The 224903-nt window shown below is 61.6% G+C and carries 213 protein-coding genes, 5 tRNA genes, 1 other RNA gene and 1 pseudogene (2 of these 220 cut by a window edge); 107 read left to right on the top strand and 113 right to left on the bottom strand.

What is annotated here, in order from left to right:
- On the top strand, positions 1 to 1158 hold the 3' portion of the coding sequence (gene glpB / locus ACMGFL_RS07045) for a glycerol-3-phosphate dehydrogenase subunit GlpB (RefSeq protein WP_436934827.1). It extends 138 nt beyond the left edge of the window; only the last 1158 of its 1296 coding nucleotides appear in the window; its start codon lies off the left edge, out of view; the stop codon is at positions 1156 to 1158.
- 27 nt (positions 1159 to 1185) lie between these two features.
- Here the strand turns inward: glpB and ACMGFL_RS07040 are convergent, their stop codons facing one another.
- Positions 1186 to 2310 (bottom strand): ABC transporter ATP-binding protein, encoded by a 1125-nt coding sequence (locus tag ACMGFL_RS07040; RefSeq protein WP_436934826.1) that lies wholly within the window; start codon positions 2308 to 2310, stop codon positions 1186 to 1188.
- 228 nt (positions 2311 to 2538) lie between these two features.
- Between ACMGFL_RS07040 and ACMGFL_RS07035 the strand changes: the two genes are divergently transcribed.
- Positions 2539 to 3687, top strand: a complete 1149-nt coding sequence (locus tag ACMGFL_RS07035; RefSeq protein ID WP_436934825.1) for a thiolase family protein — start codon at positions 2539 to 2541, stop codon at positions 3685 to 3687.
- The gene (locus tag ACMGFL_RS07030; RefSeq protein ID WP_436934824.1) at positions 3684 to 4058 is read left to right on the top strand and encodes a Zn-ribbon domain-containing OB-fold protein; all 375 of its coding nucleotides are present in this window, start codon (positions 3684 to 3686) and stop codon (positions 4056 to 4058) included. The genes ACMGFL_RS07035 and ACMGFL_RS07030 overlap by 4 nt, the downstream gene beginning before the upstream one ends.
- Here ACMGFL_RS07030 and ACMGFL_RS07025 read toward each other — a convergent pair.
- Complete coding sequence (locus ACMGFL_RS07025) at positions 4055 to 4609, bottom strand: DUF7547 family protein (protein WP_436934823.1); 555 nt, start codon at positions 4607 to 4609, stop codon at positions 4055 to 4057. The two genes, ACMGFL_RS07030 and ACMGFL_RS07025, sit on opposite strands and share 4 nt — an antisense overlap.
- A 151-nt stretch (positions 4610 to 4760) precedes the next feature.
- Between ACMGFL_RS07025 and ACMGFL_RS07020 the strand changes: the two genes are divergently transcribed.
- Positions 4761 to 4910: a hypothetical protein gene (locus tag ACMGFL_RS07020; RefSeq protein ID WP_436934822.1), complete on the top strand. Its 150-nt coding sequence runs from the start codon at positions 4761 to 4763 to the stop codon at positions 4908 to 4910.
- A 42-nt stretch (positions 4911 to 4952) separates the two neighbouring features.
- Here the strand turns inward: ACMGFL_RS07020 and ACMGFL_RS07015 are convergent, their stop codons facing one another.
- Entirely contained in the window at positions 4953 to 5543 is a 591-nt protein-coding gene (locus ACMGFL_RS07015) for a response regulator transcription factor (protein WP_436934821.1), read from the bottom strand.
- 108 nt (positions 5544 to 5651) lie between these two features.
- Between ACMGFL_RS07015 and ACMGFL_RS07010 the strand changes: the two genes are divergently transcribed.
- The 3 genes from ACMGFL_RS07010 (at position 5652) to ACMGFL_RS07000 (ending at position 10089) form a co-directional block, all read left to right on the top strand.
- A complete protein-coding gene (locus ACMGFL_RS07010; RefSeq protein ID WP_436934820.1) occupies positions 5652 to 7748 on the top strand; it encodes an acetate--CoA ligase family protein in 2097 nt (698 codons plus the stop codon).
- Complete coding sequence (locus ACMGFL_RS07005; RefSeq protein WP_436934819.1) at positions 7745 to 8809, top strand: phosphotransacetylase family protein; 1065 nt, start codon at positions 7745 to 7747, stop codon at positions 8807 to 8809. Before ACMGFL_RS07010 ends, ACMGFL_RS07005 begins: the two co-directional genes overlap by 4 nt.
- 251 nt (positions 8810 to 9060) lie before the next feature.
- Complete coding sequence (locus tag ACMGFL_RS07000) at positions 9061 to 10089, top strand: class I SAM-dependent methyltransferase (protein ID WP_436934818.1); 1029 nt, start codon at positions 9061 to 9063, stop codon at positions 10087 to 10089.
- A 193-nt stretch (positions 10090 to 10282) separates the two neighbouring features.
- Here ACMGFL_RS07000 and hisE read toward each other — a convergent pair whose 3' ends face one another.
- The 6 genes from hisE to ACMGFL_RS06970 form a co-directional block, all read right to left on the bottom strand.
- Positions 10283 to 10597 carry a phosphoribosyl-ATP diphosphatase gene (hisE, locus tag ACMGFL_RS06995; RefSeq protein WP_436934817.1) on the bottom strand — a complete coding sequence of 105 codons (315 nt, stop codon included), beginning with the start codon at positions 10595 to 10597 and terminating at the stop codon, positions 10283 to 10285.
- 89 nt (positions 10598 to 10686) lie between these two features.
- Positions 10687 to 11304, bottom strand: coding sequence for a pyridoxal 5'-phosphate synthase glutaminase subunit PdxT (gene pdxT / locus ACMGFL_RS06990; protein ID WP_436934816.1), 618 nt, complete (start codon positions 11302 to 11304; stop codon positions 10687 to 10689).
- A gap of 83 nt (positions 11305 to 11387) precedes the next feature.
- Positions 11388 to 11975, bottom strand: coding sequence for a riboflavin synthase (locus ACMGFL_RS06985; RefSeq protein WP_436934815.1), 588 nt, complete (start codon positions 11973 to 11975; stop codon positions 11388 to 11390).
- A 111-nt stretch (positions 11976 to 12086) separates the two neighbouring features.
- Complete coding sequence (locus ACMGFL_RS06980) at positions 12087 to 13928, bottom strand: UvrD-helicase domain-containing protein (protein ID WP_436934814.1); 1842 nt, start codon at positions 13926 to 13928, stop codon at positions 12087 to 12089.
- Positions 13929 to 13996: 68 nt separating this feature from the next.
- On the bottom strand, positions 13997 to 14293 hold the full coding sequence (locus ACMGFL_RS06975; RefSeq protein WP_436934813.1) for a DUF7521 family protein: 297 nt from the start codon (positions 14291 to 14293) through the stop codon (positions 13997 to 13999).
- A 61-nt stretch (positions 14294 to 14354) separates the two neighbouring features.
- Positions 14355 to 14702, bottom strand: coding sequence for an ArsR/SmtB family transcription factor (locus ACMGFL_RS06970; RefSeq protein ID WP_436934812.1), 348 nt, complete (start codon positions 14700 to 14702; stop codon positions 14355 to 14357).
- Positions 14703 to 14833: 131 nt separating this feature from the next.
- Here ACMGFL_RS06970 and ACMGFL_RS06965 point away from each other — a divergent pair, with 131 nt between their 5' ends.
- Positions 14834 to 15268 (top strand): hypothetical protein, encoded by a 435-nt coding sequence (locus ACMGFL_RS06965; protein ID WP_436934811.1) that lies wholly within the window; start codon positions 14834 to 14836, stop codon positions 15266 to 15268.
- Between the two features lie 81 nt (positions 15269 to 15349).
- Here ACMGFL_RS06965 and ACMGFL_RS06960 read toward each other — a convergent pair whose 3' ends face one another.
- The gene (locus ACMGFL_RS06960) at positions 15350 to 15526 is read right to left on the bottom strand and encodes an HVO_0416 family zinc finger protein (RefSeq protein WP_436934810.1); all 177 of its coding nucleotides are present in this window, start codon (positions 15524 to 15526) and stop codon (positions 15350 to 15352) included.
- Positions 15527 to 15680: 154 nt separating this feature from the next.
- On the opposite strand from ACMGFL_RS06960, the gene ACMGFL_RS06955 reads away from it, so the two are divergent.
- Positions 15681 to 15755, top strand: a tRNA-Glu gene (locus ACMGFL_RS06955).
- A 267-nt stretch (positions 15756 to 16022) separates the two neighbouring features.
- Here the strand turns inward: ACMGFL_RS06955 and ACMGFL_RS06950 are convergent.
- Positions 16023 to 17864, bottom strand: coding sequence for an SLC13 family permease (locus ACMGFL_RS06950; protein WP_436934809.1), 1842 nt, complete (start codon positions 17862 to 17864; stop codon positions 16023 to 16025).
- 157 nt (positions 17865 to 18021) lie between these two features.
- Here ACMGFL_RS06950 and purL point away from each other — a divergent pair, with 157 nt between their 5' ends.
- Together purL and ACMGFL_RS06940 are read left to right on the top strand one after the other, a co-directional pair.
- Positions 18022 to 20175, top strand: a complete 2154-nt coding sequence (purL, locus tag ACMGFL_RS06945; RefSeq protein ID WP_436934808.1) for a phosphoribosylformylglycinamidine synthase subunit PurL — start codon at positions 18022 to 18024, stop codon at positions 20173 to 20175.
- 86 nt (positions 20176 to 20261) lie between these two features.
- Positions 20262 to 21314 (top strand): DUF7115 domain-containing protein, encoded by a 1053-nt coding sequence (locus ACMGFL_RS06940; RefSeq protein WP_436934807.1) that lies wholly within the window; start codon positions 20262 to 20264, stop codon positions 21312 to 21314.
- 16 nt (positions 21315 to 21330) lie between these two features.
- On the opposite strand, the gene ACMGFL_RS06935 is transcribed toward ACMGFL_RS06940, so the two are convergent.
- The gene (locus ACMGFL_RS06935) at positions 21331 to 21723 is read right to left on the bottom strand and encodes a DUF5830 family protein (protein ID WP_436934806.1); all 393 of its coding nucleotides are present in this window, start codon (positions 21721 to 21723) and stop codon (positions 21331 to 21333) included.
- Between the two features lie 116 nt (positions 21724 to 21839).
- On the opposite strand from ACMGFL_RS06935, the gene ACMGFL_RS06930 reads away from it, so the two are divergent.
- A complete protein-coding gene (locus ACMGFL_RS06930) occupies positions 21840 to 22499 on the top strand; it encodes a TVP38/TMEM64 family protein (RefSeq protein WP_436934805.1) in 660 nt (219 codons plus the stop codon).
- Positions 22500 to 22505: 6 nt separating this feature from the next.
- Here the strand turns inward: ACMGFL_RS06930 and ACMGFL_RS06925 are convergent, their stop codons facing one another.
- Both ACMGFL_RS06925 and ACMGFL_RS06920 read right to left on the bottom strand, forming a co-directional pair.
- Positions 22506 to 22643: an HVO_2523 family zinc finger protein gene (locus tag ACMGFL_RS06925; protein ID WP_436934804.1), complete on the bottom strand. Its 138-nt coding sequence runs from the start codon at positions 22641 to 22643 to the stop codon at positions 22506 to 22508.
- 30 nt (positions 22644 to 22673) lie between these two features.
- Entirely contained in the window at positions 22674 to 25823 is a 3150-nt protein-coding gene (locus ACMGFL_RS06920) for an adenosylcobalamin-dependent ribonucleoside-diphosphate reductase (RefSeq protein ID WP_436934803.1), read from the bottom strand.
- Between the two features lie 531 nt (positions 25824 to 26354).
- Here ACMGFL_RS06920 and ACMGFL_RS06915 point away from each other — a divergent pair.
- On the top strand, positions 26355 to 26558 hold the full coding sequence (locus tag ACMGFL_RS06915) for a DUF8029 family protein (protein ID WP_436934802.1): 204 nt from the start codon (positions 26355 to 26357) through the stop codon (positions 26556 to 26558).
- A 25-nt stretch (positions 26559 to 26583) separates the two neighbouring features.
- On the opposite strand, the gene trpG is transcribed toward ACMGFL_RS06915, so the two are convergent.
- Genes trpG through trpD form a run of 4 tightly spaced genes read right to left on the bottom strand, consistent with a single transcriptional unit; the run spans position 26584 to position 30459 of the window.
- A complete protein-coding gene (trpG, locus tag ACMGFL_RS06910; protein ID WP_436934801.1) occupies positions 26584 to 27207 on the bottom strand; it encodes an anthranilate synthase component II in 624 nt (207 codons plus the stop codon).
- Positions 27204 to 28817, bottom strand: a complete 1614-nt coding sequence (trpE, locus tag ACMGFL_RS06905; RefSeq protein ID WP_436934800.1) for an anthranilate synthase component I — start codon at positions 28815 to 28817, stop codon at positions 27204 to 27206. Before trpE ends, trpG begins: the two co-directional genes overlap by 4 nt.
- A gap of 2 nt (positions 28818 to 28819) precedes the next feature.
- Positions 28820 to 29461 (bottom strand): phosphoribosylanthranilate isomerase, encoded by a 642-nt coding sequence (locus ACMGFL_RS06900; RefSeq protein WP_436934799.1) that lies wholly within the window; start codon positions 29459 to 29461, stop codon positions 28820 to 28822.
- Entirely contained in the window at positions 29458 to 30459 is a 1002-nt protein-coding gene (trpD, locus tag ACMGFL_RS06895; protein ID WP_436934798.1) for an anthranilate phosphoribosyltransferase, read from the bottom strand. Before trpD ends, ACMGFL_RS06900 begins: the two co-directional genes overlap by 4 nt.
- A gap of 138 nt (positions 30460 to 30597) precedes the next feature.
- Between trpD and ACMGFL_RS06890 the strand changes: the two genes are divergently transcribed.
- From ACMGFL_RS06890 to ACMGFL_RS06875, 4 genes are all read left to right on the top strand, one after another.
- A complete protein-coding gene (locus ACMGFL_RS06890; protein WP_436934797.1) occupies positions 30598 to 31680 on the top strand; it encodes a Na/Pi cotransporter family protein in 1083 nt (360 codons plus the stop codon).
- 271 nt (positions 31681 to 31951) lie between these two features.
- Positions 31952 to 32560: a DUF4397 domain-containing protein gene (locus tag ACMGFL_RS06885; RefSeq protein WP_436934796.1), complete on the top strand. Its 609-nt coding sequence runs from the start codon at positions 31952 to 31954 to the stop codon at positions 32558 to 32560.
- 60 nt (positions 32561 to 32620) lie between these two features.
- Positions 32621 to 32896 (top strand): hypothetical protein, encoded by a 276-nt coding sequence (locus ACMGFL_RS06880; RefSeq protein ID WP_436934795.1) that lies wholly within the window; start codon positions 32621 to 32623, stop codon positions 32894 to 32896.
- A gap of 82 nt (positions 32897 to 32978) precedes the next feature.
- Entirely contained in the window at positions 32979 to 33233 is a 255-nt protein-coding gene (locus tag ACMGFL_RS06875) for an HAH_0734 family protein (protein WP_436934794.1), read from the top strand.
- A gap of 64 nt (positions 33234 to 33297) precedes the next feature.
- Here the strand turns inward: ACMGFL_RS06875 and ACMGFL_RS06870 are convergent, their stop codons facing one another.
- The 3 genes from ACMGFL_RS06870 to ACMGFL_RS06860 form a co-directional block, all read right to left on the bottom strand.
- Complete coding sequence (locus ACMGFL_RS06870) at positions 33298 to 34731, bottom strand: hypothetical protein (RefSeq protein WP_436934793.1); 1434 nt, start codon at positions 34729 to 34731, stop codon at positions 33298 to 33300.
- Positions 34732 to 35466, bottom strand: a complete 735-nt coding sequence (locus ACMGFL_RS06865; RefSeq protein WP_436934792.1) for an ABC transporter ATP-binding protein — start codon at positions 35464 to 35466, stop codon at positions 34732 to 34734. It abuts the gene before it with no gap.
- Positions 35467 to 35552: 86 nt separating this feature from the next.
- Positions 35553 to 37829: a DUF2298 domain-containing protein gene (locus tag ACMGFL_RS06860; RefSeq protein ID WP_436934791.1), complete on the bottom strand. Its 2277-nt coding sequence runs from the start codon at positions 37827 to 37829 to the stop codon at positions 35553 to 35555.
- A 122-nt stretch (positions 37830 to 37951) separates the two neighbouring features.
- Here ACMGFL_RS06860 and ACMGFL_RS06855 point away from each other — a divergent pair, with 122 nt between their 5' ends.
- The 3 genes from ACMGFL_RS06855 to ACMGFL_RS06845 all read left to right on the top strand — a co-directional run bounded on the left by ACMGFL_RS06855 (position 37952) and on the right by ACMGFL_RS06845 (position 39361).
- Positions 37952 to 38713 carry a glycosyltransferase gene (locus ACMGFL_RS06855; protein WP_436934790.1) on the top strand — a complete coding sequence of 254 codons (762 nt, stop codon included), beginning with the start codon at positions 37952 to 37954 and terminating at the stop codon, positions 38711 to 38713.
- Between the two features lie 37 nt (positions 38714 to 38750).
- Positions 38751 to 39218: a GtrA family protein gene (locus ACMGFL_RS06850; RefSeq protein ID WP_436934789.1), complete on the top strand. Its 468-nt coding sequence runs from the start codon at positions 38751 to 38753 to the stop codon at positions 39216 to 39218.
- Between the two features lie 68 nt (positions 39219 to 39286).
- Positions 39287 to 39361, top strand: a tRNA-Met gene (locus tag ACMGFL_RS06845).
- 331 nt (positions 39362 to 39692) lie between these two features.
- On the opposite strand, the gene ACMGFL_RS06840 is transcribed toward ACMGFL_RS06845, so the two are convergent.
- The 3 genes from ACMGFL_RS06840 to ACMGFL_RS06830 all read right to left on the bottom strand — a co-directional run bounded on the left by ACMGFL_RS06840 (position 39693) and on the right by ACMGFL_RS06830 (position 42567).
- Complete coding sequence (locus tag ACMGFL_RS06840; RefSeq protein WP_436934788.1) at positions 39693 to 39902, bottom strand: YgaP-like transmembrane domain; 210 nt, start codon at positions 39900 to 39902, stop codon at positions 39693 to 39695.
- A gap of 72 nt (positions 39903 to 39974) precedes the next feature.
- Complete coding sequence (locus ACMGFL_RS06835) at positions 39975 to 41225, bottom strand: M20 family metallopeptidase (protein WP_436934787.1); 1251 nt, start codon at positions 41223 to 41225, stop codon at positions 39975 to 39977.
- A complete protein-coding gene (locus ACMGFL_RS06830; protein WP_436934786.1) occupies positions 41215 to 42567 on the bottom strand; it encodes an FAD-dependent oxidoreductase in 1353 nt (450 codons plus the stop codon). The genes ACMGFL_RS06835 and ACMGFL_RS06830 overlap by 11 nt, the downstream gene beginning before the upstream one ends.
- Before the next feature lie 220 nt (positions 42568 to 42787).
- Here ACMGFL_RS06830 and ACMGFL_RS06825 point away from each other — a divergent pair, with 220 nt between their 5' ends.
- The 3 genes from ACMGFL_RS06825 to ACMGFL_RS06815 all read left to right on the top strand — a co-directional run bounded on the left by ACMGFL_RS06825 (position 42788) and on the right by ACMGFL_RS06815 (position 44399).
- On the top strand, positions 42788 to 43228 hold the full coding sequence (locus tag ACMGFL_RS06825; protein ID WP_436934785.1) for a DUF302 domain-containing protein: 441 nt from the start codon (positions 42788 to 42790) through the stop codon (positions 43226 to 43228).
- A 1-nt stretch (position 43229) separates the two neighbouring features.
- A complete protein-coding gene (locus ACMGFL_RS06820; protein WP_436934784.1) occupies positions 43230 to 43784 on the top strand; it encodes a class I SAM-dependent methyltransferase in 555 nt (184 codons plus the stop codon).
- A gap of 345 nt (positions 43785 to 44129) precedes the next feature.
- Positions 44130 to 44399 (top strand): hypothetical protein, encoded by a 270-nt coding sequence (locus tag ACMGFL_RS06815; protein WP_436934783.1) that lies wholly within the window; start codon positions 44130 to 44132, stop codon positions 44397 to 44399.
- A 30-nt stretch (positions 44400 to 44429) separates the two neighbouring features.
- On the opposite strand, the pseudogene ACMGFL_RS06810 reads toward ACMGFL_RS06815, so the two are convergent.
- Positions 44430 to 44721, bottom strand: a pseudogene (locus ACMGFL_RS06810) (hypothetical protein); the annotation flags it as partial.
- A gap of 100 nt (positions 44722 to 44821) precedes the next feature.
- On the opposite strand from ACMGFL_RS06810, the gene ACMGFL_RS06805 reads away from it, so the two are divergent.
- From ACMGFL_RS06805 to ACMGFL_RS06790, 4 genes are all read left to right on the top strand, one after another.
- Positions 44822 to 46312 carry a DUF7351 domain-containing protein gene (locus ACMGFL_RS06805; protein WP_436934782.1) on the top strand — a complete coding sequence of 497 codons (1491 nt, stop codon included), beginning with the start codon at positions 44822 to 44824 and terminating at the stop codon, positions 46310 to 46312.
- 311 nt (positions 46313 to 46623) lie between these two features.
- A complete protein-coding gene (locus tag ACMGFL_RS06800; protein WP_436934781.1) occupies positions 46624 to 47691 on the top strand; it encodes a methyltransferase in 1068 nt (355 codons plus the stop codon).
- Positions 47692 to 48146: 455 nt separating this feature from the next.
- A complete protein-coding gene (locus ACMGFL_RS06795; protein ID WP_436934780.1) occupies positions 48147 to 48584 on the top strand; it encodes a YybH family protein in 438 nt (145 codons plus the stop codon).
- A 37-nt stretch (positions 48585 to 48621) separates the two neighbouring features.
- Entirely contained in the window at positions 48622 to 49089 is a 468-nt protein-coding gene (locus ACMGFL_RS06790; RefSeq protein ID WP_436934779.1) for an SRPBCC family protein, read from the top strand.
- A 110-nt stretch (positions 49090 to 49199) separates the two neighbouring features.
- Here ACMGFL_RS06790 and ACMGFL_RS06785 read toward each other — a convergent pair whose 3' ends face one another.
- Positions 49200 to 49997, bottom strand: coding sequence for an alpha/beta fold hydrolase (locus tag ACMGFL_RS06785; RefSeq protein WP_436934778.1), 798 nt, complete (start codon positions 49995 to 49997; stop codon positions 49200 to 49202).
- Positions 49998 to 50370: 373 nt separating this feature from the next.
- Here ACMGFL_RS06785 and ACMGFL_RS06780 point away from each other — a divergent pair, with 373 nt between their 5' ends.
- The 5 genes from ACMGFL_RS06780 (at position 50371) to ACMGFL_RS06760 (ending at position 55984) form a co-directional block, all read left to right on the top strand.
- Positions 50371 to 51234: an MBL fold metallo-hydrolase gene (locus ACMGFL_RS06780; RefSeq protein WP_436934777.1), complete on the top strand. Its 864-nt coding sequence runs from the start codon at positions 50371 to 50373 to the stop codon at positions 51232 to 51234.
- A 328-nt stretch (positions 51235 to 51562) separates the two neighbouring features.
- A complete protein-coding gene (locus ACMGFL_RS15925) occupies positions 51563 to 51793 on the top strand; it encodes a DUF3303 domain-containing protein (RefSeq protein ID WP_495849328.1) in 231 nt (76 codons plus the stop codon).
- A gap of 327 nt (positions 51794 to 52120) precedes the next feature.
- Positions 52121 to 52588: an SRPBCC family protein gene (locus ACMGFL_RS06770; RefSeq protein ID WP_436934775.1), complete on the top strand. Its 468-nt coding sequence runs from the start codon at positions 52121 to 52123 to the stop codon at positions 52586 to 52588.
- A 239-nt stretch (positions 52589 to 52827) separates the two neighbouring features.
- On the top strand, positions 52828 to 54267 hold the full coding sequence (locus ACMGFL_RS06765) for an FAD-binding oxidoreductase (RefSeq protein WP_436934774.1): 1440 nt from the start codon (positions 52828 to 52830) through the stop codon (positions 54265 to 54267).
- Between the two features lie 319 nt (positions 54268 to 54586).
- Positions 54587 to 55984, top strand: coding sequence for an FAD-binding oxidoreductase (locus tag ACMGFL_RS06760; RefSeq protein WP_436934773.1), 1398 nt, complete (start codon positions 54587 to 54589; stop codon positions 55982 to 55984).
- A gap of 175 nt (positions 55985 to 56159) precedes the next feature.
- Here ACMGFL_RS06760 and ACMGFL_RS06755 read toward each other — a convergent pair.
- A tRNA-Arg gene (locus ACMGFL_RS06755) sits at positions 56160 to 56234 on the bottom strand.
- Between the two features lie 143 nt (positions 56235 to 56377).
- Between ACMGFL_RS06755 and ACMGFL_RS06750 the strand changes: the two genes are divergently transcribed.
- Positions 56378 to 57007, top strand: coding sequence for an RAD55 family ATPase (locus ACMGFL_RS06750; RefSeq protein ID WP_436934772.1), 630 nt, complete (start codon positions 56378 to 56380; stop codon positions 57005 to 57007).
- Between the two features lie 84 nt (positions 57008 to 57091).
- Positions 57092 to 57502: a CoA-binding protein gene (locus ACMGFL_RS06745; protein ID WP_436934771.1), complete on the top strand. Its 411-nt coding sequence runs from the start codon at positions 57092 to 57094 to the stop codon at positions 57500 to 57502.
- Here ACMGFL_RS06745 and ACMGFL_RS06740 read toward each other — a convergent pair.
- Positions 57492 to 58583, bottom strand: coding sequence for a THUMP domain-containing class I SAM-dependent RNA methyltransferase (locus ACMGFL_RS06740; RefSeq protein WP_436934770.1), 1092 nt, complete (start codon positions 58581 to 58583; stop codon positions 57492 to 57494). The genes ACMGFL_RS06745 and ACMGFL_RS06740 overlap by 11 nt on opposite strands.
- Positions 58583 to 58903 (bottom strand): DUF5798 family protein, encoded by a 321-nt coding sequence (locus ACMGFL_RS06735; RefSeq protein WP_436934769.1) that lies wholly within the window; start codon positions 58901 to 58903, stop codon positions 58583 to 58585. Before ACMGFL_RS06735 ends, ACMGFL_RS06740 begins: the two co-directional genes overlap by 1 nt.
- Before the next feature lie 87 nt (positions 58904 to 58990).
- On the opposite strand from ACMGFL_RS06735, the gene ffs reads away from it, so the two are divergent.
- Positions 58991 to 59301, top strand: an RNA gene (gene ffs / locus ACMGFL_RS06730) — signal recognition particle sRNA.
- 99 nt (positions 59302 to 59400) lie between these two features.
- Positions 59401 to 59772, top strand: a complete 372-nt coding sequence (locus ACMGFL_RS06725) for a hypothetical protein (protein WP_436934768.1) — start codon at positions 59401 to 59403, stop codon at positions 59770 to 59772.
- Positions 59773 to 59818: 46 nt separating this feature from the next.
- On the opposite strand, the gene ACMGFL_RS06720 is transcribed toward ACMGFL_RS06725, so the two are convergent.
- From ACMGFL_RS06720 to ACMGFL_RS06710, 3 genes are all read right to left on the bottom strand, one after another.
- Positions 59819 to 60889, bottom strand: a complete 1071-nt coding sequence (locus ACMGFL_RS06720) for a Gfo/Idh/MocA family protein (RefSeq protein ID WP_436934767.1) — start codon at positions 60887 to 60889, stop codon at positions 59819 to 59821.
- Between the two features lie 194 nt (positions 60890 to 61083).
- Entirely contained in the window at positions 61084 to 62697 is a 1614-nt protein-coding gene (purH, locus tag ACMGFL_RS06715) for a bifunctional phosphoribosylaminoimidazolecarboxamide formyltransferase/IMP cyclohydrolase (protein ID WP_436934766.1), read from the bottom strand.
- Positions 62698 to 62748: 51 nt separating this feature from the next.
- Entirely contained in the window at positions 62749 to 63135 is a 387-nt protein-coding gene (locus ACMGFL_RS06710) for a DUF5820 family protein (RefSeq protein ID WP_436934765.1), read from the bottom strand.
- Between the two features lie 271 nt (positions 63136 to 63406).
- Between ACMGFL_RS06710 and ACMGFL_RS06705 the strand changes: the two genes are divergently transcribed.
- From ACMGFL_RS06705 to ACMGFL_RS06665, 9 genes are all read left to right on the top strand, one after another.
- Positions 63407 to 63565: a hypothetical protein gene (locus ACMGFL_RS06705; RefSeq protein WP_436934764.1), complete on the top strand. Its 159-nt coding sequence runs from the start codon at positions 63407 to 63409 to the stop codon at positions 63563 to 63565.
- Positions 63562 to 65634: a PrkA family serine protein kinase gene (locus tag ACMGFL_RS06700; protein ID WP_436934763.1), complete on the top strand. Its 2073-nt coding sequence runs from the start codon at positions 63562 to 63564 to the stop codon at positions 65632 to 65634. Before ACMGFL_RS06705 ends, ACMGFL_RS06700 begins: the two co-directional genes overlap by 4 nt.
- 9 nt (positions 65635 to 65643) lie before the next feature.
- Positions 65644 to 67920 carry a PrkA family serine protein kinase gene (locus ACMGFL_RS06695; RefSeq protein ID WP_436934762.1) on the top strand — a complete coding sequence of 759 codons (2277 nt, stop codon included), beginning with the start codon at positions 65644 to 65646 and terminating at the stop codon, positions 67918 to 67920.
- Positions 67911 to 69239 carry a YeaH/YhbH family protein gene (locus tag ACMGFL_RS06690; protein ID WP_436934761.1) on the top strand — a complete coding sequence of 443 codons (1329 nt, stop codon included), beginning with the start codon at positions 67911 to 67913 and terminating at the stop codon, positions 69237 to 69239. Before ACMGFL_RS06695 ends, ACMGFL_RS06690 begins: the two co-directional genes overlap by 10 nt.
- A gap of 137 nt (positions 69240 to 69376) precedes the next feature.
- Positions 69377 to 71347 carry a SpoVR family protein gene (locus ACMGFL_RS06685; protein ID WP_436936425.1) on the top strand — a complete coding sequence of 657 codons (1971 nt, stop codon included), beginning with the start codon at positions 69377 to 69379 and terminating at the stop codon, positions 71345 to 71347.
- Positions 71348 to 71386: 39 nt separating this feature from the next.
- Complete coding sequence (locus tag ACMGFL_RS06680; RefSeq protein WP_436934760.1) at positions 71387 to 71770, top strand: secondary thiamine-phosphate synthase enzyme YjbQ; 384 nt, start codon at positions 71387 to 71389, stop codon at positions 71768 to 71770.
- 62 nt (positions 71771 to 71832) lie between these two features.
- Entirely contained in the window at positions 71833 to 72177 is a 345-nt protein-coding gene (locus ACMGFL_RS06675; RefSeq protein ID WP_436934759.1) for a hypothetical protein, read from the top strand.
- 133 nt (positions 72178 to 72310) lie between these two features.
- Positions 72311 to 72832 (top strand): metal-dependent hydrolase, encoded by a 522-nt coding sequence (locus tag ACMGFL_RS06670; protein WP_436934758.1) that lies wholly within the window; start codon positions 72311 to 72313, stop codon positions 72830 to 72832.
- Positions 72833 to 73003: 171 nt separating this feature from the next.
- Positions 73004 to 74461, top strand: coding sequence for a DHH family phosphoesterase (locus ACMGFL_RS06665; protein ID WP_436934757.1), 1458 nt, complete (start codon positions 73004 to 73006; stop codon positions 74459 to 74461).
- Here the strand turns inward: ACMGFL_RS06665 and ACMGFL_RS06660 are convergent.
- The 3 genes from ACMGFL_RS06660 to ACMGFL_RS06650 all read right to left on the bottom strand — a co-directional run bounded on the left by ACMGFL_RS06660 (position 74458) and on the right by ACMGFL_RS06650 (position 76226).
- Positions 74458 to 74763 (bottom strand): PRC-barrel domain-containing protein, encoded by a 306-nt coding sequence (locus tag ACMGFL_RS06660; RefSeq protein WP_436934756.1) that lies wholly within the window; start codon positions 74761 to 74763, stop codon positions 74458 to 74460. The genes ACMGFL_RS06665 and ACMGFL_RS06660 overlap by 4 nt on opposite strands.
- A 57-nt stretch (positions 74764 to 74820) precedes the next feature.
- On the bottom strand, positions 74821 to 75588 hold the full coding sequence (locus tag ACMGFL_RS06655) for a DUF7260 family protein (protein WP_436934755.1): 768 nt from the start codon (positions 75586 to 75588) through the stop codon (positions 74821 to 74823).
- A gap of 92 nt (positions 75589 to 75680) precedes the next feature.
- Positions 75681 to 76226: a DUF7504 family protein gene (locus tag ACMGFL_RS06650; RefSeq protein ID WP_436934754.1), complete on the bottom strand. Its 546-nt coding sequence runs from the start codon at positions 76224 to 76226 to the stop codon at positions 75681 to 75683.
- A 262-nt stretch (positions 76227 to 76488) separates the two neighbouring features.
- On the opposite strand from ACMGFL_RS06650, the gene ACMGFL_RS06645 reads away from it, so the two are divergent.
- Positions 76489 to 77142, top strand: a complete 654-nt coding sequence (locus ACMGFL_RS06645; RefSeq protein WP_436934753.1) for a metal-dependent hydrolase — start codon at positions 76489 to 76491, stop codon at positions 77140 to 77142.
- Positions 77143 to 77147: 5 nt separating this feature from the next.
- Here ACMGFL_RS06645 and ACMGFL_RS06640 read toward each other — a convergent pair whose 3' ends face one another.
- The 3 genes from ACMGFL_RS06640 to ACMGFL_RS06630 form a co-directional block, all read right to left on the bottom strand.
- Positions 77148 to 78377, bottom strand: coding sequence for a threonine synthase (locus tag ACMGFL_RS06640; protein WP_436934752.1), 1230 nt, complete (start codon positions 78375 to 78377; stop codon positions 77148 to 77150).
- Positions 78378 to 78464: 87 nt separating this feature from the next.
- The gene (locus ACMGFL_RS06635; RefSeq protein ID WP_436934751.1) at positions 78465 to 79328 is read right to left on the bottom strand and encodes a CheF family chemotaxis protein; all 864 of its coding nucleotides are present in this window, start codon (positions 79326 to 79328) and stop codon (positions 78465 to 78467) included.
- A 96-nt stretch (positions 79329 to 79424) separates the two neighbouring features.
- The gene (locus ACMGFL_RS06630) at positions 79425 to 80291 is read right to left on the bottom strand and encodes a CheF family chemotaxis protein (RefSeq protein ID WP_436934750.1); all 867 of its coding nucleotides are present in this window, start codon (positions 80289 to 80291) and stop codon (positions 79425 to 79427) included.
- 349 nt (positions 80292 to 80640) lie between these two features.
- Here ACMGFL_RS06630 and ACMGFL_RS06625 point away from each other — a divergent pair, with 349 nt between their 5' ends.
- On the top strand, positions 80641 to 80940 hold the full coding sequence (locus ACMGFL_RS06625) for a hypothetical protein (RefSeq protein ID WP_436934749.1): 300 nt from the start codon (positions 80641 to 80643) through the stop codon (positions 80938 to 80940).
- On the opposite strand, the gene ACMGFL_RS06620 is transcribed toward ACMGFL_RS06625, so the two are convergent.
- Complete coding sequence (locus ACMGFL_RS06620) at positions 80927 to 81583, bottom strand: NAD(P)-dependent oxidoreductase (protein WP_436934748.1); 657 nt, start codon at positions 81581 to 81583, stop codon at positions 80927 to 80929. The two genes, ACMGFL_RS06625 and ACMGFL_RS06620, sit on opposite strands and share 14 nt — an antisense overlap.
- Positions 81584 to 81701: 118 nt before the next feature.
- Here ACMGFL_RS06620 and ACMGFL_RS06615 point away from each other — a divergent pair, with 118 nt between their 5' ends.
- From ACMGFL_RS06615 to ACMGFL_RS06605, 3 genes are all read left to right on the top strand, one after another.
- Complete coding sequence (locus ACMGFL_RS06615) at positions 81702 to 82109, top strand: winged helix-turn-helix transcriptional regulator (protein WP_436934747.1); 408 nt, start codon at positions 81702 to 81704, stop codon at positions 82107 to 82109.
- 70 nt (positions 82110 to 82179) lie between these two features.
- A complete protein-coding gene (locus ACMGFL_RS06610; RefSeq protein ID WP_436934746.1) occupies positions 82180 to 83241 on the top strand; it encodes an ABC transporter ATP-binding protein in 1062 nt (353 codons plus the stop codon).
- Complete coding sequence (locus tag ACMGFL_RS06605; RefSeq protein ID WP_436934745.1) at positions 83238 to 84119, top strand: ABC transporter permease; 882 nt, start codon at positions 83238 to 83240, stop codon at positions 84117 to 84119. The genes ACMGFL_RS06610 and ACMGFL_RS06605 overlap by 4 nt, the downstream gene beginning before the upstream one ends.
- A gap of 729 nt (positions 84120 to 84848) precedes the next feature.
- On the opposite strand, the gene ACMGFL_RS06600 is transcribed toward ACMGFL_RS06605, so the two are convergent.
- Entirely contained in the window at positions 84849 to 86504 is a 1656-nt protein-coding gene (locus tag ACMGFL_RS06600) for a N,N-dimethylformamidase beta subunit family domain-containing protein (protein ID WP_436934744.1), read from the bottom strand.
- Between the two features lie 76 nt (positions 86505 to 86580).
- Complete coding sequence (locus ACMGFL_RS06595) at positions 86581 to 87294, bottom strand: hypothetical protein (protein ID WP_436934743.1); 714 nt, start codon at positions 87292 to 87294, stop codon at positions 86581 to 86583.
- 89 nt (positions 87295 to 87383) lie between these two features.
- On the opposite strand from ACMGFL_RS06595, the gene ACMGFL_RS06590 reads away from it, so the two are divergent.
- Both ACMGFL_RS06590 and ACMGFL_RS06585 read left to right on the top strand, forming a co-directional pair.
- Positions 87384 to 88166, top strand: a complete 783-nt coding sequence (locus ACMGFL_RS06590) for an SDR family oxidoreductase (RefSeq protein ID WP_436934742.1) — start codon at positions 87384 to 87386, stop codon at positions 88164 to 88166.
- A gap of 83 nt (positions 88167 to 88249) precedes the next feature.
- Complete coding sequence (locus ACMGFL_RS06585) at positions 88250 to 88771, top strand: DUF3830 family protein (RefSeq protein WP_436934741.1); 522 nt, start codon at positions 88250 to 88252, stop codon at positions 88769 to 88771.
- Positions 88772 to 88811: 40 nt separating this feature from the next.
- Here the strand turns inward: ACMGFL_RS06585 and ACMGFL_RS06580 are convergent, their stop codons facing one another.
- Both ACMGFL_RS06580 and ACMGFL_RS06575 read right to left on the bottom strand, forming a co-directional pair.
- Positions 88812 to 89981 (bottom strand): polysaccharide pyruvyl transferase family protein, encoded by a 1170-nt coding sequence (locus ACMGFL_RS06580; protein WP_436934740.1) that lies wholly within the window; start codon positions 89979 to 89981, stop codon positions 88812 to 88814.
- 86 nt (positions 89982 to 90067) lie between these two features.
- Entirely contained in the window at positions 90068 to 91798 is a 1731-nt protein-coding gene (locus ACMGFL_RS06575; RefSeq protein ID WP_436934739.1) for an alpha-amylase family protein, read from the bottom strand.
- Between the two features lie 385 nt (positions 91799 to 92183).
- Between ACMGFL_RS06575 and ACMGFL_RS06570 the strand changes: the two genes are divergently transcribed.
- Positions 92184 to 93488, top strand: a complete 1305-nt coding sequence (locus ACMGFL_RS06570; protein ID WP_436934738.1) for an ArgE/DapE family deacylase — start codon at positions 92184 to 92186, stop codon at positions 93486 to 93488.
- A 21-nt stretch (positions 93489 to 93509) separates the two neighbouring features.
- Here the strand turns inward: ACMGFL_RS06570 and ACMGFL_RS06565 are convergent, their stop codons facing one another.
- Positions 93510 to 94808 carry an aspartate aminotransferase family protein gene (locus ACMGFL_RS06565; protein ID WP_436934737.1) on the bottom strand — a complete coding sequence of 433 codons (1299 nt, stop codon included), beginning with the start codon at positions 94806 to 94808 and terminating at the stop codon, positions 93510 to 93512.
- Positions 94809 to 94949: 141 nt separating this feature from the next.
- Here ACMGFL_RS06565 and ACMGFL_RS06560 point away from each other — a divergent pair, with 141 nt between their 5' ends.
- From ACMGFL_RS06560 to ACMGFL_RS06545, 4 genes are all read left to right on the top strand, one after another.
- Positions 94950 to 95720: an IclR family transcriptional regulator gene (locus tag ACMGFL_RS06560; protein WP_436934736.1), complete on the top strand. Its 771-nt coding sequence runs from the start codon at positions 94950 to 94952 to the stop codon at positions 95718 to 95720.
- A 117-nt stretch (positions 95721 to 95837) separates the two neighbouring features.
- Entirely contained in the window at positions 95838 to 97853 is a 2016-nt protein-coding gene (locus ACMGFL_RS06555; protein ID WP_436934735.1) for an AMP-binding protein, read from the top strand.
- Positions 97854 to 97921: 68 nt separating this feature from the next.
- Positions 97922 to 98833, top strand: a complete 912-nt coding sequence (locus ACMGFL_RS06550) for a dihydrodipicolinate synthase family protein (protein WP_436934734.1) — start codon at positions 97922 to 97924, stop codon at positions 98831 to 98833.
- Between the two features lie 65 nt (positions 98834 to 98898).
- Positions 98899 to 99276: a RidA family protein gene (locus tag ACMGFL_RS06545; RefSeq protein ID WP_436934733.1), complete on the top strand. Its 378-nt coding sequence runs from the start codon at positions 98899 to 98901 to the stop codon at positions 99274 to 99276.
- Positions 99277 to 99325: 49 nt separating this feature from the next.
- Here ACMGFL_RS06545 and ACMGFL_RS06540 read toward each other — a convergent pair whose 3' ends face one another.
- A complete protein-coding gene (locus tag ACMGFL_RS06540) occupies positions 99326 to 99988 on the bottom strand; it encodes an RraA family protein (protein WP_436934732.1) in 663 nt (220 codons plus the stop codon).
- Positions 99989 to 100126: 138 nt separating this feature from the next.
- Between ACMGFL_RS06540 and ACMGFL_RS06535 the strand changes: the two genes are divergently transcribed.
- Entirely contained in the window at positions 100127 to 101206 is a 1080-nt protein-coding gene (locus tag ACMGFL_RS06535; protein WP_436934731.1) for a Gfo/Idh/MocA family protein, read from the top strand.
- Positions 101207 to 101239: 33 nt separating this feature from the next.
- Here ACMGFL_RS06535 and ACMGFL_RS06530 read toward each other — a convergent pair whose 3' ends face one another.
- On the bottom strand, positions 101240 to 102649 hold the full coding sequence (locus ACMGFL_RS06530) for an amidohydrolase family protein (protein ID WP_436934730.1): 1410 nt from the start codon (positions 102647 to 102649) through the stop codon (positions 101240 to 101242).
- 108 nt (positions 102650 to 102757) lie between these two features.
- Here ACMGFL_RS06530 and ACMGFL_RS06525 point away from each other — a divergent pair, with 108 nt between their 5' ends.
- Complete coding sequence (locus tag ACMGFL_RS06525; protein WP_436934729.1) at positions 102758 to 103735, top strand: D-2-hydroxyacid dehydrogenase; 978 nt, start codon at positions 102758 to 102760, stop codon at positions 103733 to 103735.
- Positions 103736 to 103779: 44 nt separating this feature from the next.
- Here the strand turns inward: ACMGFL_RS06525 and ACMGFL_RS06520 are convergent, their stop codons facing one another.
- Positions 103780 to 104772: a C-terminal binding protein gene (locus ACMGFL_RS06520; RefSeq protein ID WP_436934728.1), complete on the bottom strand. Its 993-nt coding sequence runs from the start codon at positions 104770 to 104772 to the stop codon at positions 103780 to 103782.
- Positions 104773 to 104917: 145 nt separating this feature from the next.
- Here ACMGFL_RS06520 and ACMGFL_RS06515 point away from each other — a divergent pair, with 145 nt between their 5' ends.
- Together ACMGFL_RS06515 and ACMGFL_RS06510 are read left to right on the top strand one after the other, a co-directional pair.
- On the top strand, positions 104918 to 106504 hold the full coding sequence (locus tag ACMGFL_RS06515) for an N-acyl-D-amino-acid deacylase family protein (protein ID WP_436934727.1): 1587 nt from the start codon (positions 104918 to 104920) through the stop codon (positions 106502 to 106504).
- Positions 106505 to 106552: 48 nt separating this feature from the next.
- Positions 106553 to 107449: an MBL fold metallo-hydrolase gene (locus ACMGFL_RS06510; protein WP_436934726.1), complete on the top strand. Its 897-nt coding sequence runs from the start codon at positions 106553 to 106555 to the stop codon at positions 107447 to 107449.
- A gap of 16 nt (positions 107450 to 107465) precedes the next feature.
- On the opposite strand, the gene ACMGFL_RS06505 is transcribed toward ACMGFL_RS06510, so the two are convergent.
- Positions 107466 to 108599, bottom strand: a complete 1134-nt coding sequence (locus ACMGFL_RS06505; protein ID WP_436934725.1) for an alanine racemase — start codon at positions 108597 to 108599, stop codon at positions 107466 to 107468.
- A 66-nt stretch (positions 108600 to 108665) separates the two neighbouring features.
- Positions 108666 to 109472: an SDR family oxidoreductase gene (locus ACMGFL_RS06500; protein ID WP_436934724.1), complete on the bottom strand. Its 807-nt coding sequence runs from the start codon at positions 109470 to 109472 to the stop codon at positions 108666 to 108668.
- A 231-nt stretch (positions 109473 to 109703) separates the two neighbouring features.
- Here ACMGFL_RS06500 and ACMGFL_RS06495 point away from each other — a divergent pair, with 231 nt between their 5' ends.
- Positions 109704 to 111467, top strand: coding sequence for an ABC transporter substrate-binding protein (locus tag ACMGFL_RS06495; RefSeq protein WP_436934723.1), 1764 nt, complete (start codon positions 109704 to 109706; stop codon positions 111465 to 111467).
- Positions 111468 to 111602: 135 nt separating this feature from the next.
- Here ACMGFL_RS06495 and ACMGFL_RS06490 read toward each other — a convergent pair whose 3' ends face one another.
- Genes ACMGFL_RS06490 through ACMGFL_RS06480 form a run of 3 tightly spaced genes read right to left on the bottom strand, consistent with a single transcriptional unit; the run spans position 111603 to position 115594 of the window.
- The gene (locus ACMGFL_RS06490) at positions 111603 to 113729 is read right to left on the bottom strand and encodes a dipeptide ABC transporter ATP-binding protein (RefSeq protein WP_436934722.1); all 2127 of its coding nucleotides are present in this window, start codon (positions 113727 to 113729) and stop codon (positions 111603 to 111605) included.
- Positions 113729 to 114643, bottom strand: coding sequence for an ABC transporter permease (locus ACMGFL_RS06485; RefSeq protein ID WP_436934721.1), 915 nt, complete (start codon positions 114641 to 114643; stop codon positions 113729 to 113731). The genes ACMGFL_RS06490 and ACMGFL_RS06485 overlap by 1 nt, the downstream gene beginning before the upstream one ends.
- 3 nt (positions 114644 to 114646) lie before the next feature.
- Positions 114647 to 115594: an ABC transporter permease gene (locus ACMGFL_RS06480; protein ID WP_436934720.1), complete on the bottom strand. Its 948-nt coding sequence runs from the start codon at positions 115592 to 115594 to the stop codon at positions 114647 to 114649.
- A 230-nt stretch (positions 115595 to 115824) separates the two neighbouring features.
- Here ACMGFL_RS06480 and ACMGFL_RS06475 point away from each other — a divergent pair, with 230 nt between their 5' ends.
- The 4 genes from ACMGFL_RS06475 to ACMGFL_RS06460 all read left to right on the top strand — a co-directional run bounded on the left by ACMGFL_RS06475 (position 115825) and on the right by ACMGFL_RS06460 (position 122568).
- Positions 115825 to 117309 carry an aldehyde dehydrogenase family protein gene (locus ACMGFL_RS06475; protein WP_436934719.1) on the top strand — a complete coding sequence of 495 codons (1485 nt, stop codon included), beginning with the start codon at positions 115825 to 115827 and terminating at the stop codon, positions 117307 to 117309.
- Positions 117310 to 117388: 79 nt separating this feature from the next.
- On the top strand, positions 117389 to 118498 hold the full coding sequence (locus ACMGFL_RS06470) for a phosphotriesterase family protein (RefSeq protein WP_436934718.1): 1110 nt from the start codon (positions 117389 to 117391) through the stop codon (positions 118496 to 118498).
- 97 nt (positions 118499 to 118595) lie between these two features.
- Positions 118596 to 119585: a 2-hydroxyacid dehydrogenase gene (locus ACMGFL_RS06465; RefSeq protein ID WP_436934717.1), complete on the top strand. Its 990-nt coding sequence runs from the start codon at positions 118596 to 118598 to the stop codon at positions 119583 to 119585.
- Between the two features lie 127 nt (positions 119586 to 119712).
- Positions 119713 to 122568, top strand: coding sequence for a LamG domain-containing protein (locus tag ACMGFL_RS06460; RefSeq protein ID WP_436934716.1), 2856 nt, complete (start codon positions 119713 to 119715; stop codon positions 122566 to 122568).
- Between the two features lie 57 nt (positions 122569 to 122625).
- Here the strand turns inward: ACMGFL_RS06460 and ACMGFL_RS06455 are convergent, their stop codons facing one another.
- The 9 genes from ACMGFL_RS06455 to ACMGFL_RS06415 form a co-directional block, all read right to left on the bottom strand.
- The gene (locus ACMGFL_RS06455; protein WP_436934715.1) at positions 122626 to 123501 is read right to left on the bottom strand and encodes a fumarylacetoacetate hydrolase family protein; all 876 of its coding nucleotides are present in this window, start codon (positions 123499 to 123501) and stop codon (positions 122626 to 122628) included.
- Between the two features lie 81 nt (positions 123502 to 123582).
- Positions 123583 to 124443 (bottom strand): fumarylacetoacetate hydrolase family protein, encoded by an 861-nt coding sequence (locus ACMGFL_RS06450; protein WP_436934714.1) that lies wholly within the window; start codon positions 124441 to 124443, stop codon positions 123583 to 123585.
- Positions 124440 to 125249 (bottom strand): fumarylacetoacetate hydrolase family protein, encoded by an 810-nt coding sequence (locus ACMGFL_RS06445; RefSeq protein WP_436934713.1) that lies wholly within the window; start codon positions 125247 to 125249, stop codon positions 124440 to 124442. Before ACMGFL_RS06445 ends, ACMGFL_RS06450 begins: the two co-directional genes overlap by 4 nt.
- A 102-nt stretch (positions 125250 to 125351) precedes the next feature.
- Complete coding sequence (locus ACMGFL_RS06440) at positions 125352 to 126599, bottom strand: mandelate racemase/muconate lactonizing enzyme family protein (protein ID WP_436934712.1); 1248 nt, start codon at positions 126597 to 126599, stop codon at positions 125352 to 125354.
- A gap of 174 nt (positions 126600 to 126773) precedes the next feature.
- Entirely contained in the window at positions 126774 to 128885 is a 2112-nt protein-coding gene (locus ACMGFL_RS06435) for an ABC transporter substrate-binding protein (RefSeq protein WP_436934711.1), read from the bottom strand.
- A 146-nt stretch (positions 128886 to 129031) separates the two neighbouring features.
- On the bottom strand, positions 129032 to 130120 hold the full coding sequence (locus ACMGFL_RS06430) for an ABC transporter ATP-binding protein (RefSeq protein ID WP_436934710.1): 1089 nt from the start codon (positions 130118 to 130120) through the stop codon (positions 129032 to 129034).
- The gene (locus ACMGFL_RS06425) at positions 130120 to 131187 is read right to left on the bottom strand and encodes an ABC transporter ATP-binding protein (protein WP_436934709.1); all 1068 of its coding nucleotides are present in this window, start codon (positions 131185 to 131187) and stop codon (positions 130120 to 130122) included. Before ACMGFL_RS06425 ends, ACMGFL_RS06430 begins: the two co-directional genes overlap by 1 nt.
- Positions 131187 to 132167, bottom strand: coding sequence for an ABC transporter permease (locus ACMGFL_RS06420; protein WP_436934708.1), 981 nt, complete (start codon positions 132165 to 132167; stop codon positions 131187 to 131189). The genes ACMGFL_RS06425 and ACMGFL_RS06420 overlap by 1 nt, the downstream gene beginning before the upstream one ends.
- A complete protein-coding gene (locus ACMGFL_RS06415; RefSeq protein WP_436934707.1) occupies positions 132154 to 133053 on the bottom strand; it encodes an ABC transporter permease in 900 nt (299 codons plus the stop codon). The genes ACMGFL_RS06420 and ACMGFL_RS06415 overlap by 14 nt, the downstream gene beginning before the upstream one ends.
- A gap of 324 nt (positions 133054 to 133377) precedes the next feature.
- Here ACMGFL_RS06415 and ACMGFL_RS06410 point away from each other — a divergent pair, with 324 nt between their 5' ends.
- Positions 133378 to 134292: a dihydrodipicolinate synthase family protein gene (locus ACMGFL_RS06410; protein WP_436934706.1), complete on the top strand. Its 915-nt coding sequence runs from the start codon at positions 133378 to 133380 to the stop codon at positions 134290 to 134292.
- A gap of 15 nt (positions 134293 to 134307) precedes the next feature.
- On the opposite strand, the gene ACMGFL_RS06405 is transcribed toward ACMGFL_RS06410, so the two are convergent.
- Positions 134308 to 135162, bottom strand: a complete 855-nt coding sequence (locus tag ACMGFL_RS06405) for an amidohydrolase family protein (protein ID WP_436936424.1) — start codon at positions 135160 to 135162, stop codon at positions 134308 to 134310.
- A 2-nt stretch (positions 135163 to 135164) separates the two neighbouring features.
- The gene (locus ACMGFL_RS06400; RefSeq protein ID WP_436934705.1) at positions 135165 to 136205 is read right to left on the bottom strand and encodes a Gfo/Idh/MocA family protein; all 1041 of its coding nucleotides are present in this window, start codon (positions 136203 to 136205) and stop codon (positions 135165 to 135167) included.
- 134 nt (positions 136206 to 136339) lie between these two features.
- Here ACMGFL_RS06400 and ACMGFL_RS06395 point away from each other — a divergent pair, with 134 nt between their 5' ends.
- The gene (locus ACMGFL_RS06395) at positions 136340 to 137413 is read left to right on the top strand and encodes a metallophosphoesterase (protein WP_436934704.1); all 1074 of its coding nucleotides are present in this window, start codon (positions 136340 to 136342) and stop codon (positions 137411 to 137413) included.
- Positions 137414 to 137440: 27 nt separating this feature from the next.
- On the opposite strand, the gene ACMGFL_RS06390 is transcribed toward ACMGFL_RS06395, so the two are convergent.
- Entirely contained in the window at positions 137441 to 139585 is a 2145-nt protein-coding gene (locus tag ACMGFL_RS06390) for a DUF3604 domain-containing protein (protein ID WP_436934703.1), read from the bottom strand.
- Positions 139586 to 139721: 136 nt separating this feature from the next.
- Here ACMGFL_RS06390 and ACMGFL_RS06385 point away from each other — a divergent pair, with 136 nt between their 5' ends.
- Entirely contained in the window at positions 139722 to 140075 is a 354-nt protein-coding gene (locus ACMGFL_RS06385) for a hypothetical protein (RefSeq protein WP_436934702.1), read from the top strand.
- A gap of 24 nt (positions 140076 to 140099) precedes the next feature.
- On the opposite strand, the gene ACMGFL_RS06380 is transcribed toward ACMGFL_RS06385, so the two are convergent.
- The 5 genes from ACMGFL_RS06380 to ACMGFL_RS06360 all read right to left on the bottom strand — a co-directional run bounded on the left by ACMGFL_RS06380 (position 140100) and on the right by ACMGFL_RS06360 (position 144066).
- A complete protein-coding gene (locus ACMGFL_RS06380; RefSeq protein ID WP_436934701.1) occupies positions 140100 to 140900 on the bottom strand; it encodes a creatininase family protein in 801 nt (266 codons plus the stop codon).
- Between the two features lie 67 nt (positions 140901 to 140967).
- Positions 140968 to 141342 carry a Rieske (2Fe-2S) protein gene (locus ACMGFL_RS06375; protein ID WP_436934700.1) on the bottom strand — a complete coding sequence of 125 codons (375 nt, stop codon included), beginning with the start codon at positions 141340 to 141342 and terminating at the stop codon, positions 140968 to 140970.
- On the bottom strand, positions 141339 to 142403 hold the full coding sequence (locus ACMGFL_RS06370; RefSeq protein ID WP_436934699.1) for an amidohydrolase family protein: 1065 nt from the start codon (positions 142401 to 142403) through the stop codon (positions 141339 to 141341). Before ACMGFL_RS06370 ends, ACMGFL_RS06375 begins: the two co-directional genes overlap by 4 nt.
- A 114-nt stretch (positions 142404 to 142517) precedes the next feature.
- Positions 142518 to 143297, bottom strand: a complete 780-nt coding sequence (locus tag ACMGFL_RS06365; protein WP_436934698.1) for a fumarylacetoacetate hydrolase family protein — start codon at positions 143295 to 143297, stop codon at positions 142518 to 142520.
- An 82-nt stretch (positions 143298 to 143379) separates the two neighbouring features.
- Positions 143380 to 144066: a protein sorting system archaetidylserine synthase gene (locus ACMGFL_RS06360; protein ID WP_436934697.1), complete on the bottom strand. Its 687-nt coding sequence runs from the start codon at positions 144064 to 144066 to the stop codon at positions 143380 to 143382.
- Between the two features lie 150 nt (positions 144067 to 144216).
- On the opposite strand from ACMGFL_RS06360, the gene ACMGFL_RS06355 reads away from it, so the two are divergent.
- Positions 144217 to 145299, top strand: coding sequence for an amidohydrolase family protein (locus ACMGFL_RS06355; protein WP_436934696.1), 1083 nt, complete (start codon positions 144217 to 144219; stop codon positions 145297 to 145299).
- A 1-nt stretch (position 145300) separates the two neighbouring features.
- Here ACMGFL_RS06355 and ACMGFL_RS06350 read toward each other — a convergent pair whose 3' ends face one another.
- Positions 145301 to 146278 (bottom strand): YeiH family protein, encoded by a 978-nt coding sequence (locus ACMGFL_RS06350; RefSeq protein WP_436934695.1) that lies wholly within the window; start codon positions 146276 to 146278, stop codon positions 145301 to 145303.
- A 3-nt stretch (positions 146279 to 146281) separates the two neighbouring features.
- Positions 146282 to 146416: a hypothetical protein gene (locus tag ACMGFL_RS06345; protein WP_436934694.1), complete on the bottom strand. Its 135-nt coding sequence runs from the start codon at positions 146414 to 146416 to the stop codon at positions 146282 to 146284.
- Between the two features lie 119 nt (positions 146417 to 146535).
- On the opposite strand from ACMGFL_RS06345, the gene ACMGFL_RS06340 reads away from it, so the two are divergent.
- The 4 genes from ACMGFL_RS06340 (at position 146536) to ACMGFL_RS06325 (ending at position 152583) form a co-directional block, all read left to right on the top strand.
- The gene (locus ACMGFL_RS06340; RefSeq protein ID WP_436934693.1) at positions 146536 to 147642 is read left to right on the top strand and encodes an amidohydrolase family protein; all 1107 of its coding nucleotides are present in this window, start codon (positions 146536 to 146538) and stop codon (positions 147640 to 147642) included.
- The gene (locus ACMGFL_RS06335) at positions 147639 to 148004 is read left to right on the top strand and encodes a Rieske (2Fe-2S) protein (RefSeq protein ID WP_436934692.1); all 366 of its coding nucleotides are present in this window, start codon (positions 147639 to 147641) and stop codon (positions 148002 to 148004) included. The genes ACMGFL_RS06340 and ACMGFL_RS06335 overlap by 4 nt, the downstream gene beginning before the upstream one ends.
- Positions 148005 to 148195: 191 nt before the next feature.
- Positions 148196 to 151039, top strand: coding sequence for a LamG domain-containing protein (locus ACMGFL_RS06330; RefSeq protein WP_436934691.1), 2844 nt, complete (start codon positions 148196 to 148198; stop codon positions 151037 to 151039).
- A 257-nt stretch (positions 151040 to 151296) separates the two neighbouring features.
- Positions 151297 to 152583 carry an MFS transporter gene (locus tag ACMGFL_RS06325; RefSeq protein WP_436934690.1) on the top strand — a complete coding sequence of 429 codons (1287 nt, stop codon included), beginning with the start codon at positions 151297 to 151299 and terminating at the stop codon, positions 152581 to 152583.
- Between the two features lie 11 nt (positions 152584 to 152594).
- On the opposite strand, the gene ACMGFL_RS06320 is transcribed toward ACMGFL_RS06325, so the two are convergent.
- The 3 genes from ACMGFL_RS06320 to ACMGFL_RS06310 all read right to left on the bottom strand — a co-directional run bounded on the left by ACMGFL_RS06320 (position 152595) and on the right by ACMGFL_RS06310 (position 156113).
- Positions 152595 to 154043, bottom strand: a complete 1449-nt coding sequence (locus tag ACMGFL_RS06320) for an arylsulfatase (RefSeq protein ID WP_436934689.1) — start codon at positions 154041 to 154043, stop codon at positions 152595 to 152597.
- A 102-nt stretch (positions 154044 to 154145) separates the two neighbouring features.
- On the bottom strand, positions 154146 to 154487 hold the full coding sequence (locus ACMGFL_RS06315) for a hypothetical protein (protein WP_436934688.1): 342 nt from the start codon (positions 154485 to 154487) through the stop codon (positions 154146 to 154148).
- Positions 154488 to 154550: 63 nt separating this feature from the next.
- Positions 154551 to 156113 carry a sulfatase-like hydrolase/transferase gene (locus ACMGFL_RS06310; RefSeq protein WP_436934687.1) on the bottom strand — a complete coding sequence of 521 codons (1563 nt, stop codon included), beginning with the start codon at positions 156111 to 156113 and terminating at the stop codon, positions 154551 to 154553.
- A 106-nt stretch (positions 156114 to 156219) separates the two neighbouring features.
- Here ACMGFL_RS06310 and ACMGFL_RS06305 point away from each other — a divergent pair, with 106 nt between their 5' ends.
- A complete protein-coding gene (locus tag ACMGFL_RS06305) occupies positions 156220 to 157284 on the top strand; it encodes a formylglycine-generating enzyme family protein (protein WP_436934686.1) in 1065 nt (354 codons plus the stop codon).
- A 3-nt stretch (positions 157285 to 157287) separates the two neighbouring features.
- On the opposite strand, the gene ACMGFL_RS06300 is transcribed toward ACMGFL_RS06305, so the two are convergent.
- From ACMGFL_RS06300 to ACMGFL_RS06290, 3 genes are all read right to left on the bottom strand, one after another.
- Positions 157288 to 158760, bottom strand: a complete 1473-nt coding sequence (locus ACMGFL_RS06300) for a sulfatase-like hydrolase/transferase (protein WP_436934685.1) — start codon at positions 158758 to 158760, stop codon at positions 157288 to 157290.
- Positions 158761 to 159414: 654 nt separating this feature from the next.
- Positions 159415 to 161634 carry an LUD domain-containing protein gene (locus ACMGFL_RS06295; protein WP_436934684.1) on the bottom strand — a complete coding sequence of 740 codons (2220 nt, stop codon included), beginning with the start codon at positions 161632 to 161634 and terminating at the stop codon, positions 159415 to 159417.
- Complete coding sequence (locus tag ACMGFL_RS06290) at positions 161631 to 162146, bottom strand: LUD domain-containing protein (protein ID WP_436934683.1); 516 nt, start codon at positions 162144 to 162146, stop codon at positions 161631 to 161633. The genes ACMGFL_RS06295 and ACMGFL_RS06290 overlap by 4 nt, the downstream gene beginning before the upstream one ends.
- 177 nt (positions 162147 to 162323) lie before the next feature.
- Here ACMGFL_RS06290 and ACMGFL_RS06285 point away from each other — a divergent pair, with 177 nt between their 5' ends.
- Positions 162324 to 163631, top strand: coding sequence for a malate synthase (locus ACMGFL_RS06285; protein WP_436934682.1), 1308 nt, complete (start codon positions 162324 to 162326; stop codon positions 163629 to 163631).
- An 83-nt stretch (positions 163632 to 163714) separates the two neighbouring features.
- Positions 163715 to 164272, top strand: a complete 558-nt coding sequence (locus ACMGFL_RS06280; RefSeq protein ID WP_436934681.1) for a MaoC family dehydratase — start codon at positions 163715 to 163717, stop codon at positions 164270 to 164272.
- Positions 164273 to 164332: 60 nt separating this feature from the next.
- Here the strand turns inward: ACMGFL_RS06280 and ACMGFL_RS06275 are convergent, their stop codons facing one another.
- Positions 164333 to 165481 carry a C45 family autoproteolytic acyltransferase/hydrolase gene (locus ACMGFL_RS06275; RefSeq protein ID WP_436934680.1) on the bottom strand — a complete coding sequence of 383 codons (1149 nt, stop codon included), beginning with the start codon at positions 165479 to 165481 and terminating at the stop codon, positions 164333 to 164335.
- 103 nt (positions 165482 to 165584) lie between these two features.
- Between ACMGFL_RS06275 and ACMGFL_RS06270 the strand changes: the two genes are divergently transcribed.
- The 4 genes from ACMGFL_RS06270 to ACMGFL_RS06255 all read left to right on the top strand — a co-directional run bounded on the left by ACMGFL_RS06270 (position 165585) and on the right by ACMGFL_RS06255 (position 170169).
- Complete coding sequence (locus ACMGFL_RS06270) at positions 165585 to 166769, top strand: CaiB/BaiF CoA transferase family protein (RefSeq protein WP_436934679.1); 1185 nt, start codon at positions 165585 to 165587, stop codon at positions 166767 to 166769.
- Positions 166770 to 166823: 54 nt separating this feature from the next.
- On the top strand, positions 166824 to 167798 hold the full coding sequence (locus ACMGFL_RS06265) for a zinc-dependent alcohol dehydrogenase (RefSeq protein WP_436934678.1): 975 nt from the start codon (positions 166824 to 166826) through the stop codon (positions 167796 to 167798).
- Between the two features lie 86 nt (positions 167799 to 167884).
- A complete protein-coding gene (locus tag ACMGFL_RS06260) occupies positions 167885 to 168928 on the top strand; it encodes a Gfo/Idh/MocA family protein (RefSeq protein WP_436934677.1) in 1044 nt (347 codons plus the stop codon).
- An 800-nt stretch (positions 168929 to 169728) separates the two neighbouring features.
- The gene (locus ACMGFL_RS06255; protein ID WP_436934676.1) at positions 169729 to 170169 is read left to right on the top strand and encodes a type IV pilin; all 441 of its coding nucleotides are present in this window, start codon (positions 169729 to 169731) and stop codon (positions 170167 to 170169) included.
- A gap of 16 nt (positions 170170 to 170185) precedes the next feature.
- On the opposite strand, the gene ACMGFL_RS06250 is transcribed toward ACMGFL_RS06255, so the two are convergent.
- From ACMGFL_RS06250 to tmk, 4 genes are all read right to left on the bottom strand, one after another.
- Positions 170186 to 171640 (bottom strand): RtcB family protein, encoded by a 1455-nt coding sequence (locus ACMGFL_RS06250; protein WP_436934675.1) that lies wholly within the window; start codon positions 171638 to 171640, stop codon positions 170186 to 170188.
- Between the two features lie 66 nt (positions 171641 to 171706).
- Positions 171707 to 173026 carry a DUF2238 domain-containing protein gene (locus ACMGFL_RS06245; protein ID WP_436934674.1) on the bottom strand — a complete coding sequence of 440 codons (1320 nt, stop codon included), beginning with the start codon at positions 173024 to 173026 and terminating at the stop codon, positions 171707 to 171709.
- Positions 173027 to 173094: 68 nt separating this feature from the next.
- Positions 173095 to 174162, bottom strand: a complete 1068-nt coding sequence (locus ACMGFL_RS06240) for a metal-dependent hydrolase (RefSeq protein WP_436934673.1) — start codon at positions 174160 to 174162, stop codon at positions 173095 to 173097.
- 47 nt (positions 174163 to 174209) lie between these two features.
- Complete coding sequence (gene tmk / locus ACMGFL_RS06235; RefSeq protein ID WP_436934672.1) at positions 174210 to 174794, bottom strand: dTMP kinase; 585 nt, start codon at positions 174792 to 174794, stop codon at positions 174210 to 174212.
- A 126-nt stretch (positions 174795 to 174920) separates the two neighbouring features.
- On the opposite strand from tmk, the gene ACMGFL_RS06230 reads away from it, so the two are divergent.
- The 5 genes from ACMGFL_RS06230 to cofG all read left to right on the top strand — a co-directional run bounded on the left by ACMGFL_RS06230 (position 174921) and on the right by cofG (position 179844).
- The gene (locus ACMGFL_RS06230) at positions 174921 to 175808 is read left to right on the top strand and encodes a complex I NDUFA9 subunit family protein (RefSeq protein ID WP_436934671.1); all 888 of its coding nucleotides are present in this window, start codon (positions 174921 to 174923) and stop codon (positions 175806 to 175808) included.
- 119 nt (positions 175809 to 175927) lie between these two features.
- Positions 175928 to 177100, top strand: a complete 1173-nt coding sequence (locus ACMGFL_RS06225) for a tubulin/FtsZ family protein (protein WP_436934670.1) — start codon at positions 175928 to 175930, stop codon at positions 177098 to 177100.
- On the top strand, positions 177078 to 177839 hold the full coding sequence (locus ACMGFL_RS06220; protein WP_436934669.1) for a hypothetical protein: 762 nt from the start codon (positions 177078 to 177080) through the stop codon (positions 177837 to 177839). The genes ACMGFL_RS06225 and ACMGFL_RS06220 overlap by 23 nt, the downstream gene beginning before the upstream one ends.
- A gap of 3 nt (positions 177840 to 177842) precedes the next feature.
- Positions 177843 to 178466, top strand: coding sequence for a 2-phospho-L-lactate guanylyltransferase (cofC, locus tag ACMGFL_RS06215; protein WP_436934668.1), 624 nt, complete (start codon positions 177843 to 177845; stop codon positions 178464 to 178466).
- A gap of 232 nt (positions 178467 to 178698) precedes the next feature.
- Entirely contained in the window at positions 178699 to 179844 is a 1146-nt protein-coding gene (gene cofG / locus ACMGFL_RS06210) for a 7,8-didemethyl-8-hydroxy-5-deazariboflavin synthase subunit CofG (protein WP_436934667.1), read from the top strand.
- Positions 179845 to 179942: 98 nt separating this feature from the next.
- Here cofG and ACMGFL_RS06205 read toward each other — a convergent pair whose 3' ends face one another.
- Positions 179943 to 181037 (bottom strand): hemolysin family protein, encoded by a 1095-nt coding sequence (locus ACMGFL_RS06205; RefSeq protein ID WP_436934666.1) that lies wholly within the window; start codon positions 181035 to 181037, stop codon positions 179943 to 179945.
- 128 nt (positions 181038 to 181165) lie between these two features.
- Here ACMGFL_RS06205 and ACMGFL_RS06200 point away from each other — a divergent pair, with 128 nt between their 5' ends.
- The 4 genes from ACMGFL_RS06200 (at position 181166) to ACMGFL_RS06185 (ending at position 184370) form a co-directional block, all read left to right on the top strand.
- Positions 181166 to 181456, top strand: a complete 291-nt coding sequence (locus ACMGFL_RS06200; RefSeq protein ID WP_436934665.1) for a GIY-YIG nuclease family protein — start codon at positions 181166 to 181168, stop codon at positions 181454 to 181456.
- Between the two features lie 99 nt (positions 181457 to 181555).
- Positions 181556 to 182266, top strand: coding sequence for a YqjF family protein (locus ACMGFL_RS06195; RefSeq protein ID WP_436934664.1), 711 nt, complete (start codon positions 181556 to 181558; stop codon positions 182264 to 182266).
- Positions 182267 to 182314: 48 nt separating this feature from the next.
- Positions 182315 to 183178: an eIF2B alpha/beta/delta subunit family protein gene (locus ACMGFL_RS06190; RefSeq protein WP_436934663.1), complete on the top strand. Its 864-nt coding sequence runs from the start codon at positions 182315 to 182317 to the stop codon at positions 183176 to 183178.
- Positions 183179 to 183236: 58 nt separating this feature from the next.
- Complete coding sequence (locus ACMGFL_RS06185; RefSeq protein WP_436934662.1) at positions 183237 to 184370, top strand: DUF373 family protein; 1134 nt, start codon at positions 183237 to 183239, stop codon at positions 184368 to 184370.
- A gap of 17 nt (positions 184371 to 184387) precedes the next feature.
- On the opposite strand, the gene crcB is transcribed toward ACMGFL_RS06185, so the two are convergent.
- Together crcB and ACMGFL_RS06175 are read right to left on the bottom strand one after the other, a co-directional pair.
- The gene (gene crcB, locus ACMGFL_RS06180) at positions 184388 to 184768 is read right to left on the bottom strand and encodes a fluoride efflux transporter CrcB (RefSeq protein ID WP_436934661.1); all 381 of its coding nucleotides are present in this window, start codon (positions 184766 to 184768) and stop codon (positions 184388 to 184390) included.
- On the bottom strand, positions 184761 to 185174 hold the full coding sequence (locus ACMGFL_RS06175; RefSeq protein ID WP_436934660.1) for a fluoride efflux transporter FluC: 414 nt from the start codon (positions 185172 to 185174) through the stop codon (positions 184761 to 184763). The genes crcB and ACMGFL_RS06175 overlap by 8 nt, the downstream gene beginning before the upstream one ends.
- A 131-nt stretch (positions 185175 to 185305) precedes the next feature.
- On the opposite strand from ACMGFL_RS06175, the gene ACMGFL_RS06170 reads away from it, so the two are divergent.
- Positions 185306 to 185737, top strand: a complete 432-nt coding sequence (locus ACMGFL_RS06170) for a DUF371 domain-containing protein (RefSeq protein ID WP_436934659.1) — start codon at positions 185306 to 185308, stop codon at positions 185735 to 185737.
- A gap of 29 nt (positions 185738 to 185766) precedes the next feature.
- Here ACMGFL_RS06170 and solA read toward each other — a convergent pair whose 3' ends face one another.
- The 8 genes from solA to ACMGFL_RS06130 all read right to left on the bottom strand — a co-directional run bounded on the left by solA (position 185767) and on the right by ACMGFL_RS06130 (position 193468).
- Positions 185767 to 186903: an N-methyl-L-tryptophan oxidase gene (gene solA / locus ACMGFL_RS06165; protein WP_436934658.1), complete on the bottom strand. Its 1137-nt coding sequence runs from the start codon at positions 186901 to 186903 to the stop codon at positions 185767 to 185769.
- A gap of 139 nt (positions 186904 to 187042) precedes the next feature.
- Complete coding sequence (locus ACMGFL_RS06160; protein ID WP_436934657.1) at positions 187043 to 188122, bottom strand: ABC transporter permease; 1080 nt, start codon at positions 188120 to 188122, stop codon at positions 187043 to 187045.
- Positions 188115 to 190019: an ABC transporter permease family protein gene (locus ACMGFL_RS06155; RefSeq protein WP_436934656.1), complete on the bottom strand. Its 1905-nt coding sequence runs from the start codon at positions 190017 to 190019 to the stop codon at positions 188115 to 188117. The genes ACMGFL_RS06160 and ACMGFL_RS06155 overlap by 8 nt, the downstream gene beginning before the upstream one ends.
- Before the next feature lie 2 nt (positions 190020 to 190021).
- The gene (locus ACMGFL_RS06150; RefSeq protein WP_436934655.1) at positions 190022 to 190900 is read right to left on the bottom strand and encodes an ABC transporter ATP-binding protein; all 879 of its coding nucleotides are present in this window, start codon (positions 190898 to 190900) and stop codon (positions 190022 to 190024) included.
- Positions 190901 to 190986: 86 nt separating this feature from the next.
- Positions 190987 to 191610 (bottom strand): 30S ribosomal protein S3ae, encoded by a 624-nt coding sequence (locus ACMGFL_RS06145; RefSeq protein ID WP_436934654.1) that lies wholly within the window; start codon positions 191608 to 191610, stop codon positions 190987 to 190989.
- A complete protein-coding gene (locus ACMGFL_RS06140; RefSeq protein WP_436934653.1) occupies positions 191607 to 191882 on the bottom strand; it encodes a KEOPS complex subunit Pcc1 in 276 nt (91 codons plus the stop codon). Before ACMGFL_RS06140 ends, ACMGFL_RS06145 begins: the two co-directional genes overlap by 4 nt.
- On the bottom strand, positions 191879 to 193006 hold the full coding sequence (locus ACMGFL_RS06135) for a hypothetical protein (RefSeq protein ID WP_436934652.1): 1128 nt from the start codon (positions 193004 to 193006) through the stop codon (positions 191879 to 191881). Before ACMGFL_RS06135 ends, ACMGFL_RS06140 begins: the two co-directional genes overlap by 4 nt.
- Positions 193007 to 193468, bottom strand: a complete 462-nt coding sequence (locus ACMGFL_RS06130) for a 30S ribosomal protein S15 (protein WP_436934651.1) — start codon at positions 193466 to 193468, stop codon at positions 193007 to 193009.
- Between the two features lie 289 nt (positions 193469 to 193757).
- Between ACMGFL_RS06130 and ACMGFL_RS06125 the strand changes: the two genes are divergently transcribed.
- The gene (locus tag ACMGFL_RS06125) at positions 193758 to 194123 is read left to right on the top strand and encodes a DUF7347 domain-containing protein (protein ID WP_436934650.1); all 366 of its coding nucleotides are present in this window, start codon (positions 193758 to 193760) and stop codon (positions 194121 to 194123) included.
- A 192-nt stretch (positions 194124 to 194315) separates the two neighbouring features.
- On the top strand, positions 194316 to 195740 hold the full coding sequence (locus ACMGFL_RS06120) for a DUF7289 family protein (protein ID WP_436934649.1): 1425 nt from the start codon (positions 194316 to 194318) through the stop codon (positions 195738 to 195740).
- Positions 195741 to 195839: 99 nt separating this feature from the next.
- Here ACMGFL_RS06120 and ACMGFL_RS06115 read toward each other — a convergent pair whose 3' ends face one another.
- From ACMGFL_RS06115 to ACMGFL_RS06095, 5 genes are read right to left on the bottom strand one after another with little or no spacing between them, the layout of a single operon-like run.
- Positions 195840 to 196610, bottom strand: a complete 771-nt coding sequence (locus tag ACMGFL_RS06115) for a DUF7289 family protein (RefSeq protein WP_436934648.1) — start codon at positions 196608 to 196610, stop codon at positions 195840 to 195842.
- Entirely contained in the window at positions 196603 to 197076 is a 474-nt protein-coding gene (locus tag ACMGFL_RS06110; RefSeq protein WP_436934647.1) for a DUF7266 family protein, read from the bottom strand. Before ACMGFL_RS06110 ends, ACMGFL_RS06115 begins: the two co-directional genes overlap by 8 nt.
- Positions 197073 to 198065, bottom strand: a complete 993-nt coding sequence (locus ACMGFL_RS06105; protein WP_436934646.1) for a DUF7261 family protein — start codon at positions 198063 to 198065, stop codon at positions 197073 to 197075. The genes ACMGFL_RS06110 and ACMGFL_RS06105 overlap by 4 nt, the downstream gene beginning before the upstream one ends.
- The gene (locus ACMGFL_RS06100) at positions 198053 to 198676 is read right to left on the bottom strand and encodes a DUF7288 family protein (protein ID WP_436934645.1); all 624 of its coding nucleotides are present in this window, start codon (positions 198674 to 198676) and stop codon (positions 198053 to 198055) included. Before ACMGFL_RS06100 ends, ACMGFL_RS06105 begins: the two co-directional genes overlap by 13 nt.
- The gene (locus tag ACMGFL_RS06095) at positions 198670 to 199188 is read right to left on the bottom strand and encodes a DUF7287 family protein (protein ID WP_436934644.1); all 519 of its coding nucleotides are present in this window, start codon (positions 199186 to 199188) and stop codon (positions 198670 to 198672) included. The genes ACMGFL_RS06100 and ACMGFL_RS06095 overlap by 7 nt, the downstream gene beginning before the upstream one ends.
- Positions 199189 to 199389: 201 nt before the next feature.
- Between ACMGFL_RS06095 and ACMGFL_RS06090 the strand changes: the two genes are divergently transcribed.
- Together ACMGFL_RS06090 and ACMGFL_RS06085 are read left to right on the top strand one after the other, a co-directional pair.
- Positions 199390 to 199461: transfer RNA gene (locus tag ACMGFL_RS06090), tRNA-Ala, on the top strand.
- A 366-nt stretch (positions 199462 to 199827) separates the two neighbouring features.
- Positions 199828 to 200481, top strand: coding sequence for an HVO_2922 family protein (locus tag ACMGFL_RS06085; RefSeq protein WP_436934643.1), 654 nt, complete (start codon positions 199828 to 199830; stop codon positions 200479 to 200481).
- Between the two features lie 66 nt (positions 200482 to 200547).
- Here ACMGFL_RS06085 and ACMGFL_RS06080 read toward each other — a convergent pair whose 3' ends face one another.
- A complete protein-coding gene (locus ACMGFL_RS06080; RefSeq protein WP_436934642.1) occupies positions 200548 to 201240 on the bottom strand; it encodes a sigma factor-like helix-turn-helix DNA-binding protein in 693 nt (230 codons plus the stop codon).
- A gap of 246 nt (positions 201241 to 201486) precedes the next feature.
- Between ACMGFL_RS06080 and ACMGFL_RS06075 the strand changes: the two genes are divergently transcribed.
- A complete protein-coding gene (locus ACMGFL_RS06075) occupies positions 201487 to 202314 on the top strand; it encodes an HNH endonuclease (protein ID WP_436934641.1) in 828 nt (275 codons plus the stop codon).
- Positions 202315 to 202410: 96 nt separating this feature from the next.
- Entirely contained in the window at positions 202411 to 203946 is a 1536-nt protein-coding gene (locus ACMGFL_RS06070; protein ID WP_436934640.1) for an ATP-binding protein, read from the top strand.
- A 229-nt stretch (positions 203947 to 204175) separates the two neighbouring features.
- Here ACMGFL_RS06070 and ACMGFL_RS06065 read toward each other — a convergent pair.
- The 3 genes from ACMGFL_RS06065 to aglG all read right to left on the bottom strand — a co-directional run bounded on the left by ACMGFL_RS06065 (position 204176) and on the right by aglG (position 206456).
- Positions 204176 to 204260: transfer RNA gene (locus ACMGFL_RS06065), tRNA-Leu, on the bottom strand.
- A gap of 85 nt (positions 204261 to 204345) precedes the next feature.
- Positions 204346 to 205485: a glycosyltransferase family 4 protein gene (locus tag ACMGFL_RS06060; RefSeq protein WP_436934639.1), complete on the bottom strand. Its 1140-nt coding sequence runs from the start codon at positions 205483 to 205485 to the stop codon at positions 204346 to 204348.
- A gap of 53 nt (positions 205486 to 205538) precedes the next feature.
- On the bottom strand, positions 205539 to 206456 hold the full coding sequence (gene aglG, locus ACMGFL_RS06055) for a glucosyl-dolichyl phosphate glucuronosyltransferase (protein ID WP_436934638.1): 918 nt from the start codon (positions 206454 to 206456) through the stop codon (positions 205539 to 205541).
- 89 nt (positions 206457 to 206545) lie between these two features.
- Between aglG and ACMGFL_RS06050 the strand changes: the two genes are divergently transcribed.
- A complete protein-coding gene (locus tag ACMGFL_RS06050; RefSeq protein ID WP_436934637.1) occupies positions 206546 to 207481 on the top strand; it encodes a GDP-mannose 4,6-dehydratase in 936 nt (311 codons plus the stop codon).
- Between the two features lie 50 nt (positions 207482 to 207531).
- Here ACMGFL_RS06050 and ACMGFL_RS06045 read toward each other — a convergent pair whose 3' ends face one another.
- The 3 genes from ACMGFL_RS06045 to ACMGFL_RS06035 all read right to left on the bottom strand — a co-directional run bounded on the left by ACMGFL_RS06045 (position 207532) and on the right by ACMGFL_RS06035 (position 210890).
- Positions 207532 to 209106, bottom strand: a complete 1575-nt coding sequence (locus ACMGFL_RS06045; RefSeq protein WP_436934636.1) for a preprotein translocase subunit SecD — start codon at positions 209104 to 209106, stop codon at positions 207532 to 207534.
- On the bottom strand, positions 209103 to 209987 hold the full coding sequence (gene secF / locus ACMGFL_RS06040) for a protein translocase subunit SecF (protein ID WP_436934635.1): 885 nt from the start codon (positions 209985 to 209987) through the stop codon (positions 209103 to 209105). The genes ACMGFL_RS06045 and secF overlap by 4 nt, the downstream gene beginning before the upstream one ends.
- 117 nt (positions 209988 to 210104) lie before the next feature.
- A complete protein-coding gene (locus ACMGFL_RS06035) occupies positions 210105 to 210890 on the bottom strand; it encodes a DUF5812 family protein (protein WP_436934634.1) in 786 nt (261 codons plus the stop codon).
- Positions 210891 to 211019: 129 nt separating this feature from the next.
- Here ACMGFL_RS06035 and ACMGFL_RS06030 point away from each other — a divergent pair, with 129 nt between their 5' ends.
- The 3 genes from ACMGFL_RS06030 (at position 211020) to ACMGFL_RS06020 (ending at position 213395) form a co-directional block, all read left to right on the top strand.
- Positions 211020 to 212312, top strand: coding sequence for a phosphoglucose isomerase-related protein (locus tag ACMGFL_RS06030; RefSeq protein WP_436934633.1), 1293 nt, complete (start codon positions 211020 to 211022; stop codon positions 212310 to 212312).
- A gap of 65 nt (positions 212313 to 212377) precedes the next feature.
- Complete coding sequence (locus ACMGFL_RS06025; RefSeq protein WP_436934632.1) at positions 212378 to 213154, top strand: CPBP family intramembrane glutamic endopeptidase; 777 nt, start codon at positions 212378 to 212380, stop codon at positions 213152 to 213154.
- 91 nt (positions 213155 to 213245) lie between these two features.
- Positions 213246 to 213395: a CopG family transcriptional regulator gene (locus tag ACMGFL_RS06020; protein WP_436934631.1), complete on the top strand. Its 150-nt coding sequence runs from the start codon at positions 213246 to 213248 to the stop codon at positions 213393 to 213395.
- Positions 213396 to 213404: 9 nt separating this feature from the next.
- Here the strand turns inward: ACMGFL_RS06020 and ACMGFL_RS06015 are convergent, their stop codons facing one another.
- Entirely contained in the window at positions 213405 to 213863 is a 459-nt protein-coding gene (locus tag ACMGFL_RS06015; protein WP_436934630.1) for an NOB1 family endonuclease, read from the bottom strand.
- Positions 213864 to 213866: 3 nt separating this feature from the next.
- The gene (locus ACMGFL_RS06010; protein ID WP_436934629.1) at positions 213867 to 214106 is read right to left on the bottom strand and encodes a PRC-barrel domain-containing protein; all 240 of its coding nucleotides are present in this window, start codon (positions 214104 to 214106) and stop codon (positions 213867 to 213869) included.
- Between the two features lie 144 nt (positions 214107 to 214250).
- Here ACMGFL_RS06010 and ACMGFL_RS06005 point away from each other — a divergent pair, with 144 nt between their 5' ends.
- Complete coding sequence (locus ACMGFL_RS06005; protein ID WP_436934628.1) at positions 214251 to 214958, top strand: DUF5518 domain-containing protein; 708 nt, start codon at positions 214251 to 214253, stop codon at positions 214956 to 214958.
- Between the two features lie 94 nt (positions 214959 to 215052).
- Here the strand turns inward: ACMGFL_RS06005 and ACMGFL_RS06000 are convergent, their stop codons facing one another.
- From ACMGFL_RS06000 to ACMGFL_RS05980, 5 genes are all read right to left on the bottom strand, one after another.
- A complete protein-coding gene (locus ACMGFL_RS06000; RefSeq protein WP_436934627.1) occupies positions 215053 to 216672 on the bottom strand; it encodes a hydroxysqualene dehydroxylase in 1620 nt (539 codons plus the stop codon).
- Between the two features lie 81 nt (positions 216673 to 216753).
- The gene (locus ACMGFL_RS05995; protein WP_436934626.1) at positions 216754 to 217662 is read right to left on the bottom strand and encodes an acyltransferase; all 909 of its coding nucleotides are present in this window, start codon (positions 217660 to 217662) and stop codon (positions 216754 to 216756) included.
- A gap of 54 nt (positions 217663 to 217716) precedes the next feature.
- Positions 217717 to 217875: a hypothetical protein gene (locus ACMGFL_RS05990; RefSeq protein ID WP_436934625.1), complete on the bottom strand. Its 159-nt coding sequence runs from the start codon at positions 217873 to 217875 to the stop codon at positions 217717 to 217719.
- 122 nt (positions 217876 to 217997) lie between these two features.
- On the bottom strand, positions 217998 to 218282 hold the full coding sequence (gene eif1A / locus ACMGFL_RS05985; protein WP_436934624.1) for a translation initiation factor eIF-1A: 285 nt from the start codon (positions 218280 to 218282) through the stop codon (positions 217998 to 218000).
- 98 nt (positions 218283 to 218380) lie between these two features.
- Entirely contained in the window at positions 218381 to 219571 is a 1191-nt protein-coding gene (locus ACMGFL_RS05980; RefSeq protein WP_436934623.1) for a sensor histidine kinase, read from the bottom strand.
- 86 nt (positions 219572 to 219657) lie between these two features.
- Between ACMGFL_RS05980 and ACMGFL_RS05975 the strand changes: the two genes are divergently transcribed.
- Both ACMGFL_RS05975 and ACMGFL_RS05970 read left to right on the top strand, forming a co-directional pair.
- A complete protein-coding gene (locus tag ACMGFL_RS05975) occupies positions 219658 to 220725 on the top strand; it encodes an mRNA surveillance protein pelota (protein ID WP_436934622.1) in 1068 nt (355 codons plus the stop codon).
- A gap of 65 nt (positions 220726 to 220790) precedes the next feature.
- Entirely contained in the window at positions 220791 to 222026 is a 1236-nt protein-coding gene (locus tag ACMGFL_RS05970) for a sensor histidine kinase (protein WP_436934621.1), read from the top strand.
- 111 nt (positions 222027 to 222137) lie between these two features.
- Here ACMGFL_RS05970 and ACMGFL_RS05965 read toward each other — a convergent pair whose 3' ends face one another.
- On the bottom strand, positions 222138 to 222899 hold the full coding sequence (locus tag ACMGFL_RS05965) for an MBL fold metallo-hydrolase (RefSeq protein WP_436934620.1): 762 nt from the start codon (positions 222897 to 222899) through the stop codon (positions 222138 to 222140).
- A gap of 202 nt (positions 222900 to 223101) precedes the next feature.
- On the opposite strand from ACMGFL_RS05965, the gene ACMGFL_RS05960 reads away from it, so the two are divergent.
- The 3 genes from ACMGFL_RS05960 to ACMGFL_RS05950 form a co-directional block, all read left to right on the top strand.
- The gene (locus tag ACMGFL_RS05960; RefSeq protein WP_436934619.1) at positions 223102 to 223461 is read left to right on the top strand and encodes a type IV pilin domain-containing protein; all 360 of its coding nucleotides are present in this window, start codon (positions 223102 to 223104) and stop codon (positions 223459 to 223461) included.
- 552 nt (positions 223462 to 224013) lie between these two features.
- Entirely contained in the window at positions 224014 to 224427 is a 414-nt protein-coding gene (locus tag ACMGFL_RS05955; protein ID WP_436934618.1) for a type IV pilin domain-containing protein, read from the top strand.
- 38 nt (positions 224428 to 224465) lie between these two features.
- Positions 224466 to 224903, top strand: partial view of a hypothetical protein gene (locus ACMGFL_RS05950; protein WP_436934617.1) — the 5' portion only. The gene runs 411 nt beyond the window's last position; the window shows 438 of its 849 coding nt (coding positions 1-438); its start codon is at positions 224466 to 224468; its stop codon lies beyond the right edge, outside the window.

The raw sequence follows: 224903 nt of genomic DNA, 5'->3' as shown, positions 1-224903 counted from the left end.
GTACTCGGCTACATGGCAGACGAGCGGTGGCCGGTAGTGACACCCGAGCGCAGGATGGGTGAACTCCCCGAGAATCACCCCTATATCCGCCTCGGTGAGGGGTGTGTGACCGAGGCGCTCTCGCTGTTCGACGACGTGACTGGCGATCACTACGCCGGAGGCGAGACGAACGCACTGCTGATGACTCCGACCGGGCGCATCACACCGACCAGTCGCTATCCCGCCGGAATGGCTGGCGGCCTCGTGAGCGACACCCGCGAGACCCTTCTCGTCGGATTTCAGGAACTGAGCGCCTTCGACGCGTACTATCTGGCCGATACGTTCGACGACCAGCTTCCATACGCTGTCACAGGAGAGTCGATATCGCTCGATATCGCCCTGTCGGAACCGCTCTCGGAGTCGTTTGCCAGCGCGCTCGACGGTGACGACTCGGATCGAGTTCGACCGGAGGATGACCAGCCGGCGACGCGCAAACCGCCCGAGCGTACGTTCGACTCGCCGCTCGAAGAACTCGTCGAGACGCTCCGAGAGAAACTCGATGTCGAACAACGACTCGGTCTCCCGGCCGTCCTCGGGCTCGATGACCATCGCCGCATCCGCGAAACTATCGAGGAGCAACTCTCGGTCGACGTCTTCGAGATCCCGATCGGCCACCCGCATCTCGGCGGGATGCGCCTCGAACGGCTGCTCGCAGATCGACTGGCTGCCCACGATGTCTCAATCGAGTCTGTCAGCATCGACGGCTTCGAACACCGCGGCGACAGGATACAGCGAATCGAGTGCGAGCAGGATGGCGAATCCGTCACGTACAGCGGCCACGAGTTCGTGCTCGCAACAGGTGGCCTGGAAACGGGCGGACTGGTGAGCGACCAGACCGGTGTCTTCGAGCCAGTCTTCGACTGCCACGTCCCGCATCCGGATGACCGAACCGAGTGGTCCGTTCGCGCTCCGCTCGACGACCAGCCCTTCGCAAGCTTCGGCGTCCTCGTCGACGACCAGCTCAGGCCGTTGACCGAGCGCGACACGCCGGAGTTTGCCAACCTCCAGGCGGTCGGCCCGCTTCTCGGCGGGACGAACTTTGCAACACAGAAATCCCGGAGTGGCGTGGCCGTCGTCACCGGCTACGTTGCCGGGCGAACGGCGATACAGGATGAGTGAACGAGTAGGCGTTCACCTCTACCGCTGTCAGGTCGGGTACCAGGCGAGGCCGTGGTCCGCCTCGATGTCGACGCGGACTGGCTGGCCGTGTTCGAAGGTTTCGACGTGGTTGTGCAGGCACCGAACAGCGGTTCCGTCGGTGAGTTCGACGGTGTAGACGAACGTCGGTCCGTTGTACTGCCGGTCGACGATGTGGCCGTCTGCGGCGTCCTCGTGTTCGAGGTGGGCCGTGAGGTCGTCGGGTCGGAGGAGTACGTCGATGCGCGCGCCGTCGTAGGCCTCGATGGGGCCGTTAAGCTGGTCGGTGTGCAGCGTGCCGAGCTGTGTTTCGACGACGTCACCGCGAACGCGACCGGGGACGAAACTCGCCCGGCCGAGAAAGCTGGCGACAAAGCGTGACTTGGGGTTCTCGAACACCAGTTCGGGCTTGCCGACCTGTTCGATCTCCCCGTCGTTCATGATGGCAACGCGGTCCGAAATCGAGAGCGCCTCCTCCTGATCGTGTGTCACGGAGACAGCGGTGACACCAGTTGCCTTGAGGATCTCCCGCACTTCCTGTCGCATCTCGACACGGAGGCGAACGTCGAGATTCGAGAACGGTTCGTCGAGGAGGAGGACGTCCGGTTCTGGGGCGAGCGAGCGCGCCAGCGCGACCCGCTGTTGTTGTCCGCCGGACAGTTGCGCGGGCATCTTCTCGCGGTGGTCGGTCAACCCGACCAGTTCGAGCAACTCGTCGACGCGCGCCTCCCGGTCGTCGGCGTCCCAGTCGTCGATTCCGAATGCGATGTTCTCCGCAACCGAGAGGTGCGGAAAGAGCGCGAAGTTCTGAAACACCAGCCCCACATCGCGGTCTTCCGGGGAGACACAGCCCGTCTCCGAAGCGACCGTCTCGCCGTCGATCGTGAGCGTCCCGCGAGTTGGCTGTTCCAGCCCAGCGATCATTCGGAGCGTGGTCGTCTTCCCACACCCCGACGGCCCGAGCAGCGTCAGCAGTTCCCCGTCACGAACGGAGAGCGTCAGGTCCTTGACGGCCGTTTCCGCACCGTATTCCTGCGTGAGTCCATCCAGCTCGAGCACGTCGGTCGACGCGTCTGCTGGTCCTTCACTGAACTGCGCCGAATCCGTCTCCGCTGTGAGTGTCTGTTGTGACATCGTGGCCTCTACCTCACTGAATTGGGACTCCCGTTCTGATGACGCCGGTCTGTGAGTCGACAGAACGCAGTTGTCCGCACCCGGACGAAACAACTCATTATACGTATATATTTTAGGCACGCCAAAAGTATCTGTCGCTTCCTCTTCGGCAGTGGGAATTGTCACACCACGTTGCTGGTCAGATGGCTGACCGAAACGACCACAACCGCGGCGTTCGAGATAGCGCGTATGGACGTCGCTATCATTGGCGCGGCGATGACGGACTTCGGCGAGCGGGAGGGCTGGATTCTGGAGTTGCTTTCGGAGGCTGGGCGAGCGTGTCTCGACGATGCTGGCGTCGCGGGCGACGCCGTCGACCATCTCGTCGTCTCGAACATGGCGAGCGGTGAGTTCGAGGGACAGACCGGGACGATGAACGCGCTCGCGTCCGATCTGGGTGTGCTCCCGGCGTACGCCGAGCGCGTCGACCAGACGTCTGCCTCCGGCGGGGCCGGGCTTCAGACGGCCGTTCGGGCCGTTGCGTCCGGAACCAGCGAGATGGCACTGCTGGTCGGCGGCGAGAAGATGACCCACCGGAAGACAGCGGAGTCGGCCGACATCGTCGCCTCCGTCACTCACCCCTTCGAGTACGCACACGGCGTCACGCTCCCCTCGTTTGCCGGACTCGTCGCTCGCCTGTATCTCTCCGAGACGGCGGCCACGTGTGAGTCACTCGCGGCTGTCGCGGTGAAAAATCATCGGCACGCCTGCTCGAACCCGCACGCACAGTTTCACAAGCCCATCACTCGGTCGGACGTGCTGGAGAGTCCACTGGTCGCGGACCCGCTCCGACTGTACGATTACTGTCCGGTCACCGACGGGAGCGCGGCGCTTCTGTGCTGTCCGGTCAGCACGGCACGGGAGTACACTGACGAGTTCGTTCGCGTCACTGGTATCGGCGGTGCGACGGACACCCATCTCGTCCAGCATCGCCCCAATCCGATGCAGTTACGGGCCGTCGAGGAGAGCGGTCAGACGGCGCTCTCGATGGCAGATTGTCGTCCCGCGGATATCGACGTCGCGGAACTGCACGACATGGCGACCGTTCTCGAACCACTCCAGCTGGAGGCGCTCGGGTTCGCCGAGCAGGGCGACGGCTGGAAACACGCAATCGGGGAGGCAATTCCGTCAGGTCCGCTCTCGGTCAACACCTCCGGCGGGCTGAAGGCACGGGGACACCCGCTCGGTGCCACCGGCGTCGCACAGGCGGTGGAGGTGTACCGACAACTGCTCGGGGAGGCAGGTGACAGACAGGTCGAGGCAGACCGGGGACTGACCTGCAATATCGGCGGGTTCGGGAACTGTGTCACGACAGCCGTCTTCGAGGGGGGAGCATGAGCGAGCGACTGCTGGCGGGACGGTGCGACGCGGGACACGCGACCGTCCCGCCGATGTCGTCGTGTCCACACTGCGGGCGTACACAGGACGAGACGATCGATCTGACGGATAGCCACGGGACGGTACTCTCCTGGACGGAGAGTGCTGTGACGCCGACTGGCGTCCGGGAGCCAAACGGACTCGCGCTCGTGGAATTTTCTGCCGGGGACACACAGGTGCGTGTTCTCGGGCAGACGACGGGTTCGGTCGCGGTCGGTGACACGGTGCGGCCGGTGTACGTCGACCGTCTCCGGGACCCGGAACGAAGTCTCCGTGACGCGGCGAGTCAGGAGTGGGACGGCCACCGATTCGAGCGCGTGCGGTCGGACTAACTCTCGTCCGGGTCGGGGGCGTTTTCGTCCCCCGTGTCCGAGTCAGACCCGTCTGCATCGTCGAGGTCGTCTTTGATCGCCTGCAGTTCTGCGTCGACGTCGATGTCGACGGGGTCGCTCTGGGTGTCGAGTTCCCGCTGGACCTCCGCGCGCAACTCCTGTGCGCGTTCGAGCAACTCCGTCGTGCGCTCGTTTTCCGACCGACCGTCGACTGCCGACTGCAGTTGTGTGAGCGCATCGTCGAGTCGAGCGAGCGTCGCGCTCCCGGCCTGTTCTGCGCGCTCGCGTGCTTCGGAGAGTGTACCGTCGGTCTGTGGACTGCGGCCATCAGCCATGCGAAGCGTCCGCTGGAGCAGTTCGAGCGCGCGAATGTTCGTGCGCAACACGAGAATTATCCCTGGGATCGCGATCTCCGAAGTGAATCGGGTGAGTTCGCCTGGAGTGGGCGGCCGCAATCGTCGGTCGGGCTCGACTTCCGCCTGCAACTCTCGCAACGTCTGTGTCAACTCCGCGAGCAACTCCGCCGTGTCCGGATCCCTGCGCTCGCTCATACTGGACGTAGATCACCGACACACTAAAACGATGCCCGCTGTTACGCTATCGCGTCTCTCTGCGCCCTGACCGGTCGCATCGAACTACCCAATTCTCAGAATTTTAGGCACACCAAAATCCTTATAGCCCCCCGACGACCTACCCTGTACCATGTCAGTGCTTGATGGTGAAGACGGCCCGGAGGTCCCGGAGTGTCGGGTGACTGCTCATCGGAGTTCACCGGATCGCATCGTGTTCACGGAGGCGGACAACACCGACGGCTGGATCGCGACCGACTACACGGAACCGCTCGAACCCTGACGCGGTTGTCTCGGCTACTGTTCCGCGCGCCCAGTTCCGGGATCAGTTGAACAGCGTCCGTATCTTCTCAGTGGTAAACTCGGCGTAGATGTCTCCCTCACACTCGGCGAGGTCGGCCCCTCCGTCTTTCAGTTCGGCAAACTCCGCTTCGAGGCTGGCGTAAGCGGCGCTCGATTCGAGTTCTTCGAGTGTCATCTTCGACTCGAGTGTTGCCATCTTCGAAGCGACTGCGACGAGTTCCCGTATCTGTTCGTCACAGGACATCCGAACCAGCATCCGCTCGACGGCATCGCGGATCTGGTCGTGAGACACCGGCTTGACCAGATAATCGTCAAATGGGAGGTCGAGAATGTCCCTGTCGGGTTCGACTGCCGTGACCATGACGACCCGACACTCGAGCCCCTGCTCGCGAACCCGGTCGAGTACGTCGTCGCCCGACAGTCCGGGCATTTTCCGGTCGAGCAACACGACGGCCACGTCTTCATCGATCCAGTCTACCGCTTCCGCTCCCGAATATGCAGTCCGAACCGTGTACGTCTCGCTGAGCGACTCGGCGTACGCATCGGCCGTCTCCCTGTCGTCGTCGACGACTAATACGGTCGGTTGTTGGACGGCAGTATCCGGATCACCCATAGTTCTATTTACACGTCTCGGTGCATAAGGTTTGTGTGAACGCCTTTGACTCCGCTCTGTGAGACCGTGGACGAACGTATTTGACCATGGCACTCGAACCACGATCTGATGGGTGAGTTATCGACGCTGTTCGCCCCCGAACAGGTCGCCGTCGTTGGTGCATCAGACGACGACGGGTCAGTTGGAAAGGCAGTGACCGAAAACCTTCTCGCGGAGTTCGAGGGAGAGGTGTTCGCAGTCAACCCCAACCGGGACTCGGTGCTCGGTCTCGACTGTTTTGCCTCTCTTGCGGACGTTCCAGTTGTCGACGTTGCGGTTGTCGTGGTCCCGCCGTCTATCGCGACGGATGTCGTTCGGAGCGCTGGCGAGGCGGGCATCAAGAACGTCGTCGTCATCACGGCCGGATTCAGCGAAGCGGGAACCGAAGGTGCCACACGCGAGCGCGAACTCGTCGAACTCGCAGAGACCTACGACCTCAATCTCGTCGGCCCGAACTGTCTCGGCGTGATGGGGACTACAGTCGGTCTGAACGCCACGTTCTCGCCCACGTCGGCACGCCCCGGGTCGATCTCTTTCATGAGTCAGTCGGGCGCGTTCGTGACGGCCGTCCTCGACTGGGCCAGCGACCGTCACGCAGGGTTTCAGAACGTCGTCTCGCTGGGCAACAAGGCGGTGCTCGACGAGTCCGACTTCATCAACTACTGGGGGGCAGACCCCGAAACTGACGTCATTCTAGGGTATCTAGAGGATATCAGCGACGGACGGGCCTTCATCGAGGCGACCCGGGAGGTGACACAGGACACACCGGTAGTCGTCGTCAAGTCGGGCCGAACTGAGGCAGGTGCGTCCGCCGCAGCGTCACACACCGGGGCGATGGCTGGCAGCGAACGTGCCTACGAGGCGGGTCTCGACCAGGCCGGAGCGATCCGCGTCGATCGGGCCGAGCAACTGTTCGACTACGCCGCCGCCCTCTCCGGCCAACCACTGCCGGACAGCGACACGATCGCCATCGTCACGAACGCTGGCGGGCCGGGCGTGATGTCGACAGACGCAGTCGGCGGTTCGAATCTCGAACTCGCGAACTTCACCGACGAGACGCTGACCGCACTCTCCGAGTCGCTCCCAGAGGGTGCGAACATCTACAACCCGGTCGACATCATCGGTGACGCCCGCGCAGACCGCTTCGAGTCGACGCTCGATACCGTGCTTGCTGACGACAACGTTGGGATGGCGCTCGTGCTCGCGTGTCCGACAGCGCCGCTCTCCTTCCAGGCGCTTGCCGACGCCGTCGTGACGAAACAGCGCGAGTCGGGGACGCCGGTCGTCACTGCGCTGATGGGCGGGTCGTCGACGAACGCGGCCGCGGACACGCTCTCCGAGGCGGGCATCCCGACATACTTCGACCCGGCGCGGGCCGTCGACAGCCTCGACGCGCTGGCGGAGTACAGACACATTCGCGAGCGCGAGTACGTCGAACCGACGACGTTTCCGGTCGACCGCGAGCAGGCGCGCGCGTATCTCGAACGCGCAGCAGAACGCGGGACGCGTCAGATCGGCGTCGAAGGGATGGAACTGCTCGACGCCTACGGCATCCCGACGCCGGACGGCGCGGTCGTGAATTCCCCGGACGAGGCAATCGAGACCGCACGACGACTCGGGGAGCGCGTCGTGATGAAAATCGTCAGCCCGGACATCTCCCACAAGTCCGACATCGGCGGCGTCGAGGTTGGCGTCGCCCAGTCGGACGTACGCGACACCTACGAGGACCTGCTCGTCCGGGCGGAAAACTACCAGCCCGATGCGACGGTCGTCGGCGTTCAGGTACAGGAGATGGTCGACACCGACACGGGGACGGAAACCATCGTCGGCATGACCCGCGACCCGCAGTTCGGCCCGCTCGTGATGTTCGGGCTCGGGGGTATCTTCGTCGAGGTGATGGAGGATACCTCCTTCCGGGTCGCGCCCGTCTCAGAGCGCGACACCCGGTCGATGCTCGACGAGATCACGTCAGCGCCGCTCTTGCACGGTGCCCGGGGACGAGAGCCAGCGGACGTCGAGGCGATTGCGGAAGTCATTCAGCGTGTCTCACAGCTCGTGACGGACTTCCCCGCGATCACGGAACTGGACATCAACCCGGTCGTCGCGACCCCCGACGGCGTCGCGGCACTGGACCTGCGACTCACACTCGATACGGAGAAGCTATGACCACGATACTAGTCAGTTCGACCAGAGAGAGCACAGGCAAGACGGCAATCGCGCTCGCGCTCGCCTCGATCGCAGACGAGGCCGGACACGACGTCGGCTACATGAAGCCGAAGGGGACTCGCATCGAAAGCACGGTCGGCAAGACGCGGGACAAGGACCCTGACCTCGCTCGGGAGGTACTCGGTCTCGATGCCGACATGGCCCAACTCGAACCGATCATCTACTCCCGAATGTTCGCACAGGAGGCAATCCGCGGGCGCGAGAATCCGGCGGAACTCCGCGAGCGCGTCGCCGAGCAGTACGAGACGCTTGCGGCCGACTGCGACGTGATGATCCTGGAAGGGAGCAACCGCCCCCAGACCGGTGAGATCATCGACCTGACCGACCCCGACATCGCGGACCTGCTCGACGCCGAGGCGGTACTGGTGAGCGAGTACACCGATCCCCGTGATCTCGACGAGGTCATCGCGGGCGCGGAGGCGTTCGGGGATCGGCTGTCGGGCGTGCTGTTCAACGCCGTCGAGGGGAACAATATCGAGGAGCTCAGCGAGGAGGCGTTCCCGTTTCTCGACGGCCGGTCGATCCGGACGCTCGGAGCGATCCCACGCGACGAACGGCTGGCCGGTGTCACCGTCGAGGAACTCGCGCAGTCGCTTGGCGCTGACCTGCTGACCCCTGACGTGCCCCTCGATGGGCGCATCGAACGACTTCTCGTCGGGGCGATGGGCCAGAGCGCCGCGCTCGAACACTTCCGACGCACCCGCAACTGTGCGGTCATCACCGGCGGCGACCGGTCGGACATCCAGACGACAGCGCTCGAATCGTCGGGTGTCAACTGCCTCATCCTGACCGGCGGCTACCGCCCCTCGAAGGCTATCCTCGGCACGGCCTCGAAACGCTCCGTCCCGGTACTGTCTGTCAAATCAAACACTCGCGTGACGATCGACCGAGTCGAGGACGAACTCCGTGCTGGCCGCACGCAGGGCGTCACGGCCGTCGAACACATGGCCGAACTGCTCGAAGAAAGCTTCGAAATCGACGACGTCCTCGGATTGGAGTGATCACGACAGTACGCCTCAAATATCTTTCAGTTGTCAGACACACTTATTTCTCCTGAGAGATTAGTGTGGATGGAGCCATCTGGCTCCGTAGTGTCACACGCGGGGGCAAAACGCCCCTTTCTCCAGCGACAACAGGCGACGAGCGCCGCGGCAATCGGCACACCGGGCATCCGACGGAATCGATCTTCAACCGGAGACTGAATCGATCCCCAACGGTATATATTGGGACGGTGCTATCTCGTACTCACTGAATGAGCGAGCAGTCACTCTCTGCCATCGTCGAGAAGGGGCGCGCGCAGGCGGCCATCGGGTCCCTTCGTTCCGAGGGCGTCTACGACGCCGACCGGAGCGTCTACGAGTGTGGCGACGAAACCGTCGCGATTCCAGTCACGGTCGCGCCCGAGGAGACCGACGTACTCGAACTCGTCCGTGAGGAAGGACCAGTGCGACTCCGGACGCTCGAAGACCACCTCCGTGACCGCGGCTGGACCGCGGCGGAACTCGACCGCGCGCCGGGGTCGTGGGCGGTACTCGGAAGCGTCGTTCTCGTCGACATCGGCGACGCGCCGCGACCCGAGGAAGTCGGCGACGCCTTGCTCGCGATGCACGGCCAGACCGACACCGTCCTCGCACGTGAGGGGATCGCGGGCGAACACCGGGAGCCGTCGGTTCGCGTCATCGCCGGTGAGGGCGATACCGAGACAGTCCACCGGGAACACGGAACAACCTACGCGATGGATCTCTCGACGGTGATGTTCTCACCCGGAAACAAGGCAGAACGCGCCCGGATGGGCGAGGTGGTGTCTGATGGCGAGCGCGTCCTCGATATGTTCGCCGGAATCGGGTACTTCGCGCTCCCGATGGCCCGGTCGGGGGCGACGGTGACTGCCGTCGAGCGAAACCCGCCCACCTTCCAGTATCTCGTCGAGAACGTCGTCCGAAACGACGTCACGGACCGCGTCGAGACCTATCGCGCTGACTGCCGCGACGTGATCGCAAGCGGACTCGACCAGTCTGACTCCTTCGCCTTCGACCGGGTGGTGATGGGCTACTACGAGGCACACCGATATCTGGAGAGCGCACTCGCCGCGCTCGCTCCGGGCGGCACTGTTCACATGCACGAGGCGACACCCGAAGGGCTTGTCCCCGACCGACCGGTGGGGCGGCTACGGGAGGCGGTCGAAGCGGCCGGTCGACGGATAGCGACACATTCGACCATCGACGTCAAGGGATACAGCGAGGGCGTCCGTCACGTCGTCGTCGATGCACAGGTCGAGTGAGCGACGCTGTACACTCGATTACCCACTTCTCTGGAGCGAAACACATAATTCCAGCCGGGTCGAACCGGTTGTATGGACAGCGAACAGTTGATCGCGCTCTTTTTCGTCATCCTGATGGTGGGATCGGTGGTCGCCTACGGCGCCGTCTCGCTCATCTGAGGTCCCGAGCGCCACCGACGGGCCACATCCGCGATCATCGACGCTCTGCGAGTTCGTCCCGGAGGTCCTCGAGCGTCATGTCTTTCATCGACAGCAAGACGAGCAGGTGATAGACGATGTCGGCCGCCTCGTGTGCGAGTTCGTCTTCCCGGTTGTCCTTGGCGGCCAACACGAGTTCAGTCGTCTCCTCGCCGAGCTTTTCCAGCACCGCGTTCTCGCCTTTTTCGTGTGTGAACAGCGACGCAGTGTAGGAACCCTCCGGCAGCGTCTCCTTCCGGTCTTCGATGACAGCGAACAGTTCGTCGAGGATCTCGTCGGGCGTTCCGTCCGATGCTGACGATTCGACCATACCCGAGTGTCGATTGCGACCGCCTTCAGGCCGTCGAAACACCCACTGGGACCGTCGAGCACGTCATCCCGGCGATGCCGTCGAGCAGATCACTCAGTTGGGGCCGTCGAACGGTCGACTGCGATATCGTCGAAGAAGGCCAGATCGTGGATTCGCGAGTCAGCGGTCAGTTCCGGGTGGAACGCGGTTCCGACGATCGGTCCCTGTCGAACCGCGACTGGACGGTCCTCCCACGTCGCGAGCACCTCGACGCCGTCACCGACGTCGTCGATGAGCGGTGCGCGGATGAACACGGCCGGAAACGGATCGTCGAGACCGGTCACCGACAGCGGGGCTTCGAAGCTATCTCGCTGGCGGCCGAAGGCGTTTCGCTCGACGGAGATATCGAGCAGGTCGAGCGTCGTCACCCGCTCGTCGTTCGCGTCCCTGCTGACCAGAATGAGTCCGGCACAGGTCGCAAGCAACGGCTTGTCGGCCTCGACGTGGGCGCGAATCTCCTCGTCGATCCCCTCGCGCTCGACGAGTCGCGAGATGGTCGTCGACTCGCCACCCGGGATCAGGAGGAGATCACAGTCCGGAACGATTCCCGACTGCCGTATCTCCCGAACGGTCACCTCATCGCCGTGAGCGCGTGCGGCCGCTCGTATCGCGTCACCGTGTTCGGTCACGTCACCCTGCACGGCGATGACGCCCGCAGTCAAACTCATACGCTGACTAGTCGCTGCCCGCGAAAAAACCTCTCGCTTGCCGTTACACACCGTACCATCGCAAACGACCGTCCGCTCTGGAACTACGCGTAGCCCTCGACCAGCGACTCGACGTACTTCGCGACGACATCGACTTCCAGATGAACGGGGTCACCGACTGCCTTCTCCGAGAGCGTCGTTATCTCGTAGCTTTCGGGGATGATCGCAACTGCAAAGGAATCAGCGTGGAGGTTGGACACGGTGAGGCTGATCCCGTCGACTGCGATGGAGCCCTTCTCGACGACGTAGGGGGCGAGCGCGTCGGGAAGCCCGAAGGTGAACTGCCAGTCCTCGCCGACCTGCTCGATGGCTTCTACCGTCGCCGTTCCGTCGACGTGTCCCTGAACGAAGTGCCCGTCGAAGCGCCCGTCTGCGGGGAGGGCACGTTCGAGGTTCACAACGTCACCCGCTTCGAGTTCCCCCAGATAGGTCCGTTCGACCGTCTCCTCGGAGAGAAACGCATCGAAGTGCCCGTCACCGAATGCTTCGACGGTCAGACAGGCACCGCTGACGGCAATCGACTGGCCCACGGATAGCCCCTCGAAACGGGTCTCGATCCGGAGTCGAACGCCATCCTCGGCCTCGGTGACAGCCCGCACCGCACCCGTCTCCTCGACAATTCCGGTGAACATACCGGGCGGTTACGGGCGTGTGCGCAAAGCGGTTTGGATATCTCGACACACGCAACTGTGCGATTGGATATCTCGCGACACTACTGTGTGACTCGTCTCTCTCGACCCACGTTACTGTGCGACCGGCGGGTCCTCGACGTCGTCGAGCAGGTCCTCGATAGGGCCTTCTGTTGGTTCGTTTTGCAAGAGCACGTCGATGGGGAGCGTCGGCGCGCCGTCGACCAGGTTTTCGAGGATGACGAGTCGCTCGCGGGCGCGCGACATCCCGACGTAGAACACCCGGCGCTCGTTGTCGGTCAGTGTCGGCACGGGACTCGTGTGTTTGGTGAACTCGCCGTCGCCGGGCACGTCCTCGTCGTTCTGTTCGACAGTTGCGGCCATCTGCTCGACCACCTTCTCGGTCAGATCCGTGGCGACGAAGACGTGGTCGGCTTCACGACCCTTCGCTGAGTGGATGGTCCCGAGACGCACCCGGTCGCGTTGCATTCCCTCGTACGTTCCCGCGAAGTACGCAGCGACGCTTTGCTCCTGGAAGTTCGTCACCTTTCGGAGCATGTCGGCCGCGGCGGGCGGGTCGGGCGCGAACGGGACGTACTCGCGAATCAGGTCGGGTTCGATAGCCAGGTTCGCGATGTCCTCAACGTCGCTTTCCTCCTCGCGTTCGTCCAGCGCGTCGAAGAAGTCGTCGCGTTCGCCGGTTCCGAACGCGGAGTCTGCGAGCATGTCCGCGAGGCGGCGTGCCTGCAGGCCGGTGAGCGGTTCGTCCTCAGCGAGTGCCTCGATGCCGTCGACGTACTGGCAGAGCCGGTCAGTCCACATCCGCTGGTCGGTCAGACACTTGAACGGGATCCCCTCGCCGATGAACTCGTCGATGAACTGGAACATCTGATAGCGCGCGCGGAACAGCACCATCACCGTCTCGTCAGTCTCGTCGACGGTTCGCGTCACCTCTCGGGAGAGATCAAGCATCGACCGGTTGCTGATTGCTTCCACGCCGCCGCCTTCCTTGCGCGGTTCAAGATCTTTCTCCTTGCGCTTCTCGATGTGTCTGACCTCCTGATTGACGACGTTGAGAATCTGGGAGGGGAGTCGGTAGGAGTTGGGCAAGATAACGTCCTCGTCGACCGGTTCTTCGAGCAGGAGATCCGGGTCGGCCCCCTGCCACGCGTAGACGACCTGGTCGTCGTCACCGGCGATGAGCACGCGCTTCATGTGGGGTCGCCACTCGGTGTAGACGTCGTACTGCAGCGTCGTGATGTCCTGAAACTCGTCGATGACGAGATAGTCGACGCTCGGCAACAGCGAGCGCTGCTTGACGCGTTCGAGCATGTCAGCGAAGCCGGTCAACCCGTTTTCGCCCTTGTAGTTGCGCCACGCCCGGATCGCTTCGGGGATGTCGAGCCGGTCGTCGTCGCTCGGCCACGTCGGCGTGTACTTGTTGCCCGTCTGTGCGTTGTCGTCTATCTCCGGCGGGAGGCGAACCTCCTCTTCGTCCCACTGGAAGGGGACGTCGTACCAGTCGGCCACGTCTCGGCGGGTGCGCTGGAGCCACTGGCTCGTCGCGATCACCTTGTTTCCGAGCGTCGTCGACCGTGCGGACCGACGGCGCGACCCCTCGTACTCGTCTTCGTATTCGATGCCGTACTCCTCACAGAAGTCCTCCTTGTCTGACTCACCGACGACGTCCCCGCGAGAGAGGTTTAGCAGGTCGTAGGCCTTCGCGTGCATCGTGCAGACGTTTCCCCGAAGTGCCCGCGGCGTCGTGTCGAGTCGCTCCGCGAGTCGCTCGCGGATTTCGGCGGCCGCGGCACGGGTGTACGAGACGACGAGGACGTCCCGCACCTCGACGTCGTCGTTTTCCTCGAGTAGCTCCTCAACCCGATCCAGCAGTGCCGTTGTCTTCCCGCTCCCCGGTCCCCCGAACAGACGTGTCACCTGCGTAGCTTCAGTCATTGGGCACCTAGAAGCCCTCCGGCCTGATAAACAACGCGAATTTCAACGGCGCGAGTCCGCCGTACCGCCTATCGGTACAGCGAGAGATACAGCATACTGAACCCGATGATGAACGGGATCGTCTCGACCATCTGGAAGAAGGTGATGATGCTCGGGTCGGCGTCGGCTCCGAGTTGTGTGATAACGCTACTCACGGCAACCCCCATGCTGATGAACGCAAACCCGAGAAACGCGTACTGGAGCCGCGTCGTTCGCTGTTTCTGATACGCCTGAAAGCTGATCAGCGTCAGGCCAAGCGCCAGCCCAAAGACGATAAACCGCAAGACCAACAGTACCCCCCGTACGAGTGGCTCGGCTTCGACCATCCTTCCGTCGGTGCATACACGAACCGCTATAATAAACGTGGCTACTGATACGAACCGCGACTCATTCGCTGTGGAGTTCGTCCCAGAGTTTGCTGAACCGGTCCGGGAGGTTCTCTTCGCGGTAGATCCGGACTCGGTACTCGTCGTCTTCGAGTGAGATAACCGTACTCTCGAAGTTGGATTCGTAGACCTTGTAGTGGTTCCCGTCGTCCGCGACGAGGGTCCGATCGCTGACCAGGTCGTGTTCTTCGAGCAATTCGATGCGACGATACACCGTTGGGAGTGACAGGTCACACTCCTCAGCGAGCTCCTTCGCCGATTTCGGCTCTCGACTGATCGCGGCCAGCACGCGGCGCGCGTGCTGGTCGCCGATGGTGTCGAGAACTTCCTCGATGCTTCGGTCGTCCACACCGGGGATTTGCGGCCGGACACAAAAGCACTTTCGAGGTATCTTCGATGATTTTGCCTGATCGTCTGTGGCTGTGCCGTCGCCTGTCCGCGAACGCACAACCTTTATTCGCCAATCTCGAACGCGTAGGCATGACCGACGTCGACATGGACAGCTACAGGGAGCACAACGATATCCCGCCGGGCGAGCCAGCACCCCGCGCTCCGGACGAACAGCCGGACGGGGTCAACGAGGACTTCCGCGTCTGGATGTTCGACGCCGAGCAGTCGACGACTGTGCCGGACACCTACGTCGTCGACCAGCACCCGGAACCGCTCGATTTTCGGATGTGGGTCTTTGCCGGTGACGGCGATCAGGCGCGGTTCGTGATGCGAGCGTCACACAAGTACGCCCCCGACGAACAACCGCCCGAGGGCAACGAGGACTGCTGTGAAGTCCTCGTCGAGGGCGAGTCGCTCACGGCCGAACACTGTCCGGAGGCAGTCGAACAACTCGTCTCAGATCTGACTGCCGCCGAGGTTCACCTGCCCGAGTCGACCGACCGCGGCGGTCCCGTCAGATACTGACCGACGGCGCTCTGTCAGTACGTCACTCTCTCGGCGCGAGACCACGCTCGACAACACGAACGAAAACGGGAAGATCAGCGGTTATACTGGCGTCCAGCCACAGACCCCACACTCTGTGGATCCTGTCTCGTGCAATCCGCCACACTCGGGACACTGTAGCTTGTTATAGTTCTCGTCCCAGCCGACGCTCTCGGTTTCGTGTCCACGCTGGGAGAGAAACTCATCGAACATGTCGTCCGTACCCGATGCGGAAGCCATACATGGTATGCTATGCCACACCACCATATATACTTAGTGGTACTGACGGTTGTTGTCGGTTCCCATGATATACGTGGGCGGGCCGCACGCTATCGGGGAGAAAAAGAGGGATTTATAACGGTGAAGGCCACACGACAAAATGCTCGCAGAGCACGCTCGGTTGGTGTAGTCCGGCCAATCATTTTGGCCTTTCGAGCCGAAGACCAGGGTTCAAATCCCTGACCGAGCACTCCAACGAACGAGTTTTTGCGAGTGAGCGAAGCGCGCAGTGGCTGGATTTGAACCACGCCGGACGCGCACCGAAGTGAGCACGTCTGGCACCGGGTTCAAATCCCTGACCGAGCATTCTTTTGATACTGTCGGCTGTACCATCTCGAAAATAATTCGCCACCCCGGGTGGCGAATATTTTTACGCACTTACAGCCGACAGTATGAGACACGACCTGTGAGACTGTCGTGTGCAGTAGTCGGGAGCCGCGAGTATCGGCGAGGGAACTCACAGTCCCCAGAGAAGCACGATACCGACGGTCGTGACGCCAGCGAGCAGGAACTGCAGGGGTGCGCCGACCCGCACAAAGTCGGTGAACTCGTAGCCGCCGGGGCCGTAGACCATCAGGTTCGTCTGGTATCCCACGGGCGTCATGAACGACGTCGCGGAGGCGAACATCACGGCGAGCAGAAACGAAAACGGCTCTGCGCCGAGTTCCATCGCCGCGTCGACGGCGACCGGGATCATCAACACGATAGTCGCAACTGGCGTGATGACGTTGGCAAGCAGGCCCGTCACGATAGCAAACAGCAGTAACACCGCGACGAGGGGCAGATACTCGTCGGTCGCCACCAGCACGTCGGCAATCACCTCCGACCCGCCAGTCGCTTCGAGGGCGATCCCCAGCGGAATCACGCCCGCGAGCAGGAAGACGATGTTCCAGGAGACGGAATCGTACGCGTCCGCGGTCGACAGACAACCAGTGACGATCATCAGAAAGACACCGCCCAGCGCGGCGATCACGATCGGGAGCACGTCGAGTGCTGCCACCCCGACGACGCCAGCCATGATCGCAATCGCGACCGGCGTTTTCGAAGACAGCGGGGCGGTTTCCTCGAGCTCCGCTTCGAGCAAGCGAGTGTACGTGCTTTCCTCGACGACCAGCAGTGCCCCCGTATCGGTAAAGTACTGCACTGATTCGGGCACCGTCTGGACGAGCAGCAGATCGCCTGTCTGCAGCCGTATCTCATCGAGACCGGTTCGAATCAGGGTCCCCTCGCGCCGGATCGCAAGCACCGTCGTTTGGTGAAACTCTTCGAGCCGTGTCTCTGCGAGTGTTTCGCCGACAAACCGCGACGCCTCGGGAACGACCGCCTTTGCGAGGATATCTGCGCCCGGCGTCTCGGCGAACGTCTCTTCTGTGATGTCCGCTCTGGTGAGATGTCGCAACCCCTGGTTCTCGCGGAAGGCGTTGACCGCCTGCAGGCTGCCGTGAACAGTCAGAATGTCACCCGCCTGAATGCGCTGGTCCGTCTCGCTGGCGAGAAAGACCGCATCCGCGCGTCGGAGCCGGAGGATGCGAACCTGTGACTCCATCTGTGCTTCGAGTTCGTCGACCGAGAGTCCGACCACCGCCGAGTTGCGCCTGACACGCAGTTGCGTGAGATGGTCCTCCAGATCGAACTCCGTGACGAGATCCGCATCGGCCGGGATCCGTGCTGGCGTCAGCCACCGTCCGACAGTCATGAGATACGCGATGCCCACGATAAGAATGACGACGCCCAGCGCCGTGAACTCGAACATCCCGATCGGACCGCGAGTGAGCAACTCCGCGGCGAACTCGCTCGCGAGCAGGTTCGTCGCCGTGCCGATGAGCGTCAGCGTACCGCCGAGGATGGCCGCATACGAAAGCGGCAACAGGAGTTTCGAGGGGGAGACGCCGCTTTTCTCGGCCAGATCGGTGATCATCGGGATGAAAACGGCGACGACCGGCGTGTTGTTGACGAACCCGGCGATGGGGCCGGTCGTGAGCACTGTCGCAGCCAGTGCGCGCGTCTCGCTGCCGCGGGTGAATCTGGCGAGTGATAGTCCGAGTCGCTGGACGAGACCGGTCTGCTGGATCCCGGCGCTCAACATGTACATCGCGACGATGGTGATCGTCGCGGTGTTCGCGAACCCGGAGATTGCCTGCCGCGACCCGACGCCGGTCATCGGTTCGAGCGCCGCCAGCGAGACGATGATACCGATCGCAGTCACGTCGTTCGGGATGAGTTCCGTAACGAACAGGACCAGCGCAACGCCGATCAGCGCGAAGACGACGACTGCACCATCGGAGAGCCCCGCGACCATGTTGGCGGATCAAACGACGGTACGTGGGATATAGATGTGGTATTGTCACAGAGTGATCACGCGGTCGTTCGGATCTGCGCTGTCTGGTGGAGAGAGCGTTCGGTGACCGTATCGAGACATGGAAAGCGCTTTAGCCAGCGTCGGGCAAACCCCCGGTATGGCGCTGGCCGAATCCGACCACGAACTCGTCGTCGACCATCTCGGCCGAGAGCCGTCGCCCGCGGAGGCGGCTCTGTTCGAGAACCTCTGGAGCGAGCACTGCGCGTACCGCTCGTCGCGCCCGCTGTTGCGGGCCTTCGAGTCCGAGGGTGACCAGGTCGTCATCGGCCCCGGCGACGACGCCGCCGTCGTGGCCCTGCCGACTGACGATGACGAGGACGTCTACATCACGATGGGCATCGAGAGTCACAACCACCCCTCCTACGTGGATCCGTTCGACGGCGCGGCCACAGGTGTCGGGGGAATCGTCCGGGACACGCTTTCGATGGGAGCCTACCCAATCGCGCTCGCAGATTCGCTGTACTTCGGCGACTTCGACCGCGAGCACTCCCGGTATCTCTTCGAGGGCGTCGTCGAGGGGATCAGCCACTACGGCAACTGTATTGGCGTCCCCACCGTCACCGGAAGTGTAGCCTTCCACGAGGACTACGAGGGGAACCCGCTCGTCAACGTCGCCTGTATCGGCCTCATCGACGACGTGGACCGTCTCGTGACGGCGAAGGCCCAGGAATCCGGAAACAAACTCCTCCTCGTCGGGAACGCCACGGGTCGCGACGGACTCGGCGGGGCCTCCTTCGCGAGCGAGGATCTGGCCGAGGACGCCGAAACCGAAGACAGGCCCGCTGTGCAGGTCGGAGACCCCTACACCGAGAAACTGCTTATCGAGGCCAGCGAACAGTTGATCGCGGAGAATCTCATCGAGTCTGCACGTGATCTTGGTGCGGCGGGGCTTGGCGGCGCGAGCAGCGAACTGGTCGCGAAGGGCGGACTGGGCGCACAGATCGAACTCGAACGCGTCCACCAGCGCGAACCGAACATGAGCGCGCTCGAAATTCTCCTGTCGGAATCGCAGGAGCGAATGTGCTACGAGGTGCGCCCCGAGAACGTCGACCGCGTTCGGGAAATTGCCGACCGCTACGACATCGGCGCGTCTGTCATCGGGGACGTCACCGACGGCAACTACGTCTGCACCTTCGCGGGGGAGACAGTCGTCGACGTGGATGCGGAATTCCTCGGAGAGGGCGCGCCGATGAACGACCTGCCGATGGTCGAACCCGACGACGGCAGTCGGGACCTGCCGGACGTCGCCCTCGACGAAGCAGTCGAGCGCGTCCTGTCGAATCCGAACACGGCCTCGAAGCGGTGGGTGTACCGCCAGTACGACCACGAGGTGCAGGTCAGAACGGCGCTCGCGCCGGGCGACGACGCGGCGCTTCTGGCAGTCCGCGAGGCCGGTGTCGGTCTCGCGTTCGCGTCGGGCGCTGACCCCAACTGGACGGACGCCGCACCGTACGACGGCGCGCGAGCGGTCGCGCTCGAAAACGCGACGAACCTCGCAGCGAAAGGCGCGGAACCACTCGCAGCAGTCGACTGTCTGAACGGCGGCAACCCAGAGAAGCCAGACGTGTACGGCGGCTTCGCCGACATCGTCGATGGTCTCGCGGACATGTGTTCGGCCCTCGATACCCCAGTCGTGGGCGGGAACGTCTCGCTGTACAACGACTCCGAAACCGGGCCGATCCCACCGACGCCGACGCTCGCCGTCGCTGGCGTCTCCGAGTCGTACGACGCGCCCACGCTCTCCCTCGCTGGCGAGGGGGACCTGTTGCTCGTCGGCGACCGACCGCTCGACGGCGAGGCCGACCCGCGACTCGGCGGATCCGAGTATCTCAGTCAGTTCGGCGGCGACGACCGGTTCCCGACGCTCCCGAAGGACCCGAAGGGGCTGGTCTCGACTATCGTCGACGTGGCAACCGACGAGACGACGCTCGCGACACACGACGTCAGCCACGGCGGCCTCGCGGTGGCACTCGCCGAGATGGTGACCGACGACGCAGGCGCAGATACCTCACTCGACGGGCCGGGAACGCCAGCCGAATTGCTCTTTCACGAACAGCCCGGTCGGGTCGTCATCGAGACGACCGACCCACGCAGCGTGCGCGAGGCCTTCGACGGCGTCGCTCCCGTCGCCAAACTCGGGAGTGCCGACGAGACGGGGACGCTCTCGCTCGACGTCGACGGAGAGGCGCTTTCGCTGGACGCAGACGAGATTGTGTCGGCGCGGTCCGTTATTGCCGACGCGCTGGAGTGAGCGCACGGCCACCGGCCGCGTGACTTCTGCCTTTGTCACACGGATGACCCCGCGGATTTATAACCTCCCCAGCGGAGATACAGCACATGGAGATTCCGGATCTGATCAAGCAACGCCTCGGGGGTGAAGAGATCGAGTCGGCGGTCAATCTCGGCGACGAGGACCTCATCTGTTTCACGCCGACGCGAACCTTGCTCTACCGTGCCGAGGGAATCTTGAGCGACGAATCCGTCTCTGTCTACGACCACGATATCGAGCGGCTGAATGTCTCGGAAGGGCGGCGAAAGACCACCTTCGAGTTACAGTATCTCGACAGCACGGAGTCGTTCAAGATAGCCAGCGGCCGGGCCGAACCGGTCCTCAAACGACTGCTCGCTGGCGTCTTGCACACCTCCGACGTGACCGACGACGGCGAGAGCGTCGTCGACGTGTTCCGGTTCAGCGAGTTGACGCTCGTCATCACCGAAGCACGACTCATCAAGCACATCGGCGCGTCCGTCTGGGACGAGGACTTCGCAGAGTACCCCTTCGAGAGCGTGACCGGACTGGAGTTCGAGGACGGCAGCGTCGCGACCCAACTCGTGCTCTCTGTCGACGGTCGCCCGCAGCGGATTAAGGCCCCGTCCGACCAGGCACGCGTCGTCAGAGATACTCTCGAAAAGGCACTCTTTGCCTACCACGACGTCGAGTCGCTCGACCAGTTGAACAGCGCCGTCGGTGTCGACGACGAACCCGAGACGGACGACTCCAGCGACCTCTCGCTCGACGATACGATTACCCCACTCGTCAGCGACGACCCGGACGACTCGGCCGAGCACGACGACCCCGCGGAATCGGATACCCTTCTCGACACCTCGGGCGACGAGTCAGCCGACAACGAGGACGACGAGAGCGACCAGTTCTCGGTCACAGAAACGGACACTGCCGCGGAATCAGAGGTCGGATCACAGCGGGAGACGGACAGTCAGTCCGAGACTGCGTCGGCGGAGTCGCCCATCGATCCAGCGGAGTTCGAGGAGATGCAGACACAACTCTCGAAGCTGACCCGCGCGGTCGGCCAGCAGAACGAACTGCTGAAACAGCAACACGAGACGATCGAACGCCTCATCGAGGAACTCAGACGCCGCGAGAACGAGTAGCCCGTTCGCCCGGAGACTATTTTTCTCGGCCCGTTACCTTGCGGATACACGACGAGCCGAAGGGTCCGTGTTCGGCCGTCTCGAACTGAACGAAATGCCCTGTCGAGATGTCAGTGCCACAGCGCCGGCACGTGAACTCACCCTCGCGCTGCACGACGTCGGCCTCAAAACTGACGAACGACCGGCCCTGCGGTCGAACGATGCCGTCTGTGCGCTCGATGACGCCGCGCATCTCGGCCGTGTCCAGTATCTCTCTGGTGAGTGCTGGGTCCGTCGTCACCGTCTCCAGTCGGTCGAGCGTCTCCTTCAGGGACAGCGTCTCGTCTTCGAGATGGTCGAGCAACTCCACGCCGAGTTCGACCGTCTCCGTGACTGGGTCAGTGGGCTCCCGGTCGGATCGCTCGCTCACGGTCGACTCATCACGCTCGGCTCACAAAGCCTTTATCGACAGTTCGTCTCGTGCTGTAGTGCATCGACCGGCCAGACCACAAGAGGTTTGCCGGGGCGAACGAGTATATCATGTTGATGCAAACCGCGACGTACCGGCAACTGGGCGGTATCTGTGGGCTGCTCGGCGTTGCGGCGGTCGCCGCGATGCTGTTCTCCCCGTCGGCGGTCATTAACGGTCTCGAAGGTCTCGCAGAACGCCCGGCGCTGTTTCTCGTCGCTATTGGAGCGGTCTACGTGATTCGACCCTTTCTGCTGTGGCCTGTCACTTCGATTGCGGTCGGTCTCGGCTATCTCTATGGGCCCGTCGTTGCGCTCCCAATTGCGCTGCTCGGTGCAGGTGTGACGGGTGTGCCGCCGTATCTGGTCGGCCGGTACGCCGGAACTGACGCCGGACTCTTCGGTTACATCCGTGGCTCCGGTCAACAACTCATCGATGTGGCTGGTGAGACTCGCGGCGTGATCGCGGCGCGTCTGTCACCGATTCCCGGCGACGCAGTCTCGTATGGGTCCGGTCTCTCGGAGGTCTCGCTCGGCCCGTTTTTCTTCGGAACGGTCGTCGGTGAGATTCCGTGGGCCGCCGTGGCGGTGCTCGCGGGCGCGTCGATGCGGTCGCTGACCGTCTCCGAGTTCGCGTACAGCCCGCTCTTTTTACTCGGACTGACTGCACTCGCCGCGCTCGTCTTGATCGGGCCGCTGTACAGTCGCGCCTTCTCCGGTGCCGTGGCCGACTCGTAGCACTCCCTAATAGAACGTATCCGAACAGTCGAAGACGACACCGTGTACCGGACAGACGTACTTGCAGTGACGGCGATACATCGGCCGTGAACAGCGCGGACACGGGCGGCCGCCGTTTGCGTCCGATGCGTGATGGTCTGTCATTGCGTCGCCGTCAGGTGTGGCTCCGTAGCGTCAGCACTCCGACCAGCCACAGGACTCGCATGTCTTGCAGCCCTCGGAGTAATACAGCGAGAGCGACCCGCATTCGGGACATTCGGGGTTCTCGCCTGCCTCGATGAGTTCCTGCTGCTGGTCGACACTCGCTTGCTGCGTGCTCGCGCCGCCGTCAGTCTCCGGTTCGGCGCCCGGATTCGGCTCTGCCTCCGCGAGCGCCTGGGCCGCTTCCTCCTCGGTCGGGTTCTGCTCTGCTCTGTCGGCGGTCTCTTCGAGCGTCTGCTGCTGTGGGTAGGCGCGCTCGACGTCGCCGTCCAGATACCGGCGCATCGCGGTCCCAATCGCGTCAGGGATCGACTGGATCTGCTCGCCCTTGTCCCACGCGACTTTCGGTGACCGGATGCCCTGGAGTTCGTCGGCGATCTCCTCGGGGTCGACGCCTGCGCGGAGCGCCGTCGAGATGGTCTTTGCGAGCGCCTCGGTGAAGGAGGCGGTGAAGCCACCGGAGTTGCCGATGTTCGCGAACAGCTCGAACGGTCGGTCGGCCTCGGGGTCCTCGTTGATGTTCACGTAGAGTTTCCCGTAGCCGGTGTCGATCCGCTGGGTCACGCCGTGCAGTACGTCCGGGCGGGCCTGCTTCTGTGCGAACTCGTTTTCGCCGTCGACAGCCCCGAGCAACTGCGACACCTCCTGGTCGATTGCCGCCTGCACCTCCTCGCTCTCGACGAAGGCGTCGATGCCCCCGAAGACCTCCTCGATCTGTTCGACGAGCGCCTGTGCGGCCTCGGTTTCGTCGGCAAACTCGGTGTTCTGGGCACGCGTGGTGAGCACCTGCTTCGAGCGCGTGCCGTCGCGGTAGTAGGTGACGCCCTTGCCGCCGTGGTCGTAGATGTACTGGAAGACCTCTTTGGCATCTTCGATGGTTGAGTCGTTGGGCGCGTTGACCGTCTTCGAGATGGCCGAGTCGACGCCCGCCTGACAGGCAGTCTGGACGCCCGCGTGGTCCTTCGCCGAGAGGTCGCCGGTCGTGACAAAGAGTTCAGAGATACTGTCTGGCACCGTCGACAGCGACTCGACGCCATCGAACTCGTTTGCCGCCATCTGTTCCTGGGCCTCCTGCTTGACCGTCTCGACGTCGATGTCGTTTTCCTCGAGAGTTCGCAGGAAGTAGTCGTCGAACTCGACGAGCATCTCGTCGCCCTGCACGTCGTCGGAGACGTTCTTGTAGTAGGCGACGTTGTAGATTGGCTCACACCCACCAGTCGTGTTGCCAACCATCGATGTGGTCCCGGTCGGCGCAATCGTCGTCGTGTTGTGGTTGCGGATCTCGAATCCGTCGGCCCACTCGTCGGCGTCCAGCCCCGTGTGGTGCTCGAACCACTCGCGGTACGCGGTCGGATCGGCGAACTTGGATTTTCCCCACTCGCCGAAGGAACCGCGCTCGGTGGCGAGTTCGTGACTCGCCCACTTGGATTCGTGGTTGATGTGAGTCATCAACTGACGGGCGATCTCGTTTGCCTCGGTGCTGCCGTATTTCACGCCAAGTTGGATGTACAACTGGGCCAATCCCATGATACCCAGCCCAATCTTGCGCATCTCCCTGACGGTCTGTTCGATTTCGTCGACCGGGAAGTCAGACATCGTGACGACGTTTTCGAGAAACCGCGTTCCGAGTTCGATCCGGCGGTCGAACTCCTCCCAGTCGATTGACTCCTCGAGGAAGGCGATGATGGCGTCCTCCTGCGAGGCGAAGTCGTCGGCGTTGTGTTCCGCCCAGACGCGCCAGTCCGGCGCGTCCTCGGCCGCGAGCGTCGAGAGATTGATGTGGCCGAGGTTGCAGGCCTCGTACTCTTCGAGTGGCTGTTCACCGCATGGGTTAGTCGCCAGAATCCGGTGGTCTGGGTGTTCCTCCACGTCGAACGAATGCTTCTTGTTCACCCGTTCGAGATAGATGACGCCGGGTTCGCCGTTCTCGTGTGCGCCCTCGACGATGCGCTCCCAGACGAGATTTGCGGGCACCGAGAGTACTTCTCCAACCTCGACGTGCTCGCCGAGGCCGAACATATCGTAGAGTTCCTTGGTCTCCGCCGTCGCAATATGCGGTTCGCCGGTTCGGGGGTTCGTGAAGGTGTACTCCTCGTCGTTTTTGACCGCCTCCATGAAGCGGTCAGTGATACCAACGGAGATGTTGAAATTCGAGAGATGGCCTTCGACGGCGTTCCGGAGATGCTCCGGGACGCGCCCCTCGTCGTCGATGAGTTCGCGGGCCTCTTCGAGCGCTTCGGCAAAGGAATTGTGCGTGAAGTCGTCGGGGTCGTTCAGTCTGAGCGTGTTCGCAAGCGAGACGTCCTTGTTCTTGGCGTGGATGAACTGGATGACGTCGGGGTGGGAAACGCGCATGACGCCCATCTGCGCGCCGCGTCGGGCCCCGCCCTGTGCGATGGTCTCGCACATCTGGTCGTAGGTACGCATGAAGGTGATCGGGCCGCTCGCGATGCCGCCGGTCGAACCGACCGGATCGCCGTAGGGTCGAAGCTTCCAGAACGCATAGCCCATGCCGCCGCCGCTCTGGAAGACCTGTGCGGCCTCCTTGGCAGTCTGGTGAATATCGTCGATGTCGTCCGCTGGTGAGTCCACGAAGCAGGCAGAGAGTTGCTGGAGTTCGTCGCCCGCGTTCATCAGCGTCGGGCTGTTTGGCATGAAGGAGAGCCGCTCCATCGCGTTCTGGAACTCCCCGGCGACAGTCTCGACGTGGTCGCGGATGTCCGCAGGCAGTTCCGAAACGATAGTCTCGTATGCGAACTTGTTGACGTTGTATTCGGTCAGTTTCGTCTCGACGTCGTCGTCGGCGGTGACGCCTGTTCCAAACACCTCGGCCGCGAGTTCGTCACGGCGCGGATGGTCGGGCTTGAGTTGGTCTGGCGTGACTGAAATCTCCGTGTCCTGGTTGTCCGCCTCGTAGACAGCCTCGGCGAGTGCAATATTTTTCGCAACGCGCTCGAACAGTTCCTCCTGCTGTTCGGCAACGTTGCCGTCCGCGTCCTTCCTGAGATAGCGCGCCGGGAGAATATTGTGGTAGGCGTTTCCGGTCAGCCGCTCTTCGAGCGTGTCTCCTTCAGTGCGTTTGATCGGTAGTGAAAGCTCGCCCGCACCAAGCTCGCTGCTCATACGCGCTCACCCCGGACGGCGATCTGTCCTCCATCTGCTCGTGTCTCGCTTGCTCCTGATCCTATCATTTGTGACGGAATTCTGTTTCGAGTTCGGCCACAATAATCCTTTCGTGTGTACATTTGGGTGTCTCGATAAAGTTGTCACTTTTATGTGAATTGGTCGTTCCTTCGGCGCCCGCAGGGGCGTCGCTCGCGCGACTACTACTAACGGCACTGCCGTTCTTAACGCTGAGTATACCGGAGTGGAAGTGAAACTAAGCTACAGTACCCGCTCGCTGTCTGTGTGTTCGGAGTGGAAATACTGGGGGGTTTTCGGGTGGAGATCGAACTGTTTCCCGACCCGCTCGCGGTCTGGATGAGATGCCTCGGAAGAATTAACAGAAAAGGTATATTAGCCGGGTGATGGACGTGTCGGAAACGGGACCAAAGTGCCTCCGGAACGGACTAGCTGTGCGGATAAACGGCGCATACTGTCGGTCGGGCGGTTGCCTGCCAGAATGTATATACGTTCGACAGGAGTACGATCAGTATGAATCCACTCGTCGGGGTACTGCAGGTCGGTCCGCTGGAGACGCCGCCAGAGCTGTTACTCGTGTTACTCGCTCTCGTTGTGGCGATTATCGTCGCTCGGTTCGTTCTGGCGCTGGCAAAGAAGGTGATCATCATCGGTCTAATCATCGTCGGGACGCTGTGGGTACTCGCGGAACTCGGATTTCAGTTCGGCGTCTTTTGAACGCGTTCTCGAACGCCCAGACAGGTCACTCCAGGTTGAGGAAATTTCTGATGATGTCGTGTCCCACAGCGGTCAGCACGGACTCGGGATGGAACTGCACGCACTCGATGGGGTGTTCGCGGTGGCGAATTCCCATGACGAGTTCCGTCCCGTCGACTGTCGTCGTCGCCGTCACCTCGAAGCAGTCCGGAACCTCTGTCGCGACCAGCGAGTGATAGCGGCCGCCCTGAAAGCCCTGGTCGAGACCCTCGTAGACGCCCGCGCCGTCGTGGTCGATGGGAAATGCCTTGCCGTGGATCGGTTCCGGCGCGCGCCCGACCGTTCCGCCGTAGGCGTAGACGGCCGATTCTAGCCCGAGACAGACCCCGAGCGTCGGCACGTCGGGGCTGAGTTCTCGGAGCACGTCGAGTGTGACGCCGACGTCGCGCTCGTTTTTTGGATGGCCCGGTCCGGGTGAGATGACGATGGCGTCCGGATCGAACGACTCGACAGCGTCGAGCGACGCTGTATTTCGCATCACCTCGGTGTCTGCGTGTTCGCTGACGTACTCGACCAGATTGTAGGTGAAGGAGTCGAAGTTGTCGATGAACAGCACCCGCTGTTGAGTGTCGGCGGTGTCGGCTTCGTCTGCCGCGTGCTGTTTACTCATTCCGTTGCCCTCCCCGCTGTTTGCTCCTGTTCGTCCTCGACTGTCTCCGCCTCCAGCCGGTCAAGTGCGACCAGCACGCCGTCCATCTTCGCCTCGGTCTCCTCGTACTCCGCGGCAGGGTCGCTGTCCGCGACGATTCCGGCACCGGCCCGAACCGTAACTCGGTTCGACTCAGGGGCGTCGATGTCACTCTCGATTGTCGCAGACCGGATGATGATCGCAAAGTGCGCGTCGCCCTGCCAGGAGACGTAGCCGACGCCGCCGCCGTATGGGCCACGCGGCGTCCGTTCGAGGTCGTCGATGATCTCCATCGCCCGGATCTTCGGGGCGCCCGAGAGCGTCCCCGCGGGGAAAGCCGCTCGCACGGCGTCGAAGGCGTCGTACTCCTCGTCGAGCGTTCCCGTCACCGTCGACTCGATGTGCTGGACGTGCGAGTACTTGAGGACGTTCATGAACTCGTCGACGCGGACGCTGCCTGCCTGTGCGACCCGGCGCACGTCGTTTCGCGCCAGGTCGACGAGCATCGTATGTTCGGCGCGCTCTTTCCCGTCTGCGAGCATCTCTCCAGCGAGTCGCCGGTCCTCGACGGGACTCGTCCCGCGCGGACAGGTGCCCGCGATTGGATTCGAGACAATGTGCCGGTCGGCGACCGAGACCAGCGTCTCCGGGCTGGCACCGACAATAATTCGGTCGCCGTGTTCGAGCAAGTACATGTACGGCGACGGGTTGACCTCTCGCAGCGACTCGTACAGACCGAGCGGACAGACCGACCCGTAGAGTTCGCGCGTCCGGGAGATAACTCCCTGGTAGATGTCACCGCTGTAGACGTGTTCTTTGGTCTCTGCGACCGCTCGCTCGTACTCGTCGCGAGGCCCTGCGCGCTCTCGCTCGCGGCGAAATCCGCCAGTCTCGATGTCGTCGGCGTCGGAGAGAAGCGAACTGACGCGCTCGGCTTCGGCGGCCAGTTCGTCGTACACCGCACCCGCGTCGTCCTCCGCTCGGACCACAGGCGTGAACACGAACGAGATGGTCTCCTCTGAGTGGTCGAACACGAGCGTCTTCGTCGTGAGCAGGAACTGGGCGTCCGGATAGCGCGACTCCGGGCGGTCGAGTCCGACCTCGTCGAGCCAGAGGTCGTACACCGCATCGTAGCCCAGAAAGCCGACGAGACCGCCGTCCAGTTTGTGGCGGTCGCGCTCTGGGAAGCCCTGACGTTTCACGTCCGGCATCGCCCCACGAAGTCTGTCGAGCGTATCCCCGGATCCGGATTCGATGAGTCCCTCGTATCGGTCCGAGAGTACGTCGACTTCGGTGCTACCCGGTTCGATGGTGATGACCGCCGCAGGGTCGTATCCGACGAAAGAGAATCGTGCGTGGCGGTCGCTCCCTTTGGGCGCAAATGCTCCGTCCGGGTCGCTCGATGCGACCTTCTCGGCGCTTTCGAGCAGGAAGGCGTACTCGCCAAACTCCGATTCAGTGGTGCGCCCTGTCACCGCGCTATAGGTCTCCAGTGGCTCGATGTCGACGTCGATCTGGGCGGCCGTTCGGACGACGGCGGGACGCTCGCACTCGGCCAGCGAGACGAACTCCTCGCGTGTTCGTTCGAGCATCGTCACGCTGATCCCCTCCGTGCATTCTCGACGAACGCCGCAACTGCGTCCGGGTCTTTCTGTCCGCCGCTCGACTCGACGCCACTCGCCGTGTCGACGCCGAACGGGTCGACTGTCTCGACAGCGCGGGCGACGTTGTCGGGCGTCAGTCCGCCCGCGAGTACGACCGGCACGTTGAGTCGGTCGACGTGCGCTGCAGACTGTTTCCAGTCGTGCGTCTCGCCCGTTCCGCCGCCGCCCGTCTCATCGGTCGAGTCCACCAGTAATGCGTCCGCGGCCGCCGCGTACTCGTCGATGTCTGGCGTCTCGGTATCGACCGTCGCGACGAGGTGGCCGTCGATGCGCTCGCGCAGGCCGCCGAGATGCTCTGCCGACAACCCGCCGTGAACCTGAATCGCGTCGGCCCCGACGCGTTCGTACAGCGACACTGCCGTCTGCACGCTGTCGGGCATCGTGACGAGAATAGTCGTGACAAAGGGCGGAACGGAATCGACGAGCGCCCGTGCACGCTTTGCCGGGAGTTCTCGTGGCGTGTCCACCGGAACATCGACGATGAATCCGACTGCGTCAGCGCCGACCGCTACCGCCGTCTCCACGTCCTGTTCACGCGTCAGCCCGCAGATCTTGACCCGAGTGTAGCTCATACCCGCGCTCCGCTGAGTTGCTCCAATTTTTCTTCTGCGCCACCCGAGTCGATGCTCTCGGCCGCGCGCTCGATCCCTGCCGCGATGGAGTCTGCCTCACCAGCGATGTAGATCGCTGCGCCCGCGTTCGCGAGGATGATGTCCCGTTTCGCGCCGGTCACCTCGCCGGTGAGGATGCCGCGCATATCTGCGGCGTTTTCTTCAGGTGTTCCGCCCGCGACTGCCTCGATATTGTGCGGGCCAAGGCCGAGTTCCGCTGGCGTGAGCGTGTAGGTCTCTATCTCGGAGCCGTCGACTTCGGCGACGGTCGTCTCGTCGTGGACGGCAATCTCGTCCATCCCCGACCCGTGGACGACGAGCGCCCGGTCGACGTCCATCCGCGCGAGCGCGCTGGCGAGCGTCTCGACGAGTTCCGGGTCGTAGACGCCGACGACCTGTGCGTCCGCGCCCGCCGGGTTCGTCAACGGCCCGAGCACGTTGAACAGGGTTCGCATTCCGAGTTCCTTCCGCGGCCCGATGACCGCCTTCATCGCCGGGTGAAAGACCGGCGCGAGCATGAACCCGATCCCGTCGCTTTCGATCGCTGACTCGACCGCTGGCGGTTCTGCCTCGACTTCGACGCCGACCTCTTCGAGAACATCGGCGCTGCCGGAGGAGGAAGACACCGAGTAGTTTCCGTGCTTGGCGACCGGAACGCCTGCCCCCGCGGCGACGATGGCGCTCGTCGTCGAGACGTTGATCGTGTTGTAGTCGTCGCCGCCGGTCCCACAGGTGTCGACGAGCGTCTCGCGGTCGGGTTCGATCGTTCGGGCCGCCTCGCGCATCCCCTCGGCGAACCCGGCGATTTCGGCTTCAGTCTCGCCTTTCGCTCTGAGCGCGGCGAGCAACGCGCCGATCTGTGCCTCGGTCGCATCCTCGAACACCGCCGTCGAGGCCGCTCTCGCCTCGTCCTGTGTCAGATCCGCACCGTCTGTCACGCGTTCGATGTACTCCTGCATAGTGAACACCAGTGAACTATATCGTTCTGTAATGAACAACTCCGTACACTAACTTAAGCGTGTCGTCTCGACGGGGTCGTTCCAGCTCCGTCGGCGTAGCTTTTTGCGCCTGTCGCGAGACTGGACGGATAGAGTACGGTGGACTCGAACCGCGAGAGCACACTTGCGCGCGTACGGAACTCTACTCCGGTAGTCGTCGGTGCACTCGGTTCGATCCTGCTCTTTCTGTTCGCGGTTCAGTTGCTAAGTGCGTCGACAGAGGCCGGAGCCGTTCCGCTCGAACGCTTCTTCAGACGCCACGTCGACGGGAGCGGACAGGCGCTGGGCGCGAGTTGGCTCGCCACGTACGCGCTCACGAACGGGTCCGTCGTGGCGGCCCTCGCTGTCTCGCTGTTCGAGTCGGGGATACTCACGGCCACACAACTGTTCGTGATGCTCGCCGGGTCACGGCTCGGGGGTGCCGCTATCGTGCTCCTGATCGGGGCGCTCGATTACGTTCAGAAGCGGCGCTACTCGTTCAGCGATGCCACCCGGCTGGGAGTGCTGACATTTCTCGTGTCACACTCGGTCTATCTCCCGGCAACCGCTCTCGGCTCTCTTTTGTTGCCGACGCTTCAGACGGGGTTCGGTGGTGCCAGTGAACGGGTGGAGGTGGCCGCTCACCCGCTGTTGGTGTTCGCACCAGCCACGAGCGCAATTGTCGATACCGTCGGTATCGGGATTGCGCTGGTCGTGGCACTTCTCGCGCTGTTTGCCAGCCTCACGCTCTTCGACCGGATGCTCAAGCGGATCAGCACTGACTGGCTCCGCACGCGGCTCTTTCGTCGATTTCGACACAAGTGGGTGGCGTTCGCACTGGGCGTTCTCATCACCGGCGTGACGACCAGCGTCGCGTTCTCGGTGGGCGTGGTCGTCCCGCTCTACAATCGCGGCTACCTCAAGCGGCGGGAGGTCGTTCCCTACGTGCTGGGTGCCAATATCGGAACACTCTTCGATACGGCCGTTATCGCTGTGTTGCTGGAATCTCCGAGCGGTCTGTCCGTCGTGCTCTCGCTCATCGCTGTCGCGACGGTCATCACGACCGGAACGCTGGTGTGGTTCTCGACGTACTTCCGGGTCATCGAGACAGTCCAGACCCGTCTTCTCGCCGACCGTTGGTCTCTGATCGCGTTTCTCGCCTCGCTGGTCGTTTTTCCGCTTCTGCTGGTTTTGCTCCCCTAATTTCACAGCCGCACTCGGCAGTACCATCTGGTGGTTTGGTCGGTGTGACACGATAACGTTCGGCGGACTCGTGACGACTTGGAATCACAGACTCGAAAATAAGGTCGCCAATACAGACGCAAGCTATCCTTACGGCCACACAATAGCGCTGTACGCATTTTGTTCGTCAACGGTAGCGACTGACAATTTTGACACCGGTCTGGAAAGACGCCGTTACGTCTAATGAACCGCTGCATAACTAACCGAGTAGCCCCCGTATGGTTGATTGGTTATGCCACAAAACCCTCGCGTCCGTATCGGACACTGCTGTCCAGATGCACCGAACGTCGACATCCTGGTTGACGGATCACCTGCCTTCGAAGACGTAGCGTTTGGCGACCTGAGTGACTACGCGACGCTCGACGCTGGCGAACACGAGGTTCGTGTCGTCCCGTCCGGCGGCGGTGACGCGGCCATCGAGGCGAGCCTCGATCTGGAAGACGAAACAGCGTACACCGTCCTTGCGACGGGAATGCTCGAAGACATCGAGCCGACAGTTCTCATGGACGAACCCGGCGAGGTGCCATCTGACAAGGCACACGTCCGACTCATCCACACATCACCCGACGCTCCGGACGTATCGATCAGCGTCGCGGGCGGCCCGGAACTGTTCGCGGGCATCGGCTTCCGTGAAGCAAGCGACTACGAAGCCGTCGACGATGGGACGTACGACCTCGAGGTCCGGCCCACAGGCTCTGACGATGTCGCACTCGCACTCGATGACATCTCGTTTGACGGCGGTACGGCGTACACCGCTATCGCCATCGGCCAGGTGAGCGACGGTTCGCTGGATGCAATCCTCGCAGAAGATGCGATGATGCAGATCGCGGCCGACGACTGAACCTGCGCTGAACGTGTGCGTCAGCCGAAACTTTATGCGGCTCGTCGACGCACACTCTCTATGGTTCGTGGTCTGATCAGGTGGTTCGCGGGGCTGTTCGGGAGCGAGTCTGAGTCGGGAGAGTCAGACGAGGCGGAGAACGACGAGGGCGGATTCATGCCCTCCCGTCTCGACGCGTCGGTGCTGTTTGCACATGGGATGAACAGCACCGAGGCCGCACAGCAGGTGGCCAGCATGGAAGACGAGGGGGCACTCGCGGCACAGCAGGAGGTCGTCGAAGACCAGAAGCGAGTGGACGCCCAGCAGCGAGGAGACGATCAGCCGGCGCGACGATAACGGATCCGTTCGATGGGGGCAGGCGATTCCAAACAGTCGCAACTCCGAAGTCATTAAGAACGGGAACGTCGAACGTCGTGACATGCAAAAGCTCATCATCCGCGGCGACCCCGGCATCCGAAAGGGTGCGACGATCGAATTCGAGGGGGAGGAGTACGTCTGTTTCGGCATCAACCGCCAGGGTGAGTGGAACGGGCCGGACCGGCCACAGCTGTGGTGTACTATTGGTTCGGTCGACGAACGCGAGGCCTACGAGCGCCGGGAGTTCATCCCCCTTCACCTGGATGTCGACGACGTGGATGCCGAGGACATCGAGGTCATCGAAGCCGCAACCTGACGACGGCGCACGCCCGTGAACGTCCCGGTATGCGCCGTGACTGTTCGGGACTTCTCGTAGACTGTTACTGTCGATAGCGCGTCGTCCACTTTGGGATCGCCAACCGATAGAGTGCGACACCGATGCCGCCGAGTGCGAATCCGCCAGCGAATAGCGCGGCGAGCAAGGGTCTGGAGATGGGTGCGAGCGCGAACCCGACGACGAGCACGGGGACGAGCGCGACGACGACGGCGACGCCGAAGGCCGCAAACAGGAGCGTATCGAAGAGAAACTCGTTCGGTGAGAGTCCGGTGAGATACACCGTCACGCCAAAGATGTAGCAGGCGACGCCGACGAGCACGACGGCTCCGACGATGGCATCGAGAGGCCGACTCCCGTGCCAGAGTAGTGCGAGCAGGTAGTACCCGAGTCCGACCAGCGGACCCAGAAGCAGAAATGCGCGGAACTTCGCGCGGAAGATGTCGGCGACTGAGAGCGGGTGCGCGAGATAGGATTCGATATCGTCGAACTGGGTGAGCCAGTTGTACGTCGTGAACCCCGAGAGGCCGAGGATGGTTCCGAAGGAGACGCCGACCGAGGGGGAGACGCCGGTTATCTGCCCGGCCAGATCCACGAGGACAGCGGTGACGCCGAACAGAACCGCCGACGAAAAGAGCACCTTCCCGAACCCACCGGAACTGCGGTGCACGTCAAGCAGTGTCTTGGTCGCGACGGGGTCGCCGACCCGCTCCCCCCAGCCACGCATGGACGGGCCGACGGTTCGCACGGCGTTGCGAGTCGTCGTCTCGAACGTGACTGCACCGAGCAGCAGGACTGCCGCGACGAGCGCGAGCGCAGCGCCGACTCGCATGGGGGTAAGCGAACGAAAGGCCCCGTAGGGCGTGGCGGCGACGAGCGAGACGTCGCTGATCCACACACCGACACCGCCCGCGACGAGCGCGGCAAACGCCGCCTGCCCCCAGCGGCCGCGTCCGGTGAGACCGAGCCCCGCAATCGTCGTTGCGAGTCCGAGGACGAACGTTCCCGTGAGGGTCACCCAGAGCAACAGGACGGTTCCGACGGCCTCGCTAGTCGTGAACGCCGAGGAGCCAAGCGCCGAGGGAAACACGCCGAGTGCCATCGGGATCAGAAACAGAAGCGCGTAGTAGACGACGTCCTTGACGAGGAAGAGACCGAGCAATCGCCGCTGTGAGAGCGGGAGCGTCCGAGCCGAAAAGACCAGCAGCGTCACGTCACCGAGGAGGTTCTGCACCGCGTCACGCCCGACGAATCCGATCGAACCCGTGTGCAGTCCGAAGACGAACACGAGCGCGTGCAACCCGACGAAGATAGTCTCGAACGCTGTCTCGGTGGTGACGAGCACCTGGACGGCTCCGGCGACGAACACGGCGATCAGGGCCGGAAAGAGCCCGAATCGACGGCCACTGAACAGTCGGCTGTGCAGTCGCCACTCCTCGCGGAGCATCTCCACGAAGATGCGTCGGCTCTGTCCGGCCATCTATCCGTCCTCCCACGCCACGTCGGTGTCCGTGCGCTCTAGAAACACGTCCAGAAGCGTCTCGTCGTTCTCGATGTCGGCGGGTCGCACGTCGCCGACGACCGATCCGGCAGAGACGATGCCGACCCGAGAGCACAGTTCCGCGGCCACGTCGACGTTGTGCGTCGAGATGAGGACCGTGTTCCCGGCCGCCTGATACTCCCGGAGGAATCGCTTGACGCGCTCCTGTACGATCGGATCGAGGTTCGCGAGCGGTTCGTCGATGAACACGAGCGCCGGTTCGTGGAAGAAGGTTCCGGCGATCATCACCTTCTGCTGTTGCCCGCGCGAGAGGTCAGTCGCGAGCGTGTCTAACTTCTCGGTAAACCCCAGACGGCTCGCCCACGTCTCGATACGCCGGTCGACCGTCTCGTCGGGCAGTTCGCGGACCGCGCCGACGAACTCGAAGTATTCGCGGGGCGTGAGAAAGCTCGGCGGTGACTCCTTCTCCGGCAAGATTCCGACCTGTTTGCGGACGGCAATCGGTTCCGCGACGGGGTCGATATCGAGCACCGCAACGGAGCCCCTGTCGGGGACGATCTGCCCTGTGAGAACCTCCATCGTCGTTGTCTTTCCGGCCCCGTTCGGCCCGAGCAGCCCGTACAGTTCCCCCGCCTCGACCGTGAGCGAGAGTCCGTCGAGCGCAGTTACTGCCCCGTAGTTCTTCCGAAGCCCATCGATCTGGATTGCAGCCATCTGAGACACTCGTGACTCAGTTTTGCCGTCCCATAAGTTCCGGTGTCAGCGACAACGTGGGACGGTGACGCGAAATTGACCGACGATTACCGGGATACCTCGTAGATTGTCACCGACCCGCTTCTGTGTGCGACGGTCACGGTGTCGTGGTCGCCAACGGTGATCGATCCATATCGATTGCGCTCGGCGGGGCCGACGTACACGTAGTCGACGCCGTACTCATCGAACAGAGCAGTCTGCTGGCTCGCGTTTCCGGTGTACATCGTCTCCACCGCGTCGAGGCGCGTCTCGTAGGGGTCGTCACCGCGGTACTGCCGCTCGTGGAACCAGCCAAGCACCGTCGGCACGCCAGTGAGACTCGCTGGCGCGGTAGCCCCCTCGCCATCATCTGGATCCCAGTAGTAGCTTCCGGGTGCCGCCGTGAGCAGTGTGGGTTGCCCCTCCCGTTCGTCGATCCAGCGGATCGCTTCGGCTTCCTCTGGATATTCGCTTTCGAGATAGGCCGTCGCATCGAGTGTCGGCCCGTTTCCGGTCGTCTGCGGGCCGTCGTCGAGATGGTGTGCAACTGCGAGTCCGGCGTACACACCTGTCACCACCACCAACAGCACAGCGATCATGGCCCCGTGCTGTCTGAGTCGCCGGGTATCGACTGACGGCGGTGACGGCGTCGCGCCAGCCAACCGCGGGAGGACAACCGCGGTCGCTACCGACCAGAACAGCCAGACGTGAACGTAGGGCTTGAAGATGACGTTGAACCGCTCGCCCTCGATGGTGACCAGTTCCACGAGGAGAATCAGTCCTGCTCCCGCCGCGACCAGCGCGAGTTCGAATGGCGGTTCGTCGACGGTGCGGAGGAGCCACCAGCACGCGAGCAGCAGGGGGGCAACCAGTCCGAGTGCGGGCGCTCCGAGTATGGCCGTGACTGCGACGCCCGCTACTCCGAGAAGGAAGACGAGCGACGTCGAGACGCGTCCGGCCCGCTCGCGCACTGTCGGTGCGTGCGTTGTGACCATCCGCGCGAGAAAAACTCCGATTGCGAGCAGAAAGGCTCCATGGACGACCAGAAGCGGGGACAGCGGCGTCCACGGCTCCCAGAACTGTACCGACCCGCCAGCGCCGCCAGCCACCACGAGCAGCCAGTACGGCAGTGTCAGCCCGAGCGCACCGACGAGTACGGCGAACGCGACACAGACCGCCGTCAGCAGGGATTGCAGTTCGCGACCGACCCGCCCGCCCGCCTTCACGGCATCGGGCCAGGGAATGAGTGGCTCGCCGGGGAGCGCGAAGACGACGACCCCCGTTAGTCCGAGCACGACCGGAAACGACCACAGGTCGACGAGACCAATCACGCCGACGACCGGAACGAGCGCGCCGAACAGTACCCGTCGCCGCCGGGTCGTGGATCCGCGCCACGCGGCGAGCAACACCCCCGCAGCGAGTAGCATGAACGGCTGGACCATCATGTGCGCGTGCAGGTCGCCGTTGAGCCACGCGAAGAGGGGAAACTCGGTGGCCGCTGCCGGGGAATCCCCCGCAGTGGGATCGATCGGAATTACTCTGCTCGCATCGAAGTAGCCGAAGTCCCCCGGCGACCACCCGAGCGCGCGCTCGTCCAGACTGAACCAGCCTGCGATGGTGTCCGCGACGCTGTCGGGTGCGAGCCAGACGAGGACGCGTCCGAACGGTTCGAGATTGGCCGCGAGGCCGACGAAAAATGCGCCGAGTCCGGCGGCGATGCGTTGGGAGACATCGTAGGGACGCGCTATCGACCCGGCGAGTCCGTACGCGGCAGTCACGAGCGTCGCGTAAAAGCCAGCGAGTCCGAGATTGTACGCGAGCGCTGGCTCTGTCCCGGTCAGGGTCGCGACCAGCGTCGTGATCAGGTGCCCGCCGTAGTGATACCTGACCGACTCGCCCGCGAACCACATGTCCTCGGGCGGGAGCCGTCCCGCGCGGTCGAGCGTGTTCAGCAGACCGAAATCGAGAAACTTCTCGCCGATGGCCAGCGGGAGCGGAGCGGCGGCCGGATCGAGCGCACGCAGGAGGACGATAAGCAGGAACGCGACCACGAAGACCAGCGCGAATTCCCAGCTTTCCCGGAGGTCCGTGCCGTAGTCGTAGTCCGTCCGCCGAGCGGCGAGTGCCGAGAGCGCTCCGACCGCGGCGAGTCCGGCGATCAGGGCCGGGAGCACGAAGGCCACGTGTCCGACGAGATGGCCGACGATAGCGAGCACGACGAGGGCAATCGGGATTGCGAAGCCAGCGTGGTCGAGGTCGCCGAGCACCCACGCGGCGAGCGGGAGTGCGAGCGCCCCAAGCCCGAGGAAGGCGAGCAGCCAGAGTCCGACGGCGACGACTTCCATCACCGGAACCCCGGCGGCCTGGATTATACGTTTTGTTGTCTGCGGTCGCCAGCCGAGTGCTGACCCACCCGAAGTCGGAGCGAAACACGGGACTTTTATCGACTCCTTCCAACCTTCCACTAATGGCACCCTCCATCGGGCTGGTCGTTCCTGCCTACGACCCCGATATCGACCAGCTCGACGCCTACGTTCACGGAATCGCCGAAGAACTCGACCCCGAGGTCATCCGGATCGAACTCGACGGCTGTGAGTCCGTTCCGGCCGAGATCGCGTCACTTCCGGCCCAGATCAGTGCCGTCCCCTACAGACGAGGCAAGGGCGCGGCGATAACGGCCGGGTTCGAGGCCCTCGACACCGACGTGCTCGCGTTTGCGGACGCTGATGGCGCGACCCCACCGGCGTCGCTCCGTGGCGTCATCGAAGCGATTACTGAGGGCGAGGCTGACCTCGCAGTTGGGTCACGGCGACATCCGGATGCGGACGTCCAGAGTCATCAGACTGTCGCCCGGCGGTACATGGGCGATACCTTCGCGTGGCTCGCACGCCGGTTTCTCGACGTAGACCTTCACGATTACCAGTGTGGCGCGAAGGCGATCACTGCCGAGGGGTGGGACGCCGTCCGCGAGCACCTGTACGAATCCGGCTTCGCGTGGGACATCGAACTCATCGCCATCGCCGGGGCGCTCGACTTGCGGGTCGCGGAGGTACCGGTCACGTGGCACGACCAGCCCGGGTCGACGGTGTCGACGATTCGGACGCCGCTGCGGTTCATGCGGACGCTGTTCGTCGCCAGACATCGGGCGAAACAGCTTCACAACAGCCGTCTTCACGCCGCGATTGCACAGCATCGGACGGATTCAGCAGCACTCGTCGAGGAGAAATGAGAGCGACCGTTCGCCATCTAGAGAGCACCAGCCAGCGATGAGCGGGGAATCGAGTCGCGTCGACGCACTACGGTCCCGGGTTCGCTTTGGGAAATTCGTCTCGGTCGGTATTGTCGGCGCTATCAGCGACAACACCGTCCTTGCTGTGCTTGGACTGGTCTTCGGCGTGAGCGACATGTGGGCCAAGGCCGCTGGCGTCGAAACGGCTATCGTCGTGATGTTTCTCGTCAACGAACACTGGACGTTCGCTGGCCAGGGCAAGGCCGGTCGTCGCTCCTTTTTCACGCGACTGGGCAAATCACATCTCGTCCGCTCGGGCGGCGTTGCGGTCCAGCTTGTCGTCTACTGGTTTCTGACCCAGCGGCTGACCTACGAACTCGTCGTCGGCGGGACGGATCTGTGGTTCATCGCTGCGAGTCCGGTGGCCATCGGCGTGGCGATGATCGTCAACTACGTCGCAGAGAGCATTTTCACCTGGCAGGTCCACGTGGACGGTGGCGAGTAGTGCGTTACTAACTCACGGATGGCACTCGAATCACAACCCTTAATGAGGGGACCGGATTACCAGATGATAGCGGGATGGGATAGCCAGGAGATTCCGGCGGGCTCATAACCCGCAGACCGGTGGTTCAAATCCACCTCCCGCTATTCTCACTGAACTTCATCGCGGAGGTTTATCTCCGCGATATCAGTGAAGTGTGTATCGTCTCTGTGGATTTGAACGAGGGCAGACGCGCGCAGCGAAGCGAGCACGTCTGGACGTGGTTCAAATCCACCTCCCGCTACTTTTCGCGTCGAACTACGTGACGAGCACCGCGTAGCGTGTGCGAGTCACATGTGAGACGCATAAATCGTGGCTGGATTTGAATGAGACGAGACGCAGCGCGACCAGCGGGAGCGACCGTCTCGGCGTAGTTCAAATTCCACCTCCCGCTATTCTCACGGAACGTCATCGCGGAGACCAATCAGGAACCGCTCCTCACGACGTGTCGACGCCAACGAGTCGATAGACGAGACACATCCGAGTCAGCGCGGTCCCGACGAGAACCACACCGACGAGTAGCGCGAGCGCGCCGACGACTGGGCCGCCGGGGGCGATTCCAGCCACGACGACAAGACCAAGCACGACCAGTAGTGCGCCGAGCGCGAGTCTGACGGTTCGGTCTGTCGGACCAATATTGGACTTCATACCCATTTCTACACACGACAAAGGTATAAACGTTCCTCCGTTCTACGGAGGCGTATGTGAGACGGAGCAATTCTACGTGGGAGATGCCAACCGTTCGGGGAGTTGTGTGTAGACGACTGCGTTGTTCGTGAGTGCATCGAGGGTCGTGTATTCGTCGACAGCGTGTACGGTGTCGGTGCCGAAGGCAAATTCGACCGTGGGGATACCCGCGTTTCTGAGTCGCTTCGCGTCCCCACCGCCCGTCGCGCTGCGACGGAAAACGCGGTCGCCAGACACGCGCTCTGCGGCTGTCGAGACAGCCTCGACGAGTGGACTCTCGATCGGCTCTGCGGTGCCGACGCTCCATGCAACGTCTGCGATCGTAATCCCCTCACAGTCCGCCACGCAGTCACGGATATCAGAGAGGACCTCCGATGTCTCGACGCCTGCAGTGAGTCGGATATCGATTGCTGCGGTGGCGGATTGGGGAACGCTGTTGATGGCGTCCCCGCCTTCGATGGTTCCGAGATTGATCGAGGGGGTGCGAAAGAGGTCACGGGCGGCCGCTTCGCCTATCGTCGGTGCGTAGTACGCAACCGATTCGTCCAAGATCGCCTCCATCGAGGCGTCGACGGTGAACTCACACGATCCGAAGCGGCGACGTAGTGTCTGTACCGCTTCGTAGAGCCTGTCGATGGCGTTCTCGCCCAGTATCGGTCGTGATCCGTGCGCTGCTTCGCCGCTGGCCGCAAGCGTCACCCAGATGCTTCCCCGGTCGGCAACTGTCACCGAATAACGACCGGTCTCGCAGGTCGGTTCGCCGATCACACAGGCATCGCCGTCGATTTTGTCGCGGTCGAGCACCGTTGGCAGTCCGGCGTCGCCGCCTACCTCTTCGTCGCTGACGAACGCGAAGGTGAGGTTCCACGGCGGTTCAGTCTCGGTGTTGCTGAACGCTCGGATCGTCTGGAGCATCGCCGCAATCTGTCCTTTCATATCGGTCGCTCCCCGCCCGTAGATGCGGTCGTCGACGCGCTGGCCGAGGGGATCGTGCGACCACACATCGGCGTCGAACGGCACGGTATCCAGATGGCCGACGTACAGGAGCCGCCGGTCACTCTCGCCGGGGATCCGAACGAGGAGGTTCGGCTTGGCGGGGTCAGCAACGACCCGCTCAGTCTCGACGGAAAGCGGAGCGAGCGCCTCGTCGATCAGGGACAGCGCTTCGCTGGTCTCTCCGGGTGGATTCGACGTATCGACCGAGAGGAGGTCGAGCGTGAGGTCTACCAACTCCTCGCGATGACTCTCGACGTACTCGTCGGGAGTTCGTGCGTCACTCGTCACGTCTCTTCCCCTCCAGCACTTTTGCCGCAGTGAGTACGGGATCCCACGTGGGGCTAAACGGCGGGGCGTACGCGAGGTCGGCGTTTTGCAGTTCCTGCGTGGTCAACTCCGCGTGCAGTGCGGTTGCGATGGTGTCGACTCGCTTGATACCCTCGCTACCGACGAGCGTCCCACCCAGAAGGCGGCCCGTTCCCCGGTCAGCGAGCAGCGTAACCGTGATTTCGGTGCCGCCAGGGTAGTAGTGTGCCCGCGTCGGAGCGGAAATCGTGACAGCGACAGGATCGAATTCAGCCTCCAGTGCGCGTGACTCGTCCACGAGACCAGTCCTGGCGGCACCGAACTCGAACGCCTTGACGATGGCCGTTCCAGCGGTCGCTCCGGTACGTGTCGGCGACCCTGCAACCGTCTGTCCCACCGCACGGCCAGCGCGATTCGCTGTCAACGCTAGCGGCACGTGATCCGGTTCACCAGTGACGACGTGTCGTGCTTCGGCGCAGTCCCCGGCGGCATAGATGTTCTCGTCGTTCGTTCGGCCGTACTCGTCGGTGGCGATTGCACCTGTCGGACCGAGTTCGAGGCCAGCGTTGGCGGCGATGTCGACGTTTGGCTCGACGCCGACGCCCACGATAGCGATGTCGGCGGGGTTGGACTCACCCTCGAAGTGAACGGACTCAACGTGTTCGTCGCCGGTGAATCCCGAAATTTCCGTTTCGAGATGAAGGGTGACGCCCTGCGCTTGCAGGTGTTCTTCGACGCGCTCGGCGACTGTTTCGCCGAACGGCTGGAGGACGTGCGGGAGCATCTCGTAGAGGTGAACGTCACAGTCGTGTGCAGCGAGTGCCTCGGCCATCTCGATGCCCACGTAGCCGCCGCCGATGATCGCCGCCGTCTGTGGTGAGTGGGCGTCGACGTACGTCTTGATCGCGGCCGCCTCGTCCATGTCGTGGATCGTGAACACCCCATCCAGATCCATGCCCTCGAATGGCGGTTCGATCGCCGATGCGCCAGTGGCGACGAGCAGGTGGTCGTAGGGCTGATCGAAGGTGAGACTCCCGTCAGCTACCGTGACACGCTGTGCGTCGGGATTGATCGCCACCACCTCGTGACCCGTACGCAAGTCGATATCGCGCTTCTCGCGGAAGTCCTCGGGCGAAACCGCAACCAGGTCCTCCAGGGAGCCGACGTCTCCCTTGACGTAGTATGGCATTCCGCAGGCGCCGTAGGAGACCCACTGCCCCTTCTCGAAGACGATCACGTCCATCTCCGGCCACTCTCGCTTCGCCTTGCTTGCAGCGCTCATTCCCGCCGCGTCACCGCCGATGATTACGAACGTGTCGCTCATACGTGATCGTTCGAGTGGTAACACCAAAAGTATTGCCTGGTGAATACAATACTGTAGGGCAGCGTTCTCTGCTCGTGCCAAGGTGAGGACGACGCTGCTCGTGTTGCATGGTTGGTGTTCAGACTGTAGTGCGTTCCTTGATGCGGACGTCGATCCCAGTTGCTGTCAGCGGCGTTGCTGTCGAAAGTGCTTTTCTTGGTGCACACAATATTGAACACGAATGACGCTCCCAATCGATCCGTCGCAGATCCACCCGGACGACATCGGAGAGGCCCAGACGACCCTCGAAATGAGTCACGAGGGGGCAATCGAACACGTTCGTGAAGTGTTCACCGACGCTGGCTTCGGCATCCCCGTCGAGTTCTCGCCCTCGGAGATGCTCAACGAGAAGATCGACGCAGACAGGGATCCGTACTACGTACTCGGTGCCTGTAATCCAGAAGTAGCAGAGCGCGCACTCGACGCGACGGACAACAAACTCGGCGCGCTGATGCCGTGCAACGTCGTCGTCTGGCAGGAAGCGCCGAACCGACAGCGCGTCTATCACGTCTCGATCATGCGCATCGCGCGTCTCGTCGGGATGGCACCCGACGACGAGGCGATGGCCGGTATCGTCGCGGAGACTGGTGCGCTCGTCGACGAGGCCTTCGAGAACCTCTAACATGGGACATCATACCTTCGACGCTGACCGGGCAGACGACTTGGAACGGCCGGATCGCTACAGATATCTCTCGGCCGAAGAACTGCTCTGGGCGCTCGACCTTGACGGCGCGGCGACCGTCGCCGACCTGGGAAGTGGAACCGGATTCTACACGGACGACGTGGCAACACACGCAGAGACGGTCTACGCCGTCGACATTCAGGAGGCGATGCACGAGTACTACCGAGCGAAGGGGCTCCCCGAGTCCGTCGAACTCGTCACGAGCGGGGTCGAGGAACTCCCCTTCGAGACCGACCAGCTCGACGCCGCGTTCTCGACGATGACCTATCACGAGTTTGCGAGCGACGAGGCTATCGCGGAGGTCAACCGCGTTCTCGCGCCGGGAAGCAGACTCGTTATTGCCGACTGGGCGGCGACAGGCGAGGGCGAGAGTGGACCGCCGCTGTCCGAGCGCTACACGGCCGAAGATGCAGTGGAGATGCTGCGCTCCCATGGGTTTTCGATCGGTCACGAGGCCGTCCGACCGGAGACATTCTTCCTAGTCGTCACCGTCTGACTGCTTCGATAGCAGACCACAGACACGAGTCAAGCGCCGAGATGCGCCTGATACTTTTTAGGATCGGTTCTAAGTACCAACTATGGAGTCTAGCACGGTTGACCGGTACGGGAAGACCTGTTGATCGAGCGTATCGCTACCGTTTTCGGATTCGATCGCCTCGCGAAAAAACTGTCTCAAGACATTCCCTCGTCAGATCTGCTCGTATTCACGGTGCTATTTCTCCAGATCGGTATTCTGGATACGTACAACTACGCTATCGCAGACAAGAACTCGAGAGTCACCGATCCCGGTCGCATCTTCATAGCGATTGGGGCGATTCTGGCCGTCGTCGGAGTTCGATGGATGCGAAACCAATATGCACACGCCGTGAGCGCACTGGAGATTCCGCAACGAGATAACGAACGAGCGACGGAACTCGAAGACAGTTTCATGACGATCGTGTCGTTCCGTACCAAACTCGCCGTGTATCTCGTTGCGGTCGTCTTCTATTATCTCAACTTCGTGTTCCTGTTGGGCTTCTCGGCTGCCGTCGAGTTCCTGTTGGGCTTCTCGACTGCCGTCGAAATCGAAGGGATACACCGGGTTCTGGTCTTGACATCCTCCCCGCGCTAAAGCGCGAGGATTCCTCCGTTAGGGGTTTGTCTACCGACCCACGGAGGCAACTTGCGGGTTCGTACGCACTTGTTTGGGACTTTCGTGAGGGTGTGTTTCTCTGACCAGTTGTGGTCGTCCCACTCGAACCGTGCTTGAAAACGCTGCGCGTTTTCAGCATCCCGGAAACCGTCGGTTTCCGAGGACACGGGCCGTGCCATCGGCCTGACTTCGCAATCGCTGTTTTCTCGAAGGAACGTCTCTGACGCTGTGCGGTCGGCGTGCCCCCGAACCCACACGGACACGTCAGTGTGTCCCCGTGACGAACCGCCTCCTCGTGATCGTGACGAATGTTGCAGAGGGTGTCAGATCCTTTCTGGACACGAGGCATATCTACCGCAATCGCCCCACAGTTTTTGACCCGGTTCGTGGTAAACATCCACATGGCCAATTCGAACACATCCGTGTCTCCGCTCGAGTTAGTGGGCAGGGGCGCTGAAACCCACGTAACCGAGGCGTTCAAACTGTTGAGCGACGAGAATCGATTGGCCATCCTGCTGGCACTGTGGGAGGTCTACGATCCCCGCGCCGAGAACAACGCAGTTTCGTTTTCACAACTGCTGGATCGTGTCGGCGTGCGCGACAGCGGCAATTTCAGCTATCACCTCGACAAGTTGGTCGGCCACTACGTTGCGGAGACCGACGATGGCTACCGCCTCCGAAACTCCGGACTCAAGATCGTCCGGGCAGTTATCGCGGGATCGGGTCTCGAAACGCGCCGCCTCCCGCCAACCGAGATCCCTCGATCCTGCTACCACTGTGGTGCTCCAGTGGCACTCAGTTACGAAGACGAACGACTCTACCAGATCTGTACGGAGTGCGAGGGGAATCTCGGCCCCGAGTCTTCCGAACAGGCACCCGAGGGAACGCTCATCGTGTACGACGATTTCGATCCCGCTGGCTTGTCCCACCGAACACCCGAGGAAGTCTTCGTGGCAGGAACTATCGCATATCTTCAAGGCGTCAAGTTACTCATCCGGGGTATCTGCCCGGAATGTTCAGGCCCGATCCAAGAGTCACTGGAAATCTGTGACGCTCACGACGCTCCGGCGGGGGAACTCTGTCCAAATTGTGGCACGTCGATGCGTGGTGGCTGGAACGAAGCCCGGGTCAGTTACGTATGCTCAGTCTGCAAGCACAGCGCGTCCTATCCGGCCTGGGTGGCTCTCTTCGACCATCCTGCAGTCGTCGCATTCTACCACGAGCATGGATTCGACATGACCTATGGTCTCGACGACCCCGAAGTCTGCGGCAGGTTGTTTGAGCGCCTCAAGAAAGAACAGACGCTCGTGTCCACCGATCCGGTTCGGATTCGCGTGACAGTCACGTGTGATGGCGCGGAACTTTACCTCACCCTCGACGGGAACCTCACTGTCGTCGATGTCGTCCGTGACGACGAGACCGACCGAGACTCTCCCGAGGAGACGAGAAAGCGAGTTGGCGGTGATGCCTCTCCAGACTGTTCATCTGCAGACAGACAGGAGAGCGATACGTCGGTCACTCTTCCAGACACAGAGGACTGCCTGCAGGCGCTCCGTGGCGCTCGCTGGCCAGATGGGGTCCAGTGCCCGAACTGTGGCAGTGTGGACGTGATCAAGAAAGGAACAACGAGCAAGGACGCGCAACGCTACAAATGCCACACTTGCAATCGTAAATTCAACGACCTGACCGGGACGCTGTTTGCTAGCCATCAGCTTGGCATTTCAGAGATGGCCTATATTATCCGGGAGAGAGACGCAACGGAGACGACACAGATAGCGCAACAACTCGGTCGGTCTTACAAAGCTGTCCTGACGTTCGTCCACGAAGTCCAGGATAACGAAGGGCCCGCCTCGTCCGTCGCGACGGCCGTAACGCAGCCGAATTTGGTCTGAGTGGGATTTCGTCCAAGTCCCGAGTACTACATATGACCTGATTGAACCTTCTGACCCCCTCTCCGATGATTGTCGGAACCACGCCGTGACCTAACGCGGCTGCGGCGGCGAGTGTCGGCGTCCGAGATGGATTAGGAAGACATGTTACTTACTTAAAGTCAATGCAGATTACACTTTTGGCCCGCCAGGTGGTATTAGTACTTAGTCGTGAGGGCACGCGTGCCGTTGCCGCTGCCCGCTACCCATTCCGTGAACGACTGGCGGTCCAGCAGACGCACAACAGACGAGACCCGACTACACGGTGAATACGCATGGCAGAAACCACACCAGACCAGGGAGAACACACACCCGAAGAAAGCGAACCGAACCCAGAACACATCATGCAGGTGGCGACGGGGGTTTGGGGGACGAAAGTGTTGGGTGCAGCAGTTGATCTCGAACTGTTCACCCTTCTCGGGGGCGGAGAACTCCGAGCCACCGAGATCGAACGGGAACTCGATCTGCATCCACGGGCGACCAGGGATTTTCTCGACACGCTCGTGTCGCTCGGGTTCCTCGAACGTGATGACGACGGCGACGGCCCCCGGTACCGGAACACACCGGAGACGGCCGCATTTCTGAACAAAGACGACCCACGCTACATCGGTGGCGCGATCGATATCTTCAACCAACAGATCTACGACGTGTGGAGCGGTCTCGAAGATAGCTTGCAGACGGGCGAACCACAGGGCGTCATCGACGAGACGGGCGACCCGTTGTGGGAGGAGATGTACGACGATCCAATAGAACTGGAGGCATTCGCCGAGGGGATGGCCGGTTTATCGAAGGGGAACTTCGTCGCGTTCGCCGAGCAGTTCGAGTTCTCGGAATACGACTCGATGACGGACGTGGGTGGTGCCCTCGCCGACCTCTCTCGGATCGTGGCCCGACGCGAATCCCACCTTTCGATCACCACGACGGACCTGCCGGAGGTAACTGAACTGGCCCGCGAGCGCATCCGAGCCGATGGTCTCGAGGACCGGATCGACGCTGTCAGTAGCGACTACAATACAGATCCCATCCCTGACGCGGACCTCGTGACAGCGAGTCTGATACTCCATCAGGAGAATCTGGAGACGAAGAGGACGCTCATGGAGAAATTCTACGACGCCGTCAACCCGGGCGGAACGTTCGTCGCTATCGACCACATCATCGACGACGAGCGCAAAGCGAACACCATGGGTCTGATGATGTCGCTGAACATGCTCGTGTACTACGGTGATGCCTTCGACTACACCGGACAACAGTTCGTGTCGTGGGCGGAAGAGGCGGGATTCGAGGATGTCCAGGTTCAGCATTTGAATGGGCCAACGAGCATGGGGATTGCACACAAGCGCTGAATCCTCTCTCTACAATCACCATCAGGCAAATTTCAACAAGCGATTGATTTTCTCCATTCCGATCAGTTTGGCTGTACGCGAACCCCATCGATTGAGTACCCGACGTTCGATTATCGAACGAAGGCATCCCACCCCGGTCGTTCGATCGATAATATCAACGCTGTCTTGCGATTATCCTGCCGAAAGTATATGGGCGCTCCAGGCTCCGGTTCGCTAGTCGAACGAATCGACCTTCGAAGCGTGAGGCGGCCGAAATCAACCGTCTCAAAATCGCCTATTCTGACACCTAATCGAGGGGTCTGCACTTTCGGTGCAATGGTGCAGTGCGCGTATGCAACACGCGTCCTGTCTAATTGGTCGTGTGTCACTCACTTGTTCGTAATACCATCCTAGCGTGAAAATGCTACCAGTTCACATGGGTGGGCGTCCTGTGTGAGCGTAGAGAGACACAGCACATGAGTCAATCACATACCGAAGCAGACGCCGTCCGAGACGCATCCGACAGGTTCTACAGTGCACTGGACGAGATGGCGAACGGCGATGCCAGTGCCATGGCGGATGTCTGGTCACACGAGGACGAAGTGACGACCATGCACCCCATCGGTGGACGGGAGGAGGGCTGGGACGCCGTCAAAGGATCCTGGGAGGGCGTCGCATCGATGAGTGAGGGTGGGGAGGTCACCCGCGCGGACCAGCTCATCCGCGTCACTGGCGACCTTGCATACGAACTCTGCACCGAGTCGGCGTCGATGACCATTGCGGGTGATCAGCTCTCCCTGGAGGGTCGGGCGACCAACGTCTACCGGAAGGAGAACGGCGAGTGGAAGGTCGTCCACCACCACGCCGATCTCCACGCCGAGTTCGCCGAGATGATCGAGAACATGGGTGCCTGAACGACCGACGAGAATGTAGCGATGGAGATACACACACATGACGTCCCTTGACCACGAGATCGAGATTGAAGCGCCTATCGAGTATGTTTTCAAATGGGGAACCACCCCCGAGAACTGGATGCGTTCGACCCCTGCCCTTATCAACGTCGAAGTCACCGATGAGACCGACGAGGGGACCCACTACCGGAACACGCTCAAGATACTCGGACGGACCACTACCAGCGACGAACTGTACACGGCCGACGAAGAGAACTACCGCACTACCTCGGTGTACGACGACGAGGACTTTAGCGGCGAACTGTTCTTCGACCACACTGAAACCGAGGCCGGCACGCACGTCCGCCTGCACGGCGACATCGAAACCGGCACCTCGCTGTTCGACCGGGCGCTTCGACCCGTTGTCACTCGCTACATGAACCGCCAGTACCGGAACTCGCTGATGACGATGAAGGAACTCATCGAGGTCGAGTACGCCGCCCAAGAGCCCGAACCCGTCGAATCCTGACTGCAGACCTCCGATATACCGCCAGTCTACCGTCTACAAATGAGGCCTTGTTGAAACCCTCACTCGGCGATTGGTTTCAGTGGTCGTGCTGCATACAGCGCGAGCACACATCAAAGAGAGTCAACGAAATCGCTCAGGATTTCATTGAATCGCTCAGGTTGCTCGATAGTGATACAATGACCGCTTTCTTCGAACAGTTCAAATCTGCTGTCCGGGACGAGTTCTGCTACCTGTTCGACGGATTCGACGCTCCGCCATTTCTCGTCCGCCCCTGCACGCACTAACATTGGGACATCCAGGTCAGGTAAGACGTCTGGTGGCTCACGCAAGACATCGGCGTAGATTGCGCTCTTGATCGGGGGTGGGGTACGCGATACCTCGTCGAACATCATGGTTTCGAGTTCCCGCGGAGGCGAATCTTTGAGCAGTAATTCGTTCTCGCGTTCAATGAGACTCAGATGATCAGTCTGGATATCCACGAAGGCATCGCTGAGTCCCTCCAGCCCTATTCGTCCGAATTCGTAGTCCTCCTGCTGGAACGGAGATTGCTCACTGTCCACATTTACCAGTGCTTGTATCCGTTCCGTTCCGAACAGATCGACATACTCCCATGTGACAGCCGCGCCCATTGACCACCCGATCAAGACGACATCGTCCAAATTACGCTGGCTGAGAAATTCGTTTACATCCTGGGCATACTGACGGACAGTGTGGCCGTGCTCTGTCTTCTCCGACCGGCCGTGGCCTCTGAAATCAAGAGCCACTGTCCGATATTCGTCTGAAAGAGCCGTCAACTGTGGCTCGAAGAATCTGAGTCCCATCCACGCCCCGTGGAGAAACACGAGCTGTTGTCCCTCTCCGTACTCCTCATAATAGAGGGTGGCTCCATTGCATTCGATAACTGCCATAGCCTCTTATTTCGGCTCGTATATGGATAATTGTTCGTGGTGAAGATTGCCTCTGTATCGGTCACACCGCTACTGACAGACATCGAGTAACTGGCGAAGGCGCTGCTGCATACAGGACGCATTTTCAGCACACGCCTATTCTCATCCGTCGAAGTTCACTCGAATACTCCTAACATGACTCTGTTGTGAATATGTTACCAATTCACATAACAGCGCCCCGTAGACAGGTCATGGCAAACGTATCGACACTAGACACAGACGAGGAACTAGAAATTCACCGAGCCGTTTCGGGTGACGGCGCTGAACTCGCCGGGCACGTACTTGGAAAGGGGCCACCCTCGGTGTTCGCCACGGGAGCAGAGGTGAACAACACATGAGAATCCCCTGGAACATAGAATCCCATCTCAGGGACGAGCAAGTGGCCACGGAAGTGGCTGATGACGTCTACCAGCTCTGCTCGACCATGACCAATATGTATCTTATCGAGGACGATGATGGACTGACATTGGTCGATGCAGGATTGCCTGCTCAAATGGAACTGTTGGAGTCCGGGCTTGACCGAATTGGTGCCGAGGTAGCCGATATTAAGGCGGTGATTCTAACGCACGTTGATCCAGATCATATGGGCCTGGCTGAACCGCTTCGGAAGGAGGGAATACCCGTTTGGGTCCCTGAAGAGGGATATGAAACAGCGTTGGAAGGCGGACACAATCCACAGCTTGGATCCTTTCTCCTCTTGTGGCGACCCGCGTTTGCGCGATTCATCCGCGCACTGATGAAGGCTGGATTGATGAACGTTGAACCGATTGCTGAGGCTCACACGTTCACGGACGGTCAGGTATTGCCCGTCCCCGGCCAGCCTAAGGTGATTCAAACACCTGGCCATCGGAAAGAGCACTGCTCATTCTGGATGGAAGAGTCTCGAATCCTTTTCGGTAGCGACGCGTTGCTAACGATGGACATAATGAGTGGGAAGGCCGTGGATCCTGAGCCCGTGCGAGGAGGGAACCTGATGAATTATAATAAAGAGCAACAGATGGAGTCCGCACGAAAATTGGCCACTCTCGGCCAAGTAACCTTGCTCCCTGGGCATGTTGATCCATGGGAGGGAGATCTCGGGGAGCTGTATCCTCCCGCAGAGAGCGAGCCAAGCGCATCTCCCGGTCCTTCCGTGAGAGACGAAGGGTCCGTCGCTTCGTCGGAACCGAAGACCGAACAGGCGAAAGTCGAGCAATAAGTCCGGCAGTCATCCTTCTGACGTCGCCTATGGAGTTTTCATCCATGTTCTCTCCAAGGGGTGAGCCATTTCCGATCCGTACAGGTCTGGTTTGCTGCATACACCCTTCTGTATCCAATACCGACCTTATACCATATTGGCTCTGTTGAAATCCTTAGGGAGTTACAGGTACGTCCAGTAGTCTGACCGGATGGAAGCCCTCCCGAAATCGCGGTTGCTCCGGTTCGTTTCGTGGCGACGTACCGATATTGGTGGTTACAGGATGCACTTCATCTCTACCTTAGAACACAGTCCCGACAATTGTTGGGGACACGAAGACAAACAGGAAATGGCAGTGGAGTTGATTTCCAGTTTAGACCAGCGAGCTGAGGAGCATGGCGTTGAAATCCACGGAGCGTACGGCACGCCGAGCGAACACAGATTTTACTTCATTATGGAAGCCGACAGTTTCGAGGCAGTTACTGGATTCCTTGGTCCGCCGATTCTCGAAGACCATGAGGGACACATCGTGCCCGTCCTCACGTTACAGGAATCCATCGATGTGGTCAGAGATGACTGACCTGGTGGCCCCTAAACGACGAAAGACGACGGTGAAGGAGGAATCCTGTTAGGAGAGGGCGGAGGGATACAGGGCGAGTGCTGAATATGCACTATCTATGCAGCAGTACTTCTGAGACCTACTAGAACGGCCCTATTGAAAATTAATTTGATATCAGCGCTCAATCGCCCGACTTCGAGCGTCGAAACACGGCCGAGGGCGCGTATGCAGCACGCTTCTCGTCCGGGTGGCTGTGAGTCACTCAGTTGTTCGTAACATTATCGCAACGTGAAATTGTTACTAGTTCACATGGGTGGCCGTCCGATATGAGCATGGAGTTGTCCCTACATGGCATCCTTCGACCACGAAATCGAGATCGAAGCGCCCATCGAGTACGTCTTCGAGTGGCGGACGTCCCCCGAGAACTGGCTGCGGTCGACGCCCGGCCTCATCGACTACGAAGTTATTGAAGAAACGGACGATGGCACCATGCACCGCCTGACATTCAAAATGCTCGGCAAGACGATTACCAGCGACGAACTGTTCACAGTTCACGCCGAGAACTACCGCACGGTGTCGGTAATCGACGACGAGACCATGACCGCCGAGATGGTCTTCGACTACACAGAAACCGACAGCGGCACGAACCTCCACGTCCACGGTGACTTCGAAACAGGCGGGTCGTTGTTTCAGCGCGCCCTCCAGCCCGTCTTCAAACGCTACATGAAGCGCCAGATTCGTAACACCATGACGACGATGAAGGACGTTATTGAGGCAGAGTACGCCCTCGAAGAGCACGAACCCGTCGAAGCCTAACTACGAGCGTATCCGCTGCCTTCGTTTGCTTTTCCGCTTTGTTACGCCGCTCCCCGAGGACTGACGCGGTTCGCCTGAGGTTTCGACAAGCCCGTTAGATTCAGAGACGGCTCATCAAACCGTATCGAGGGACATCCATGCCCGTCGGTCTGGCAGTGGAATCCAATTGAACTGCCGTGGTCCTTGATCGAGTTCGCGTCCGGGCCAGCCTTATCCGCTCACCGGTAGTACGGTTTCTAATGACAGTGGATGGCTATCCCCGAGAACACCCGGGTGAGCAGGTACTTACAGCGCTCACAGCGGATGATATTGACACGTTTCGGGCCGCAGTTCGTGGGGATATCGTCTTTCCCGACGACGAATCGTATGACGATGCCCGCCGGGTTTGGAACGGCCTGATCAATAGGTATCCGGCGCTCGTCGTTCGATGTTCAGGTGTTGCCGACATCATCGAAGCGGTCGCCTTTGCTCGGCGGCACGAGGTGCCGGTGGCCGTCCGCGGTGGTGGTCACAGCGTTGCCGGTCACTCAACATGCGATGGTGGAATCGTTATTGACCTCTCTCCAATGGACGGAGTGCGGGTTAACCCGAAGGAGCGGACCGTGCGTGTTCAGGGAGGGGCGACAGTTGGAGATCTCGATCATGAGACGCAGGTTTTCGGACTAGCCGTCCCTGGGGGTGGCGCGTCGGATACGGGCATTGCCGGGTTGACGCTCGGCGGCGGTCTCGGTCACCTCAGCCGCAAGTATGGCCTGACCTGCGACAACCTCCAGTCGGTTAATGTCGTCACTGCGGATGGAGAGGTCGTGACAGCCAGCCAGAACCAGAATGAAGACTTGTTCTGGGCCCTCCGTGGTGGCGGCGGCAACTTCGGCGTCGTCACGTCGTTCGAGTTTCGGTGCCACGAAGTCGGCCCCGACATAGCAACCTGTTTCATCGGCTACTCCCACGAAGAAGCCACCGAGGTACTCAGGTACTTCCGGTCGTATGCAGCCGATGCCCCTGAGGAGGTGACCCTGACAGCCGCATACGCACGCGTCCCCGAACTTCCCGAGTTCCCGGAAGCGGTGTGGGGCGATCCTGGTCTTGCTATCTTCGGAGCCTTTGCCGGCGAGCCAGCGGCCGGTGAGCAGGAGTTCCAGAAGTTTCGAGACGTTGCAGAGCCGCTCGTCGATCTGAGCGGGACGATGCCCTACACCGACTTCCAGTCCAGGGACGACGCGTTCAATCCACCTGGCCGCCATAACTACTGGAATTCGCTCTATCTCAACGAGCTGAGCGATGGAGCTATCGATCAGATCGTAGCCGCCGGCGAACGAGCCCCGTCGGTCTATTCGAACGTGGGCGTTATGCAACTCGGTGGTCGGATTAGCCAGGTAGATCCGGGGCAGACGGCGTTTGTCCATCGTGACGCACCGTTTCTGTTCACCGTGGATGCGATTTGGGATGACCCCGTGGAGACGGAGGAGAACATCGCGTGGGCACAGGAGAGTATCGAGGACATGCGGGAATTCACCTCTCGCGGTCCCTACGTGAACCTATCAGGGGTGCACGAAGAGGGCGAAGAACTCCTCCGGTCGATCTACGGCACCAACTATCAGCGGCTGACGGAGGTGAAAGCGGAGTATGATCCGACAAATCTCTTCGACCACACCAGGAATATCGAACCTGCATCGTAAATCGAGGTTGTTACTGAGCGGGAGGATACATACGAAGGAGCTTGTCGAAGCCGAGGTGAGTGCTGAGACGGCGACCTGAATGCAGGAACCAGAGTACTTTGGATGCTCTCGGGAACCGTTCCTGATTATACTTAGTCAATCGTATGTAACCCATAACTAATGATACGCTACATGAGTCGGGCAGAATATGCGTCCTGATTCGGTATGCGACCTGGTCCCTTTGGAGATGATTAACTCAGTTATTCCTAACTGTGCTTATCCGTAAAAATGTTAACACTTCACGCCTCTCCGTGAACTAGATCAGATAGATGATTCAGAGATGTCATTAGAAACACCCACACCAAATGACGAAGCGGTTACCGAATTTTCTGAGTCCCTTCGAGGAGTTCTTCTCCGTCCGGATAACGAAGGGTACGACGAGGCACGAACGGTCTGGAACGCAACGATAGACAGACATCCTTCCCTCGTCGTCCAGTGTGCTGGCACCGCAGACGTCATCAGCGCGGTGACGTTCCCCAGAGAGCACGAGTATCCAATTTCGGTGAAGGGCGGCGGCCACAACATCGCAGGTAGAGCCGTCGATGACGATGCCCTCTTGATTGACCTCTCGTCGATGAAATCGGTTCGCGTCGATCCAGACGCAAAGACGGTCCGCGTCGAACCGGGAGTCGTGCTCAACGAACTGGACCACGAGACGCAGGCTTTCGGCCTCGCCACACCCGTCGGCTACAACTCAACGACGGGGGTTGCAGGCTTGACGCTCGGCGGCGGGTGGGGCTGGCTCTCTCGGAAACACGGATTGACCGTTGACAACCTCCTGTCGGCCGATGTCGTCACTGCTGAAGGCGAACTCGTCCATGCGAGCGAATCGGAAAACGAGGACCTCTTCTGGGGGCTCCGGGGTGGGGGCGGGAATTTCGGTATCGTTACCTCATTTGAGTTCCAATTACACGAGGTCGGCCCGACCGTATTGTCCGGCCCAATTGTGCATCCGTTCGAGGACGCCAAAGCGGTCCTTTCGGGGTACCGTGAGTTCGCCTCCGAGGCACCCAACGATGCGACGGTTTGGTGTGTTATCCGGCATGCACCCCCACTACCGTTTATTCCAGAGGAGTGGCATGGCCGGAAAGTCGTCATCCTCGCCACGTTCTACGCCGGCGATATGTCGGAGGGAGAAAAAGTACTGCAGCCGGTCCGTGACGTGGGTGATCCTATCGCGGACGCGGTCGGCCCGCACCCGTACACCGGCTGGCAACAGGCATTTGACGGACTGGCTCCGGCTGGAAACCGAAACTACTGGAAGTCCCACAACTTCGATGAAATGACCGATGAGATGATCGAGACGTTCGTCGAGTATGGCGAAACTATCCCGACTCCGGAGACGGAAATCGCCATCCCACATCTCGGTGGTGCGATGAACGAGAAGCCGGTCGATTCGACGGCCTATCCCCACCGCAACTTTGAGTTCACGATGGTCCTTCACACCCAGTGGACGGCCCCTGAGCAGGACGAGGAATGCATCGAATGGACACGCGACATGCACGAGGCGATGGCCCCCCATGCGACCGGCGGTGTCTACGCCAACTTCGTTCCTGAGGAGATCGGCGACCAGCAGGCCGCCTACGGCGAGAACTACGACCGGTTGGTAGAGGTGAAAAACGAGTGGGATCCGGAGAATCTGTTCCGGCTCAACCACAACGTCGAACCGACGAAATAAGATATCATCTTCAATAATTCAATCGGCGATTGATTTTCAGAATTCCCACCAGTTTGGATGTACGCGAACCCCGGTGGAAATCACCCGTCGTCCGACTATCGAACGAAAGCAACTGCGCTCAATTCGATAGGAGGTATAGACCACCGCTGTCGGGCTATTACAACCCTCGAAAAGATGGGCGCTGCAGGATTTGAACCCGCGACCTCTTGGTCCGAAGCCAAGTACTCTGTCCAAGCTGAGCTAAGCGCCCTGTAGAAGAAACGATCCGACGTCGGAATAAAAACCCCCCGATCTGAGTCGGTCAAATATCTCGATCCACGGAAAACAATATATGCTTTCCCCCGACAGTCAACACACAGCCGGGGGGTGACCCCGCTGCACAGGTAGATCCTCATGTACGATCTTGGAACAGCGTTCGAAAACGCCACACTCGCTCCCGGACAGAACGTTCTGGTTGCGGGGCCACCCCTTATTGGAAAGCGCCGTCGCACACTGGAAGCGCTCGCAGCAGGTGCAGACCGAGGTGACGGGTCGATCATCGTCACCAGTCGTGACGACGCCGACCGGGTGCTCGCGGATATCCGCTCGCTGGTGTCCAATCCGGACGACGCACGGCTTGGCATCGTCGATTGCGTGACTCATCAGCAGGGTCGAGCGGATGAGGACAGTCAGATGGTGAAGTACGCGTCGTCGCCGGTCGATATGAGCGGGATCGGGATCAAGGTGTCTGCATTTCTCGAGGAATTTTCGGTCGAAGCGGGAATCGAGCAGAATCGCATGGCGCTCGACTCACTGACGCCACTACTCGTGCATTCGGGTCTGCAGACGGTCTTTCGTTTCATGCACGTCCTGACTCGACGTATCGAGGCCGCCGACGCGGTCGGGCTGCACATCATCGAGTCGACGGCACACGACCCGAAGACAGTCAACACACTGAAGCAACTGTTCGACGGCGTCATCGAAGTGGACCCCGACCGTTCGGCGTCGGTGCAACTGTCCGACGGAATCCAGACGACTGGCTAGTGGCAGCGGCGACTGGGTGGTGGCAGTTCAGGACGTGTGCCGGAGAGAGCGTAGTCTTTTGTTCCGCGGGACTGACAGTCTAGTATGCCCGTCGAGACAGACACAGAGCTCAGACAGATCCTGACACTCGATCCCATCGCCGTCATCGGCTGTTCGACCACAGCAGGGAAACCGGCACACGACGTGCCGAAGTACATGATCGACCACGGCTACGAGATCATCCCGGTCAACCCCTTTGCCGACGAGATATTCGGCCGCGAGGCGTACGACTCGATCACGGACGTTCCGGAACGTGTGCCGCTGGTCGACGTGTTTCGTCCGAGCGACGAGATTCCCGAGATCGTCGACGAGGTGCTCGAACGCGACGGCGTCGAGGCGCTCTGGATGCAACTGGGAATCAGTCACGACGAGGCGGCGACGCGGGCAGAGTCTGCGGGGCTTCGGGTCGTTCAGGACCGCTGTATCAAAGTCGAGCATCAACGACTCATCGAGTAGCGCCGTTCGTGACGACCAGAAGCGATACCTCCAGTCGACCTCGCCGGACGGGAAATTCCTGCGTGGGGTTGTACGGCACCAGGTCCGGGCGGGCAGTCAACAGGACGAGTCGCTTCCAGTCGGTTTTCGATAGCGTCTCGAAGAATGCGCTGTAGAGCGCGTGCAGTCCCTCGCTCGCCGTTCGAATTCCGAACGGCAGGTCTGAGACGACGATATCGGCGTCGATCGGATCCGTGGTTGCGTCTGCTGCCACGAATGCCGTCTCGTCAGCCACGCCAGCGGCGCGTGCATTCTTGCGTGCGCCAGCGACACACGCTTCGTCGCTGTCGCGGCCCACGATGTCGATGTCCACCGGTCGTTCTGCTGGATCATCTTCGTAGGCGTCGTCCAGAAACACCAGTTCGCTGGCTGCGGGTTCGTGTGTCGGTCTCACAGGTGTATTCCGGTGAGACAGCGCGGCTTCGATCGGGATCGTTCCGCTACCACAGAGCGGGTCGACGAGCCGATCGCCTGGCGCCGGATCGGCCAGTCGAACCATGGCGGCCGCGACTGTCGGGCGCAAGGCGGCGTCGTGTTCGTACTCGCGGTAGGCCCGACGGTGCAGCGAGTGCTGTCCGGTCGCGTCGACGGCAAACACCACGCGCTCGTGCCTGACGAACACCCTGACCAGTACGGTCGGGTCTTCGAGGTCGACCGGTGGTCGGTCACCAGTCTGGGCCCGATACTCCTCGATGAGTGCCGCGCCGACTTCGCGCTCGACGTCGGGGCTCGTAAACTCGTGTTCGCCGTGTCGTTTCGCACGCACCGCGATCGGTTGCTGTGGTTCGATGTACTCCGTGACTGCCAGAGACCGCGCCGTCTCGTAGATCGCAGCGAGCGTTTCACACGCTGTGCGGTGCCACTCGACCAGCACCCGGTGCAGGGTCCGCGCGTGGGTCTGAAGCAGGTGCGCCGCTCGCTCGGGAGCCTCGAACTCGATCACTCCCGGATGGTGTATCGTCGGACTCGCTCCGACGAGTTCGTTCACCTCCTTCCCCGCGATGGCTTCAAGCCCCCGATTCGTCGTCGCGAGAAACCGCACTACTTGTCAGCCGAGGATGGTCGGCTTGTGGCCAGTTTCGCCGGGTCAGGTGTGTTCTCCTCACGCTCCTCCGGCGGGGCCAGTAGACCGGCGTCTTCGAGCACCGCTTCCGTGTCGACCCCCTGCTCGGCCGCGATGGCTTCGAGTATCGCCCGCTGTTGTGCGAGTTCGGCCTCCATCTCGTCGACCTGTGTGCTCGTCGTCGCGAGGTCGTCCTGCATTTGCTGCATCTTCTCCATCATCTCGTTCATCTTCTTGTAGGTTTCCTCGGCGACTTTCGTCGCACGCTGGATCTTCTTTTTCGTGCCTGCGATGTCCATACGCGTGCTATCGACGGGAACCCTTGTGGATGTTTCGGGTTTGACAGGCCGTTCCGAAAGGCCCTTATGAGCCACTCCGCTATCTTGAGATGGACTAGGTCGGGCGGTTAGGCCCCGCTCCTCGTCACGTGTGGCCTCAAGTGAGACCGAACGCCGGGTGCGTCCGCTCAGACGGGCGCGGGCCCCGCAAGTCAACGTCGAAGCCTCGTCCTTCGGGGACGGAGGGTCAGTCGAACGCATCTGCAGGGATGCGGACGGCTGATTAACCGGCGGCACTTCGCCAGGCGCGGAAGCGAGCAGCGAACCGCTGGACATCCGTCGCTCGAAGGGTCGCGGGGTGGAGGAGACAAGCGGGATTACCCGTGTTCGAACGACGGGCAATCCCGGCCCGTCCGTTCCTACATTCTACACCCGGAGCGACAGAACCGACAGTGACGACCGATTTCTCGTCCGGTAGACGGCGCATAAATATATCCTCCCGAGATGACGAGCGACGTATGTCTGCCGAAACACCGGAGTACGTGATCGCTCCGTGGGGGACCGGCAACTGCGAGACGGAAATCGTCACGGTCGAACTCCCCTCTCGAAACCTCGTCGTCCAGCTAGAGACGCCAGCAGACGTGCTCGACAGTATGGCCCGACTCGCACGCGAACACGACATCCCGGTCGAGGAGGCGCTCGCAGAACGACTCGAACTCAACCGCGCCAGAGTGTCTCTTCTGGCCGCACAGTCCGTCGACGACGTGGCACAGGTTCGACGCCATCTCACGGAAGCGCGTGAACTGCTCTCCGGTGTCGAACGGCTCGACACCGACGAGATTCACGCCAATATCGACCGCGTCTGGTACAGTGAACTCGACGCGGAGTGACTGTGAGCGTCTTCTGCATCTCTATGCGGAATCGAATCCACGAGGCTCACCACGAACGAATCTCCACATCGCGTAGCGGCCGCGCCAGTGGCAGTTCGACGCGAGCGCTCGTGTACTCAGAGAGAAACAGTCCGATGAGCGTTTCGAGGGCCTGAACTGCCTCGTCGCCGGGTGAGCGGTTTTCGGTCGCGCCGTCGAGGAGTTTCTGCACGTGCGCTCCGGCCTCGCGCCAGGCGGCTTCCCGGTCGAAGATGTCTGTTGTCTCTATCGGTAGTTCACGGCGGACGTGGTGGCTGTCGTCGAGATCCCAGTAGCGACACTCGTTGTCTGTCTCTTCGACGTCGAGTTTGCCGCCTGTTCCGACAAACGAAAGCGATCCGGTCCAGTACTCCCGTGAGAGCGTACAGTCGAAGGAAAAGACCGTCCCGTCTGCGAGACTGATCGTCCCCGCGCCGCCCGAATCGTCCACGTCGACGGTGATGTCGAGGCTCTCGGTCGCCTCCTCTTCACCGGCGAGGACGCCGCCGACGTCGGCCGGTCGAGTGTCGAGCAGAAAGCAGACGATGTCCAGAAAGTGCGTCCCGTTGCGCAGCAGTTCGCGCTTGAAGGTTGCGTTCACGGACTGTACCTCGCCGGTTAGCTCTCGGAGGTCCGAGGCGAGTTCGGCGTAGAACGGGTCGAACCGACGGATGTGATTGACGAGCAACTCGACGTTCTCGGCATCACACATCGCCACAGCGTCGTCTGCGTCCGTGACGCGACTCGCGATGGGTTTCTCACACCACACCATGTCTGGGTCGCCGACGTAGACGGTATCCTGAACGTGCTGGGCGTGGAGATGACTCGGCGTGCAGACGGAAACGACAGCCAGATCCTCGGCGTCGAGCATCGCCTCGTGGTCCGTGTATCGCCCCGCCTCTGGGATGTCCCACGTCTCGCCGAACTTCGCGACCCGCTCGGTATCCAGATCCGCGACTGCGACGAGTTCGATGCCCTCCGTCGCGTGATACGCACCTGCGTGTGATGCCACCGGGAGCTCCTCGCTTTCGGTCTTCTGCCCGATGAATCCGCCGCCCGCGGCACCGCCTGCTCCGATGATCCCGGCACGGTATGTCATGACACCGCTTCGCCGCTCTGCCTCTAAAAGATATGGGGCGACCTGCAGACACTCCTTCACTGCCGTTCAGTCGTGCCGAAAGCACCGCGGGACTCACTGCGTTCGCCCCGCGCGCGTTCGGCACTCCCGTTAGTCGTGCCGAAAGCACCGTCAGCAAACGCGCTGACGAGCTCCAGACACTCCTTCACTGCCGTTCAGTCGTGCCGAAAGCACCGACTCCCGGTGAACACCATCGCCATGTCGTGGTCGTCGGCCGCTTCGATCACCATATCGTCGTTTTTCGACCCGCCGGGCTGGATGACCGCCTCGATGCCCACCTCTGCGGCCTCCCTGATACCGTCAGGGAACGGGAAGAAGGCGTCCGAGGCCATGACCGCGCCGTCGGCGTCCTTCCCTTCTGCGTGTTCGTCGGCTTTCATCGCTGCCAGTCGAACCGCGTCGACCCGGGAAACCTGCCCCATTCCGATACCGACCGTCTCCGTCCCGTCGGCAAACAGGATTGCGTTCGATTTGACGTGCTTGATCGTCTGCCAGGCGAACTGGAGCGATTCGAGTTGGTCCTCCGTAGGTTCGCGCTCGGTGACCACCTCCATGTCCTCGGGCGTCACTGTCTGGAAGTCCCGCTCCTGTACGAGTCGACCTCCGACGAGTGGCTTCTCAGTCAGTCGGTCGGTTCGATCGCCGAGTTCGCCGACGTCAAGCACCCGCAGGTTCTCCTTCTCGAACAGCGTCGCGAGCGCGTCATCGGTGTACCCCGGCGCGACGACGACTTCCTTGAACGAGTCGATGATCTGTGCTGCGGTTTCCTCGTCGCACTCCCGGTTCAGGGCTACGATGCCACCGAACGCGCTCATCGGGTCCGTCGAGAGCGCACGCTCGTAGGCTTCCGCGAGCGTCCCCGCAGTCGCACACCCTGCCGGATTCGTGTGCTTGATCACCGCCGCCGCCGGTTCGTCGAACTCCTTGATGAGACTCAGAGCACCGTCGGCGTCGTTGTAGTTGTTGTACGACAGCGCCTTCGCGCCCTCGTTGCGTTGTGTCGCGTGTACCACGCTCGCCTCGCTGACGGTGTTGTCGACGTACAGCGCGGCGTCCTGATGAGGGTTTTCCCCGTATCGCAACTCTGTCCCGCGGTCGCCGCTGACGAGTCGTCTGGCAGGGAACTGGCCGCCGTCGTCGCCGTCGACGTGTACCGCCTCGGCGTCGTGGTCGACGGTCACCTGTCCCTTTGCGAACCACTCGACTGCGCGCGGATAGGCCCGGAACTCGGCCTGATAGAGCACCCGGTCCTGCAGGTCCTCCCGCGAATCGTCCTCGTAGACCGGCACTGGTTCCTGCGTGACGATCGGCCCGGCGTCGATTTCCGACTCGATGACGGTACCGTCCTCGTCAGTGGCGTCGGTCACGACGTGAACCGTACAGCCAGCGACGGACACGTCCGCATCGAGCGCGTCGCCCCACGCGTCCATCCCGGGAAATGCGGGCAACAGCGACGGATGAACGTTCAGCGTCGTCGGCGTCTCGTCGAGGAAGGTATCGGAGAGAATGCGCATGTAGCCGTCGAGACAGACCAGATCGAAGTCGTAGCCCTCGAGCGCGTCGAGCACGCGACGCTCGTGGTCCGTGCGTGATTGCCCCTCCGGTCGCTCGACGGTTTCTGTCGGAATCGACCGGTCTGCAGCTTTTTCGAGCACCGGCGCGTCTGCGTCGTTCGTGAGGACGACGGCGAACTCGACGTCACCGGGAACGCGGTCTGCGATGTTCATCAGATTTCGGCCGCGGTTGCTGGCCATACCAGCGAGTTTCATATTCGAGGAAGCGTCCGGCGAGCGCATAGTCGTTGCGACTCGCAGTGCGGTCTAGCGCTCGCGCCCGGTCAGTTCGTCGAGGCGCTCGAAGTACGCCTCCCGCGGCACCTGATAGAGGCCCCGGTAGTCGATTTCCCCGCTCGCAAACCCCGCTGCGAGAGTACAGGCACCATCGACGGCCGCCTCTCGGCTTTCGTACTGGTCTGCGCTGCGGTCAATTTCGGGTTCGAGATATAGCGTCACGTACCACTTCGTTCCCGGCGTTCGCTGTTCGCGGCCGGGACGACGATTTCGCTGACCCTGCGTGATGTAGATGGTCGGCATACAGGCGGCGGGGAACGCCTGCGTGTCGAACACGTCCGGGCGGTAGGCGAGCACGACCTTTCGTTCCTGGTCGCTCCAGACCTCCCAACCGTCGGCGAGTTCGTCCAGTTCCATACCCGTCTCTTCGTGCCCCAACATATCAGACCATCGCCCGGACGCTCCGTGTCGGTATTTAAACCCAGACAGACCCATTCTGGTCAATCTGTATCACTATCGCACCGTGGTGCGGTTCGCTCCACACTTCGATGCAAATACGGGTGAATATTACCTCCCCACAACAACAGTTATATGATTGTAGCACTCGTATAATAAATAGTATCGGGACTCCCTCCGGCTCGTTGACCCGTGACCGGTTGTTGAACTCCGATGCGTGGTATGTATTCACATGTCAGGGACGAACGACACTGACCGCCGCTCGCAGGGCTGGGCTGTTGGGAACGGTGCCGATTCATCGAGGCAGACCCAGAGTCCGGACCAGCCAGCCGATGTGACCGGAACGGAACACAGCATCCCGACCACCGAACGCACGAGTACCAAACGATGAGTGAACACAGAACGACACTGGAATCGATCAGCGAACAGTACAGAGAGACGATACCCGGCGACCTCAGGACGACCCACTCCTTCGAGTGGTATCTCGACGAACTGCACGAACACCCGCGGATCGCTCGCAACGCCCACCAGCGCGTCGCGGACATGTTCGACCACTTCGGGACGACTTACGACGAGGAGGCCGGTATCGTCGAGTACAAGATGGCCTCCAAGGACCCGCTCAACGACGGCGAGAACACCTTCTACGGACAGGTGATCCACGAGGCGATCCACCAGTTCGTCAACAAGGTGAAATCCGGTGCGCGCGGCCTCGGCCCCGAGCGGCGGATCATGCTGTTGCTCGGTCCCGTCGGGTCCGGCAAGTCGGACTTCGACTCGCAGGTGCGGTCCTACTTCGAGGCCTACACCGCCCGCGACGAGGGGCGGATGTACACCTTCCGGTGGACCAACCTCTGTGACGTGATCGCTGACCAGGACCCCGCCGACGACGTGGTGCGCTCGCCGATGAATCAGGACCCAATCGTTCTGTTGCCGCTCGAACAGCGCCGGTCGATCATCGAGTCGATCAACGAACAGCTCGACGCCCCCTACTCGATCCGCAACGAGCAGGAACTCGACCCGGCCAGCGAGTTCTACATGGACCGGCTGCTGGCGTACTACGACGACGACCTGGAGGCCGTCCTCGACAACCACGTCGAAATCGTTCGACTGGTCGCTGACGAGAACAAGCGCCGCGCCATCGAAACCTTCGAACCGAAAGACAAGAAAAATCAGGACGAGACCGAACTGACCGGCGACGTCAACTACTCGAAGATCGCAATCTACGGCGAGTCCGATCCGCGTGCGTTCGATTACTCCGGAGCCTTCTGTAACGCGAATCGCGGGCTGTTCTCGGGCGAGGAACTGCTGAAACTCCAGCGAGAGTTTCTCTACGACTTCCTGCACGCCACTCAGGAGCAGACGATAAAGCCAAAGAGCAACCCCCGGATGGACATCGACCAGGTCATCGTCGGCCGGACGAACATGCCCGAGTACCGCGAGAAAAAGGGCGACGAGAAGATGGAGGCCTTCAACGACCGCACCAAGCGCATCGACTTCCCCTACGTGCTCTCCTACGAGGACGAGGCCGAAATCTACTGGAAGATGCTTCGCAACGCAGACCTGCCCGACATTCACGTCGAGCCACACACGCTGGAGATGGCCGGTCTCTTCGGCGTGCTCACCCGGATCGAGGAACCCGACGCCGGGAAGGTCGACCTCATCCAGAAGGCCAAAGCCTACAACGGCGAGACCGACGAGGCCGAGGACATCGACGTGCGGAAACTCCGCGAGGAGGCCGAGGACAAGACCGATCTGGGCGAGGGGATGGACGGCGTCTCACCTCGCTTCATCGGTGACGAAATCGCCGAGGCGATCATGGACTCGATGCACCGGCAGCGCTCCTTCCTCTCACCGCTGACGACCTTCACCCACCTCGAACGGAACCTCGAAAACCACGGCTCCATCTCTGCGGAGATGTTCGAGACCTACTACCGCTATCTCGAACTCGTCCGCGAGGAGTACAAGGAACGCGCTATCGAGGACGTGCGTCACGCACTCGCCTACGACATCGACGAGATCCAGCGTCAGGGCGAGAAGTACATGGACCACGTGATGGCCTACATCGACGACGACACCGTCGAGGACGAGATCACCGGCCGCGAACAGGAACCCGACGAGCAGTTCCTCCGCGGCGTCGAGGAGAAACTCGACCTACCAGAGGACCGCAAGGACGACTTCCGGCAGGAGGTCGCAAACTGGGTTTCCCGGCGCGCCCGCGAGGGCGAACCGTTCGACCCGCAGGACAACGACCGCCTGCGTCGCGCGCTCGAACGAAAGCTCTGGGAGGACAAGAAACACAACATCAACTTCTCGGCACTCGTCTCGAGCGGCGACATGGACGACCAGCAGCGCAACGAGTGGATCGATGCGCTCATCGAACAGGGCTACTCCGAAGCGGGCGCGAAGGAGGTGCTCGAATTCGCCGGTGCAGAGGTCGCAAAAAGCGAGATGGAGAGCTGACCGGAGACCATGACAGACAACGAGTTCATCGAGGCCGCTGATACCGCGCTCGAAGCCACCTACGAGGAGCCGATGAGCCTCGATGCGTACGTCGAGATGTTACTCGACCAGCCGCAGTTGGCCGCGCACGCCCCGAAGTACCTGCTCGATGCCATCGAGCACGCCGGAACGCGAACGGTCCTCGAAGAGGGCGAGGAGACCGAGCGCTACCGATTCTTCGACGACCCGTGGAACGATGGGGAACACGCCATCCTCGGCAACACCGCGGTGTTGAACAGTTTCGTCGACGACCTGCGCTCGATTGCGGCCGGGCGGGGCAAAGCCGAGAAGATTCTCTGGCTCGACGGCCCGACGGCAACCGGAAAATCGGAGCTGAAACGCTGTCTCGTCAACGGGCTTCGCGAGTACTCGAAGACCGACGAGGGGCGGCGATACACGCTGGAGTGGAACGTCGCAGGCGTCGGGAACGAACCGGGCATGACTTACGGCGACCGACCCACCGCCGACGAGGACGACTGGTACGAGAGCCCGGTCCAGACACACCCGTTGACGGTGTTTCCACGGTCGGTTCGGACAGAGTTACTCGCCCGGATGAACGAGCGACTGGACGACCACATCCCCGTTCGCGTCGAGGGAGACCTCGACCCGTTCTGTCGCGAGGCCTACGACCTGCTGGAAACGGAGTACCGACGCGATGGTGTCGAGGACCTCTTTTCGGCCATCACCGACGAACACCACCTTCGGGTGAAAAACTACGTCGTCGACGTCGGGGATGGCATCGGAATCCTGCACTCCGAGGACGAGGGGTCACCCAAGGAGCGTCTCGTCGGCACGTGGATGGCCGGAATGTTGCGCGAACTCGACTCACGGGGTCGGAAGAACCCACAGGCGTTCTCCTACGATGGCGTCCTCTCGCAGGGCAACGGGCTGGTAACCATCGTCGAAGACGCCGGACAGCACGCCGACCTGCTCCAGAAATTGCTCAACGTCCCCGACGAGGGCCGGGTAAAACTCGACAAGGGGATCGGGATGGACGTCGACACCCAGTTGATCATCATCTCGAACCCGGATCTGGAAGCGCAACTCGACCAGCACGCAAGCAAGCAGGGACAGGACCCGCTGAAGGCGCTCAAGCGCCGCCTCGACAGACACGAGTTCACGTACCTGACGAACCTCTCGCTGGAGGCCGAACTGCTCCGCCGCGAGTTGACCGACCAGACCGAAGTCTGGGACGTGAACACGTGGGACCAACTCGAAACGCGGATCCGCGAACCCGTCGTCATCACCGTCAGCGCTGGCGACGAGGTGGTCGAACGGGAACTCGCACCCCACACAGTCGAGGCCGCAGCGCTGTACGCCGTCGTCTCCCGACTGGTTGAATCGGATCTGCCCGAGGACCTCGACCTGGTCGAGAAGGCGCTGCTGTTCGACCGTGGCTATCTCCACGACGGGGACGAACGCGTCGGCATCGAGTCGTTCGACTTCGACGACAGTGCACACGACGGCGCGACTGGGATCCCGGTCACCTACACCCGCGACGTCATCGCAGACCAACTCTACGAGGAGACCGACAGGTTCCACGAGGACCTCGACGTCGACCGAGTGATCATGCCGCGGGACGTCCTCGACGCGATGGCAGAACATCTCATCGACGCGCCAGTGTTCTCGGCGAGCGAGGCGACCGAGTTCGAAGAGCGCGTCGTCCCAGTGAAGGAGTACATCTTCGAGCGACAGGAGACGGACGTCCTCGACGCGATGATGCGGGAAAAGCGGGTCGACGAGGAGACTGTCGAGGAGTACCTCGAACACGTCTATGCGTGGGCCGAGGGCGAGCAACTCGAAAACGACCGCGGCGAACTGGTCGACCCCGACCCGCTGACGATGAAGGTCTTCGAGATCGAACATCTCGGACGGTTCGACGAGTCCGAATACGACGGCAGCAGACCGAACGAGGACGTTCGGGCCTTCCGAACGGAGAAGATCATCACTGCGCTCAACCGACACGCGTGGCGACACCGCGACGAGGAGTTCCGCGTCTCCGACGTCGACCCGAGAGAGATCCCCGTCATCCGCTCCGTGCTCGGGACACACGACTGGGCAGACATCGAGCGCACGTTCGAGGAGTTCGACCCGCGACAGTGGGCTGACCCGCCGAAAAACACCCAGACCGCCCGGATCAAAGCGGAGACGATCCGCAATCTGCAGGAGATGTACGGCTACAGCGAGGCCGCCGCTGAGTTGACCAGCCGTCACGTCATGGACCAGGTGAGTTACAAATGGGGCTGAGAGACGACCTCGAACGCTACCGGGAAGTCGGCGAGTCCAGACGACAGGACCTTGCCGAGTTCATCCAGTACGGTGATCTGGGACAGAGCAGACCAGACTCGGTGCGGATCCCGATCAAGATAATCGACCTGCCCGAGTTCGCCTACGACCAGCGCGATATGGGCGGGGTCGGACAGGGCGACGGCGGGACGCCACAACCCGGCGACCCGGTCGGTGAACCGCAGGACGGCGACGACGACGGCGACGAGGGCGAACCAGGCGAAGAAGGTGGCGAACACGAGTACTACGAGATGGACCCCGAGGAGTTCGCCGAGGAACTCGACGAGCGACTGGGGCTGGACCTGGAGCCGAAAGGCAAGCAGGTCGTCGAGGAGACGGAAGGCGATTTCACCGACATCACGCGAACTGGCCCCACCAGCACGCTCGACTTCGAGCGCCTGTTCAAGCAGGGCCTCAAGCGGAAACTGGCGATGGATTTCGACCGGGAGTACGTGCGTGCGGCGCTCCAGATAGACGGCTGGGGGCCACAGCGAACCTTCGAGTGGGCGCGGAGCGAACACTCGATCCCCGTTTCGCGTGCCTGGATCGACGAGCAGTACGACGAACTCTCGGAGGACGACCGGGCGGTCTATGCGGACCTCGACGAGATGGAAGCCAGCGTCGAGCGAACGCCCCCTGCCCAGCGTATCCGACAGGAAGGGATCGACCAGATCCCGTTCCGCCGGGAGGACGAGCGCTACCGCTACCCCGAGATCATCGAGGAGCGCGAGAAGAACGTCGTCGTGGTGAACATCCGAGACGTCTCGGGGAGCATGCGCGAGAACAAGCGGGAACTCGTCGAGCGGACGTTCACGCCGCTCGACTGGTATCTGCAGGGCAAGTACGACAACGCCGAGTTCGTCTACATCGCCCACGACGCAGAGGCGTGGGAGGTCGACCGGACGGAGTTTTTCGGCATCCGCTCGGGCGGCGGAACGCGCATCTCCAGCGCGTACGAACTCGCGCAGGAGCGCCTCGACGAGGAGTACCCCTGGAGCGACTGGAACCGCTACGTCTTCGCCGCGGGTGACTCAGAGAACTCCTCGAACGACACCGCGGAGAACGTCATCCCGCTGATGGAGTCGATCGACGCGAACCTCCACGCCTACGTCGAGACACAGCCCTCCGGCAACGCGATCAACGCGACCCACGCCGACGAGGTTGAAACCGAACTCGGTGACCGGGACGACGTTGCGGTGGCCTACGTCACCTCGCCGGAGGATGTGACCGACGCCATCTACGAGATCCTGAGCACCGAATCAACGGAGACAGAGCGATAATGACAGACAACGACTCACCCGAGACCGACAGCAGATACACGCCGATCGATACGGACCGCAGTGGTTCGGACGGCGCGTCGCGTGCTGGCGAGCGCGCCGACGTCACGGAGCGCTGGGACGTCGACGAGTCAATTCGGATGCAACGCGAAGCAGAGCGACTCGAAGAGGCCGTCCGCGAGGCGTCGAATCTGGCCAACCGACTCGGACTCGACCCCTACCCGGTCAACTACTGGATCGTCGACTACGACGAGATGAACGAGCTAATCGCCTACGGCGGCTTCCAGGAGCGATACCCCCACTGGCGTTGGGGGATGCAGTACGACCGCCAGCAAAAGCAGGGGCAGTTCCTCGGCGGCAAGGCCTTCGAGATCGTGAACAACGACAACCCCGCACACGCGTTCCTGCAGGTGTCAAACAGCCTCGCCGACCAGAAGGCGGTGATCACCCACGTCGAGGCCCACGCGGACTTTTTCAACAACAACGAGTGGTTTGGCCTGTTCAGCGACAACCCAGACGCCGCCCTGTTGCTCGCTCGCCACGCGGACACCATCCGCGACTACATGCACGACCCCGAGATCGACCGGGCCGAGGTCGAGCAGTGGATCGACCACATCCTCTGTCTGGAGGACAACATCGACCAGCACGCGGTGTACAACCCGGTCGAGAGCGACAAGACTGACCTCGATATCGACATCGACGACCTGGAAGACCAGCTTTCGGGGCTTGACATCTCGACGGAGGTCAGAGACCACGTGTTCGACCAGGAGTGGCTCGACGCACAGTCCGAGTCGGAAGAACGCGGAACCGTTCCCGCAGAACCGGAGCCGGACCTGCTCGGCTTTCTCAGAGCACACGGCATGCAGTACGACGACGAGGCCGACAAGGCCGTCGAGATGACCGAGTGGCAAGGGGAGATTCTGGAGATTCTCCGCCGGGAGGCCTATTATTTCGCTGCCCAGAAGATGACGAAGATCATGAACGAGGGCTGGGCCTCCTACTACGAGTCGCTAATGATGGGCGAGGAAGGATTTGCGGGTGCCGACGAGTTTCTCACCTACGCCGACCACATGTCGAAGGTGCTCGGGTCGGGCGGCGTGAACCCCTACAGCCTCGGTCTCCAGTTGTGGCAACACGTCGAGAACACCGCCAACCGACGGCACGTCGTCGAGCAGTTGCTCCGGGTCGAGGGTATCACGTGGCGGAACTTCCACGAGACGGTCGATTTCGGTCACGTGCTCGACCTGCTCGAACCCGATCCGCTCGTCGATTCGGTCGACCCAGACGGTCTCGATTCGGTCCCCGAGGACGACCCCCGCATCGACGCCGAGTCGCTCGCGGCGGCGCGCGAGGGAGCGTTCGACCTCACAAAATACCCCTGGAAGCTGTTCACCTACGAGGGTCTCGCAGAGCGGCATTACTCGCTCGTCAAGCCGCAAAACCGCGGCTATCTCGGCCGCATCTCGACCGAACAGACCGAGCGCATCTCCCGTTACCTGTTCGACCGGTCACGATACGACAGCGTCGAGGCCGCAATCGACGACATCGAGTACACCATCGGCTGGGACCGCATGCTCGAAGTTCGGGAGAGCCACAACGACGTGACCTTCCTCGACGAGTTTCTCACGCAGGAGTTCGTCGACGAGCACGACTACTTCACCTACGAGTACATGCACACCACCGAGGACTATCGGGCGACTTCGACGGATTACGAGGACGTGAAAAAGAAGCTCATGCTCCGGTTCACCAACTTCGGAAAGCCCACTATCGTGGTGGCCGACGCGAACTACCAGAACCGGAACGAACTCCTGCTGGAACATCAGTACAACGGCGTCGCACTCGACATCCCGCAGGCGAAAGCGACGCTCGAACGAGTCTTCGAACTCTGGGGTCGTCCGGTCGCACTCAGAACTATCGTCGCGGAATACGACGACCACGATATCGAGGTGGCGCGACGGCGCGACCGCGAACCCGAACCGACAGAGAAGGGCCGGGAAATCCGCTACGACGGCGAGAAGTTCGACGAGACGGAACTCGACTGGGAGACGGTCGAACACCTCGCGGCAACCGACGTCGATTACGACACCAAACCCGACGAGTGGCTCGCCTGAGGCACGGATTTTCTATACCGTCACTCGTTACTAACTGATATGGAAGAGCTAACTGTCTCGACGGAGTCGAAGCTGACAGTCGTCGATATTACGGACGCTGTCGAGCGTGCCCTCCCCGCGGACACAACGGGCACGGTGACGGTGTTCAGCCAGCATACGACAGCCGCAATCACGGTCAACGAGGCGGAATCGAACCTGCTCGCGGACTTCGAGGACGCGCTCGCGGATCTTATCCCCGACTCGGGGTGGCAACACGACCGACTCGACGGGAACGCGGACTCACACGTCCGGTCGCTGCTGCTCGGCCCCGAGGTGACGATTCCCGTCGAGGACGGGAACCTGCAACTCGGCACGTGGCAGTCGATTCTGCTCGTCGAGTGTGACGGGCCGCGGACGCGCACCGTGGTCGTCGCGCCGCCCTAGGGTCCGGATGGTCGGACGGCACGCAACCTTGATGCGGTTGCGAACGCTACCCCGAATTGTCTGTGACACGGTACGAGACGGTCATCGATGATGGAGTCATCTACGTTGGGTCGGGCGACGGCCGTCTCGAAGTCGGGATGGTCGAAGATACTGTCGACGCCGTCGGCGGGCCGTCGTGGACCATCACCTACTCGGCGGAGATGACCGAACGCCATCCCGGACTCGACACGTCTGACGAGGGACTCACCGTCGACGTCGTCGACATGATAAACGCGATGACCCATTCCGAGCGGTTCGTCGAGACGCTCGCCGCTCAGCCAAAGGAAGGCACTGACGGGGACATCTCACCGCGACTGGGACTGTTCGTCGGGAAGTTGCTGGAAAATCTCGAAAGCGGCGTGAGCTAATACTGCGGCTGTCCGGACGGACAACGATTCACCACCCGGGGTGGAGAAGTAGTTTCGAGATGGGACAGCCGACAGTATAAGGTGCCGTAATCAGTACGAAAAACCTACATCGACTGCCCTCGGAGTCAGAGATGTGTGGCCGCCCGGACATCTCGCTGCTGCCTATCTGTTCCATCAGCTGTACAGTCGGGAGCTTCGCGGACAGATCTCCCAGAATGGGGCCGTGATCGCGGTGCTCTTTGGCGCACTGCTCCCAGACCTTCTGGATAAACCACTCTCCTGGTACATCGGGGTCCTTCCGACTGGTCGGTCGCTCGGACACTCGCTGGTCTTCGCCGTTCCACTCGTTCTCGTAGTCGCGCTGTACTGTCGACGCCACGACCGCATCGACCTGGCGGCCGGACTCGGAGTTGGGCTGTTCTCACATCAGCTTATGGACCTACTTCCGATCCTGTGGACTGGCAGCGGCTCTGCGAACATGCTTCTGTGGCCGATTCTGCCCGTCGAACCGTATCCCGGAGGGCCGCCCACGATCCTCGGGCTGCTTACGGGACAACTGACCAATCCGTACTTCCTGTTCGAGTTCGTTCTCGTGGCCGTCGCGATGCTGGTCTGGCGGCGGAATACGACTCACACCGGCGATAGGGCAGTATAAGTCATACTGTCGGCTGTAAGTGCGTGCAAATATTCGCCACCGGGGGTGGCGAAGTAGTTTCGAGATGGGACAGCCGACAGTATCAGTCAATTCCGCGAGCAGAAGGGACTCCCATCTACTGCAAAGGATCTGTGCGTTATAAGGGTCTCCGGACAAACTGGTGTGATACTGATGAGTACCGGTACTGGCATCACGATGTCGTCGATGTCGACGTATGCGATTCTCGGGTGCGGGAGTGTTGGCCACGCTGTCGCGGAGGAACTGGTCGCCGAGGGCAACGACGTGTTGATAATCGACCGCGACGAGGGGCGCGTCGAGGCGCTTCGCGACCAGGATCTGAACGCACAGCAGGCCGACATCCGCGACAGGTCCGTCGTCGACGCCATCGACGACCGCGATGTCGTGTTGATCCTCTCGTCGGATACGGACGCGAACGCGGACGTTGTCAGACACATCCGCGACCGGGGGACGAACCAGTACATCGTCGCACGCGCATCCGACCCAGTCTCGGCAGACGAACTCTCTGAAGCAGGCGCAGATGTCGTCATCAACCCCTCTGCCGTCATCGCAGACTCGGCGATGCGCGCGCTCGAAACCGGCGAACTGGAGTACAAGGCCCGGCAACTCGTCGACCTCATCGACGGCACCGAGATGGCGATGGCCATCCGGATCCACCAGAGCCCCGACCCCGACTCGATTGCGAGCGCCGCCGCACTCCAGACCATCGCCCGAAGCCGAGATATCGACGCGGACATTATCTACGAGGGCGATATTGGGCACCAGGAGAACCGCGCCTTCGTCAATCTGCTCGGCATCGAACTCGTCTCCGCCAAGGAGGTCGATCTGGACCAGTACAGCACGGTCGCGCTCGTCGACCACGCGAAGGGTGGCGAACCCGAGTGGCCCGAGGGCACCGATATCATCATCGACCACTACGAGTACGACCACGAACACGACGCCGAGTTCTCCGACATCCGACCCAACGTCTCGGCTACGTCGACCATTCTCACCAAGTACATTCAGGAACTCGACCTCACACTCGAACAGGAGGTCGCGACGGCGCTTTTGTACGGCATTCGGGCTGAGACGCTCGATTTCAAGCGAGACACCACGCCTGCTGACTTGACTGCCGCGGCCTATCTGTATCCCTTCGCTGACCACGACACGCTCGAACAGGTCGAGTCGCCGTCGATGTCCGCCGAGACCCTCGACGTACTCGCCGATGCGATCCAGAACCGCGAAGTCGAGGGCTCACACCTCGTCTCGAACGCCGGGTTCATCCGCGACCGCGACGCGCTCTCGCAGGCCGCCCAGCACCTTCTCAATCTGGAGGGGATCACCACGAGTGCCGTCTTTGCGATTGCGGACGACACGATCTATCTCGCGGCCCGCTCGAAAGACATCCGCATGGACATCGGTCGCGTTCTCGAAGAAGCGTTCGGCGACATCGGCTCCTCAGCGGGGCACTCGACGGACGCGAGCGTCGAGATACCGCTCGGGATCTTTACGGGGATCGAAGTCAGCGAAGACAACCGGGACACGCTGCTCGAACTCACCGAGGAGGCGGTGAAAAAGCGGTTGTTCGAGGCGATGGGCGTCGAAAGCTCAGATGGAACGAACGGGAGCTAGGCGGCTACTTCGTCGTCAGTCTCGCTGTCCTTTGCCTGCTGGATGCGTTCGACGATGTCGTTGACGATGACGACATCCCCCACGGCCTGAACCCACCGATACGGAACGATGACGCCGCGCGACGAGGCGGTCTCTGGGCCGAACAGTTCGCGGTTGAGCTGGTGCAGCGCTAACCCATTGACCTCCTCCGCCTCCAGATCGAGTCGCAGATCTTCGATCTCACCGACGAGAACGCCGTTTTTCGTGTACACTTCTCTCCCGACGAGCGCCGTGATCTCCTGTGGGACTGACTCGTGGTCCATACACGTCACCAGTCGTGGTAGTCCCTTAACTGTTTTCAGGGGCGACGATTGCGCTGGTTATCTGAGACAGCGCTTGCGTGTCTCTCGGATCCGTTCGAGCACGTCCCCGGCAGTCCGAGCGACGGGTGTCGCGGGCCGTATATCCTCGTACAGAAATTCCAGAATCGTGATGTTCTCGTCGGTTCGGAACGCGACAGACTCCTCTCGGACGCGTTGCTGGCGATGCTCGACGATGTCCAGACACTGCTGTTCCAGCGGTTCGAGTTGGCTATCGATCGCACTGAGCGTCGACGACTGGGTCTCCGCGTCGATCCGGTCTTTCAGTGAGAGATACTCCTGTTCGATGGATCTGAGTTCCTCGCTCGCATCCTCGAGTGATTCCGCTTCGGCGTCGAGAATCTGGAGTAAGCGATGACGCCGGTCCCGAGACCCGCGTGCAGCATCGAGTACCGCCTCGCGGGTCCGTCCGGTCAGCGCCTCGCCGCGGATGAGTTGAAATGCGAGCGTCGAACCGAACTCCGCGGTGAGGCTCTCTGCGAGTGAATCGCCGTACTCGTCCTCGTAGTGTGGAACCGCCATGACTGTCTCGCGGTAGGCCGTCGTCAACGCCTCCAGCCGTCCAGCACCGCGCCCCACTGACGGTGAAACCGACCGCACGACTGTCGTCTGTGTCTGTGCATTCGCGGCCGCGTGTACTTCCGAGGGGACATCGGCAAGTCGAACCAGAAATCGGTCGAACGCCTCGATCTCCCGCTGTATGTACGTCCGTTCGGTCTCGACGACCGCTGTTGCCTGTTCGATGTGTGGATATCGTATCGTTCTCATTTGGTAACACGACCAGCTCAACTCTGATCCACTGGTGGACGGCTAATGAGCGCTACTATGAGCCGAATGTATCGCTCGATATCTCTCAATAGCTACTGTTGTAGATCGACCGTCCTGTCGACTGACTGTCCGAGTACCCGATAGAGGTTCTCCCCTATCGCCGAGCGCGTCACGCCGTAGAGACCAGTCACGTCACGTTCACTCGTCTGTCGTGAGAGATGCGTGACCAACCGCACGATGTCCTGATCGTCGACGTACATCGTGAGCGTGGCCAGGTCGTCGAACACGACCCAGTCGCCGGACAGCAACGAATCGAGCGCCTTGACGAACTCGATGCTGAGTCCGGTCAGGTCCCCCGGCGACACCGGATCTGTGTGACACAGCGGGCCGTCGTATGCGTACTCTGACTCAGAAAGCGGGATCAACCCCACGTCCTCGATAGCGATTCCCCGGTTCTCGATGCGACGCTGTACCCGTACCGGGGACGCCGAGGAGATGAGCAGAACCCGCCCGGCTGTGGTCGGTGAACACCGTTCGAGCGGCGACTGCATCGAGTTCACCGACACGAGCACCTGCTTGCCAGGTCTGAACTGCTGTCCGGTCCCCCGTTGCTTGTGCGTCTCACTCTGGCTTGTCATCCTTCCCCATCCCCTGTTTGTGTGTATCTCTGTCTGTTCGGTTCATCGTACACCCCTCACCGCTACCCATGTGGATTTCTGTCCGGTTTCAGTATAAATCTATCGCGTCCCTCTGTGGCCTGTTCCAGTACCCTCCGTTTGAATCCCTGACTTCGTTCAGTTTATTTGATAGTACTGGCGGCGTTCAGATCGTCGCATCTCCTTGTGAGGACTGGCCACCGACCGGCACAAGACTCATCTCGATCCCATGCCATCTCCACGCATGCCATCGACACTCGTCCATCTCGCCCTTGCGGGGATGGTGGCTGCCGCGTTGCTCGGAACTGCCTACGGCTGGAAGGCGCTGCTCGTCGTGTTCGCCGTGACGGCGTTTGCGGATCTGGATTCGTTTATCGCGCTGGTCTGGGACCCCGCCCACCGGGCCGCGCTTCACACGCTCGTGATACCGGTCGGGCTTGGTGTGCTTCTGTGGGTCGACCTGCGAATTCGCGAGCGGTCGTTTGTCCTCGACCGCTGGGGATACTGGGGGCTGCGCGTCGCGTGGGTGAGTCTGCTGTGCTACGCCGTCGTCGCGATTCTGTTCGACATGACCGACGGGTCGGCGAATCTCCTCTGGCCCCTGCACGACCAGTTCTACGCGCTCGATGGCAAGATCGAACTGTCGAACCAGCGCGGAATCGTCCAGACGTTTTTCGAGTCTGACAGCGGCGCTGTGCCAGCCCCCGAACCCGTCGGTTCGACCGACGAGGTTGTCCAGAACACCGGCGTCAACCCGGCCCCCGCGGAGGACGGCGGCGACCCCGAACGAATCTTCCCCGTCATCGGTGCGGCCTGGGAGCTGCTCGTCGTCGTCTGTGGCTCCATCGTCACGCTCGCTCGGTTCCGACTCTCACCGTCGCTCGCCGACGAGGAGTGAACTGGTTACTCGGCTCCGGTCGAGCTATTCGGTTCGCTGTGAATTGCGGTGTTTGCCGTTTCGATGTCTTTCAGCCCGCTTCCGGTGATGACCGCGATGACGTTCGATCCCGGCGCGACCAGCCCGCGCTCGCGGGCGAGCGCAAGTCCTGCTAGCGTCGCTGCACTCGCCGGTTCCGCAAAGACCCCCTCCGCTGATCCGAGTTCGTGCATCCACGTCCGTATCGCCTCGTCATCGACTGCGACGGTCGCTCCGTTGCTCTCCGTGAGTGCCGCACGGACCGCTGCCGTTCGCTGGGGCGTGCTGACGTCGATGCTGTCGGCGCAGGTGTCGGTTACTTCGCCGCTGGCGGAAGCGGCTCCTGACGCGGTGCTGTCGCCGTCCCTCTGTCGCTCGGTGTCCTCGGTCAGCGACTCGTGAATCGGACACGCGCTTCTCGATTGCACGCCCAGAAATCGCGGGGTCTGATCGACCAGTCCCAGCCGTTCGAAGGTTCGCCAGCCCTCGAATGCACCGGCGAGCGTTCCGCCGTTGCCGATGGGGACGACGACCCAGTCCGGGACACGGCTGGTCTGCTCTGCGAGTTCGTACCCGAGCGTTCGCTCGCCCCCCGGGACGTGCGGTGTCGAGCCTGCACTCCTGTCGAGCCACCCCTGCTGTTGCACGCGCGTTTGACAGACCTCGTGGGCCTGTTCGTACTCGCCGTCGACGGTGACCACCTCTGCGCCGTAGATGCGCGATTGCACTCCCTTGGCGCGTGGCAGGCTGCCGGGGACGAAAATCGTGCAGTCTCGTCCGCCGCGGGCAGCGTAGGCCGACACCGACGCCGCCGCGTTCCCCGTGGACGCACAGGCCACGCCGTCGTATCCCTGCTCTCTGGCGTGCGTGACGAGCACGCTGCTTCCCCGGTCCTTTGCCGACCCAGTCGGATTTGCCCCCTCCAGTTTGAGTGAGAGATCGACGTCCAGACGACCGCCGAGTTTGTCCGCATCGACGAGATCCGTCCACCCCTCACCGAGCGTCACCGGCGTCTTTCCCGAAACCGGGAACAGGTCGCGGTATCGCCAGATGTCCCGACGGCCGCGCTCGGCCGGGTCGAACCGCTCACGAATCTGATCGATATCGAAGTCCAACTCCAGCGTGACGGGCGTCTCATGGTCGAAACAGCGCACCGCCGTTCCGGGCTGGACCCGCCGACCACAGCGCGGACAGGACAGTCCGATATCCGAAGTCACGTCACATACAAGCGACCGGGGAGCGGATATATGTCTTCCGGGCCTGTTTCGAGGCTCGGCTGTAAACCGCCCGACGCACGCGAGGGATTACTGCTCGCCCATCGCCTCGCCAGCGACCTTCCGGCCCTGCGCGGTCAGTCCCACGTCTTTGCGCTCGCGAACGACTTCGACGACGTCGAGTTCGATCAGTCGGTCGTAGATTTCCTCGACGCGCTCGACATCGATGCCGACGAACTCCGAGATGGCAAACGGTGAGACGCCCGAGTACAGCGCCATCACGACACGTCGCTCGGTCGCGCTGAGGTCCAGGTCGGCCTGGTTCTGTCGGGCGCCCTCCTCCAGCAAGCGCGCGAGCACCGAGATGTGGTGTTCCCGACCGGAGAGATACGTCTCAACGCTGCGACCCTCGTCGTCGGTGTGTTCGACTTCGAGAACGCTTCGCTCCTCGCCAGCGACCACCTGTTCGTCCTGCTCGAACTCACCGATGTCGTCTCTGTCGATGGTGAACTGCTGTCCGTCTTCGAGCGAGAGTCGAACCGATTCGGTCGTCACCTTGAGTCGGCCGCGCTGCCACTCGGTCCCCTGAACGACTCCCCCGAGCACTGCGGGATGGCGCACGTAGATGACTGCCCGGTCGAGAATTGCCCGGTAGAAGTTCGTCCGAAACGTCTCGTGGTCGGCGGTCGTCACGAGCAACACGTCGTCGCCGACCGAGAGCGTCGAGTACGACCCCATCCCAGCAGCGTTGTCGTTGACGTCGTACCGGTCGCCCATCTGGTCGATGTCGGCGAGGGGCACGACAAGTTTCTCGTCGGTGATCAACGCGATTCGCTCGGTCGTGAGAATGACGCGACACTGCTGCCACTCCGCGTCCTTCAGTTCCTGCCCGTTTTTCACGGCCCGCAGATACTGCCCCTGCGTGTCCTCGATTTTCTGCTCGGAGTCGCTCATGGCAGTCGTGTTGATCGTAAGTGGCTCCCCCAATTAAAAACAGCGGCCCCTATCGACAGTTCGCTGTCGGCAGTGTTCGGGTCCGGCAGGTCGCTCTCATCGCTCGTTCATCTCCTCGCTCGCCATGTTGCGCCCCTGTGCGTTGAGCGTCACCTCCGTCCGCTCACGCACTTTGTCGACCGCACCCACATCGAGGAGGTTCTGATAGATCTCCTCGACTTCGTCGACGGGCAGGCCGACGAAATCTGCCATCTCGAACGGCGAGACGCCCGAGTACAGCGCCATTAGCACCTGACTCTCCTCGTCTGAGAGTTCGTAGTCGTCCTGCCGGTCCTCGATCACGCTCTGGAGCAGGGATTCGAGCGCACGCGAGTGCCACTCGACGCCGGAGAAGTGCGTTTCGACGCTGTGGCCGCTCTCGTCTGTGTGTTCGACCTTCACGACCTGACGGCGGTCGCCCATGACCTGCTGGGATTCGGTCTCGACGGTGCCGACGTTGTCGATTGCGAACTCCACTGTCTGGTCCTCGGGCAAGGCGAGATGAATCTGGTCGTCGTCGAGACGGAATCGCGCCTTCGACCACGTTGCATCGTCCTGCACGACGCCGCCGACAACCGCCCGGGACCGAACGAGAATCACTTCGTCGTGCAGCGCAGCGCGGCAGTACTCCGACTCGAAGTCGTCCACCTGCTGGGCGTCGACGAGAATGACGTGGTCCCCGATCTTGAGTGGCGTCGCAGCGTCGGTGTCGAACGCCGCTGGAACGGCGTCGTCGCCCTCGGGGACGTAGATGTTCGGGTGTGCGATTGCCTGCTTGTTGTCCGACGTGGAGAGAACCAGACGCTCGTTCGTCAGTACGATCCGACACGAGTGCCACGCGGGCGAATCGAGCACCTCGCCGTCCCGAACCGCATAGAGGTAGTCCCCGGCGACGTCGAGCAGTTTCTGTTCGCGTTCGCTCATCGGGCCGTGTTGGTGAACTGTACTGGTGCCAGCGTATATAAGAACTCCCACCTGCCGAACCGAGGAAAAACAATCGTCGATTTGCTGTACATGCTCTATGTTCCGGCGGAATTGCCGCTGCCTCGCCGATGTCCCGCGCATCTAGGAAACTGGTTTTTCCACTCCCAGACGGGACGAAGATTTCGTCGTGTTCGGCGAGATCTGGGCGATGCACTTCGAGGAGGTTTTGCATGAAAAACGACGCCCGCAGCAACGTGTACGGGGTATCAGTCGCCCGGATACGCCGTTCGATCCAGTGGTGGGGAACGAGGACGGTCTTTGCTGCACCGAGCGTCGAGAGGTGCGCGATGTGGCCGACACCGACACGATCCGCGGCTTCGGCGAACGCACCGACATCGGATTTGTCCACGACAGGTGGGCGAACGAGGAAGACGCCACCCACGCCTGTCCGCGCCCGGCCCCACGTTTCAGGCCTCGTGAAGTCGAACTCGACCACGTCCCCGGCGTCCGCAAACTCGTCCGGGAAGTGTCGGGGTCACGAACGCCGATTCTGACGGCGGCGTCACGGTCTGACAGGGAAGCGACCACGTGCCGACCGACAGTTCCGGTCGCCCCAGTGACGAGTATCGGGTCCGTCATGCGTCAGTGACCTTCGGCATCTCGTGGACGTACAGGTCGTCTTCGAGACAGTCCAGAATGAACGCGGCAACGTTCGCCCGCGCGGCGGTATCGCGCATGCCGAGCGAGAGGTCAGTCCCGTGGCGGAACTCCCCTGTATGCTCGTCCTCGGTGAGTCGCGGGCCGCGAACGACCGTCCAGCGAGTGTCGCTGGCTCTGACTGCTTCGACCTGATCGCGGGCGTCTTCGAGCACCGACCGTGCCAGCAGTTTCAACAGCGCGCCCATGGCACGCCCGCCGAGACTCACCGATTCATCCTCCTCGCGAACGCCCGCACCGACCAGCGTCACGAACCGCTCGACGCCGTGTTCGTCCATCGCCGCGAGCATGTGCCGCCCCGCCGCTGTCAGCAGGTCGTCCGGCCCGTCGGAGGACTGTGCAAGCACGCTGACGACGGCATCGACAGGGTCGTTGTCGCCCGCAATCGCGCGTTCGACGCCCTCACCGCTGTAGGCGTCGCCCTGGACCACGATAACTCGGTCGTCGCTCCGGAGTGACGGCGGGAGGCCAGTCGGGTCCCGAACGAAGGAGACCACCTCGTGTCCGCGTTCGAGCGCCTGTTCGACGAGCGGTTGCCCCGTCCGCCCAGTTGCACCGAATACTGCGATTCGCATACGTACCGATAGTCACGGAGATTGTATATACGTGTAACTTCGAATGTGCTAAGTATTGGCTTCGTGAGTCCCCCCAATCCAAAGATACAAGATTGCAAGTGTTGATATTCGACTGCCGATGGCTGGACAGAGTGAACCCCCGAACGTTCCAGATCTGAGCGCTGGACTGTCCCGCGAAGAAGCGATCGCGCTCCGTGAATCGTTCGATGCTGCGGAACAGGAACGAATCGATCAAACGGTCGCGACCCTCCTCAGTCTCCTCGGAAAGACCCACACGATGGCCGTTCTGAGCACCTTCGCGTTCGCCGAGGGGCCGCTCCGGTTCAGCGACATCGAGAGCGAACTCGATATCGCGCCAAACACGCTCTCGACGCGACTACAGGACCTGACGGAAGCGGGGTTGCTCGACCGTGAAGCCTACGACGAGATCCCCCCTCGCGTGGAGTACACACCGACAGAGAAGGCGGAGTCGCTGTTTCCCGTGTTCGCACACCTCCACCACTGGGCAATCGAGTACGACCTCTGACTTCGTTTCCTGTAGTAACCGATAGACTTCGAAGTCGGGAGTATATGGCTTCACAACGAATAGTAATGGTATGACGTCATCGGAACCCGAGCGTCTGGCCGGAGTCTCCCGAGACGAAGGCAGATCCGACGCGGAGAGAGCGGACCAACGCACCGACGCGACGGCCGCTATCGATGTCGATGGGCTCGAACTCGTCTACGCCGACGGGACGGCCGCGATTCAGGGAATCGACATGGCCATCCCCGAGGGGGAGTTTTTCGGCTTTCTCGGGCCGAACGGCGCGGGGAAGACGACGACGATCAAGGTGTTCGCCACGCTGTTGTCCCCGACCAGCGGCGAAGTTCGCGTCAACGGCTTCGACGTCCGCTCCGAGTCACGGAAGATCCGGGAGTCGATCGGATACATGGCCCAGGAGACGAGCATCGACCCGGAACTCACCGCCGAGGAGAACATCCGCTTTGCCTGTGAGGCCTACGGTGTCCCTCGTGACGAACGACCCGAACGAGTGACTGAACTGCTCGACCTCGTCGACCTCGCCGAGGTTGCAGACAAGCGCGCCGAGGAGTTTTCCGGTGGGATGAAGAAGCGACTAGACGCCGCGACCGCGCTGGTCCACCGCCCACCGCTCGTCTTTCTGGACGAACCGACGACGGGACTCGACCCGAAGGCCCGTAATCGCCTGTGGGAGTACTTCGAGCGCATCAACGACCTCGGAACAACCATCTTCCTGACCACGCAGTATCTCGAGGAGGCGGACCAGCTGTGTGACCGGCTGGCGGTCATCCTCGACGGCGAAATCGTCGCAGATGGTAGCCCTGCAGACCTGAAGCGCAAAGTCGGCGGTGAGATTCTCGACGTGGAACTCGAGGGCGGTCCGACGGCCCGGCAACGAGCCGTGGAAATCGCACGCGAGTTCGACGTGTTCGCTGATGGGTCAGTCACTGAGACGGACGAGGGGGTAAGCGTCACCGCTGAGACAGCGCGCCAGCACGGGACGGATCTGCTCGTCGCGCTCCGGGACGCGGAGCTGACAGTGACCGGATTCAATATCCGCGCACCGACGCTCGACGACGTGTTTCTGGCAATTACCGGTGAGGAACTCGACGCCGACGACACGGAGGGCGAACGATGAGCACGCCCGGAGCAGACGAGCGCTCGGCAGCGACTCCAACGGAGCGCTCCGGGAACACGTTCGCCGGAGACGTGTGGGTGAACTTCAAGCGGTGGAACCTCAAGGCGGTCCGGAACCCGTTCGTGCTGGTCGTCTCGCTCGTTCAGCCGATCATCTTCCTCGTGTTGTTCACGGCCGTGTTCGGAAACGTGGCCGGGAGCGCAGTCAATCAGGGGATTCCGGGGATCGGATACGAGACGTATCTGGTGCCCGCCATCGCGATTCAGGTCGCGCTCGCGGCAGCCATCACCTCGGGCGTCGGACTCGTCAACGACATCGAGAATGGGATGTTCGAGAAGGTGCTGGTCACGCCGATGAACCGCACGGCCGTCTTCCTCGGCAAGACTGCCGCGGAAGTGTTTCGGATAGCCGTACAGATAGCGATCATTCTCGGATTGGGGATGCTCATCGGCGCGGAGATCGTCACTGGCCTCGTCGGCGCCGTCGCCATCATCGCAATCGGCGTTCTCTTCTCGCTTTGGTTCGTCGCGTTCTCGAACGCGCTGGCGATTCTCACACGGGATCAGGAATCGACGATCATCGGTGCGAACCTGTTGCAGTTTCCACTGTTGTTCCTGTCGAGTGCGTTCCTTCCGCTTGCGGCGCTTCCCGACTGGATTCAGACGTTCGCTCGGTTCAACCCTGTCACGTACGGCGTCGACGCTGCTCGTTCGGTCATGGTTGACCAGGACGTGATGACGGTCATCGACGTTTCGTGGTTCGGGGGGACGCTCGACGGCGTCGTTCCCGGCGTGGCTGTCCTGATCGGACTCGACCTCCTGTTGGGCGGCATCGCTGTCTACCTGCTGTCACGGGCCTCGAGTTCCGACGTGAAATAATAGACAGATACGGTGCATTTAGGAAATAGTATAAAGAACACGACATTTGGACTATTGTTTTGAGAACTGAGAGGTGTGATCAGATCTGGTCCCACTGAGTGCGATTTCGAACACACAGTTTGTGCAGTGTAACTGCTAAAACTACGTATAATTTCGTTTCTGTATTCCGATACTACTCAAAGGGTCTATGCGTTCATAGAGCCGTAAAGAACACGAAAAAAGAGACATTATCGATATAATAATAGAGTGTTTTTAGAATAGTTGTCGCCTTTTCTTTCTTTCCCGGCTAAGATAGGTGCTTTGTTAGGAAAAAGTTCAAAAACAAACGACGCGCTATATGAGTTCGTTATTTGGTCATCCAATCAAAAATAGATACTATATCTGAGTCATACATATTTACGTTCGATACACTGGTCCAGTCTGATAATAGAGTCAGCACTCAGGACGAAAATCGTTCGGAGATCCGGGACCGGAGTAGACCGGTGAACCCGGAAACGCCGAAGTGATTATCCAGTGGAGTTCCTGACGGCGGATGAGGGGGGTTGGGGATTGGCATGTCGACCCGACGACTGGAACTCCACTTGAGTCACAGGGCCGAATTGCACTTAAATGTTGCCCCCGTTCATTCCCATTTATCCGAATAAACAGTGCGAGACGGTGTCAGGAGCGGCAATCAGATATCGCAGACTGAGAGTGCGAACGGTCGGTGAGACCGCTCACAGAGCGCGTTCAGTCTTCGGTGAACCGGTCGAGAACGTTCTTCGTGATAGTCGGCGTGAAGTCGTCGACAAAGAGTGATGCGGGGTACGTGATAGACCCGACGGAGAACACCGCGCCGCCGCTGTCAGTCTCGTAATACACCATCTCCGCACCGCCGTTGTTGGGGTTCGTCCCCTTCGCGATGAGCTTCGTCGACTCCGGTGCGTACTGACTGCGCTTGTCCGTCTCCTGCCCGGACGCGCCGCCGCTGATGCGCTCCTGGAGTGTTTCGGTGCCGAACAGGTCCCCCTCGTCGAGGTCTGTGCCGTCGAATATCCAGTGTTCGGGGTCGGCTACCTCGTACGGCGCAGCCGTCATCAGCCCCGTCAGTGTCGTCACGACGCCGAGCAGATTGCCGCCGGACTCGTAGGTGCGGTCGAAGCGCGTCTCGTACGCCTCGCCCCGCGACCGGGGCGTGTCCTCGTCGTACTCGTCGGCTTCGCTCACCGACATCGGGAGGCTCTTGTTGAGATAGCGGACGCGAGTCTCGTCGACGACGTCCACTTCGCAGTCGATTCCGTTGCCGCCGAGGTAGGCGAGATGCCCGCCGCGGTCGAACACCCACTCCTTGACCCGGCGGTACATCTCCCGGGACCAGTACTCCGGATGGGTGTGGATGACCAGCGCATCGTAGGCATCCAGGTCGAGCGTCCCGTCGTGGAGTTGGTTGTCCGCGTACAGGTCGTAGTCGTACCCCTCGGCTTCGAGCCAGCCCAGAAAGCGCCACTCAGCGGGCGCAAAGTAGGTGTCGAAGCGCCCGCGGATCGGGTCGCGCACCTCGACGTCCCGGTCGACAGAGTTGTACGGCGCGGGGCGCTCGAAGGAGAGTGGCTGATACTCGTAGTTCTCGGGGCCGTAGAGTTGCTCGCGGACGGCGGGGTCGCTGTCGTACCGGTCGAGGTCCTGGTGTGAGTCGACGACCGGTCTGTCGGGAAGCCGCGCCGGGTTGACGTAGTTCGACCGCCCGCCGAAGTTGTTGTACGCGTTCCAGGTCATCGTCGCCGAGAGGACGGCGATGTCGGCCTCCGGCGTCTCCGGGGCGACGACCCACGGAAAGGCGAAGAAATCATCCGACTCCTTTCCTTCGAGGTGGACGTAGTACAGCCCAGTTCGCTCCGGCGCGTCGACGGTCTGCGCGGAGAAGGATCCGGGATGCGGCGGATGCCAGTCCACGCCGGTCTGTGTGAAATCACCGTCCGGAAGCAACTGCTTGCCTGCCTGCGGGCCGTGTTCGCCGTGCCAGTCCAGCGGCCTGATAAACTCCTTCTGTTCCCCGTAGCGCCACAGCGTCACCCGCGTCTCCTCTGTGGCGTGAATCCTAAGCGTGGTCGACTCACCGCCGGTCGAACAGATCGGAGTCGCGAAACCGTACAGCCGATCGGAGAGTAGCCGAAACTGGTGCGGGCTGGCATCCTCACCGACAGTGACGGTCACGCGCTTCGAACCATAGCCGTCCTTCGCCAGCGTTGCCTCGTACGTCCCGGCGTCGAGGTCAGCGTAGACCGTGCCGGTCGGCGTCGACCGAACGACAGCGTGGCAGTCGCCGTTGCGTCTGAACTCGACGTGTACGTTGTCGAGTGCGAGATAGTCCTCATCGCTCACGTAGCCGATCAGTGATTGACTCATCAGTTCTGTTGAGTTCAACGCAAGAGTCGGATAAAACGTTGACTGTTCCGCTGGTCGAACGCGCAGTCGAGACACGCTAGCTGTCGGGGTCGATCGCTCCCTCGATTCGGAGCCAGTCCTGTGGCGCTGTCGCCGGAAACGGTACGTAGAGGTTGCCGCCGACGGTGTCGAGAACCGTCGCACCAGCGTTGAACGCGTAGGTCGACTCATCCGCCCACTGTCCCTCACCAGCTGCAGGGTTGCCCCGGTTCGTTCCCCGTCCCTCCAGAACGGTTCTGGTGCCGTTGTCAGTCACGTTTCGGGTGAGCAGACAACCGGTGACGAGACACTCCGAAGCGTCTATCGTCAGCCCGTCCGCGTTGTACAGCCCGGTCACGAGTACCTGATGACTATCGAGATGGAGATGTGACTGCGAGGCCCGGCAGTTGATGATCTGTCCCCGGTCCTCGAAGTGCCACCGTGACAGCTCGGGCTTGTACTTCCCGCGGAGGTAGATCCCTTCGAGCCTGAACTGCTCCGCGAAGGTCCACTCGGCGTTGATGCGAGAGCCCGGACCAGACCCGAGTTGGCCCCGGAAGTGAAGCCCCTCGGTCGTGATCGTTCTGTCTTTGGTGAAGTTCTCGTCGTAGCTGCCGTCTCGTATCGACCCCGTCTCGACTCGTGTGCCGGACTCCCCACCGAGCCGAATCATATCGCCGGTCTCGGCCACGTCGAGCGCCGAGTCTAACTCTGCGTCGTCGTTTGCGAAGTGGACACGTCCGCCTTCAGCGCGGGTGGTGTGTGCTGACATGCCGCCCGATACTCCGCCCACCACCAAAACGATCGCGGTCGTGTTGACTGTCCGGAGCGTACATAATGATCCAACCAGTTGAATGAAATATGGATCTCGATCTGGATGGTAACACAGCCCTCGTCACGGCGAGTACGAGCGGGCTCGGAAAGGCGAGCGCGACGGCGCTGGTCCGTGAAGGTGCGAACGTGACGGTCTGTGGACGGACGCCCGAACGACTCGAACGCGCCCGGGAGCAAATCAGTGCTGCGGGTCCGGGGAGCGTTCTCGCTCTCGAAGCCGACATCACGGACGCCGACGACCTCGAATGGCTCGTCTCGACCACTGTCGAGGAGCACGGCGGGATCGACCACCTCGTCACGTCGGCGGGTGGCGTTCCACCCGGAAGCTTTCTCGAGATGGCCGAGGACGACTGGTACGATGCGTTCGAGTTGCTGGTGATGAGTTTCGTCCGCACCGCCACACTCGCGCACCCACATCTCGCAGACAGCGACGCGGGAACGATCGTCGCCATCACCTCTGCGAGCGTCAGCGAACCGATCGACAATCTGGTTCTCTCGAACTCGGTCCGGCGTGCCGTCCACGGACTCGTCAAATCGATGGCGCTCGAACTGGCTCCGGAGATTCGCGTGAACTCGGTGCTGCCGAGCGTGTTGATCGAAGACATCGACGCGGCGATCGAAGACGCACTCGCAGACGGCGACTTCGATTCCCGCGAAGCCGTGCTCGACGCCTGGACGGCCGACCTCCCGCTGGAGCAGGTCGGCGATCCCGCCAGACTCGGGGACATGGTCGCCGTGCTCTCTAGTGACCGGACGAACCACACGACCGGCGCGGCCGTGCCCGTCGACGGCGGTCGCATTCGCGGGTGACGCTGTCTCTCGGAAGATACCGCATCTCGGCCAGATCACGACCCACCGGAAGCTATTTGATCCCGACGTGTGTTCGGAATGCTATGCCACGATACGTACGTGTGCGATTCGTCGAAGAGGGAGTACAGGCAGTCGCGCGAATGCTGGACAGTCAGGCACCGGAGACCTGCGACGCAGTCTGGGAGAACCTCCCGCTCGAGGGTGACGTCTATCACAGCAAACGCTCGGGGAGTGACTTCTACATCCTGCCGCCCGCAATCGAACCGAACCCGGGAACGGAGAACGCGACCGTGACGCCCATCGCCGGGGATCTGACATACGCCCACGTGCCAGCGTACGCGAGCAACGTGATCCCGACAGAACTGAGCGAGGCCAACCCCGACGGGATGGGCGATGTCTGCGTCTGGTACCAGCGCGACAACCACCATCCCGGCGACGGACTGAACGTGTTCGGGCGTATCGTCGAGAATCTCGGTGAATTTGCCGACACCTGTGGCCGACTCCATCGCGAGGGGTACGCCGACGAGACGTTGCGATTCGAGCGGGCCGAAGAGTACGAAGAGGACGAGCTCACGGAACTTCACCAGCAGCGCGCCTACATGTGAGGAGAGACGCTTCGAGTCGTACCGTGACGGGAGCGATACGTCAGGGCAAGTTTTTGACGAACGGTCGCATCGTTTCGGTGTACATCGCATCTAGATAGTTCCCGAGTCCTGCGTACCGCTGGAAGTCGCGGTCGATTTCTCTGGTCAAGAATCGACGCACGTCGGTCGCAAGATCGTTTCTCGCCGGGGCAAGACTGTACTCCGTGAGCGTCGTACAGTACCCCGACGTGACCTCCTTTCTGAGTTGCCGCGAAGACGACTGCGCCCGGACGAACCCCCTGAACCCACCCACGCCGAGGGTGTCAGCGAACCCGACGCCTCGTGCGTCCTCGGCCACGAGCACGGAGGGGATCCGGCGGCGAATGAACGATGCGTGCGCGTGACACTCGTAGCCGACGTGCAGGTCACAGTCCTCGTAGAACCCGATGTTCGTGAGGTCACCGCCAGCGTCGACCTGCTCGAACCCGTGCTCGTCCGCCGCCGCTCGAATCCGCCGGTTCTTTTCGGCGACATCCTCCGTAAGTGCCGCACTCTTCTCCGAGGTGGTGTCGTCGTCTGCCGTATCCGCATCAGCGAGATGGATGGAGAGGATTCGTCTCGCGTCGGGAAACAGGTCTGTGAGCATCTCGACCAGGGCCGTCGCCTGCTCGACGTAGTACGGACTCAGCGGCGGGGTGAACACGACTTGCTCGACGGCGTTTGGGCGTCGCATCGAGTCGCCGATCCGGTCGGGATCGAACCAGGCCGGATCCCCCGTCAGCAGGGTGTTGTCGATACCGTGTGCGTTCAACACGTCACAGGTGTACTGTTCTCGACACGAGAACGACTTGACCTGCCCGGCGACGTGTTCGAGCACCTCTCTCGTCTCCTGCGAGAAGTCCAGTTCCGCCCGCGTCTGCTCGTCGCCGGGATAGACGTTGTAGTTGCTCCCAATTGGTATCAGCGGCACCGTGATGTCGGAGAGGTTCTCGGTCAGTCGGTACGTCTCGGGATACAGCGGCAGGTCACGGATAGCGAATGCGGGCAACAGCACGGCGTCGGAGTCGTTGATCCGGTCGAGGTGGTCGTCGAGCGGGTTCTCCCGAAAGACGGTGAAAAACTCCGTCGGCCCTCGCTCGGCCTCGACAATTCGCTCGACTGCGTGCTCGATGAGTTTGTCCCCGACGTTGGCGCTCCCGTCTGCGGGAAACGTCGACACGATAGTGTACATCGTCTCGGGGTTCGTCGCGGCTGCAATTCAATCTATGCACTCTGCTGGCAGTCTGTTGATACTGTCGGCTGTCCCATCTCGAAGCATCACCGGACAGCCATCTCGATGCTCACGATGCGAACGGACCGCTCGCTCCGTTCGTCTCGGGTCTCTGTTCCGGAGTGCCCGTGGCACACGGTGAGGTCGTTCCATCCCGAACGGATCCTGCCTGCATCGAGGGTGAACTCGTAGGCTCGGCTGGATGCGACGTGTTCCGTGTAGGGGCCAGTTGGAGCGAGGAGTTCGTCCGTCTCCACTCCGTCGAAGCGGGGCCAGGAACCGTTGAAGCTGATACCGACTGGCGATTGATTGGTGTCGCCCGTTTCGTCAGCGTCGACGAGGCCCTCACTGGCATCCAGAACGACCTGCACGTCGAGCACGCGTGTGTCCGGTTCGTCGGCCATCGTGAGGCGAAACTCCCGGCGCATTCCGGGTTCGATCACCGCCGGGAGTTGTTCGGGGAGGTTGAACGGCGTCGTGTGGTCGATGTCGCCCTCGCCCTCGTACACACGCTGTCCGATCGGAACCCACGTCGACAACGCGTACTGCTTGGGACGGCCGCTGAGGGCAGCGAGGTCACCAAGCGGTTCCAGCGCGTCGTAGGTACAGCGCATCTCGGGGTGGTCACTGCGAGCCCCGATCACGTCCGTACAGAAGAAATTGAACAGTTCGATCCCGTCGACGCCCGCAGCGAGTTTCCCGGCCGCGTTCCCACACAGCAGTTCTGGACTGACACCGAGAAAGCGAACGCCCTGTGTGTCGATCTCAGGGTCGTATCCCGGGACGAAGTTCGGTGCGTTTTCGATGACACCGTAGACGGCCACTCCCTCACCGACGTACTCGCGCACTCGGTCGTAGGGAAGCGACCACGTGGTCTGCCAGAAGTTACTCGGGGCGACGAAATCGAGAAGCCCCTGGTCGCTCATCGCCGGGAGGTCAAGCCCGATTTCACGGGCCATGGGCACGTTCGCGGGAACACGGAGTCCGAGCGGATACTGTCCGTCCTGCGCATCCATAAGTTCCCGCACGTCTGCTACCCACTCCGTCATCATCGATCGATCCTCGTCTGAGGCGGGTGGCTCACAGCAGTGTGGGTTTCGCAGCCAGTCGAGTTCGAGCCCCTCGAAGTCGTACTCCCCGACGAGTTCCTCGATCATGGCGAACATGTAGTCCCGAACGGCCGCCGAGCCATAATCGAGCGCACGCTGGTGCTGGTCGATGCCTGCGTCTGCGAACATCGTCTCGCCGCTGAGTCGGTTCGCGGGGTCGTCGAAGACCGGTGCGGTGAGAAAGTCGATGTATGGGTCGTGTGCGCCGTGCATGTCGTTCATCCGTACCGACACCCACGGTTCGATCCCGTGTTCGCGACAGGCCTGAATGGTCTCGTCAAGCCAGTCGACCCCCTGCTCGGAGAGCGTCGCGTACGCGTCGAACAGTCGCCGTTGTCCCTCGACATCGAACACTGACTCGTAGTTCGGGTTGTCCCCACCGCTTCGCTCGGTGTCGGGTGGTGTGAACGCGTCGCGCAGCAGTTCCTCGTCACCGCGCGTGTACTCGTCGAGCGCCGTCGGCACGGCCGCGCTGGGATACCAGGCGACCTGCGTGTTCGGATTCACAAGCAGAACGTCCACGTCAGCGTCCGCAAGCGTCTCGACGTACCGGTGAATCGTCGTCGCGGAATACTGATCGGAGTCAGGCTGAAAGCGGTCGACTATCTCCGGGTAGAAAAACGTGTTCGGGTCGGCGTTGAACAGGACCGGGCGGTCGGGTCTGGACATAGCTTCAGATTCTCACAACCACATAATAGGTGTTCGGAACGTAGGGGACACTCCGGCGACACATGTGTTCTATTCTGTAGAACGTATTCAGTTCATGATCGCGGATAACGGAAGGGCGCAGACAACTGTAAAATCAGGAGCAGTGACGACATTCCTGTGATTAGTTGGCAAACAACAGTAAGGTAGTATTACAGACATACAAGTGTAATCTCTTCGTTCTCTATGATAGAACACGGTTGGTCAGTGAAGTGATCGACCTTGTGGTTCTCCGTCCAATTCGGGACAAAATCGTCGCTGTGAAGCCGCGTTCGTTGCCCGTATTTTCCAGAGCGAAACGGAGGACAGCCCATACTCTTAAGAGGTGACGAATGCATCTGAGAGACGCATGAGACACGAGAAACTGAAGCAACAGGTAACCGAGCGGATCGAATCTCAATCCGAGGAGATGGTCTCGTTCCTTGGCGATATGATCGACAAGGAGACCGTCATCGGCAACGAGCGCCCCGGTCAGGAAGTCGTCGTCGACAAGTTCGAGTCGATGGGGCTGGAGCCCGATGTCTGGTCGCCCGACGTCGAGAAGTTGCGCGAGCACGAGGCGTTTTTCGAGACACAACCATATCAGGAAGCGGGCTACGACGACCGCCCCAACGTTGTCGCGACGGTCGAAGGGGCTGGCGATGGCCCCACACTCACGCTCAGCGGCCACATGGACGTCGTGCCGGTGACCGAATCCGAGTGGGAACACGAGCCATTCGAGATGGAACGCGAGGGCGACACCCTCTACGGCCGGGGCACCGGCGACATGAAAGGCGGCATCGCGGCGTACGTTCACGCCATCGAGTGTCTCCGTGACCTCGATGTGGAACTCGAAGGCGACCTCTACCTGCAGAGCACGCTCGAAGAGGAAGACGGCGGCATCGGCGGCGTGCTGGCGACGTTGATCTATGGGTACCAACCCGACGGTGCCATCATTCCGGAACCGTTCGGCGTTCCGAATCTCGGCATGGCGAGCGCGGGCGTCCGGTACTTCCGGATCACCGTCGAGGGGAAGAGCGCACACGTCGGCCGTGGCTATCTGGGCGAGAACGCGCTCGACAAAGCCATGAAGGTCTACGAGGCCCTGCGAGAACTCGATGCAGTCCGCAAGGAGCGCATCGACTACGAACCCGCGTATCGGCTCGAACCCAGAATGCGCGGTCACGAGACGAACCTCAATATCGGCATGATCCAGGCGGCGAACTGGCCCGCGATCATCCCCGGCGAAGTCATCATGACGGGGAGACTCGGCTGGCCGCCCGGCGAAGAACCCGAGGAGGTCATGGCCGAACTGACCGCGACGCTCGAAGCCGCAGCGGAGGGCGACGAGTGGCTGGAGGAACACCCACCGGAACTGGAGTTTTTCGGCCTCCAGGCCGACCCACACGAGGTCGACCCGAACGAACCGCTGCTCCAGACGGCCATGGAAAACGCCGAGTGGGTCACCGGGCGTGAGGGTGTCTTCTACGGCGGGAGCGCAGGCAACGACACCCGTCACTACAAGCGCTACTACGACATCCCAGCCACGTCGGTCGGCCCCGAAGCGACGGACATCCACGGCGCGGACGAAAACGTCACGGTCGATTCACTGCTCGAAACCGCGAAAACCATCGCCTGCACGACAATCGATTACTGCGGCGTCGTCGACGACTGACGCAAAGCGAGATGCGGTTTTCTACTGACTGAGTTCCGAGAGGACGTCCTGTGCGGCCTCGATAGTCCGTCGCGCGTCCTCGTCGTCGTGGGCGGCGGTGATGTAGTTCCGCCGGACGTTTTTCGGCACCATCATGATTCCTTCGTCGACCATCCCCCACCGGTAGTCCATGTACAGTTCCTCGTTCTGTTCAAGGACGTCCGTGTATTCGTGTGGGGTGTCCTCCATGAAGTAGGTCAGAAACACCGTTCCGTACTTCTCGACGGTCGCTGTGATGCCGTTGTCTTCGAGGATATCTTCGAGCGCGTCGCAGATGCGGTCGCGATACGCTTTCGCTTCCTCGTGGAAGTTCCGCTCGTCCAGTTCCGTCATCGTTTCCCGTGCGGCCGCGAGCGACCCGGCGTGTGCGTTGTAGGTGCCGCCGAACGCAACCGGCCCACCGGCAGGCGAAAGCTGGTTCATGTACTCTTCCTTTCCACAGAGAATCGAGATAGGATAGCCGTTGGCGACGCTTTTCCCCATCGTCGTCAGGTCGGGCGTGACGCCCTCCAGCTTCTGTGCGCCGCCGAGGTCGTGTCTGAACCCGGTGATGATCTCGTCGAAGATCAGGAGGCTCCCGTAGTCGTCGGTGACCTCGCGGAGCGTTTCGAGATAGCCCGGCCGGGGCGGGATACAGCCCATGTTGTGAGCGATCGGTTCGAGAATGACGCCCGCGATCTCGTCGCCGTGTTCCGCGAAAGTCTCTCTGATCGCATCCTCGTCGTTGAACGGGAGGACGATAGTCTCATCGACAATTTCGTCAAGCAGCCCCGCTGTATCGGGATCGTTTGTCCCGAGCTTTTCGGGTTCGGTCAGATGGTTCATCGCGAGCGAGTCGTACCAGCCGTGGTAGTGACCCTGGAACTTGATTATCTTCCGGCGGTCTGTAACGCCCCGGGCCAGTCGCGTAGCGTGTGCAGTCACCTCTGACCCGGTGACGCCGAACAGCACCTTCTCGGCCGAGGGGACGTGGTGTTGAATCCGCTCTGCGACGTCCACCTCCAGTTCCGTCGTTCCGTAGCCGTACAGGTCGTGCTGGGACTCCGCCTCGGTGACCGCAGCGTTTATCTCCTCGTCGCAGTGTCCGAGAATGATCGCCCCCCACGCCTGAAGATAGTCCACGTACTCGTTACCGTCGACGTCTGTGATTCGTGAGCCGGAACCCGAATCCCAGTTCAGTTCCCGGTCGAATTTCCGCGCGTAGCTGTTGATTCCGCCCGGAATCGCCTTCCGGGCGCGCTCGGATAGCTCTTGAGACTGGTCTAGCTTTTGGCTCGGCATATACCAGTACGTTGGGGTCGATCTACTTAATGGTCGTGTTCGATCGAGCGGATCTGCCCTGCAGATGATGACTCCGTCTCCGGGCTACCTGTTCGATAGGGCAGAACAAGAGTTATACAGAAGGAAACTATTAGGGAGAGTATGGCACGCAAGGCAAAACATCCGGTGCAGACGACCCAGAAGTCGCTGGATATCATCGAGGCACTCAGCGAACTGGGTTCGGCCGGGGTGACCGAGCTCGCTGAGGAGCTTGGAATGAACAAGAGCATCGTCCACAATCACCTCAGGACGCTCGAAGAGCGAGGGTTCGTTATCGTTGAAGACGAGCAGTACTCGCTGGGGCTCCGGTTTTTCCAACTCGGCGGCAAGGAGCGACGAGACCGGAAGATCTACCAGATCGCGAAAAACGAGATCGACAAGACGGCATCGGAGATAGAGGCGTCGGTCAATCTCGCCGTCGAGGAGAACGGCAAATGCGTCTACCTCTATCGCGCCTGCGAAGACCGGTCGATCGATCTCGAGTTTTCCTACGAGGGGATGTACGAGCACATGCACCAGACTGCGGTCGGAAAAGCGATCATGGCGTATCTCCCACAGGAGCGGGTCGAGGAAATCGTCGAGCGGCACGGGCTACCCCAGCGAACGGAACACACGATAACCAACTTCGGCAAACTGATGGAAGACCTCACCCAGATTCGGGAGCGGGGCTACGCCATCGACGACGAAGAGAGCATCCTCGGACTCCGCTGTGTCGCAGCACCGATAAAGACAAACGAGGGGGAGATCATCGGTTCCATAAGCATCTCGGGACCAAAGAGCAGATTCAAAAACGAGACGTGGTCGCAGGAACTCCCCGAAAAAGTTCGCGACGCGTCGAACGTCATCGAACTCCAGTTCGTCGGTCGGAACTAGCTGCTGATTGCGTTCGTGCCACTGTCTGCGGCGAGGAGAACGGCCGCTGGCGGACTGTTTTGATCACTGGCAGAACAGCCACCAACAATTATACGAAACCACCTCCAAGCATCGGCTATGCCACCAGAAGCCGCCGACGAGGGCGATTCGGTCGTTCACAGCCCCTCGCAGACGTTCGTCGAATCGACCAACGTCTGGGAGTTCATGCAGACCTACGGCATCGAGGACTACGAAGCGTTGATCCGACGGACGACGACCAATATCGACGGCGAACCACGGTCGGGCGTCGACTGGTTCTGGGATACGCTCCCCGACTATCTCGGCATCGAATTCGACGAGGACTACGACAGAGTGCGAGACGACAGCGACGGGCCACAGTTCACCGACTGGTACCCCGGCGGTCGGATCAACACCGCACACAACGTCCTCGACAGACACGCAGCACGGGAGAACCCGTCACGCAATCAGGTGGCGGTCATCTGGGAGGGCGAACCCGGCGACGTTCGCGAGGTGACCTTCCACGAACTCCATCGCCAGGCAAATCAGGTCGCGAACTACCTCGAATCACGGGGCGTCGGCACCGGTGACACGGTCGGCCTCTACATGCCGATGGTTCCGGAAGTCGCAGCCATTCTCTACGGCTGTTTCAAGGTCGGGGCAATTGCGGTTCCGATCTTCTCGGGGTTCGGCGTCGACGCGACTGCGACACGGATCACAGACGCCGAGTGTTCTGTGCTGTTTACCGGCGACGGCTTCTATCGACGTGGCGAGCAGGTGTTTCTCAAGGGGACTGCAGACGACGCAATCGCGGAGGCCGGGCACGTCGAGAAGACAGTCGTGTTCGACAGGCTGGGAGCGAGCGACCCCGACAGCCCTGCCGAGATTGACTGGCACACGGACCGTGACCGGTGGTGGGCCGACGCTGTTGCCGAGCGAGACGACACCTACGAGACGAAATCCCTCCCCGCAGACCAGGAGTCGATGCTGCTGTACTCGTCGGGAACGACGGGCGAACCGAAGGGTATCGTCCACACACAGGCCGGAGCGCTTCTGCAGGCGGCCAAAGAGATCTACTTCGGATTCGACCACAAGCCCCACGACCGATTCTTCTGGGTGTCCGACATCGGGTGGATGATGGGGCCGTGGATGCTGATCGGGAATCACACCTTCGGCGGGACTGTCTTCATGTACGAGGGCGCACCCGACCATCCCGAACCGGACCGGTTCTGGAATATGATCGACCGACACGACCTGACGATGTTCGGTATCTCACCGACAGCGATCCGGGCACTCCGAAAACACGGCGAGGAGTGGCTCATGGACCACGACCTGTCGAGTCTTCGGTTGCTCGGGTCGACCGGGGAGCCGTGGGACACCGAATCGTGGCGCTGGTTCTACGACCACGTCGGCGGTGGCGACACGCCGATCATCAACATCTCCGGCGGCACGGAGATCATGGGTTGTTTTCTCATGCCGATGCCGATTCAGGACCTCAAACCCTGCACGTTGGGCGGGCCTGGACTGGGCATGGACATCGACATCGTCGACCGGGAAGGAGAGTCGGTCAGGGACGACCACGAACGCGGCTTTCTGGTCGCCCGCGATTCCTGTCCGTCGATGACGAAATCGCTCTGGCGCGGCGACGAGCGCTACCTCGACGAGTACTGGAGCACGTGGGACGACCTCTGGGACCACGGCGACTGGGCGCAGATGGACGAAGATGGCCTCTGGTTCCTGCACGGACGGGCGGACGACGCGCTGAACGTCGCCGGACGCAAAGTCGGCCCCGCCGAAGTCGAAGCGGCGGCTATCGAACATCCCGCGGTCAATCAGGCGTCTGCGGTGGGTGCGCCGGACGAGACGACCGGAACTGCCGTGGTTCTGTACGTCGTCACCGAACCAGACGTTGCGGAGACTGACGAGCTCAGAGCGGAGATCCGTGCAGTCGTCGGATCGGAACTCGGCAAGCCGTTCCGGCCACGCGAGGTGCTGTTCGTCGACGCATTTCCGAAGACCCAGTCGGGCAAGATCATCCGGCGTGCCATCCAGGCGACCTATCAAGGGGAAGCCCTCGGAGATATGTCCAGCATCGAAAATCCGGGCGTGCTCGACGACATCGCGAACCCGCGGTAGGACAGCACTTCGGCGCCCTCGGGCATACCGTTATTACTCCGGGGCGAATATCCTCGCCGAGAACGCACATGACAGCATCCGAAATCCGCGGTATCTGTCCGATCGTCGATACGCCCTTCACCGACGACGGCGAGATAGATTACGAGAACCTGCGTCGACTCGTCGCCCGCCTCGCAGAGAGTGGCGTGAACTCACTTGCAGTCTTTGGGTTCGCAAGTGAGTACTACGCGCTGTCGGACGACGAGCGACGAGCGATGGCGGAGGTGGTCGTAGAGGAGTGTGCAGGGACCGGGACCACCTCGATCGTCTCCATCACGCCACACGCGACGAAACACGCCATCGAGGAGGCGGAGTTCGCAGAGCAGATCGGCGCGGATGCGCTGATGGTACTGCCGCCGCACATCAGACTCTCCGCGAGCGCTGACGTGCTCGACCACATCTCGGCGGTTGCCGACGCTGTGTCGGTCCCCGTCGGCGTCCAGTACGCACCCGAAGAAGGCGGCGTCGCGCTCTCGCCCGGCGAACTGGCGGACCTCTACCGAACCGTCGACAACGTCGAGTACTTCAAGGTCGAGGCGAAACCGCCCGGCGGATACGTCACGTCACTGCTCGAAGAAACCGACGGCGAGGCGACCGTGCTGGTCGGAAACGCGGGCTTCGAGATGATCGACGCCTTCGACCGGGGCGCTGCGGGCGTGATGCCAGCATCGGCGATGTACGACGTGTACCAGACGATCTACGACAGATATCAGCAGGGAGACCGCGAGGAGGCCATCGACATCCACGGCGACCTGCTCCAGATGCTCACGCTCATCGGGCGGGTCGGCATCCAGTTCGAGAAGGAGATACTGGCGCGACGAGGCATGGCCGACACCGCCCACTGCCGGGAGCCGGTCAACAGCCCCGACGAGCACTATACAGAACAGTTCGAGTACGTCTACGAGACGTATCTCGCGCCGCACTTTCGGGACAGAACATGAGCGCAGCAAGACTGCGGGAAGGCCCAAACAGAAAGTATTATTCCCGGTTCGCGTGAAGGGGGAGTATGCGGAAAATCACACCCGCGAACGGTTCCGACCCGGACGTACCGCTGTCGATGGGCATCGAACACGACGACGTCGTCTACGTCTCCGGACAGGCGGCCTTCGACCCCGACACCGGCGAAGTCGTCGGTGACACAGTCGCGGAAGAGACCACACAGACGCTCGAAAACGTCGAGAGCGTCCTCGAATCGGCTGGTGCATCACTCGACGATGTTGTGAAAACGCAGGTGTTCCTGACGGACGTCGACGACTTCGACGAGATGAACGGTGCCTACCGCGAGATGTTCAACGAGCCATATCCGGCACGGAGCGCATTCGAGATCGGTGATCTGGCCGCAGACATTCGCGTCGAAATCGAAGCGATCGCTGTCCTCGACTGACCAGGCGGTTCGTCTCTTTTTCACCGCACCCCGGACGCATCGGATCCGCTCAGAACGTTCCGTATTTGTCGTAGGCCGCTTTGGGTGTGACGCCGTCGGTAACCGCATCTCGAACGGACGTTTCGTCGTCGCGCATCGTTTCGGCTTCCCGCAGCACGTCTTCGGCGATGTCCTCGGGGACGACCGTGATGCCGTCGATATCTCCGAAGACGATATCGCCGGGGTTGACCTCGACGCCGCCGACGACGGCAGTCGTGTCCCAGTCCAGTAGTTCCCAGCGACAGAGCGAATCGGCTGGCGTCTGAAATCGGACGTACACGGGAAATTCCTGCTCCTGAATGAACTGTGTGTCGCGGGTTCCACCGTCGGTGACGACGCCGCGGCACCCCCGTGCTGTCAGTGCGTGCGTCGTGAGTTCACCGACCTGTGCGGAGTTGTCGGTGTTGGCGTTCAGTACCAGACAGGAGTCCGCGGGGGCATCCCCGAGCATCTGCAGGAATCGCTCGGCCTGTGCGTCGTAGTCGACACTCCGGTTACGCCGCCCGACTGCAGGATATGCCGTTCCCGCAACAGTCTGTTCGGGGTTGATCGGCGTGATGTCCGAATCCATCGTCTGGTCTCTGTACCCCATCGAATCCAGCACGTCCGCCACGACGCCGGTGTACAACTGTTCGTATCGGTCACACAGCTCCGCGGTCGGAATCTCGGCCATGTATTCGTATTCGCCCTCAGTCACTTAAAAACAGGCGTCGAACCGTACTCGACGTCTGCTGTCGGTGAGGTAAAAACGAGCCGCGCGAGTTACGGTGCACCAAAGCTACTTACCGAATCCACGCGAACCTGGCTTCAAATGGTGGACACGATTGGATACATCGGTCTCGACCACTCACACCGGAGCCTCTATCTGGAGAGTCTCGCACAGCTACCGGTCGAGGTCACCTGCGTCTGCGAACCGAACGACTCGTTCGACGTGACGGGCGTCGATGGGATCGATACCGACGACGTCACGCTGTATCGCGACCCGATTGCGCTTCTCGACAAGGAGGAAATCGACCTCGCGTGGGTGACACTCCCGAACAGGGAAACGACGCCGGTCGTCGAGGCGGCAATCGAGCGAGGAGTGAACGTCTTCTCGGAGAAGTCACTCGCCCGAACGGGGGACGAACTCGAACCAGTCGTGGAGAAGGCAACACAGACCGACGTGGCCGTCGGCGTCTCCTACTTCAACCGCGCGTCGCCGGTGTACCGGGAGCTGCACGACCGGCGAGCAGACGGCTTTTTCGGCGACCTGCGGGCGTTCGGGGCGAATTTGTTCACCAACAAACTCGCGACGAGACTGGAGTCCGAGCAGCAGCCGGATTATCTCTACGACCGGGCACAGTCGGGCGGCGGGATCGTCCAGTGGCTCGGCTGTCACTACCTCGACCTCTTCGAGTGGGTGCTCGACGACCCGATCGAGCGGGTGAACGCACAACTCTCCAGCGGTGATGCTGGGGCCGACATCGAGGATGGAGCGACAATTCAGGTCACGACCGAGTCGGGCGCACAGGGGACGCTCCAGCTCGGCTACTATCTCCGTGCGGCCGCGGGCCATCGCGGTGACGCGGCTATCGGCCCGGACATCGAACCGATGTACGTCCACGGTATGGACGGGTCGGCAGTCGTCGCGTCGGACGGACAGACAGTCCGACTCGGAGCCGACGTGCCGGAGTGGGACAGCGCACCCGTCAGGACAGTCTCGTTCGAGCCAGCAGACGCCCCCGGCTACGCCGGACGGGCCGGTCTCGACTACATCAGCGACTTCTTCGACATGTGCGAGGGGGCAGACAGCGACCTGGTGGCGACAGTCGAGGACGAACTCCGCGTGCTTCGACTCATCGACGCGGTGTACGAGTCCGCGGAGACAGGCGAGTGGGTCGCCCCTGAGTGATGAGACGCCTCCAGACCGCCACCGACACCCGAGTCAGTACGAAAGTTCACCGTCGACAAGCGCGGGTCTGCCGTCGATGTACAGCCGCCGGATGTCAGTGAGGTCGTCTTCGTCGAGCACCAGCACGTCGGCGGCAGCGCCCGGTTCGATGGTGCCGCGGGTGGCACCGATCGCGGGATAGGTCTCCGCGGGCGTCCCACAGACGAGTGTGACTGCCTCCGCGAGCGGGAGAATGTCGCGCTCGACGATTGCCTGCAGCGGAACGAGGAGGCTGTGGTACTCCCCGCCGGGATGTTGCCACGACCAGTCTGTGGTGACGGTATCGACTAGCCCTCGCTCGACGAACTCGAAAAATTGCTCGCGCATCTGCGCTTGTTTTTCCGGTCGCTGTCGGTCGCTGTCGGTGAACAGGTCCCAGGTGCTGATGTCGATTGTCACGTTCTCGTAGGAGCCGATTTCGGCCGCAAACTCCAGGGCCTCCTCGTGGGCGAACGTGGGGTGGTTCGAGTGGCCAGCGACCAGCGGCACGCCGCGCTCAGCGAGTTCTCTGGTCTTGTCCATCGAGGCCGCGGCGTTGTGTACCATCACCGGGAGGTCGTACTGCGTGGCGTACGTGCTGACCTCCTCGAACCCGTCGAGCGTCTTCTCGACTGACGGCCAGGTCACCTCCATGATCAGGTCTTTGAGCGCTTCCGGGTCGAGAGCGTCCCGAAGGTCGGTGTCTTCGAGTACCTGCTCGGCGGCGGCCTCGTCGTAGTGGTCGGGGTCGGCGTACCGGCCGATAACCGCAGTAATGAGGTCGTCTGCCGCTGCCGCCGTAATCTCCTGTCCGGTGCGCTCCTCGACTGCATCGGGGACGTACTTGATGCGCTGGAGCGACCCCGCCAGCGTGCTCCCCGACCCGACTTCTCCGAGCATGACTGCCCCGGCCGCCACGGCCTCGGGAATAGTGTACGACTCGTGTGCCGCGTGTAGCCCCGACCCGTCCGAGGCCCGGGCCGCGTCGAGATTTGCCGGAGACGGGCACGCTCCGAGTTCGATCTTCAGCGGGTGGTTGTGCCCACCCGCGGTAATATCGGACGGGAGCGCGAACGTGTCGACGTTGATCACCGTCGACGTTCCCTGCATGAGGTGTCTGTCACGGTTTCGCTTCGCCACTGCTGGCGTCGGCGGATCCGAGGCCGACGCCGAAAACGGCGCTTCGACCACGTGGTGAACGTGACTGTCGACGAGTCCGGGCATCACGATGTCGCCTGCAACGTCGACGATATCCGCCCGTTCGAATGCTGGGTCGTCCACCGCGACAGCGGAGTCGGAAACGCTGACAATCCGACCGCCCGCCATCACGACTGCACCGCCCCGGACGAGCGGTGACCCGTCACCCGGAACGATTGTGGCGTCGTTGAGAACGACTGTCTCCGTCGGGAGGTCCGAAAGTGGCATGTCTCCACTCTAGCCGGTAGACTGGATAATTCTTCCCCACGTCGCCTGAGAGCGGCCCAGAGCTACCTACATTTATATACACATCGACCCACCGGTATCCTGAAGACAATGACAGACACAGTCGCCGATCCGATCGTCGTCCTTCCCGGGGCCGCACACGGAATCCCTGTCGAGGAGTACGTCCAGTTACTCCGTGACCGCCTCCCCGACCACGAGATCCGTCTGGCACGAACCAGCGAGCAACAGCGCGAGGCCATCTCTGATGCGGTGGTCGCCACGGGCGGGGCCATCGACGCCGACCTCGTCAGACAGTCAGAGCAACTCAGATACTTCGCCTGCCGGTCTGCGGGCACGAACCACCTGCCGATGGAGGAACTCGAAGAGCGAAACGTCGTCGTGACGAACGGGTCCGGCGTCTACGGCGTGCAGGCGGCGGAACACGCCGTCTGCAGCATGCTCATGTTCGCACGCCGCTCGCAGTACGGCTTTCGTCGGCAGGAAGACCGCGAGTGGCAGCACTATCAGGCCGCGGGTGAAGTCACCGGGAGCACAGTGACGGTGCTCGGTCTCGGGTCGATCGGACAGACCGTCGTCGAGCGACTCCAGGGGTTCGACGTGCACACCATCGGCGCGAGATACACGCCATCGAAGGGCGGCCCCACAGACGAGGTGATCGGCTTCGACCGAGACGAGATACAGGACGCGCTCAGTCGGAGTGACTACCTCGTCGTCGCCTGCCCGCTCACCGACGCCACGGAGGGGTTGATCGACACGGCGGAACTCGCGGCGCTACCGAGTTCGGCCGTGCTGGTCAACGTCGCCCGCGGCGGAATCGTCGACACCGACGCGCTCGTCCGGTCGCTTCGCTGGAATCAACTCCGCGGGGCGGCTCTCGACGTGACGGATCCGGAACCGCTGGATCGCTCGCACCCGCTCTGGGAGTTCGAGAACGTTATCATCACGCCCCACATGGCGGGCAGCTCGCCGAAACTCTGGGAGCGAATGGCCGACATCCTCACCAGAAATGTCGAACGGATCGAGGAGACGGGGGACTTCGATGAGCTAGAGAATATCGTCCCCACATGAGATAGCAGTGGCTCGCGACAGCAACGGCGCTCGGTCAAGCCAATTCAGTCAGTGCTCGCCCACGGTTTCGTCTTGCTGTCGTTGACGACATACCGGAGTGTCCCATTCTGAAGGCCTGCGACAACTTCTTCAGCGGCTTTTCGCTGGAGTTCCTCCTTAGATTGCTCGGAGTACCACGCGGCGTGTGGCGTGATGATCACGTCGTCGAGACCGAGCAACGGCGAATCGCCCGGCGGTTCCTCCTCCATGACGTCGATGGCGGCAGCATGGATCTCGTCGTTCGTGATCGCATCGTAGAGTGCGGACTCGTCGACGACTGGGCCTCGCGAGGTGTTGACGTAAATTGCGCTTTCCTTCATCGCGCTGAATGCGTCTGCATCGATCAGGTGACGCGTCTCCTCTGTCAGCGGCGGATGTGAGGAGATCAGGTCAGACCGGGCGAACAACTCCTCGAATCCGACCGATTCGACACCGTATTCCTCGATCGTCTCGTCAGAGACGTACGGATCGTAGGTGAGTACGGTGAGGTCGAATCCCTCGATTTTTTCGGTGACACGGCGGGCGATCTTTCCGAAGGCGACGAGTCCAAGCGTCTTCCCGCGGAGTCGTTCGAGCGGTGCCTCGGCTTCCCAGTCCCAGTTCCCACTGTTGACGTGTTCGCGGTACTGTGGGATCCGTCGAACGGAGGCAAGCAGGAGCGACACAGCGTGTGTCGACACCTCCTCGACGCTGTAGTCGGGAACGTTCGTGACAGTCACCTCGTGGTCGTTCGCGGCGTCGAGATCGATGTGGTCGACCCCGATACCGTAGGAGGAGACAATCTCGAGGGAATCGATATGCTCGAACACTGCCGCTGTGATGGGTATGTGCGTCGCTGTGAGCAGTGCATCGATATCATGGCCCTCAGCAGCATCGATAATCTCCTCGGCGGACCCTGCGTCAGTCACGATCAGATTGATCCCCGTGTCCTCGAACACACGGTGCTCCGGTTCCAGATCGGGGAACACTGTCTCGGTTACGAGTACATTTTTCGACATCTGTATCAGTCGATCTAGCCCTTGTTCGGCGACTGTCTTAATTATACTGGCTACGTGTCGAGGGCACTCGCCGCCGAGTGACTCCCCCGCGGCGGCAGTCCGGGGTGTGCATAGTTTTTTATCGCCTGCCGTATCACGATGAGGTATGTCTTACAGCCTGCTCCTGAAAGGAGCGAGAGTTGTCGATGGAACTGGAGCGCCGTGGTTCGACGGTACTGTTGCGGTTCGTGACGGCACGATCGAACGGGTGCTGTCCGACCCCGACCCCGACCTGACAGCCGATACCGTGGTTGATCTCGATGGTCTGGCGGTCGCTCCGGGCTTCATCGACGCACACTCTCACTCTGATCTCGCGCCGTTCGGTGGGTCGCCGTTCGAACCGAAGATCCGACAGGGCGTGACGACCGAAGTCGTCGGACAGGACGGACTCACGATGGCTCCGCTCGACGACGACCGGGGTGACGAGTGGATCCAGTATCTGCGTGCCGTCGTTGGAGAGGCCGACGATGGGCCGAGCACGTGGGAGACGACAGAGGCGTACCTGAACGCAATCGACGAGGCAGAGCCGCCAGCGAACGTCGCGATGCTCGCTGGGCACGGCACGATCCGAATGCAAGTACTCGGCATGTCGAGTGCGACACCGACAGAGAGCGAACTCGAAGAGATGGAGAACCTCGTCGCGCGGTCGGTCGAGGCAGGCGCAGTCGGGTTCTCGACGGGGCTGGAGTACTTCCCGCATCGACACGCAGACACCACGGAAGTACGTCGCCTCGCCGGACAACTCAGCGACTCGGGCCTGCCGTTCGTGGCGCACATCCGGAGTTACAGCCGCGACATGTGGACTGCACTCGACGAGTTTGTCGACATCGGGGCAAGCGAAGAGATTCCGGTTCATCTCTCGCATTTCAAACTGGGCGGAGACAAGTCCGGACTCCACGACCGCGCCCTCGAACTCGCCCGTGCCGCGCGCGACCGGGGCGTCGATTTCACCGCTGATCTCTACCCGTGGATTCCTGGGAACAGTATCCTCAGCGCACTCCTCCCGCCCTGGGTCTTCGATGGCGGCACGGAGAAGATGATCGAACGGCTGGCAGATGAGGAGACTCGCGCACAGATCAAAGGAGACATGGAGGCAAACGACGGTAGTTGGGATATCGCGTGGGAGAACCTCATCATTAGCCACGTCGGATCGAGTGAGAACGAACACGTGCTGGGCCGAACGCTCGGCGAGATAGCAGAGAAGACGGACACCGACCCGTTCGAACTCATGTGTGACCTCCTCGTCGAGGAGGATCTGGAAGTCGCCATCGTGACCCTGAACCCCGCAGAGACCGCAGAGGAGGACATCCGAGTCGTGATGCAGGACGAACGCGTCGCGCTTGGCTCAGACGCTATCATGGGGAAACACTCACATCCCCGGATGTACGGCGCATATCCAAAGATTCTGGGAACCTACGTCCGCGAACTGAACCTGCTCTCGCTCGAAGAGGCCGTCCGGAAGATGACCTCGCTCCCGGCCAGAATCTACAACTTCGAACACAAGGGACTCGTCCGGCCAGGGATGGATGCGGACCTCGTCGTCTTCGACCCGCTGAACGTCACCAACCGGGCGACGGTGGACGACCCGCACAACTACCCACAGGGGATCCCCCACGTCCTCGTCGACGGCGAGTTCATCGTTCGGGACGGCGAGCGCACCGAGGCGACGCCGGGCCGTGCGCTCCGGTCCTAAGCGTCGCGTGAACGTAGCTTTATCACCCGGAAACACGACAGCGGTCGTATGGAGATTACGATACTGGGGTCCGGGTCGCCGCCAGTTCCACAGATCGACCGCGGCGGGATCGGCATTCATCTCTCACTTGGTGACGACGACGTGCTCGTCGACTGTGGGCCGCTGACCGTCCATCAGATGGTCGAACACGGGATCGATTTCGTCGATATCGAAGACGTGTTTTTCACCCACCATCACATCGACCACAACAGCGACTTCTTCCAGTTCGCGATTCTGGGCTGGTCGCTCGGGCGTGATACGCTGACCGTCTATGGTCCCGACGGGACTGCGGAGTTCGTCGAGGGGACGACCGACATCTACCACGACCACATCGAAAGCTGGCAGATCCGGGGGCGTCCACGGGAACACGACGCGGCGATACGGGATATCGAGGTGAAGACGGCACCCGACGCGTTCCCGGTCCAGACTGCGGACTGGGAGGTGACCACACAGTCCGTCGCGCACAACATCACCACGACTGCGTACCGATTCGAGGAGCACCCAACCGGACAGTCGTTCGTGTACACCGGAGACACCGGCGCACTCCAGACCGCAGCCACCTTCGCCGCTGACGCGGACGTACTCGTCCACGAGGCGTCACAGATCACCGCAGCGACGATTCTGGAGGCGGAAGCCGTGCCCGCGAAATACCTGCAGGGACCCTTCAGGACGGACACCTACGAGGGGTATCTCGACGAGGCCACGTCGGGAGGAGACCGGGACGACTCAGAGTACCACACGACGGCCGCAGAGGCGGGCGAAGTGGCTGCCAAGGCAAACGTCGACACGCTCGTGTTGACTCACCTGTCCCCCTACCACGACCCCAACGGGATGATACGGCAGGCGAAACAGCACTTCGACGGGGAGATACACATCGCAGAGCAGGGACTTCACCTGACACTCTAGACGCCGTTCGCGTCGACTATTTGACTTTCCCGCGGGCCTGGACCTCCCAGACTTCCTCGACGACGCCGTCACGGTGGCCGACGAGCGTATCGTGGAGGTTGATCGTCGTACAGACGTGCGGGGTGATGAACTCGACGCGCTCGCCAGCGTCGAGCGTCCCCTCGCTGGTATCGACGTAGCCGTGTTCCTCCGAGGCGTTCTCGTAGCTGATGTCGTCGCGGTGTTTCGGCACCGGGTCGAGTCCGTCGATGTCCATCGAGATGGACTTGCTTCCCGCATCCACGACAGTTCGTTCCTCGACTGGGCTGGAGATAGCCGTCGTCAGGACGGTGACGGCACAGTCTTCCTTGCCAATCTCGAAGTCTCGGCGGTTGAGCTCGCCCACGTCGTTGAACGGGTACATGCCGGGATTGATCTCGGTGACGACGTCGTGTTTGCCGCTGAACTTCGAGGTCGAAGTGCCCCCGACTTTCACCTCGTCGACGGAGACGCCGGTCTCGGTCTCGATCCGGTCGATCCACTCGGCGGTCTGGTCCATCGCCTCCGCACAGAGTCGCTCGAAGTCCTCCTTCGACTCTGCGCTGAGTGCGACGTGTGCCTCGTAGGCCATCACGCCAGCGAAGTTCAGGTTCGGGAGTTCCTCGATCAGGGCCGCCATCTCGACTGCATCCTCGACTGTGGGAGCGCCGACCCGGTTCAACCCGAGGTCGAACTCGAGGATGACGTCGACGACCGCGTCGCGGCGCGCTGCGGCCTCCTGCAGCGGGTGGATGTTCCCCGGCGTGTCCACTGTCGTCGTGAACTCGTCGAGTTTCTCCGAGACCCGGATCAGGCGGTCGAGTTTGCTCTCCTCGACGACCATATACGAGAGGTAGATGTCGTCGATGCCGTTCTGAGCCATGACCTCGACCTCTGAGAGCGTCTGGCAGAGGATGCCGTCGCCGCCCGTCATCTCGTTTTGAAGATGGGCGAGGTCGGGGATCTTGTGGGTTTTCACGTGCGAGCGGAGCCCAATCCCCTGCTCGTCGGCAAAGGAGGCGTAGTCGCGCATGTTCCGCTCCATCACGTCCAGATCGACGAGTACGGCAGGCGTTTCGATGTCGTCGATCGAGTCGTATACGTCCGGGTCGAGGTCGGTCAGTGATCGCATTATCACCCTATTCGGTGCCAGTGATTTAAAGATTGTCAGCGGTCCCCGGACAGCGGGGTCACACCGTCACCAGATCGTCCAGCCGCCGTCGACGACGAGGTTCTCGCCTGTCACCCACTTGCTCGCGTCGGAGGCGAGAAACGCGACTGCGCCTTTGAGGTCCGTCTCGTCGCCCATCCGCCCCAGCGGCGTGCGATACCGGTAGTTCTCGACGAACACGTCCTCGTAGTCCGGGTTGTCCTCGTGGTCTTCGTTGTAGAACCCGCCTGGAGTCACGCAGTTTACCCGGATCCCCTCCGACCCGAACTTGGCGGCAAGCCAGCGGGTGAGTTGCACGACGCCAGCCTTCGCAGGCCCGTAATTGCTGGGATTGTCGAGGCCGCTGTCGCCGTAGATGCGGTGGTCCGGCGCGACGAGTCCGTAGATGCTGGAGACGTTGATGATAGCCCCGCTCCCCCGCTCGCGCATGTGATCAATCGCCGCACGCGAACAGAGAAACGTGCTCAGCGCGGCCCCGTCGAAAGCCGACCGGAACTCATCGGCAGTCATCTCCTCGAACGACGCCGCGGATCCAGAGTAGGCGTTGTTTACCATGACGTCAATTCGCCCGAAGTGGTCGAGCACCGTCTCGACCATCTGTTCGACCGCATCCTCGTCAGTCACGTCGGCCGGAACCGCAAGTGCCTCCTGATGATTCGCTGTGAGTTCGCGGGCCTTCTCCTCACAGTCAGCCGCCGTGCGTGAGACGACGACGACGTGTGCGCCCAGTTCGGCCAGTGCATCACACATCTGGGAGCCGAGTTGCCCGGGGCCGCCAGTGACAATCGCTACCTGTCCGTCTAGATCGAGTAGTTCAGGGACTGTCTCTGCCATAAGCCAGTCATCACCGGCCACCGTCAAATAGATGCGGGCCGCTGGCTTGCGGAGACCGGTCTGCTACCGAGCGCTTTGGGGCGCTTGTAACAGCAGACACTGGTGTGTCAGTTCGTGGGCAAATAGACGATAGTACTGTATACTAACACACAGATTCGCGACTTCACCCGTCGACTGGGCGGTTTTTCGGGAGTAACATTAATGAGCCTTCGTCGTATGATTCTGTTTGTAATGCAAGGCAACGATCCAAGAGATCAACTACCAAATTCGGTAACGGACCTTTCAAGACGACAATATCTCTCCATCGCGGGGCTGCTCTCCGCGAGCGCGCTTGCAGGCTGTTCGGGAGATGACGACGGTGATAGTTCCGGCGACGGGAGTGGTGACGGCAGCGGCGATGGTTCTGGTGACGGTTCTGGCGACGGGAGCGGTGACGGATCCGGAGACGGTTCTGGTGATGGGAGCGGTGACGGAAGCGGCGATGGCTCTGGCGACGGAAATGGCGGTCCGCAGGCGGGTGGAGACCTCACCGTCGCGATATCGAGTACCATCGACAATCTCGATCCGGCCTACACGCAGTTGGTCACCGCGATTATGATAGAGCGTCAGATGGTCGAGAGCCTCTTTCACGTCAACGAGGATCTAGAGGTGGTTCCGCTGCTCGCGTCGGACTACGAAGTCACCAACGGCGCACAGACGTGGACAGTCGAGTTGGAGGAGGGCGTTCAGTTCCACGAACCCTATCAGCGGGAGATGGTCGCTGACGACGTGGTTCACAACATCAACCGGATCCGCGACCCGGACACTGGCGCTGCAGGTGCCAGTATCATGAACCCCGTCGAGGAAGTGACTGCCATAGACGATTACACCGTCGAGTTCTCGCTTTCCGAACCGGCGGCCGGATTCAACACGGCACTCTCGGCACACACCGTGGCAATTCTCTCGCCGGAGGCGCTCGAAGAACAGGGGGACGCACGCAACAACCCCATCGGAACGGGGGCGTTCACCCTCGACGAGTGGCAGACCGGTTCCTACGTCAGAGTCGCGAAGAACGACTCGTACTGGCGCGAGGATATGCCGTACGTGGACACCGTCTCCTTCCGCCCGATCAGCGAACCAGCAGTCCAGTCCACCGAAATTCAGGAGGGCAACGTCGACGTTATCTCGGGAACCGCCCCGAGTTACGTCGAGACCCACCGGAGCGCGGACGGCATCAACGTCGAAGCGATTGCGGGCGGTGGCTACACGTGCGTCCACATCAACTCAGCCAGTACCACGACACAGGGGCGCAACAGTAACACGCCAACGACAGACGTGAACGTCCGGCGCGCGATCAACCACGCCATCAGCCGAACCGAGATGGCGGAGGTCGTCTCCAGCGGATACGGGACGCCGACCCAGCAGTTCTACCCCGAAGGCAACCCGTGGCGGATCGATTACGACCGATACGGCACCGAGTCCAACCCGGAACGCGCGATGGAATTGCTTGAAGAGGCTGGCTACGACACGCCGATTCCGCTCTCGCTGATCACCGCACCAGCGAACGTGCTCTCCCAGATGGCCGTCGTCGTCGAGGACAACCTCTCGAACGCTGGCTTCGACGTCTCGATCAACGAGTACGAGACGGGAACCTGGGTCGACGAGTTCTTCGCCCACCGGTACGACCTCTGTGTCAACTTCTTCCCCTTCTACGCCGATCCATCGCAACTCCGACAATTCTACCACCCCGACGGCGTCTACGTCCAGCCATACGTCGACGGCAACAACTCGAGCGATCAGGTGATGGATCTCTGGTCGCAGGGGAATCAGGCGACGGATGCAGAGGAACGGCGGAGCATCTACGCAGAACTCCAGCGAACGTTCCTCGACGACTCCGTCAACGCGATCATGTACCACCGGCCGGTGATCGGCTCCTGGCGCGATTCAGTGCAGGACTACAACGTCCACCCGTGGGGCCAGGAGATAAACGTCAAGCAGGCGTGGCTCGACCGGTAGGCTGAGAACGGCGGCTTTCGTCTCTTTCATTCGAGTCGAATTCGCTTTCTCGATGGTGAGTCCGATTCGAGCCGAATTCGCTCTCGAAGGTGAGCGAGCGATTTCCCGCGTGTCACGAGAGTGCCGAACAGGTGGTTAGTCCGTGTCGGACGGCTTCGGATCCGACTGTTCCTTCTGGCTCGGGAGCAACTCGCCCCCAGTCATAATCTCGTCGACAGTAAAGCCCTTCTCGCGCTGGAGTTCCTCGTCGAAGAGATGACAGTGGATGTCGTGCCCGTCGCCCACGTCGTGGTAGTCTGGGACTTCGGTTTTGCACTCCTCCATCGCGTAGGGACATCGCGTGTGGAACCGACACCCTGACGGCGGGTCGATTGGGCTTGGTGGTTCGCCCTGAGGAAGGATGCGGTCGCGCGCAGCGTCGGGGTCGGGCTGTGGGATCGACGAAAGCAGTATCTCGGTGTAGGGATGGTGTGGCGAGTCGAAGAGTTCATCGACAGTGCCGGACTCGACGATTTCGCCCAGATACATCACGGCGATGCGGTCGGCGATGTGCTGGACGACGTTCAGGTCGTGAGCGATGAACAGATAGGTGAGTCCGAACTCCTCCTGAAGATCCATCAGCGTGTTCAGGATGCTCGCCTGCACGCTCGCATCGAGCGCGCTCACCGGTTCATCAGCGACGATAAAGTCCGGTTCGACGGCGAGCGCTCTCGCGATGCCGATCCGCTGTTTCTGCCCGCCGCTGAACTCGTGGGGGTAGCGGTCGATGTGACTCGCTTCGAGTCCGACCGTTTCGAGCAGTTCGACGACGCGGTCGCGTTTCTCCTGCTCCGAAGAGACGATGTCGTGAATTTCCATCGGACGACCGATGACCTCCTTGATCGTCATCCGCGGATTGAGACTGGAAAAGGGGTTCTGGAAGATGACCTGCAGATCCGAACCCGCGTCCCGTAGCTCTCGCCGCCCCAGTTCTGTGAGATCGGTTCCCGCGTACACGATTTTCCCCTCGTCGGGTTCGTACAGGCGCGTCAGTGTCCGGCCGAGCGTGGTCTTTCCACAGCCAGACTCGCCGACCAGACCCAGCGTTTCGCCCTCCTTGATCGTGAGCGACACGTCGTCGACGGCGTGAACGTACGAGCGGTTGCCGAACAGCCGGTCGGCCCAGGTTTCAGACTCGGGTGTGAAGTACTTCTTGAGGTTCTGAACGTCGATGAGCGTCTCGCCGATCTGTCTGTCGCGCTCGGTGTCGTCGGCCTCGATCTGTTGGTCGGCCGCGAAGTCGATGTCGTCGACGTGGAAACAGGCCGACTCGTGGCGGCCGCCGGGTCCGGCCTCGACTGGTTCAAGATCTGGGTCCTCGGCCTCGCACTGTTCTGTGGCGTAGGGGCAGCGGGGATGGAAGCTACAGCCACTCGGCATCTCGATGAGGTCCGGCATCGTCCCCTCGATGGGATCAAGTTTCGTCCGCTGGTCATCGATCCGCGGAATCGCCTTCAGTAACCCGAGTGTGTAGGGATGGCGAGGAGCGTCGAAGAGACCGTCGACCGTTCCCTTCTCGACGATTTCGCCAGCGTACATGACTGCGATCCGGTCGCACATCTCCGCGATGACGCCCATGTCGTGAGTGATCAGGTGTACGGAGAGGTCGTACTCGTGCTGGAGTTCGTCGAGCAACTCCAGAATCTGTGCCTGTGTGGTCACATCGAGTGCGGTTGTCGGTTCGTCAGCGATGACCAGATCCGGGTCACAGGACAGCGCCATCGCGATGAGTGCACGCTGGCGCATTCCACCGCTGAACTGGTGTGGATAGTCGTCGATCCGGCTCTTTGCGTCGGGAATGCCGACACGGTCGAGCAGTTCGATCGCACGCGTTCGTGCGCTCTCGTGGGAGACGTCGCGGTGGTGCTTGATGATGTCGGTGATCTGTGTCTCGATGGTGTAGGATGGGTTGAGCGACGTCATCGGGTCCTGGAAGATCATCGAGATTTCGTTTCCGCGAACCGACCGGAGTTCCGCCTCGCTCATCTCCTGCAGGTCCTGGCCCTTGAATCGAACTTCGCCGTCGGTGATCCGTCCGGGATCCTGTATCAGTCCGATGATGGACTTCCCGGTGACGGACTTTCCGGCCCCGCTCTCACCGACGAAGCCGAACGTCTCGCCCTGTTCGATGGTGAAACTGACGTCGTTTACCGCGTGAACAGTTCCGTCCTTGGTCTCGAACTGCGTCGACAGATTGCGGACTTCGAGGAGTGGGTCTGCCATTAGATTGCACCTCCCTTCTCGTCGGTGTCAGTCTTTGGATCGAGCGCGTCGCGCAACCCGATGCCGAAAAACGTCAGTCCGAGGACGGTGACGAGAATCGACAGACTGGGGAACATGATGACCCAGGGCGCGAGTTCGATCGTGTTTTGCCCCTCGCTGATGATCGCACCCCACGTCGGAGTCGGCGGCGAGGCGCTCAAGGCGAGATACGACAGCCCAGCCTCCGCGATGATCGAATACGCGAACGTGATCGTCGCCTGGACGATCACCGCAGAGAGCAGGTTCGGGAGCATGTCCCGGCGCATGATCCCGAAGCTACTCTCGCCGTAGGATATCGCGGCGAGGACGTACTCCTCTTCCCGAACCGAGAGCGCGCTTCCCCGCGTGACACGCACCATGGGCGGAACGAACGCAATCGAGAGGGCGAGAATCGCCCGATTCAGACCGGGACCCAGAATCGCGACGATGACGAGTGCGAGAAGGATACTCGGGAAGGCGAACATCACGTCGATGACACGCATGATCGCTTCGTCGACCTTCCCGCCGTAGAACCCCGCGAGAAGCCCGAGGAAGACACCGACGACCGTCGAGGAGATCGTGACGATCACTGCGACACGAAGGCTGATCCGGGCACCGTATATCGTTCGGATGAGCACGTCACGGCCGTACCGGTCCGTTCCGAACAGGTGTTCGAGCGAGGGGTTCTGGAACCGCACCGTCGGATTGATCGAGGTGGGATCGCTGGTGATCAGCAGTGGCCCGATCACTGCGATGAGGATGTATACGATCGAGAGACCCAGACCGACCATCCCGAGTCGATTCTGCTTGAATCGCCGGATCATCGCCTTTCGTTGACTGTTCTGCTCGATCCGCCCAGTGAGACGGTCACGGAGAGAGGTGGATTCTGAACTCATGAGTTAGTACCTGATTTTCGGATCGAGGAGGCCGTAGAGCAGGTCCACGACGAGGTTGACGACGATGAACGTCGTCGTCAGCGCGAGCAACCCGATCTGGACCACTGGATAGTCTCGTTCGAGGATACTGTTCAACACGAGTCGGCCGACGCCCGGATAGGCGAACACCTCCTCGATGATGACGAGACCGCCGATCATGTACCCGAACTGGATGCCGATCACAGTCAGCGTCGGAAGAAATGCGTTCCGGAGCACGTACTTGAGGACGACACGTCGCGGTGGGTGGCCGAATGCCCGCGCCGTCTGGACGTAATCCTTGCCGAGTTCTTCGAGCATCTCAGACCGGAGATACCTGGTGAACACCGCCGCGTTGATCACCCCCAGCGACAGGGCCGGTAAAAAGGCGTGCTGAAAGTTTCCGACGGGGTCCTCCAGAAGAGGCGTGTATCCCGAGGGCGGGAGTATGCTGAGGTAATCGGCGAAAAACAGAATGAAGAAAATCCCGATGACGAAACTCGGGATTGCGATGCCGATCTGTGAGAAAAAGAGTGCGAGGTAATCGATCGGAGAGTTTCGATTGACTGCTCCGAAGATTCCCAGCGGGAACGCCAGGATGAGTGCGATCACCATGCCAAACAGCGCGAGCTGGAACGACCGCGGATACCGCTGGAGCAGGAGTTTTTGGACAGACTGGTCGTTTATCAGGCTGTTCCCCCAGTCCATCGTGATGACGTCACCGAGCCAGATGAAGTACTGTTTCCACACCGGAACATCGAGACCGAGACGCTCCCGGAGCGCCTCCAGCGCCCCCTCCTGGGCGAACTGTCCGAGGATGATCTGCGCGGCGTCACCCGGAACAAGCCGAACGATGGAGAATATCAGCACCGACGCCCCGAGGAGAACGCCAATACTGACCACGGTACGCTTCGCAGCGTAGCTGATCCAGCTCATATTATCTCTGCCAGCTGTCGCTCTGCCGTCGTTTAGTACGGTACGTTGACAATACACCACACCGCCGGGCTGCGATCAGAGTCATTCTGTTGGACGCTATCGCCCCGACAGTATAATTGTTATGCACACCCACGGTATCGGGCGGCCGAGCGGGGGGGGGTAGGACCTGTTCGAAGGCGAGAACGCTCGGCGTCAAAAATTTATAAACGGGAGGTGTGAAGACGTTAGATATGGCCCGAAACGTACGGACTGGCAGTGTTGATCGATACGGACTGTTCGTCGACGGCGAGTTCGACGACAGTTCCGAGAACACCTTTACCACTATCGACCCGGCGACGGGAGACACACTCGGCGAGTTGACGTCGGGCAGCCGTGACGACGTTCAACGGGCGATAGACGCCGCAGCAGCGGTTCAGCCGGAACTGGAATCGATGACTGCTTTCGAGCGAGCGGAACTCTGCCACGAGGTTGCCGACGCGATGGAGGACAACCAGGATGAACTCGCCGAGTGGCTCTCCCGCGATCAGGGAAAGCCGCTCGAAGACGCTGCGGGTGAAATCGAAGGGGGAGCGAACCTCTGGCGGATGGCCGCCGAAGACATCAAGCGAGATGAACCGGCGACACATCCCTCCGAGAACCCAGACAAGCGAATCTACACCACTCGGAAACCACACGGCATCGTCGGCGTCATCACCCCCTGGAACTACCCAGTCGCCATCCCTATCGAGTATCTCGCTCCGGGAATCGCCTGCGGGAACAGCCTCATCTGGGTCCCTGCGCCGTCGACGTCGGTCATCGCGATGAAAATCGCAGAGGTCATCCAGGAGACGTCAATTCCGGACGGCGCGATCAACGTCGTGACCGGCGACGGCGCGACGGTCGGCAACGAGGTGGCACAGAACGCGGGTACACACGCCGTCGGCTTCACCGGGAGTCCGGCGACCGGTGAGGCGGTGGCCCAAGCCGCTGGCACGAAGCCGACACTCCTCGAACTCGGCGGAAACGGCCCGATTGTCGTCCTCGATGATGCGAACATCGAGGCGGCAGTCGAGCGAGCAGTCTTCAGTTGCTTCGCGAACTCCGGGCAAGACTGCGCCGGGGGCGAGCGCGTACTCGTCGACGAGTCGGTCCACGACGAATTCGTCTCGCAGTTCGTCGAACGGGCCGAGGAGTACACTGTTGGTGACCCGCTGGAGGACAGCACCGACCTCGGGCCGATGAACAACGAGGGTGTCTTCTCGAAGGTGGTGAGCCACCTCGACGACGCCAGAGAGAAGGGTGCGACCTTCGAACTCGAGGGCGGACCGATGGCGGACGCGCCGAGCGACCTGTTCCTGTCGCCGAGCGTCCTCACCGGCGTCACGCCGGAGATGACCGTGTTCCAGGAGGAGACCTTCGGCCCGGTCGCGCCGATCACCTCGTTCAGTTCCGAGGAGGAGGCGATCGACCTGGCCAACACTCACGGGACGGGGCTGATCTCCGGCGTGTTCACGAGTCGGATCGACCGCGCGCACCGCTTTGCCGACGCGATCAAGACCGGGACTGTCCACATCAACGAGGGGAGTTGCTACTGGGAGCAACACACCCCCTTCGGCGGCTACAGTGGGCGAGACAGCGGCAGTGGTCGCCTCGGTGGACGGTACTCCATCGAGGAACTCTCCCAGATCAAAAACGTCACCATCGACACGGGGAACGTGCGAGACGAGCAGCCCTGAGAGCCGTCTCACGTCACCCAGATTCACAGCGTCTGGCTGCACAACCTATTTTTACCGCGAACGGGTCTGTTCACTCGTTATGTCGAACGACACCGGATCCGTCGTCACTGTCGAGGGTACGATTCCCCCGGAAGACCTCGGTCTCACGCTCCCGCACGAACACATCTTCATCGACCTGGTAGAGGCGTGGTTCGATATGCCGTCCTCGGCCCACGAGCGGTCGCTGGCGCGCGAAGAGGTCTCGCTCGATAACCTCTGGTACATCCGCCGGAACCCACTCGACAACCGCCACAACGGTCGACTCGAATCAGTCGAAGAAGCGATCGACGAACTCTCACAGTACTACCGCGCAGGCGGTGCGTCCGTGGTCGACGTCACCCCGAAAAACACCGGCGACGACCCGAAGCGCGTCCGCGCCGTTGCGCGAGCGACTGGGTTGACCATCGTCCACGGAACCGCCTACTACACGCGACCTGCTCATCCCGCTCACGTCGACGAGTCGTCGGTCGAAGACCTCACCGAAGAGTTCGTCAGCGACGTACGCGAGGGGATCGACGACACGGACGTTCGGGCGGGACTCGTCGGCGAGATCGGCCTCAGTGACCGGATCCACGACCAGGAGGAGAAAGTGTTGCGCGCAGGTGCCAGAGCGGCCGTCCGCACCGGTGCGCCGCTGAACGTCCATCCGCCGGGGCGAACGCCCGAGTCCCACCAGAACGGAACCTACCCCACCTCCCGGTGGGCGCTCGACATCCTCGACATCGTCGAGGAGGAGGGACTCGCCCCCGACCGAGTCGTCTTCAGCCACATGGACAGGTCCCGCCTCGAACTCGAACCGGAGTCGCTGGACTATCAGCGAGAGGTCGCAGACCGCGGGGCATACCTCGAATACGACCTGTGGGGGACCGAACTGTTCATGGAGAAATACGACAACGGGTGGCCCTCCGACCCGGAGCGAATGAAGGCCGTGCTGGAACTGATCGACGACGGCTACGAGGACCGACTCCTCTTCTCACACGACGTGTGCATGAAGATCCAGCGCCGTGAGTACGGTGGCTTCGGCTACAGCCACCTGCCCGACAATATCCTCCCGACGCTCGAACGGCGGGGCGTCTCGAAGGACACGCTCGACCAGATCACGATCGAGAACCCCCAGACCATTCTGACGTTCGAGTCGCCAGCGGAGTGACGGGAGCAGGGGCTGAACCAGAACCTCCGCCGAACTGAGAACTGCCCGGTCGACCCACACCGAGGGTTTAATTCGTCCCCTGTCCTCTGTCCGGGCGATGGCAACTACCGTCGCGCTGAACGGATCCTTTCTCTCCGAGGTGGAACCGATCCTCGACGAACACGTCACCGAACCTGTCGAATTCGTCTCGATTCCTGACGACGCGAGCGAGGACACGATCAGGTCTGTCATGGAAACGGTAGACGTCCTCGTCGGTGAGTGGCCCGATTTCGAGGGGGAGTCGAGCGTGCGTCTCGTCCAGCAGGTCGGCGCGGGCGTCGATAGCTACGAACGGGAGGTGCTTCCCGCATCGGCCTATCTCTGCAACGTGTACGGCCACGCGACGGGCGTCGCAGAGCACGTGTTCACGCTCTTGCTGGCATTACGCCGCCGACTGATACCGATCGACAGAGACCTCAGAGAAGGACAGTGGCCCGAACCACAGATCACGGGGACGGTGCAGGAACTCGGCGGCCTGACGATGGGCGTCGTCGGGTTCGGTCGGATCGGGCGAGCGCTGGTCGACATGGCGGACGCATTCGGAATGAACGTCGTCGCGATGCGCAGTTCCGAACCGACCGGATCCCCACCGGATGGCGTCGAATACGTCGTCGGACCTGATGCACTCGACCGGTTGCTAGACGACGCGGACGTGGCCGTGCTCTCGCTCCCGCTGACCGAGGAGACAGAACACCTGATCGGACCGTCGGAACTCGACGCGCTCGGAGAGGACGGATATCTGATCAACGTCGCCCGAGGACCGGTCGTCGACGAGGCCGCACTCTACGACGCGCTCTCGGCGGGCACGATTGCAGGGGCTGGGATCGACACCTGGTACAACTATCCCGACGACCACGACGAGCGGTGCGAACCGGCCTCGCATCCATTCGGAGAACTCGACAACGTGGTGATGACGCCTCACATCGCTGGCTGGACGGAACCGACCGCCGACCACCGCTGGCGATTCATCGCCGGGAACATCGACCGCATCGCACGAGGCGAACGCCCGGAAAACGTCGTCTGGGAGCCACGCGAACAGCAGTCCTGATCGGCAGTTCGGTCGGCAAAACGACCAGTGAACCCTCAACATATCTTCTAGATGTTCTTTCAATTGTGAAAGTTTATTAGCTATCATTACGTATCGCGTCGCGTGTCAGCATACGACACACTTCCCGATGAACGACGAGACTAACGAAGACGCGAACGACTCGTCCTTGCTCGAACCGTCGAAGATGACCCGTCGGAGTGTCCTGGCCGGAACCGTCGGCCTGGCATTTCTACCGAAGTATACTGGCGCATCAGACCAAGGACCTGGCATCGCTCAGACAACTGACAGCGGACCATCGCAGGCGAACGGCAACGCACCGATCGAGATCGGTCAGCGACTCGAACTGTTCGTCGACGATTACCTGATCGAGGAGGTAGACGGCGTTCGGAGCAACTACCACCATCCGACGCCGGAGGAGGTTGTCGTCGTCCACGACGAACCCTGGGAGGGCGGAAGCTCAATCTACCACTCACTGTTCGAGGATCCAGCACATCCCTACGATTATCGGATGTACTATCGGGGGTCAGGATTCGAAGATTCGCCGGGCCAGGTGGCGTACATCGAGAGCGACGACGGCCTCGACTGGGAGAAGCCAAACCTGACCGACGACGACAGGAATCTGGTCCCGGACCTCAACTCCATCGCTGGCACGCCAGCGGTGTTCAAAGACGGGAATCCGGACGCGCCCGAGGAGGAGCGCTACAAGGCCGTCGGGGCTACCGGCGGTGGCCTCTCTGGATTCGTCTCGCCGGACGGGTTCAACTGGACGCCGCTGGACGAGAACCCAATCATCACCGACGGTGCCTTCGACAGCCAGAACACCGCCATCTGGGACCCCGTTCAGGAGGAGTACCGCGCATTCTGGCGTTTCTTCGACGACACCGGGCGTTCGATCCGGACCGCTCGCTCGGACGACTTCCGTCAGTGGACCGACCAGAAGGACCTCTCGTATCCCGAGGCACCACCGGAACAGTTGTACACGAACAACATCAAGCCGTACTACCGGGCACCACACATCTGGCTCGGCTTCCCGGCGCGGTACGTCGAACGGGACCCGGACTCCCAGTCGCTCCGCGAACTGCCGGGCTGGGACCTTCGCGAGGGACTTCTCCCGAGCAGATCCGGGTACGCGGTGACTGACACGCTGTTCATGTCGAGTCGTGACGGCGAGACGTTCTCACGCGCTCCCGAGGCGTTCATCCGCCCCGGACTCTGGGAAGACGACGCCGAGAACAACTGGTTCTACGGCGACAACTATCCGGCCTGGCAGGTCGTCGAAATCGAGTCGCCGGACCCGGCGCGGCCGGAAGAACTGTCGCTGTACGCGACAGAGAAGTACCGCACGGGTCAGAACGAACCCGGCAACGGGGCGTCGCAACTGCGGCGGTTCTCGCTGCGGGTCGACGGTTTCGTCTCGATGCACGCACCCCTCATCGGCGGCGAGTTCGTCACCAAGCCCATCATCTTCGATGGTGACCAACTCGTGTTGAACTTCGCGACGTCGGCGGCAGGGTCGATCCGGATCGAACTCCAGAATCCAGGTGGCCAGCCCTACCAGGGCTTCTCGCTCTCGGAGTCGCCGGAAATCTTCGGCGACGACATCGAGCGGGTCGTCGAGTGGCCCAACGCTAACCTGGGAACGTTAGCAGGTCGCCCGGTTCGGATCCGCTTTGTGATGTCCGACGCCGACCTGTACTCGTTCCGGTTCCAAGGCGAAGGCGGTGGCCCGACGATCGAAGAGCCAGAGAACCCGGTGTCACACTATCCGTTCGATCGAGTCCTGGGTGGTGAGGTGTTTGCGGACGCGAGCGGCAACGGTAACGACGCCACAAACAACGGTGGGACGGTCGATTCCGGAACCATCAACAACGCTGTCCGTCTCGACCAGAACGACACCTGGGCCGACACGCCGACGCTGTCAATCGAGGACGAGATATCGGTCGCTGGGTGGGTCAACACCGAGGCGGTCGACGACTCGCATTTCATCCTCACCGGCGCAGACGACGAGGGCAAGTTCATCCTGTATCTCTTTAATGACCAGCCCACGTGGTGGCTCGGAACCGACGACAGTCAGGGGTATCGGCTCGCGCGGAACCCGTCGATTTCGACGGGGCAGTGGGTGCATCTGGCAGGCACCTACGACGGCAGTGACCTCCGTCTGTACGTCGATGGTTCACTCGCAGCAACCCAGGCCGTGGACGTTCCCGACCTGCTCGAACCGGTGCCCTGTCGTATCGGTGCAGACACCCGGCCAGGGCAGGACGGAAACTTCGAGTTCCTCGGTCGGATCGACGACATGTGGGTATTCGACCGCACGCTCAGCGAGAGCGAAGTGCAGGATCTCTACAACAACGCGGCCCAACCCAGCAATCCGGTCGCACACTATCCGTTCGACCAACTCCAGCAGACCGACGAGTTCTTCGAGGACGCAAGTTCGAACGGCAACGACGCCACCAACAGCGGCGCGGTGATCGACGGCGGCGTCATCGACAACGCGATCCGCCTCGACCGGAACGACACCTGGGCCGACACACCGACGCTCCCATTCCAGAACGGCGTGTCGGTCGCTGGCTGGGTCAACACCGAAGACACGAGTACGTCACACTTCATCACCACCGGCGCAGACGACGAAGGGAAGTTCATCCTGTATCTCAACGGCAATCAGCCCACGTGGTGGCTGAACACCGAGGGCGGCCCTGTCCTCGCGCGGAACCCCTCGATTGCGACAAACGAGTGGGTACACGTTGCAGGCACCTACGACGGGAACGACCTTCGCCTGTACGTCGACGGCCAAGAGGTGGCGACCCAAGCCGTGAACGACGCGGATCTGCTCGAACCAGTGCCCTGTCGCGTCGGCGCTGATTCTCGGCCGGGCAGTGAGGGCGACTTCGAGGTCGAAGGGCGCATCGACGACATGTGGATCTTCGACCGCGCACTCGAACCGGGCGAGATAGCGTATCTCTACAACGAGGGAAGCAGCTAACGCAGCTCTCTATCTGACCTTCTCGCTACTGCGAGAGCGCCAATTGGACGGGCAATATTACACCGGCGTGACGTGATTTTCGAGTCTCCCGATGCCGTCTATCTCCATCACGAGTTGGTCGCCCTCTTGCAGCGTGTCGGCCGGGGCGAACGGGCCACCGGTGAGCAGGACTGTCAGCTCTGCAACGTCGTCGTGTTCGGTGATGTGACTCGGCAGGTCCTCGACCGCCCGGAGCATCTCCTCGGTCGATTCGGCGTCCTCGAAGATGATCTCGCCGTCCCGCTCGACGGTCATCCGAATCTCCAGGTCGTGGGGATCCGGAATCGACTCGGCGGATGCGATCGCCGGGCCGATCGAACAGCAACGGCTGAATATCTTCGTCGCGGAGAGATAGAGCGGATTGCGCCGGAGCAGCCCGGACGCGCTCATGTCGTTGCCGACCGTGTAGCCGACGATGTCGCCGCGGTGGAGTATCAGGGCGAGTTCCGGTTCAGCGACGTTGTACTCGACGTCGCTCCTGATGCCGACTGCCTCGCTGGGCCCGACCGTCCGTCGGGCCGTCCCCTTGAAGAACAGTTCCGGCGGGTTCTCCGGGTCGTAGACCATCAGTGTCAGGTCGGCGTGGTCGTACTCCTCTCGGAACGCTTCCTCGTCCTCGACGTGGTTGTAGGTGCCGCCGATCGCCCACACTTCGTCGGGCGCGACCGGGCGGGTGGCGTCAGCGACGACTCCGTCGACTGCGAGTTCTGTCGCCTCGGGGATGTGGAGTCGCGCGACGTCGTCGATGCTCTGGTCGGAGAGCGCGGCGGCCCGAGCAAGATCTGTGAAGGTTCCGAGGTCTTCTGTGGCGGCAGTCAGGTCGTAGGCTGTCTCGTCAGTGCGGGCAATCAATCTTGACGCGCCGGTTTCGTCGGTCAGTCGGTAGTATCGCATACTATCGCAGTCGCGTGTCTGGTAGAAAAACCTACCGAGCAGATGGCCCGTGTCAGACCACCCGACTCGCACGAACCCTGGTCAGTCCGGGGACGTAACTGGATTGTCGAGTTGTCCCACGCTCTCGATAGACGCGCTGATAGTGCTTCCGACCGTCAGCCCCTCCTGCACCCCGCCAGGGTCCCCGACCGAGATGACATCACCCGGTCGCAACTCCAGAATGGAGGACAGAAAGCGAACGATAAACGGGAACGAAAACCGCATTCCTGCCGACGACCCCGAGCAGATACGCTCCCCGTCCTGCTTGAGCGTCATTTCGAGTGACGTTGGATCGTCGACCTGATCTGCAGGCGTGATCCCCGGACCACACGGCGAGAACGTATCCAGCAACTTGTACGCCATCGGCCCCGGCCAGTCTGTCTTGGCAGTGACATCGTTCGAGACAGTGTATCCGGCGACGTGGTCCATCACGTCGGCCTCGTCGATATCGCGCCCGCCCCTCCCGATGACGAGACAGAGTTCGACCGCTGGTGTGACTGCCTCGCGAACACGCTCGGGCACGACAATCGGTTCGTCCGGCCCCACGATAGCCGTTTTCGGAACCAGCCACTGCGCCGGAACGCTTGGCAGGGAATGGCCCCCCTCACGGAGATGGTCGGTGTACACGTCGCCGAGCGCGATGAGCCGACCACTTGATGCAAGCGGTGCCACGACAGTCACCGCAGACGACGGATGTATTGCAGCCTCGGGGGCGTCGGAGACGGCAGCGACGAGATAGTCCGTCCCCTCCCGGCCGAGCCGTTCGAGTGCCCGTGTAAATCCGCTCGACTGATCGTCAGTTTCGGCGACGGCAGTCGCCGTTAGATCGACGAACGAACCGTCATCACGCCTCACGCCCGGTCGAGGCGGCCCGTCACCGAACACACAGCGGAGCAGTTTCATCGGCTTGCCTCCCACTCGACGGTGGCCTGAAGGGTTCCAACGGATTCGACCCATGCCTCGACTTCGTCACCGTCTTCGAGCGCTGGTGCGCCGCGTATCGGCGTCCCGGTGGTTATGAGATCACCCGGTGACAGTGTCATCACCTTCGAGACGTAGCTGACGAGTTGCTCGAGCGGAAACCGAAACGAGGTCGTCGATCTGACGTCGACCGGTTCCCCCTCGACCCGGATCCCCAGAGCCAACGCCTCCGGGTCGAGAGCTTCGGATTCGACGAACTCTGGGCCACACGGCAGACTGGTATCGAACATTCGGTATCCCTCCAGCCCCGGTTCGTCGTCGTGGACGGCGAGATCCATACAGACGGTGTATCCGCCGATGACCTCCAGCGCGTCGTCGGGTTCGAGTGCGTGAGCGTGCGAGTCGACGACGACACCGAGTTCGACGCCGGGGCGAACGTCGCGCATCTGCGCCGGAATACGAACTGTACCCTCGTGAGGAGTGAGCGTCGAGTCGGGTGCAACCCACAGACTGGGAAACTCCATCTCGTTGAACCCCGCGCCTTCGACGAGGTGGTTGAACCCCTCGTCGGTTACGTCGTGCTCATAACAGCCGTCGAGTCGGACGACGGTCGACGGATCCGTCGGAACCTCGATGTCGACCTCGTTCGCGTCGAACGTCTTCGAGTCATCAAGCGATTCAGCGACAGTCGAGTGTTCCGGCGGAGCGGAGCATGAAACGATCTGACCGGCGATGCGATAGCCGAACTGCGGCGGCCCGCGCTCTGAAGTGAATCGGACGAATCCCATACCGGTCTGTCGCAGTTCGCGATGATAAAGCCACCGCGCACATCGTGAGTGCTTCCGACACGATCGGTATCTGATTTCGGCTGTTCGTCGTTCCAGACAGGGCTAGAACAGCGTCTCGCCCGATTCGAGATACTGCTCGCAGACCGACTCGTTGAGTTCGACCCCGAGGCCGGGTGCGTCAGTGAGCGGAACCGCGCCGTTCTCGAACAGCGGAGCGTCCGTGCGCTCGACGTACTCCGCGAGCCACTCGGTTTCGACGTGGTGATACTCGATTCCAAGGAAGTTTCGTGACGCGGCGGCGACGTGGGCCGCAGCGATGGTCGCGAGACAGCCGCCGTTGCCGTGCATCGCCATCGGGACGCGGTGCATTTCCGCCAACTCAGCGATACGGTGGGTCGCGTGCAGACCGCCGGTAAAGAGCACGTCAGGGTGGACGATGTCACAGGCACCCATCTCCAGATACTGGCGGAACTGGTCGGGCGTGAGCATCTCACCGGCACAGACCGGCACGTCCGTCTCCTCGCTGACTCGGACGTAGGTTTCGGGGTCGGTCACGGGGGCCGGGTCCTCGAACCACATCAGGTCGAACTCCGAGAGGTCGCGCGCGAGTCGGAGCGCGTCGCCCTCGTTGTACTGCCAGTGACAGTCGACAGCCAGTTCGATGTCGGGACCAATCTCGTCCCGGACAGCACCGATCCGTTCGACGATCCGATGTCGCTGTGCGCTCGACAGCGACCGATTCCACGGATCGTCCGTGTGGTCGGGGGCCGTGTAGTCGATGTCGAACTTCAGAAAGTCGAAGTCCTCGGCAACCGACTCGCGGGCCATCTCTCGCCAGGCGTCCAGGTCGTCTTTCACGTCGGGAGCGCTCCGGTCGAGATAGATGCGTGCCTCGTCTCGATACTGACCGCCGAGCAGGTTGTACACCGGCGTGCCGAGCGCTTTCCCCACCAGGTCACACAGCGCCATCTCGACGCCAGCGATGCCCCAGACGGCCGGGCCGTAAGGCGTTGCGGTGGGCGACGTCGCAGTCACCGGCTGAAACCCCTCCGGCGAGTCGGCGACGAGTTGCTGTTGCTGTTTGGTGTGTGGCGGGAGCGTTCCGAACACGACTTCCGAGACGTGCGGGCGAACGGCCATCGGGTCCCGACCTTCCAAGACCGTTCCGATGTACTCGATTGCCTCCGTGACGCCGAAGAAGTCCTCGGCCTCACCGAGTCCATAGGTCCCATCGTCGGCCTCGACGCGGACGATCAACTTCGAGATCTCTCCAGCACCGCCGCCGGGCAGATGCGCTCTCGGTCCATTCAATCTGACGACACTTACGTCTGCTATCGCTATGTCTGACATGTCTGGCAGGTCAGTGAATGCGTACCACTACCATAAACCTTGGTTTCAACGGGGGGATATCGCCAATTGTTGCGGAGCGAGTCAAGAGGTCGTGGCGCGAAGATATCTCTCACCGTGCAGCGCGGCCAAAAAATGGGTGACGCATGCAGCGAGACGGTTCCGTCCGTGCTGGGATTACATGTCCCAGGACTGGTCACGGAGCGGGATGTTGCTCTTCGAGTCTTCGAGTGACATGCCGTCCACCGACGAGCCCTCGATCGAGTGGTAGAGCTTGTCGTATGGGTACTCCGAGATGGAGTTCTGGCGTGCGATTGCGGTGCCGATCGCTGGCTGGAAGAACGGGTTGCGCTGGAGCGTCTGTCCCTTGTCGTCCGGGTGCGGGAAGTGGAACCGACCGTAGTCTTCCATCCACGCGTTGTGACGCTCGGCGTAGGGCACGTACGGAAGCGTCTGATTCCACGTCCACGCCAGTTGTTCGAGCGTGCTCGTCAGTTCCTCGTCAGACAGCGGCGTCGCGAGTTGTTCCGTGAGTTCGCGCACGTTGACGGTCTCCGAACCGGAGCTCTCGCCGATCGGCGGCACATCCACCGTCTCCGGCGGGTTGTGGGTCGCGTTGAGGAGGAACCCGTTGATGTACGTGTTCCGGTACGCGTAGTACGGGTGTGGCTGTGCGCCGCCGAAGTAGTTCTGCGCCACCGGCGTCCATTCGCCGTTTGGCATCGTGGACGACCAGAACTGCGATCCGGGCGTGCCGTTGATCTCTGCACCGAGGTTGATCTCTCCGAACCAGGACTGCAGTTGGCGCATCGCGTTCATGTGGGTGTCGACCGTCGACGGTGCGGCGAGCGGAACGGTGATCTGGTTGCCGTTATGGAGCAACGTATCGCCGTCCATCTCGAAGTCGTCGTGTCGGTCGGCCAGGCTCTGCAGTTCGGACATGGCCGCATCGAAGTCCTGCTCGACGTAGGACGTGAGCGTGTTGTTGATGAAGTCGCTGTCCATGAACACTTCGACCTGTCCTCGCGCCATGCCTGACGCACTCGTGTTCGCGAACCCGGTCGCGCCGTAGGTCGTCTGTGCAATCGATGGCACGTCCATCGCGTGTGCGATCGCGCGCCGGATCTCTCGTTGGCCGAACACGGGGTCCTCCAGGTCGAAACAGAGACACGAGCCCCGGAACGTCGGCCGCAGGGTCATCGTGTGCGTGTCCGGGTACTGGTCGAGGATCGCCTGCGATCCCGGCGGGCTGTCCGAACCAATATCGATGTTCCCTGTGAACCACGCCTGTCGTAGTGCCGACCCGTCAGCGAAGTATCGGAGATGGACTGCTGGGTAGTTCGGCTCCGTGAGCGCCCAACTGGGGAACTCGTAGTCGACCTTGTTTTCGATTGACTGCTGGAGTTGCTCCATCGGATAGTCGTCGAACGGTTCGAGGACAATCCGTCCCTCCTGTGTCTCCGAGTGCTGGAACGGTCCAGTTCCGACCGGGGGACGTTCCTGGTACTCGGACACCGCGGCCAGCGCCTCGTCCCGTGCAGAGGTATCGGGCTCTGAGCTCTCGATCGCCTCGACCATACTCCCGTAGTCGCCCTCGTTGGTACTCACGCTCCGTGGCTGGTTGATCGTGAACAGGGCCAGTTCGAGCAACTGGTTGTTGATGGTCCGGGGCGTGAAGATGTCGACGGTGTAGTCGTCGACTTTCTCCACGCTATCGATCTCCGAACCGATACCGCCGAGATACTGTTCGAGTTTCAACTGGGTGACAACGTCGTCCGCGTTGAAGTCCTCTCCGTTGTGCCACGTCCAGTAGTCGGCGAGGTGGAGTCTGAAATGGTCGCCATCTTCGATCCATTCCCAGTCTTCGGCGAGGAACGGGAAGTACTCGCCTGCCGCAGTCGAGTACCAGGCCAGTGGCGAAAAGAGCAGGTGTTCACCGTACGAGGCTTGATTGTTGGTGTTGAAGTAGTTCCACTGCGCGTTCCGCGGCGGTGTACTGAAACGAGCGACCAGTGGCCGGTCGACCTGTGGCGGGAAGTCGCCGCCAGTGCCGTCGTCACCAGAGCCATCGCCGCTTCCGTCACCGGATCCGTCACCGCTGCCATCACCGCTGCCATCGCCGCTACCATCACCGCTACCATCACCGCTTCCGTCACCATCGTCATCATCATCACCGCCGCCGAGGCAGCCGCCGAGCGCACCGACTGCTCCGGTGGCTCCAATTGCTTCGAGGTAACGTCGTCGGGGGACGTTAAACTTGTTCGAACTGGGGTCTTCTTTCTCTGTCATCGATTAACACACAGCAAACCAAAGACCCGCGGAGGATATAATTCTTTTCCCGTTGAAACGTGTTTCACGCGAATACTCCCGACTGAGACTGCCGACTTTCGGCTGGATGTAGACTTGTCCGAACGAGAATTGTACGCTGGGTGAGGCTAGTCTGAGAACGCTTCTTCGGTGAGTTCAGGACTGTCCCAGTACTCGTGGTCGGGGTCCTCTCTGAAGCACGCTGCGCTGTGCTCCTCGCCCTCACGGAGTTGGGGACACTCCTCTCGGCAAACCTCTCTCGCTTCCGGACAGCGAGTGTGGAATCGACACCCGGACGGCGGGTTCACAGGATCCGGAATGTCGATATCGCGGACGGGTGGGGACTCGGCCTTACCGGGCGTGGCTTCCAGATCCGGCGTCGCCCACTTGAGCACCTTCGTGTAGGGGTGTTTCGGGTTCTTGATTACTTCCTCTGCGGGGCCGATCTCGACGAGGTGGCCGAGATACATCACGCCGATCCGACCGTCGGACTGCTGTGCGAGATATCTGGCGTTCGAGAGGTTGTGTGACACGAACAGATAGGACGTGTTGAAGAGGTCCTGTAGTTCGAGCATCAGATCCATCATCTCGACGCGCAGGGAGACGTCGAGCGCCGAAACAGCCTCGTCAGCGAGAATGAGGTCGGGGTTCATAAGCAGTGCCCGACCAAGCGCGACCCGTTGTTGCTCCCCGCCAGAGAGCTGATGCGGGTATCGTTCAGCGTAGTCCTGTGGCGGCGTCATCCCCATCCGTTCGAGGAGCTGAAGGATCCTGTTGAGGCGGTCGTCCTGGTCCATGTTTGCCTGCCACTTCTTCAACGGGGCGGCCATGATCGCCTTGACCTTCCGGTTGGGGTTGAGCGAACTACTCGGGTCCTGATGGACGATCTGGAGCGACCGGCGGATCTCTTTGAACGGGATGTCGATATCTCCCTTCCCGTCGTTGGCGTCCCAGATGTTCTGCCCGCGATAGTTGACTGACCCGCCGGTCGGCCGCTGCAGGCCGACGGCAGTCTTGCCGAGGGTCGTCTTCCCACAGCCAGACTCACCGACCAGCGCAACGACATCGTTTTCCGGAATGTCGAGACTGACTCCGTCGACGGCGCTCACCGTCTCTGGTTCGGAGAACAGGCTCTTCAACACCCCTCCGCCACCTTTCGTGAACGTGACTTCAGTGTCTTCGAGTGAGACGACCGCGTCGGAGGTGTCACTGCTCATCAGTCATCACCTCCTTGAGAGTCCTCCTGACTTAATGCGACTGCCTGTCCGGCCTGTTCCCAGTGGAAACAGGCGACTTCACGATCAGGTTTGAACTCGTCTCGGTCCGGGTCTTCCTCTCGACACTGCTGGTCCGCCAGCGGACATCGCGGATGGAAGCGGCAGCCAGACGGCAGGGAAATCGGGTCTGGACTCGACCCCTTGATCGGACGCATCTCGTCGGGTTCCAGGTCGAGGTTCGGTGTGGTCTGTAACAGCAACCGCGTGTACGGGTGGGCCGCGTCGGTGAGGATATCCTCGGTCGGACCGATCTCAGCGAACTCGAAGGCGTACATCACCGCCAGTCGGTCACACAGCTCCGAGACGAGGGGGAGGTCGTGCGTGATGAACACCATCGTCAGGTCGTATTTGTCCTGTAAGTCCTGCAGGAGACTGAGAATCGACCGCTGCATGAGCAGATCCAGCGCTGCGGTTGGCTCGTCCATCACGAGCACCTCCGGTTCGAGGACCAGACTCAGCGCGACCAGCGCCCGCTGTTTCATACCACCGCTCAGTTCGTGAGGATACGAGTCGAGGACTCGCTCGGGGTCCATGTAGAGGTCCGAGATCAGCTCACGTGCGCGCTCCATCCCCGCATCCACATCCGCGTTGTGCGCACGCAACGTCTCCTTGAAGTGGGTCCGGATCGATATCGTCGGGTTGAACGAGTCCAGAGCGCCCTGGAAGACGAGCGATATCTCCTCCCAGCGAGCCTGTCGCAGCTCCTCGTCGGAGAGGTCGAGCAGATTGACCGGCTGCCCGGGCTCGGGGTAGTAGGTTATCTCCCCGGTGAGTTGTCCGGGACGGACGACAGCATCGAGCAGCGATTCAGCGAACATGGACTTGCCCGAGCCGGATTCGCCGACGACCCCGAGGATCTCGTTTCGACGAATATCCAGATCGACGTCGTCGAGCACCTTCGACTCGCCGCGCTCCATATCGAAGGAGACGCTCACGTCCCGAAGCTCGAAGATGATATCGTCGTCTGTACCTCCGCGTACCGCTCCTGTAGACTCTGTCGTAGTCATTATTCTGAATCAGCCTCCGTCTCGATGTGTTTCACCCGCGCCTGGGGGTTGAACAGCCGGTCAGCGGCCTGCCCGAAGAGGACCAGTCCGTAGATGAACAGGATGATGGTGACAATCGGGACGAGGAACCAGTGGAACGCCTGCATCGAGTAGAGCCCGCTGGAGTTGTACGCTTGGTTGAGGATGAATCCCCAGTTGTAGTCAGAGACCGGTAAGATTCCGAGGAAGTACAGCGCGACCGCTGCGATGATGACTCGCCGGGCACTCAGTGTGAAGTTCACCAAGATGTACGGCATCAGGTTCGGGAGCAGGTCCTTCGTGATGATAGCGGGCGTCGAGATACCCATCGCACGGGACGCCTCGACGTATGATTCGCCACGCAGCGTAAGCACCTGTGACCGGATCGACCGGGCGAGACCTGCCCATGCGTTCACGCTGACGACGATTCCGACAAACGCCGGGTTTCGTGGCTCAAGGATGAACGCGAGAACGATCACGAGTGGGAGTCCCGGTATCGACATCGCGATATCCATCACCGTCGAGAGGATTCTGTCAAGCGTGCCGCCCTTGTATCCCGCGACGGTCCCGACTATCGTCGCCAGCACAGTCGTAAACACTGCACCAGCTGTAATCATAATCAACATATTGGGCGTTGCGTGGACGATAGCGCCCAGCAGGTCGACACCAATATTGTCGGTTCCCAGCGGGTACTCCCACGTCTCGAAAGCCCCGACGAGGCGGTCCGGACCGGCACTCGGCTCCTCGATAATTCGTGTGCCAACAGTCCCCATCAGCACGAAAAAGAGGATGATGGCTCCGCCGACGCGGGTTCGCCAGTTGTCCCACATGATCAGGAAGGATGCGATGATGTACTCCCTGACGAACCGCTTGAACCGCTCTTTTCGAGAAACCTCAGCTATCACATCTGTCTCGAAGACCGATCCCTCTGACTCGTCTGCTGTCGTATCAGTATGACTCACGTTCACCACCTGCGCTTATCCGCGGGTCCAGTTTTCCGTACGTCAGGTCTGCTATCAGTATCGCCAGGACGACGGCCGTCGTCAACACGATGAACGACCCCATCATGAGTGGGTAGTCCCGCGTGTTGATCGCCTGGAACATGTAGAAGCCGACGCCCGTGTAGGTGAAAATCTCCTCCAGAATGACGGCACCACCGAAGTAGATGCCGAGGAAGATGAGGAAGTTGGTGTACATCGGCAGGATTGCGTTCCGTCCGACATACCGTGTCGCGATCGTTCGCCCTGGAATCCCTCGAAGTCTGGCGACTCGGAGGTAATCCTTCCCGAGTACCTGAATGCTGTTTCCGCGCATCTGTAGCGCCGGACCGCCGATTCCGGGGATGACGATGGCGGCTGCAGGGAGAACAGCATGCCAGAGTGCGCTTCGGAAGAACTCCAGTCTCAGTCCGGGCGGCACGCCGGAGGCGTGTTTGCCGCCCGTCGGGAACCATCCCTTGATGAAGCCGAAGTAGTACAGGAACAGGACAGCGAAGATGTAGTAGGGAACCGCCATGGTCACTGTCGAGATCGTCGAGAGCACCGAATCGAATCTCGACCCTTCGGCGTACGCCATCGTCGCACCGAAGATGACACCGATGGTGAACATAAGTGTCACCGACATCGACATGAGAAACACGGTCCACGGAACCGCATCTGCAAGGATCGTGGAAACTGGTTCCTGATTGTATATCGACTGCCCCATATTTCCCTGCAATAGACGCGAGACGTAATCTGCATACGCCTGTAAGAGTGGTTGCTCTGGGTTGATGTTGGTGTATATCTCGGCAAGTTGATTGAGTCGGTCCTCGTCCACAGTCTGGCCCTGCCGTATCAATCTCGCCTTCATGAAATCGACCGGCCCACCGGGAAGGAACCGGGTGAGCGCAAATGTGATTGTTATCACGGCCCACACCGTGATGATCGCTTGAGCGAATCGTTTCAACAACCAGTTTCTCATAGAAGGAGAAAGTCAACAGTGTGTGTTAAATCTATCGCCTGACCGCCTGACAGTTTCCGTGTGGGTCTGGGTTCCGTGAGTCGTGTTGAACCCCGGTGAGTCCATTTCGCTGGCTCACTCAGCGACCCTGACCTGTCATCCGTACGTTCAGGTCCGAAAGTTACTGGTCTGGATGAGCACAACACTTAATGAGCCGTCTGTCGACGTACCGCTATGGTTCTGACAAAGGACTCCCTCGAAGGTGCGTACGCGTTTGTCCCCATGCCCTGGGACGAACAGGGCAATCTAGACGAACAGACGCTCGAACACGACGTCTCGTATCTGGCCGACTCCGAGATTGACGGGCTCTTTGCCTTCGACAGCACGGGCGAGTTTTTCACCATCGAACTTGACGAGTACCGCGAGGCTGTCGATATCATCGTCGAGGCCAGCGGTGACACGCCGATACAGATCAACTGTACGTGGCCCAACCAGACGGGCGCGCTCGAACGGGCGGCGTACGCTGGCACGCAGGGTGCCGACGCCGTGCGGTTCGCGTTCCCGTTCTGGGAGAAGCTTACGGTCGAGGAAGCACTCGAGTTTTCGGAACGGCTCGCTGCGGCCGCCGACCCCGCTCCCCTGGTACATTACAATATTCCGCGGGCGAAACGCATGTTCGGGGCCGACGAGTACAAACGGTTGGTCGAGCGCGTCCCGAGCGTCATCGGAACGAAACTCGCAACAGACGAACGAACTATCAGAGAGATCCTGGCGGAGGTGCCAGAACTCAACCACTTCGTCGGCGAGCCCCACTTTGTATCGATGATGGGTGCCGGAGCCAACGGGTCGTACTCCTGGCTCGGAACGATGAACCCCGCTATCATGTCCGAGTGGTACGAGGCTGCTGCGGCCGGTGACTGGAACCGGTCGATGGAGATCCAACAGGACGTCTGGGAGTACGGGCGGATGCGACTGGACAGCTTCGATGTCCACACTGACGCCGGATACAACAAGATAGACGCCGCAGTGAACCCGAACCTTGAGTGTGGTGTCGGCGTCCGCGAACCGTACCGGTCGGCGACGCCGGAGGACCCAAAGCGGGCACGAGACTGGGCAGAAAAGCACACGCCGGAGCTCGTCGAGTACTGAGTTCGAGCGGAACGGTCAGGGGCGAAGCAACCGCTCGATGTTTCGGTGTGCGATGTTCTCGCGAACGTCTCCCGAGAGCGAGAATCGGTCGAACAGGGCGGCGTGCTGTGGCTCGAATCCGACGTAGGACTTGTCGGTGCCAAAGAGCACCTGTTCGTGGTGGCGCTGCAGGAACGCCCGAGTGTACTCCTCGTCACGGATGAGGGCGTTCCACCCCGACCCGGCCGAGATGTCGGCAAAGAGGTTGTCGTAGTCCGAGAGCAACTCGTCACAGCGACCGCCCTCGACGACGGGGCCATCCGGCATCGCTCCTCTCGCCAGGTCGTCGGACTCGACGTCGGCGGAGATGTGCGACCACCAGCCATGCGAGTGCATGATGAAATCCGCATCGGGATAGGACTCGAGCATCCGTTCGAGACGTGGTAGGCCCACCTCGTCCATCATGCTCTGGTCGTCGAGATGAAACAACATGGGAAGGTCGAACTCGCCACAGAGTTCGTAGATGAGTTGCATCCGGTCGTCGTCTATCGGCAGATTGCACTTGATCTCGCCGAACCCGCGCGCGCCGCGGTCGACGTACTGCTGGATGAGTTGCCGAAAGCCCGCCGTACGGGAGTCGACGAACGATCCGGTTCCCAGATCCACGCGGGGATCGAACGAACAGAAGGGAATGAACCGCTCGTAGTCCTCGGCGATGTCGAGAATCGACCGCGTGGTGCTGTAGTAACTGGCGGCGCTCGGCGATTCGAGCGGCAGCAGCACCGCCCGGTCGATGCCGGAGTCGTCCATCCAGTCGAGCAGCGTCTCCGGCGTGAGCGGTTCGGTGTTGATCCACGTCGGGCCGACGTGCGTGTGACAGTCGATCAGCATCGTCACCAGGAGAATACCTCGGTCGTCCGGAGCGGTCCAGACAGAGGAAGCGAGACCCGAGCGCCAGTGTGATCAGAGACGAACATCGCGATCAGCATTTCGAGTACCGCTGTCGCCTCCGCGCCCGGCGAGCGATTTTCGACGCTCCCATCGAGCAGGTCGGCGATGTGCTGTGCGCCGGTGGCGAACAGGTCCCGGTCCTCGACCGTCAGCGGGTCGGGAAGTGGGGATTTCACGCTTTTCCCGTACTGGGTGTCTGTCTCCTCCTGTTTCCAGTAGGTCCACTCACCGCCGTCGTCGATGTGGAGGCGGCCCTCCGATCCGACCAGATGGAACGACGTTGCCGAGTGCGCCCGCGGCGAGGTGTGGTCCAGCGAGACGTACGTGCCATCGGTCAGGTTCACCGTGCCGCTCCCGCCGCAGTCGTCGTACGCTTCGGGTGCCGCGTCTTCGACGTGGTCGGGCATGCCGTGTTCCCCGGTCAGGGTTCCGGTGACGGACTCGCCCGTCTCGCCGAGCAGATAGTAAATCAGATCGAGCGTGTGTGTCCCGTTTCGTAGCAGTTCTCGGGGGAACTGTGTGGTGACCGAATCCAGGTCGCCGAGGAATCCGTCGGCGATCAGCTCCCGGAGGGCAGTGTACGAATCCGAGAACCGGCGCATGTGATTGATGACGAGTTCGATGTCGGCCTCCGCGCAGGCGTCGAGCATCTCCTGTGCGTCCGCGACGTTGAGGGCGATTGGCTTCTCACACCAGATGACGTCTGGCGCGTTTCCGGCCTGCGCCGCGTCGAGAACGTGGTCGTGGTGGAGGAATGAAGGTGTCGTCACCGAGAGCGCATCAAGGTCTTCTGCCGCGATCATCTCGTGGTGGTCGGTGTATCGGCTCGATTTGGGGATCGACCACTCGTCGCCGAACTCGGCGAGTTGCTCCTCGTCGATGTCGGCAATCGCCACGAGGTCGATATCGTCAGACTGTGCGTAACCTTCCGCGTGTGATGCAGAGACGAAGCCTGTCCCAAGCAGGCCGGTCGTGTAGGTCATACACTTGCCCTATCGGAGAGGGGTGGTAAAACTGTTGGCCTCCCCGTCGTCCTGATCGGCTGAGACGACTACACTCTGGGACCTGCCGTCGCCCTGCGCCCCAGATTTAATACAGGTGACAGACAATCCCGGACATGGATACGCTGAACGTCTGGGCCGGTGCGTGTTCGCACGTCGGCACGGATCTGCAGGAAGGCAGAGAGAGTTTCGCGGAAGCGATCAGACAGAGCGAAGGCTTCGTCGACGGCGCGCCCGAGTTCGAGTGGGACGTGATGCTTCACCTCGGGGACATCTCTGGGACGCAGACCCCGCCCGACGACGAGGAGGGCAGAGAGATCCGCAGGCAGTGGTCTGCACTCAGAGAAAATCGACGCGAACAGATCTACAACGTTCTCGGGAATCACGACGGCAGCGGCCCGGTCGTCTCCGGCGAGGACAGAGACGTTCAGTGGTGGTTCCGGAAGTGGGTCGACCCGACCGGCGAGCACAGCGACGTCTCCGGCGTCGACCCCGACCAGCGACCCTTTCCCATCGACGGGACGTGGGAGCGGTACGCCTTCGAGGCCGGGAACGTCCTGTTCTTGCTGATGGGCGACCGGAACGACGGCGGGCCGCCAGCAGGCCGGGCCTACCGCGAGGAAGGCGGCGGGTATCCCGCCGGGAAAGTCACCCGCGACACCTTCGAGTGGTGGCGCGAGCAGGTCGAGGCAAATCAGGACAAGATCATCGTCACCAGCCACCACCACATGCTCAAGGACACGACAGTCGCGTCAGGGCCGTGGGAGGGTATCGTCGGCAACTATCACGGCCACATGGCGGACGGCGCGCCCGAGGGAGCGAGTTATCTCTACTTCATCGGTGACGACCCGGACGCGAACGCGTTCGAGTCGTATCTCACTGAGAATCCCGGCGCAATCGACCTCTGGCTCGGCGGACACACCCACGCGCGACCTGGCGACCGATACGGCGGCAAGTCACACGTCGAGCGCAAGTGGGACGTGACCTTCGCCAACGTCGCGCCGATGACCAAGTATCACGTCCAGGCCAAGTCCGCCCCGCTCACCCGCTTGATCACCTTCGAGCCCGGCAAATCGCTCGCAGAGATGCGATGTTACCTCCACACGGACGACCTGGCCCCTGTCGGGTGGTACGAGGAGGCACACCGGCGGATCCCGCTTCGACACTCCTTCTCCGGCCTCGAAGAGTAACAGAGATCAGAGACGACTCCCGCGCGCTCACTCGACGGTCACGAAGATCGGTGAACTCCACGCCATCTCGCCGTTTTCCTGTGTGACGCGGACGTAGTAGGGATGGCGCCCTTCGGGAGCGTCCTCGTCCCAGAACGTCACGTCGGCGTCCAGCCGGGAACTCGTTCCAGTCCGGCGAATCGTCAGGCGCCGTTCGACACCGCCCGCGTCGACGCTGTGGGGGAGGTCGTCGAGTCGGGCGGACGTCGTGACTGGATCGGTCGCGACTGTCATCGTCGCGTCCTCGGGCGCATCGAGGTCGAGACGGAGCGATTGCGTGTTGCCTGCAGTGGACCCGTCCCATCGTAGACTGGTGTCTCGACGGCGGACGACGCCAGCGTCGGGGTGGTCGAAGCCGACCGCAGAGACGTCGGCGATCCGCCCCCGGTCGAGACCCAGACTCCCGCTCCAGTCCTGCACTTTGTGTCGATCCGTCGAGCGCGCGCCCGTCCAGGCCACCTCCACCAGATCAGCGCCCTCGACGAACGACCGGGTCGCGACCCGGTCGCTTCCCCGGACGAGATCGATTTCGCGTATCGGTGCGGTCCCGTGGACGGTCACGTCTATCTCGGGCGATCCCGTCACCGACACGTCACCGCCCATGCGCTCGCCTGCAACCTGGACATCCAACAGGATGCGTGCCCCCGTCGTCCCGTAGACCCGACGGTCTGTGAAAGCATCCCAGAGCGACGGGCGCGAGAGGTCGTCCCCGCGAGCGGCCATGAGCCCACCCTTGATCGGGAACGCCCAGTCGGCCTCGTTGGTCGGATGGCTCGCGCCAGGGCGACCCGTGTGGTCGTCGCTCCCTGCGACGAACCCGACATCGTAGCCCCGTTCGAGCGCCTCCTGCCCGTACCACTCGAAGATCCCCCACACCGAGAGTATCTCGACGAAGGGCGTGAGATCCGGGTCGTAGGCGTCGAGCGTCGCTGGTCGGCCGCCGCGATGGGGAATGATCAACACGTCGTCCCGTCCCTCGTACACCTCGTAGAGCGCCTCCGCCGGGTAGGTTCCCCGCGCTCTGTCAGTGCCGTCTTCGACCTGCCAGAGCGAACTCCGATGGATCTCCGCCTCGTCGCCCCGGAAGTAGACGTTGTGGTCGCCCCCGTTCGGCGTGTTGGCCGACCACTCGTAACAGAGGAAGGTCACGAAGTCGCCGGGGTCGTTGTACTCGGCGATGAGTTCGCGCAGTTGTGCCCAGAACTCGGGCGTGATCTGGAAGTCGTTGCCAGCGTGAGAAGCGAAGTCGAGAAACGCGCTGTCCCGAGCGAAGTCGAGGTACTCGCGTGCGGTGCCAGTGCCCACGGTTTCGCCCGACTGTCCGTGGATGTCGCCCCAGTACACCGTCCCGTCAGCATCGTCGGTGCAGACGACCGGGTTCGTGGTCGTCCGCAGGTCGCGGTCAGCGTCGACGACAGTCAGGCGGTGGACGGCCGGATCATCGAGCGATACGTCGGCGCGTGCGATTCCGTCGTCGGCCTCGACTGTCGCGAGTCGGTCACCGTCGCCGGTCTCGATGGACAGCGACCCCTCGTAGCCGTCCGCGACGTTCCCCCAGTAGTCGACGGCGCGGACAGCAACCTCGATATCCTCGCCGGGTGTCGCGTGCGAGGGGGCGACCGCGTGGAGTCGTCGTGCCGGACCACCCACGACGTCGATAGTCAACTCGTCTGTGAGTTCGACGAACTCGCCCGTCTCGAAGGCGTCGACCAGACCGATGAGCCGGAAGTCCCGTTCGGGAAACGACTGCATCACGAGTCCCAGCGACCCCTCCCCTCGCACCCCGAGCGTGATCGTAATCTGGTCGCCTTCCGCCAGTGCGCCGTCGGAGACGCTCACCTCGATGACGTTCCGGAACGGGCGGACGTGCCCTTGGGTGTCGTACCGCCCCTCGACTGACGCGTCACCATCTGTCTCGACCGTGCAGTAGTTGTCCGCCGCTGGGTCCTCGAACTGTGGTGGCCCCCAGTCGCTCGTCGAGTTCGCGGCTAGCTTCAGCCGAGCGCCGTCGTCCATGCCGATGGCTCCGACGGTGTAGGTGATCGTCCACGATCCGTACGTCCCCGCGACCACGTCGTCGTCCGGGTCGAGCGAGACTGTGCCGTACCGTCTGCGAATCTCGGCGTCGTCCATCGTGGGCTACCGTGGCGTCGGCGAGACTATAACAGTACCGCCGCGCGGGCGTTTTGGATAGGAATCTGCGATGCAACGAAACGGAGCGACCTCTGAGAGCAGAGTAATTATGAACCAGGGCACCAATTGGTCCTGTATGGGTAAACTCGACCGGCTTCTCAAAGATGGACTCTGCCCGCTGATGCCGATGTGGAACACCATGCTCATTCTCGAATTCGTGTTTATCTCGCTTTTGCTGATCAGCCTGTTTTTGAACCGCGGCCAGCCGAGCCCCGCCATCTACTTCAGCCTCGTCTTCATCGTACCGACGACCGGACTCTTGCTCGGACTCATCTACTACTGCAAGCGCGAGGAGGCGTCCGATCCGTTCCGAAGCGAAGGAAGCGACCCGTCTCGCGAGAACCCGGACAGCCCCTTCAGGCGGGAGGACACTTCCACAGAGGCGAGCGACAGTGACGCTGAGCGAGAGAACCCGGCGCGCGAAGACTGACGCCGGTGAAATCCGAGCTGACCGTCACAGCACGTCGTTCTCGCTGTTTCTCTCGTGAGTCTCCAAGAGGAGTTCCGCAAGTCGCTCGCTGGCCTCGGCGAAGAATTTCTCACCCGCTGAAGCGGTTGCAGACGCCGGATCACCGGCGGCCCCAGTCTCGCTCAGGTCAGCGAAGTCCGCGTACCCCGTCGTGTTGCTCCCGTCGCCGAACATGTCCACGTCACGCATGGTTCCCGCCATCGACGACTCGTCGACGAGTTCCGGGTACAGGTAAAGCATCATCGCGGTTTCGAACTCGCCAGCGTGTGCCATCCCGCCGTGGTCGCTCTCTCGAATCTCGTTGATGTACTCGCTGTCGGGAAGGTCGAAGTACGTACACGCCCGGACATCCGTCTGGGGATACTCGGGGCCCAGAATTCGCGGGGTGCTGTCGACGAGCGAGCGGTTTCCGCCGTGTCCGTTCACGAAGATGATGGCGTCGAACCCGTTGTCGATCACACACTCCCCGATTTCTTCGAGCAGGTCGAGCAGCGTCTCGAACGACCCGGTGATGGTGCCCCCGAAAGACATGTGATGCGGGGAGGATCCGACCCACTCGGTGGGCGTCACAACGACAGGGAGATCATCGCTCACGCGCTGTGCGCCTTCACACGTGACGGCCTCGACCAGGATGCTATCTGTCGCGACGGGCATGTGAGTTCCGTGCTGTTCGACGCTGCCGACCGGGACGACAGCAACGGACCCGTCCTGACTTCCCGTCGCCTGTATCTCCCGGTAGGGCATCGCGCCCCAGTCGACGTCGCGCAGGTCTGTATCTCGGTACACAGTCTCGCAATCAGCGCAGACCGGGATAACTGTTGGCCCCCGAAATCAGCCACGTTGAACAGCCACCTCACAGAACGATGTACACCGTTCCGTCCTCGACAGCCGTCTCGTAGGTGACCAGATCGTACTCGGGGCCGGAGGCCGCGACGTTCTTGCCGGTCGCGACGTCGAACGTCCAGGAGTGACACGGACAGCGAAGCACCGTCCTGTCCGGGTCGTATCGCTCCTCGACGCGTTCACCCTCTTCGGGTGGGTCTGCGACGACTGTCCGGCCGAGTTTCCCCTCGGCAACCGGGCCGTTCTGGTGTGGACAGGTGTTCAGCACCGCGTGAAACTCCCCGTCGACGTAGAACACGCCGAGTTCGACGCCGCGAACCTCGACGATCCGTCGTGGGTCGTCCTCGAACGCCGCAACCTCGCCGACGGCGATCCGGTCGCTCAAATCCCAAACACCTCCTCGGCGTTTTTCCCCAGTATCTGTGCCTTCTCCTCCTCCGAGAGAAAGGACAGGTCGGTGATCGCGTTCTGCTCGTCGTAGTCGAGATGCGGCCAGTCAGTCGCGTACAGGAGGTTGTCGACGCCGCCGATCATCTCGAAGACGTACTGCAGGTACTTCGGGTCCGGAACGTGTTCTATCGGTTGCGTGCCGAAATAGCAGTCTTTCATGTACTCGCTCGGAAGCTTTTCGAGCAAGGGTGCGTCGTCAGGCATCATGAGATAGTACATGTCGAGTCGGTACATCATCAGCGGGATGTAGAACAGTCCCGTCTCCTCGAAGACGATATCCAGGTCCGGAAACCGCTCGGGGACGCCCCGGATGATGACGCTCGTGAGCGTGTTCATCCCGGTCACGAGAAACCCCAGGTGGTTGGTCGCGAGGTTGGTCTGGAACCCTTCGAGGTGGTACTGGTCGACCGCAGAGCCTGCGCTGTGGAAGATGACAGGGAGGTCGTTGCGCTCGCAGGCTGCGTAGAGCGGGTCGTACTTCCGGTCGCCGAAGGGCGGTTCGACGAACTTCGGAACGACACAGACCCCAGCGACGGCCTCCTCGTCACCCCAGCGGTCGATGTGTTCGGCCGTCTTGTCCACGTCCGTATGAACGACCGGAATCGTGATGTAGATCCCGTTGTCGGGGTCGGCGATGGTGTCGAGCAGGTACTCGACGTAGGCCTCGGTGTACTTGATCGCTCGCTTGTCCATCCCCCCACCGGACGGGATGTTGAGCATCTGCTGACCGATCAGGAGGATCTTGTCGACCCCCAGGTCGTCCATCGCGTCGAGGACGTCCTGCCGTGAATGGAAGTCGCTACGCTCGAACTCGCTGTGGGTTCCCGGGCCGGAATCCTTCGGCCAGACTGACCCGATGGCGTCTGCCCGCCGCTCCATCTCCCCCTTGAATCGATCCTTCCACGGATCGTCGTCGTCGAGATACTCGTACATGTCGTCCATGTGATCCATATAGTGAGCGTCGGCATCGACGACAGTGTAGCTATCAGCACACATACCGTCCGGATACGCAAATTGCATTAAAAAGCATTACGGTGTCACAGATCGACAAGGAATAGCTGTGCGTTCTCGTCGATACCGTCCACGAGCGGTCCAGATACCGCCGCAGGGCTACTCTGTGCGCACGTCGTGTTCGAGCGTTCCGATCCCCTCGATTTCAATTTCGATAGTGTCGCCGTCTTCGAGTGGACCGACCCCGTGGGTAGTTCCCATCATCACGACATCGCCTTCTTCGAGCGTAACGAACTCCGTGATCGCCTCGATTGCTTCTGCGACCGAGAAGACCATCTCGTCCTCTTCGGAGTCCTGCTTGAGTTCGCCGTTCTGGTACAGGCGGATCCGCGGGTCGGGGTCAACGTGCTCGGGCGTGGCAAGCACCGGCCCGATCGGTGAGGCGTTGTCGAAGGCCTTCCCGCGAATCCAGTTTGTCTCGGCCGCCTGGTCGTCCCGGTTCGAGATATCGTTCGCACACGTATAGCCCGCGATCACGTCCTCGGCGTCCTCTGCGTCGACGTCTTTGCACTGCTGACCGATGACGACGCCCAGTTCAGCCTCGTAGTCGATCCGACCCTCGCCAAGATCGATCCCCCAGTCGTCGGGGAGCAGTTCCTCGTCGACGTCCACGTCCGGGATGGTGACGGTGTCGCCGTGTCCGGCAACCGCGTTCGGCCCCTTGAGAAACAGCAGAGGTCGCTTCGGAGGCTCACCGCCGCCCTCCTTGATGTGCTCGATGTAATTTGCGCCCAGACAGACGAACTTCGTGGGTTCGACCGGCGGGAGAATATCGACCTCGTCCGGGTCGTACGTTCTATCGCCAAATTCGATACCGTCGTCAGTCCAGCGTCCGGTTCTGGTCGATCCAGCCGGGTCCGTGAATCGTACTTGCTTCATGATTCAGTCTGTACTCCTCAAGGCGAATACAAAAGTGTTCTCCCGCCGCTGTGTCGAGTGCTCCGTGACGGGACCAGTCAGGCTACTTGCCCCAGTAAAACCGGGGTGCAAGCAGGAGATACGCGAGGGCAGCGACGAGCAACGCTCGCGGGAAGGCGCGATAAAAGGCCGTCGGAGCAAGGATTGCACCGATCTGAACGACGCCCATCACAGACGCGTCCCGCGCGGAGATTTTTGGGTACGGCACCGAAGCGACCATCAGCACCGAGACGACCACCGACACGCCGAGCAACACGGGCACCGAACTCACGCCCGCGAGGTAGGTGGTCACCAGTAGCGTCGACGCGAGCGTGTTCTGGATCCCCGGACGCGTCTCGTCGGGGCCGACGTAGACAGTGTATAGCGCCGTGCGAACGAGCGAGAAGATGACGAAGATGGCGGCGGCCGCTGCTCCAGCGGCAAATTCGAGTGGCTCCCCGGTCACCGGCCCCCAGACGTCCTGCACGACGGCGAACAGAAAGAGACCGGGTGCAGTCCCGAAGGAGACGATATCGGCCATCGAATCGAGGTACGGGCCGACCTCGGTGCTGTCGTGCTTGCGGGCGATGATCCCGTCGAGCGCGTCGGCAACGGCCGCGAGCAAGATCAGTCGAGCGACCCACTCCGGTTCACCCACCAGCGCAGCGGCCATGGCGACGACACCCAGCGCCGCATTCAAAAGCGTCACCACGTCCGCAACCCCCAGCCGTTCGGTGAGTCGAAGTGACATACTCGCTTCATCGATGACGCCGTACAAAAATGGCGTGGATTTCCGACCAAGGGCGTGCGTCGTTGCCCGAGTCGGCGTGTGTACAGCGGCACAACATGTCAACAGATACTGACGAAACGCTTTTGCCCGCAGACGCGAAAGCAGTCGGATATGCCGCAGGAAACGATCGGGGACCTCTATCCGTCGTCGAAGCCAATTGTTGACGTCGACGTTCACGTCGACCCCGACGAAGAGCAGGTTGCAGAGTACTGCGAACAGCCCTACCGGGATCGGCTACTGAACGACTCGGCGTTTCCGCGAGACCCGGGAAGTGACTGGGTGCAGAAAACCGACCGGTTGAACGACGCGAACCGGCTCACTGATCCCGAGCGTGTCCGCTCACTCGTCCAGGAACAGCGGGGTGTCGACCATCCAGTTCTCAACCTCAACACGGGGATCCAGAAGCTCCCGACCGACGACCTTGCTGTGCATCTGATGCGGGCGTACAACGACTACTTTCTCGACCACTTTCTGACCGACGAGGACGTGTACGGGCTGGCGGAGATCACACCACAGAAGCCCGACGCGGCGGCGGCGGAAATCGAGCGATTGGCCGACGAGCCGCAGATAGTCGGCGCGTTCATCGGGAACACCGGCCCGGAGCGACCGCTCGGTGACCCTCGATACGACATCATCTACCGCGCCGCCGAAGCCAACGACCTCCCGGTCGTGTTTCATCCCTCGGCAGGACCACACTTCCGTCACGACTTCACCAAGCAAAATCAGGGGATGACGAACTCGCTGGGCGTCGAGACACTTTCGGGCCTGTGGTCACAGACGATGACGTTCGCCAGCCTGATCGTCCAGGGCGTCCCCGAGAAGTTCTCAGATCTCGATTTCGTCTTCCTCGAAACCGGGCCGTCGTGGGTGCCCTACATGATGTGGCGACTCAACAAGGAGTACTCGATCCAGAAGCCCGAAGCGCCGCTTCTGACCCAGAGCCCGGAGAAGTACGTGCGCAAGTCGTTTTATTTCGCCAGCGACTCGATGGGCGACCCGAATGACTCCGACCAGCTCCGGACGATGATCGACTCTGTCGGCGCCGAGTCGATGTTGTTCGCCTCGAACGCGCCGTTCGACGAGTACGGCGACCGAGAGGACATCGTCGACAGCCTCGCAGCGCAGTTCACGGTCGACGAGCTCGAAGGACTCCTGTACGACACTGCCGCCGGCGTGTTCGGGATCGACGCGTAATTTACAACAGAACGAGGATCAGCGCGAGCGAGCCGAGACTGGCGAGGACGAGCGTCGTCAAAATTAGCAAGAGCGGAGTCGGGCCGGTATTGCGAAGATCCGCGAGCCGAATCTCGGCACCCAGACCGACAAACGCCAACAGAAAGAGCCAGTCGTAGGCGCGTTCGAGGAGCTGGTGTTGGGTCGCTGTCAGGACGCCGGTACTTGCCAGACACATCAGCGCGAGAAAGCCCAGTACGAACTTCGGAAATTCGTTCCAGAGCGTCCCCAGCGACGCGCGCTCGTCCCCGCCAGCGTAGTAACTGGCATAGACAATTACGACGACGCCGATGAGGACGTTTCGCGAGAGTTTCGTTATCGTCGCCCACTGGCCCGCTGTCTCGGAGTAATCGAAGCCGACAGCGACGACTGGCCCGGTCGAGAACATGCTGACCCCGGCCCAGACACCGAAGGCGATGTCCGAGAGGTCGAGCACCTCACCGACGAGCGGGTAGACGACGATGGTGACAGCGTCGAACAGCAACACCGTCGCTGCGGCGTAGACGATCTGGTCGTCGCGTGCTCGGATCGCCCCAGCGACTGCGATCACCGCAGATACCCCGCAGATGCTCGCGCCAGCCGCGAGCAGCGACCCGAGTCGGTCGTCGAGTCCGAAGACGTTCCGAGAGAGAAGTTCGACAGTCGCGAGCGTCGTCGCCGTGACGAGTACGACCACGACCAGCACGACGCTGCCGACGTCGAGGATCGTATCGAGCGTCACCGATGCGCCCATGAGGACGATACCGGCACCGAGCCAGAGTTTGTGCGTCGCCAGCCCCGGGCCAAACCGGTCGGAAACGCCGATGCCGTTGGCCAGCACGAACCCTAGCGCGATGGCTGCGAGCAGGTGGTTGAGTCCCGTCGCTACTCCGACGGCGCGTGCGAGGGCCGCACCGAGACAGAGCACAGAGAGCCCGGGAAGCAGTCGTCTGAGGGTCATGAACTACAGCGGGATTCCCATCTCGGGAATCGCAGACAATGTGACGATGACGGCACCAACCACGACGCTCTGCCAGTCGCGTTCCAGATCGCGCCACCACGAGCGGACGGGAGCGATCAACCACTGTTCACTCGCCATTCGCCTCAGGATTCCCCGGGTGTGTACTTAAGTATTGGCCTCGCTCGGGCGTTCGACTGAAGCGTGTATCTCTGGTTGGCTGCCAAGGGTTTATATCCACCCAAAGGGTGATCTCCAGTATGTCACAGGAACTCACGCCCGGATTACGGGTGCTGGAGGAATCGACAGTGGTCGACGCTGACGTCCATTTGACGGTACAGAGCGGCGCGATTTCGCCGGAGGTGATGTCCCGGTACGTCGACGACAAGTATCACGACCGACTGCGGGCGTCGTCGGCGTTTCCCCAGAGCTACGGGGCGGACCGAACGAACGCGCCCGGGGAGCGCATCGGCTACGACGACCGACTGCTGACCAGTCCCGAGCGTGTCGAGAAAAACGTCGTCGAGGGACTGCACGTCGACTACCCGATCTTGAACACGAATCCCGGCGTGCAGAAACTGCCCGACGAGGACCTCGCCGTCGGTCTCATGGAGGCGTTCAACGACTACCTGCTCGATCACTTCCTTGACGACACGGACTTTCTGGCACTGGCCGGAATCACACAACAGAAACCCCACAAAGCAGCAGAGGAGATCGACCGGATCGGCGACGAAGACCAGATCGTCGGCATCTACCTGGGGAGCACGGGACCGCGGCTTCCGCTCGGGCATCCAAAGTACGACCCGATCTACGAGGCCGCAGAGGACAACGACCTGCACGTCGCCTACCACGGCGCGGCGGGCGATAAGTTCCGCTACGACTTCCCCAAGCAACACCAGGGCATTCAGCGCTTCATGACCAGTCACACGCTGGCACATCTCTGGGCGCAGTCGCTGACTGCGACGAGTCTGATCGCAAACGGCGTTCCCGAGAAGTTCCCCGGCCTGAACTTCACGTTCCTCGAATCGGGCCTCACCTGGGTGCCGAACGTGATGTGGCAACTCAACGAGGAGTATGAGCGAAAGCAAGGCGAGGTGCCGCTGCTCGAACGGACGCCGGAAGAGTACGTCCGCGAGTCGTTTTACTTCAGCAGCCAGCCGCTCGGTGAACCCGAGCGTGCTGGCCAGTTGCAGGAAGTGATCGACGTCATCGGCGTCGACTCGATTATGTTCGCATCCGATTACCCACACTGGGACTTCGACCACCCGACCGAACTCGACAAGCATCTGCGCTCTATCTTCACCGAAGAGGAACGCGAGAAGGTACTGCTGGAGACGCCGAAGGAGGCGTTCGGACTGGATATATGAGCGAACACGTCGTTTCGAGCGTCGACGAGTTAGCGGACGGAGACAGAATAGTTGTCCAACTCGAAGGCCGCGAGATAGCCGTGTTCAACATCGACGGTGAGTACTTCGCATATACGAATTGGTGTGCCCATCAGGGCGGCCCGGCCTGCGAGGGCAAGATAACGGGGACGACAGACGCCACCTTCGACAAGGAGACGCTGGAGACTGACTTCTCGTGGACGAGGGAGGGTGAAGTCCTGACCTGTCCGTGGCACGCCTGGGAGTTCGACGTGACGACGGGCGACTGTCTCTCCCGGCAGGGGATCAAGTTGATCGAACACTCTGTCGAGGTCGAGGGCGACGACCTGGTCGTCTCGCTGTAGAATCGCAAACGCCGCTCGGATTCTGTGACACAGTTGTATCGAGAGTGCCTATCCATTCTGTCGCACACTCTGAACATATGTTACTAATGACGAATACTAAAATAAAGATATAATATAATATTCTTATAGGGTAGATTTAATATTCTGTGATATGACATCTCACCCGTGCCAATATCTGGCACGGTTCGATAATGGACGACCAATCAAACGAGAACTTCACACCGGAGTTCGACATCGACCAACCGGAGATGAGTCGTCGGAGCGTGTTAGCAGGGACAGCAGGTCTCGGGCTGATTTCGAGGTACATGCCCGAGAAGGCACCGAACAACGTCAACCCACCACAAGGGAAGCCAGTCGACATCGGGTCACGGCTGGAACTGTTCGTCGACGACTACCTGATCGACGAGATGGACGGCGTCAGCCAGCACTTGCACAGTCCGGACCCGCAAGACGTATCGATCGTCTTCGACGAACCGTGGGAAGGTGACGGGAGCGCCTACATCACAGTCTTCTGGGACGACGAGATAGAGCGCTATCGGATGTACTATCGCGGGACGACGATCGGTGAGACGCAGTACACCTGTTACGCCGAAAGCGAAGAGGGGATCAACTGGGAGAAGCCGAGTCTCGGGATCATCGAACACGAAGGGTCGACAGACAACAACATCGTCTGGGACCGGTGGCCAGACGCCCACAACATGGCACCCTTCAAAGACCCGAATCCGGACGCCGACTCCGACGCCAAGTACAAGGCACTCGCAGGAACTGGTGAGAGCTATGCGCTCAAATCGCCGGACGGGATCCACTGGGAACGCATCCAGAATACGCCGGTGTTGACCGAGGGCGCGTTCGACTCACAGAACATCGCGTTCTGGGATACGGTTCGCGAAGAGTACCGAGCGTACTTCCGGTACTTCGATTCAGGACGGCGCGCGATCAGAACGGCACGATCCGACGACTTTGTCAACTGGGAAGAGTTCACCGATCTCGAGTATCCAGACGCTCCCGCAGAGCAGTTGTACATCAACGGAATCAACCCCTACTACCGGGCACCACACATCTTCCTCGGCTTCCCGGGTCGGTACCACGAGCGCGACTGGGATTCGCCCTCGATGAAAAAGTTGCCGGGGTACGAGGAGCGGGTCGAACGCACCGAGCGGTTCGACCTGCGGCAGGGAGCGGCGGTGTCTGACACTCTCTTCATGAGTAGCAGGGGGACCGACACCTTCCAGCGATGGAATCGCACGTTCCACCGACCGGGGCTCTGGGAAGACGACACCGTCAATAGCTGGACGTACGCGACCAACTGGATGGCAGTGGCTCCCGTGGAGACGCCCTCCCCAGTGGAGGGCAGGCCAAACGAGATCTCGATGTACGCGCTCGAACACTACTGGCACCCGGATCCCCAGATGCGCCGGTACTCGATACGGATCGACGGATTCGTGTCGATGCGCGCGCCGTTGAGCGGCGGGGAGTTCGTCACGAACCCGGTCAAGTTCACGAACGACAAACTCGTGTTGAACTACGCGACCTCTGCGGCAGGCACGATCAAAGTCGAGTTACAGAATCCAGCGGGCAAACCGATCGAGGGCTTCACGCTGGACGATTCACCGAAGATATTCGGCGACGACCTCGACCGGATCGTCGAATGGCAAGGCGACCGGAAGCTATCGGATCTCAAAGACGAAGACGGCGAGTATCCGCCGGTGCGATTGCGATTCGTGATGTCCGACGCCGACCTCTACTCATTCCGCTTCGCGGATCTGGAAGAGACACTGCCAGAAAAACCGGAGAACCCAGTGGCTCACTACTCGTTCGACCGAACCCTCGGCGGCGAGGTGTTCGCGGACGCGAGTGGCAACGGCAACGACGCCACCAACAACGGCGGTACGGTCGATTCCGGAACCATCGACAACGCCGTCCGCTTCGACCGGAACGACACCTGGGCCGATACGCCGACACTGACCTTCGAGGACGAAGTCTCGGTCGCCGGTTGGGTGAACACCGAGGCGGTCGATGACTCGCATTTCATCGCGATGGGCGCACTGGGCGCAGAGTCGAAGTTCAACCTGTATCTGTTCGGTGACCGCCCAACGTGGTGGCTCGGAACCGACGACAGTCAGGGGTATCGGCTCGCTCGGAACCCGTCGATTCCGACGGGTGAATGGGTGCATCTGGCGGGCACCTACGACGGCAACGACCTTCGTCTGTACATCAACGGCTCACTCGCGGCGACCCAAGCCGTGGACGTTCCCGACCTGCTTGAACCGGTGCCCTGTCGCGTCGGTGCTGATCTACGCGATGGAACCGCCGGGGATTGGGAGTTCGACGGCCGGATCGACGACCTGCAGTTGTTCAACCGTGCACTCACGGAAAGCGAAGTGCAGGACCACTACAACAACGCCACCCAACCAAACAATCCGGTCGCGTACTATCCGTTCGACCAACTCCAGCAGACACAGGAGTACTTCGAGGACACCAGTTCGAACGGCAACGACGCCACAAACAACGGTGCGGTGACCGACGCGGGCGTCATCGACAACGCAATCCGTCTCGACCAGAACGATACCTGGGCCGACACGCCGACGCTGTCGTTCGAGAACGAAGTCTCGGTCGCTGGCTGGGTCAACACCGAAGACACGGGTTCGACACATCAGATCATCCAGGCCGCGATCGGTGAACAGGCGATCGTCTCGCTGTATCTCTTCGGTGCTCAGCCGACGTGGTGGCTCGCCATCGAAGAGGGAGACTGGAGACTCGCGCGGAACCCGACCATTCCGACCGGCGAGTGGGTTCATCTGGCTGGCACCTACGATGGGGAGACGCTCCGGCTGTACATCGACGGGCAGCTGGCAGCGACCCAATCGGTGCCCTACGACATTCTCCAGCCAGCGCCCGCACGCGTCGGAGCTGACCTCCGGCCACAGTACGATGGCGACTCCGAGTTCGATGGGCGGATCGACGACATGTGGGTGTTCGACCGCGCCCTCGACGCGAACGAAATCGAGTATCTCTCCGATCAGATGAGTAGCTGAGCGCTGTTCTCTCTTTTCGTGTTCTCTATTGGTCTCTATTCCGTCGAAGCTGACCCGGAAGCCAACATTCAAGAGACCCCTCCTCGCACTCATGGATAACAGACTGACTATACAGTCAGTGTGAGACAACAGAGAGCGATGATCACTGAACAGTGTCGTACTTCCGTTGGCTTGGAAATCAGAGTGGGACGCCGAACAGCGAGTCAGACGCCGCTATCACGCCATCCTCTGCGTGCTGGTCGGGTGATTGCGGAGGCATGAGCGGAGCGCTCCGTCGAGCGGGGGCGTCGGTCCGCCGAACCATCCACCGGGTCGCCCGCCGCGATGACGATCGCTACGCAGTCATCGGTGCCGTCATCGTCAGCACCTTTTTCGTCGGCTTCGGCGGCGGTATCGTCTTTCCGATCCTCCCGAATCTTGGGGCAGTCATCGGTATCTCCCCCTTTTTGATCGGTCTTATCCTCAGCGCGACGCGCTTCTCGCGACTGATCGCGAACGCACCAGCGGGGATTCTGGTCGACCGGATCGGCACCAGAACGCCGTTTCTCGCCGGGATGTTCGTCCAGTCGTTCGCCTCGCTGGGCTATCTCGTTGCGGTCGTGGCCCCCGCACCCGCGGTGTGGTTTCTCCTCGCGCGTCTCCTATGGGGGGTCGGGAGCGCGCTCATCTTCGCGACGGCGTACACGATTGCCGCCGACGTGAGCGAGTCCCGCTCGCGGGGGGCCAGCATGGGTCTCATCCGCGGTGGCGTCCTCTTTGGAACGCCAACCGGTCTCGTGCTCGGCGGGATCGTCAGCGAGGTTGCCGGTATCTCGATTGCATTCCTGCTCGCGACGCTGTTTTCGATCGTCGCCAGCCTCGTCGCGTACGTCGCGATTCCGGAGACACACGTCGAGAGTGGGACGCGCAAATCGGTGAAACCGTGGGATGTGGACACGAGTACAGCAGCAGTCACGGTCGGCATGATAAACTTCGCCGTCCTGTTCGTGTACATCGGCGCGCTGTTCGCGACGCTCGTGCTCTTTCTCGGGGCGAACGACATCAGCGTCTTCGGCTTCGCCGAACAGGGCACCTCCGGCGTGTTCATGGCGGTCACCGTCATCGCCGCGGGCGTGTTCATGTTCGGCGGCGGCTACCTGAGCGACCGGCGACAGTCCCGCGTCCCGACGCTGGTCGTGTTTCTGGTCGTCACCGTCGTCGGGTTCGTGCTGCTCGCGTACGCCAGTTCGATCGTCACCATGACCGTCGCCTGTCTGTTCATTGGGGCCGGACAGGGGGGAACGAGCGGCCCGCTGATGGCACTGCTCAGCGACCTCACACCCGACGAGCGGATGGGCCGTGCGATCGGCACCAACAACGTACTCGGTGACGTCGGCGCTGGACTCGGGCCTATTCTGACGCTCCCGCTCGTCAACACCGTCGGTTTCAAACCCGTGTATCTCACCTGTGCTGCGTTTCCGCTGCTCGCGGTCGCAATCCTTCTGGGTGGGATCTATCGGGAAACCGGCCGATTCCGCCCTGCCGTGGATCTCGATGATACGTGACGCCGTCGACGTCAGAACTCGACGGCGCCTGCGCGTAACTGCTCGCCGTCGGTGAACGCCTCCGGACGGGACGCGAGACGGTCGACCAGTCGCTCGCGCCACGTTTCGAGTTCGGACTGGTGGTCTGGCTCGCCCGCGAGATCGTGTGTCTCTCGTGGGTCCGATTCGAGATCAAAGAGCAGTTCGTCGCCAGTCACGGGGTTCCAGATGTATTTGGACTGTTCGTCCACGAGATACTGCATCGCGTTGTCCGAATGGTAGACGGGCGCGTGCTCGCCGTGGTAGTACTCCCGCCAGGACTCGCTCCCTGTCCCGTCGAGAAGCGGACGCAGGCTGTGTCCCTCGACGGTGTCGGGAACGGGGACGTTCGCGAGGTCGAGCAGCGTCGGCATCAGGTCTTCCAGCCCGACTGGCTCGTTCACCGTCAGTCCGCGCGGCGCGTCGACGGTGTCTGGAAGTCGGACGAGCAGTGGTATCCGCGCCGACCCCTCGTAGCCGTACGATTTGAACCAGAGGTGGTGATCCCCGAGCATATCCCCGTGGTCCGCCGCGACGACGATGGCCGTATTCGACAACTCTCCAGTGAGTTCGAGCGTCTTGGTCACGCGGCGCAACTGATGGTCGAGTTGCGTGATCAGCCCGAAGTACGCCGCGCGGGTTCGGTCGAGGCGAGACGACGAGAGATCCGCACACCACGGGTTCGGCGTGGAACCGCGCTTGGCCTCCAGATAGGACGGTCTGACGTCACCGTACACGTCGTCAACCCAGTCACCGATTGCGGGGTCTGGGATGTCCCGGTTGGCGTACATGTCGAAGTAGGGCTCGGGCGGGTCGAACGGGTTGTGCGGCCGCATATAGCCGAGCGTGAGAAAGAACGGGCGCGTTTCGTCACGGGATTCCAGAAACCGCACCGCACGCGTGGTCGTCCAGTTGGTCGGATGGAGCCGTTCTTCGAGATGCCACGGTCGCCCGTCGACCGTGTTTCGGCTCAGCCCGTGTGACACCTCGTCGGCGGAGTCGACCTGTTCCGCGAGCCACGCCGCGTACTCGTCTTCCTTCCCGGGCCGGTCCCAACTCGACAGCCCAGTGTGCAACTCCATCTCGTCGAATCCGAAGTGATTCCGGTCGGGAAACGAGTGAGTCTTGCCGATCAGCCGGGTGTGGTAGCCCGCTCGGGAGAGTTCCCCGGGGAGAGTGTGCTCGAAGTCCCACGGGTCAGTCACCCACCCCGTCGATTCGCTGGTCACGGGCGTCTGCCCGGACCAGAGGCATCGTCGGGCGGGCACACACGTCGGTGCAGGCGTGTACGCACGAGTGAACTGCACGCCGGTGTCGGCGATGTAGTCGAGATTCGGCGTCTCGACGAACGCAGAGAGACCGCCCCCATCGGAGTGACTCACGACGCAGTCGGCCCGGAGCTGGTCTGGGAACACGAACAGGATGTTTGGCTGGTCTGCCATGCAATAGACTCACTCAGACTGACAATAAGTTCTCTGGTCGGCCTGATCGCGTCGCTTCAGATCTGATGGTGGCTCTGGTTGCTCTCGTGAGCGCGTGGGTAGTTATTCGCCTCCGCCGGTGAGTTTCGCTTCTAGCTGTTCCCGGAACGCCGCCGCGCTCATCTCGTAGACGGTGTTCGCGTTGTCGTCTCTGTGTCGCCCGACTCGCATCACCGGCGTGCCGTCAAGGGTCACGAGAAAGCTGTCGGGATAGCTCGTGTTCTTTCCCATGAATCGGATGGTACAGTCGTACTCCGCCTCCAGTTCGTCCGTCACTCGAAACGTCGGCGTTCCGTCCTCGAATCGGGGTGGTTCGTAGGGCGGGAGGTTCATCTGCTCCCGCAGTCGCTCGTTTTTCCGCCACCACTCAGGCTTGGAGGGGTCGTCCGCGTCAGGTTGGGTCATAGCTAACTGAGAGGCTGGCTCGAAAATAAAAGTGCGGTCGAGCGCGTGGTGACCGCTAGACCGTTACTCCTCGTCCGGCCAGTCCGAGAACACCGATCTGGGATCGGCCGTGAGCACGTGCGGGTCGTACAGCGGGCTGTCGGCGGCGACGATTCGGCCGTCGGGAAGGTGATACAGATTCCCGCTCCCGTCGTGGGCGCGTTCACCGAGCGGACGGGCGGGGAGGGAGAGTGAATGGTCGCGCTCCTTGCGCTCGATGTTCAGCGCTCGACGCTCCCGTGCGGCCTCGAAGTCGAACGTTCGGTCGACGAGCGCGCGCAGTCGCTCCAGTGCGGCCTCGTCCTCGCCGTCGGCAGTCGGCGCGAGGTTCTCCGTTTCGAGCGGGTCAGCGTCGAGGTCGAAGAGCAACTCCGGCGCGTCCGGGAACTGGACGTACTTGTAGCGGCCGTCGCGAACGGCGCGGAAATCCCACTGGCCCGGGCGGAGATGGTCACAGAACACCGGGCCGCGCTCGGGTTCACTGCCAGTACGGATCGCCTCAGAGAGGTCCACTCCGTCGAGACTGTCCGGGTAATCGATCCCCGCCAGCCCACAGAAGGTCGGGAACAGGTCGAGCAGACTGACGGGCGTGGAGGGTCTCGTGGGGTCGAGTTCGCCCGAGCGGTGCTCCGGCAACTGGACGAATAATGGCACGCGACTGGATGCTTCTTGCCAGGTGTGTTTCCACCACAGACCGTGTTCGCCCGCGAGTTCGCCGTGGTCGCTGGTGTAGACCACGATGGTGTTTTCGAGCAGTCCTGAGCGTTCCAGCCTGAGCAAGAGGTCACCGATCACCTCGTCAAGATAGTCCACCGCGGCGAAGTATGCGGCCCGCGCCTTGCGCAGATCCGTCTCGTCCATGTCGTCGAACGCGTAGTGGTCGAGCATCGCGACTGTCTGGGGGTGGTCGGCCGTACTCGTCTCCTCGCGGCTGACTTTCGGCGGCGGAACGTCGTCGGGCCAGTACTTGTCCAGATGTCGCTTCGGCGCAGTGAGCGGGAAGTGCGGACGACTGAACGAGGCACATAGAAACCACGGCTGTTCCGGATTCGCAGCGTCCTGTTCCCGGAGGAAGGCGACTGTCTCCTCGGCGACGTTCGTCTCCATGAGCAGGCTCTCGGGGATCATCGTCTGCCCGACATCGTACGTCGATCCGTGTCCGAGTCCCGCATCGAGGTTCGGGCCGTCCATCTGGTGGGTGTTGCCGCCGGTCAGGTCACCGTAGGGCCGGTGGTCGAATCCGACGAACTGCCGATCACCGGCGAGATGCATCTTGCCAACGAGACAGGTCTCGTACCCCGCGTCGGAGAACTGCCCGGGCAGTGTCGGAAACTGTGGTTCGAGAAACGACTCGTTGGTCCAGGCGCCGGTGTGCTGTGCTTCGCGGCCGGTGAGCATCGAGATGCGTGAGGGCGTACACAGCGGCACGTGACAGTAGGCGTTCTCGAACGCAGTCCCCTCAGTGGCCAACCGGTCGAACGCGGGCGTCTCGGCGGGTTCGCCGACAGCGGGGTCGAGGTGGCTGAAACAGCGGAAGCTGTGCTCGTCGCTCAGCAAGAACAGGACGTTCGGCTGGTCCGATGGCATATCTCCCGTATGGCCGAGCGAGGAGTTAACCGTTCCCCCGGCCAACCGTCACCACGACCTCGTGGCGGCGAAACAGTTAGGAGCCACGGCCCGCTGGTGTCTCGGTATGACCGAAGACGACCCGGCGTGTTGTGCCGCTGGGCGGGCGGAGAATGAACGGTCGGCGGACGACAGAGCGGAGCGGACCCCAGGCGAACGGCCGAATCGGTCACAGAGCGCGCAGTCACAGCGAGACGAGGGCGGAGACGTGACAGCGCCGGACCCCCACGAGAGCGTGCCAGCGACGACCAGTGACGGCCGCACGGACGGGATGGTTCGACTCGACGGCGGAACGTTCACCATGGGGACCGATTCGGACGTCGGCTTCGAGGCCGACGGGGAAGGCCCCGCCCGCGAGGTACGACTCGACCCCTTCTTCGTCGACAGATACGCCGTCACGAACGCTGAGTTCGTCGAGTTCGCTCGCGAAACGGGATACATCACTGACTCCGAGCGATTCGGCTGGTCGTTCGTCTTCGAGGACTTCGTTGCTGAAGCCGACGAGGAACACGTCATGGACCGAGTCGAGAGTGCACCGTGGTGGGTCGCCGTCGAGGAAGCGACCTGGATCCGACCGGAAGGCCCGAGTTCGAACGCCCTCGAAGGTCGATTGGATCATCCCGTCACCCACATCTCGTGGCGGGACGCCGCCGCCTACGCCGAGTGGGCCGGGAAGCGCCTCCCGACGGAGGCAGAGTGGGAGTACGCGGCGCGTGGCGGCCTCTCAGAAAACCGCTACCCGTGGGGAGACGAGTTGCACCCGGACGGCAAGCACCGCTGTAACATCTGGCAGGGCGACTTTCCCGAGCACAACACCGGCGCAGACGGCTACGTCGGTACCGCGCCGGTCGACGAGTACGAACCGAACGGCCACGGCATCTACAACTCTGCCGGGAACGTCTGGGAGTGGTGTGCCGACTGGTTCAGCCCCGACTACCACACCACCAGCGCGTACGACCCCGACAACCCGAGTGGGCCACAGACCGGACGCGAGCGGGTGATGCGCGGCGGGTCGTATCTCTGCCATCGGTCGTGGTGTAACCGATACCGCGTCGCGGCGCGCTCGAAGAACACGCCCGACAGTTCGACCGGGAACCTCGGATTCCGGTGTGTCGTCGACGCACGGGAGTGACCGTCACGACCCCTCGACAGGGAGCAACTGCTCCCCGTCCGTGAACCCCTCGTCGCGGTCGCGAAGTTCCTCGATGAGTCGCTCGCGCCAGCGCCTGAGCCGTGCCTGCGCTTCCGGAGACGCTGCGAGATTTTCGGTTTCGTTCGGATCCGATCCGATATCGAAGAGGAGTTCGTCCCCCGTTATCGGATTCCAGATATACTTCGTCGTCCCGTCGGAGAGATACTGCGTCGCGTTTTTCGGATGCCACACCTGCGCCTGCTCGCCGTGATAGTATTCACGCCAGTCGTCAGTCTCAGGTTCCTCGACGAGTCGCAGGAGACTCTGACCCTCGACCGTGTCCGGAATCTCGACGTTCGCCAGTTCGAGTAAGGTGGGCATTACGTCCTCTAACCCGACGGGGCGGTCGACCTGGAGTCCAGCAGGAGTGTCCATCGAGTCTGGCAGTCGAAGGACGAGCGGGATTCGGGCGGTGGCTTCGAACCCGTAGGAGATATACCACAGGTCGTGGTCGCCCATCATCGTCCCGTGATCTGAGGCAAACAGGATGACCGTATTGCTGAGTTCGCCCTGGAGTCTGAGCGTATCGAGAACCCGCCGGATCTGGTGGTCGAGTTGCGTGATCAACCCGAAGTAGCCAGCGCGCGAGCGATGGGTCCGCTCCGGGCGGAGTTTCGCACACATCGGGTTCGGCGTGTCCGTTCCGCTATCGCTCACGAAGTGGGCTGGCTTCATCTCCCCGTACACGTCGTCGACCCAGTCACCGACGACTGGGTCGGGGAGATCCCTGTCGTTGTACAGTTCCCAGTAGGGTTCGGGCGGATCGAAGGGTGGATGCGGGCGGACGTACCCGAGCGTCAGGAAAAACGGCCGCGTTTCGTCCCGGGATTCGAGAAACCGAACTGCGCGTGAGGTCGTCCAGTGTGTCGGGTGGAGTCGCTCGTCGAGGTGCCACGGTCGGCCGTCGATGCTTCCACGGCCCATGTGAGATATCTCGCCTGCGAGGTCATCTACGTGCCGCTCCAGCCACTCGGTGTAGTCGTCGGTTCGCTCCGGCCTGTCCCAGCCCGTCGACCCAGCGTGCAGCTCCGTGTGGTCGAACCCGAACTCCCTGCCGATGGGCTGTGAGTGGGTCTTGCCGATCAGACGCGTCTGATAGCCCGCGTCGGACAGTTCGCCCGGCAGCGAGTGCTCGAACTCCCATGGCTCGTCCCACGTGTTCTCCCCTCGTGTTGCCGTTTCCGCGTTGGTCGCAGCAGTCCGTCCGGTCCACAGACAGCGCCGCGCCGGAACACACGTCGGCGAGGGAGTGTACGCCGACGTGAACTGCGTGCCGGTCGCAGCGAGATGGTCGAGGTTCGGCGTCTCGACCGCCGGTCGCCCGTCGGCAGACTGGAGACTGTGTGGGTCGCTCCCGAGACAGTCACCGCGGAAATACTCCGGGAACACGAACAGGATATTCGGTCGGTTCGGCATACCCCATCATGAACGAATCTCCGCATAAGTGTTCTGGGAATCAACTCGATCACGACCCATGTTATCGATCACATGTTCGTTCTATGATGTAGAACAGTGTGCGCAAAACGTGTTCACATTTCCCTGTGTTGCTGTAAACTACCCGTGTCTTCAGCTCATCTGAGAGTGAACGTCAGCAACGCATTACACTCCTATGAGTGTAAATAGCCGCATAATTGTCAATTTACCACCAATCATCTCTTCTCTCATAGAGAACACGAGATCGACTGTGCCGGACGTCCTCCCGTGCTGGACAGAGTCGTTGAGATATCCCCGTTGAGTTATGTGAGCGGACCGTACGACAGTACCCACCGGGTTTGTTGGATCATCTGTGTGCCCTTCTGAGTGGTGCGGTTCCGAGTCGTGTCCGTCTTGCTGGACGGCCAATAGTGCTCTTCTCGGTTGATCGCTACGCTACGAGATTCCACCGCCGTGCATGAGTGTTACACCGTTGGCTGGCCGTCAGTGACCCATGCACAGGCTGGTCACGGTCGTTCTGTGTCGCAACTGCAAACTGTTTGCTCCGAGAGTATCGGTTCCTGAAACAGCTGTTCTATTAGGTAGAACGGGGTGCGCTCGGTCGCTTGTCTTCCGCCCGCACAGTTCAGATGGTGACTAGCGGGCGGGTTCGTGCTCGCTTGCTGGTGCGATAAGTTCGACGACGTGCTGGGGTTCGTCGCCGAGCAGATCACCGATCTGGTCGATACAGGAGGTACCGCTCGCAACCACGTGGTCGGCGTCTGCCGCGCGGAGTTGTCCGGCCAACTGCGCTCCGACATCCATTGCGAGTTCGTAGTACTGCTGTTTGTAGCCAAAGGAACCGGCCATGCCACAGCACTCCACGTCGCTCGTCGTGACTTCGTAGCCACACGTCTCCAGCATCTCGATGCTGTACGGTTCGATTCCCATCGTCCGCTGCTGACAGTGGCTGTGGTACGCGACTGTCTCCGTCCCCGCTGGCGTGTCGAGTCGGTCGACGTCTGCGCCGTTTGCTACCAGCCCGTAGATGTATTCGAGGATCTCGTAGCTCTGATCGGCGAGCCGATCAGCTTCCGCTTCTGGCAGTAGCCGCTGGTAGTCCTCCCGGAACATCGCCAGATCGCTCGGTTCGATCACGACGACGTCGTACCCCTCCTCGAGATACGGGTCGAGCGACTCCGATACCCCGCGGGCTTTCGCGCGTGCCGTGTCGATCATCCCCTGTGAGAGCGGTGCCCGTCCGGACCCCGGCGCGTCGGCGAGGACGACTTCGACACCGAGGGCTTCGAGCGCTCTGATGGCCGCTTTCCCCCGCTCGACGAGCACGTAGTTCGTGTACACGTCGGGATAGAGCACGACCTTGCGGTCCGGATCTGCTGGCGGGACTGCATCGCGGTTTTCGGCCCATTTCCGGAGGGTCGTCCGCTGGAACGCTGGCAGGTCACGCTCGCGCGTGACTCCGGCGATCCGTTCGAGGATGACCGACGACGGGGTGGAGTTTGCCAGCCAGTTCGAGAGCGGAGCGAACGTACTCCCGAGTTTGGCGAGCGTCTCGAAGTTCCCGAACAGGCGCTTTTGCAGGTCCGGCGACCCGTCGCGCTCGGCGTCAGGCGTGAGGCCGTCGACGAGCACGTCCGTCGGCACGTCGTGGCCGTCGTTGAGTCGGTCGCGCACGACCGTGTTTATCCACGGGATGTCGATCTGCACCGGACAAGCCGGGACACACCGCGAACAGCCAGTACACAGATCGTTGAACTCCGCCGCCGAGTCGAGCCCGTGGACGCCAGCCTCCCACCCGGTCGCGATTCCGCCCGAGTACGTCTCTCCGCCGAAGGCGTGTCCGCCGACGGACTGGAAGTTCGCACACGTGTTCGCACAGGCCGAACACCGGATGCAGTACAGCGTCTCCCGCAACTCCTCATCCGCGCGCATCTCCATGCGCCCGTTGTCGATGAGCACGAGGTGAAAGTCCCGGTCGCTGCCATCTCCTGCGACCGGCGCGTCCGGAGCGTCAAAATCCAGCGTCGGCGAGGTGACCGGCGGCGTGAACAGTGAGACGTAACTCGTGATGTCCTGGCCCGTCCCCGAGCGGCCGATTAACTCGACGAACGGTTGCAGGTCCTCGACGGCGGGAACGATCTTCTCGACGCCAGCCACTGCGATCTGTGTCTCGGGTACCGTCACGCACTTGCGGGCGTTGCCCTCGCTGGTCACGAGCGCGATGGTGCCCGAGTCGGCGGTGATGAAGTTCGCGCCGGTCATCCCGACGTCTGCGTCCTCGATACGCTCGCCGAGTTCCTCGCGGGCGAATTCGGTCAACTCCGCGGCCGTTTCGAGAGGTTCCTCGGGATCGAAGTACTCGTTGAACAGTCGAGCGATTTCCTCGCGAGACTTGTGAATCGCGGGAGCGACGATGTGGCTCGGCGCTTCCTCAGCGACCTGTAGGACCCACTCACCGAGGTCGGTCTCGACGACGTCGACGCCGTCGGCTTCGAGCGCTTCGTTGACCTCGATCTCCTCGCTCGTCATCGACTTGCTCTTGACGAGGCGGTCGGCCGCTGCGTCGGCGCAGACGTCCCTGATGTACTGATTGGCGTCGGCAGCGTCGTCGGCCAGATAGACTGTACCACCGTTTGCCTCGACGGTCGCTTCGAGTTGCTCGACCAGTTCGGGTAACCGCTCGATTGCGTCTTCCTTGATCGCCCGTGCGTCGTCTTTCAGCCCCTCGCAATCGTCGAGTTTGGCGACCGACTCGTAGCGACCCTGATTGAACCCGCGGGTGTTCTCACCGACGGCGTCGCCTTCGGCCTGCATGATCTGTCGGATATGGTCGGCTTTGGATTCGCGTGTGGTCATTCGACGACGAGCACCTCCACTGACTTCGGGCCGTGTGCCCCCTGCACGAGCGCGCCCATGTCGGCCGTCGCCGAGGGACCGGTGGCGAGCACCGTCGAGTCACGCGTCTCGCGCAGTTCCTCCCCGAGCCACTCGAACGCCGCCGCCATGTCGGGGAGAATATCGTCTTCGTCGAGCACGACGACGTGCAGGTCGTTGAAGAGGCTGACCGGTTCGCTCCCGTCCTCGTCAGTCCGCAACAGGACTGTCCCATACGAGGCGATTGCGCCCGCGCCAGCAGTCACGCCCGTCGTCGCTTCCTGCAGTTTCTCGACAGTCGGATCTACCGTCACGTTCTCCGGAAGTGATATGCCATCGAACGGAAGGGGCGTCCCGACTGCAGGTGGCTCGACTAACTCGGCGATCGATTCTGTCAGATCCGGTAGTTGGACTCGCTGTGACCTGACGCCGTACGCCTCTGCGACAGAGGCAAACTGGTCGTAGCTGCCGTCGCTTGGATTCCCGTGTGACATTCCCGCTAACTCCCTAGAAGGACAGACCGATCACACTTAACATTTCGTCTTGTACCGTGACAGAAACACCTCCCCAGTAGTACCCCCTCTGTGGTTGTGCCTCTGGTGTGTAGGGTGGTTCGGGCATTCGGTACGGGAACCACAACACACAGTACTTTCCGCGACACTACGTCAGTCATGGCTCGCTCGAATCGAACGCAAAACCGGTCGTTCGTGCGGACGGTGCTTACGACCCCTGCCGCCGAGCAGCGTGACGGCAACTCCGCGAAGAAACTCGACACGGCGGTCGGTCTGCGAGGGATGCAGGCCCCGGACGTCTGGGTGCCAGACAACGAGGACGGCACCGCACCCGCTCTTCGGGCAGAGGGACTCCAGAATCTCGTCGACGTGATCGCCGCTGACGGCGCTGACTTTCCGGGGGAAATTCATCCGCGGATCCCGTGGCATCGGGATGCGCCCGAGACGCGGGACAGTGGCTATCACCACCTGCGGGAACTAGCCGACCCCGAGAACGGCGCAATCGACCATATCGACGGGTTCGTGATCCCCGAAGTCGGTGCTATCGACGACTGGAACAAGGCAGCCGAGTTGCTCTCGCTCGTCGAAGCGGAGTACGAACTCGGCGCGGGACGCCTTTCGATGTCTGTCGTCGTCGAGAGCAGTCAGGCAGAGCAGGCAATAACCGACCTGCAAGAGGAACTGCCGAAACCCACGAACACTCTCGAACGCCTGTACATGCTCGTCGTTGGCGGGGCTGACTACACGAAAGACATGGGTGCGATCACGCCCACTGGCTCACTTCCGGAGTGGGACGCGTTACAGCACAGCGTCGCCCGGGGCGCGAGTTTGGCCGGGGCGCTCGGTATTGGCGGCGCCTACCTTGCGACCACGGACATCGACGGCTATCGCGACCGTATCACCGCCAATCAGGCGACGGGATTGCTCGGCATCTGGGCGCTCACACCCACACAGGTCACTGAGGCAAACCGGGAAACGCTCCCCCCAGCGAGCGGCCACTGGCGTATCGAGACACCAGAGAGCGACGTAGCACTCCGCTCAGCGGACGACACTCAGGTGTACGAGGGAAACTACTTCGGGCTCGAAGAGCAGGGTGACAGCTACGTGTTTGCTGCTGGGGCCGAGGGACAGCGACTCACGGGGGCGGAGTTGCGGGCAGAACTACAGAAGGTCGTGAGCTACGTCCCGAGTCTGGCCGATATCGTCGATTCGATAGAAGCGTTCGAGCAGGAGCGCGACGCCGGACGAGGCGCGAACACAGTGACCCGATCAGCGAGGGTACGAATCGACGATGTCGAGGTGGATATCGAACTGACGCGGATGTGGGACGAGGCCGTCTATCAGACCCGGATGACGCCAGTCCGTCTCTTCCAGGACGTGTATCAGAATCGTCCCGACCAGCACGACGAACTCGCCGAAATGTACGGCGAGAGTGTGATTCAGCGAGCAAACGCGATCGGAACGTAGGTGTTGGAACTGTCCCTGTACCGGGCGGAATCTATTAACCAGCGTGTCACAAACTCCGAACTATCATGAGGTGGCTGACGTAGATGACAGACGACACGATAGACCGGCGTCTCGTCTCTGGGTGGCAGGGGCGATACTACGAGGACTTCGAGGTAGGTGATATCTACAAACATCCGTTCGGAAAGACCGTGACCGAGGCGGACAACGTCTGGATGACGAACGTCACGATGAACCTCAACCCGATGCACTTCAACGAGGCGTATGCGTCCCAGACGGAGTTCGGTGAGCGGTTGGTCGACGGAACGGTCGTCATCGCACTCGCGGTGGGCATGAGCGTCATCGACGTCTCGATGAACGCGACGGCGAATCTCGGCTACGACGACGTGACACACCACGCGCCGGTGTTTCACGGCGACACGATCTTTGCGGAGAGCGAGGTTCTGCACAAGCGAGAGAGCGACTCTCGGGACCACGTCGGCATCGTCACGACGGAACTTCGGGCGTTCAATCAGGAGAACGAACTGGTGCTCTCACTCGAACGAACGCCGATGGTTCTCAAGCGCGACCACGCACAGCCCTCGGCCGAGAAACCGCCGGGATGGATCGACGGTATCGGAACACAGCCCGAGGATATCGAGTAACAGGACGGTCCTCTCACAGACCTGCAGTACGTCGCTCGGACCTGTAGTACGTCTCTCGCACTACGTCGGTACGCTGTACTCCGTATATTCGTGCTCGCATGGCGGACCGACTGCGCCGACCATGCGTCGGTCGTCGAGGTCCATGACGAAGCTACAGTTGGTCTGCACCTGGTCTTTCACCGGGAGATCCGAATCGGGATGCTTGCAGACGCCGAGTTGGCTCCCCTCGGGCGCATCGAAGTGGTCACGGAGCACTGACTTGACCGTCTCCTCGGAGATGTCTCCCGCCTCACGCCGCAGGAGGCGCTCGATCCGGTTTGCCCGGAGCAGAGTGTTCGTGCCGAACCGGTGTCGCTTGTCGACGATGTCGATGCCCGACGAGTCGGTGAAGTGATTCGAGTGTCCGAGGATTCCGCCCTCCGGATAGATGTAGCGGATGTCCTCGGGCGCGGTTTCGAGGTCGAGTATCTCGCCGCTGGCGTGACCCACGAGGAAGTTCGCCGAGCAGACGCGATACGTCGACGTGATCGGGGCGATGGCGCGGTCGATGCGGTCGGCGTTCAGTATCTCGCGACAGCGGACGTGGAAGGGTTTCCGGTCGGGAGTCTCGCCGTCGCTCATCGTCCTGAGTCCGTTCACGCCGAGACCGATACCGTACTCGTTGACCCCCGTCTTCCCGCCGACGATGCCCGCCTCCGTCATCACGGCCATGTTCGCGTGTGCTTCCTGGTCGATCCGGAGGATGACGTTCTCTAAGGGCGGCAGCCAGTCCCAGTTCTGTCCGAGGTACGTGTGACCGTCGGCCGTCACCTCCGGTTGGACACCGAGCGTACTGCACTCGCTGGTCATTCCAGCAGTAGCACGCGATTCCTCCTCCTCGATTTCACCGAGCAGATCCTCCCGGATCGCTGGATACATCGCCTCGTATCGAGCGTTGAGCAGCGTGATGTGGTCGATCGGAACGTCGCTTCCCTCCGCGACACCGCGCATCTCCTCGGCGTACTCCTCGTTCACGTTCTCGATGAGCGAGAGATAGTCGCTTCCGTGGGCTACCAGTCGCTCCTGATCCCATCCCTTTCGGTCGAACCAGTCGAAGTACGTCTCCAGATTCGTCTCGATTTCTTCGTCGAACCGCTGTCCGTGGGTGACACCACGTTCGAACGGCGTTCCCGTCACTGTCACCGCCGGGAGAAACTCGCTATTTGCCATGCTAACTCCTTCCAAGACAGCCGATAAATACCTTCGGATGGGGGCTATTGCCGGTGGTGCAGATAGACGAAGTTATAAGTCCACTCGACGCGCCACATCGACCGTGACGGCACCATTCGAGGACATCAACGTCGTCGAAGTAACGCAGATGGTGGCCGGATCGCACGCCGGGATGATCCTCGCCGACCTCGGCGCGGACGTCGTCAAGATCGAACGGCCGGAGACTGGCGAGATTGCCCGCGGTATAGATCCGGAAGTCGGCGGCGAGAGCTTCTACTACATGAGCGTCAACCGGGGGAAACAGAGCGTTGCGCTCGACCTCAAATCCGAAGAGGGACAGGAGGCGCTGCTGTCACTCCTCAAGACCGCAGACGTCTTCATCGAGAACCTCTCTCCAGGAACTGTCGAGGGGCTCGGAATCGGGTACGAGACAGTTCGGGAACGCAACCCGGATATTGTCTACTGCTCGGTCAGTGCCTTCGGGCAGACGGGACCGTACGCCGAGCGACGAGGGATCGACACCATGGTTCAGTCGTACGCGGGGATACCGTCACTCACTCGTGGAGAGGACGGACACCCGCTTCGCGTCGGCCTTCCCGTCGCTGACCTTGCTGGTGCCATGTACGCGACAGTTGGCATCATGGCCGCCCTTCGCCGCCGAGACCAGACCGGCGAGGGCGACTATCTCGATACTGCGCTGAGCGACAGCCTCCTCGCCTTTCTCTCAGTCAGAGCAGGCTATTCGTTCGCCACCGAGAAGCCGTTTCCATCCATCGCGAAGTCGCACGTGTATTTTGTCCCGGAAGGGATCTTTCCGACTGCGGACGGGTACGTGCAACTGTCTGTCGTGACGGAGGAACACTGGGGGCGGTTTTGCTCGGCCATCGACCGGGAGGAACTGAGAAGCGATCCGTCCTACGAGACGGTGGCTGACAGACGAACAAACCGAGAGCGACTCAACAGCCTCCTCAGCGACGTGTTTCGGGAGCGTCCGACCGAGGAGTGGCTCGACCGGTTCGAAGCGGCGGACGTGCCTGCACAGCGGATCCACGACGCCCTCTCCGTCTGGGACGCCGAGCATACCAGAGCGCGAGAGATGATCGCACCCGTCGAAACACCCGGTGGGGAGTCGTATCGAACCGTCGATTACCCAGTGAAACACCGCTCGTGGAACCGAACGCCGAATCGCTACATCGCCCCACTCGGTGCCGACACGCGGGACGCACTCCGCGACGTGGGATTCACAGAAGACGAAATCGACGCGCTGGCTGACCGTGACGTCATCTGATCGGTTGCAACCACCGCACGTAGTTTTATACACCCCGTCGTTATCTGTACGCCTATGCCGACAAACGAAGTCGTGACGTTTCCGGAGGCGGAACACGTCGAACTTGAACAGCGCCCAGTGCCCGACCCCGATCCGGGCGAGGTGCTGATCGAAACCGAACGGACGCTCGTCAGCACCGGGTCGGAACTGGCGCTGTTCGACGGATCGCATCAGCCCGACAACCTGCCGAACGATGGATTTCCGATCGACCCCGGCTACTCGAACGTCGGAACTGTCATCGAAGTCGGAGACGGCGTCGACGAGCAATTGGTCGGTCAGCGCGTTGCCTCGCGGACGGTACACGCCCGGTACGTGACTGCCGAGGAATCGGCTGTCGTTTCACTCCCATCGGATGTCTCCGCCGTGTCTGGGACGTTCTGTCAGATCGCCGCAATCGCGATGAACGCGGTTCGGCGGGGCGAGATTTCGTGGGGGGAGTCAGCGGCAGTCCGTGGACTCGGCCTCGTGGGTCAACTCGCGATCCGCGCCTGCCTCGTTTCGGGTGCTGCTCCGGTGTACGGACTCGACCTCGACGCGGGACGGATCGAGGCCGTACCCGACCACGGGCGCGTCGAACCTGTTCACGTTGGTGCCGAGAACGGCTCCGAACCGGAAGAAGGCGTGGCGGATATGGTCGTCGACGCGACGGGGAACCCGGAGACGCTCGGTGGCGGTGTCTCTCTGATCAAGGAGGACGGCCGCTTCGTGGTCGTCGGTTGCCCGCGACGAACTGTCGAGTTCGACTTCTACCGGGACTGTATCGTCCCGAGTGCGCGTATCATCGGCTCCTACCGGATTCCGGCGGGAGGGCAGGGGCGCTGGGACCGACGGGCGTACACCGAACTCTTCTTCGAGTATCTCCAAAGCGGCGATATGGACGTCGAATCGCTGGTGACGGCCGAACCGTCGGGGTCGGACGCACCCGACGTCTTCGAGTCGCTGTACGAGAACCCGACGTCGGAACTTGGCGTCGTCTTCGACTGGTCGTAGTCCACGTCGCCGCTGCAGGCCACATATCAACCGCCGCGATGGTACAAGCGTTTATTATCCAGCCTTCGGTCATCTCTGGTAGACTAATGGTCGAAACGGTTCGAATCGGCGTCATCGGTGCAGGGAGTATCTTCGAGGACAGGCACTTCCCAGCACTGGCCGAGATGGACGGTGTGGAAGTTGTCGCAATCGCAAATCGAACAGTCGAGAGTGCACGCGCGAGCAGCGAGCGGTTTGATCTCGGTGCTGAGCCACTGGATAGCCCCGAGGAGCTGATCGCTCGGGCGGACGTGGATGCGGTCATGGTCGGAACGTGGCCGTACAAACACCACGAGTATGCGCTTGCGGCCCTGGACGCGGGCAAGCACGCCTTCGTGCAAGCGCGGATGGCCCGGTCGCTGGCGGAAGCCAAAGAGATGTACGCACGCTCGGAGGAGACCGACCTCGTGACACAAATCTGTCCCTCTCCGCTCGGGATGCACGGCGATAAAAAAGTCCAGCGACTCATCGACGACGGGTTCCTCGGTGATCTGCGCTTCGTTCGTGCGAACGTCACGAGTGGGCGACGAGCGGATCCGGACGACCCGATCCACTGGCGGGACGTCGAGCGATATCAGGGGATCAACGCGCTCGCCGTCGGCATCCTGGTCGAGCGACTCCATCGCTGGGTCGGGCAGGCACAGTCAGTCTCGGCACGGACACAGACCCATATCACTGAGCGCCCGTCGGAAGACGGGAGTGGAACAGTATCGGTCGATCTCCCGGATCTCGTTTCCATCCACTGCTCGTTGCGAGACGGCGCTGTCGGGAGCTTTGACTTCTCGACCGTCACACCGCATGCATCCGCCAACGTGATCGAACTGTACGGCAGTGACGGAACGATCCGATACAACCTCGACGACGATACGCTCTATACAGGGACAGCGGACGGAGACCTTTCGCAAGAAGCAATCTCACCAGACGAAGCCGTCGAGTGGACCGTCGAAGAAGACTTCGTCGACGCTATCCGTCACGGCGGATCACCCCGAACAACGTTCGCGGAAGGGGTCCAGTATATGGAATTTAGCGAAGCCGTGTTTCGGTCCGCCGAGACCGGTAGTGAGATCCACCTTCCGCTCCGCACATCGTAGTAGATAACGTATAAGTGACAAAAACTACCAGATGCAAATATATTATTGTATTCGTATACTTTAGAGAGATGCAGCCAAAATAGACCAGTAAAGTGATAGTTCATAGTCGTCGTTACCGTTAGTAGACCGATCGAGGCACGAGGGCCAGTCTCTACTGTAGCAGTTATACGTGTAGATCTCGGACGCAGCTCATCGTGTGGACGTGGATTCACGGGAGAGAGCCACTATTTGAGGTACCCCGGCCAGGGTACAGATAAGGCTCGCAAGTCGACTCAGCAGTGAGAATCTGGAGTGTACTGTCCACAGAAGAGACAGACCCATTTTTCGACAACTGCAGACACCGTCTCGTGGCCACTGTCGATCCGTTACGGAAATGATCGCAGAGTAGACGGTCCAAAACAGCCATACGCCGGTGTTCCGCAGTTCTCGGGGTGAGAAATACGGGGACCTTCATCCTCAAAAGAGGAGACCCCCTGACGAGCGACCGGGAAGTCCCGCGTTTCGAGACCCTCATGGCCCTCGTTCACGAACTCGCACTCGCTAGATGACTTCTGTTTGCCGTAGAGGCGCAATCTCAGCAGGATAGACAGCAGACGTTGAAATGATTTAAAGTATACATAACAACAGAAACATCATTTATATGGTATAGTATTGAAGTTAGAATAAGTGGCGAGTTGTGTCTGAGCGGTACGAATAGATTTCAGAGGTATGAATCGTGACAGACACAGACAGAACGGGCAAGGAGATGTCTCCGTCTTGCCCCACAATATTTACGCACCGGGAGCGCACATCTCTACTGAATGGGATCTGCCGGAGGTAACAGAGCAGTCTCGGAGACTGCCGGGGTTGCAGTACTCGTACTGCTGACCGTCAGTGTCACCGCCGCAGTCGGTCTGAGCGTCATTTTCGCCGCGGATTCCGGCCCACCCGAAGCCGACTTTAGCTTCGAACAGATCGGGGACCGGGTGTTGATCACCCACGACGGCGGTGACGAGTTTTCAGCGAGTAATCTAGTTATCAGCGGCCCGGACGGCGAACTGACCTGGGCGGAAAACGCCGAAGTCGAACCCAGCACTGCCGTCGGACCGGGCGACGCCACTCAGATCGGACCCCCCAGCCCCTATGGATCGCGCCTTCGGGCAGACGACTATATCCAGATTCGATATGCCCCAGGCGAGGGCAATCAGACCGTCCTCGCTGAGCGCGGCCAGCGTGACAGTCCGGTCGACGTGAACGCATAGCCGGGCCGGAAGGCTGTCACCCCTTGATGTTACAGACCGGATAGATGCGTGCGACCCGGTCACCGATACCGAGCGCGTCGGAGACTCTGACGACTTCGTCGACGTCCTTGTACACCCCGGGAGCCTCCTCCGCGACGGTTGCACCGCTCTGTGCCTTGACGTAGATGTGGTTTTGCTCCCGCAGGTCGTCCTGAACGTCCTCACCCCAGAACTCGTTTTTCGCCTGCGTTCGCGACATGAGTCGTCCCGCCCCGTGTGCGGTCGAGCCAAAGGTCTCTGTCATCGATTCCGCACCGCCGCGCAGAACGTAGCTGCCAGTTCCCATGCTCCCGGGGATGATGATCGGCTGACCGACATCCGCGTACACTGGCGGCAACTCCGGACGGCCAGCGGGGAACGCCCGCGTCGCGCCCTTCCGGTGGACGAACAGTTCCATCTCCTCCCCCTCGACATCGTGAACCTCCCGCTTTGCGATGTTGTGTGCTACGTCGTAGAGCAGTTCCATCTCCATGTCCTCCCAGGACTGGTCGAACACTCGCTCGAACACCTGTCGAGTGCGGTGCATGATCACCTGGCGATTGACCCACGCGAAGTTGATCGCCGCACACATCGCGCCGTAGTACTCCTCGGCGAGCTGTGACCCCGCCGGGGCCGCAGCGAGTTCCTTGTCGGGAAGCTGGTCAAGCAAGCCCTGATGGGTCTGTTCGATCTCTCGGAGGTAATCCGTACAGACCTGATGACCCAACCCCCGCGACCCACAGTGGATGAGCACGACGACCTGATCTGCTTCGAGGCCGAAGGAGTCGGCGACGTCCTCCCGGTAGATGTCGGTCACGCGCTGGACTTCGAGAAAGTGATTGCCGCTGCCGAGGCTGCCGACCTGATTTCGACCGCGGTCTTTCGCTTTCTGTGAGACGTATTCGGGAACCGCATCGGGCCGGTAGCCTTCGTCTTCGCAGTGAGCAAGGTCTGATTCGACGCCGTGGCCCTGCTCGACGGCCCACTCGACGCCGCGCGCTAAGATATCGTCGATGGGGGCGTTCTCGACGATGCCGCCACCGCCAAGCCCCGAAGGGACGTTCGCGAACAGCGCGTTGACGAGTTCCTCCTCGCGCCCCTCGATATCGTCGTACGCGAGGTTTGTTTTCATCATTCGCACTCCGCAGTTGATGTCGTAGCCGACCGCTCCGGGGCTAATACAGCCGTTTTCGGCATCGATCCCTGCGACGCCGCCGACCGGGAAGCCGTACCCCTGATGACCGTCGGGCATGCAGATGGCGTACTTTTTGATTCCCGGCAGGTGGGTGGTGTTTTTGAGCTGCTGGAGTGTCTTGTCCTGTGAAATTTCCTCGAGGAGACGCTCGCTCGCCATCACGCGCGCTGGCACGCGCATGTCGCCTTCCTGTGGAATCTCCCAGACGTGTTCGCGAACACGCTCTAGCGTGACGGGTCCGGCATCGTAGGTGGTCATAGCTGTTCGATGACTGCGCTCGGCAAAGAAAGGTTCGACAGACTACGTCGGGCGACCGCTGTGTCGTCAGCGCGTGGTCGACTCAAGGTTCAGCCGCTCGCTGATGGTGTCGGCGAGATCCGTCAGGTAGACACCACCCCACAGCGCGACGATGATGCCGCCGAACGTGTTGAACGTCAGATCTTTGAGTGTGTCCTCGATGCCGTACTGCGTCAGGATAGTTCCGGTGCCGAACTCGTCTGCGGCGACGCCGATCGCAAATTCAAGGAGTTCCCAGAGCACCCCGAAGGCGAGCACACAAATAAGCAAGACAATACTGACGACCTTCGGTGAGATGTGGACCTCCTCGAGATGGATGTCGAGTGCACGAACGGTCGCGTAGCCAGCGGCCGCGACGACCGATGCAGACAGCGAGTGTGTGAGATGGTCCCACCAGCCGATCGTGGTGTAAAAGGACAGTCCCGAGCCGGGGATCCCGACGACGCCGACGGCGTGGAGAAACGCGGCCAGCGTGACCCAGAGCGTCAGTCGGGGGTCCATCGGGATGTCGTAATCGCGTTCGAGAATCGCTGGAAGCTGGACGACAGCGAGGGAGACGCCCGTATTCACGATGATCCCGGTGCTGCCGCGTTCGATCCCGATAAACAGCAGTCCGACGAGAATCAGTTCCATCCCTCGCGTGAGCTGGCGCTGTCGGCGCTCCGAGGGCAAGAATCGATGGAAGATGCCGCGCTGGGAGACGTCCATCTCCTCAGATTCCGCCTCCGTGTAACTCTCTGTCGCTCGCAACGGCTCTCTGTCACCAGTCGGAACGCGCTCCGTCATGGACACTCGCCGCCGGAAGTACATGCGAAAGAGCGTGCCAGCACCGAATCCGGCGACTGTCGCGTAGACGAACTCGTGCATGAGCTGGTCGTTCGTCATGGTGTAGGCCTGGTCGAACAGGACGGCGGCATACCACTCGAGCAGTGCCCAGACCGCCGCTGCAGCCATCGTGGCGGCCACGACGAGCGCGATGGCAAATCCGGCAGACAGCCGCGTCATCGTGAACGAATCGAGTTCCACGACGATCACGAGTCCGACCGCCGCGATTGCGAGATACGTGACGATTGGACTCGACAGACGCTGCGCGCCGACTGCGATTCCGATCAGCGGAAGCGTCGCCATCGCGAGCACCTCCCACGGCAGCATGACGTACCGCGACCGATAGACGAGCGGCGGAAGCACCGCCAGAACGACGATGACGAACGCGAACACTGACCACAGCGGTCCGACAGTGATGATCCCCCCGATCCACGCAATCGCCGCGAGCGCAACGAACAGCCAGGAGATGACTGCATTCCGTCGACCGGCGGCAAACAACTGCTCCAGATCGAGACTCGACATACTGCGCACTTTGGTGGCACCTCTGATAATGCTGTCCACCGATACATATTGGTTGGATCACTCCCGTCTCAGAGCAGATAGACCAACGTATAGCTGCCCAGCGCGACGAGAATCCCGACCAGTCCCGTCATCGCCACACGAAGTGCCGCCTCGCGGCCGCCAGCGCGTCTGTATCGCTGACGCAACGAACGCGGCTTTCGCCAGGTGGAACTGCTGATCCCGCAGACGGTTCCGACAGCCAGTATCGAGAACACGAACGGATAGGACCGTTCGATAGTCGGCGGGACGATGAGCGTTGCCACCACACCGTAGAAGACCCCCAGCGCCGCGCGTCGGCCGACCAACGTGCGTACGGGATAGTCTAGGCGCCACGCGACGGCGACAGTCGCCAGCAACGCCACGCTGAGTTCGATGGCAAAGGCACCCAGCAGATTGAGCGTCGGGTCGCCGCTCAGAACGACCCGCTCGGAGATGAGCGTCACGTCGAGCGGATAGAGCAACGCTGGCGGACTGCCGGTGACCATATCCCCCCAGGGGTGAGAGACGAGACCCAGAACCGCGACAGCAGCGATGTCGCGCGGTGAGAGACGAAGGACTGTCGTGCTGACCTCCGCCAGCGCAATTCCACCGAGAACGAATACGGCCATCACGAACGCCCCAGCAGAACCACTGACGGACAGAGACACTGCAACGAGGGCACCGAGGGTTATCGTCGCGGCGACCCCTGCTAGCAACCGTCGGTGAGAGCTGGTGGAGCCGTGCGTGACAGACATCTCCGGTCGGGCCAGCGCCCAGAGGGCGAACGCAGCGGTTGCGACAAGCGCGACGACCAACGAGTGTGTCATCGAGCGGTGGACCGTGTTGGCCGTCTCCCAGAACTCGCTCGGTCGAACGTCCATCCCGGCGACCACGTCGGTCGGATCCACTGCAACGACGGTATAGAGGACATCGACGTCGGGAAGCGCCGCGAACGCTCCCGCAGCGAGTGCGAGCGCGAACGCACGCTCAGTCGGCCAGTCTCGCCACTCCGCGACGAGCAACAGCAGGGCGAACGCCAGGAGTGCGTGGCCGACGAACACGGTCTCAACGTTTGCCGCGCGTTCGCATAAACTGTTCGTCCCCCGGTTGAGCAACACCGCCCCCGTTACTCGTCACCCGTTATCAGTCGAGTAACGCTCCCCAATTATCGGTCGGGCAACTCCGCGACCGTCTCGACGACAGTCTCTTTGAGATTCGCTTCGGGCTGTGTCGCGTCGATGCGAACGAACCGGTCCGGTTCCGCGTCGATGAGTCGTTCGTAGTTGTCCCGAACCGGTTCGAGCGCCTGGGCCGTCTCGAACTTGTTCGTCGCACCGCTTCGTGCCGCCGCAGTCTCCGGGTCGATGTCGAGATAGATCGTCTTGTCGGGCGGGCGCGTCCATGGCTGGTGAATCTCTCTGACGTAGGCCAGTGCGTCCTCGAAGCGGTCGGCGAGCGTCGCCCCCTGGTACGCGTACCGCGAGTCCGAGTATCTATCAGAGACGATGGTTTCCCCGCGGTCGAGCGCCGGTTCGATCGTTTCGCTGATGTGTGCGGCGTGGTCTGCAGTGTAGAGAAACAGCTCCGCGAGCGGGTCTGCGTCGTCGGTGTTGATCGACTGTCGAACCGCGTCGCCGTACCACGAGTCGGTCGGCTCGCGGGTGAACGTGACGTCGGGAAACGCGGATTCGAGCGCCGCCCTGCAGGTCGTCTTGCCGCTGCCATCGAGCCCTTCGAGCGTGATCAGCATGCATGATCCTCGATGGCCGGGGCTGTAAACACGACGGTACCGGTCCCGCCGCGCCGTGAACGACCGCATCGTCGACCGACGCGAATCGACGCCCGGATTTATCGGGGCGGACTCCCTAGCAGACTCATGGACGTGCTCGTCACCGGCGGCACTGGCTTCATCGGACGGCATCTCTGTGACAAGCTTCAGGCAGCGGGACACGACGTGACGGCGCTCGCTCGCGACCCCGACCCGGATCATGTCCCCGAGGGAGTCTCGGTCGCGATGGGGGACGTGACGGCGCTCGACTCCATCAGAGACGCTTTCGAGGGGATGGACGCAGTCTACAATCTGGTCTCGCTCTCGCCGCTGTTCGAGCCCTCTGGGGGCAACGAGCAACACGACCGGGTGCATCGCCGCGGCACCAAACACTGTGTCGAGGCTGCCGAGGAACACGAGGTCGCCCGATTCATCCAGATGAGTGGGCTTGGCGCTGACCCCGATGGCCCGACGCACTTTCTCCGCGCGAAGGGGCGAGCTGAACAGATCGTCCGGGACTCCTCGCTGTCGTACACTATCTTCCAGCCGTCGGTGGTGTTCGGTGACGGTGCCGAGTTCCTCTCCTTTACCAAAAAGCTCACGCCGCCACTGATCGCACCACTGCCGGGCGGGGGAAAGACGCGATTTCAGCCGATCCACGTCGACGATTTGACCGCGATGCTCGTCGATGCGCTCGACCAGCGACACGCCGGAGAAACCTACGAGATCGGCGGGCCGGAGGTGCTGACGCTCGCGAAAGTCGCAAAGCTCGTCCGGAATGCAAGCGGTCAGCCAGTTCAAATCGTTCCCGTTCCGATGTCACTCGCTGGTCTCGGGCTTCGATTTGGTGACTTCATTCCCGGGTTTCCGATGGGGTCAGACCAGTATCGGTCGTTACAGGTCGACAACACGACGGCTGACAACGACATCGACGCGTTCGGATACGACACAGCGGATCTGCGAACCCTCTCGGAGTATCTAGAAGGGACAGGCTAACGCTTCAGGGCGGACCTGTCAGACCGATCCGCCGGAGCGTTAGTAACCGGACTGTAATCGGTGTATTCCGGACAAAACACTTATACCTGTGTTGGGTTAGTACACGATATACTGTATTCATGAAACTCGCGATGATCGGATTCGGACAGGCAGGCGGGAAAATCGTCGACAAGTTCCTGGAGTACGATGATCGTACCGGGAGCGGCATCGTTCGGTCGGCGATAGCGGTCAACACCGCGAAGGCGGACCTGCTGGGTCTCGAACGCGTCCCCGAGGAGAATCGAGTGTTGATCGGCCAGGCGCGGGTCAAAGGTCACGGTGTCGGGGCCGACAACGAACTCGGCGCGGAGATTGCCGAGGAAGACGTCGACGAGGTCCAGGGAGCGATCGATAACGTTCCGGTACACGAGATAGATGCATTTCTGATCGTCGCTGGACTCGGTGGCGGAACCGGTTCCGGTGGGTCGCCGGTGCTCGCGAAACATCTCAAGCGCATCTACACCGAACCCGTCTACGGGTTGGGGGTGTTGCCCGGAAGCGACGAGGGTGGCATCTACACCCTCAACGCCGCCCGATCCTTCCAGACGTTCGTCCGCGAAGTCGACAATCTGCTCGTGTTCGACAACGACGCCTGGCGGAAGACGGGCGAATCTGTCGAGGGTGGCTACGAGGAGATCAACGACGAAATCGTTCGCCGCTTCGGCGTGCTGTTTGGCGCTGGCGAAGTCCAGGCTGGCGATAACGTCGCAGAGAGCGTCGTCGACTCCTCGGAGATCATCAACACCCTCTCCGGTGGCGGCGTCTCCACGGTCGGCTACGACGCCGAAGTGGTCAAAGAGCACGACTCCGGCGGCCTGCTCTCTCGGTTCAAAGGCGAGAAGTCCGACGATATGGATACGGCGAATACGACAAACCGTATCACGTCACTCGTCCGCAAGGCCGCGCTCGGTCGGCTGACACTTCCCTGTGAAATTGAGGGCGCAGAGCGCGCACTGCTTGTGGTCTCCGGCCCGCCGGAGCATCTCAATCGGAAAGGGATCGAGCGCGGCCGGAAGTGGCTCGAGGAACAGACCGGCAGTATGGAGGTCCGTGGCGGGGATTACCCCGTTCACGAGCCAAACGTCGCGGCGTCAGTACTCCTCTCGGGCGTGCACAACGTCCCCCGGATCAAGGAACTCCAGCAGGTCGCCATCGAGGCCCAGGAGAACATCGACGAGATCCAGGAAGAGAGCGAAGAGAATTTAGAGACCTTGGTCGAAGATGAGGAAGATGAGTTGGACCCACTCTTCTAGATCGGTCGCGTTTGGGGTACTGCTCGCCATCGCGCTCGCGGTCGGGATGGCAGGAATAGCTGCAGCAGCGGACTTCGAGGCAGACGAGGAACCGGAACCGACAATCGAGGGTGAGGAAGTCTCGATGGAAGTGGTCTCCGAGAATCCGTTCAACGAGTTTACCGAGTGGACGCTCGTGGGATCGACTGAACTCGAAGAACCGGGATGGACGATCACGCTCGTCGACAACACCGGCGAAGAGACGTCCGTCGGCTACGAAGGCGAGAGTTTCGAGCACCAACTCAACGGTAGCGAGAACATCGTCGAAGTACACGTGCAGGTCAACGGGAACGCACCCTCTGCCGACGAGTTCGACTACGAGGATCTGAGCGTCGAGCAATCCACCGCGATCGAACTCACCCGCGCGCAGGGCAGCGAAACGCTCGGAACCTGGAACGTCCGAAGCATCACTGAGGAGAGTCAGAACGCCCGAGAGGCACTCGACTCCGCACAGTCTGTCATCGAAGGGTCTGGCAACACAAACGCTGAAGAACGCTTCCAGGAAGCGGTGACGTTCTACAACAGCGGCGAGTTCGAGAGCGCCATTTCGGCCGCAGAGGATGCCGAAAGCATGGTCGACACGAGCAGCGGCCCGTCGATACTACTGCTCGGCGGTGGCGGTGTCGTCGTGCTCCTCATCGTTGCCGGTGGCTTCTACGTCTACAGGCAGCGCCAGCGAAACACCAACAAGCTCCGGTAGCGGATGCGCGTTTTCGTTCCGTTCGACGCTGTCGACCCGAAAACCCGTCTCGCGCCCGTGCTCGACTCCGCTGAGCGCGACACGTTCGCGCGGGCGATGCTCCGGGACGTTCTCGATGCACTCGACAGCGCGGGCTACGAGCCAACGGTGCTGTCGACCGGACCAGTCGACTGCACCGCGCCCGTCGAAATCGACGACAGACCGTTGACCGAGGCGGTCAACAACAGACTCGCGAGTGCTGATCTTCCCGTCGCAGTGGTCATGGCTGATCTGGCGCTTGCGACACCATCGGCACTGGAGCGGTTGTTCGAACCGAGCGCTGGCGTGGTACTCGCGCCTGGCTTGCGCGGCGGAACCAACGCGCTGTGTACACACGAGGCGGGCTTCAGAGTCGACTATCACGGCGTCTCCTACCGTGATCACGAACAGGCCGCCCAGGCGGTTGGAGCGGTAGTCTCGATGGTCGACTCCTACCGGCTCGCCTGCGATATCGACGAGCCAGGTGACCTGCTCGACGTGTTGCTTCACAGCGACGGGAGCGCAAGCGAATGGCTGACTGAGGCAGGGTTTTCGGTCGTGGCTGACAGCACTGATCCCCCAGTAGGGATTTCCCGCGACACTCCCTGAGAACCCCGATTTCGGTAACCTCACGCCATCTCTGACCGGACGAGCAAGGGTTTTTATTGGAAGAGGCCGTAGACGGGAGCGCACGGGCCGACCCGTGCAACTGGGTACGTGTCTCGCGCCGCGCACCCGCGATCGTGCCAGCTCCACCGCTCTTGGCACTTCGAGTCCGGCCCGCTCTCCGGCTGGACTCCCTTTTCGTGACCTCTTTGAGGCTTCCCCCCGAACAGCGCCTGTGATCCCCGACGCAGCGGCCTACGACATTTCGCTTTCGATCGACCAGTCGGCCGTCGAAAAACTGTGCCAGGTTCGGCCAGCCGACGTCGACGCTGCCGACGAACTCTCCTTCGCGCGGAACGTGTTTATCCCCCTGACGACAGCCTGCCGGTACACCTGCACCTACTGTACGTACTTCGACCCGCCCGGCGAGGCGTCGCTACTCTCGCCCGAGGACGTTCGTGAGATTCTCCAGACTGGCGTCGAAACCGGCTGTACGGAGGCACTTTTCACCTTCGGTGACGACCCGGACGACCGATACACGGCCATCCACGACCAGCTTTCGGAGTGGGGCCACGACTCGATTCACTCGTATCTGCGGGAGGTCTGTGAACTCGCACTCGACGAGGGACTCTTGCCCCACGCCAATCCCGGCGACCAGACCCGCGAGCAGATGGAGGCCGTCGCGGACATCAACGCCAGCATGGGCGTGATGCTCGAAACTACCGCAGACGTGGGCGCACACGGCGGTCCTCGGGTCAAAACCCCCGGACAACGGCTTGCCACGATCCGGACCGCAGGCGAACTCGGCGTGCCCTTCACAACCGGCATTCTCGTCGGCATCGGCGAACAGTGGGAGGACCGGGCCGAGAGCCTGCTCGCAATCCGTGAGATGCACGAGCGCTACGGACACATTCAAGAGGTGATCGTCCAGCCTGTCGCAACGAACGAGCGCTGGCGGGGTCCGACGCCGGATGTGGAGACGCTCCGGACGACTGTCGCGATGGCGCGTGCCGCCCTGCCCGAGGAGGTGTCTCTACAGGTGCCGCCGAACCTCGCGCCCGCTCGCGAGGTACTCGACTGCGGCATCGACGACCTTGGCGGGGTATCGCCGGTGACCGACGACCACATCAACCCCGACTACGCCTGGCCCGCGCTGGAGGAACTTCGAGATATCGCTGAGACGGCTGGCGTCCCGCTTCGGGAGCGCCTGCCGGTGTACGCGCGATATCTCCCCGAGGATCTTCGCCCGCCGGACTTTGACGGAGAGCCAGCGGACGGGCAATGGCTCTCCGAACGCATCGAAGACGCACTCCGGGCGGACGACGATGCAGGGCGGCGTTACCGACGAGTGCTCGCGGGCGAGTCACTCGAAGTCGTCTGATAGTGAGTATTGCAAGTCTGTACAGCCACGTCGAAACAAGATGCAGGGGGTACACTGTGGCACCAGTGACGTGGTCACGAAAATAACCGCAATACTCACTATGAGAACTCTCCGAGTTCGCTATCTGCGGTCACGTCGCTCACGTCGCCGTGGTCGAGTGGGTCCTCGATGTCCCCCATGATCGCCTCCAGCAGGTCGGTCACAGTGACCAGGCCGACGACAGCATCGTCTTCGGTCACGAGCGCGATCTCCTGATGCTCCGTCTGGAACGTGTCGATTGCGTCGCTGACGCTCATATCAGAGGGAAGCGTCAAGGGCGGTGCTGCCAACTGAGTGAAATCGAGGTCGCCGCCAGCAATCTGCTCGCGGTGTCTGACCAGAACGGGAGTGTAGACGATGCCACGGAAATCGGTCAGGTCGCCACCGATCAGGGGGTATCGCGTGTGTGGCCGGTTTTCCATCGTCTGAAAGTTGGCCTCGGATGGGTCTTCAGTCGAGAGTGTGACAATCTCGTCGGGTGAGACCATCACCTCGCTGATCGGTTGCTCGCCGATGTTGAACGCGTTCATCACTTCTTCGCGGCGTTCCGCCGAGAGGTCCCCCTGCTCGAGGACCGAGCCGAGCCGATTCCGGAGGTCCGCCCGCGTCTCGATGACTTCCTGTTCGGTCTCGCGCCACGCACCCGTCATCTCGACGCCAAAGAGTCCGAGCGTCCCCTTGGCGACCCAGTCACCGAACCAGATGGCCGGAGCGAGCACTTTGGCGAACCAGTACAGCGGGCGAGCACCGTACCGACAGACCTGCTTCGAGCGCTCGACGCCGAGGTACGTCGGCGTCTGCTCACCGTGTGTGAGATGGACCAGATTGATGAGGAAAAAGCCGAGCAGGGAGCCAGCGCCTGCCGATGCGAGTGCCGTATTCGCAAACAGCGGCTCGAACAGCGCCGCAAGCCCGGGTTCTGCGACGATGCCGAGCGCGATGCTCGTCCCCGAAATCCAGATCTGACACGTGGTGAGATAGAATTCGAGGTCCTCGGTCATCTCCCACGCGAGTTCGAGCGACGGCGTGTCGAACTCGGATTTTGGATACTGTCGCGCGCGAGTCAGCGCGAACTCGATCGCGACGAAGAAGGCGTTTAATCCAATAAGGGCGAGTCCAGCCAGGATCCGGAGACTGATCTCGAACGATTCCATCGCCGGGCAGTATCGCCAGCAGACATAAATTGGTACTGGAATCAGAACTCGGCTGCGCGCCCGTCCGAGGATGGAGGGCACACAAGACTGTCCGAGGGTATTATCCGCTCGCGGTCGTACTCCGGGCCGTGTCCCAGTACGTTTACATCGTCGAGTGCGCCGATGAGTCGCTGTACACTGGCTACACCACGGACGTCGGTCGACGAGTGCGTGAGCACGACGCCGGAAACGGTGCCAAATACACCGCTGGCCGTCGGCCAGTCACGCTCAGATACGTCGAATATCACCCCTCGAAGGGGGCGGCGATGCGCCGCGAACACGAGATCAAATCGCTCACGCGGACCCAGAAAGAGCGACTCCTCCCAGACGAGTCGGACCGAATCGGGGTTGCCTTCTCGGAACAGTCACAGCGAGCGTAGCCACCAGCACGAGCCAACACACTCTTTTTCGGCCGATTCGAATCTGGAGGCGTTCAGAGGATCGATAGTGAGACGAAAATGTCATCGGAGTGAGTGGTAGTGGTCCGCTCGCTTCACATGGGCTGGCGGCACGTCCTGTTTGCCAACTGGCCGGTCGATCCGGCCGTCGTGCGCCCGCACATCCCCGACGCGCTGACACTCGATACGTACGACGGGAACGCGTGGCTCTCGGTCGTCCCGTTCACGAACGTCGACGTCCGGCCAGCCATACTGCCCGACGGCTTCGGCGTTCGGTTGCCAGAGCTCAATCTCCGGACGTACGTGACACACCGGGGCGACGACGGCGTCTACTTCTTCAGCCTCGACGCGCAGGGGGTACTCGGCGTACTCGGTGCACGCCTGTTCCACCATCTCCCGTATTACTACGCGCGAATCACGCTCGACGCCGACGAGGATCAGGTCCGATTCGAGAGTCGCAGACTCCACCCCGGTGACCGCCCGGCGCAGGTGACCTGCGCCTATCGACCCGTTGGGGAACAATTGGAGATACAGCCCGGGTCGCTTCCCGGCTTTCTGACCGAGCGCTATCGATTCTACACGGAGACGCAGTCGGGGACGCTCAGATACGCTCGCGTCGACCACGAACGGTGGCCGCTCTACGACGCGGAAGTCACAGTCGCAGAGAACACGCTCTTTCGGGCGAACGGGTTCGCAACGCCAGAGACCGACCCGGTACATCTCTACAGCCCTGGCGTCGACGTTGTCGCCTCTCGAAGTCTCCGTCCCGAGCGACGAGGGAGTGAGACCTGACGAACCAGTCGGGAAACACATTTACTGTCCCCAGTCGTTGTTCGGGATATGATAGACGAGACCGCCGAGGAAATAGCGGACATGCAGACACACAGCTCCTCGGTCGTCGCGGTCAAGGCCGCTCGCGCGTTGCTCGAAGTGACAGACCGGGAGTTTCCCACTGTCGACCAGTACGTGCGTGCGCTCGAACGCAACAGCAGCGCACTGCAACGAGCGAACCCGTCACACGCGTCGCTTCACAACACCCAACAGGAAATCCTCGACCGGATCGAAAGCGAGGAGTTCGAGAGCGTCGCAGCCGCACAGGAGCGAACGGAAGCGGTGATCCACGAGGTGATCGAGAGTGTCGAAACGGGCAAGCGCCGCGCCGCGAACAACGCGGCCGACCTGCTGAGCGACGGCGAGACAATCTTGACCCACGACTACTCGACATCAGTCCTCGCCTCGCTCGCCCGCGCTATCGAGGATGGCGCATCGTTTACCGTCTACGTGACCGAGGCCCGGCCGCGATTTCTCGGGCGGCGGATGGCGCGTCGGCTTGCGGATTTCGAGGAAATCGAGACACACCTCATCGTCGACAGCGCCCACGGGCACTACCTGTCCGACTGTGACCGCGTGCTGATCGGGATGGATTGTATCGTCGGCGAGAAGCTCTACAACAGGATCGGGACCTATCCGATCGCGGCGACGGCAGCCGACAGCGACGTTCCAGTCACCACCGTCGGGTCGGCGGCGAAGATAGTCGAGGGCGGCTTCTCCTTCGAGAACGACCACCGCGTCGCGAGCGAGGTCATGCGCGAACCCGCCGAGGGCTTTCAGATCGACAATCCCGCATACGACGCCACCCCGCTCCGGCTGATCGATTCAGTCGTGACTGACGAGGGGGTTCGCGACCCTGACGAACGCGAGTGAGGGGAAGACACCAGACCAGTAGCGTGGATTTTTATTTCGTGACCGCGTGGATGCATCCGTGAGCACGCTGGTCGTCTGTCTCTACAGGGGGACGGGGATGGATTTCGAGGGCCCGGTCGTCGGCCGCGAGGCCGTCGAACGGATAGTGACGAGTGTCGGCATCGACGACCCGGAGAACAGCCGTATCAACTGCATACTCGAAGGGCTTCGCGTCGCCAGAGACCTCGACGACGGGATCGTTGCGGTGGTATCGTCGGGGACCGAACCGGTGAGCGGTGACCGGGCAATCGCCAATCAGGTCGACCAGCTCGTCGCCGAATACGACCCCGACTCGGCCGTCGTTATCGTCGACAGCGCCGACGACGAACGCCTCGTTCCCATCATCGAGAGTCGCGTCCAGGTCGACGCGGTCGACCGCGTCGTCGTCCGGCAGGACCGGGACATCGAATCGACGTACTACCTGCTCAAGCAGTTTCTCGCCGACGAGGAACTCCGAAAGACAGTCCTGGTGCCGGTCGGCGTCGCGCTCCTTGCCTTCCCAGCATTACTGTTCATCCTCGATAGCACCGCGGTCGCCCTGTCTGCCATCGCGGCCGTCGTCGGCGTCTTCTTGCTGTACAAGGGGCTCAGCATCGACCACTTTCTGTCGAATCTCTCGACGGGAACGCGAAACGCGCTCTACTCCGGGCAGGTCTCGCTTGTCACGTACGTGGTCGCAGGCGGTCTCGCGCTCGTCGGGATGTTCGTCGGCGTGCTGGGCGCGTCGTCGCTGGACGCCGACGTGGTCGGTGAACTCATCGTCGCCATGGAGTTCGTCTACGAGGCGATTCCGTGGCTGACCGCCGCAGCACTCACCGCGAGCGCTGGGCGGTTGCTCGACGAGTTCATCCGCGACGACGAGATCCGCGGCGCGTACGTCAACCTGCCCTTCGTCGCTGTCGCCGTCGGACTCGCAGTCCGTGGCTTCTCGGCGTACTTCCTCCAGCGGTCGGACGTTTTGAGTTATCTGACGATCCCCGACATGGAACTCGGCCCCGCGACCATCGAGTCGATCACCATCGCCCCGGGGACACATCTCGCCGTGTTCGTCCTCGCGAGCATCGTCCTCAGCCTCATCGGCGTCCGCGTCGCCGCCTACGTCAGCAGCGTCGACTACGACATCAGCGCTGAAGGACCGGGATCGCAGTCCTGAGCAGTCGATTCGGCTGTTCACGCCACGAGGAGCCACGCGACGGCGAACGCAAACAGTGATGCGACCAGATTTCCGAGCGCGTTAGCGAGGGCCCGTGTCCGGTCGCCCCGTTCCCAGAGCGCGACGGTCTGGAAGCTAAACGACGAGAAGGTCGTGAACGCGCCGCAGAAGCCGACGCTGACCAGAAGGAGCAACTCGGTATCGGTCACGCCGAACAGCACAACCCCGAGGACGAAACTTCCGACGGCGTTCACCACGAGCGTGGCCCACGGAAAGGAGGTATCATCGAGCGCCAGTCCGACGACGTGCCGCGAGACAGCGCCGAACGCGCCGCCAGCGCTGACGAGGAAGAGGTCCATCACTGTGCTCTCACCCGCATTCGTCGCATCGTCAGTCATCACCCGAAGTCGGCGGGGCGAGTGCTGTCTCGGAACGCATAGCGACAATCTCGCGGCTGGCGAGGACGCCGCCAAATCCCGTCGCATAGCTTGCGACCAGATAGGTCACAGCGAGTGCTGGCGCGGTCACGGCGATATCGGCCACGAACGTACTGTAGGTGGTAAACGAAGCGAGAAACCCGGTTCCGAAGACGTATCGGAACCGCTTCGAGAGCAGGTCGTCGGCCCGCGCATCGAACAGGAGCAAGCCGAGGCCGAAGCTTCCGACGGCGTTGACAACCAGTGTTATCGCGAGCGCGCCCCCGGCCGCGACATCGAGTATGTAACGGAGGTTCGCGCCGAGCATACCCCCGAGTGCGACCAGCAGAAGGGCGTCCCCGTGTCCGACGAGTCGTCTCCGTAGCATCTGCGTCTGGTGGAGTCATTCCGGCAGACGGATAAATAAACGCACCGTTCTTCGGGACGACGAGACGAACGCAAGTCGTCCGTCTTTTATATCGATCCCCGGTAGATCCACGTCGATCAGGCGATGGTCACATGATAGAGGAAGTAGTTCACGCACACGGTCACGAGAACGTCAGCGCAGAGCACACCAGCACGTTCGAGGTTACGAGCGACGACTTTCTGACACCCGCCGGGGACTGCATCCTCGCAATCGAGGCAGACCGCACGCCCGCTGACTTCGACGACGAGTTCGTCGCCGCCTGCCAGCAGTCGGATTCGACTATCGTCGCCGCCATCGAGGTTGAGGAACACACGGAGACTATCGAGGGTCGCGGCCACCCCGACCTGACATTCGAGAACGACCGCAGTCTCGTCGGCCGAACCAGCGAGTACGTCGACGACCGGACGGTGATGGTCGACGCGGACAGTCCGGCGCTCGGCATCGACCGCGAGATGGTCGAGGCGCTCGCAGCAGGCGCTGAACTGCGACTGCGACTGTCCGTCGATCCCGCCGACAGCACGTAACCGAAAAGCCAGATCGGTCTGCGCTCCGATCAGTCGAACCGACCGATTTGGAACGGTTCAATTGGTAACGAAGTGTCACCCTCGACTGCGAGATTGGCGAGAATTTCCCCGACGACGCTCGCGAACTTGAACCCGTGCCCGGAAAATCCCGCGCCGATGACGACGTTGTCGTGCTCGGGATGCGTATCGAGCAGAAAGTCCTCGTCGGGAGTGTTGGTGAACATGCAGGTTTCGAGTCGCATCGTCGGCCCGGCGGCCTCCGGAAAGTGCTGTTCGACACACTCTCGAAGGATCCGTTCGTCCGTGCGGTCTGGTTCGCGCGCGAGTTCTGCCGGATCCCCCGTCTCGTTGCGGTGGTTGTACTTTCCAATTTTGAACCCCGGAACCTCGTAGGTCGGGAACCCATAGAGGTGTCCGTCCGGCGCGTCGGCGACGAACACCGGAAAGTTCTCGGGGGTGAACAGTTCCGGCTCAGTCGGCTGGAACCAGCCAAGGACTTGCCGCTCGGGCTGGAGGATTGGCGACAGCGACGGAAAGAGGCTCCCGGTCCAGGCACCGACAGTTGCGACCAGTCGGTCTGCTGTGTACGTCCCGCGGTCGGTTCGGACGGTCACGCCCGACTCGTCGGCCTCCCAGTCCTCGACAGTCTCGCGGGCGCGGATCGTCGCGCCGTGTCGGTGTGCGGCCTCGACGTGCGCGACGATACACTGCTCACAATGGAGAAAGCCACCGTCGCGCTGGTAGACAGCGCGATACTCCGGGGGGACGTCGTAGCCCGGAAAGCGGTCGTTGAGTTGTGCGCCGCTCAGGTCGTCGTGGGCGATGTCGTGGATCTCACAGGTGTGTTTCGACCCCGTGTAGACCGTCCCACCAGTTTCTGGCCCGATGTCGATGCTGCCGACACGGTGGAGGAGTTGCCGGGGATGGTCGTCGTCGAGTCGCTCCCACAACTCGAATGCGCGCTCGACGAGCGGGACGTACGCCGCCCCCTCGTACTGCGGTCGGCGGATGATTCTTGATACGCCGTGTGACGACCCGCGAGAGTGGGGGATGTCGTATCGTTCGAGACCGACCACGTCGTAGCCGCGGCGAGCGAGATGATACGCCGCGGCACTGCCCATACCGCCGACGCCGAGGACGAGAACATCACACGCTGTCGCTGACATACCGGAGAGAGGACGGTACGGTACAAAAATCCGCGGCCGACCCGGCCGACGAACCACGCGGGTCGGGGTCGATCTGACCGGCGAGGTCAGTGCGACTGAGGGCGACCCGAGAGTTCAGAGCGTCTCGGGGTCGGTCCGTTCAGAGCGATTCGGGATCGATCCGACGAACGTACTGGCGCGCGATGGCGTACAGGCCGACTGCGAGCAGCGCGAACCCAACCACGTGGAGGCGAGTCGTGCTGGTCGCGCTATCGACGGATAGCAACGCGACGGTCGAAGCTGGGTGTTCCGGCAGCAGCGCGGAGAGGCCGAACAGCAGAATGACGAGCATCGAGTACAGAAGCTGTGCCTTCCGGCGGCGGCGGGTTATCAGTCCGAGCAGGACGCCGACGACGGTTGTGATGGTCGCAATCGCGGTGACAAACAGGAGCAGCCACAGGATGTTGTCGATCGTGATCCCGTTGATCTGGAGCAAGAAGAGCCACAGCACCGCCTGCAACGGTGCGAGCAGTATCATTGCGATGGACTTGCCGTCGACGATATCGGTCATCGAAACCGGCGCGACCCGGAGCAGTTCGAGCGTGCCGCGCTCTATCTCCTCGGTCAGCGCGTCGACGACGACGGACCCGCTGATAAACGGTGGCAAAAACAACAGGAGCGGCAACAGGATGGTGTAGGTGAAGCCGAAGAACGGGCTCGACCCGTCCTCGTCAGGCAGCGGTCGCGGCTGGAAGTCGAGATAGTCAGCGCGATCAGTTCGCTCGGTCCGTTCGAGTTCGGTGAGAATCGAGCGGATCTGAACGATGATGACCGTCGTTCGGAGGTCCTCTGCGGGGACAGTTGCAGTGATGTCGACCCGAGATCCGTCGTCGGTTTCGATCCTGCTGCTGTCCAGCACCGCAGCGACCTCGCCGTCGTCGAAGGCGGCGAGCGCCGTGTTTGCGTCCTCGAACGCGACTGTCGAGACGCCACCGGCTTCCTCGGCAGCCGCTTCGAGGCGGTCCTGATACTCCCCGGAGATGCCGATATCGAGGCCAGTGTTGCCGCTCTCGATGGCCGAGGGGTCGTACAGCGATGTCAGTCCGACCACGAGAAACGACGAGAACGCGGCGATAAACAGTTGAATCAGGATTGCGAGGACGATGGTCTTCTCGCGGCTGAGCGCGGACAGATCCCGGAGTGCGATGGTCGTCTTCACGTTCGAGAGCAAGTCAAGCAACGGAACTCACCACCGTCCAGTTGTAGAGGAAGTGAACGACCATCGCGACGGCCACCGCGATTGCGTACTGCCGTTTCCCGCGGCTCGCGCCGACCGCCGAGATGGCGGCCGTGACCGTATGGAGCACGAGCGGCGCGAGCAGAAAGACCAGCAGGAGCGGACCGCCAGCCGCGACACCGCCCTGAAGTCCGGCCTCGCCGACCGCGAGATTCTGCAGGCCGACGAGCTGTGCGAGCAAGGCGAGTTTCTCCCCGAGGAAGAAGCCGAGGCCGCTACAGACCCCGAGCGCGAGCGCAACTGTGCTCGTCCGAGAGAAGCGGCGATGCTCGAAGGCGGCGTAGATGTGCAGGCTCTTTGCGATCTCCTCGACGATAGCCACGACGACGAGGACGAGCACGATGGATATCTCCCCCAACGCGAACAGCAACGCAATCGCGACGAGTTGACTGACGAAGATGAAGGGGATGAGCACGATTGTAACGACGCTGACCGAGAGGTACCGTTCGAGCGTGGGAACGTCGAACGGAACGGTCCGCTGGAGACGGCCCGGGAGTACGCCCGTGTGACCGGACCCGGGAATCAGGCCGACGAGCGAATCCAGCACTTTCCCGCTCACCGCGCGCTGGTCGAACATGTCCTCTTCGCGGTACAGCCCGGTCCCGAGACCGAAAAAGACCATCGCGGTGAGCAGCGGCGGCGTCGTCGAGAAGACGAACTCGCTGACTGCGATCGATTCGCCCTGAAGGTCCCTGACGACGAGCGTCAGCGGTGAGATCAGCGCGATGGCGTTCACGTCGCTGAAAATCGCCGGAACGAAAGCGTACGCTGTCAGCCCGACTGTGATCGTCACCGTGAGGAAGGTGAGTTCCTTGAACGACCGGGCGAACATCGCACCCAGAAAGGTGGCCCCGAGAAAGAGCGCGACGAGCGGAATCACGGCGAGTATCGAGATGAACCCGCCGATCGTTCCACGAGTTAGATAGACGAGACCGACTGCAATTGCCCCCTCGACGGCCATCGCGCCGAGGAAGTAGGGCAGCGTCTTGCCACCGATGATGTCGAACCGGGAGACGGGCGAGACGAGCAACAGTTCGCCGCGGCGGTTGATCCGCTCTGAGAGCATCGTGCTCCCGTAGGCCTGAATGACGAAGTTCAGCGGGATGATAAAGAGGAAGGCGAGCACGAGCGACTGAAACGGGAATGGCGGGCTGATATCCGACGGCGACCCGGCGATGCTCTCGTCGCCACCGAACGGCGAGAGGCCGCCGACGCCCGGATTAGTCGTTGCGCCATCAGATCCGGACCCGTCTGACCCAGTTCCGTCCGAGCCAGTCCCGTCTGATCCGGTCCCATCACCGCTGCCGCCATCTGACCCCGTTCCGTCAGTGCCCGTTCCGTCATCGTCGTCCTCGTCTCCGTCGTCGACACGCAACTGGTCGCCCAGCCCTGCCTGCTGGCGAAAGTCGACGACGACGGAGACGGGAAACGCCGCGGTTCGATTCGCCTCCTCGTTCAGTTGGCGGTTGTTGTACCGCTGGACGCTGTCCCGGAACGCGTCGTAGGCGGCCTCGGCTTTGGCCGTCTGTCCGTATCTGACGGTTTCGCCGTCGATCAACAGTTCGACGTCGTCCTCGCGAAGCGCGCCACGACCTGCGTCAGGGACGACTCCGAACGCCTCGTCGGCTTCGACGACGTCGTGATAGGGGCTGTCCTCGTCGCTTGCGACACGATAGAGGCCGTCTTCGAGGCCGACGCCGCCGCCCGATGCGGCGAGCGGCGCGACGAGTCCGAGCAAGACGATAGCCACGAGCGCGATGAGAATCGTCCGCCTGTCGATGCCGCCAGCGTTTTTCGTCACCTCCCACCGGGCGATCCGAAGCAGTTTCCGTCCCCGCACGCTCAGCCCTCCCGGCGACCGGACTCGGCAACGTTCAAAAAGACCTCTTCGAGACTCGACTCCTCAGTTCGGATGTCGACGACCTTCCCGCCTTCGGCTTCGGCCCGCTCGCGGGTCGCGTCGACGGCGTCCATGCTCTCGACAGTGTGGCGATAGCGGCCGTTCTCCCTGACTGCGCCGTCGAACTGGACGGTCGTGTAGACGTGATAGGTGGTCTCGCCGTGTTCGGCCTGGAGCTGTTCCAGATCACCGCGTGCGACGATTTCGCCCTCGTTCATGATCGCCACCCGGTCACAGATCTCCTCGACGTGAAAGAGGTTGTGTGCGCTGAAGACGATGGTCTTGCCCTCTGCGGCAAGTTGCGCGGTGAACTCGATAATGTAGTTGGTCGTCAGCGGGTCGAGTCCGCTCGCAGGCTCGTCGTAGATCAACACGTCCGGGTCGTTGATGAGCGACCGGGCGATGGCGACTTTCCGTTTCATCCCTTTCGACATGTCTCCGAGTTGGCGCTGCCGATGCTGCAAGTCGAGTTCGTCGAGCGTCTCTTCCATCCGCGTCTGTGCGCTCTCGGGCGGTACGTTGTACAGGTCGGCGAAAAACTGCAGGTAGGTGATCGGCGTCATCTCCTCGTACAGCGGGGACTCCTCGGGGAGAAATCCGAGCCGTTTGCGCATTTCCGTCTCGCTCGTGTCGTAGCCAGCGACGGTCGCCTCGCCGCCGGTCGGGTCGAGTAGCCCCGCGAGCATCTTCAGCGTCGTCGTCTTGCCAGCACCGTTTGGCCCGATAATGCCGAACACCTCCCCTTCGGCCACCTCGAAGCTACTCCCCTCGACAGCGGCGAAATCGCCGTACTCCTTTCGCAACTCGCGGGCCTCGATCATCGACCGACTGTTGTGAACCCGCTCCCCTTAAGCTTCGCCTCCGGTTCACAAATTTTGAAACGAGACCGCGACAGCCACAAAAAGCGCTAGTCTTCGCTGACGTCGACGCTCGTCTCCTCTTCGGCGGCGACTTCTTCGGGTCGGGCTTCGAGGGTCAGCTTCTGGACCTCGACGCGGCGGAGCGGATAGATGGTCTTTGCGTCGTTGTAGACCGCCGAGGAGAGTCGTCCCTCGACGACGCTGTCGACGACTTCCTCGAAGGTGCGCTCCTGTGCGGACTCGCGGACGATGTCGATCATCGTCCGTCGGATCGCCTTCTCCTGGCTCTCGTCGGCCGATTTCGTCGTCAGCGCGACGGGCTGGATCTGGATCCGGTAGTCGTCTGCAGTCAGCACCGTGATGTACGCCTCGATCTTCGAGGAGCCACGGCGGACGAGACTGCGCAGGTAGTCCCGCGTGAGTTCGTGCTTGATGAACTCGGTGTACGCGGTGTCGCTTGCGACCTCCGTGATCTTGAAGGTCAGCTTCGTGTTGTTCTCGCTGGCGTCGTTGTTGATGTCACCGAGCGTCGTTTCGAGCGTGCGGCCGAGCACCTTGTCCGGTTCGTCGGCTGGCGTCTCGCCGAGTTCCGCACGGTCGAACTGCTCGGGAGCCTGTACTGTGTACCACTGCTTTTCCTGTTTCTGTCTGGATACGGATCGTTCACTCATGTGTCGTGTGTGTTGGTGTGTTGGTTTGCGAGCTGTGCCGCGACGTCTACGTTGACGACGTAATCGTCGACTGTCGACTGGAGTCCCGACGTGGAGTCGCGTTCGATGGTCGTCACGACCTGACACCCCTCGACGGTGGTGTCCATCTCGGCCGTGTTGTCCGGCGTGACCGCACGCGCGACGCGTCTGGCGGCTGTCGGGTCGTCGTAGGTGGTAACCACCCGCGCCCGCCGTCTCGCGTTCGTCGTCTCGTCGCCTGCCGTGCCTGTCATAGTTTCTCCCTGAACGCGAGCAGAAACTCGGCGGGGTCGGTCTCGAATCGGGCGCGTCCCCGGAGTGAGGTGCCACGGCCGGTTCCGCCGACGTCCGCGCTGGCCTGTTCTACTATCTGTCCGACGTGAACCGTCGACTCCGGCAACCGACGTGCTTCCGCACAGCCCTCGCCGAGGGCGAGCACGACCGGTTCCGGCGACCGAAAGTCCGCTGCGAGTCTGGCAACCGTGCCGACGGGAACCGTCCCGTCGCATTTGACGGCAAATAGGCCGTCGTAGCGGCCGGTCGTCGCTGTCGAGAGCGCGCTGTGTGCCTCTGTCGCGTGCGTTCGCCAGGTGTCAAACGCCGATTCCGGGTCCGCGTGGCCGAGCGCGAGTGCAACGGCCTGTCCGGGCGCGTCCCGGGCGGTGGCGTCCAGCACGTCGGCGTAGCCGTCGACCGTCTCGCACGGGCCGCCGACGAGCGGACGAAGGAATCGTTCGACGGAGACGGTCGCGCGTTCTGACGCATCTGTGCCGGTGACAGCGAGCGCGGCGAGTGATGCCACGCGGCGGTGGTCGTCCTCCGAAAGTTCGTCGGGCAGGTCGAGTCCCGTGAGCGCGTCCGCAGCGTCGTCGGTCGAACCGGAAAACGGCGCGTGCAGAAACGTCGAGTGGGCGAGTCCATCGACGGGGTCTGCGGTCGGGCTTGCGATGCCGGGCCGACGCGTCAGGTCGACGTCTTCGGCAAGTCCGAGCACCGCCTCGTCACGGTCAGCGCCCGCTGCGAGCGCGCCAGCAATTGCAGCGATAGGGTCGCCGCTACCGAGTTCGACGCCGACTTCGTGGGCCGTGAGACTGGCCGGGTGCGTCTCCGTGCCGAGCGTGATGTCTGCTCCATCGACCGGTCGTCCGACTGCGAGCGTGCAATCGGCCTCCGTGTCCCGTGCTGCCGTCTCGGGGAGCGGCGTGACCGAAAGCTGGTAGGGGGTCTCCCCATCCAGCGCACTGGTCAAAAGCGTCGCCGCAGCAACCCCGTCACCGGTTGCGGCGGCGACAAGCCGAACGAACTCGGCGGCGCGAAGGCGCACAGCGACGTCACTCGCCGCGGGCGTCTCGGCTGGCGAACGACCGGTCGTGGACATCTATATCAGTTCTTCGGCCTCGTCGATACTGTAAGAGAAGTCCTCGTCGAGTCTATCGCCGCGGTGGTACGCGACGAGCCGACGGATCTTCGACTCCGTGTTCTGGAGTGCGCGCTTGTTCTGGTAGTCCGTCCCGTGTTCGTCCATGTGGTTGTTCAGCCTGACAGCCTTCGCGAGGAGGTTCCGGAGGTCCTCCGGAATCTCAGGATCCGTGTCGTTCTCCTCGAGGATTTCGGTCACCTTCTTGCCCGTCGCGAGCGAGACGTCGGGGATCGGTGTCCCGTCGACGCCCTCGTCACGGAGTTTGACTCCGATCTCGCTGGGGCTGTGTCCTGCCTCGGCCAGTTCGACGATGCGCTGTTCGATGTCGTCTTCGTCAACGTCGCTCCACTCCGGTGGGTCGTCTGCCGCTGGCTTATCCGAACCGGACGAGCCACGGCGGCGTGAGTGCATTCGTGCCATAGGTATAATTGGAACGACACAGACCGCTTCCGAGAGAGCGTGTCTCTGGCGTCTTCGACGCCGCGACGACCGCGCTCGGTCGCCGTTGACACTACCGCAATCCCAAGCCGCTCAATCGAGCGGCGAGTCAGATTTGCGGCCGTGTGTTCCCACTCGTACAAACGGTGCAGACGTGTTAATCGTTTCTATCTGCGACTCCAGACACTATCTGCGACTTTAGAGGCTGGACTCGGCCGCGCCGCGACAGCGGCAACAAAAAGTATAGGAGGAAAATGCCACAACTGAACCTATGACTGATGGTCGCTTCGAGGATGCCCTCTCCGCGCTCGCCAGCAAGATCCGAGTCGCGATCCTTCGAGCACTCGCCGACGCCGACCGGCCGCTCCGATTCACGGAGCTCAGATCGAGAACTGACATCGAGGACCCGGGACGGTTCAACTATCACCTGACTAAACTCTGTGAGCACTATCTGCAGGAGACCGCCGACGGCTACGACCTGAACTATTGTGGGAAGCGACTCGTCGTCCTCGCAGACGAGGGAGTCGATATCGCGGAATCCGGCGGAACGACGACCGAGACCTGTCCCGTCTGTGGCGAGACCAATTGCGACCGCCTGATACACGTTCATCTGGAGTCACCAGATCAACTCGTGTGAGACGGGCCAGTCTCCGGTTCGACCACGGCCGAAAGATCCAACGCGTCAAGATATCACGTGTGAGAATAGAAAAGTGCGGAGAGCAATAGATAGAGAGTGTGTGGTTTCGTATCTCTGAAGGCTGCCGAGTTGTTCTCACTACTGGTAATACGGCCGAGAGACTTATCAGCGTGCCTACGGAATAGTGTAATAATGGGCAACTCTCGGAACGGGACGCGCGACCGAGGGCAGAGTGAACTACTCGGCGTGATGTTGATCTTCGCAGTCGTCCTTGCTGGAGCAATTGCCGTCGTCTCGCTCGGTGCGGTTGCGATTGGTGACTTCGAGGACGGGCTCTCGAACGACCGTGCAGAAAAGACGATGACGCAGTTCGCCTCCGAGAGTGCGCTGGTCGCACTCGAAGGGGCTGATAGCCAGCGAATTTCGCTGCCGAAGTCGTCGCGTGAGTCCTACCGGATCGACGAAACCGCCGGGACGATGAACGTCACGTATCACCACGAGAATGGTGATACGGAGGTCGTAGAGGAGTTCACGCTCGGGCGCGTGACCTACGAGGGGAGCGACGGAACCACCGTCGCGTATCAGGGCGGTGGCGTCTGGCGGTCAGCCGACGAGGGCGGCTCAGTCATGGTGTCTCCGCCGGAGTTCCATTATCGGTCTGCAACACTTACGCTCCCGGTCATCACGATATCGGGCGATCAGCACCTCGGGAGTACCGCCGTGATCGACCGACAGAGTACAAGCGGCGTCTTCCCCGACGAGAGCAACTCCCTGTTTTCCAATCCGCTGCAAAACGGACAGGTGAACGTCACCGTCACGAGCGAGTATTACCGCGGCTGGGGGAGTTACTTCGAGGAGCGCACCGAAGGAGCAGTAGCGTACCAGCACGACGAAAACAAGGTGACCGTCGAATTGGTCGTCCCGATGACAGAGACGTTCTCGAACGTGATCGCGAGTACGGACCCGAACGGAATTACGGCAAATCCGGGTCCGAAGCCAGAGCCGTTCGCCGAGGGAGTGGCGTACCCGTCTCCGGATTCGCGGATCGAGGAGGTCGCCGAGGACTGTCGGCTGAACGGGTGCGACCCGATACCGACAGATGGCAGTCCGATTAGCGACAACGGAACGTACTGGATCGACGGCGACTACACCGGGGAGATCAACGTCGATAATCCAGGCGGGGACGTCGAACTGCTCGTCAACGGAACGTACAACTCTGAGGGGATGGACATCACGACGAGCGGTAGCAACGTCACGCTGCTCGTCCGAGGGTCACTCACACTCGGCGGAAGTGACGAAATAAACCCTGGCGGCCCACCCGAGGCGCTGCGAACGCTCGTTCACTCCGATGCCCCATCAGTTGATTTCAACGGACGGGTGAAGTACGTCGGCGTTCTCTATGCTCCGGAAAACCACTGTGATTTCAACGGTGGCCCGCACGACGAGAACTTCGAGGGTGCGATCATCTGTGAAACGATGGACATCAACGGACGTCCAAACGACTTCCAGTACCGCGAATCAGTCGAGGACATCACGCTGGAGCTCAACGAGGAAACTGTCACCTACCTGCATTTCCTCCACATCTCCCAACACGACGTGTCGATCACCTCCGGCTGAACTGCCTGAATCGAGTCGAACGAAAGGCGAACCGAGCGCACCGATGCGAACGAGGGACGGAACGGGCGCTGTCGAACGAGCGAAAGACAGAACCGAACGCTACAGGTCGAACGAGATACCGAGCAGATGATAGACGAGATAGGTGTTCTCCGGGACCTGACCAACCGAGCATTTGAGGGTATCATCAACGGGACCATCACAGGAGACGTTCGGCTCCGTCGCGAAGTACGCGGCCCACAGTCCAGCGCGTGGTGAGGTGATCGTGATGGTCATCTCGTCAAACGGTCCCTCAGAGGGGTCCTGCAGGACCGTCCGGTCTCGGGAAGAAGCCCGGATGAGAACGGTCGACCCGCTCACCGTTCGCTCGACCATCGGGAGTGTGCGAACGATCGGAAAATGGATTCGATCCTCGGTGATGAGATACGGTGGTTCTTCGAGGACGACTCCCCCGTCGCGTTGCACTCTAAACACGGCCCCCGCTTCGTAGACGAGTCGTCTGTGGGAATCGACGCGAAATTCGATCGGACGAACCGTGTAGTTTTCGTGGACGACCGGGTCCGAGTTTGATGGTGTGAGTGATACGTTGAGGTGGACCGGATCCCCGTGGGTCAACACCGCATCGCCGAGGTCGATTTCTGTCGCGCGACCCGGCACGTCTCGCTCGTAGATCGACGCCATATTGTCCGCGAGGACGTCGAACGCCCGGTCCGCGTTCTGGAAGCGCTCTGCCTCCCGTGTGTCTTCGAGCCCTGCTATCCCTGACACGACGACGAGTCCGATCGACGTAACCACGATACCGAAGATGAGGGCGTGCCCGAGCACCTCGCTGACACCACGCTCGTCGTCGGACAGGCGGCGGTCGTTACGCATCGGTGATCACCAGCCGTCCGTTTGATCCGAGACTCGGGTCGAAATACACCGATACCGGGCCGCCAGCGATGGCTGACTCAGAAATGTCGGTGCGAACTGTCGCGTTGATCGCCACAGAGACATCCGGGTTGGCGGTCTGTAACACGATCTGTGGCGGATCGGTCGATTCGAGTGTGATCGAGTACGGGATGCCGGAGACGTGTCCCTGAAAGCTCTCGTTTATCATCACCGTCGGCGCATCGGACCGGCTGGCGCGAACGAGACGGTCGGCCTGTTCGAGGTCACCTGCGATCTGGTTGCCGATCACCGTCAACTCCTGTTCGACCGCAAGTCGCTGTTGATTGTCGACGAACGAACTTCCGGCGATGATCAACAGCCCCACGAGAATGGACGTGACTGCGACGGTCAGCACGTAGCTCAACACCGTCGACGCGCCGCGGTCGGTACTCGGGCCACCAACAGTCATGGGTCCCCCGCTAACGCCTGTGATTCTCCGGGAGCAGCGCGGAGGACTGTTTCGTAGGACACTCCGTCCGTGTAATAGCCGTAGTCCGCGGAGAGGCTGTATATCGCATCCGTCTGATACGGCTCGATATCGCTTGGTCCAGCCGTCAAATTGCCACTCGGCGTCCCCCCATCGTCGATGACCATCGAGTAGTTCCCTTCGATTGCCGCGGCGTTCTCGAACTCGACGGCAAACGGGGTGGTAATGCCCGTTCCGAGCCACATCTCGGTGCCGTCGCTCAACCGGTCGAGCGCAGGGCACGGCTCACCCGCGACAGTTCCCTCGACGAGGTTGATCTCGAACGGGGCAGTACCGACATCTCGCGTACAGAGTGCCTGATCGGACGGGGTATCGACTTCGACGTCCACTTCACCGGACCCAGCGTCGGCAACGGAAACGCTCCAGATGTTGTCAGCCGAACCGTTCAACTGAAATGTGTACGCGCCAGATACGTCCGACAGCGTGCCCGGGTCTGTGACGTTGATCTCGACCGCGCGAACCCGTTCGACCCCGTCCGCGACCGTCCAGTCGAGATTCGCGTTCGTATCTGTGAAGTTGCGTGTTCCTGCGTCCTGCGCGATGCGTGTTCCATCTGTGGTGTCGTTGAACTGGATATCGACGACCCCACCGCTGCTGGCCTGAACGAGGCCCTCGTCCCGGGCGAGTGCAGCCAGTGCCGTCTGGGCTGCTGTCGCTGGGTCTGCCGTGTGCTGTCGGTTGACCGTTGCGACGAGCGATTCGAGGTTCTGGACAGTCTCGTATCGGTGATCCAGCGCTCGCTCTGAGCCAGGGACATCCCCCCGCGTCGCGACGTTTTCAGTAAATATCGCTGAATTCACGATGACTGCAATCCCGACAAAGGAGATTGCGAGCACGACCGCCGCGACGAGAATGAGTTGCCCCCGCTCGGCGGCGGTGCGCTCGTTCGGTCGCTCGGTCAGATCCGCCATGCGACCACCTCCACCCGGAGCACATTGAAGTAGGACGTGCTGATGTCGCCGTTGGGCGCGTAGAAGTCCGCATCGATCACCGCGTCGCCGCGACTGAAGTTCGCCTCGACGATTCGGTCGCCATCGACCAGAACGATGGTCCGGGAGGCACTGACAGCATTATCGCTTGGCTCCCCCTGGACGACCATCTCCTGTGTGGTGACGTTGCCGGAATCGCTGTAGTGGATATTGACGTTGTACGCGATGTTTCGGTCGCCGTAGAACGATTCGAGCGTGTCCCCGAACCCGTTCGGCGGTGCCTGAGACGTGTAGTACTCCCTGTCTTCGTGTGTGCCGTGAAAGCCAACCGTCTCGTTTTCCCAGTACAGCACCGACCGCTTCAGGTCGCCGTTTTCGGCAGCGCTCGAAAGAACACCTTCCCCTATCGAATCCAGTTGATTTTCGAGATGCTGGCTCGACGTACTCGCGGAAAGCGGCGTGACGGCGGTCATCTGTAGCGCGAATCCAACCGCGGTCAACAGGATGAGCGACGCGACGACTGCCTCCAGTGTCAGTGCCTGACCCCGGTCCGTGGACTGCGCTGGCGTATCGTCCACAGGAGCAGTCACCATACGACCACCTCCAGTGTGAGACCCCGTTGGCCGAACGAGACAGCGCGCTGTGCCGTGATTGTCTCGGTTTCCGGCGCTGGGCGGCTGTCACCGATCTGGAGCGGCGTCGAACAGCTCGCGTCCGTTTCCGCCCACTCGTGGTCCGTGTCGTCCCAGCAAGGAACCTCAGTACCGTCTCCGGTCAGATTCCCCCTGAGCGTGACGTTCACGTTCTGAGTCGAATCGAGATGGAACCGCTCTTCGAGTGTCTCCCCGCCGAAGTCACAGTCCGAGGGGTTGTTTCCGGCGAAGAACGCGACTGTGCAGTATCTGTCGAGCACACGGGGCTGTTCGGCCGAGCCGAGCATGTCCGAAGTGAGCGTATCGGCAATCCGGTCTGACACCACCGGGTCCTCCCCACCGGTGGCGCTGAACGGCTCGAGTATGCCGGGAACGAACAGAAAGACGAACGCAACGACCACCAGAAAGACGATGATGCCGATCAGGAAGTCGAATGTGGTCTGCGCCCTCATATCCATGGTTCTATATTCATAGTGGACGGAGATGGTTCCGGCCTGATGCGGTCTGGTATCTTGTAGGACACACGGTACGTGTTCTTTTAGAGGTTCCGGCCGTGCTATCAACTCTCGAAATCACGATCCGTTGTGTGGTTCTCGTGTCTGACGTAGACGGTACGACAGGTTTAAACAAGCGGACGTGAAACCGACGTGTGCGGGCTCGTAGATCAGCGGTAGATCATCCCCCTGGCACGGGGAAGGCCCCGGGTTCAAATCCCGGCGAGTCCACTGTTATTTTTGCCGTCGTAATTGGGGTAGTCGAAACGAGGAGTAACAACCTCGTACCGCCCGTAATCCCCGTTTTCCCGGTTCCGGAATTCTCCCTCAAACGAGTCGATTCATCCCGTATCGGGATGGCGGCCTCGCCCTCTGCCAGCTATTCTGAGGGATTAAAAAACCTCCGAGGTGGTGCGATGACGGACTGGGATCAGTTCGTCGCGTATCACTGTCGCTTTCCTCGCTGTAATGCACCCTGCATCAACCACAGGGAGAGCGCGTGGGCTTTCTGGTTCTTCGATTCAACAATCACGTAACTAAACACCACCAGAGAATGCGGGCGTACCATTATATGTGCTCTCCGAGACAACTACGTGTATGCCAGAAGAGACAGTCCACGAATCCGAGGAGACGCGAAGCCGTCGAGGTATTTCGACGTTCTTCCGCCGAATCGCCCGACGCCTGGGCCGCGGCGAGAAGGTTCCGGTCAACGACGAACAGACCGTGGCGTTCGACCCACCGACGGAAGCCGACCTCGACGTAGAAATCGAGCGTGAAGACGGCGAACTCGTCCTCGAAATTGGGATGGCGTGGGAAGAGGAGACGGAAGCGGAAACGGTCGATACCGACGCAGCGGAGAGCAAGGCGACCTTCCAGCTGTACGAAGACACCGCTGAGGAATTCCGCTGGCGACTCCGCCACGATAACGGCAACATCATCGCTGACAGCGGCCAGGGCTACGAGTCCAGACAGAGCGCAGAGCAGGGCCTCGAAAGCGTCAAGCGAAACGCAGCGGGCGGCCACGTCGTCGACCAGTCCCGGGACGAAACGGTCGACAACGAGGAGGGCGGGAGCAACGCCACCTTCGAGATATACCAGGACAGCGCAGAAGAATGGCGCTGGCGACTCCGCCACGAAAACGGCAACATCATCGCGGACTGTGGCCAGGGGTACTCCTCCAAACAGAAAGCAAAGCAGGGACTCCGAAGCGTCAAGATAAACTCACGCGGTGCCGCGGTCGAAGCGGAGTAATCCCTCGCCTGCTCGCTCACGCAAAGCGGAGAGGCGGCGAGAAGAGCGTCCCGACGAACGGCCGGTTCAGTTCTGCCCGAACAGCAGGTCCGCAACGTCGATATCGTCATACTCCGTGCGGATGCGGTCGAGTCGCTCCTCAGCGGTGTCTGCCGAGATGTCGAGTTCTGCAGCGACCTCCTCGGACGAGAGGCCGAACCCATCCGCGAGCACGAACGCACGGGCGTCGTCTCGCGAGAGATCCGTCTGTTCACAGACGATATCGACGAGGCGGTCGAGGCTGTACTCGTCGTAGATCCCCTGCAGGCGCGACTGGACGGCCTCCTCAGAGAGGTCGGTCGTCGCCGCAATCTCGGAGGGTTCCATCTCGAAGCCCTCGTACAGCAGCAGTACCGTACTCTCCTCGGTAGAGAAGTCCGTTCCCTCGTTGATCGCTTCCGCCAGTTCGTCGAGTTCGACGTAGTCCAGTTCCTTGCGCAACATACCCAGCGGTTCGCCTTCGAGCGGCCCGAGGTTCACCACACCGGGTTCGACCTCGTTTTGCTCGACGATAGACCAGCCGAGAGCGGTCTCCGGCACCAGCGCGTACGTGTCGTCACCGATGCGAGCGAAGACCTTGTCTGGTTCACCCACGGCATCTGCGCTATCGCCATAGCGGAGATACACCGTCTCCTCGTCAGTACCACCATCCGGAAGGGGTCGCCGGTTCACCGTACCGCCTTCATGCGATGTCTGAAACGGGGACGTGTTCTCGAACATCACTGTCTGTCACGAACGTCCGGGGAAAAGTGTAGCTGTCGGTTCCGGAACAGGGCGCGGGACCGGATTTGAACTCGGTGCGAGACTCACTGCGTTCGTCTCGCGTAGTTCAAATCTGTTCCTGCTCTTCGCTCACTATGTTCACACGAAAACGAAGTGGCTCGCAGGTCGTTTCACTCCCCGCTCGCCTCCCGAGGTGCTCCCTGCGGTCGCACCTCGCTATGCGTGGAACCGGATTTGAACCGGATGAAACCTCGCTTCGCTCCGTCCCCTGCTTCAAATCCTCATCGAGACGGTTTCCATCAATTAGCGGCTACTATTACTGGCACCGAGTGTATTATATTGTCTAAGGAATCGAGTATATATACCTTCATAATGGCACCCGATGATGTGACGGATGGATCAGAGTCGATTGGGTCGTTCGACATGTCGGATTCATCCCCGAATAAGCGACACAATTCTGGCACGGAATTCTCTATTAAACGAATAACAGTAAAATCGGCGCCGAATAATTCCCGGGCGGCGTACGAGTATTCCGATCTCAAACAGGATTCTAGTAGAGGCACCGTTGTGGTACACGCAATTTTTTGGCCGATCTATCTATTGTTGATCTTCCCGATACAGTACATCGTTCGTGCGTTCATTTTTGGCTTCTGGAAGAACTGGAGCGTCGGGACTCGGTTGATCCTCTTCATGCGCGGAGGGTACGAAAACAGTCTCAAGCTTCGGTTTTTGTGGAATGAAGACCGACGTGCCCTCTATCTCCGCGCGTCTCGGTTATACACTCCGGCACAATTGTTCCCGTTCCTACTGGGTACTAGTCCAATCTCTGAGGACTCATCCTCAGAGGCCCCGCCGAAGTCAAAGAATTGGGACGTAATTCGGAAGCAAGTGTACGAACGAGACGGGTATACCTGTGTGAACTGCGGTGCCAGCGGTGGTTCAAACGGCAACGCTGAAATACACGCTGACCACGTTCTCCCTCGATCTCGAGATGGATCGGACGAGTTGCAGAATCTTCGAACACTTTGTCGTGAGTGTCATGAAGCCAGACACGCCCGAATCTTCAACTAAGTATGTCTGCAGAGAACTCACAATCGGATACGCATCACTTCTTGTGTACAACAATAAACGGTATCTCTGAACCAAAATCACACACAAAACAATAACATGATAGACGAAACTGACAGTACGGACTTCGATTGGCAGTATCAAACAGGCGTCTCTATGGATGATGTTGGTGGAATGGAACAACTCAAGGGGAAGTTGAAAAAAGACGTGATTTTTCCACTCAAGGAGCATCGTGGAAAAGCCGAAAAGTTGGGCATCACCGCACCGAATATCTTGTTCTACGGCCCACCGGGAACGGGCAAAACCTACATTGCCAAGGCGCTGGCGACAGACCTCGGGCTTCCATTTGTCAAAATTAGCGGATCCGAAATACAATCGAAGTGGCTGAATGAGAGTGCACAAAAAGTTGAACAGTTGTTTACCGAGGCGAAGATGCAGGCGAGTCAGGAGGGGGGCGCGCTCATATTCCTCGATGAACTTGATTCCGTTCTGTCAAAGCGTGATAACCAAGGCAGTAAACATCAGGAGGACAATAAGGTGGTTAATGAGTTTCTGAACCATCTCGCGGAGACGGAAGAACACAATGTCGTGTTCGTTGGTGCGACGAACCGTTTTGACGAACTAGACGAGGCCGCGATGCGAAACGGCCGGATCGACCGCAAGATCGAGGTTGGACTCCCCGATAGAGACGCTCGTGCAGATATTCTGGAGGCACAGCTCAAACAGCGTTCCTACAAGATAGCAACGGAGAACCTGGACGTTATTGCAGAAAACGCAGTGGACTACTCCGCTGCAGACTTAGAGGGAGTTGTAAAAGATGCCGCTCGCAACGCGGCATTCGAACGTGAAAGCGATGTCATTACCCTCACAGACATCAAAGCTATCGATGCGGCCCTGACAGAAGGCACTGATGCCACTCTCTCAGCTACCCGGATTGAAAGCGATTCTAGAGACCAACAACGAAGCACAACGACAGGACAAACGGGTCGTTCTCAGACTATCGAAAGTCGTTATCGGGTGATCAGTTTTGCTGACGAAGCCAGACGGATGTGCCTGTACGATCTAAAGTTCGATGACACTGTTTGGGTGAACACCGTTGGGTATGACGCTGAAATCCATTCTACTTTAGAAACTATTGAAGGTGGCAACGTCGTTGAAGCAGAAGTGACAGATTCCGGGACTGAGAATGAGTATTGGGATCTTCTCAGCATCAGTATAGCTGATGACACGGCTCTATATTTCGTCTCCACCGACGGATACGCGGCTGGCCCAACCGATGAGATCTGGGATCGGCGTGATGATGGCACAGACTACGTCAGTGCAGGCCGACGCGTTCAGATAGCTGACGAAGGCGAGAAAGGAGATCTTCTCTACGAGATCCAACTTCAGGGGACTCAAGTAACGACTGATGACGGTGACGTTCTTGATGTGTACTCGAATCTACAGCACGGAGAGTTGCTCACGGAACCGTTCTTCGATGGGAACGGCTGTGATTACCTTCTGGACGGTGCGAATGCTGTCATTATTGTGAATCCGGAAGGTAGGCAGTATGTCGGTATGTATCTCTTCCCATCAAAGAACGAGAAGTTCCACGAAATATTCGGGGCACTCTACGATCACGTTGAAAATGAATAACATCGGTTCCCCGTTCGGCTGGGCGCGATTTTGATGCTGCAAGCGGATTTTATTTCACTGGCACAGCGTTCGTTTCGGTCTGCGTTTCTGTTTGTATACACAAGCAAAACCGCAAGATTCGAGTGAATTTTGAGTGCGTGGGACCGGATTTGAACTCGGTGCGAGACTCACTGCGTTCGTCTCGCGTAGTTCAAATCCGCTCCTGCTCTTCGCTCACTGCGTTCGCTCATGCGCGGGACCGGATTTGAACCGGCGGACCCCTACGGGACAGCGTCCTAAGCGCTGCACCTTTGGCCTGGCTCGGCTACCCGCGCGCACGTCCTCGTTACACAACCAGTACAAAGAACGCTTCGCTCCGTAGCCGCTGACAGACCTAACAGAACCGACACCGCTCGACGGTTAGGCTGTATCGAGCGACGACAGAAACTGCTCGTATCTCCCGACGGCAGCCTCGAAGCTAAACTCTTCGAGGATGAGTTCGCGACCCTGCTCGCTGACCGTATCCAGGTCCTCCCGGTCCAGAATCTGCTGGCAGCGAGTCGCAAGTTCGTCGGGAGAAAGCGAGTCCAGCAAGAATCCGGTTTCGCCCTCACGAACGACGTCGGGAACCCCGGAGACTGGCGTCGCAAGCACGGGCGTTCCGCAGGCGAGCGATTCGAGAATGACGGTGGGCAACCCCTCCGTCGGCTGTGAGGGCAACACGAGCAATCGCAGGTCGCTCAACTGGTCCGGCACGTCGTCGTGGTCGACCCAGCCGGGCACCTCCACCCGCCCGGAGTCGATCTCGTCCGCGAGTTCGTCTTCGAGCCACGGCCGCAGGTCGCCGTCCCCGATGAACCGGAAGGTCACGTCCTCCGGGAGTCGCTTCGCCGCGGCCGCGAGCGTCCGGACGCCTTTCTCCTCGTCGAGTCGCCCGAGAAAGCCAACGCGTCTGTCCCGGTTCTCGAAGGCGCGCAGCGGCCGAAACTGATCGGTGTCGATGTAGCGCGCGCCGTGTGGATACAGCTTCGACGAGAACGAATCCAAGGAGAGTTCCGACGCCATCGACTCGGTGTAGGTGACGATCGCGTGGGCGGCGTGATAGCCGAGTCGTTCCAGCCCCCACACGAGTCCAGCGAGGGCGCGAGCAAGCGGCGACGGAACGCGCTGTTCCCACTGGAGGCGAAGCGTGAGCGGGACGTTTCCGCGGGGCTGAAGCACGACCGTCCGACCGCGAAGTCGGGCAAAGAGGATCGGCACCAGATACGATGTCGCTCCGAAAAAGAGCACTACGTCCTCGTCACGACGGTGAATCGTTCGACACATCCGAAACTGATTGAGGACGAATCGAAGCGCCGCGACGAGGATTGACTCCCCGACGCCCTCGTCGGATATCTCCATGACCTCGTGGCGCGCTCGAATGTCCGAGTCGTTCGAGAGATTCGTCGTCACGAGTGCGACGGACGTGACCGCGCCGATGATATCGAGCAGTGCCTCGACATGGCTCTCACTCGCCGGTGCGAGCGGATGCGTCACCACCAGTACCTCGTCGTCGACCATCAGTCTGCTCTCCGTGTTCGTGACTGAAATATGTCCCTTCTCACGCCAGCGGATCACCGATTCGTGACCAGCGCCCACAGATAGCCAAGCCCAACCGTCGCAGTGAACACCAGAATCATGAGCGCTCGGCCGAGTTCGACCGGTGAACGCGAGCGGACGAACGAGCGACACCGGTTCGGGACGTGAACGGTCAGCAGGTCACGGAGATAGGCCGACTCCGACCCGTTCGAGTCTTTCTGTCGGTCTGCAAGTTGTCGCTTCGAGACGCCCTGTTTGAACGCCCGATGCAGTAGCCACGAGAGGTTCGTCCGGTGTTCGAACACCTTGTGAGACACGACGGCATCGGGTTCGTACACCACGCCGCGTCCGAACTCCGCCTGCAGTCGTGTGCCGAGTTCAGCGCCCTCGGAGTGTCGATAGGACTCGGCGTCGGGGCCAAACGCCGGGTCGAACCCGCCCAGTTCGAGAAACGGCTCCCGCCGAAAGGAGATGTTCGACTCGAACGTGTTCCGAATCTCGGCGCCCGCCTCGGCAAATCCGGGATGGGTGACGCCGACGAGCCAGTCGAACTCCGCGGGGAGATACCACGGCCGTCCGGCAAGCCACTCACCGGTCATCCGTCCGCCGACCGCAATCGCGTCCGTCTGCTCGTAGACGTCGACGAGACGCTTGACCCAGTCCGGTTCTGCAATCGCGTCGTCGTCGAGAAAGGCGACGACATCGCCCGAGGCCAGGCGCGCACCGATCGTTCGGCTGGCAGAGACCCCACGATTGTCGTCGTTACAGTGGACCAGACAGTCAGCCAGGTCGTCGTACTCACGGCACAGGCGGTCACACAGCGGTTCGTTGCCGTCGACCACCACCACAGTCTCGACGTTGTCGTAGGTCTGTGTGCGAACACTCTCGATTGCGTCGGTGACGTCGTCGTATCGGCGCATCGAGTGCGTACAGATGACGACCGAAACCAGCATCCACCCGCGTTTGGATGCCATCTGGAATAAGCGTGCGGGTCACGGCTCGGAGCCGACACACTCAACCGATTATCACTCACACTACCGGTATGAAACGCGCGCTGGTGACGGGCGTCGCCGGATTCATCGGATCGCATCTCGCGGCCGAACTCCTCGACAGGGGCTACGAGGTTCGGGGACTCGACAACTTCGACACCGGGTCCCGGCACAACCTCCAGTCGTTCAGAGCGAACGACCGGTTCTCCCTGACTGAAGGGGACATCCGAGACGGCGAAACAATCGAGACCGTCACGACCGGCGTCGATTATCTGTTCCATGAGGCGGCAGTCTCCTCGGTTCCACAGAGCATCGAAGACCCCACGACGCCAACCGACGTGAACTGTACAGGGACAGCGACAGTACTCGACGCCGCACGAACCGCAGACGTCGAATCTGTGGTGGTCGCGTCCTCCGCTGCGGTGTACGGGTCCTCCGGGTCGCTCCCGAAAGTCGAAACCGAACCAGTCGACCCGGAATCGCCGTACGCCCTCTCGAAGCGCTACACCGAGGAACTCGCGATGCAGTGTGCGGATCTGTACGGTATCGAGACGGTGGCGCTCCGGTATTTCAACGTCTTCGGGCCGCGACAGGACCCGTCGGGAGCCTACGCCGCCGTCATTCCGAAGTTCATCGAGTTGATGGCCGACGGACAGCGTCCCACCATCTTCGGCGACGGAGAGCAGTCCCGCGACTTCGTCTCTGTCGACGACGTTGTCGACGCAAACATCCGTGCCGCCGAACGCGACGTCTCCGGCGAGATCTGCAACGTTGCTCGCGGAGAGCGAACCACAATCAACGAACTCGTGGAAACGATAAACGACGCGCTCGGAAGCGACAAGGCGCCGAAATACGACGAGCCACGCCCGGGGGATATCCGTCACTCAGTCGCAGACATCAAGAAGGCGCGGGAGCGACTCGGATACGAGCCGACAGTCTCGTTCGAGGCGGGTATCGAACGGCTGGTGCGAGCAAAATCGAGCGAGTGAGCGGCGGTCGGTCGACGAGTGTGGTGCAAAACGCGAACAGACAGCTTTGCTTACTTCCGCTTCACGTCGTCGAGCATCAGGTGTCGCAGGATGTCACCGTAGGCCGGGCGCGTGATGCCCACGCCGATGAGCACACCGGCGATGGTCACGATGGCAAAGCCCTGCAGCTCCCCGAGGCTCAACACCGCGAGCGGACTCATCGCGATGATGGTCGTCGCCGCCGCCATCCCGATGACCCAGAAGGCTTTCCGGAACCGGTTCTGGAAAATCTTGCCGGTTTCGACCCGCTGTTGCCGCTGTAATATCTCGTCGGCCATGATGATCAGGTCGTCGAGTCCCGTCCCGATGACCGCGATGAAGCCCGCGATGTGAGAGAGGTCGATAGCGAGGCCGATGGTCGCGGCGAAGCCAAGCAGGAGGAACACCTCCGCGGCGGCGGTGAGCAACATCGGGATGGCGACGCGCACGTCTCGGTACCAGAAGTACACGACGAGCGAGACGCCGATCCACGCGCCGAGTGCGGTCAGCACCGCCAGCGCCTTGAACGACTGGGCGTGACTCGGGGAGATAAAGGAGGACGTCTCGATTGTCAGTTCCGTCGGGAGCGACCCCGAGCGGAGGTTGATTTCGAGGTTCTGTGCCTCCTCGAACGTGCCCGTCTGCATGACGAATGACGGGTTTGCGGCGAACTGCTGAGTTCGGATCGTCTCCGCAAGGGTCGGGGCGATACCGGACCCGTGGATTATCTCACCGTCGACGACGGTCAACAGACACGGGCCGCCGCTTTCCATGTTCTGCGGCCAGGTACACCCAGCACGGTTCGGGTCGGTGAAGCCGTGCGTATTCAGTTCGTCCTGAAACCGCTCCCCGGCATCGTCCGTGAGTCGGACCGGAACGTGGTCGTTTGGAATGTTCTGTGTCGGCGGACTCGCATTCTGGATGTCCTGCAAGTCCTGTGCGTCGAGCAACGGATTCGTCACGTAGGTGCCGTTCTCGCCTGGGTACCCGACCTTGAGTTGCACGCGCCCGGGCTCACCGATGAGTTCCTGCAGTTCCGTCCGGTTGACACCGGGAGCCTCTGCGACGATGAACGTTTCGCCGCCGAGCGAACTGACGGTGGTGACCTGACCGCCCTGGAACCCGGTTTCGTCGATCCGACTCGACAGCGTATCGACCGCGTTCTCTATCGTCTGTTCGGTGACACCGCGAGTCACGTCGCTGGCAGACACGTCGAATCCGGCCGATTGCAGCGCAGCCGCCATCTGGTCACGGGTGACGTTGTCCGCGAACACCTCGACGCTCCCGCTCTGCTGGTCCTGCAGGCGAACCTGTACGTCGAACTGTTCGATCTCGAGTTCGCTCGCGACCGTGCGTAACACGTCCCGCTGGTCGTTCGGCGCGATGGGCAGATCCTCGACGAGCAACCCGTCGAGTTGCCCGCGGACGCGCGCACCGCCCGAGAGTTCGAGACCGTACTGGAGGTTCGTCGGATCGGAGACGAACTCCTCGTTGCCCTCCCCGAAGGAGCCACCGTCGTCGAGGAACGGGGCAAACAGCGCGACTGCAGAGAGAACACACAGTACGACAAGCAGGAGAATCCGCCAGTTGTCGCGAACGTCGATCATCGGTTGACCCCCTCGTACTTGTACCAGCGAAGCAGACTGATGTTCATCATGTAGGTGTTCACCAGGTCAGCGACGAGTCCGAAGACCAGCACGAGCGCAATCTGGGGCAACAGCGGGATCCCGAATAGCCTCGCCATCAGGTACATCACGACCATCGCGGCGATGGACGTGACTGTCATCGAGATACCGGTTCGCATCGCTCGCGACGCGCTCTCGTAGAATCCGCCGTGGCGCTTCAGGACGTGGTTGTTCAACAGGATGTCCGAGTCCACGCTGTAACCGATAAGCATCAGCAACGCGGCGACTGTCCCCAGTCCGAGTTCGATTCCCATGAGACTCATCAGCGCGAGCGGGATCATGAGATCGGAGAACGCCGAGGCGACAATCGCCAGACTCGGAATGAACGACCGGAACATGAGCGCCACGAGCAGACTCATCCCGATAAAGGCGATCACGACGCCGATCAGCGCCTGCCGCTGGGAGTCCGACCCGAACGTCGCAGACCTGATCTCGGTACTCAACACGTCATACCCCGCCCCCTCCGCAACGCGCTCGAACTCACTGATCGCGTCCGCCCCTGTTTCCTGTGTCGTCACGAGATACTCGTCAGACTGTCCGAGACCGACAGACTGGACTGACTCCACCGAGAGTTCCGCGCTCTCGAACTGGTCCTGTATTGCTCCACTGCCGACATCTGCTTCGACCCGTATCTCTGTGCCGCCCGTGAATGCGAGACCGAGATCGACGGGTGATCCAGTCATGAAGTACGCACCGAGAAGAACGAGGAGTGCAATCCCAAGAATCGCCAGCGGCACCGCCGCAAGCTGGCGATTCGAGTATTCCTCGTAAGGGAGATCGTCGATCTGTACCCGTCGGCTCATGGTCGTGCTTGTGAGAGGGGTCGGAATAAGCCTTCCTCTTTGCGGCGACGAAAACCGCCGAACGGAACACCGATTTCGCCGGACCGATTTCTTCAGCGCAGCGTCTCTGCTCGCGGTTCAGGGCAGATACCGGATCGCGACGACGCCAGTCTCCTCGTCGGTCCGGATCTCGACCCGGTCCATCCCGTAGCGTGCCGCGTTCTTGTAGGTCATCTCGTCGTCGGGGAGCTCGTCTGCGGTCTGGTCCACCTGATCGGACTCGACCCGGAGAATGTGGATTTCGCCCTCGCCCTCGCGGTCGATCGCGACCGCCTGTCCGGGTTCCATGTCGCCCGCAATATTGGTGACCTGCGTCGTCGGTGATTCGGGGCTGGTCTCGACCGGAACAGTCCGCCGCGATTCGATATCGTTGATGGTGTAGGACACCTCCATCGGAGGCTGTGCTATCAGCGACGCCTCGACGATTTCGTGCTGCTCGAAGTCGGGATTCTCGATAAGTGTGTAGATCTGCCCAGTGTTGACCTCGTGCAGCGTCGCAGAGACGCCTTCTGCGTATTTCACGTAAAAGAGACCGTGTTCGGGTTCTGGCGGTTCGTCCGAGTCAGAGATCGGCGCATCTGCGGGGAGTGAGCCACCGCCACCACCCGGACCGAACGGAACGTCTTCCGGCCCCTTCGACTCGTCTGATTCGGCGTCGTCAGATCCGTCGGTTTCGCCTGGCGGCGTCGGTTCGGACGACCCATCAGGATCAGACGTGGCTGTCTCAACCCCTTCGGGTTCGTCGGAATCGTCCGACGATTCGTCGGGAACGCCGTACAACTGTTCGGCGAGTTCGGCGTCGTCCGTGTCATCGCGCTCGGTATCAGACCGCCCATCGGCGGGCGAGTCGGCGTCGTCGGTCATACCTACGATTGGACAGTCATCCATTTCGGGGTTTCGACTCCCCCTCGTCGCGCGCACCAGCGACTGGTCGCTGACGGGTGACAAAGCCCGCATCGTGAAGTCTAACAGGATGCCCGGTGAGATGCAGATATGAACATCGACATCGGCAACGCGCTCACGCCCTGTGAGCCGGGCATCTCGGAGGACGAACTCGACCAACTCGACGAACAGGTGCAAGAGGCACACGAAACCATCGCAAGCGGGCGCTCAGAGGGGACCTTCGGCTATGCTGCGTTGAACCTCCCCGAGCGAACCGATCCTGACCAGATCCGGGCGGCAGTGGAGCCAGTCGCCGACAGCGACCACGTGCTGACCGTCGGCATCGGCGGGAGCGCGCTCGGCGCGGCCACCATCTCGACGGCGCTCGGACCCGGCGAGGCGAGCCACCACGTGCTCGACAACGTCGACCCGGAGCACACAGCCCAGTTGCTCGATGACATCGACCTCGGGAGAACCGCCGTCCACGTCGTCTCGCGGTCGGGAACCACCGCCGAGACGCTCGCCAACTTCCTGGTCGTCCGGGAGGCGATGACCGATGCTGGTGTCGACTGGACCGAGCGGACGGTCGTCACGACCGGCGAGTCCGGACCGCTTCGGGCGCTCGCCGACCGCGAGGGGATTCCCACGCTTCGGGTTCCCGAGGGCGTCCCCGGTCGGTTCTGTGCGCTATCGGCAGTCGGACTCGTCCCGGCAGCCATTCAGGGTCACGACATCGAGGGTGTGCTCGACGGCGGTGCGGCCGCGGCGTCCTCGCTTGCGCCCTCGCTCTATGACTGCCCGGCCTACGCCTACGGTGCAGTCGCGCACGCGCTGAGCGAGCGCGGCGCGACGGTGAACGCGATGATGCCCTACGCCGAAGGGCTGGAACTGTTCGCGGAGTGGTTCGCCCAGTTGTGGGCCGAGAGCCTCGGAAAGGAGGGGCGTGGTCAGACGCCAGCGCGTGCGCTCGGCGCGACCGACCAGCACTCCCAACTGCAACTGTATCGGGCCGGGCCGCGGGACAAACTCGTAACCCTCGTTCGCCCGACAGAGCGACCGTCGCTCGACATTCCCGAGACGGACATCGCAGATTTGTCCTATCTCGGCGGAACAGGTCTTGGACGCCTTCTCGACGCTGAATTCGAGGCCACGGAGGCGAGTCTCGCCGCGGCGAACCGGCCGAACGTCCGGATCGAAATCGACGAGCTTGACGCGCACGGCCTCGGCGAGTTGCTGTATGGAATGGAGGCGGCCTGCATCCTCGTCGGCGAGTTATCGGACGTCGAGACGTTCACACAGCCAGCGGTCGAGTGGGGCAAGCGCGCTGCGCGCGGCCTGCTCGGCGGCGGCGACTTCGAGGAGGCCGACGCCGTTGCAGACAAGCGAACGCTCGTCGTCGAGTGACTCGCTGAACGGCCACTAGAGATCGGTGGGGTCTTGAACGAGTTCGCCGTACCGACAGTAACTCGATGGCACGTGACCATCCCTTCGCCGCGGACGCGCCGCTTGTCGCAGTCAGCGACTGGGAGACTCGACTCCGTGCTATCGGTCTCGCGCTGGGGGTCGTCCTCGCCGCGCTGGTCGTCGGCAGCGTGTTCCGGTCGGTCGGTACCGAAACGCTCGCGCTTGTCGAGATGACCGAGGCGTCGAACCCGGTCGTCTTTCATGGGACAGGAACCGTGCTTGGCTTGCTCGGAACGCTGGTCGTTCCGGTCGCGTACCTCAAGTGGTACGCCGAGAGCGGGCTGGTCCGGCTTCGGTCGCCGACGCGCCGGGACTGGCGCTGGATGGGGATCGGTCTGGCCATCTTTCTCGCAGTGATGCTCGCGTCGGAACTGGTCATCTCGCTGCTGGACGTCGAAACCGCCGAGAACGTCGCGGTCGAACAGGGTCGAGAGCATCCCGAACTGTTCCTGCTCTTGCTCCCCGTCCAGTTTCTGTTGACCGCACCCGCGGAGGAACTGCTCTACCGCGGCGTCGTTCAGGGGCTGTTTCGCCGCGCGTACGGCATCGTCCCGGGCATCCTCGTCGCGTCGGCGCTCTTTGGGCTGATTCACTATCCCGCGCTCGCGGCGACGGAAACTGACGGTATCTTCGTCGTCATCGCAATCCTCGCCGCCACCGGCGTCGTCCTCGGCACGCTCTACGAGTACACCGGCAATCTGGTCATCCCGATTGTCGTCCACGCTGTCTGGAATACGCTCGTCTTCGGGAGCCAGTATCTCGACGCCGTTGGAGCGCTGTAACGTTCGATGGAGGCGGTCCGGTATCCGCGAAATGCACCCGTCTGACTCGTGTCTGACGGGTATTGATATGTTTGTTCGACAATTTATCCCTATGCCCACTCGGTACTCGGTCGTGTTCGACGACAGTCGAGCACGGGAGATACGCGACCTCGCTCGCGAATACGACCTCACCGAGGAAGAGACGCTCCGCCAACTCGTCGAGTTAGGGTTCGAGGAGATCGACAAGCGGCCGAAACCCTGACGCCGTGAGTTAGGCGGGGTTCTTGCGCGAGAGCGAACTGCCGCAGATCGGACAGCGGTCGTGCTGTTCGTCGAACTCGCGGCCACAGCCCTGACACTGGAACGTCCACTCGCGCTGCTCGTCGATGCCGTCGCGGGCGATTATCTCCACGTCGACGTTCAACTTTTCCGCGACGTTTTGCATCGCGTAGTCGTCCGTGACGAGCCGACTGTCGAGTTCGAACGCCGCCGCAATCAGGCGAATGTCCGTCCGCGAGAGTTCGCCGAAGTCGCCGGTTTCCCGGGCCGCTCGCTCGATGCGCTCGACGGTTTCGGCGTCGGGGATGTGCAGATGCATCCCGGAGCCTTCGAGCGCGTCGAAGCGGTAGGCGCTCTCGTCTTCGAGTTCCTCGCGAACGAGCGGGATCGATGCGATCTGCTCGTCGGTGTGATACTCGTGGATGAACGCGGACGAATCGAGAACGTACATTCCTTACTGCTGGATGATGATGTGTTCGTCGACGTCGTTGATCCGGCCGACAGGAACGAGATAACGACCCGACGCGTCGGTCTCGAAGTCGAGCGCAGAGCCGTTCTCTGGTGGTGTCACGACGAGATTGTGCAGGCGTCCAGTGTCGATATCCATCGTGATGTTGTACAGCATTCCGATCTCCGTCCCGCCGTCACCGATGACCGCCTTCTCGGAGAGATTCTCCGCAAGTATGTCTGCCATGTGCATCTGTACCGAGTCATGATATGTGAATCTTGCCCTGTCGAAGACGCGACACCCCGTCACGTTCAGCGACCTGAGACTGTGTTTCACCGTCAGAAACGCAGTGTCCAGGATTTTTGACAGGGGGAGTGTAGCACCGTCTGCATGACGAGTTCATCACAGAACGCACTCGAACATCGCACAGACGAACGGTCCGACCCTGGCGGAGTGACACCGATCATCGATTGGCTCGTCGGTGGCGCAATCGTGTTGATCGGCAGCCTCCTCGCAGTCGTCGGGGTTGTCGTGCGAAATATCGACCACGCAGAGCTGAGCGAAACGTTCACTGAAGCCGGACGGGATGGGATTCTGGAAGGGAGCGAGACGATCACTGTCGCTGCGGCCACGATCGACTGGACAGGGCTGGGACTGATCGCGAGCGGCGCGATTCTCGTACTGGGCGGCGTCGGCTACGCGGGCCTCCAGTACCAGCGCCGTCGCGAAGCCGGTGCCTCCGGCCGGGTCGGCAGTTTCTGGACGAACGCCGTCCTCGGTGCAGTCGTCAGCATCGTCTTCTCCTTCGTTCCGCTCTCACAGATTCTCGGTGGCGGCGTCGCCAGCTATCTCGACCGGAGTGGGTCGGGACGCGTCGCCCTGGGCGCTGTGAGCGGCGCGCTCACGGTCGTTCCTGGCGCTCTGATGCTACCCTTTGCCTGGCTCGCGATCAGTAACGGGAGTATCGTCGTCGGTGACACCACGGTCGGTGCCGAAGGGGTCGTTCTGCTGGGTGGTGGCCTGCTGATCGGGGCGCTGATTGGCGCTGTGCTCGGCGCAATCGGCGGCTACGCTGGCGGCCATCTCGCTGACCAGTGACAGACTGAGTGCGGATTCGCCAAGACGACGAACGTTCCCAACCGATATCGCCTGACCTACCGGTATCGAGCGCACTCGCGAATGCGTCTGCCAGCTAGCCTGAGAGGCGGCGAGTTGCCGACCGGAGCGACTGCGTAACCGTTGCCGGGTGTGGGAGTCCGAGGCGGTATCTGATCCGGTCCTGGCGCTTGAATGGCTCGAAGATAGCTGGCTCCGAGAGTTCCCAGATCTGTGCTCGCTCCCGACGGTCGTGACGCTCGAAGATGGCGTTTGCGGCCCGGCGGCCAGCCTCGTTTGCCGACTCCATGGAGGCGAGATCCGAGTTCGTTCGAACGTAGTCGCTCGCGAGCGTGAGGTTCTCGATGCCGACGTCGGCCGGTGGTCTGTGTTTCAGCGAGCCGACAGTGTTGACGAGCAGCGGCGAGCGGTTTTCGACGCCGTCGTCAGTCTCGACGATCGCGGGGTCGAGAAAGGAGTCGACAAGCATGTCGTCGGTCAACTGCTCACCTTCGCTGTTGAGATGGCGCTTCAGTTGCGTCCAGATCTCTGTCGTGATCTCCGCGCGGGTACAGCGTCTGGCGGGTTTTTCGACCTCGATGCCTGGCGTCTCCCAGTCGGAGGCGATGACCGAGAGCACACCCTCGACCGCTTCGTCGCCGCGGGTTTCGACGTCGTAGTCAGTCCAGAACTGCCGCTGGGAGATTGAAGTGAGCGCCCACGGGGAGTCCGCGTAGACCTGATGACCCCTGGAGAGTCGAACGTCCTCCGAGAGGTAGAACTGGATCCCGTTCATCCAGGCGGTGTCGAGCCGGTCGATTCGGCCCAGTTCCGGGGCTGCCCGCGTCATCGCGGGGGTGACAAACGAGGGTGCGACCTCGACCGGGACGGCCAGCACGAAGTCGTCAGCAGTAACCTGCGTTCCGTCCGCGAGCGTGAGTGCGGTGATCCGGTTGCCGTCGAAGTCGAGCGACTCGACCGGACGGTTGCGGTGGAGCGTCGCGCCGAGTGAATCCAGATGCGTCACCCAGGGGTCGATCCAAACCTCGCTGGTCGGCCCGTTCAGTATCTGTTCGGTCGGTCGGGTCGGATCGAGTTGCCCAAACAGCAACTGGGCGTAGATGGTCCCGACGGTTCGCGCGCTTCCGATCTGGGGTCTGAGCGCAACGAGCGCCTGAACGGCGTACGCGAGTCGGTCACGGAACGCCTGTGACCGGTTTTCCGCGTCGATGAACTCCCACCACGAAATCTCGTCGAGTTCGCGCTCGCGGCGCTTCTCGCAGGACGTCAGCAGATACAGCAGCCGTTCGAGAAGGAATCGAACGTCCCTGTTTGGAAGATCCTCGGCAAACGCTGGTTGCATTACGTCGATCCATCCACGGAGCGAATCGGGCGTCTTGCTGTTCGCGCGGCGGTGTGGCCCGTCGATTGCCGCGATGAGCGTCTCCTCCGTCTCGACGAGATTGTCGGCAACAGTGCCAGTGCCGTCGGGGATGCGTCCCATCGTCTCAGTCACGTGGTTGTAGAATGCAGGGAAGAAGCGAAAGCCGTGCTCGCCGTGGAGCGGGGTCGGGTGGTCGTCGATCGGCACGGACCTGGCCTTGCCGCCGAAGCGCTCGTTGGCCTCGAACACGGAGACGTCGAAGCCACGCGCTGTGAGTTCGTGTGCCGCAGAGAGGCCACCGATACCGCCACCGACGACAGCGACGTGAGGCATTACTCCTAGTTGGTGTCGTCAGGCTTATTCGTTCGGCCTAACAGAGGAGGTAATCGATGCAGTGACTGACGGAGAAACACCTCACGCGTCCGGTGGCGACCGATCGCGGTGGAACTCGTCGAAGGTGTCCGTCGAGTCGGGGATGTCGTACTCGATCCGACGCTGTTCCCGCCGGTCGACGTTCGCCTCTTCGAGGGGTTTTGCGACCGACTCCCAACCGGGTTTGATCCCGATGGATTTCGCAGGCGTTCCGGCGGCGATGTGGTGGGCCGGGATGTCCTTCTGTGCGGCCGATTTCGCCGCCAGCACGGCGTTCTCACCGACGTGGACGCCTGCGCGCACCATCGAGTCGTATGTCAGGCGCACGTCGTCCTCGACGATGGTGTGATAGTTGCGCACGTCGGTCTGGTCGGCGATGTCGTGGTCGTGGCTGTAGATGTGCGTGTCGTCAGAGATAGAGACGCGGTCGCCGATAGTGAGTTTCCCGCGGTCGTCGAGGTGGACGTTGTCGTGGACGACGACGTTGTCGCCGAGAGTGATGTTGTGCCCGTAGGTCATCGAGATACCCTTGAAGAATCGGCAGTTGTCGCCACACTCCTCGAAGAGGTGGTCGGCGAGCATCTGCCGAAATTCGAGTGCGAAGGCGACGTTATCGGCCATCGGCGTCGCGTCGAACTGTCGCCACAGCCACTGGAGGTACTTCGACTGCTCGAACTGCTCGGGTTCGAGGTCGACTTCGGCGTAGTATTCACTTTCGAGTGTCGCGTTACAGGGGTCGTATCCCTGCAACCGAACGCGCTCGGCAGGGGAAACGTCTTCACCGGACTGCCAGCGCTCGTAGGCCTCCCGGTCGCCGTGCAGGTCCACGAGGACATCCTCGACGACGTCACAGGTGCTCTCGTCGGAGGAAAGCCGCGCGTCTACCTCCGCAACGAACTCACGGAGCCCCTCCGCCGCTGCCGGTGGCAGTGAGACACGACGCTTGGTCATGGCTGTAGTTTGCGTGCTGCGTTCATAGTGGTTTTCGTTCGATCGAATGTCCAGCTATTCGCCGTCTGGCGCGGCCGCTGTGTCAGAAAATCGATCTCGGAGTCTCGAAACGAGCCCAACTGCGAGTCCGCCGCCAAAGCAGAGCATCCCGGCCACGAACAGCCACAGGAGGTTCGGATGCTCGGTTCCCAGATGCAGCGCTGTCTCGAACATGCCTGATCCTGCAATCGAACACATATCAACGCCGCGGTTCCGGCTACTCTCGGTGGGAAAGAACGCGGCAGAATATCACGCGTGCTGGCGCAGAGAACGGTCACTCGATAGAGCCGTCAGTATCACTCGATGTGGCCTTCGGCGCGGAGTTGGTCTGCGTCCCTGCTGTCGTAGCGCCACTCGATGTTGGCCTTCTCGTCCTGCCAGTCCCACGGTTCGACGAGGACGACATCGCCTTCGTCGATCCAGATGCGGTATTTCATCCGGCCAGGGATTCGTCCCATGCGGGACTCGCCGTCTTCACACTGCACGCGGACGTGATTGCCACCGTTGTGTTCAGTCACGACCGCGAACAGCTCGTCGTCGTTGGGCATGCGGAGGTTCCGCCGCCCCGTATCTTCGCTCACACCCTAAATAGACTCCCCCGACGAATAAGTCGTGCGATACTCGCGGTACCGCATATCGTGGTACTGTACGGCACAATTTGGAGTCCCCGTTGAAGTGATTACCAGCGCGTCGTCGTGACCTCGACGCGCGTGCCATCAGTCTCGTGATCGAGTTCGAGCGTCCAGTCGTGTGCGTCTGCGATTGCGGACACGACCGAAAGCCCGTTGCCGTCCCGGTCCGAGAGCGTCGAATAACCCCTGTCGAGGACGTACGCTCGCTCTCCTTCGGGAATGCCGGGACCGTCGTCTGCCACGAAAAAGCCCGAGTGACCCGAGAGCGTGCCGACAGTCACGGTCACCGACCCGTCGCTGTGAACGAGCGCGTTCTCGAACAGTTCCGAGACGAGTCGCCTGAGTCGCTCCGGGTCAGCCTCGACAGTCGCGTCGGAGATATCGAGGGACCCACGACCGGTGTCCAGTTCGGCCCAGCACGAGCGAGCACACGCGGCGAGAGAAATCGGCTCGCGCTGCTGTACTCGGCGGCTCATCTCGACGAACTGGAGCGTCTCGTCGGCGAGCGCCTCGATCTGATCGAGGCCGCGTTCGACGTGTGCGAGGTGTTCGCTGTCGCACTCCTCTGCGGCAAGCGAGAGTCGCCCCGCGGCGACATTGATCGGATTGCCGAGGTCGTGAGAGACGACGCTTCTGACGGACTCCAGGCGCTCGCGCTCACGCGCGAGTTCCCGCCGCGTCTCGAAGGAGCGATACCCCCACTCGACTGCTGCGCCGAGTTCGTCGGCCATCTCGCGAACGAGTGGGTCCACGTCCGTACTCGTCGTGTAGATAGTGAGCACGCGGCGCTCCCCGACCGGGATGGTCAGACTCGCGACGGAAGCAGCATCGGCGTTTGTGTCGGAGGCAGCATCGACCTCTGCGACGAGGGTAGTATCGGCGTTTGTGGCGGGGAGAGCGTCGACGTAGCGAGCAAACACGTCGTACTCGGGGTTCCCGCTGATATCTGCGTGTATCTGTGTCTCACCGGTCTCGGCCGCACGGCGACTCGGCCCGTCGCTGGACAGGTCCGGGTTTACTGCGACGGTTTCTCCCGGTGTCGCAGCCGCGTACGTCCGAAGGTCGCCCGCTGCGGTGACACGCCCGACCCAGGCGAACGCGTGTGACTCGACTGCCACGACGCGCTCGACGAGTGCCTCGGAAAATGCAGTCGGTTCGTCCGTTTCCACCATCGCAGTTTGAACGCCCCGAAGTGTCGCACAGAGCCACTCCCCCGGGCCCACGCTGGAACCAGCCATACAGCACTGTTCGGCGGGTCGGTATAAAAAACTGTGAACCGGGCAGATATCAGCACGCACTTACCGACGGCTGTCGGAGGGGTGGTATGCACGTTGCCCAGCGACAGCAGGTCGAGGGCGGCCGGGAACGGTGGACGCTCGTCCCCGAGAGCGTCGACGACCTGTGGCATCTCGCGCACGTCATCGAACCCGACGACAGGGTCGCCGGAGACACGACCCGGCGCATCCAGCGCAACGACGAGCAACTCAGAGATACGGGTGGGGAGCGCGAACACATCTGGGCGGAACTCGCCGTCGAGGACGTGGAGTTCGCCCGCTTTGCCAACCGACTGCGCGTGAGCGGGGTCATCGAGGACTGCTCTCGGGAAGACCAACTCGGCCACCACCACACGCTCAACGTGGAGGAACACGACGAACTGGAGGTCGAAAAGCGCTGGAAACCTGACCAGCGCGACCGGATCGAGGCGGCAGTCGAGGCGGCGGACAACCCGGCAGTCGCAGTCGCCACCGTCGAGGAAGGACAGGCACACGTCCACACCATCGAGCAGTACGGAGCGGAGGAGCGAGCGACCCTCTCCGGCCCGACTGGAAAGGGCGACGATGCCAGACCCCGATCAGAGCTGTTTTCCGAACTCACCGACGTGCTCGGCCGACTCGATGCCGACGCGATCATCCTCGCTGGCCCCGGATTCACCAAGCAGGATGCGCTCGATTACATCGAAGAAGAGCGCCCGGAACTCACGGAGCGAATCACGACAGTCGACACGAGTTCCGTCGGTGACCGGGGCGTCCACGAAGTGCTCAAACGCGGCGCAGTCGAGGATATCCAGCGCGAGACCCGTATCGCCGAGGAGTCGGCGCTCATCGACGAGTTGATGGAGCGACTGAAGACCGAAGAGACAGTCGCGTATGGTCCGGAATCAGTCAAAAAAGCGGCGGAGTTCGGTGCGATCGAACAGTTGCTCGTCGTCGACGAGATGCTCCGTTCGGCGCGACAGGGCGAGGGCGACTGGGATATCGATGTCGACCAGGTCATCGAAACCGCAGAGCAGAAAGGCGGCGACGTGACCGTGTTTTCGAGCGAGTTCGACCCCGGACAACAGCTCTCGAATCTCGGCGGGATCGCCGCGCTGTTGCGATATCGTCTCGACTGAGAGGAGTGGCGAAAGCATTTTTTATCTTGCCTGCAACAACCCTGCAGGGGATTTCGTAGCAGGGCATGACGGCTCCAGACGACAAACCGGGGATAGCGGAGACTCGAGACCGGACGGTCCAGATAGCCGGACAGATAGTCAAATACAGTCGCGAGATGTATCACCTGGAGTCCGTCGAAGAGATCGCAACACTTGCGATCGAGGCGATACCGAACGTTCTGGATGGCTATCCATCCTCGACAGTGATCGAGGTACGAAACGGAAGTCTGCAGATTCTCGAAAGCGTTCGCTCCAGTCAGTCGCCTGAGGGAGAGGCGGGACGGATCGCACAGTATGCAAACCAGAGCGGAGACGTTGCCGTGTGTGCCCAGAGCGGGACAGTCCGCTACAGCGCCGACAACGTCACTCTCGTCGACCCGGAGACCGTCACCGAAGAGCGCGACGTCACCATCGCAGTGCCAGCATTATATGGGATCGGCGACGAACAGTCCGGAGCGATACTGGTGGTGAGCTGGCCGTCTCTGGAGCACGTCGAGGAACACCACGTCAAGCCAGTCGAATTCTTCGCGGAACACATCGGTACGGCGATCACGAACGTTCGCTCGCGCGAACGGCTCGAACGGGCGCGAAACGACCTCGAAAAGCGAAAGGAGATTCTCGAGGTGTACGACCGCCTGTTGCGCCACGACCTTGGCAACGACCTGCAGGTCATCCTCAGCTTTGCCGAGGCGGCGCTCGAACGGCCCATCACGGACGACTCTGTCGAGGAGTATCTCGAACGGATTCACCAGACTGGACAGGATGCCTCGAAACTCGTCGACGACGTCGGTGGCACGGTCAAGACACTCGAACAGGAAGACAGTCCGGAGCCAATGGATCTCGATTTCATCCTGACGAACGTCATCCACACCGTCGAACAGAAGTTCGAGAACCTGACAGTCGCGTACGACGCTGACGAATTCGACTGTGAAGTGTACGCCGGTGACCTGGTCAGTTCGGTGTTTCAGAACATCCTCTCGAACGCGGCGGTCCACAACGACGGGGCAGTCACGGTCGACGTGTACGCAGAGACGCCTTCGCCTGATTCGGTCGTCGTCGGACTGGCCGACGACGGTGACGGTATTTCCGAGGAAATCCGCGAGGACCTCTTCGAGATGGGCCAACGCGGGCCGGACAGCGACGGCACGGGATTCGGACTCGGACTCGTCCGGTCGCTCGTGCAGTCCTACGGCGGGTCCGTCGCAGTTCGAGACAGCGACGCTGGCGGCGCGGACTTTCGCGTCACGCTCGACCAGGTCTGATACTGCTGGCTGTCCCATTTTGAACGGATTCGCCACCCCGGAGTGGCGAATATCTGTACGAATGTACAGCCAGCAGTATGAGACAGTGTGCGCTGCCGACCAGAGACTGATTCACGCGAGTTCGAGCGTGAGTCCGTCCTGTGCAAACCGAACGTCACCGTCGTACGCGTCACCGACCGAATCGAGCATCTCCTCGTGACGGCCCTCGGTGTGGGGGTACAGATGCGTGAGATACACCCGGTCGATGTCAGCGTCGGCGTCGGCAAGCGTCTCTCCGAGTTGCGAGGGCGTCGGATGATTCGAGACGTCGACGCCGTCGGGGAACGAACAGTCGTGAGCCAGCACCGACGCACCGTCAGCGAATTCGATCAGTTGGGGGAAGGCTTCGGTGTCACCGCTGAACACGAACGTGGGTTCGTCGGTCCCTTGTGGGGTGAACCGATACGCAAAACACTGTATGGAGTGGTGCGTCTCCATCGAATCGATGTCGAACCCGCTCAGCGTCGTCGACTGCTCCGGTGAGAGGTCCCGAACGGACAGGTCGATTCGATCCTGCATGTACTCGTGGACGTCGAGGAGTCCGGAGACGAGTTCCGCCGTCCCCGGTGGACCGACAATCGTCTGTGACTCTGCGCCGTCGAGCCATCGGGCCTTCAGCAAGACCGGGAGATCCGAGACGTGATCGAGATGGTGGTGCGTGAGCAGGAGTGTGTCCGTGTTTTCGTAGCCGACGCTGGTTCGAGCGAGACTGTGCAACACACCGCTCCCGCAGTCGACGAGCAGCGACTCCCTACCCGATTCGAGCAACAGACCGGTCTGGAATCGCTGTCCAGTCGGCATCGCGCTTCCGGTTCCGAGAAAGGTGACGCGCATGCACACCGATCGAGGGGGTGAAAACATAACAGTTGTCGGTCTCTCGGACTGAGCGCAAAACACAGCCACAGGTTTTAGCCCCGATTTTCAGCGATAAAACTGTCCACAAGTTATTTATTTGGCGGATCGAAACAGCCAATAGACCAACGGTAAATCAGGGTGCATGAATATCCTGCGACCCGTTGTGTGAATCAAACCAACCATGAAACTGACAGAGTTATTCGACAACGAATCGGATGACGGGCGGGCCGTCTCACCTGTCATCGGAGTCATCCTGATGGTCGCAATTACGGTCATCCTCGCCGCCGTCATCGCAACCTTCGTTCTCGGCCTCGGTGAATCCGTCGACAGTACTGCACCGCAGATCACCTTTCAGTGTGACGGTACTGATGCCGTTGTTCAGGGTGGCGAAACCACCTTCGAAGGGACCATCACCGACGGGGGCGGCGCTACTTACACAGGATCGGTCACTCCCGGACAAACACTTGACGGAACTGGTGCGATAACCTGGACGAGCGAAACAGGCGATCAAACGGCGACCCTGTTTGAAGAGTGTAACTAGCGAGCATCGAAGAGGGGTCCGACACACAGTTGTCGGCCCGTATTCGCATTCTCCCGGTAGTGACGCTTTGTGAGTTCCAACGGAACCGCAGGTCAATCCTGGCAATCACTATGGGATATCAATAAGTAGATGTGAAATCCTATGAAACCGGTAGATACTGATGCACCGCGTTGACTGGAGCGACGTAATGAGGATACAAGGAGTGACTTGTTCAGCAGATCGGGGCAATTACACCACGCTTTAGCTATCAGATATGAATTTCAGAGAACACAGGGGGGAATGAAAGACGGGTGCATGCGATTGAGACACTGTGTCTCAAAGGGTCCGTCGGCCCCTGTGCCGTTGTGTGAAGCATCTCACAGGGCAACCACTCCCTGTGCCAACAGCTACCGAACCAAACAACATAAAACCATCTGAGGATTCTCAGTTCTGATATTCAGAGTTGAGAATTAGCCAGCAAGTATTTATGTGGCAGAGTAGAATGTCGTAGTAGACCAACGGAAATCAGGGTGCATGCGACTCCTGCCAACCGTTGTGTGAACGAAAACAACCATGCAACTAACAAACCTATTCGGCAACGAATCGGAAGACGGGCGTGCAGTTTCACCGGTCATCGGGGTCATCCTGATGGTCGCGATTACGGTCATTCTGGCGGCCGTGATTGCAACCTTCGTGCTCGGCCTCGGTGAATCGGTCAGCGACTCCGCCCCGCAGGCAAGTTTCGACTTCGACTACGATGGTAGTGATGTCACAGTTACCCATCAGAGCGGTGCAGTGCTTGACTCAGATCGGATTACAGTGAACGTTGACGGTAGTGCAGCTAGCTCTCAATTCAATACTGAAATCAGTTCTGGGACTAGTATTACTGTGACAGGTGTTAATCCCGGGCAAACAGTTGCAGTCGTCTGGGAAAGTCAGAGCGGCGATAACTCCGCCACCCTCGGCGACTTCGATGTGCCGAACTAACTGAACACCCCCTTTCCTCCGGTCGCTCTATACTTATCATGCCCTCCAGTTCACTCTACGACCCGACTGACACACACTCGCTCAAACAGGCCTTCGTCCGAACCTACGACCCGCCCGGCTACGACGATCCGTGGGAGGTGATTGCGGACTACGAGCGCGTGCAGGCAGTCGCCGCCGACAATCCCGAGAAAGGGTCGCAGGCGATCAGCACGATGGTCGAGTTGCCCCGCGGTCGAATGAAACGCTGGCTGGCCGACGATGGCATGCCCGACGCCTATCGGGGACTCCAGACCCTCGAACGGCGTGACTGGCTGCCTGACGCGTGGGACGACGACACGATGGTTGGACTCGCCGGTCTCGCCGCGGGGATCTACGCTGGCGGGTCGATTGCAACCGAGACGTACACCCCACGATTCACTGCGAGCGAGGAGTCCGAGCAGTGCCTGATCGCCGGTGTAGCGAGCGCTCTCGGCTGT

Origin of the sequence: Halovenus marina, from assembly GCF_051414115.1 — an archaeon.
Classification (GTDB): domain Archaea; phylum Halobacteriota; class Halobacteria; order Halobacteriales; family Haloarculaceae; genus Halovenus; species Halovenus marina.
This window is presented reverse-complemented; position numbering and strand designations above follow the sequence as displayed.

What these genes read in the sequence shown, in the direction of transcription:
- ACMGFL_RS07040 (WP_436934826.1), bottom strand. Translation starts at nt 2,310, where the DNA reads ATGTCACAACAGACACTCACAGCGGAGACGGATTCGGCGCAGTTCAGT.
- ACMGFL_RS07035 (WP_436934825.1), top strand. Translation starts at nt 2,539, where the DNA reads ATGGACGTCGCTATCATTGGCGCGGCGATGACGGACTTCGGCGAGCGG.
- ACMGFL_RS07030 (WP_436934824.1), top strand. Translation starts at nt 3,684, where the DNA reads ATGAGCGAGCGACTGCTGGCGGGACGGTGCGACGCGGGACACGCGACC.
- ACMGFL_RS07025 (WP_436934823.1), bottom strand. Translation starts at nt 4,609, where the DNA reads ATGAGCGAGCGCAGGGATCCGGACACGGCGGAGTTGCTCGCGGAGTTG.
- ACMGFL_RS07020 (WP_436934822.1), top strand. Translation starts at nt 4,761, where the DNA reads ATGTCAGTGCTTGATGGTGAAGACGGCCCGGAGGTCCCGGAGTGTCGG.
- ACMGFL_RS07015 (WP_436934821.1), bottom strand. Translation starts at nt 5,543, where the DNA reads ATGGGTGATCCGGATACTGCCGTCCAACAACCGACCGTATTAGTCGTC.
- ACMGFL_RS07010 (WP_436934820.1), top strand. Translation starts at nt 5,652, where the DNA reads ATGGGTGAGTTATCGACGCTGTTCGCCCCCGAACAGGTCGCCGTCGTT.
- ACMGFL_RS07005 (WP_436934819.1), top strand. Translation starts at nt 7,745, where the DNA reads ATGACCACGATACTAGTCAGTTCGACCAGAGAGAGCACAGGCAAGACG.
- ACMGFL_RS07000 (WP_436934818.1), top strand. Translation starts at nt 9,061, where the DNA reads ATGAGCGAGCAGTCACTCTCTGCCATCGTCGAGAAGGGGCGCGCGCAG.
- hisE (WP_436934817.1), bottom strand. Translation starts at nt 10,597, where the DNA reads ATGGTCGAATCGTCAGCATCGGACGGAACGCCCGACGAGATCCTCGAC.
- pdxT (WP_436934816.1), bottom strand. Translation starts at nt 11,304, where the DNA reads ATGAGTTTGACTGCGGGCGTCATCGCCGTGCAGGGTGACGTGACCGAA.
- ACMGFL_RS06985 (WP_436934815.1), bottom strand. Translation starts at nt 11,975, where the DNA reads ATGTTCACCGGAATTGTCGAGGAGACGGGTGCGGTGCGGGCTGTCACC.
- ACMGFL_RS06980 (WP_436934814.1), bottom strand. Translation starts at nt 13,928, where the DNA reads ATGACTGAAGCTACGCAGGTGACACGTCTGTTCGGGGGACCGGGGAGC.
- ACMGFL_RS06975 (WP_436934813.1), bottom strand. Translation starts at nt 14,293, where the DNA reads ATGGTCGAAGCCGAGCCACTCGTACGGGGGGTACTGTTGGTCTTGCGG.
- ACMGFL_RS06965 (WP_436934811.1), top strand. Translation starts at nt 14,834, where the DNA reads ATGACCGACGTCGACATGGACAGCTACAGGGAGCACAACGATATCCCG.
- ACMGFL_RS06960 (WP_436934810.1), bottom strand. Translation starts at nt 15,526, where the DNA reads ATGGCTTCCGCATCGGGTACGGACGACATGTTCGATGAGTTTCTCTCC.
- ACMGFL_RS06950 (WP_436934809.1), bottom strand. Translation starts at nt 17,864, where the DNA reads ATGGTCGCGGGGCTCTCCGATGGTGCAGTCGTCGTCTTCGCGCTGATC.
- purL (WP_436934808.1), top strand. Translation starts at nt 18,022, where the DNA reads ATGGCGCTGGCCGAATCCGACCACGAACTCGTCGTCGACCATCTCGGC.
- ACMGFL_RS06940 (WP_436934807.1), top strand. Translation starts at nt 20,262, where the DNA reads ATGGAGATTCCGGATCTGATCAAGCAACGCCTCGGGGGTGAAGAGATC.
- ACMGFL_RS06930 (WP_436934805.1), top strand. Translation starts at nt 21,840, where the DNA reads ATGCAAACCGCGACGTACCGGCAACTGGGCGGTATCTGTGGGCTGCTC.
- ACMGFL_RS06925 (WP_436934804.1), bottom strand. Translation starts at nt 22,643, where the DNA reads ATGACAGACCATCACGCATCGGACGCAAACGGCGGCCGCCCGTGTCCG.
- ACMGFL_RS06920 (WP_436934803.1), bottom strand. Translation starts at nt 25,823, where the DNA reads ATGAGCAGCGAGCTTGGTGCGGGCGAGCTTTCACTACCGATCAAACGC.
- ACMGFL_RS06915 (WP_436934802.1), top strand. Translation starts at nt 26,355, where the DNA reads ATGAATCCACTCGTCGGGGTACTGCAGGTCGGTCCGCTGGAGACGCCG.
- trpG (WP_436934801.1), bottom strand. Translation starts at nt 27,207, where the DNA reads ATGAGTAAACAGCACGCGGCAGACGAAGCCGACACCGCCGACACTCAA.
- trpE (WP_436934800.1), bottom strand. Translation starts at nt 28,817, where the DNA reads ATGCTCGAACGAACACGCGAGGAGTTCGTCTCGCTGGCCGAGTGCGAG.
- ACMGFL_RS06900 (WP_436934799.1), bottom strand. Translation starts at nt 29,461, where the DNA reads ATGAGCTACACTCGGGTCAAGATCTGCGGGCTGACGCGTGAACAGGAC.
- trpD (WP_436934798.1), bottom strand. Translation starts at nt 30,459, where the DNA reads ATGCAGGAGTACATCGAACGCGTGACAGACGGTGCGGATCTGACACAG.
- ACMGFL_RS06885 (WP_436934796.1), top strand. Translation starts at nt 31,952, where the DNA reads ATGCCACAAAACCCTCGCGTCCGTATCGGACACTGCTGTCCAGATGCA.
- ACMGFL_RS06880 (WP_436934795.1), top strand. Translation starts at nt 32,621, where the DNA reads ATGGTTCGTGGTCTGATCAGGTGGTTCGCGGGGCTGTTCGGGAGCGAG.
- ACMGFL_RS06875 (WP_436934794.1), top strand. Translation starts at nt 32,979, where the DNA reads ATGCAAAAGCTCATCATCCGCGGCGACCCCGGCATCCGAAAGGGTGCG.
- ACMGFL_RS06870 (WP_436934793.1), bottom strand. Translation starts at nt 34,731, where the DNA reads ATGGCCGGACAGAGCCGACGCATCTTCGTGGAGATGCTCCGCGAGGAG.
- ACMGFL_RS06865 (WP_436934792.1), bottom strand. Translation starts at nt 35,466, where the DNA reads ATGGCTGCAATCCAGATCGATGGGCTTCGGAAGAACTACGGGGCAGTA.
- ACMGFL_RS06860 (WP_436934791.1), bottom strand. Translation starts at nt 37,829, where the DNA reads ATGGAAGTCGTCGCCGTCGGACTCTGGCTGCTCGCCTTCCTCGGGCTT.
- ACMGFL_RS06855 (WP_436934790.1), top strand. Translation starts at nt 37,952, where the DNA reads ATGGCACCCTCCATCGGGCTGGTCGTTCCTGCCTACGACCCCGATATC.
- ACMGFL_RS06850 (WP_436934789.1), top strand. Translation starts at nt 38,751, where the DNA reads ATGAGCGGGGAATCGAGTCGCGTCGACGCACTACGGTCCCGGGTTCGC.
- ACMGFL_RS06840 (WP_436934788.1), bottom strand. Translation starts at nt 39,902, where the DNA reads ATGAAGTCCAATATTGGTCCGACAGACCGAACCGTCAGACTCGCGCTC.
- ACMGFL_RS06830 (WP_436934786.1), bottom strand. Translation starts at nt 42,567, where the DNA reads ATGAGCGACACGTTCGTAATCATCGGCGGTGACGCGGCGGGAATGAGC.
- ACMGFL_RS06825 (WP_436934785.1), top strand. Translation starts at nt 42,788, where the DNA reads ATGACGCTCCCAATCGATCCGTCGCAGATCCACCCGGACGACATCGGA.
- ACMGFL_RS06820 (WP_436934784.1), top strand. Translation starts at nt 43,230, where the DNA reads ATGGGACATCATACCTTCGACGCTGACCGGGCAGACGACTTGGAACGG.
- ACMGFL_RS06815 (WP_436934783.1), top strand. Translation starts at nt 44,130, where the DNA reads ATGCGAAACCAATATGCACACGCCGTGAGCGCACTGGAGATTCCGCAA.
- ACMGFL_RS06805 (WP_436934782.1), top strand. Translation starts at nt 44,822, where the DNA reads ATGGCCAATTCGAACACATCCGTGTCTCCGCTCGAGTTAGTGGGCAGG.
- ACMGFL_RS06800 (WP_436934781.1), top strand. Translation starts at nt 46,624, where the DNA reads ATGGCAGAAACCACACCAGACCAGGGAGAACACACACCCGAAGAAAGC.
- ACMGFL_RS06795 (WP_436934780.1), top strand. Translation starts at nt 48,147, where the DNA reads ATGAGTCAATCACATACCGAAGCAGACGCCGTCCGAGACGCATCCGAC.
- ACMGFL_RS06790 (WP_436934779.1), top strand. Translation starts at nt 48,622, where the DNA reads ATGACGTCCCTTGACCACGAGATCGAGATTGAAGCGCCTATCGAGTAT.
- ACMGFL_RS06785 (WP_436934778.1), bottom strand. Translation starts at nt 49,997, where the DNA reads ATGGCAGTTATCGAATGCAATGGAGCCACCCTCTATTATGAGGAGTAC.
- ACMGFL_RS06780 (WP_436934777.1), top strand. Translation starts at nt 50,371, where the DNA reads ATGAGAATCCCCTGGAACATAGAATCCCATCTCAGGGACGAGCAAGTG.
- ACMGFL_RS15925 (WP_495849328.1), top strand. Translation starts at nt 51,563, where the DNA reads ATGGCAGTGGAGTTGATTTCCAGTTTAGACCAGCGAGCTGAGGAGCAT.
- ACMGFL_RS06770 (WP_436934775.1), top strand. Translation starts at nt 52,121, where the DNA reads ATGGCATCCTTCGACCACGAAATCGAGATCGAAGCGCCCATCGAGTAC.
- ACMGFL_RS06765 (WP_436934774.1), top strand. Translation starts at nt 52,828, where the DNA reads ATGACAGTGGATGGCTATCCCCGAGAACACCCGGGTGAGCAGGTACTT.
- ACMGFL_RS06760 (WP_436934773.1), top strand. Translation starts at nt 54,587, where the DNA reads ATGTCATTAGAAACACCCACACCAAATGACGAAGCGGTTACCGAATTT.
- ACMGFL_RS06750 (WP_436934772.1), top strand. Translation starts at nt 56,378, where the DNA reads ATGTACGATCTTGGAACAGCGTTCGAAAACGCCACACTCGCTCCCGGA.
- ACMGFL_RS06745 (WP_436934771.1), top strand. Translation starts at nt 57,092, where the DNA reads ATGCCCGTCGAGACAGACACAGAGCTCAGACAGATCCTGACACTCGAT.
- ACMGFL_RS06735 (WP_436934769.1), bottom strand. Translation starts at nt 58,903, where the DNA reads ATGGACATCGCAGGCACGAAAAAGAAGATCCAGCGTGCGACGAAAGTC.
- ACMGFL_RS06725 (WP_436934768.1), top strand. Translation starts at nt 59,401, where the DNA reads ATGTCTGCCGAAACACCGGAGTACGTGATCGCTCCGTGGGGGACCGGC.
- ACMGFL_RS06720 (WP_436934767.1), bottom strand. Translation starts at nt 60,889, where the DNA reads ATGACATACCGTGCCGGGATCATCGGAGCAGGCGGTGCCGCGGGCGGC.
- purH (WP_436934766.1), bottom strand. Translation starts at nt 62,697, where the DNA reads ATGAAACTCGCTGGTATGGCCAGCAACCGCGGCCGAAATCTGATGAAC.
- ACMGFL_RS06710 (WP_436934765.1), bottom strand. Translation starts at nt 63,135, where the DNA reads ATGGAACTGGACGAACTCGCCGACGGTTGGGAGGTCTGGAGCGACCAG.
- ACMGFL_RS06705 (WP_436934764.1), top strand. Translation starts at nt 63,407, where the DNA reads ATGTCAGGGACGAACGACACTGACCGCCGCTCGCAGGGCTGGGCTGTT.
- ACMGFL_RS06700 (WP_436934763.1), top strand. Translation starts at nt 63,562, where the DNA reads ATGAGTGAACACAGAACGACACTGGAATCGATCAGCGAACAGTACAGA.
- ACMGFL_RS06695 (WP_436934762.1), top strand. Translation starts at nt 65,644, where the DNA reads ATGACAGACAACGAGTTCATCGAGGCCGCTGATACCGCGCTCGAAGCC.
- ACMGFL_RS06690 (WP_436934761.1), top strand. Translation starts at nt 67,911, where the DNA reads ATGGGGCTGAGAGACGACCTCGAACGCTACCGGGAAGTCGGCGAGTCC.
- ACMGFL_RS06685 (WP_436936425.1), top strand. Translation starts at nt 69,377, where the DNA reads ATGCAACGCGAAGCAGAGCGACTCGAAGAGGCCGTCCGCGAGGCGTCG.
- ACMGFL_RS06680 (WP_436934760.1), top strand. Translation starts at nt 71,387, where the DNA reads ATGGAAGAGCTAACTGTCTCGACGGAGTCGAAGCTGACAGTCGTCGAT.
- ACMGFL_RS06665 (WP_436934757.1), top strand. Translation starts at nt 73,004, where the DNA reads ATGAGTACCGGTACTGGCATCACGATGTCGTCGATGTCGACGTATGCG.
- ACMGFL_RS06660 (WP_436934756.1), bottom strand. Translation starts at nt 74,763, where the DNA reads ATGGACCACGAGTCAGTCCCACAGGAGATCACGGCGCTCGTCGGGAGA.
- ACMGFL_RS06655 (WP_436934755.1), bottom strand. Translation starts at nt 75,588, where the DNA reads ATGAGAACGATACGATATCCACACATCGAACAGGCAACAGCGGTCGTC.
- ACMGFL_RS06650 (WP_436934754.1), bottom strand. Translation starts at nt 76,226, where the DNA reads ATGACAAGCCAGAGTGAGACGCACAAGCAACGGGGGACCGGACAGCAG.
- ACMGFL_RS06645 (WP_436934753.1), top strand. Translation starts at nt 76,489, where the DNA reads ATGCCATCGACACTCGTCCATCTCGCCCTTGCGGGGATGGTGGCTGCC.
- ACMGFL_RS06635 (WP_436934751.1), bottom strand. Translation starts at nt 79,328, where the DNA reads ATGAGCGACTCCGAGCAGAAAATCGAGGACACGCAGGGGCAGTATCTG.
- ACMGFL_RS06630 (WP_436934750.1), bottom strand. Translation starts at nt 80,291, where the DNA reads ATGAGCGAACGCGAACAGAAACTGCTCGACGTCGCCGGGGACTACCTC.
- ACMGFL_RS06620 (WP_436934748.1), bottom strand. Translation starts at nt 81,583, where the DNA reads ATGCGAATCGCAGTATTCGGTGCAACTGGGCGGACGGGGCAACCGCTC.
- ACMGFL_RS06615 (WP_436934747.1), top strand. Translation starts at nt 81,702, where the DNA reads ATGGCTGGACAGAGTGAACCCCCGAACGTTCCAGATCTGAGCGCTGGA.
- ACMGFL_RS06610 (WP_436934746.1), top strand. Translation starts at nt 82,180, where the DNA reads ATGACGTCATCGGAACCCGAGCGTCTGGCCGGAGTCTCCCGAGACGAA.
- ACMGFL_RS06605 (WP_436934745.1), top strand. Translation starts at nt 83,238, where the DNA reads ATGAGCACGCCCGGAGCAGACGAGCGCTCGGCAGCGACTCCAACGGAG.
- ACMGFL_RS06600 (WP_436934744.1), bottom strand. Translation starts at nt 86,504, where the DNA reads ATGAGTCAATCACTGATCGGCTACGTGAGCGATGAGGACTATCTCGCA.
- ACMGFL_RS06595 (WP_436934743.1), bottom strand. Translation starts at nt 87,294, where the DNA reads ATGTCAGCACACACCACCCGCGCTGAAGGCGGACGTGTCCACTTCGCA.
- ACMGFL_RS06590 (WP_436934742.1), top strand. Translation starts at nt 87,384, where the DNA reads ATGGATCTCGATCTGGATGGTAACACAGCCCTCGTCACGGCGAGTACG.
- ACMGFL_RS06585 (WP_436934741.1), top strand. Translation starts at nt 88,250, where the DNA reads ATGCCACGATACGTACGTGTGCGATTCGTCGAAGAGGGAGTACAGGCA.
- ACMGFL_RS06580 (WP_436934740.1), bottom strand. Translation starts at nt 89,981, where the DNA reads ATGTACACTATCGTGTCGACGTTTCCCGCAGACGGGAGCGCCAACGTC.
- ACMGFL_RS06575 (WP_436934739.1), bottom strand. Translation starts at nt 91,798, where the DNA reads ATGTCCAGACCCGACCGCCCGGTCCTGTTCAACGCCGACCCGAACACG.
- ACMGFL_RS06570 (WP_436934738.1), top strand. Translation starts at nt 92,184, where the DNA reads ATGAGACACGAGAAACTGAAGCAACAGGTAACCGAGCGGATCGAATCT.
- ACMGFL_RS06565 (WP_436934737.1), bottom strand. Translation starts at nt 94,808, where the DNA reads ATGCCGAGCCAAAAGCTAGACCAGTCTCAAGAGCTATCCGAGCGCGCC.
- ACMGFL_RS06560 (WP_436934736.1), top strand. Translation starts at nt 94,950, where the DNA reads ATGGCACGCAAGGCAAAACATCCGGTGCAGACGACCCAGAAGTCGCTG.
- ACMGFL_RS06555 (WP_436934735.1), top strand. Translation starts at nt 95,838, where the DNA reads ATGCCACCAGAAGCCGCCGACGAGGGCGATTCGGTCGTTCACAGCCCC.
- ACMGFL_RS06550 (WP_436934734.1), top strand. Translation starts at nt 97,922, where the DNA reads ATGACAGCATCCGAAATCCGCGGTATCTGTCCGATCGTCGATACGCCC.
- ACMGFL_RS06545 (WP_436934733.1), top strand. Translation starts at nt 98,899, where the DNA reads ATGCGGAAAATCACACCCGCGAACGGTTCCGACCCGGACGTACCGCTG.
- ACMGFL_RS06540 (WP_436934732.1), bottom strand. Translation starts at nt 99,988, where the DNA reads ATGGCCGAGATTCCGACCGCGGAGCTGTGTGACCGATACGAACAGTTG.
- ACMGFL_RS06535 (WP_436934731.1), top strand. Translation starts at nt 100,127, where the DNA reads ATGGTGGACACGATTGGATACATCGGTCTCGACCACTCACACCGGAGC.
- ACMGFL_RS06530 (WP_436934730.1), bottom strand. Translation starts at nt 102,649, where the DNA reads ATGCCACTTTCGGACCTCCCGACGGAGACAGTCGTTCTCAACGACGCC.
- ACMGFL_RS06525 (WP_436934729.1), top strand. Translation starts at nt 102,758, where the DNA reads ATGACAGACACAGTCGCCGATCCGATCGTCGTCCTTCCCGGGGCCGCA.
- ACMGFL_RS06520 (WP_436934728.1), bottom strand. Translation starts at nt 104,772, where the DNA reads ATGTCGAAAAATGTACTCGTAACCGAGACAGTGTTCCCCGATCTGGAA.
- ACMGFL_RS06515 (WP_436934727.1), top strand. Translation starts at nt 104,918, where the DNA reads ATGTCTTACAGCCTGCTCCTGAAAGGAGCGAGAGTTGTCGATGGAACT.
- ACMGFL_RS06510 (WP_436934726.1), top strand. Translation starts at nt 106,553, where the DNA reads ATGGAGATTACGATACTGGGGTCCGGGTCGCCGCCAGTTCCACAGATC.
- ACMGFL_RS06505 (WP_436934725.1), bottom strand. Translation starts at nt 108,599, where the DNA reads ATGCGATCACTGACCGACCTCGACCCGGACGTATACGACTCGATCGAC.
- ACMGFL_RS06500 (WP_436934724.1), bottom strand. Translation starts at nt 109,472, where the DNA reads ATGGCAGAGACAGTCCCTGAACTACTCGATCTAGACGGACAGGTAGCG.
- ACMGFL_RS06495 (WP_436934723.1), top strand. Translation starts at nt 109,704, where the DNA reads ATGCAAGGCAACGATCCAAGAGATCAACTACCAAATTCGGTAACGGAC.
- ACMGFL_RS06490 (WP_436934722.1), bottom strand. Translation starts at nt 113,729, where the DNA reads ATGGCAGACCCACTCCTCGAAGTCCGCAATCTGTCGACGCAGTTCGAG.
- ACMGFL_RS06485 (WP_436934721.1), bottom strand. Translation starts at nt 114,643, where the DNA reads ATGAGTTCAGAATCCACCTCTCTCCGTGACCGTCTCACTGGGCGGATC.
- ACMGFL_RS06480 (WP_436934720.1), bottom strand. Translation starts at nt 115,594, where the DNA reads ATGAGCTGGATCAGCTACGCTGCGAAGCGTACCGTGGTCAGTATTGGC.
- ACMGFL_RS06475 (WP_436934719.1), top strand. Translation starts at nt 115,825, where the DNA reads ATGGCCCGAAACGTACGGACTGGCAGTGTTGATCGATACGGACTGTTC.
- ACMGFL_RS06470 (WP_436934718.1), top strand. Translation starts at nt 117,389, where the DNA reads ATGTCGAACGACACCGGATCCGTCGTCACTGTCGAGGGTACGATTCCC.
- ACMGFL_RS06465 (WP_436934717.1), top strand. Translation starts at nt 118,596, where the DNA reads ATGGCAACTACCGTCGCGCTGAACGGATCCTTTCTCTCCGAGGTGGAA.
- ACMGFL_RS06460 (WP_436934716.1), top strand. Translation starts at nt 119,713, where the DNA reads ATGAACGACGAGACTAACGAAGACGCGAACGACTCGTCCTTGCTCGAA.
- ACMGFL_RS06455 (WP_436934715.1), bottom strand. Translation starts at nt 123,501, where the DNA reads ATGCGATACTACCGACTGACCGACGAAACCGGCGCGTCAAGATTGATT.
- ACMGFL_RS06450 (WP_436934714.1), bottom strand. Translation starts at nt 124,443, where the DNA reads ATGAAACTGCTCCGCTGTGTGTTCGGTGACGGGCCGCCTCGACCGGGC.
- ACMGFL_RS06445 (WP_436934713.1), bottom strand. Translation starts at nt 125,249, where the DNA reads ATGGGATTCGTCCGATTCACTTCAGAGCGCGGGCCGCCGCAGTTCGGC.
- ACMGFL_RS06440 (WP_436934712.1), bottom strand. Translation starts at nt 126,599, where the DNA reads ATGTCAGACATAGCGATAGCAGACGTAAGTGTCGTCAGATTGAATGGA.
- ACMGFL_RS06435 (WP_436934711.1), bottom strand. Translation starts at nt 128,885, where the DNA reads ATGACAGAGAAAGAAGACCCCAGTTCGAACAAGTTTAACGTCCCCCGA.
- ACMGFL_RS06430 (WP_436934710.1), bottom strand. Translation starts at nt 130,120, where the DNA reads ATGAGCAGTGACACCTCCGACGCGGTCGTCTCACTCGAAGACACTGAA.
- ACMGFL_RS06425 (WP_436934709.1), bottom strand. Translation starts at nt 131,187, where the DNA reads ATGACTACGACAGAGTCTACAGGAGCGGTACGCGGAGGTACAGACGAC.
- ACMGFL_RS06415 (WP_436934707.1), bottom strand. Translation starts at nt 133,053, where the DNA reads ATGAAGGCGAGATTGATACGGCAGGGCCAGACTGTGGACGAGGACCGA.
- ACMGFL_RS06410 (WP_436934706.1), top strand. Translation starts at nt 133,378, where the DNA reads ATGGTTCTGACAAAGGACTCCCTCGAAGGTGCGTACGCGTTTGTCCCC.
- ACMGFL_RS06405 (WP_436936424.1), bottom strand. Translation starts at nt 135,162, where the DNA reads ATGCTGATCGACTGTCACACGCACGTCGGCCCGACGTGGATCAACACC.
- ACMGFL_RS06400 (WP_436934705.1), bottom strand. Translation starts at nt 136,205, where the DNA reads ATGACCTACACGACCGGCCTGCTTGGGACAGGCTTCGTCTCTGCATCA.
- ACMGFL_RS06395 (WP_436934704.1), top strand. Translation starts at nt 136,340, where the DNA reads ATGGATACGCTGAACGTCTGGGCCGGTGCGTGTTCGCACGTCGGCACG.
- ACMGFL_RS06390 (WP_436934703.1), bottom strand. Translation starts at nt 139,585, where the DNA reads ATGGACGACGCCGAGATTCGCAGACGGTACGGCACAGTCTCGCTCGAC.
- ACMGFL_RS06385 (WP_436934702.1), top strand. Translation starts at nt 139,722, where the DNA reads ATGGGTAAACTCGACCGGCTTCTCAAAGATGGACTCTGCCCGCTGATG.
- ACMGFL_RS06370 (WP_436934699.1), bottom strand. Translation starts at nt 142,403, where the DNA reads ATGTGTGCTGATAGCTACACTGTCGTCGATGCCGACGCTCACTATATG.
- ACMGFL_RS06365 (WP_436934698.1), bottom strand. Translation starts at nt 143,297, where the DNA reads ATGAAGCAAGTACGATTCACGGACCCGGCTGGATCGACCAGAACCGGA.
- ACMGFL_RS06360 (WP_436934697.1), bottom strand. Translation starts at nt 144,066, where the DNA reads ATGTCACTTCGACTCACCGAACGGCTGGGGGTTGCGGACGTGGTGACG.
- ACMGFL_RS06355 (WP_436934696.1), top strand. Translation starts at nt 144,217, where the DNA reads ATGCCGCAGGAAACGATCGGGGACCTCTATCCGTCGTCGAAGCCAATT.
- ACMGFL_RS06350 (WP_436934695.1), bottom strand. Translation starts at nt 146,278, where the DNA reads ATGACCCTCAGACGACTGCTTCCCGGGCTCTCTGTGCTCTGTCTCGGT.
- ACMGFL_RS06345 (WP_436934694.1), bottom strand. Translation starts at nt 146,416, where the DNA reads ATGGCGAGTGAACAGTGGTTGATCGCTCCCGTCCGCTCGTGGTGGCGC.
- ACMGFL_RS06340 (WP_436934693.1), top strand. Translation starts at nt 146,536, where the DNA reads ATGTCACAGGAACTCACGCCCGGATTACGGGTGCTGGAGGAATCGACA.
- ACMGFL_RS06335 (WP_436934692.1), top strand. Translation starts at nt 147,639, where the DNA reads ATGAGCGAACACGTCGTTTCGAGCGTCGACGAGTTAGCGGACGGAGAC.
- ACMGFL_RS06330 (WP_436934691.1), top strand. Translation starts at nt 148,196, where the DNA reads ATGGACGACCAATCAAACGAGAACTTCACACCGGAGTTCGACATCGAC.
- ACMGFL_RS06325 (WP_436934690.1), top strand. Translation starts at nt 151,297, where the DNA reads ATGAGCGGAGCGCTCCGTCGAGCGGGGGCGTCGGTCCGCCGAACCATC.
- ACMGFL_RS06320 (WP_436934689.1), bottom strand. Translation starts at nt 154,043, where the DNA reads ATGGCAGACCAGCCAAACATCCTGTTCGTGTTCCCAGACCAGCTCCGG.
- ACMGFL_RS06315 (WP_436934688.1), bottom strand. Translation starts at nt 154,487, where the DNA reads ATGACCCAACCTGACGCGGACGACCCCTCCAAGCCTGAGTGGTGGCGG.
- ACMGFL_RS06310 (WP_436934687.1), bottom strand. Translation starts at nt 156,113, where the DNA reads ATGCCATCGGACCAGCCGAACGTCCTGTTCTTGCTGAGCGACGAGCAC.
- ACMGFL_RS06305 (WP_436934686.1), top strand. Translation starts at nt 156,220, where the DNA reads ATGACCGAAGACGACCCGGCGTGTTGTGCCGCTGGGCGGGCGGAGAAT.
- ACMGFL_RS06300 (WP_436934685.1), bottom strand. Translation starts at nt 158,760, where the DNA reads ATGCCGAACCGACCGAATATCCTGTTCGTGTTCCCGGAGTATTTCCGC.
- ACMGFL_RS06295 (WP_436934684.1), bottom strand. Translation starts at nt 161,634, where the DNA reads ATGACCACACGCGAATCCAAAGCCGACCATATCCGACAGATCATGCAG.
- ACMGFL_RS06290 (WP_436934683.1), bottom strand. Translation starts at nt 162,146, where the DNA reads ATGTCACACGGGAATCCAAGCGACGGCAGCTACGACCAGTTTGCCTCT.
- ACMGFL_RS06285 (WP_436934682.1), top strand. Translation starts at nt 162,324, where the DNA reads ATGGCTCGCTCGAATCGAACGCAAAACCGGTCGTTCGTGCGGACGGTG.
- ACMGFL_RS06280 (WP_436934681.1), top strand. Translation starts at nt 163,715, where the DNA reads ATGACAGACGACACGATAGACCGGCGTCTCGTCTCTGGGTGGCAGGGG.
- ACMGFL_RS06275 (WP_436934680.1), bottom strand. Translation starts at nt 165,481, where the DNA reads ATGGCAAATAGCGAGTTTCTCCCGGCGGTGACAGTGACGGGAACGCCG.
- ACMGFL_RS06265 (WP_436934678.1), top strand. Translation starts at nt 166,824, where the DNA reads ATGCCGACAAACGAAGTCGTGACGTTTCCGGAGGCGGAACACGTCGAA.
- ACMGFL_RS06260 (WP_436934677.1), top strand. Translation starts at nt 167,885, where the DNA reads ATGGTCGAAACGGTTCGAATCGGCGTCATCGGTGCAGGGAGTATCTTC.
- ACMGFL_RS06255 (WP_436934676.1), top strand. Translation starts at nt 169,729, where the DNA reads ATGGGATCTGCCGGAGGTAACAGAGCAGTCTCGGAGACTGCCGGGGTT.
- ACMGFL_RS06250 (WP_436934675.1), bottom strand. Translation starts at nt 171,640, where the DNA reads ATGACCACCTACGATGCCGGACCCGTCACGCTAGAGCGTGTTCGCGAA.
- ACMGFL_RS06245 (WP_436934674.1), bottom strand. Translation starts at nt 173,026, where the DNA reads ATGTCGAGTCTCGATCTGGAGCAGTTGTTTGCCGCCGGTCGACGGAAT.
- tmk (WP_436934672.1), bottom strand. Translation starts at nt 174,794, where the DNA reads ATGCTGATCACGCTCGAAGGGCTCGATGGCAGCGGCAAGACGACCTGC.
- ACMGFL_RS06230 (WP_436934671.1), top strand. Translation starts at nt 174,921, where the DNA reads ATGGACGTGCTCGTCACCGGCGGCACTGGCTTCATCGGACGGCATCTC.
- ACMGFL_RS06225 (WP_436934670.1), top strand. Translation starts at nt 175,928, where the DNA reads ATGAAACTCGCGATGATCGGATTCGGACAGGCAGGCGGGAAAATCGTC.
- ACMGFL_RS06220 (WP_436934669.1), top strand. Translation starts at nt 177,078, where the DNA reads ATGAGTTGGACCCACTCTTCTAGATCGGTCGCGTTTGGGGTACTGCTC.
- cofC (WP_436934668.1), top strand. Translation starts at nt 177,843, where the DNA reads ATGCGCGTTTTCGTTCCGTTCGACGCTGTCGACCCGAAAACCCGTCTC.
- ACMGFL_RS06205 (WP_436934666.1), bottom strand. Translation starts at nt 181,037, where the DNA reads ATGGAATCGTTCGAGATCAGTCTCCGGATCCTGGCTGGACTCGCCCTT.
- ACMGFL_RS06190 (WP_436934663.1), top strand. Translation starts at nt 182,315, where the DNA reads ATGATAGACGAGACCGCCGAGGAAATAGCGGACATGCAGACACACAGC.
- crcB (WP_436934661.1), bottom strand. Translation starts at nt 184,768, where the DNA reads ATGACTGACGATGCGACGAATGCGGGTGAGAGCACAGTGATGGACCTC.
- ACMGFL_RS06175 (WP_436934660.1), bottom strand. Translation starts at nt 185,174, where the DNA reads ATGCTACGGAGACGACTCGTCGGACACGGGGACGCCCTTCTGCTGGTC.
- ACMGFL_RS06170 (WP_436934659.1), top strand. Translation starts at nt 185,306, where the DNA reads ATGATAGAGGAAGTAGTTCACGCACACGGTCACGAGAACGTCAGCGCA.
- solA (WP_436934658.1), bottom strand. Translation starts at nt 186,903, where the DNA reads ATGTCAGCGACAGCGTGTGATGTTCTCGTCCTCGGCGTCGGCGGTATG.
- ACMGFL_RS06150 (WP_436934655.1), bottom strand. Translation starts at nt 190,900, where the DNA reads ATGATCGAGGCCCGCGAGTTGCGAAAGGAGTACGGCGATTTCGCCGCT.
- ACMGFL_RS06145 (WP_436934654.1), bottom strand. Translation starts at nt 191,610, where the DNA reads ATGAGTGAACGATCCGTATCCAGACAGAAACAGGAAAAGCAGTGGTAC.
- ACMGFL_RS06140 (WP_436934653.1), bottom strand. Translation starts at nt 191,882, where the DNA reads ATGACAGGCACGGCAGGCGACGAGACGACGAACGCGAGACGGCGGGCG.
- ACMGFL_RS06135 (WP_436934652.1), bottom strand. Translation starts at nt 193,006, where the DNA reads ATGTCCACGACCGGTCGTTCGCCAGCCGAGACGCCCGCGGCGAGTGAC.
- ACMGFL_RS06130 (WP_436934651.1), bottom strand. Translation starts at nt 193,468, where the DNA reads ATGGCACGAATGCACTCACGCCGCCGTGGCTCGTCCGGTTCGGATAAG.
- ACMGFL_RS06125 (WP_436934650.1), top strand. Translation starts at nt 193,758, where the DNA reads ATGACTGATGGTCGCTTCGAGGATGCCCTCTCCGCGCTCGCCAGCAAG.
- ACMGFL_RS06120 (WP_436934649.1), top strand. Translation starts at nt 194,316, where the DNA reads ATGGGCAACTCTCGGAACGGGACGCGCGACCGAGGGCAGAGTGAACTA.
- ACMGFL_RS06115 (WP_436934648.1), bottom strand. Translation starts at nt 196,610, where the DNA reads ATGCGTAACGACCGCCGCCTGTCCGACGACGAGCGTGGTGTCAGCGAG.
- ACMGFL_RS06110 (WP_436934647.1), bottom strand. Translation starts at nt 197,076, where the DNA reads ATGACTGTTGGTGGCCCGAGTACCGACCGCGGCGCGTCGACGGTGTTG.
- ACMGFL_RS06105 (WP_436934646.1), bottom strand. Translation starts at nt 198,065, where the DNA reads ATGGCGGATCTGACCGAGCGACCGAACGAGCGCACCGCCGCCGAGCGG.
- ACMGFL_RS06100 (WP_436934645.1), bottom strand. Translation starts at nt 198,676, where the DNA reads ATGGTGACTGCTCCTGTGGACGATACGCCAGCGCAGTCCACGGACCGG.
- ACMGFL_RS06095 (WP_436934644.1), bottom strand. Translation starts at nt 199,188, where the DNA reads ATGAGGGCGCAGACCACATTCGACTTCCTGATCGGCATCATCGTCTTT.
- ACMGFL_RS06085 (WP_436934643.1), top strand. Translation starts at nt 199,828, where the DNA reads ATGCCAGAAGAGACAGTCCACGAATCCGAGGAGACGCGAAGCCGTCGA.
- ACMGFL_RS06080 (WP_436934642.1), bottom strand. Translation starts at nt 201,240, where the DNA reads ATGTTCGAGAACACGTCCCCGTTTCAGACATCGCATGAAGGCGGTACG.
- ACMGFL_RS06075 (WP_436934641.1), top strand. Translation starts at nt 201,487, where the DNA reads ATGAAACCTCGCTTCGCTCCGTCCCCTGCTTCAAATCCTCATCGAGAC.
- ACMGFL_RS06070 (WP_436934640.1), top strand. Translation starts at nt 202,411, where the DNA reads ATGATAGACGAAACTGACAGTACGGACTTCGATTGGCAGTATCAAACA.
- ACMGFL_RS06060 (WP_436934639.1), bottom strand. Translation starts at nt 205,485, where the DNA reads ATGGTCGACGACGAGGTACTGGTGGTGACGCATCCGCTCGCACCGGCG.
- aglG (WP_436934638.1), bottom strand. Translation starts at nt 206,456, where the DNA reads ATGCTGGTTTCGGTCGTCATCTGTACGCACTCGATGCGCCGATACGAC.
- ACMGFL_RS06050 (WP_436934637.1), top strand. Translation starts at nt 206,546, where the DNA reads ATGAAACGCGCGCTGGTGACGGGCGTCGCCGGATTCATCGGATCGCAT.
- ACMGFL_RS06045 (WP_436934636.1), bottom strand. Translation starts at nt 209,106, where the DNA reads ATGATCGACGTTCGCGACAACTGGCGGATTCTCCTGCTTGTCGTACTG.
- secF (WP_436934635.1), bottom strand. Translation starts at nt 209,987, where the DNA reads ATGAGCCGACGGGTACAGATCGACGATCTCCCTTACGAGGAATACTCG.
- ACMGFL_RS06035 (WP_436934634.1), bottom strand. Translation starts at nt 210,890, where the DNA reads ATGACCGACGACGCCGACTCGCCCGCCGATGGGCGGTCTGATACCGAG.
- ACMGFL_RS06030 (WP_436934633.1), top strand. Translation starts at nt 211,020, where the DNA reads ATGAACATCGACATCGGCAACGCGCTCACGCCCTGTGAGCCGGGCATC.
- ACMGFL_RS06025 (WP_436934632.1), top strand. Translation starts at nt 212,378, where the DNA reads ATGGCACGTGACCATCCCTTCGCCGCGGACGCGCCGCTTGTCGCAGTC.
- ACMGFL_RS06020 (WP_436934631.1), top strand. Translation starts at nt 213,246, where the DNA reads ATGCCCACTCGGTACTCGGTCGTGTTCGACGACAGTCGAGCACGGGAG.
- ACMGFL_RS06015 (WP_436934630.1), bottom strand. Translation starts at nt 213,863, where the DNA reads ATGTACGTTCTCGATTCGTCCGCGTTCATCCACGAGTATCACACCGAC.
- ACMGFL_RS06010 (WP_436934629.1), bottom strand. Translation starts at nt 214,106, where the DNA reads ATGGCAGACATACTTGCGGAGAATCTCTCCGAGAAGGCGGTCATCGGT.
- ACMGFL_RS06005 (WP_436934628.1), top strand. Translation starts at nt 214,251, where the DNA reads ATGACGAGTTCATCACAGAACGCACTCGAACATCGCACAGACGAACGG.
- ACMGFL_RS06000 (WP_436934627.1), bottom strand. Translation starts at nt 216,672, where the DNA reads ATGCCTCACGTCGCTGTCGTCGGTGGCGGTATCGGTGGCCTCTCTGCG.
- ACMGFL_RS05995 (WP_436934626.1), bottom strand. Translation starts at nt 217,662, where the DNA reads ATGACCAAGCGTCGTGTCTCACTGCCACCGGCAGCGGCGGAGGGGCTC.
- ACMGFL_RS05990 (WP_436934625.1), bottom strand. Translation starts at nt 217,875, where the DNA reads ATGTTCGAGACAGCGCTGCATCTGGGAACCGAGCATCCGAACCTCCTG.
- ACMGFL_RS05980 (WP_436934623.1), bottom strand. Translation starts at nt 219,571, where the DNA reads ATGGCTGGTTCCAGCGTGGGCCCGGGGGAGTGGCTCTGTGCGACACTT.
- ACMGFL_RS05975 (WP_436934622.1), top strand. Translation starts at nt 219,658, where the DNA reads ATGCACGTTGCCCAGCGACAGCAGGTCGAGGGCGGCCGGGAACGGTGG.
- ACMGFL_RS05970 (WP_436934621.1), top strand. Translation starts at nt 220,791, where the DNA reads ATGACGGCTCCAGACGACAAACCGGGGATAGCGGAGACTCGAGACCGG.
- ACMGFL_RS05965 (WP_436934620.1), bottom strand. Translation starts at nt 222,899, where the DNA reads ATGCGCGTCACCTTTCTCGGAACCGGAAGCGCGATGCCGACTGGACAG.
- ACMGFL_RS05960 (WP_436934619.1), top strand. Translation starts at nt 223,102, where the DNA reads ATGAAACTGACAGAGTTATTCGACAACGAATCGGATGACGGGCGGGCC.
- ACMGFL_RS05955 (WP_436934618.1), top strand. Translation starts at nt 224,014, where the DNA reads ATGCAACTAACAAACCTATTCGGCAACGAATCGGAAGACGGGCGTGCA.